This window comes from Mesorhizobium sp. W016 (genome assembly GCF_054719485.1).
In genome coordinates this window covers 896,559-1,116,666 of sequence record NZ_JBTTIF010000002.1, presented here as the reverse complement: position 1 = coordinate 1,116,666, position 220,108 = coordinate 896,559, and the positions used below count along the sequence as shown (strand labels likewise).

The window sequence follows — 220,108 nt, the reverse complement described above, 5'->3', positions numbered from 1 at the left end:
TAGGGTCGGTGAGCAGTTGCGAGCAGCGCTCGCCTTCCTCCTCGAAGGCCAGCCCGCCATAGTGGGCATCGACGACGTGGCGGTTGAAGAACATGGCCGAGTTCTGGTCGATCGGCGGCAGAGTCGAGTCGGCCAGCGACGCAAGCACAGTGGCATGAATGGAATGCACATGCATGGCGCAGCGCGCATGCGGCACGTTGCGGTGAATGGCGCCGTGCAGACCCCAGGCGGTCGGGTCGGGCGCATTCGGGCCGGACAATGTCTCGGGATCGTTGGCGTCGATCAGCAAAAGGTCGCTCGCCTTGATGCGCGAGAAATGCACCTGGTTGGGGTTCATCAGGAATTTGCTGCCGGCCTCGTTGACCGACAGCGAGAAGTGGTTGGCCACGGCTTCATGCATGTTGAGCCGCGCCGTCCAGCGGAAGGCGGCGGCAAGGTCGACGCGCTCCTCATAATAGGGCAGGTTGGTCAGCGGCTCTTTCTGCAAACGGGCGATGCTCATCAAAAAATCCTCCATTTCCCCGAGAATGCCGCGCCCAATGCCGACCAGCAACCGGTAAGTACTGGGTCAGGCCGCCGAGCGAGCCGACTGCAGCCCGCCATGTTCGACGATGAAGTCGATGACTTCCTGCAGGCCCTTGCCGCGCGACAGGTCGGTGAAACCGAACGGGCGCTTGCCGCGCATGCGGGCGGCATCGCTCTCCATGACATCGAGGTTGACGTTCACATAGGGCGCCAGATCGCTCTTGTTGATGACCAGGAAATCGGAACGGGTGATCGCCGGCCCGCCCTTCCTGGGGATTTCCTCGCCCTGGCAGACCGAGATGACATAGAGGGTCAGGTCGGCGAGGTCGGGCGAGAAGGTGGCGGCAAGATTGTCGCCGCCGGATTCGATGAAGACGATGTCGAGGTCGGGGAATTTCCTGTTCAGTCCGGCGATCGCCTGCAAATTGATCGAGGCGTCCTCACGGATGGCGGTGTGCGGGCAGCCGCCGGTCTCCACGCCGACGATGCGGTCCTCAGGCAGCGCCTGCAGGCGGGCCAGCATCATGGCGTCTTCCTTGGTGTAGATGTCGTTGGTGACGACGGCGATGGAGAAATCGTCGCGCAGCGCCTTGCAGAGCTTTTCGGTGAGCGTCGTCTTGCCGGAGCCGACGGGACCGCCGATGCCGATACGCAGGGGACCGTTGGCCTGAGTCATAGCGAAAAATCCGTCATGCCGAAAACTCCGTGATGGCGAGGATGGCGAAGCTGAGCCCGATCAACAGGCAGAGCGGCGAATAGAAGCTGACATCGAGCCGCGCAAAAGGCTGTTCCGGCGCCAGACGGCGCCACCACGGCGTGAAGCCGGCAATGCCGCGGCCGAGGAAGACCAGCCCTATGAGCAGCGCTGTGGCGGCAAGGCCTTCCCTTGGAAAGGGGGTGGCGAAGACCCCGGTCAGCGCCAGCGGCCACAGGGTTGCGAGGCACAGGCACGCGGCAACGGCGAGACAGGCAAACGGCGTCGGCATCTCGTCGACGCCGCGAAAGCCGACGACGGCGTGGGCGCAGGAGACGCCGTCCCTGCCCGGCCAGATGCCGCCAAGGCCCCCAATAGACATGCAGCGCGGTGATCAGCAGCAGGACGGCCGAGAGGGCGAAGGCGAGGACGATCATGAGCGGAACAGCCTGGAATACTGCGTCTCGTGCTTCATCGCCATGATGTCGGAGATGAAGGCGCAGCCGCCGAGATCGTCCAATGTCGAGCCGGCGGCGCGCGCGGCCGTCGACAGCGCCAACGGCTCGAAGCCGGCGAGCAAGGCCATAGCGTCCGTCTGGCCGACGATTCCGAGTCGGATCGCCGCCTGGACGAGGTTGGAGAAGAAGGCCTGCAGGAAGGCCGACATCGCGTCCTGAAGCGCGATGCCGTTGCCGCCGGCAACGGCGCCGACGGCGACACAGTAGGCGCATTCGGCCGGCAGGCGGCCCAACACCGGATTCGCCCAAGCCGCTGCCGCTTTCAGGAAGGCGGCGCCTTGCAGCATGGTTTCGGTGTGACGCTCACGCGAGCCGGCCAGCGCTTCGGCGAGATCGGCAATTTCATGGAGATCGCCGCCGTCGCGGGCGCGGCGCCAGGCTTCCGTGAAGAGCACGGCGTCGTTCCAGCCCGAGCCCATCTCGACCAGCGTCTCCAGCCAGAAGGCGAGGCTGGCGGTATCGGCAACCAGCCCGTCTTGCCCGGCGCGTTCGAGGCCATGGCTGTAGGCAAAGCCGCCGACCGGAAAGGCCGGCGACAGCCACGCCATGAGCCGCAGCAAAGCGATGCCGGATGGCTGGTCAGTCATGATCGTGATGGTGCCCGTCATGGGAATGGCTGTGCGAATGCGACTCGCTGTGTGCGTGGGAACGTCCATCATGGGAATGCGCTTCGGCGTGCGCATGCGCATGGCCATGATCGTGACCATGCGCACCTTGGGCGGAATAGGCGCCGCGCACCGGCTTGAACGGTTCGGAGACTTCGCGGACCGTGGCGCCCAGCCCTTCCAGCATAGCCTTGATGACATGGTCGCGCAGGATCAGGATGCGGCCGGGCTCGATCGCTGCCGCCAGATGGCGGTTGCCGATATGCCAGGCAAGCTCCGTCAGATGCACCGCATCGCGGGCGCGGATATCATAGACCTCTTCGGGTGCCGCGGTGATCTCGACCTGGCCGCCATCCTCCAGCACCAGCCGGTCGCCATCGTTCAAGGTCACGGGCTCGGGCAGATCGACCAGCACCTTGCTGCCGTCGGCAAGCTCAATGGCGCGGCGGCGCAAATGACGCTCGTCATGGGGCAGGACGGCACGGCCGGATGGCGGCGTAGTTCCGGCAGTGCCGGCAGGCACCACCGAGACGGCCCGGGGGAACTTGGTGAAGTCGGTGTTCAGGTTGAGTTTCATCGCATGGCGCCACCGTTAGCCTGGGCTCTCGCACGGGCAGGCCGCGCCAGGACGCGGTCGAAATACGCGTTGACGCGCTCGGATTCGATCGGAAATTTTCCGGCGCGGGCCCAGCCGCCCATGTCGCCCAACAGCACGTCGACGGCGGAAAACCGGTCGCCCAGCGCAAACTCCCGATCCCCCAGCCGGCCGTCGAGCGCCTTGGCCTCCGAGGCGAAATCGTAGGCGGCGGCGGGGCCGACATCGACCCGCACGTCCTTCGGCAACAGGAAGCGGTGGCGCAGCTTGTTCCACAGCGGCGCTTCGAACTCGGACTGGGCAAAATGCATCCAGGAATCCATTTCGGCGCGTCCGGCCACACCTGGATTGGCGCCCATGCCTTTGTCGGCGTGCTTGTCGGCGAGATAGACGCAGATTGCCGCCGAATCAGTCACCGTCAGTTCGCCATCGATCAGGATCGGCACCTTGCCCGACGGGTTGAGCGCATAGGCTTCGGGCGAACGCAATTTGACCTCGACGAATTCATAGGGCTGCCCGAGTTCCTCGAGCATCCACAGAACGCGGCTGACGCGGGATCCACGCGATCCGATGGCCTTGTACATGGTTGAACCCTCTTTCCTGCGACCCTAAACCATAGCCACTGTTCAGACGATGGTGTCGAAGAGCCGCAGGATGAACGATATCTGATAGATCAGCGTGCCGGCGACGAATGCGATGTGGAAGCGGCGGTCACGCACCAGTATGGCGGCGATGCACAACACCACGAAAACCGGCGTTCGGAACAGATATTCATTGCCGTAGCGGGCGAAATGCTCGGGACCCTTCAGCAGCGTGTCGACGACGTCGAGCAGATAGGTCGTCGCCAGCAGGCCGAAGAACCAGCCACGGCGTGAATAGAAGAAATCCTCGTAGCTGGTGTAGTCGAGCATCGAATCCGGAAACAGCAGCGCGCACAGCAGGAACAGCGTGATGGCGTAGAAGATCAGGAACAGGTACTTGCCGAAAGTCCAGACCTCTATGGTGTAGAGGCCGAACTCCCACCACCAGAAATGCACCAGCAGCAACAGCATGGAGGCGACCCAGCCGAGGTGCACGGGATAGAGCCTGTACTGGCCGGGATGCTGGACGATTCGCGCCACCCCCGACAGCAGGCGAGCGACGCCAAGTCCGATCACCATGCCCATGACGATGCGGATATGCGGGAAGATGTCGTGGGCGGAGGCTATTTCGGTGACCATGACCTGCTACGCGGTTCTTTGAGCCGCATATTGCGGTGGGACCGACCGGGTCGCAACGGAATTTGCCGGGTCGATCAAATCGCCCCTCGCCTCAAAACAGGAAATACCGCTGCGCCATCGGTAGCACGCTTGCCGGCTCGCAGGTCAGTAGCTCGCCATCGGCGCGCACCTCGTAAGTCTCCGGGTCGACTTCGACATGCGGCGTAGCGTCGTTGAGCACCATCGAATGCTTGCCGATGCCGCCACGGGTGTTTTCCACGGCCACGAACTGCTTGTCGACGCCGAGCCGGCCATGCAGGCCTGAGTCCAGAGCCGCCTTGGAAACGAACGTCACCGACGAGTTGGTCCTGGCCTTGCCATAGGCGCCGAACATCGGGCGGTAGTGCATCGGCTGCGGTGTCGGGATAGAGGCGTTTGGGTCGCCCATCGGGGCTGCGGCTATCATGCCGCCGATCAGCACCATGTCCGGTTTGACGCCGAAGAAGGCTGGGTTCCACAGCACCAGATCGGCGCGCTTGCCGACCGCGATCGAACCGATGTCCCTGGACAGGCCATGCGCGATGGCCGGGTTGATGGTGTATTTGGCGATGTAGCGGCGGACGCGGAAATTGTCGTTGTTGCCGGTCTCCTGCGGCAATGACCCGCGCTGGCGCTTCATCTTGTCGGCGGTCTGCCAGGTGCGGATCGCCACCTCGCCGACACGGCCCATGGCCTGCGAGTCCGACGAGATGATCGAGAAGGCGCCGATATCGTGCAGAATGTCTTCCGCCGCGATGGTCTCCTTGCGGATGCGGCTTTCGGCAAAGGCGATGTCTTCAGGGATCGACGGCGACAGATGGTGGCAGACCATCAGCATGTCGAGATGCTCGGCCAGCGTGTTGACGGTGTAGGGCCGGGTCGGGTTGGTCGAAGACGGAATGACGTTGGGCAAGCCGCAGACCTTGATGATATCGGGCGCATGGCCGCCGCCGGCACCCTCGGTGTGGAAGGCGTGGATGGTGCGGCCCTTGATGGCGGCGACGGTGTTCTCGACAAAGCCGGATTCGTTCAGCGTATCGGTGTGGATCATCACCTGCACGTCGTAATCGTCGGCAACCGACAGGCAGCAGTCGATGGCCGCCGGCGTCGTGCCCCAGTCCTCGTGCAGCTTCAGCGAGCAGGCGCCGCCCAGCACCATTTCCTCCAGCGCTGCCGGCAGCGAGGCGTTGCCCTTGCCGGACAGGCCGATGTTCATCGGGAAAGCGTCGAAGGACTGGATCATGCGCGCCATGTGCCAGGGTCCAGGCGTGCAGGTGGTGGCCAGCGTGCCATGCGCCGGGCCGGTGCCGCCGCCGAGCATGGTGGTGATGCCCGACATCAGCGCTTCGTCGATCTGCTGCGGGCAGATGAAGTGGATGTGCGCGTCGAAGCCGCCGGCGGTCAGGATCTTGCCCTCGCCCGCGATGATCTCTGTACCGGGGCCGATGACGATGGTGACGCCGTCCTGCGTGTCGGGATTGCCGGCCTTGCCGATCGCCGCGATGCGGCCGTCCCTGAGACCGATGTCGGCCTTGAAGATGCCGGCCGTGGCATCGACCACCAGCGCGTTGGTGATGACCGTGTCGACCGCGCCGCCGGCGCGCGACACCTGGCTCTGGCCCATGCCGTCGCGGATGACCTTGCCGCCGCCGAATTTCACCTCCTCGCCATGGACGGTGAGGTCCTTTTCGACCTCGATAAACAGCTCGGTGTCGGCCAAGCGCACTCTGTCGCCGACCGTCGCGCCATACATCTGCGCGTAGGCGGCGCGGGTAATTCTAGCCATCAGTCAATGCTCCCCAAACGAGAGGCCGGCCGCAGCCGAACTCCACATCGTCGCCATCCAATGGTCATGCAATGACCCGCCCGGCGACACCTTCTGATCCCATTTGGCCGTTGAGGTGGCCGTGCCACCCCAAACCGCCCGTTTGCCAAACCCTTGGCCAAATCGATGAAAGGAAAATACATGCGCAAAATCATCGTTCTTGCAGCCGCCGCCACGCTGGCCTCCGCAACCGTAGCCGGCGCCCAGCAGCAGCCCACGCCGCAACCGAAGCCGGCAGCGCCCAGCGCTCAGCCGGCGGCGCCGGCGATCCAGAAGGTCAACATCGTCGATATCAGCGAATTGCCCAAAGCCACCCAGACGCAGGTCAATCAGGTGATCGCCCAGCGTGGCGATGCCGGGCTGCAGAAACTGCGCTCTTCGATCGACGCGACGCCGCAGATCAAGTCGGCGCTCGAAGCCAAGGGGCTCACCTCGGCACAGGTGGTCGCCGCCAGCATGACCACCGATGGCGCGCTGACCCTTGTCACCAAGAAGGCAAGCTGAAAGAAGCGCTTGGCGGGCCGGCACCCGGCCCGCCAGCCCACAGGGAACCTTCGCCCGACAGGAGGCGTTTCGTCCCTTTGGCGCCGAACGGCGTTGCACAGAAAAGTCCACCAGGAGCGAGCAATGCCTGTCTTTGCCGACACCAGATGGCTCCAGAGCCTTGCTGCCTGCGCATTTCTCGCAGCTTTCGGCCCGCAAGCCGCGCAAGGTCTTGAAAGCGCTGACGCCGTCAACCGGGCCGACACCGTCAACAGGATCGTCGGCTCCGATGTCCGGCAGGAGGAGGCGCGGACGGAACCACAGACCAACAAGATCATCACCGCGATCGAGCGGACGCGTGAGAACATCGGCGCCGTGCGCAAGACGTCCAAGCTCGATACTGTGGATATCGTCTTCCTCACCGACGCGGCGCGCAGCGAAGGCGGCCCGCCGCCGGCCGTCGAGAGCAAGGTCGAACAGCATCAGGACGACATTGCGGAACTGCGCAAGGAGATCGACGCCAACGCCTTGCTGTTCAACGCCATCGATTCGCGGCGCGTGCTTACGGAAGACGTCCTTGCGGTGGAATTCGACGGCTCGGCAAGAATCGTCATCTACGCGGCGGCCAGGCCGTCGAACTGACCTCAGGGCGCTCGACCCCGTCGATCTCACAGCCTGCCCATGATCTTCTGCTGAAAACCGTAGACCTCGCGTTTTCCTCCGAACGGCACCAGCGTGACGTCCCGCTCTTGTCCCGGTTCGAAGCGCATCGCGGTGCCGGCGGCAATGTCCAGACGCATGCCGCGCGCTTTGTCGCGGTCGAATTTCAACCCCTCATTGGTCTCGAAGAAATGGTAGTGGCTGCCGACCTGGATCGGCCGGTCGCCGCTGTTGGCGACCTTCAGCGTCACCGTCGGCAGCCCCTTGTTGAGCTCGATGTCGCCGCTTGCGGTGATGATTTCGCCGGGAATCATCGTTAGCCTCACAAAACGCCGAAGACCAGGCCGCCGCCGACTGCAGCACAAGCGGCGCCAGCGGCGCGGGCAAGCCCGCGAAAGCGCATGCCGAGGCCAAGGCCGGCAGCGATGCCCATGGCATGGAGAAGTGCGGTGGCAACGGCAAAGCCGGCCATATAGTCAAGTCCACCGGCATTTTCCGGCACTTCGGTGCCGTGGGCATGGCCATGGAACAGCGCGAACAGGCCGATGATGGCGACTCCGGCCGAGACCGGCAGATCGACCGCCAACGCCACCAGCAAGCCAAGCGCGACGACGGAGGCAAGGATGCCCGGTTCGACGAAAGGCACCGGCACGTGGAGCATGCCGAGCGCGCCGCCGACCAGCATGACGCCGACAAAGGCCAGCGGCCAGGCCCAGATTGCCTTGCCGCCCTTGAGCGCCGCCCACAGGCCGACGGCTACCATGACGGTCATATGGTCGAGGCCGGACAGCGGATGCGCGAAGCCCGCCGCGAAGGACGAGGTCGTGCCGATGCCGACATGGGCATAGGCGGGCATCGCCGCCGCCAGCAGCAGGATCGCTGCAAGCGTGGTGCGTTTGGTTGAAGCAGAGATCATCGGTCTTCCCTTCGAAGTCACGAAAACAATCACGCAGCCTTGCGCGGGCCGCAGCCCTCGGCCTTGAGCACGCGTTGGGTCGAGGCCGGATATTTCACCAGTTTCTCCACTGGGCGGATCGGGCGTGCGGAAAAATTGCCGCCGCAGTTCGGGCAGACGCCGCCCAGCACATGTTCAGCGCAGTCAGCGCAGAAGGTGCATTCAAAGGTGCAGATCAGCGCGTCCGCCGCTTCCGGCGGCAGGTCCTTGTCGCAGCATTCGCAATTCGGTCGCAGCTCCAGCATCGTTTTCTCCTCACCTGATCGGTTCGTGAACGGTCACCAGCTTGGTGCCGTCGGGAAAGGTCGCCTCGACCTGCACGTCGTGGATCATCTCGGCGATGCCTTCCATCACCTGCGCGCGGGTGATGACATGGGCGCCGGCCTCCATCAGTTCGGCGACCGGGCGGCCGTCGCGGGCGCCCTCGACGACGAAATCGGTGATCAGCGCGATCGCTTCGGGGTGATTGAGCTTGACGCCGCGTTCCAGCCGCTTGCGCGCCACGATCGCCGCCATGGCGATGAGCAGCTTGTCCTTTTCACGCGGCGTCAGGTTCATGCGCTTTCCTGGATTTGGCCTGTATTTGGCTCAGAGTGACCATAATTTGGGCAGACCCGCCCGCCCGTTGAGCAGTTCGACGAGCGGAACCAGCCGCTTGCGCAGCTGATAGCCGTCCTCGGCAAACAGCCTCGCAAGAAGCTTGCCAGATTTTTTGACGCTCCAGGCGCTGGCATCGCCGTCGGCGCCGACGATGTCGCGGGCCGGATCGAGCAAGGCTTCGGCCTGCGGCGAGACCATCAGCAGCGTCGCAGCGGCAATGGCGCCGCCGGCGACCGCCGGGCGGCCAAGTGCCGCCGCGATAGCCGGCCCGATGCGGAAATCCTCGGCATGAACGAGCGCACCATCCTGGCGGACACGCCAACGGTCGTGGAAATGGCCGTGCGCGGCCTCTTCGCCCATGGCGAGGCGGCCGAATATGGTGGCTTCAAGCAGCAATGCCTCGGCGCCTGCGGCAAGCTCGACCTCGAGCGTGCGGGCAAAGGCCGAGCGGTCGAAGACGATGGTTTCCTGGGGCAGCCAGGCGATACGCCCGCCCGCGCCGACGCTGAGCTTCACCCGAACTTCGGCGCGGTCGCTAGCGGCACGATAGATCTTTTCGCAGGCCTGGGTGGTTATCGAGGCGGAGGCACCTGGCCCGACATCGATTTCCCAGCCGAGCCGATCGCCGCCGGTCAGACCGCCGGCGGTGTTGATGAGCACGGCTTCGAGCGGATCGGCCGCAACGGCCGGCATGCGGATTTTGGCCGAGCCGTCCTGATAGAGGCGCAAAAGCCGGGTGCGTCCATCCCTGACGCCGCACGCAAGCCGGGCCGCCCCGGCCGCGCGCTGGGCCGGAAGAGCTGGGATCAAGACATGCTGCAACGTATCCACGGCGCTAACGTTAAGCACTCCCGGCGCTTTGTCGATATGGTGCTTGTTGATATAGCTTGTTGCTTGACAGCGTTTCCGTTTCTATAGAGGGAGCCTCTTTGGAACGGTCATGCTGCGCCTGGCGGGTTTTTGAAGGCGACGGCGATTTCAGTCCAGGCAACAGGGGCGCCAACCAATCGGCACCGCGACGTTATAAAATTGGGGAAGGAATCGAATGGCTGACGAGCTGGCAACGGAAATCATCGCCAAGATCAGGGCACATGCGGAGCCCGGTGGCGAAGAGATCACCACCAATACGGAATTGACCGCGCTTGGCATCCATTCCCTGGAACTGACCGAGATCATCTTCGATCTCGAGGAGCAGTACGGCATCGAGATCGAGATGAACACGGTCGATGCCTGGAGCAATCTCAAGAATGTCGGCGATATGGTTGAGGCTGTTCGCGCGCTGATTGCGAAAAAAGCCTGAGCTGAATGCAAAAGCGCGTCGTCATTACCGGCATCGGCGGCATATGCGGGCTCGGCGCCAATGCGCCTGCAATCTGGAACGAGATGCGGGCCGGCCGATCGGCCATCGGTCAAATCAGCAATCCCGGTTTGCATGATTTGAAGGTCAAGGTCGGCTGCGAAATCAAGACGCTGCCCGACCATGGCATCAGCCACAAGCAGACCGTGTCGATGGACCGCTTCAGCCTTTTGGCGACGATTGCCGCGCGCGAAGCCATGCAGCATGCCGGCCTGACATCGAATGAAGCAACCACCTACCGGATGGGCGCGGTTGTCGGCGTCGGCGTCTGCGGCTGGGAGGCGATCGAGGAGAACTATCGCGCCATCCTGGTCGACGGCAAGAACCGGGCCGGCATCTTCACCGTGCCGAAAGTGATGCCGAGTGCGGCATCCGGCCATGTCAGCATGAATCTCGGCCTGCGCGGGCCGGTGTTCGGCGTCACTTCGGCCTGCTCCTCGTCCAATCACGCCTTTGCCTCGGCGGTCGACCAGATCCGGCTCGGCCGCGCCGATGTCATGGTCGCCGGCGGCACCGACGCGCCGCTGCTCTGGGGCATCCTGAAAGGCTGGGAAGCCCTGCGGGTGCTGGCGCCCGATACCTGCCGGCCGTTCTCAGCCGATCGCCAGGGCCTGTCGCTCGGCGAAGGTGCTGGAATGGCGGTGCTGGAAACGTATGAACACGCCATGGCGCGCGGCGCTACCATTCTGGCCGAATTTGCCGGAGCCGGCCTTTCCGCCGACGCTTCCGATATCGTCGCGCCGACTGTCGAGGGACCGACGGCGGCGATGCGCGCCTGCCTGGCGGACGCCGGGCTCAATCCCGAGGACGTCGACTATCTCAACGCCCACGGCACCGGCACCAAGGCCAACGACCAGATCGAGACGGCGGCAATCAAGCGCGTCTTCGGCGACCATGCCTATAAGCTGTCGGTGTCGTCGACCAAGTCGATGCATGCCCATTGCCTCGGCGCCTCGGGCGGCCTGGAAATGATCGCCTGCGTGATGGCGATCCGCGAAGGCATCGTGCCGCCGACGGCCAATTTCCGGCAGGCCGACCCCGACTGCGATCTCGACATCACGCCGAATGTGGCGCGCGAGCGCAAGGTGCGCGCGGCGATCAGCAACGGTTTTGCCTTTGGCGGCACCAATGCCGTGGTCGCGTTCAAGGCGGTCTGACGGCAAGCGACTGGCCCCTGAGCGACTGGGCCTGAATGACTGCGAAGACGGTGTCTGCACCGTCGACCGGTTGATCGGCAAAGACGCCGAGGATAATCCTTCGCAACACGCCAGATGGCGCGATACCGCGCCAAATTCCCGACCGGAGCTTTCGATGACCGACCTGTCCGCCTTTCCGATCACCAAGCGCTGGCCGGCCAGCCACCCCGACCGCCTGCAGCTCTATTCCGCGACGACGCCGAATGGCGTGAAAGTCTCGATCGCGCTGGAAGAACTCGGCCTGCCCTACGAGGCGCATCTGGTGGATATCGGCAAGGACCAGAGCTGGACGCAGGAATTCCTGTCGCTGAACCCGAACGGCAAGATACCCGCGATCATCGACCCCGACGGTCCGGGCGGCAAGCCGCTCGGCCTGTTCGAATCCGGCGCCATCCTGCTCTACCTCACCGACAAGACCGGCAAGCTGATCCCGGTCGATCCGGCGCGGCGCTACGAGACCATCCAATGGGTGTTCTTCCAGATGGCGGCGATCGGGCCGATTTTCGGACAGGTCGGGTTTTTCAACAAATTCGCCGGACGCGAGATCGCCGACAAGCGGCCGCTGGATCGCTACCGCAATGAATCGCGGCGGCTGATCGGGGTGCTGGAGACGCGGCTGAAGGGTCGAACCTGGATCATGGACGACGACTATACCATCGCCGACATTTCGATGCTGGGCTGGGTGCGTAATCTGATCGGCTTCTACGAGGCGCGCGAACTCGTCGGCTTCGACGACTTCCCCACCGTCGCGGCATGGCTGGAGCGCGGGCTGGCGCGGCCCGCGGTGCAGCGCGGCCTGACCATTCCCGCCAGGAATTAACCTCGGCCGGCCGAAGCAACCAGGTCTATTTCGCCTTGGCCTTGCTTTTCGAGCCGCCCTTGCCGATGACGGACGCAGCGAGCGACGCGGCGCCCCTGGCTGTCGCCGCCACCGCACCAGCGGCGACATTGGCGGTCGCCTTGACCGTGCGCATGGCCCCGCCGGCCATCGAGCCGCGGCTTGCCGGCTTCTTGGGTTTGGCGGTTTTCACCGCCACCTTCGCCGTCGCGACCGGTTCTACCTTCTTTGGCGCCGCTTTGCCGAAAGCCGGCTTTGCGTCCTTGGACCGCTCGGCGATCGCCGGGCCGGCGCCTGCCTTGGCCTGCGTGGCCTTTGCCTGCCTGGCTTTGGGTTGAGCGGTCTTGCTCTTGGCGGGTGTTTTTGCCTTGGTTGCCATCTGACGGTTCCCTCACGGCGGCACGATTGCCGATGAGAGATAACGACCTGAAAGTCTTAAGGTTCCCGTTCCGAAGTCCAGCGAACTATGCGGGATCGCCAACAACCAGGTCGGCGGACCTGCGACGGCCGAGCACGCGATCGATGTTGGGCATGTCGTTGGAAGCGATCCAGGCGCGGGCGTCTTCGTCGGAGCGGCCATGCTCGTGCCAGCGCACCAGAAGGCGGCGCTCGAGTTCGGCCCGCGGCACATCGACAAAGATGGTGAAGTCGAACAGCGGCGCCAGCCGCGACCACGGCTCCTCGTCAAGCAGGAGGTAATTGCCTTCGACCAGGATGAACTTGGTCTCGGCGGCAACGATGGAGGCGGCGGCGCGCGACAATTCCATGCTGCGGTCGAACACCGGAATGGCGATGTCTGGCTCGCCCGAACGGATGCGCTTCAACAGCGTCTCGAAGCCGGCGAAGTCGAAAGTCTCCGGCGCGCCCTTTCTTGGCCGCAGGCCGCGCTGGTCGAGCACGATGTCGTCATAGTGGAAGCCGTCCATCGGCACGACTTCAGCCGCGCCCTCCGGCAGCAGATCATGCAGCCCGGCCGAGAGCGTCGACTTGCCGGCGCCGGGCGGGCCGGCAATGGCGACGATGAAGCGTTTCGCCTTGCCGGCGCGCTTGAAGATGGTGGCGGCGAGATGGGCGATTTCGGACATTGGGCGCTTCCAGCTATGCTTTGCATCTTGTCGGCAGTTTGAGGAAATTTCAAACCGCGATTTGGGCAATCTCACGACATCCGCCACGTCAGCGCCGCCCCTCGTCGCCCTGCCGGTGTCCAGCCGATAGATGGGTAACACTTCTCCCCCTATGCGTCCGCCGCAGCGCCAAGCAGATTGGTTGGCGCGGCGGTGCGGCGGACAAGCTCCATGTGCCGTGTGTCGAGGATGCCGGCAGGCAGGTGAGGGGCAGGGCCAGCGTTCGAAAATCAGCCGGGCTGGCCGATCCGCAGGAAATCGCTGTCGAACCTGACATCGCGGGTCGAACCATCGGCTCCGGTGAGACGCATGTGACCTGAGGCTGTCCCGATATCGCGCGGCGGCTCGCCGTTTGCCTGCGGCAGCGCGCCGATGACATGGCGGAAGGAGACTTCGCCGCCGAGGGTAAAAGCGGTCGCGACCCCTTCGCGCTTCAGCCAATTGTCGTCGATCGATGCGGCATGGCCGATGGCGGCGCGGCCGTCCTCGATGCCGAGCACGCCGCGATGGCGGCTGCTCCACGGCGCGTAGTCGCGGCCGCCATTGCTGAACCACAGCATGGTGACCGGAAGCTCCGCCGGGTTCTTCAGCACCAGCACCAGATCCTGTTCGGCCCGGCGCGCCAGCGCCGTCCAGCCCGGACCGTCATGATCGGCTTCGACCAGGGTGATGAAATCCTCGCGCTCATCCTCCATGCGGTAGTCGGTGAGATCGAGCGTGCCGCCGCCAGTGGCTGGAAAGCGCGTCAGATCGGTCGAGCGGGCGGGATAGGAAAGCTTGAAGCGACCGCGGGCCGGATCGGGCTCCAGCGGTGCGTCCAGTGTCCCGGCAAAGCGCTTCGGCGAGAAGGCGAGCCGGCCGCCATCGCGCATCGCCGCCATCGGATGGTGGGCGGCGGAGACCGCGCCGGAACCGCCGGAAAAGACATGCTCCTGATAGAGAAAGGGATGACTGTTGCGGAGCGTGAAGATCTTGTCGACCGTCGCGCCCATCACCGTGCGGCGCAACCGGAAGACGGCTCGCCAGCCGTCGGATGTCGCTTCGCTGGCGGTGACATCCCAGGCGCTGTTGGCCGGCCAGCCATGCAGCGGTGCGGCCTCGATGTCGCTGGCCGAAAACGGTGCGCATAGGAAATCGCCAGACAGCCGCACCGTGCCTTGAGGCAGATCCGGCGGCAGCGTCTCGCCGGCATCGATCCAGGGCGCGCGGTGCAGCGGCTTCAGCTGGCGGCCATCGCTGTCGACCGTCATGTCGGCGATATGGCCGACAGTGAGATCGAGCGTGACCGAAATGCCCTTTGCCTTGATCGTGACCGTATCCATCCGCGCACCTGCTGATTCTGATGGCAGCGAACAAACCCGCTCCGTGACGGATGCGCAAGCACAGCGACCGGCATTTTGCATCAGGGCGATTTTTACCCTCCCCCTTGTGGGGAGGGTCGGCGAGCGCTCGACGCGAAGCGGAGATTGTTCGACGGGGCGGGGGTAGCGCCCTACAAGGACCCCCACCCCGATCCGCTACGCGGATCGACCCTCCCCACAAGGGGAAGGGTGGACGCCTACTGCCGTTTGTACTCCCGGACCGGCGACTTGGTGCCGTCGGTGTAGGTGACCTGCACCGCCATCGATGTCACGTTGTCGGCGACCTTGAAGTAAGGCTGGTAGTCATAAGGAATGGCGTAGGGGTCCTTCTTGTCGCAAGGCGGCAGCTTGATCTCCTTGTCGAGCGCCGTGCCGTTCAGGCTGTAGCGCACCTCCTTGATGCCGCAGCGGAATGACAGCATCTGGGAGAAATAGACCAGGCCGTGATTGCCGCTGGCGTCGAAGGCGATCCACGACGTCCAGAACTGGTCGAGGATCTGTTTGTTGCCCTGTTGCAGCGCCGCGTCCGGGTCGAAACTTATGTCGAACGGCCCGGTCTCGCGGCCCCTGAGATCGAGATACTTGACCCCGATGGTGGTGGCCGTGGTGCTGTCGGGCAATTCGAAGCTCGGATTGGGCATCGGCTTGCCGGTGCGCTGGTCGTTCATCGCCATCAGCCCGGTGTCGGTGAACGGACCTGACACACCCATGCGCCAGGAAATGCCGGTCGCGGCCTCGGGCAGCGAGATGGAGATCATCCAGCCGGCATTGGAGCGCATCGGCGTCAGCGTCGGGGCAAAGCGTGCTGGGTCGAGCACGTCGCCAAGCGCCGTCAGGCGGGTACGGCTGCGGTCGAGCCAGTCGGCGAGCTGCGTCTGGTCGACGAAATATTTGAGCAGCCCGCCTTCCTTTTCATAGGAGACGAACCTGGTCAGCGCCTCGGCCTCGCTGCGCTTGTCGGACAGCGACTGGACGCCGAGGCGATCCTCGGAAAACTCCTGCGCGAGCAGGTAATAGGCCGGTGCGAAATCCGGATTGGCGGCGATGAAGGCGTTGAGCTTGTCGAGACGCTGGGCATCGTCGAACTGCAGGATATGGACCAGCTTGATCGACAGCGCCTTGGCCTTGTCGGCCAGGGCGCCGAACACTTCGCGGGCGCCGGCCTTGCCGTCCTGCACGCGCAGCAGGGTGGCGAAGCGTGTGTAGGGATCGACGGCGTCGACGTCGAAACCGGCGAAAGCGAGATAGGAGCGCCGCGCATTCAGCATGTCGCCGGAAAGCTCGTAGACGCGGGCATTGTGATAGAATTCGTCCGGCCGCTTCGGCTCGGCGATCGTCCCGCCCTGCGCGGCCAATGCGGCAAAGCCCTTGGCGATGGTGTCGATCGAGGCGGCGATCTGCTCGGTGGTCGCCTGAAGCTTATCCGCCTGCTCGGCCTGTTTCTGCTGGCCGGCAGCGAGCGTTTCGGTCGTCTGCTTGACCGCCTCTACCGACTTTTGCGTCTGCGCGCCCTGCTCAGCCTGCTGCTGCTGGGTCGACGCAATTTCCTCGGTCTTCTTCGCCACCGCGTCGGTCGATTGCTTGACCTGGTCGACCGCCAGCTTCGTCTCGGTTACCGTTTGCTCGATCCTGGCCACCCTGGCCGAGACGATGCCCATCTGCTGCTGCAACTGGGCGATGGCCGGCACCAGGCCGGCGATCACACCGTTCTGCGAATTGGACTGCTGCTGCAGGCCATAGACGCCGCCGGCGACGGCGGCAGCGCTGGTGGCAAAGATCAGCGCCGGCAGCGCCTTGGCGGCCAGCACCAGCCGCAGAACGATGGCAATGGCGATGACGGCGGCGGCAACCGAAGCGACCAGCGCGATATAGGCGGCGAACGGCGCCAGCGGATTGAGGATGTCGGATGCGGCGCCGCCGATGAAAGCGACGCTGCCGGCCCATTTGCCGGTGCGGCTGAGCGAAGCCCTGATAAGAGATGGCGCAGCCGCGCCGATGTCACCGGTCATTGTCAAATCCCCCAAGCAATTGCCGCCTCTATAGCAGCACCGCGACCCCGCAGGCAAAACAGGACAGGAAGCAGGCGATTTCGGGAGGTTGCCGTTTCAGCGCCGATGGTTGGCGAAGCCGAAGCGACATCTGATCTCCCCCCTTGCGGGGGAGATTGGCAGCGTCATCGGCAGCTCCGCCGTTAACCAAATGGACGAACAAAATGGGTTAGGCTAGGTTCCGGCCCTCTCAGCAACGCCGGACTTGACTTGCCAAATTTCCATTTCCCCTCCCCCGCCCAGAAATTTCTCGCAGCCCTCCTGCTGCTTGTCTTCGTGGCCGGCTGCAGCACCACCGCACCGCCCGACAGCGTGCTGGCGGTGCCGGCGCCGCAGGAGAAATATGCGGCCATCGTCGTCGATGCCGGCAGTGGCAAGACGCTGTTCGAAGTCAGTTCGAGGGCGCAACGCTATCCGGCGTCGCTGACCAAGATGATGACGCTGTACCTGCTGTTCGAGGCGCTGGAGTCCGGCCGCGTCTCGAAGGAAACGCAGATTCCGGTCTCCGACAATGCCGCCCGGCAGCCGCCGACCAAATTGCGCTTCAAGCGCGGCGAGAGCATCGATGTCGATTCGGCGATCCGGGCGATCGTGGTCAAGTCGGCCAATGACGTGGCGGTGGCGGTGGGCGAATATCTCGGCGGCTCGGAGGACCAGTTCGCCGCCATGATGACGTCCAAGGCGCGCCAGATCGGCATGAGCAGCACCGTCTTCCGCAATGCCTCCGGCCTGCCCGACGATGGCCAGCACACATCGGCGCGCGACATGGCGACGCTGGGGATGGCGCTGCGCGCCCGCTTCCCGCAGCAGTTCCACTATTTCTCCGAAAGCGACTTCATGTTCCGCGGCCGGCTGGTGCGCGGCCACAACGACATGCTCGGCCGGGTGCGCGGCGTCGACGGCATCAAGACCGGCTATATCAGGGCATCCGGCTACAATATCGTCACGTCCTACAATGCCGACGGCCGGCATCTGATCGTGGTGGTGATGGGCGCCGACAGCGCTAGGCAGCGCAACGACCATGTCGAAGCGCTGATCCAGCGCAGTCTGTCGCCCGCCATGGCCGATACGAAGACGCGGCTGATGTTTGCGGGAGATCAGCCGGCCGCGTCGCGCGGCCTGCCGCCGCCTGGTTTGCCGGCGCAGGGGTCGCAGTTGCCTGGTTTACCGCCGCAATAGAACCCGTCGTTGGGTGGAGGAACTCTGAAACGCCGGCGGGACAGCACCCCCCTCTGGCCTGCCGGCCATCTCCCCCTCAAGTGGGGAGATTAGCAGCTTCGGCGTCTCGCCTCTTTTTCGTGTTTGGCGAAGCCATGGCGACATCTGATCTCCCCCCTTGAGGGGGAGATGTCCGGCAGGACAGAGGGGGGTCGTGAAGGATCGCTGCCTCATCTTAACTCTGCAGCAGGCGCGACCTCCGTCGGCAACAGCACTTCGGCGGTCTGGTTGCCGAGCAGCAGGCGAGCGAGGCCCCGGGGGGCTGCGCTGCCACAGGCAATTGCAGCAGGCATTCATCACAAGCATGCACAAGCCCCCAATCTTCACCGCCACAGTGGCTATGCCGCCTCGCCTTGGCGTATCGTGGGCGCGACAGCAGGAGCCGGCATCATGAGCCCAAAACCATCCGAACAGGCCGACAATGAAAACGACAGCGGCGGCGAGTATTTCGAGGCGCCGCCCGCCCACGACGCCGAACTGGTTGCCGACGAGGCGCTGGAAGCGCCCGATGTGCCGGACTCCGAACCCCATGGCCGCCTGAAGCCGAAGCGAAAACCGTCGGCGATATCAGGTAGAAAGTTTCGCAAGCGTGACCTGGTGCGCATCGACGACCTCAGGCCGAGCCTGGCCGACCGCATCCGCTCCGATCATCCCGACCTGCCGCGCGGCGCCCGCATCAGCCGGGAGGAGCTCGGCCGTTACCGCATGCGCTACATGGAGGAGCTGCTGCAGCAGGAGCATGGCGAATTCTCCGAGCTCGACCGCCAGGTGGTCGAATTGATCGCCAGGCAGGACACGATTTCGGAAAACTCGGAAGAGGAGTTCGAGGAGCACCGCTCGTTCGCCGACCGCGTCTCCGACAACATGGCGGCTTTCGGCGGCAGCTGGTGGTTCCTGATCTCGTTCGGCAGCGTGCTTGCGGTGTGGATCGGCATCAATTTGATCGCGGGCGTGAGCAGCGCCTTCGACCCCTACCCCTTCATCCTGCTCAACCTGCTGCTCTCCTGTATCGCCGCCATCCAGGCGCCGATCATCATGATGAGCCAGAGACGGACGGAGGCCAAGGACCGCCTGCGCTCGTTCAACGACTACCGGGTGAACCTGAAAGCCGAGCTGGAAGTGCGCCATTTGCACGAAAAGCTCGACTATCTGATCTCGCGCCAATGGACGCGGCTGGCCGAAATGCAGCAGATGCAGCTGGATGCGATGCACGAACTGACCGGCGCGAAGAAGGCGAAGCGGGCGCCGCGCAGGGTGCGCAGGCGGGTGGCGAAGGTGGAGGTGGCGGGGTGAGTCCCGGGCTGAGGCTGCAAGGCGGACGCGAAGTTGCCGAGCCGCGCGACGTGGCTTCGAAAATATCGCCACGCCAATTGCCCGTTGAAGCCCGCGCCGGCTTCCGCTAAGAAGCCGTGGCTGGCCGGCCTATCGGCTGGTTCGTTTTCAGGTTCCCTGAAGGCACCCGTAGCTCAGCTGGATAGAGCGCTGCCCTCCGAAGGCAGAGGTCACAGGTTCGAATCCTGTCGGGTGCGCCAGCTTACCGAGGGTCCATTCCGGACACATAGGTTACGGTTTATATCGGAGACATGGGTAACACTTTTGGCCCGAAGGGGTTTTGGAGTGGTTCGAGCCTGCATGTCTCATCATCGAAGTAGCCCAAATCATAATCCATGAAGGAAGCCAGCCAGATATGGTCCTCGACCTGTTTGATGCCGACGGTCTGGCCGGCAAAGACGAGGCTGAGGTTGATCTTCTTGCGATTGTAGCAGATGCGGCCGCAGGTGGTGACGGTGACGGCCTTGTCGTGAAACGGATAATCGAGATCCGGCAGGCCGGCAATAGATGCGCGGTGACGGCGTGTAGCGCTCGGCTGGACAGGCCATGTCGAGCGCCTGATGTGGGCGTTCTGAGTTGAACTCATTGATGAAGTCATCGAACCTGGCCTGCTGCTGCAGGAAATTGGCGCCAGCCGGTTTGGTGGTTTCCTTCTTGAGAGTCAGGTGCATGCGCTCATGGCGCCCGTTCTGCTGCGGACAGCCCGGCTGGATGCGCTCGATGTCGATGCCCAGGCGCAGCCACCAGACCGACAGTTTGCTGAGATTGAACAGCGCGTTTGGGCTGGCAAAGGGAACGCCGTTGTCGGTCCTGATGGCGCTGGGCAGGCCGAACTCTTTGAAAACGCTCTCGAACACCGTGAAGGCATAGGCTTCCTTGGTAGTCGACAACGCCTCGCAGGCGATGAGATAGCGGCTGGCGAAGTCGGTGATCGTCAGCGGGTAGCAATAGCGCCGATCGGCGAGCATGAACTCGCCTTTGTAGTCGGCACACCACAGATCGTTGGGCCGATAGCCGTTTGAAAGTGGTGTTCCCATCGCCCTGTTGCGCCTTCGCTTGCGGCGCTCGACCAGGCCATGGCGGTCGAGAACCGCATGCACCGTCGAGATCGCAGGCCGGTGAACGTCAGGATACAGCCGGGCCAACCGTTCGCGTATCTTTGGCGCACCCCAGGTCGGCTTGTCTTGCTTGAGGCGCACAATCAGCTTCTCGATTTGAAACGGAAGCTGATTGGCGTGGCGGTAGGGTCGGCGTGATCGATCCGTCAGCCCCTCAAGGCCACTGTCATTGTAGCGTGTGAGGATCTTGTAGCCGGTCTTGCGCGAGATATCGAACTCACGGCAAAGCACCGCCATCTTCTCGCCGTCCAGCAGCCGGGCAATGAACTTCAGCCGCTCTTCCATGACGTTACACTCCTTCCAAGGCACCTTGCTCTCCTTGCAAAGGGCCGAAAGTGTAACCCATGTCTCCGGAATGAACTGTCACCCATCTCTCGGGAAGGGCAGATGCATTACAATAGCTTGGATAACCCTAAAGAGCGTCGCGCTGAACGGATTCATGCGACCGCTTGAAGTCTTTGTTTAATGCATGTCGTTGTCCCACAACCTCGGCACTTCTGGGCGACATGCATGAGTGCCCGGGTCTAGGCACGGGCGATCAGTCGATATTCGGTGTTATTGGCGCGTCGATTACCACTTCCGCCCGTTCAGTCAGACGCTATGCTGCTGACCGTGACACCAAGGCGCGCGTTCCGTTCGTGATGAAGCAAAGTCAACACCGCTTGCATGAGCGGATGACCATTCGCGGCCACCTCGAACCCGCGTCCTTCCTGCCCTGGATCATGCGCCATGCGGCCAAGCTCGGTCTCGCGCACCACATCGCTCATGCAAGCACCGATCGCATCGAACTCGATATTGCCGGTGCGGCGGAACTGATCGACATGATGGAGATGGGATGTTCGCTTGGGCCCATTGAAGTCTGGGTCGAGACGATCGACCGCGCGCCTGTCGAGCAAAAAAACATATAGCTTTGCGTGTGGTTACCCTCCGTTTGCACTTAATTTAATCAATATTGCAATTGCGAAATAATTATGCATACGTCAGCCGCATCGAGCGGTTCGCCAACTCCTTGCGCCGGCATCTCTCTGGTCGGGAAACAGTAGTATCAGTACGGAAAGTAAGGTCATGCTGTCCGACAAGACGGACACCTGGGTGCCGGTCGCCCTTTCCCAGGATCTGCCAACAGGACAGGTAATGCCGGGGCGGACGCCCGCCGGTCCCATTGCCCTCTGGCGAAGCCAATCGGGGCGCTTGGCGGCATCGGCGGATCGCTGTCCGCATCGCGGCATGCGCCTCTCCCATGGCTTCGTGCGCGGCGAGGCGCTCTCCTGCATCTATCACGGCTGGACCTATTCGCAGGCCGGTCAGTGCCTGCGCATTCCTGCCCATCCCAGCCTCACGCCGCCGGAGACGATTCGCGTTGCGACCCGGTTGGTCGAAGAGGCGGGCGGGATCATCTGGGTCGCTGATGGAGAGCCTGACGGCAAGCCACCCCTTTTTGAGGGTTACGTCCCGCTCCGTTCATTGACGGCCCGCGCCGGATGTTCGGCACTCTCGGTCGCTGCCGGTACGAAGGCCACCGTTGAAGGATACGTCTGGCAGGCGCCCGGCGCGCCGGCAATCCGCCTGCTGCCTATCCCGCAGGAAGCCGGCGAGACGCTGATCCACGTCCTTGTTCCAGCCGATTGCGATGCGTCCGAGCGCATCGCCGCCTCGCGAGCCGCCGAGAGCCTTCGGCGCATGGCCGAAGGGATCGAGGCGAAAGGGGCTGTGCCATGATCGACGATGCGATGCGCGACGAATGGTATCCGGTCGGGCTTTTCAGCCGGCTCGACCGCTATGGGCGCGAGACCACCCTGATGGACGAGCCGATCAAGGTTGCGCTCGACGCCAATGGCGCGACTAAAGTGACAGGCGAAAACGGGCGCGTGCTGCCGGTTTCGGTGCGCTATGGCCATATCTGGTCGTCGCTCGGCGAACCGAAGAAACCGGTCTTCCCGATTCCCGAGGCAGACCAGCCCGGGCGCCGCTTCGTCGATGTCGGCGTGGTGCGGGTGCGCTGCTCGCCGCTCCGCGCCGTCGAGAACTTCCTCGACATCGCACACTTCCCCTTCGTCCATACCGACATCCTCGGCTCGGAGCCGCATACCGAGGTCGAAAACTACAAGGTCGAGATCCGCGAGGAGGAGGACGAGGTCTGGGCGACCCAGGTGAAGTTCTACCAGCCGCAGGCGGCGAAATCCGCGAGCGGAGGTATCACGACGGAATACATGTACCGCGTGCCGGCTCCGACCTGCTCAGTCCTCTACAAGACCTGCCCGCCGCGCCCGGGCGAATGGGATGTCATTACGCTATTCGTCCAGCCGCTTGCCGAAGATCTCTGCGACGTCTGGCCATGGATGGCGCTTTTCGATGACGAGACGCCACAGACCGACCTCATCCATTTCCAGCAGACGATTTTCCTGCAGGACCGCTCGATCCTCGAAAACCAGATCCCGCGTCTTCTGCCGCTCGATCCCGGCATGGAAATCCCCACGCGCGCCGACCTGACCTCGGTCGCCTATCGCCGCTGGCTGAAGCGCCACAATTATACCTACGGCGCGCAATTGGTGGCACAGTGAAGCTTTACGACTACATCCTCTCCCCAAGTTGCTACAAGGTGCGCCTGATGGCGACGCTGTCAGGTGTGAAGCTCGAAATCCGCCCGGTCGACTTCCATCCCGGCGCCGAGCATCGTGGCCCCGAGCTTATGGCGCTTAATCCGGGAGGCTCCATCCCGATCCTTGAAGACGGCGACCTGATCCTGACCGAGTCTTCCGCCATGCTTGGCTATCTCGCCGCGAAGGCAGCACCGGCCTGGCTCGGCAGCGGCGCCCCCGAGGAGACGGCGCGCATCCAGCAATGGCTTTCCTTCTCGCACAGGCTGACCGCCAACCTCGGCGGCGCGCGCCTGCATGAGATGCTGCTGCGCCCCGGTGACATCGGTGCGCTTCAGGCCAATGGCATAGCGGCACTACGTGAGCTGGAAGCCGGCCTCTTCGAACAAAAAATGCGTGGCGACCGGTTTCTCGCTTCCGACCGGCCGACGATTGCCGACATTGCTTGCTTTCCCTATGTCGCGCTCGCGCCCGACGGCGGCGTTTCCCTCGATTCGTATCCCACGATCCGGCTCTGGTCGCGAGCGCTCCGCAGCCTCGACAATTTCATCGAGATGCCCGGTATCCACCGGCTGCACGAGTTGAAGCCCGAACCGCGACCCATGCTGGACGAGGCGTGAGGTGACCGGCTATCTCCTGAAGAATTGCGCAGCGGTCATCACCGACGAGGGCAGGGGTCCGAGCGTCCGGCGCAATGTCGATGTGCTGACGAATGGCCCGCAGATCGAGGCAATCGGGCAAGGCCTGCACAGAAGCGAGTTGCCGGCCGGTACTATCGTGCAGGACGCCGACGGCTGGTTCGTCTATCCCGGCCTCGTCAACACGCACCATCACTTCTTTCAGTGCTTTGTGCGCAACCGTGCCGAACTCGACTGGACGAAGCTGTCGGTCATCGAATGGCTCGACCGGATCTATCCGATCTTCTCCCGGCTCAACGAGGATTGTTTCTACCACGCCTCGATCACGGCGATGGCAGAGATGATAAAGCACGGTTGCACGACGGCCTTCGACCACCAGTACAATTTTCCGCGCCATGCCGGAAAACGGCTCATCGACCGGCAGTTCGAAGCGGCCGATCTTCTCGGCATGCGTTTCCATGCCGGCCGCGGCGGCAACACGCTGCCAAAATCGGAAGGCTCGACCATTCCAGACGAGATGCTGGAGACCACGGACGAATTCATTGCCGACTGCGCACGCCTCATCGACACTTATCACGACACCAGTCCCTTCAGCATGCGTCAGGTCGTGGTCGCTCCCTGCCAGCCGGTCAACTGCTACCGCGAGACCTTCGTGGAATTGGTTTCGCTGGCGCGTGATCGCGGGGTGCGGATGCACACCCATGTCGGCGAGGGCGAAAGCCCGATCATCGAGGCCCGCCATGGCATGCGTACGGTGGACTATCTCGAGGACCTCGGATTTGCCGGCCGAGACACTTTCTATGCCCATTGCTGGGAGCTGACGCATGACGAACTGCGGCTGATGGCGGCGAGCGGCACCGGTGTCTCGCATTGCCCGGAGCCGGTCTATCTGGTGGGTGCGGAGGTGACTGATATTCCCGCCATGTCCGCCTTTGGCCTGCGCGTCGGTCTCGGCTGCGACGGTGCTGCCTCGAACGACAACTCCAACCTCATGCACTGCATCCATTCCGCCTACATGCTGCAATGCCTGGCGGCCTCGACGCGCGCTCATCCCGTGCCTGCGCCGGTCGATTTCCTCGGCTATGCGACAACGGGCGGGGCCGCGCTTCTGGGCCGCAATGACATCGGCCGACTGTCGCCCGGCATGGGCGCCGACCTCTTCGCGATCGACACGCGCCGCATGGATTATGTCGGCACGCGCCACGATCCATTGAGCCTGATCGCCAAGGTCGGTATCGGCATGCCCACCGACATGACCATGATCAACGGCCGCATCGTCTGGGAGAAGGGTGCGTTTACCGGGCTGAACGAGGCCCGGCTTGCTGCGGACGCGGAAGCCGCCTTTGCCGCGGTGGAATTCTAACAACTTAAGACAGGGGAACTGACATGCTGAACTATCTGACCCGCAGAACTCTGATGAAGGGCCTTGCCGCGACAGGGCTTGCCGGCGCGCTTGGCAGCCGTCCCGCCTTTGCGGCCGACGAGCCGCTCGGTATCACGCTCGTGCTCCCGTCGCCGGTCGGCGATGTCGGCTGGGGCCATGCGCTCGCCGCCGGCCTCGAGCCGGTCAAGGCCGCATACGGCGACAAGGTGAAGATCACCGTCATCGAGAACATCGCCGAAGGGCCGGACGCCGACCGGATCATGAACAAGACCGTCGCCGACGGTAACAAGTTCCTGATCGCCGGCTCATTCGGCTACCAGAATGGTGCATTACAGATCGCCCGCCGCGATCCTGCGGTCACCGTGCTGCATGCCTCCGGCTTCCAGACCGCGCCGAATTTCTCGCCCTTCGCGGCGAAGTATTTCCAGGGCACTTACCTGCTCGGCATAGCCGCCGCAGCTCTTTCCAAGACCGGCAAGGTCGGCTCCGTCTCGGCCTTCGCCATTCCGGAGCTGATCACCTCGATCAACGCATTTACGCTCGGCGCACAGACCGTAAATCCCGATATCGAGGTATCGGTCGTCTGGGTGAACTCCTGGTTCGACCCGGCCAAGGAACAGGAAGCCGCCAAGGCGCTGATGGCACAGAACTGCGACGTGATCTTCTCGAACGCGCAGGACACACCCTCCGTGATCTCGGCCTGCGAGGAGGCTGGCGTCTACGCGTTCAACCTCAATTCGTCGATGAAGAAATATGCACCGAAGAAATATCTCGGCTGCATCGCGACGGACTGGTCGCCCTTCTTCAAGGCTTCCGTGGATGCCCATCTCGCCGGAACTTTCAAGGGCGCCAACACCTTCCTCGGCGTCGCCGAAAAGGTGGTGGAGGTCGTGGACTGGAACTCAGATATCCCAGCCGACACGATGACGAAGATCAAGGAAGTGGCGGCGAAGATCGCCGACGGCAGCTTCTCGCCCTTCACAGGTCCAATCACCAAGGCCGACGGCAGCGAAGCCGCCGCCGCCGGTGCGACGATAGCGGATCCCGAGATCGTCGCGATGGACTGGCACGTCAAGGGTGTCACCACACCACTGCCGAAGTAAGTCATGACCCCGCCCCTTCTGTCGCTCCGCGGCATCTCGAAGAGCTACGGCCAGATCCGGGCCAACCAAGCCATCGATCTGGACGTGGCGCCCCAATCGATCCATGCGATCCTCGGGGAGAATGGGGCGGGCAAATCGACGCTGATGAAGCTCATCTATGGCGTTGAACAGCCGGACGAAGGCACCGTCGTCTGGAACGGAGAGCATCTGCGCCTTGCCTCGCCGGCTGAGGCACGGCGCAGGGGCATCGGCATGGTCTTTCAGCATTTCTCGCTGTTCGAGACGCTGACTGTCGTCGAGAACATCCAGCTCGTCGTCCCCGGCGGCAAGGCGGAGCTGGCCGGGCGCATCCGCAGCCTCGGCCAGGATTTCGGCCTTGAAGTAGATCCTCTCGCCGATGTGCACGCGCTCTCGGTCGGCGAACGGCAGCGGGTGGAGATCATCCGCTGCCTGATGACGGACCCGAAGCTGCTCATTCTCGACGAGCCGACCTCGGTCTTGCCGCCGCAGGCGGTGAAGAAGCTGTTCGACACGCTCAGGCGCCTTCGCGACCGCGGCGTGTCCATCCTGTTCATCTCCCACAAACTGGAGGAAATTCGCACGATCTGTGACCAGGCGACGGTCTTGCGTGGAGGGCGCGTTATCGGCACCGTCGACCCGCGCGACTATGATGCGCACGACCTCGCCCGGATGATGATCGGCCGCGACATGCCCGAGGTGATGCCCGCGTTGGCCATGCCCGAGGGGGAGAAGCGGCTGGAAATAATCGACATGGACTACACGCCGGACGACCCCTTTGCCACGCCGCTCTCCGGCATCAGCCTCACGGTACGATCAGGCGAGATCCTTGGCATAGCCGGAATATCGGGCAATGGCCAAGGCGAGCTTGCCGCGCTCATCTCGGGCGAAGCGATGCTGCTGAAGGAACAACGCGACCGGATCTACATGATGGGCCGCGACGTAGGCACACTCGATGCGGCCGCGCGCAGGAGATTTGGCTTCGCCTTCGTGCCCGAAGACCGGCTGGGACGCGGCGCGGTCCCTGAAATGTCGCTCGTGCTCAACACCGTTCTTACCGCCCATCCTTTCGATCTCGTGAGGCGCGGCCTCATCAACAGCGCCGGAGCGACGGCTTTCACCAGCGAATGCATCCGTCGGTACGACGTCCGCGCCTCCGGCCCGGATGCCGAAGCGGGCTCGCTGTCCGGCGGCAACTTGCAGAAATTCATCGTCGGTCGCGAGATGATGCTGTCGCCAAAACTGCTTTTCGTGGCGCAGCCGACCTGGGGTGTAGACATTGGCGCTGCATCCGCCATCAGAAGGCGGCTCATCGCGTTGCGCAACCTGGGCGTGGCGATCCTCGTAATTTCCGAGGAACTCGAGGAACTTTTCGAACTCTGCGATTTCATCCAGGTGCTCCATCATGGAATGCTGAGTCCGCCTCTGGTCACGCGGGACACGCGCCCCGAAGACATCGGCAGATACATGATCGGAGCACATGCCTCGCCAGAGAAGGTTCCTGCATGAGCGTTTGGGCCGCGCCGTTCCTCCCCGCGCTCGTCCGCCGGGAGCATGCCTCGCTCGTCGCGGCCATGCTGGCCCCGGCTGTCGCGCTTGGCATGGCGATCATCCTCAATCTGGGCCTTTATGTGCTGATAGGCCGAGATCCGGCGGCCGTCCTGTACGCGATGCTTCTCGAGCCGTTCCTCTCCTGGGCATCGTTTGCGGAGGTGCTGCTGAAGGCGGGGCCCCTTCTCCTCATTGCTCAGGGGCTGGCGATCGGTTTCCGCGCAAAAGTGTTCAACATCGGCGCGGAGGGCCAGTTTATCCTGGGCGCTATTTTCGCCTCGGCGATCCCCGTCTGGTTTCCGCAGGCGACCGGGCAGTGGATCTGGCCGCTGATGCTGCTTCTCGGTGCCCTCGGCGGTGCACTTTGGGCATCTATCACCGCCTTCTGGCGCGTCAGGCTCAATGCGAACGAGATCCTGGTCTCCTTGATGCTGAGCCTCGTTGCGGCGCAAGTCCTCAACTACCTGCTGCTCGGCCCATGGAAGGACCCGGCCGGCTTCAATTTCCCACAATCCGTCATGTTTCAGAACGACGCGATGGTGCCGACCCTGATCACCGGTACCCGCGTCAACGTCTCGCTGCTCATCACACTTGCGCTCTCGCTGGTGGCCTGGGTTTTCATGCAGCGAAGCTTCATGGGGTATAAGCTCAAGGTCGGCGGCCTTGCCCCGCGCGCGGCCGGTTACGCCGGCTTCAGCGAAGGGCGTGCGATTTGGCTATCGCTTCTGATCGGTGGCATGGCGGCGGGACTGGCAGGCGCGGCGGAAGTCGCGGGTCCGCTCGGCCAGCTGCAGCGCTCGATCTCGACCGGCTACGGTTATGCGGCCATCATTGTCGCCTATCTCGGCGGCTTGCATCCAGTCGGCATCATCTTTTCCGCGCTCTTCATGGCTGTCCTCTATATCGGCGGCGACAATGCGATGGTGTCGGCAAACCTGCCGATCGCCGCCGTCCGCGTCTTCCAAGGCAGCTTGCTGCTCGCCTATCTCGGCGCTGTGGCCTTCGTGCGCTACCGCATCGAGTGGCGCCGCCCCCATCACCTGAGCCAGCCATGAACGCCGTCGAGTTCATTATTTCGGGCATGCTCGCAGCGGCAACCCCCTTTCTCCTTGCCGCACTCGGCGAGTTGGTGGTCGAGCGCGCCGGTGTTCTTAACCTCGGCGTAGAGGGCCTGATGGCCCTCGGCGCGGTGCTCGCGTTCATCGTCGTCTACCACGGCGGTGGACACCTGCTGGGGTTCGTTGCCGCCGGCCTCGGTAGCGCCGTCCTGTCCCTCGTCTTTGCAGTGCTGGCACTCGGATTCCGGGCAAACCAGGTCGCGACAGGCCTTGCGATCGGCATTCTCGGCCAAGGCCTTTCGGCGCTGTTCGGCAAAAGCTACGAGAGCTTGACGGTGAAGGGGCTCCCGAAACTTGCCTTTCCCGGCCTCTCGGAAATCCCGGTAGTCGGCAGGCTGTTTGTCCAGGACATCGTCGTATGGCTTTCCCTTGCCGTGACGTTTGCGATCTGGGCGATGTTTGCCTATACGAGAGTCGGCCTTGTCGTGAGGGCAATCGGCGAGAATCCCAAGGCAGCCCATGCCATCGGCTATCCGGTCATCGCTATCCGTATCGCGGCCATAGCTTTTGGTGGCATGATGGCGGGTTTTGCCGGCGCCTATGCGGCGGCGGTGTACACGCCCCTTTGGGCGGACGGTATGATTGCCGGACGTGGCTGGATCGCGATCGCACTCGTTGTCTTTGGTACGTGGCTCGCTGGCCGCATCTTCCTGGGTGCCTGCCTCTTCGGTGCGGTTTCGCTGATGAGCCTCGCCGCCCAGGCGACCGGTCTGGACTTGCCATCGCAACTGCTTTCCAGCCTTCCCTATCTCGTTACGATCGTCGTGCTCGGTGTCATCTCGGCGGACCGCCGCTTGCTCAGGCTGAACGGTGTCGCCTCGCTTGGCGAACCCTTCGAACGTTAGCCGGGATTAAAGTGGATTTGCGAAACTCGGCGTAAGTTGAAGAGATTCGAAACGCCAGCGGACGATCGGCATCCGATCCAAAGGGCAGAAACGCCAAACGGGGCGAAGGTATGCCCGCAAGGGTAGCGCTGACGCCGTCGACTGCGAGCAGCGGAACGATGTGGCGCACAACGCGCCCGACATCGGTGGAGATCGTCGCGGGTTTCTTGGATCGTCCCCTTTTCTGCAGTACGAGCCCCATTCTCGAGGGTCCATTCTCCACCGCAGCCTAGGGAAGCGGCGTCGCAAGATGGCCTGAGGCATGCGCCCGGTAAATTCCCGCATGCGAGCACTCGTCCTGCCTGTCTAAGGTTCCGAGTCTAACCGCAAATCCTCGATTTTTTCCGCCAATTCCAACATATATATTCCGGTCGCCGCAAGAAGCCATAACAACGATTTCCAATACTACCTATTCTTGCAGAAACTAAAAACGCTACACTCGCGTAATCATATTGGTAACGGATGCTGTTCAACCTGCGTCCAGGCAACCAGCACGGGGAGCGGCGTTATGGATTTCTTTAAAAGTTTAACAAAGGTCTTGGCCGGCGGCGCGGTTTCCGTAGCTTTGTGCTTTCCGGCTGGCGCGGGCGGGCTCAGTGTGGGCATCGGCGGCAGCGGTGGGGTGGGTGTTTCGGTCGGCGGCAGTGGCGGCGGGCTTGGCGTCGGTGTCTCGGTCGGCGGGAGCAAGGGCGTCAATGCCGGAGCGACGGTCGGAGGCACCAGCGGCACCACCGCCAGTGTCGGCGCCTCGGTTGGCAGCGGCGTTACCGCCGGCGCCGGCGTATCGGTCGGCACGGGCGTCGGGGTCGGGGTCGGCGCCGGGGTCGGGGTGGGCAGTGGAGTGACGGCCGGGGTCGGCGTCGGCATTGGCACACAGACAACGACCACCAGCCCCAGGGATCCCAACACGCCGGCGGTGCCGGCGCGACCGGCGGTGGTTGCCATCAGCGCCATGTCGGCCGGCCAGATCGCCAAGATGAAAAAACGCTGCGCCAGCGTGCTCAGCGGCAAGGGCACCTACGACCGGGACCTGAAGGAGCTCTGCCGGATATTGGCGCGGCGCTGAGTACCGCAACATCGCATCTGCCGTGGGGCGTCAGTCTCTCAGCCAGCCACTGCCGCAAGGTGGCGGGCATTCTTAGGGGGTAGCTTTGCCAAGCGGTTCAGAGTTTCGCGGAAAGGCGGAACCGCTCAGGCTGTGCGCTTTCATCGGCGGCATTCCGCATGGCTTGGTCGCCGAGCCGAAGGAAGCGCGCCGCCCGGTAGCGGCCTTGCTCCGACCTCTGCCGTCCGTCCGGTCACCCGTTTGGGCCGGCTCGAAGATTCGCCTCTGGCCTTTTGTATCACCCGCTCTAGCTGCTTTGTGTTAGGCTCGTCATGTTAGCCTTGTCTTGCTGATGGAGGTTTTGATGGATCGGCGATCATTCTTGACAGCATTGTTTGGCGTTGCGGGGGCCGCGGCGCTTGCTACCGCGGTTCGGCCTCTCGAGGCCGTGGCCGGGGTTCCCAATGTCGGTAACGGCATTCTCGATGAACTCGACAAGCAGGATGCCAATTCGTTTGATGACGACGAAGGCGCTGGCGATGTCGAGCAGATCTCGCATCGGCGATGGCACCATCGTCGCCACCACAGGCGGCATGTCTGGAGACGGCACTGCCGCACGTTCTGGCGGCATGGCCGGTTGCGCCGGCGCTGCTATCGCAGGCGCTCCTTCGTCGTCTTGCGGTTCTAACCGCGGCACGTTCCCGGATTGACCCTGCCCTGAGGCGCAAACACCAAACAGACCCATCCCGATTTGCATCGGGATGGGCTGGTTCAGCTTTATCCAGCCACAGCTGCCACCGAATCCCGCTGCACCAGCGGGCATTCCAGCTTGGTGATTGGATAGCGGCCGCGGCCGGGAGGCGGCGGCACTTCGAGCTGTTCGATCGCCCATTGGCCCATCGCCATGTGCGGCAGGATCGATGTTGTCAGCGGCGGGAACAGGTGGCGGGCGATCTCCTCGTCGTCATAGCCGACGACGGAGATGTCCTGCGGGATGTGCAGGCCCGCCTCCTTCAGCGCTTCGTAGCAGCCGATGGCTGTGCGGTCGTTCTGGCAGAAGATGGCGGTCGGGCGCTCCTTGAGCGCCAAAAGCTTAACGGTCGCGGCATAGCCGGCGCTCGCCGACCAGTCGCCCTCGACCACCAGTTCGGGATCGAACGGGATGTCGGCGGTGGCGAGCGCTCTGCGGTAGCCTTTCAGCCGGTCCTGCGCGGCCTGCATCCACGGCTCGCCGGTGATGGTGGCGATGCGGCGGTGGCCGTGGCCGATCAGATGCCGGGTCGAGTTCTGGCCGCCGGCGATCTCGGACGGCACCACGGCCGGGAAGGCATAATCGGCCGTGTAGCAGTTGAGCAGGATGACCGGGATGTCGAGGCCGTAGAGGAAGTCCGGTGCCGTGATCTCGCGGGTGAAGATGGTCATGTAGACCAGCGCCGAGATGCCGCGCCTGGTGAGCGCCGCAATGGCGCGCGGCTCCATGACGGAGTCGCCCATGGTCTGCGCCACGAGCAACACATTGCCGGCGTTCCACGACGCCTGGCGCGCGCCCTCGATGGCGACAACGGCTTCCGGGCTTGTCGCCAGCTGGTCGACAGCGAAACCGATGACACCGTCAAGTCCATCGAAGGCGGGAACAGGTTTGCGCAGCGCCGAGAAGGCGGGTGCTGCGTAGCCGAGCGAGCGCGCGGCGTCGATCACCCGCTCGCGCGTCTGCTGCGACAGCCGGATGCCGGGCGAATCGTTGAGCACGAAAGAGACGGTCGCCTGCGAGCAACCGGCTGCCCTGGCGATGTCGGTCATGGTGACGCGGCCGCCCTTGGCGGCTCTCGCCGGCGCCTTGCGCCGCTTCGCCGTGTCGTCCGGATCCCTCGTCTCGCTCATGGCATTGCGTCCCAATCCCCAGCCTGTCTAGTCGCAAGCCTGCCACACCGACAAGATGGTGTGGCGCCGTCGACCAATGGAAATAGTCGAAGGCGTTTATCTTTATTAGCAGCTTTGAAGTTCGCCGCCATGCCGCTTCGGGCCGCGTGAAATTCGAGGACTGCAAGGCATCTGCTTGCGCGAAGCCGTGCTGCACCTGTTCGGGCAAACTAGACCTAGGGCCACGCCGAGTGTCCGCGCGAGACCTCTGCTAATAGTGTTTACTAATACAAAACGACGCTGTAACGTCAATCCGCCGTGTCCGGTCAGGTGGGACCCCGTGCGGCGAGAAGTGCACGTGAATGGCCCGATGGCGAGCGGGGTTTGCCTCCGCAAGCCTGGTCTCGGACATGTGATATGTCAGACAAATCAGACTATTTACGAGCACGGGATGAGTCTCTAAAGTCCGTGATCGCGACCGACGACGCCATTCTTCAGCGCCGGGAACCCCTGAGGAGGAGGGCGTCCAAATCGCGAGCGGCAAGTCAGTGAATGCAAGATCGGTTCAGTCCGACGACTGAGCCAAAACGGGAGGTTGAACATGAAATCCTTGATACGACATGCATCCGTGGCCACCGCAGCCCTGCTGCTTGGCCTGACCGCGACAGCCATTGCGCGCGCCGACGACAAACCGACGCTGGCCTTCGTCGTCAACGGCGCTTCCGATTTCTGGAAGGCCGCCGAAGCCGGCGTCAAGAAGGCGCAGGCCGAATTGCCCGACTACAATCTCGAACTCAAATATCCCGAGCAGTCCTCGGTCGCCATCCAGCAGCGGCTGATGGACGATCTGGTGACCGCCGGCGTCAAGGGCATCATGGTCTCGGCCGTCGACCCCAAGACCTCGACCGACGGTCTGAACAAGATCGCGTCGGAAACGGCGCTGTTCACCACCGACTCCGATGCCCCGCAGACCAAGCGCGTCGCCTATATCGGCTCGTCCAATGTCGACGCCGGCAAGCAGGCGGCCGAGATCGCCAAGAAGGCGATGCCGGACGGCGGCAAGTGCCTCGGCTTCGTCGGCCTGCTCGGCGCCGACAATGCCAAGGAACGCATCCAGGGCATGAAGGACGGCCTCGCCGGCAGCAAGATCGAACTGGTGGACGTGCGCGGCGACGACATCGACCAGGCGCGCGCCAAGAAGAATGTCGAGGACGCGCTGGTCGCCAGCCCCGACATCACCTGCATGGTCGGCTTCTATTCCTACAACACGCCGCGCATCTATGAAGCGCTGCGCGACGCCGGGAAGCTCGGCTCGATCACGGTCGTCGGCTTCGATGACGATCCGATCACGCTGGGCGGCGTCAAGGAAGGCACCGTGGCGGCGACCGTCGTGCAGCAGCCCTTCGAATGGGCCTATCAGGGCATGAAGCTGATGGCCGCCTATCTCAAGGGCGACAAATCAGGCATTCCGGAAGGCGGCCTGATCATTATCCCGACCAAGATCATCGGTAAGGACGATGTCGACACCTATGCCGCCAATCTGAAGGCGATGTCCGGAAACTGAGACCACGAGCAGTTGCGCCGGCTCGGGGTTCGCCTTGAGCCGGCGATCGTGTTGACGGGCCGGCCAAGGCCCGTCAGTCTGTAGCCTACCGGCTGCTGGCAAGCCTGATCAAATATGGCGTGATGAATTATTCCGACCCATCCATCGTCGCAACCACCCCGTTCCTCGGCCTCGAGAACGTGCGCAAGACCTATCCGGGCGTGGTGGCGCTGGATGGTTTTTCCATGGAGGTCAGGCCGGGAGAGGTGATCGGCTTGGTCGGCGAAAACGGCGCCGGCAAGTCGACCTTGATGAAGATCCTCGGCGGCGTCACCAGGCCGGACAGCGGCGCCATCACCGTCGACGGCGTTGCGCATGACGGGCTCACCGTCGAAGGCAGCCTGGGGTCGGGCATCGCCTTCGTCCACCAGGAACTCAATCTATTCGAAAACCTCGATGTTGCCGCCAATATCTTCTTCGGCCGCGAGCCGTTGCGCGGCGGGCCGCTGAGATTGGTCGACCGCGCCAAGCTGCGCGAAATGGTGGCGCCGCTGCTGAAGCGTGTCGGCGCCAACTTTTCCGCCGATACGCCGGTTGCCTCGCTGTCGCTTGCCCAGCAGCAGATGGTCGAGATCGCCAAGGCGCTGTCGATCAAGGCACGGCTGGTCATCCTCGACGAGCCGACATCGAGCCTGCCGCTTGCCGAAACCGACAAGCTGCTCGACGTCATCAAGGCGCTGAAGGCCGATGGCATCAGCGTCATCTTCATTTCGCACCGGCTGCATGAGGTCGAGCGCGTCGCCGACCGCGTCGTGGTGCTGCGCGACGGCATGCTGGCCGGCACCTTGCCGAAGAGCGCCATCAACCACGACCAGATGGTCAAGCTGATGATCGGCCGCATGCTGAAGGAGCGCGAGAAGGCCTCCGAGGCGGCGCGGGCGCCGGGCGCCACGGCTCTCTCGGCCAAAGCCATCCGCACCCCCGCCTACCCTGCCCGGCCGGTCGACCTCGACATCAGGCGCGGTGAAATCCTCGGCCTTGCCGGTCTTGTCGGCTCCGGCCGCACCGAACTGGCGCGGGTGTTCTTCGGCATCGACAGCACGCTTGGCGGTGGGCTCGAACTCGACGGCAAGCCGCTTGTACTGGGTTCGGCGGCCGATGCGGTCGCGCATGGCATTTTCCTGGTTCCGGAAGACCGCAAGCTGACCGGCATTTTGCTTGACCTGTCGATCGCGCAGAACATCTCGCTGCCCAACCTGCCGGCGCATGCGAAGCGTCAACTGGTGTCGGCAAGCTCCGAGGCCGCCACCGCAGAGAAGCAGAAGACGAATCTCGGCATCAAAGCGCCGTCGGTGCAGACGCGAACCGGCACGCTGTCGGGCGGCAACCAGCAGAAGGTGGTGCTGGGCAAATGGCTGGCGATGAACCCGAAGGTGATGATCCTCGATGAGCCGACGCGCGGCATCGATATCGGCGCCAAGGCCGAGATTTACGGGCTGATGCGAGCCTTGGCCGATGCCGGCGTCGCCGTGCTGATGATCTCCAGCGACATGGAAGAGGTGATCGGCGTGTCCGACCGCATCGCCGTCATGCATGAGGGCCAGATCTCGGGCATTCTCGACAAGGAACAATTCAGCCAGGAAAACGTGCTGTTGCTGGCGGTCGGCAAGCCGGCAAACTAGCGGGCTTCAGGCGATTGCCGGTCCGGCGCATTGGGGAGAAGACGATGAGCAAAAAAGATCTCGGCCTGCTGATCCTGATCCTCGTGGTCGGCGCCGTGGTGACCGCCATCAACCCGCGCTTCCTGCTGCCGATCAACCTCGCCAACACCTCGAACCTGATCGGCCTGTTCGGGATTCTCGCCATCGGCCAGGCCTTCGTCATCATCACCGGCGGCATCGAATTGTCGGTGGGATCGCTGGTGGCGCTGCTCGGCACGCTGTTCATCGATTTCATCGCCGTGCGCGACATGCCATGGCCGGTGGCGCTGCCGCTGATCCTGGTGCTGGGCGGCATCATCGGGCTGGCGCATGGCTGGCTGATCACAAGGCTGAAATTGCAGCCCTTCGTGGTGACGCTGTGCGGCCTTTTGATCTATCGCGGGGTCGCCCGTTTCTATACCGCCGACGGCACCGCCGGCTTCGCCTTCGGCCAGAATTTTCCCGAGCTCGAATTCCTCACCGCGGGCCGCAGCTATGGCGTGCCCAACAGCTTCATAGCACTGATCGTCATTTCGATCGTCATGTGGGTGGTGCTGCACCGCTCGGTGTTCGGACGCTACCTCTATGCCATCGGCAAGAACGAAGAGGCGGCTAAATATTCGGGCATCCGCACCGGCCGCGTCGTGATGGCCGCCTATGTCATCTGCGGCGTTCTGACGGCGCTGTCGGCGATCTATTTCGCCATGTACACGCGCTCGATCTCGCCGGCCAGCCACGGCCAGTTCTACGAACTCTACGCCATTGCCGCCGCCGTGCTCGGCGGCTTCTCGCTGCGCGGCGGCGAAGGCTCGCTGGTTGGCGTCATCCTGGGCACCGTGCTGCTGCAGGAGTTGCAGAACCTGGTCAATCTGCTCGGCATCCCGTCCTCGCTCAACTTCGCGGTGATGGGCGGCGTGATCCTGATCGGCGTGCTGGTCGACCAGCAATGGGGCGTGTTCCGCGCAAGGCGGCTGATGCTCGATGCCAGCCGCAAGACTGTCGCGGCCGAGTAGCGCTACATCACGCCGGAGATATCCGAGAAGGCCATCGCCTTGCGCAGCACCTCGGCGAAGCGTTCTCCGGCGGCTTCGCGCCGGCCGCCATTGTCGATCGAGGTGACGCCGGAGCCGGACAAAGCGATATTGGCGCTGCGGGCGAGCCGAGCCAGCACTTCGCCGCGCGATTCGCGGCCGCGCTGGGCGAGACGCTCGGCGAGGATTTCCGGCGAGGCGGTGATCTCGACGACAGCCAGATTGGCATAGCGCTCCCGCAGCACCGGGATGACTGCGCGCGAGACATTGGCCACCGCGACATGGCCATTGGCGATGGACCAGTCGACATCGGCCGGAATGCCGTAGCGCAGGCCGTGCGCCTCCCAGGAAATGGCGAAAGCGCCGTCGGCCTGGGCCTCGGCAAAGGCCGCGTCAGCCAGCGTGTCGTGATCCTCGCTTGCCGCATCGCTCGGCCTGGTGATGACGCGGCGGACGAACTCCAGCCTCGTCTCGTCGGCAAACAAGGTGCGGGCATAACCGATTACCGTATCCTTGCCGGCGCCACTCGGGCCGACGACGGCGACGAAGACGCCGTTGCGGACCGGAAAGGCCTCGCTGGTCAGTTCGCGCTCGATCGACGCCGAGACCATCAGGCGACCCGCCGCCCTTGGCGCCAGACGGTGCGCACGACCGGCACATGGTCGTCGACGCGCACCCGCACGAGGTCGGCGCGGCGGCCCTGTTCGATGACGCCGCGGTCGTTGAGGCCGATGGCCTCGGCCGGGTTCTTCGACACCATCGCGACCGCCTGCGGCAAGGAGATGCCCTCGACGACGTCGCCGAGGAAGAAGGCCGACTGGATCAGGCTGAAAGGGATATAGTCGGACGACAATATGTCGAGCAGGCCGTCGCCGGCCAGCGTGCGGGCCGAGACATTGCCCGAATGCGAGGAGCCGCGCATGACGTTGGGCGCGCCCATCAGTACGCCGAGCCCGGCATCCTTCGAGGCCTTGGCGGCTTCCAGCGTGGTCGGGAATTCCGCGACGCGCACGCCCTGCTCGATCGCTTCGTCGACATGGCCCGATGTGGCGTCGTCATGGCTCGCCAGCACAATGCCCCGCTCTTTGCAGGCGGCTGATATCGCCACCCGGTTCGGTCCCGAATTCTTCGCCGATTCCGACATCCGCTTTTCGCAGAACAATTGGAAGTCGCGATCGGTCAATTTCAGCTTGCGCTGATAGTAATGGGCGTAGGTCTCGAGATTGACGAACTGACGCTGTCCCGGCGCATGGTCCATCAGCGAGGCCAGCTTGACCCGCTCGTCGCCATCGAAATTGGCGAAAGCCCGCAAGCAATCCGGCGCCGAGACCTCGCAGCGCAGGTGCAGGAAATGGTCGGCCCGCAACCGGTCTTTCGCGACGCTGTCCTCGATCGCGCCGGCGAGCTTGCGGATGTCGTCGGAGGTAATATCCGCGTCCTCGTCCATGCCGACACGCAAAGCGTCGAGCACGGTGGTGATGCCGGCGGTGGCCACCTGCGCGTCATGGGCAAGGACGGCGGCGATCGGGTTCCAGCGCACTTTCGGGCGCGGCGCATAGTGGCCTTCGAGATGGTCAGTGTGCAGCTCGACCAGGCCGGGAATGATGTAGTCGCCGCCCATGTCCTCGCCGCCCATGCTCCCGCCGGTGTGGCCGGTGCCGGCGTCGACGCCGGAGATAAAACCGTCGCGCAGCACGAGCGACCCTTCGACGATCTCGTCGGCAAGCACGATGCGGGCGTTGTGGAGAACAGTTTCGGCGGTCATTTCAGGCGGTCCCTGGTTACTCGGACGAATTGCGGTCAGGCGGTTTTTCGGGCAGCGCGGCGGCCGAGCGCATGATGCGAAAGCACCATGAACGGAGCGCCCGGTTCGGTTTCGACGAACAGCGTCAGCGCATCCACCAGCACCGGCTGCTGCAGCACATCGGCGAACAGGCTGTCAATTGCCGCGCGCAGACGTTGGCTTTCCTGCGGCCCGGCCCGGCCGGACAGTGTCATGTGGAAGCGAAAGGTCTCAAACACATAGGGATAGCCCCACTGGCAGAGATTGCGGAACTCGGCCGGCTTCAGCGAATCCGGGCTGCGCCGCTCGATCTCGGCCTCGGTGAGCGGCGCGCGAAAACGGTCGAAGCTAAGCACGACATCATCGGCGAAACGGTTGAGCGGCGGCAGCGGGCCTTCCGGCAGCAAAGCGAAGAAACCATCGATCTGGCTGACGACCAGGCGCGGGATGGTGACCGTCGGCGTTGCTTCGGCAAAGGCGTCCAGCGCCGCGCGCAACGAGCTTTCAGTTTCGTTGGCGGCCAACCGGAAGGGCGCTTTCAGCGTCGCATGAAAACCGTAGCGCCGCGCCGATGCGGTGTGAAAGGCGACTTCGGCCGCCGACAGCTCGCCCACCGCCTCGACCGGCCTGGTGGCGGCGCCAAAGGGGTCGCGACCCAGCCAGTTGGCGGCGATCCGCGCCAGCGGCTCGTCCTGCATCGGGGTGAAATAGATGGCGTAGCGCATCGAAAATCCTCGTCAGCCCGCTGCCATAGGTGATTTCCATGACGGATTGACGAAGCTTATGCGGGTTTTCGAAGGCAAATCGACCCCGCAGGTCCTTAGCCGACGATTTTTCGCTGCTGGACCAACAGCTTCCGCCGCAAGCGAAGGCCGATCAGGCCTTCATCAGCCACTCGTGCTCGGGCGCGTTGTGGAACTTCCACGTCCGCTTCGGCCCGGCCATGACGTTAAGGTAATAGAGGTCGTAGCCGTGACAGGCCGCGCACGGATGATAGCCCTTGGGCACCAGCACGACATCGCCGTCCTCGATCGCCATCGCCTCGTCCAGTTCGCGGGCGCCCGACTTGTCGGCGTCGGTGTAGACCCGCTGGAAGGCAAAGCCCTGCGGCGGGTTGAGGCGGTGGTAATAGGTTTCCTCAAGATAGGATTCGGCAGGCAGATTGTCCTGGTCGTGCTTGTGCGGCGGGTAGCTCGATGTGTGGCCGCCGGGCGTGATGACCTCGACCACCAGCAGCGAGTCGGCGGGCTTGCCCTCGGGCAATATGTTGGTGACGTAGCGCGTGTTGGTGCCTTTGCCCCGAGTCTCCTGGCCGAGGTCGTCGGGTGCGATGACGCGAACGGGCAAGCCGCCGCCCAGGCCCGGCGCCGAACAGACCGCGAGTTCGAGATCGGTGTCGGCGGTGACCGACCAGTCCGAACCCTCCGGGATATAGACCGACCACGGCTTGCCCTCGAAGGGCGACATGCGCTCGCCGAGCAGGCCGAGTTCCCGGCCGCCGGCCCTTGCCGTGCCCTTGCCGGTGACGAACACCAGGCAGACTTCGCGATCCTGCGTCTTGCCGGATGCGGTCTCGCCCGGCTTCAGCCGGTGCAGGTCGAAGCCGACATAGGTCCATCCGGCGCTGTTGGGCGTGACATGCGCGACGCGGCCATGGCCCTTGTCGGCTTTGACGAGCAGTTTCGACATGTTTTGTCTCCTATCGCAAGTCTTCGAGGTCGGCCTCTCAACTTCGTCATCCTAGAGCGAAGCTCCGTCGCGAAGACCCTAGGATGACGAAGCGAGGGACGTTCCGGCCAATCACCGACGTAGGCGATACGCCAGGTGTCGAGTGTCCGACCCGCAAGCCCTTCCGAGCCACGGCCGCTTCATTCCTTCGGTTCGGCGTCCGCCTTCGCTTCGCCGGTCTTCGGTCGACCAGGCGCAGCCTTGCTCTCCTCCACCGGCTTGTAAAGGTAGAAGAACTGCCAGACGGCGTAGGCGGCAAAGCCGAGCGCAATGATGCCCCAGAATGGGGTGCCGGAGGCGAATTCTATTCCGGCCCAGATCACGCAGACGGCGACGACGGCAACGCGCCGCCACAGCGGCCGGAAGAACGGGTGCTCGTAATCCTTCATCGGACCGGCTTACGCATTGGGAAAGCCTTGCGTCTCGACCGTGTAGCCGGCCGCCGTCATCACCCGCATCAGCTCCTTGTAACCCACTTGGGCCATCTTCAGCGGCGGGTTCTTTTTCGGGTCCTGCTCGGCCTCGACGACGAACCAGCCTTCATAGCCATGGTCGGCGAAGCGCTGCACGATGGCGCCGAAATCGAGCGAACCGTCGCCAGGCACCGTGAAGGCACCGAGCGCCACGGCGTCGAGAAAGGACTGCTTTGTGCGGTCGAGCCCGTCGATCACGCCCATGCGCACATCCTTCACATGGACATGGCTGATCCGCTTGTGGTGGTTGTCGATGGCGCGCAGCACGTCGCCGCCGGCAAAGGCGAGATGCCCTGCATCGAGCAGCAACGGAATGCCTTCGCCGGAATGGCGCATGAAGGCATCGAGCTCCGGCTCAGTCTCGACCACTGCCGCCATGTGATGGTGATAGGACAGCGGCATGCCTTGCTCGGCGCACCATTCGCCGAATTCGGTGAGGCGCCTGGCATAGGCCCTCATCTCGTCGTTCGACAATTTCGGCTTGGTGGCGAGAGGCCTGGAGCGATCGCCCTGGATCGAGCGGCCGACCTCGCCATAGACGATGCAAGGCGCATTCACCGCCTTGAACAGGTCGATCATCGGCTGGATGCGATCCTTGTTCTTGCCCATGTCCTCATCAACCAGGGTGCCGGAGAACCAGCCGCCGCACAGCGTCACGTCGGCCTGCTTCAGGATCGGCAGCATGATTTCGGGGTCGTTTGGAAAACGCCGGCCCATTTCCATGCCGGTGAAACCTGCCGAGCGCGACTGGCGCAGGCACTCTTCCAGCGAGACGTCGTCGCTGAGTTCGGCAAGATCGTCGTTCCACCACGCAATGGGGGACATGCCCAGTTTGGCTTTCAAGTTTTAGCTCCGGTTTCTTGTTCACCCTCCCCCTTGTGGGGAGGGTCGCTGCGAAGCAGCGGGGTGGGGTGCGGCGCCAGACCCCCACCGGACCTTCGGTCCGACCTCCACAAGGGGAGGTAGGGGGCGGGTGCATGTACATCAATCGCCGATTGTCTGCATCTGCCGCTTTTCGTCATAGGCCTTGCGGGCTGCGTTGACCTGCGGCCGTGCGGAGACTTCCGGCACCGCGACATCCCACCAATGGCCGCCGGCATCAGTGGAAATCAGCGGGTCGGTGTCGATGACCAGCACGGTGGTGCGGTCGTTGGTTTTCGACTTTTGCAGCGCGGTCTCCAGGCCGGTGATCGACGGCACCTTCTCGGCAATAGCGCCCATGCTGGCCGCATGCGCGGCGAAGTCGATGTCGGGCAAGATCTCGTGGCGCGCGTCCTTCAGGAGGTTGTTGAAGTTGGCGCCGCCGGTGGCCATCTGCAGCCGGTTGATGCAGCCATAACCCCTGTTGTCGAGCACCACGATGATCAGCTTCAATCCGAGCATCACCGAGGTGGCGATCTCCGAATTCATCATCAGGTAGGATCCGTCGCCGACCATGACGACTATCTCCTGATCGGGCTTGGCCATCTTGGCGCCGAGCCCGCCGGCAATCTCGTAACCCATGGTCGAGAAACCATATTCGCCATGGTACGAGCCGGGCGCGCCTGCCTGCCAGAGCTTGTGCAGCTCGCCCGGCAGGCCGCCCGACGCATTCAGCAAGGTCACGCCGGACCCCAGCACGCGCTGCACGGCGCCGATCACCTGCGCGTCCGAAGGGAAGGCGGCGTTGGTCGACGCCGTCACCTTGGAGGCTTCGGCCTGCCATGCCTTCTTGCCTTGGGTCGCATTGTCGGTCCATGTCGCCGGTGCTTTCCAGCTCCCCAACGCCGCACCCAGTTCGACAAGCCCTTCGGCCGCATCGGCGACCAGCGGCAGCGCACGATGCTTGCCGGCATCGAAAAGCTGCACGTTGAGTCCGATGATGGTCTTGCCGGAATTCTTGAACAGCGCCCATGAGCCGGTGGTGAAATCCTGCAGCCGGGTGCCGATGGCGAGCACGACATCGGCTTCTTCCGCCAGCCGGTTGGCCGCGGACGTGCCGGTGACGCCGACCGCCGCCATGTTGCGCGGATGTGTGTCGGGCAGCGAGGATTTGCCGCCTTGCGTTTCGCAGACCGGAATGCCGGCGCTCTCGGCGAATTTCGCCAGTTCATCCGAACCCTGCGAATACAGCACGCCGCCGCCGGCGATGATCAGCGGTTTTTTCGCACCCTTCAGCGCGGTGACCGCCGCCGCCAATTCATGCCGGTCCGGACGCGGCCGGCGCTGGTGCCAGACGCGCTCGGCGAAAAAGCTCTCGGGATAGTCATAGGCCTCGGCCTGCACGTCCTGGCAGAGCGACAGCGTCACCGGGCCGCATTCCGCCGGATCGGTCAGCACCTGCATGGTCCGCGCCAATGCCGGGATGATCTGCTCGGGACGGGTGATGCGGTCGAAATAGCGCGACACCGGACGGAAGCAGTCATTGACCGTCGCGGTGCCGTCGGAAAAGTCCTCGGCCTGCTGCAGCACCGGATCGGGGATGCGGTTGGCGAAGACATCGCCCGGCAAAAACAGGACGGGCAACCTGTTTACGTGGGCGAGCGCCGCCGCCGTAACCATGTTGAGCGCACCGGGGCCGATCGAAGAGGTCGCGGCCATGAAGCGGCGGCGGAAATTGGCCTTGCCATAGGCGATCGCCGCATGCGCCATCGCCTGCTCATTGTGGGCGCGGAAGGTCGGCAATTCGTCGCGCAGCTGGTACAGCGCCTCGCCGATGCCGGCGACATTGCCGTGACCGAAGATCGCCCAGACACCGCCGAAGATGGGCACTCGTCTGCCGTCGATCTCGGTCATCTGCTTGCTCAGAAAGCGGGTCAGCGCCTGCGCCATCGTCAGGCGGATTGTCTTGCTCATGGTGTTTTCCTCCGCAGTCCTCTTGCCGCGCCTTTATGCTGCTTTACGGCCACGCGCGGCAAGCCACGCTTCGGTCAACTGTTCGAAGCGCGCGGCCATGTCGGCGATAGCCTCGTCATCCGTCATCTTGCCCGCCAGCCATTGTTCGGCGGCGTGGACGAAGATGGTGCGGCCGACGGCAAAGCCCTTGACGATCGGCGCCTTGGCGGTGGCGGCAAAGGCCGCTTCCAGTTCGTCCTGCGGCGCTTCGAGACCCAGCAGCACGACGCCACGACACCAGGGATCGTGCTTCAGGATCACCGCTTCGATCTTGGCCCAGGCGCCGGCCGACGCCTGCGGTTCGAGCTTCCACCAGTCCGGCTTGATGCCAAGCGCATAGAGTTCTTCCAGGGCGCGCGGGATGGTCGTTTCGTCGAGCTTGCCGTGCTTGCCGGCGATGATCTCGACCAGAAGCTCCCGGCCGACCTTCCGCGCGGCTTCGAACAGCGAGCGCAGCTTCTGCTGCTGCTCTTCCTTGAGCGCTGCCGGATCGTCGGGGTGATAGAAGCACAGGCATTTGATGCAGTGGTCGACCGGCCATTCCACCAGTTGCGAGCCGATGTCCTGCGAGAACTCGAAGCGCAGCGGCCGCGAGCCCGGCAGTTCGACGGGACGGCCGAGCCAGGCAAAGGGGTGGCGGGCGAATTCGAACATCGCTTCGCGGCCATGCTTCTCGTCGATCAGCATGCCATAGCCGTCGCGGCCGGCGGCGACTTTCGCCGCAGCCGTGACCGCCAGCACCTTGAAATCGCGGATGCGCGCCGGATCGGCGCCGGTCTTTGCCGCGACGTCCTCAAGCTGCACACGGTGGTCGCAGGCGAGCGCCATCATCGAGGGGATATCGCGGCGGCGGGTCGTCGCCCAATGGATGTGGTTGATCGCCTCGTCCTTGCGCAGAGCGAGGTGCTTGCTGCCGTTCCTGAGGAAGAACTGCAATTCCTCGAAGGTCGGATATTCCGGCGCGCAGAGCAGCCGCGACACGGCGAAAGCGCCGCAGGCATTGGCCCAGGTCGCCGCTGTCGCATGATCTTCGCCACCCAGCCAGCCGCGCAGGAAACCGGACATGAAGGCATCGCCCGCGCCCAGCACATTATAGATCTCGATCGGAAAGCCCTTGCCGACGATACCGTCTTCCAGATCGTCGCTGACCGGCCCGTCATAGACGATGCAGCCCATGGCGCCGCGCTTCAGTACGATGGTTGCCTTGGACAGCGCGCGGATCGTCTTCAGCGCGCTCAGGCAATCGTCGGCGCCCGAGGCGATCATGATCTCTTCCTCGGTGCCGACGATGAGGTCGCAATCGGGCAGCACCGTCTTCAGCTGGGCTGAGACGCGGTCGGATTTGACATAGCGCTCAAAACCTTCGGCATGGCCGGCGAGCCCCCAGAGGTTGGGGCGGTAGTCGATGTCGAACACCACCTTGCCGCCCTTGGCCTTGATGATGCGGATCGCCTTGCGCTGGGCGGCGTCGCTGTTGGGCCGGGAAAAATGCGTGCCGGTGACGACGATCGAGCGGGCCGAGGCGATGAAGGCTTCATCGATGTCTTCTTCGGCGAGCGCCATGTCGGCGCAGTCGCTGCGATAAAAGATCATTGGCGAGACGCCTTCGCTCTCGACCGAAAGCAGCACCAGGGCCGTCAGCCGTTCCTGGTCGGTCTTGAGCCCATCGACATTGACGCCTTCGCGCCGCAGCTGCTCGCGGATGAAGCGGCCCATCTGCTCGTCGCCGACGCGGGTGAGCAGCGCCGAGCGCAGGCCTAGTCTCGCCGTGCCAACCGAGATGTTGGCCGGGCAGCCGCCGACCGATTTGGCAAAGGAGGTGATGTCCTCCAGCCGCGAGCCGATCTGCTGGCCGTAAAGGTCGACGGAAGCGCGACCGATGGTGATGACATCGAGCGTCGCCTGTTTGGCGTCCACGGCTTCGCTCATTGGAACCTCCCGTCGGTCTTGTTGTCTTGAGCAACGTAGTTGGGGGACACGCGCGAGCGGCAGCGTGGCGCCGGGAATATGAAATAATAATTCCAATCCATAGTCAATATGGAATGAGCATTCCTCCGCGAATTCGAGCGCCGGGCGCCGGCCTAGGCCTTACGCTTCTTTCCGGTGCTGCGCCGCTTCTCGCCGACGCCGACGGTGAGCGCCATGGCCAGCGCCATGGTGGCCGACAGCGAGCGGAAGCCGGCGAAATCGGCCTCGGCGACTTCGAACCAGACCTTGGCGAACTGCGCTAGTGGCGAAAACGAACTGTCGGTGATGGCGACGATCGGCACGCCCTGTTCGGAAATGGTGCGGGCTTCCTCGATGGTGGCCGGTGCGTAGGGCGAGAAGCTGATGGCGATGACGGCGTCGGCCGGGGTGGCGAAGGCGACCATCTCGGCATTGAGGCCGGCGGCGGATTCGATCAGCTGGTTGCGGATCTTCAGCTTGCCCAAGGCATAGGCGATGTAGCTCGCCACCGGGTAGGAGCGGCGCTTGGCCAGGACATAGATGGTCTCGGCCTTGGCCAGCAGCGAGATCGCGTCTTCCAGATGCGCCTCGTCCAGCGAGCGCGAAATATCGTTGAGCGAAGTGCTGGCGGCGGCGACGAAGCCGTCGAAGATGGCTCGGTGTCCAGCACCCGCATCGGCCTTGGCGCGCAGCGCCTGCAGGCGTTCGTCATAAGAGGAATTGCGCTCGCGCAGCCGCTCGCGAAACACCTGCTGCAGGCTGGTGAAGCCGTCAAAGCCTAGTTGCTGGGCAAAGCGGATCAGGGTGGACGGCTGCACGCCCGCCGAAGCAGCGATGCTGGCGGCGGTGCCGAAGGCGATGTCATCAGGGTTGTCGAGCGCGTAGGCGGCGATCTGGGCGATGCGCTTGGGCAAGGTTTCACGGCGATCGAGGATCGTGGCGCGCAGCGTCTCGAAGTCGCGAGGTACCCGTTCGTCCATCGTCGCCCCGTCCAAGCTCATCTAGAGCATGATGCCGAAAAGTGTGCAGCGGTTTTCGGACGACATCATGCTCTCTTTAACTCAAGTGACGTCCTCTCTGCCCCATCATAGCGAGCCTGCGCAAGAAGGCCATAAAAAATGAGGCAGACATTCCATTCGGAGAAGAAATGGACTAATTCATCCATCGATCGCTTCAGGTATTGGGAGAAAGAAATGGTCGGCGTTGGTCTTATCGGCACGGGTTTCATGGGCAAATGCCACGCCATTGCGTGGAGCGCCGTCGGCGCCGTCTTTCCCGATGTCGCCAAGCCGAAGCTGGTCCATCTCGGCGAGGTCAACGAGGAGCTGGCCAAGCGCAAGGCCGGTGAGTTCGGCTTCGCCAAGGCGTCGGGCGACTGGCGTGCCGTCGTCAACGACCCCGAGGTCGATATCGTCTCGCTGACCACGCCCAATCAGTTCCATCCGGAGATGGCCATCGCTATTCTCGAAGCCGGCAAGCATCTGTGGTGCGAGAAGCCGATGGCGCCGAGCTTTGCCGAAGCAGCGGCGATGGCGGCCGCGGCGAAGAAGTCCGGCAAGGTCGCAGCGCTTGGCTACAACTACATACAGAGCCCGGCCATCCGCCACATCGGCGCGCTGCTCGAGGAAAAGATCATCGGCGAGGTCAACCATCTGCGCATCGAGATGGACGAGGACTTCATGGCCGATCCGGAAGCGCTGTTCTTCTGGAAACATGAGGCCGCATCCGGCTATGGCGCGCTCGACGATTTCGCCGTGCATCCGCTGTCGCTGGTCTCGACGCTGTTCGGCCGCGTCGCAAAAGTCATCTGCGACATGGCCAAACCCTATGTCGACCGCAAGCTGGCCAGCGGCGGCCGCCGTGCGGTGGAGACCTACGACATCGCCAGCGTTTTGATGCATCTGGAAAACGGCATTGCCGGCACGCTGCTGGTCAACCGCTCGGCCTGGGGCCGCAAGGGCCGCATCGCCATACAGATTTTCGGCTCCAAGGGATCGATCCTGTTCGACCAGGAGCGGATGAACGAAATCCAGCTCTACGTCACCGCCGATCGCCCGACCGAACAGGGCTACCGCACCATATTGGTGGCGCCGCACCACAAGCCTTACGACGCCTTCCTCCCGGCGCCGGGCCATGGGCTAGGTTTCAACGACCTCAAGATCATCGAGTGCCACGAATTGCTGACGCGGCTTGCCGGCAAGCCGGCACGGGTCATCGAATTTGCCGAAGGGCTGGAGATCGAGCGCACCGTGCACGCGATGGCGAGGTCGTTCGAGGAAAAGCGCTGGGTGGATGTGCGGTAAGATCCGCTTCAGCCGCCAGCGACAGCGTTCGCCTCCCAGCCACTGACCCAGACCTGCCGCAGGCGATCGCCTTCGCCCTTGAAGCGCAGCCCGGTCGCCCGGCAATCCGCGATGCGGTCGCTGCGGAAATTGCGGATGGCCTGGCGCAATTCGCACCAGGCGACGATGTTGGCGGTTTCTGAATAGTAGATCAGCGCGATCGGACGGATCAGCCGCTCGGAGGCGCGGCCGATTTCGTCGCGATAGGACAGGTCGAGCTTTTCCTCGTCGCGGATGGCGCGGCGCACAAGCGCCAGATCGATGGTGCCGATTGCCGGTGCTGCGAACCCCCAGACATGCAGCGCGTTGGCGTCGAACGCCTGGCGCAACGGCGGCGGCACGGCGCTGGCGATCTTGGCGCTGACGCGCTTGGCCGCCTGCTTGAGTTCGCTGTCTCCCGTGCGCTCCAGCAGGGCGAGCGACAGGACGATCGCTTCCATCTCCTCGATCGAAAACATCAGCGGCGGCAGGTCGAAGCCGGGCCGCAATATGTAGCCGATACCGCGCCCGCCTTCGATCGGCACGCGCATTGCCTGCAGTGCGGCGATGTCGCGATAGATCGAACGCATCGTGACTTCCAGCTGCCCGGCGATCATGGCTGCCGTCACCGGCTGCCGCGCCAGCCGCAGGATCTGGATAATCTCGAACAGCCGCGACGCCTTGCGCATTTCCTCTCCCTGATGAACGCTACTGACACATCCCCGTCAGTTGGGGTGATTTATTGGACTGCCTATCGGGTTGAAAATCAACGAATTCCTCAACGGCACCCCAGCAGGAAGCGACAGGCAACTGACATGAGCTACGCGGAAAATCTCTGGCTGTTCTTTATCCTGCTGTCCGGCATCATCATCGTACCCGGGATGGACATGCTGTTCGTGCTTGCCAATGCGCTCACCGGCGGCCGCGACCGGGGCCTCGCCGCCACCGCCGGCATCATGGTCGGCGGCATCGTGCACACGCTGAACGGCGCCATCGGCGTCGGCCTGCTGATGCATTTCGTACCGATCCTGTACAAGCCGCTGCTGATAGCAGGCGCCGCCTACATGGCCTTCATCGGTATTTCGCTGATGCGCAGTTCCATCACCGTCGGCCATGACGGGCTCGTCGGCAGCCGCACGGCCTGGAAGGCCTTTCGCCAGGGACTGGTGACCTGCCTGATCAACCCGAAGGCCTATCTCTTCATATTTGCCGTCTATCCGCAGTTCCTGAAGCCGGATTACGGCCCGATCTGGATGCAGGCGACGGTCATGGGCCTGCTGACGGTGGCGACTCAGGCCGCGATCTATGGCGGGCTCGCCATCACCGCCGGCCGCAGCCGCAATCTGCTGGTGGCCAACCCGGGCGACCGCTTTTGCGGGCCGCGCGGCCGGACTGCTGCTGTTTGCGGTCTCGGTGTTCACGGCTTGGGAGGGGCTGAGGATGGCGTGATCCCGATCAAGCGATGACGCCGCGTTTCTTCGTCTCGGCGCTGCGCTTGCGGATCACTATCCCGGTCTTTGTCGTCGAGGGCGGCAGCAACCGCGTCCCCGAGATCGACGACGTCATGACCGTCCCACGTTCGCGCCCAAGACGACGAGAAGCTCGTCCAGTTGCTCGAACGTCTCGCCCATCGCATCCGCCGCCCCGGTACCGGCCGCGTCGAGAGCCTCCTTCGAGGGATAGAGTTCGTGCATGACCAGCAGCGTCTTGCCACCCTTTTCCTCGAAGGTCAGCGTGGTGACGGGTCCACCGTCACCACCTTCCTCATTGGTCCAGACGAGGCGTGAGTGCGGTGTCACTTCGATATACCTGCCGAAGAATTCGTGAAGGTCCGAGGCGTCGTGGCCGAACACCAGGCGGTACGTGCCTCCGGTACGAGCATCCATCTCACATGAACGCAGGAACATGCCCATCGACTTCGGCACCCACCACTGCTTGAACAGCTCGGGCTTCGTCCAAGCCTCGAACACGATGCGCGCCGGACCGTTGACTGTTCGCGTGACGACCAGCTCGCGCTCGGACTTCCGTTCGACCGTCGTGCGGTTGTTCGTGGGCTCACTCTCGGTTCTTTGGCGCATCGGCTTTCTCCTTCCGTTTCAATTCCTCGACAACCTTGTCCAACTCGTTGAAGCGTGCGTCCCAGAGCAGGCGGTGCCGCTCGATCCAGGCCGCCTCTTCCTCCAGTCCGCGCAGGCCGAGCTTGCAGGTCCGCACGCGGCCAACCTTCTGCGTGGTGACGAGCCCCGCCTGCTCCAGGACGCCGACGTGCTTCTTCATGCCCGTGAGGGTCATGTGGAATTTTCCGGCAAGCTCGGTGATCGAAGCGTCTGCGCGTCCGAGCTGCTCCAGAACGCCACGCCGGGTGGCGTCCGAGAGCGCGGCGAACGAGGAATCCAAGTCGGTATACTGAACCATACGGTTCAGTATTTAGCAGACCGGTTGCCGGGGTGCAAGGGGAGCCGCAGCGTCCTTCCCGCGCGTCGCCTCGTATCAGGCGGCGCCCGGCCGGTTCTCCATCATGGCGCGGCGGGCTGAGCGGCGCCATTCTACGGCGCCGGCGAGGCCGTGCAGCACAGTCTCTGTGGTCGCCCAGTCGATGCAGCCATCTGTGATGCTCTGGCCATAGACGAGCGGCTTGCCTGATACCACGTCCTGCCGGCCGGCGACGAGATTGCTCTCGATCATGACGCCGATGATACGCTCGTCCCCTGCTGCCACCTGGCCGGCGACATCGGCCGCCACCTTCGGCTGGTTCTCCGGCTTCTTGCTCGAGTTGGCGTGGCTGACATCGATCATCAGACGGGGGGCGACGCCGATGCGGGCAAGTTCGACCGAGGCCGCCTCGACGCTCGCCGCATCGTAATTCGGCTGAACGCCGCCGCGCAGGATGACGTGGCAGTCCTCATTGCCGGTAGTAGTCGCAATGCCGCTGCGTCCGCCCTTGGTCACCGCCATGAAATGATGCGGCTGGGCGGCGGATTTCACCGCCTCGGCGGCGATCCTGAGATTGCCGTCGGTGCCGTTCTTGAAGCCGACCGGGCAGGACAGGCCGGAAGCCAGTTCGCGGTGGATCTGGCTCTCGGTGGTGCGCGCGCCGATGGCGCCCCAGGCGACGAGGTCGGCAATGTATTGCGGCGTCGTCATGTCGAGAAATTCGGTGGCCGAGGGCAGGCCGAGATTGTTGACCGCCGACAGCACGTTGCGCGCCATCCGCAGCCCCTTGTCGATGTTGAAGCTGCCGTCGAGATCGGGATCGTTGATAAGGCCCTTCCAGCCGACAGTCGTGCGCGGCTTTTCGAAATAGACCCGCATGACGATCTCCAACCGGTCGGACAGGGTCTCGCGCAGCGCCACTAGCCGGCTGGCATAGTCAACGGCCGCGACCGGGTCGTGGATCGAACACGGGCCAACGATGACAAGCAGCCGGTCGTCGGTGCCGTTCAAGATGGCATGGGTGGCGTTGCGTGATGCGCTCACGGTGCGCGTTGCCGTCAGCGTGCGCGGGATCTCCCGCATCACCTCGTCCGGCGTACTCAATTCTCGGATTTCCTTGACCCGAAGATCGTCTGTGGTGGTCAACACGGCTTTCTGCTCCTGTTTTTAGGAGACCTGCCGGCTGATACAAAAAAGCCGCCAGGTCTGGCGGCTGTTCGGACTTGTTGCTGCAATCTTCAGATCGAGCGCAATCCTCCCGCCGCCAGCGAGCTGCTAAAGTACCAATAGGTGGCGGTCAGGTTGATCATCAGGCGTCATATAGTCGATGCCGAGGCGCTTGTCACGTGGGGTATGCGGAGACAATTCGGGATGGGCCGAATCCTCGCGATTTCGTCATCCCTGGGCGGAGCAGGAGCGAAGCTCCGTCGCGGAGACCCTGGGATCCATTCCGTGACCTGGGCCGTGGAGTGCGGCGGAGCAGAATTCTGGACCGTAGCAGCGCTCTGAAGTCGCGGCATGGATCCTCGGGTCTGCGCTGCGTCGCTACGCTCCTTGCTCCGCCCGTGGATGACGAAGTGCCGGCGGTTTCGCCAATCGCCAACACGTATAACGCGGAGCGGCTCATGCCGTCCAGGGATCGAAGAGTTCAAGCCCAAAGCCTTCGAAATCTTTCGTATTGCACGTTGCCAAGGTGAGCTCGTGCGCAATCGCAGTGGCTGCGATCAGGCCGTCCATCGACGACAGACCACGACCGCGGCGCTTCGCAAGACCCATCAGGTCGCCCCAGGCCAAGGCAACCGCATCGTTCACCGGCAAAACCCGCTGTTCGAAGCGCTGGGGCAGGTCCCGGGCGAGCCATTCGGCCAGCGCCTCGCGTTTGCGGCCCTCATCCATCAGAGAGACGCCGCGCCGGATCTCGGCGATCGACACTACGCTGATGAAGGAGCGGTCCTCATCAAGCTCGTCCAGCCAGCCCAGGACACGTGCGTCAGGCGCTAGCCTCGTCACCTCGGACAGGACATTCGTGTCGAGCAGCAGTCTCACGGCGGCAGGTCACGCGGTTCGTCGCGCTGACGTTCAAGCTCGAGATCGGCGCCGCGCAGCGGCGAGTCCAGCAGGAACTCGGCAAGCGTACCCTTGCGTGCGATCTTGCGCTGCCATTCCTCGGCCGAGACGACAACCACGCTTGGTTTGCCGTTCTTGGTGATCGTCTGCGGCGAGGACTGTGCGCGCTCGATGACCTCGGAGAGCCGGGCTTTTGCCCCGGCAACCGTCCAGTTGGGATGACGTTAGCATCGCATGCTCGTGACTAGCCTGACTATCATGACTATGTGGGAATGGCGATGTTGCTGCAACAGGGTTTGAGGCTACTCCGGCGAGGTCCCCGCGACGTTCTGGTCGTAGTCAACCAGCGAGCCGGTCATGACACCGGATTGCGGGCTGGCCATGTAGCTGATCAGCCGCGCCAGTTGGTCGGGCTTCACCAGTTGGCCCATGGGCTGGCCGGCCTCTGCCTTTGCCAGCCAGTCGTCGGAGGCACCGTGCCATTTCTTCTGCACGATGTCCTCGCCCTCGGTGTCCATCCAGCCCGGCAGCACGGCGTTGCAGCGGATGCGGTTGAAACGATAGGCGTTGGCGACGTTCTTGGTCAGCGTCGCCAGCGCACCCTTGCTCGAGGAATATGGCGCCAGGAAGGACTGGCCGCAATGCGCCGACATAGAGAGCACGTTGACGATCGAGCCCGGCGCCTTCTTGTCCAGCAGATGCGCCACCACGCCCTGCATCAGGAAGAAGGGACCACGCACATTGGTGTGGAAAATCTGGTCGAACACCTCTTCCGAAGTTTCGACAAGTGAACCACGCGCGGACGTGGCGGCGGCGTTGACCAGCGCGTTGATGGTGTCGAAATGCGAGATCGCGGTTGCCACCGCGCGCTTGCAGTCCGCCACTTTCGAGACGTCGGCGCTGATGAAGATCGCATCGACGCCGGCCTTCTTGAAGTGGGCGACCGCCTTGTCGCCCTTCTCCTGCGAGCGGCCGATGAGCGCCAGCGCTTTGCAGCCCTCGTCGGCCAGCGCTTCGGCGACGGCAAAGCCGATGCCTTGCGCGCCGCCGGTGACGATGGCGCGCGTCTTCGAATTGCGATCGGCGGATGTGCTCATCGCTCTGCTCCTGTGCCTTGGTTCCGGTTCTTACTTGTCGAGACGGACGGTCTTGCCTGATGTCGCCGACTTCAGCGCGGCATCGGCCAGCTTCAGCGCCACGAGGCCGTCGGCGCCGCTCGGCGATGCCTTCTTGCCCGAGGTTGCAGCAGTGATGAAAGCGGCAATCTCGATGGCGTAGGCGTCGAGATAGCGGGTCATGAAGAAGTCGTGCAGCGGCGGGCGCGTATAGCCCTTCTCATTGGCGACCTCGATCGACACCGGCCGCTGGTTCTCGGCGGCGACCATGCCCTTGGAGCCATGCACCTCGATGCGCTGGTCGTAGCCATAGGTGGCGCGGCGCGAATTGGAGATGACGGCCTGCTTGCCGGACGCGGTTTCGAGGATGACGCTGACAGAGTCGAAATCGCCCGCTTCGCCGATCTTCTCGTCGACCAGAACCGAGGCATGGGCGCTGACCGCGACCACCTCTTCGCCGAGCAGGAAGCGCGCCATGTCGAAATCGTGGATTGTCATGTCCCGAAAGATGCCGCCCGAGCGCTTGATGTAGTCGACGGGCGGCGCACCTGGATCGCGCGAGGTGATGGTGACCATCTCGACCTTGCCGATCGCGCCGTCGTCGATCGCCTTGCGCACGGCGGCGAAATGCGGATCGAAGCGGCGGTTGAAACCGACCATCAGCGTCGCCTTGGCCTTGTCGACCACCGCCAGGCATTTCTCGACGCGCTTGACGTCGAGGTCGATCGGCTTCTCGCAGAAGATCGCCTTGCCGGCCTTGGCGAAACGCTCGATCAGATCGGCATGGGTGTCGGTCGGCGTGCAGATGACCACGGCGTCGACGTCCTTGGCCTTCTCGATCGCGTCGATGGTGCGCACTTCGGCGCCATAGGCGGTTGCCAACTCGGTCGCGGCCTTTTCAAAAGCGTCGGCAACGGCCACCAGTCTGGCCTGCGGGTTGGAGCCGACGGCGCGGGCATGGACCTTGCCGATGCGGCCGGCACCGAGGAGGGCGAAACGAACAGTCATGGGGTATTTCCTCTAGGGGGATGGGTTCGAGAGAGTTGTGTCTCCACCTTCCTTTTGAGAAAGGTGGCAAGATAATTTTTCGAGCACGCCAGAAAACAGGATGACCATCCTGTTCAGGCCGCGAGTTCCGCCTCCCCGGTCTTGGCGCCGGTGATGTAGGAGACGATGTCGTTGCCGTCGGTGTTTTCCTTGCGCAGGTTGGCGACGATGCGGCCGCGCCGGAAGACGACGATGCGATCGCACAGGTCGAACACCTGGCGCATGTTGTGGCTGATCAGGATCAGCGGCTCGCCATTGTCCTTCAGCGTGCGGATGATGTTCTCGACCTGCGCCGTCTCCTGCACGCCAAGGGCTGCCGTCGGCTCGTCCATGATGATCAGCTTGGAGGCGAAGGTCGCGGTCCGGGCGATCGCAACGCACTGGCGCTGGCCGCCCGACATGTGGCGAATGGTGTTGGACAAATTGGGGATTTTCACTGCCGTGCGGATCAGCGCCGCCTCGGTCGCCTTGCGCATGTATTTGCGGTCGAGGATCGAGAACGGCCCGAGATTGAAAAGCACCTTTTCGCGGCCGAGGAACAGGTTCGACGGCACGTCGAGATCGTCGGCCAGCGCCAGGTTCTGGAACACGGTCTCGATGCCCGCCGTGCGCGCTTCGATCGGCCCGGCAAAATTCACTTCCCTGCCGTCGAACCAGATCTGGCCACTGGTGCGTTGCTCGACGGCGGTGATCTGGCGCACGAAGGTCGATTTGCCGGCGCCATTGTCGCCCATGATGGCGACATGCTCGCCCTTGCGCAGCTCGAAATTCGCGCCTTCCAGCGCGTGCACGCCGCCATAACGCTTGGTCAGGTTTTCGGTCTTCAGGACGATGTCTGTCGTGGAGATATCTGGCATGGTCAAGCCCTCAATGCCCGCATGCGCTGGCGCCATTGGTCGAGAACGACCGCGCCGACGATGATCACGCCCTTGACCATCTCCTGATAGTAGGCGTCGAGGCGCAGGAAGGTGAAGCCGGAAATGATGACGCCGAAGATCAGCGAGCCGATCACGGTGCCGACGATCGAGCCGCGGCCGCCCGACAAAGAGACGCCGCCGATGACCGCCATGGCGATGGCGTCGAGCTCGTACATGACGCCCATGCCGGACTGTGCTGTCAGGTTCTTGGAGGAGAGCACGACGGCGGCCAGCGCGGCGAGGATGCCGGCAATGACATAGACGAGGATCTTGTGGTTGGCGATCTTGATGCCCGACATGCGCGCGGCATCCTCGTTGGAGCCGATGGCGTAGCAGTGCTTGCCGTAGCGTGTGTAGGTCATGATCAGCTGGAACAGCACCGCCAGCGACAGGAAGATGATGACCGGCATCAGCCCCTTGCCGATACCAGCGAAACTTTCGGTCGGAAACGAGATCGGCTGACCCTTGGACCACCATTTGGCAATGCCGCGCGCGGTCACCATCATGCCGAGCGTGGCAATGAACGGCGGAATGCGCGTGTATGCAATCAAGGAGCCATTGACGAGGCCGGCGAACAGACCGCAGGCGATGGCGACCAGCACCGGCACGATGACCGGCAGGTCGGTCCAGCCCTGCGCCAGGAACATCGCCTTGGGGTTGGGATTGCCGTTGACCGTCGCCACCTGGGCAAAACTCATGGCGATCATGGCGGTGGCGCCGACGATCGAGCCCGAGGACAGGTCGATGCCGCCGCAAATGATCACCTGCGTGACGCCGATGGCGATGATGCCGACGATCGACACCTGCAGGATGATGATCTGCAGGCGGGCCTCATTGAATATCCCGGCGACGTTGTCGCGCGTGTTGAACAGGAAGCTGTCGCCAAGAAAGATGCGGCCGATCAATTCGAAGATGACGACCAGAATGACCAGCGCCAGGAAGACGTTGAATTCGGCCGGCCATGTCCGCCTCTTCGCGTCATAGCTGACCCCGCCGACGCCATGAGATGTCTGTGACATGTCTTGTCCTCCGTGAGGCCGCATTTGCCCTTCCGCCCCTCAGGGCGGCGGGGGAAACGGGAGCGGCGCGGTTGCGCCGCTCTCTTGTTTGTTTGTTTGTCGCAATTCCGGACGGAAAACCGCTTCACACTTTTTCCTGGAATTGCTTACGCGTGAGTTGCCGGCTCAGTTCTTCTTCAGGAACTTGTCGATGTTGGCCGGCGTAACCAGCTGGAAGGGCACGTAGACCTTGTGCTCGACCTTCTCGCCCTTGGCGAGCTTCAGTGCCGCGTCGAGCGCGCCGGCGCCCTGGCCGGCCGCGTCCTGGAACACGGTCGCATCGAGGTCGCCGGCCTGCATGGCGGCAAGCGCGTCCTGCGTGGCGTCGACCCCACCGACGACAACCGTCTTCATGTCGATGTTGGCGGCCTTCATCGCCTGGATGGCGCCGATGGCGCTTTCGTCATTGTTGGCGATGACGCCGTCGAACGGCTTGCCGGTTGACAGCCAGTTGGTCATCAGGTTCTGCGCTTCGTCGCGGTTCCAGTTCGAAGTCTGCTTGTCGATGATCTTGATGAAGCTGCACTCCGGCGTGGCGATCACCTCTTCGATGTCCTTGGTGCGCTGCACGGCGGCCTGGTTGGAAAGCTCGCCCATGATGACATAGACATTGGCTTCCTTCTTGCCGGCCTCGGTGAACAGGCGGCAGACTTCCTTGGTCTCGAGCGTGCCGGAATCGGCCTCGTTCGACGCGACGAAGGCCTGGTTGTCCGGCAGCGTGTCGACATTGACCGGTTGGCGGTTGACATAGACCAACGGGATCTTGGCGGCTGCGGCGGCGTCCGACATCGCCTGCGTGGCCGAGGTGTCGACCGGGTTGACGATGATGGCGTCGACGCCCGAGGCGGCGAAGTTCTTGATCTGGTCGAGCTGCTTGGCGACGTCGTTCTGCGCGTCCTCGACCTGCAGTTCCACGCCGCTCATGCCCTTGGCCTGCTCGATCATGCCGTTGCGCAGCACGGTGAGGAAGTTGTCGTCGAACTTGGCCATCGACACGCCGACCTTGGCGGCAAAAGCGGACGAACTCATCAGCGCCGCAAAGGCGACGCCCAAAATTAGTTTCTTCATTGTGTTTCTCCTCCACATTGGTGTCCGGCTGCACCGATCTACCCGGAATCCCCGATAGCCCGAGGAATCTCTCCCTGATGCCTTCCTGTTCCGTATGGCGTTTTGTCCAAGGGATGGAACGCCAGGCTCCCAGTTTGAAACAGATGTTCCGGAACGAAAGAACCAAAATACCAATCTGATGAAATATTTATTCCATTTTTGCGCGAGACGTCAAGAGCGATTCCTAAGTCGGAAAGCGGATTTTCGGTCGCCGCGCCGCAATTTCACGTCGAATCAAGGCCGACAGCGGCCCAGGCCGAGTCTGAAGGCAGAATCTGATAGATTCTATCATCGCCGGAGAGCCCGCGCCGAATGGGTCGGCGCGGCAACGCGTTAGATATTTTCCGGCAGATAGATGTCGAAGGGCAGAAAGGTCTGGCCCGGCGCGTTGGCGGCGCCGGCCTCGATGGAATGCGCCATCAGGTCGACAAGCTCGCGGCACAAGGCGGCGAGCGGCGTCGAGATCACCATGGTCAGGATGTTGTCGGCGAGTGCCGCGCGCGATTCGGCGCTGATCTCGTTGCAGACGACCACCGGCATGTTTGCGGGCTTCGCTGCGCGGAGCGCCGAGACCGCGCCTTCCATGCCGCCGCCGGCGACATAGCAGCCGGCAAGATCCGGATACCGCACCAGGAGATCGATCATCGCATCGTGGGTGACCTGGTTGGCTTCCAGATTGACCAGCGTTTCCATCACCGTGAAGTCCGGCGCATGTTCGCGGAAGAAGGAGCGAAATCCGATCTCGCGCAGTTCATGACCGTGGAAGCGATGACTGCCGACGAAAAGGGCGACCTTGCCGGGGTTCTTTGCCGCCCTGGCGATCATCCAGGCCGCGGTGCGACCGACCTTGCGATTGTCGAGGCCGACATATCCCTCACGGATGCCAGCGGCAAAGTCGGACAGCAGCGAGAAGACAGGTTGCCCCCTCGCTTTCAGCGACTCCACGACCGCCGTCAGCGTCGGATGGTCCGGACCGACAACGGCGATTGCTCTGGATTTCGCTGCCAGCTTGCGCATCTGGGCGGCGATCTCGTCGGCGGCTAGCGAGCTGGCGAAATCGATGGTGGCGACGCCGCGGAAGCGCTGCGATTGCGAGACCGCCATTTCTAGCTCCCTCGCGAAATCGCCGTAAAAAACATCATTGCCCCGCAGCAGCAGAAAGCCGAGGCGGTATTCCGGCAATTCCTGGCGCATGCGCCGCTTGATCAGCCCGGCGGCGTGGTAGCCGATGCCGGTCGCCGCCTCATAGACGCGGCGCGCGGTTTCCTCGCGCACCGGCAGCCGGTTGTTCAGCACCCTGTCGACAGTGGCGACGCTAACGCCGGAGATGCGCGCCAGATCGGTGATGGTTGGCCGTTTTGCCATGACTGTCCCGCATGAGTGCCTGCAACTGCTTACATCGTTCTGATGGAAAATGATAGAAACTATCTTTGTGATATTGAGACTATCACCGCATGGCGCTATTTTGCGCTCGGACACAAGCGCCTGTAATGGACATATCCGTCCTGACGGATGCTGTGGCCGACGGAGGCAGCCCCTATGGAAGCGACACTATCCACACTACCGTTTCGGCGCGACTACAGCCTGATGGGCCGCGATTCCAAGCTCGCCGTCGAGACCGGGCTGGCGGCGGCCGAGTGGTATCACACCGATATTCCGCGCAAGCAGATGAAGGAGCTGATGCAGCGCTCCGACGGGCCGGCGATCCGCGACACCGCGATCTGGCTGGCCGCGCTGATCCTGAGTGCCGCCGGCGGCGCCTGGTTCTGGGGCAGCTGGTGGTGCGTGCCGTTCTTCTTCGTCTATGGCGTGCTCTACGGCTCGTCCACCGATTCACGCTGGCACGAATGCGGCCATGGCACCGCCTTCCGCACCCAGTGGATGAACGACGCGGTTTACCAGATCGCCTGCTTCATGATCATGCGCAATCCGGTGACCTGGCGCTGGAGCCACACCCGCCACCACACCGACACCATCATCGTCGGCCGCGACCCGGAAATCTCCGTCATGCGGCCGCCGGATCTGTTCCGGGTCGCGCTTGGCTTTATCGGCGTGCTGGATGCCTGGCATGCGATGTCGGACATGCTGCGCATTGCCGCCGGCAATATCAGCGCGGCGGAAAAGACTTTTATCCCCGAACAGGAGCAGCCTAAGGCCATTCGCATCGCCCGCATCTGGACGGCGATCTATGCCGTGACGATCGCGCTGGCGCTTTATTTCGGTTCATGGCTGCCGCTGATGCTGGTCGGGCTGCCCCGGCTCTACGGCGCCTGGCATCATGTCATGGTCGGCCTGCTGCAGCATGGCGGGCTCGCCGAAAATGTCGTCGACCACCGGCTGAACAGCCGCACCGTCTACATGAACCCGGTCAGCCGGTTCATCTACTGGAACATGAACTATCACGTCGAACACCACATGTTCCCGATGGTGCCCTATCATGCGCTGCCCAAACTGCATGCGCTGATCAAGCACGATCTGCCGGCGCCGACGCCGTCGATCCTGGCCGGCTATCGCGAGATGATCCCGGCCTTTTTGCGCCAGCTGCGCAACGAGGACTATTTCCTCAAGCGCGAATTGCCGCCGACGGCGCGGCCCTATCGCGAGGAACTCCACAACGACGCCGTCGCCGCCGCGGCGGAATGACGATCCTGTTAGACTGTTTGTTTTGACGCAATTCCGGACGGAAAACCGCTACGCACTTTTCCTGGAATTGCTTTGGGAGAGAAAAAATGAGCGACTGGGTCGAGGCCTGTGCTGCCGGCGACATCGACGAAGAAGATGTGATGCGCTTCGATCATGGCGGCCGCACCTTCGCCATCTATCGCAGCCCCGATGACGACTACTTCGCCACCGATGGCCTGTGCACGCACGAAAAGGTGCATCTGGCCGACGGGCTGGTGATGGATGACATCATCGAGTGCCCCAAGCATAATGGCCGCTTCAATTACAAGACGGGGGCGGCACGCGGCGCGCCGGTTTGCGTCAATCTCGCCACGTATCCGATAAAGGTCGAGGCCGGCAAAGTGCTGATCCAGATCGGGTAGGACCATGCAGGCGGGAATGGTCATCATTGGCGCCGGCGAGTGCGGCGGGCGGGCAGCCCTTGCTCTGCGCGAACTGGGCTATGACGGGCCGGTGACGCTGGTGGGTGACGAACCCCATCTGCCCTATGAGCGGCCGCCCCTGTCCAAGGACGCAATGACGAGCGACGCGGCCGAGATCAAGACGATCGCCAGCGACGAAATTCTGGCCGAGAAATCGATCCGGCATATCCATTCCGTTCAAGCGGTGGCGATCGACCGCCCGGCGCATATGGTGCGGCTGTCGGACGGTTCGGCCCTGCCCTACGACAAGCTGCTGCTGGCGACCGGCTCGACACCGCGCAAGCTGCCGATGCCGGGATTGGGGTCGCGCTGCGTCTACCTCCGCACCTTTGCCGACGCGCTGGCCATTCGCGCCCACCTCAGCCCGGCAAACCGCATCGCCATCATTGGTGGTGGCTTTATCGGCCTGGAGCTCGCCGCTTCGGCGCGCAAGCTCGGGGCCAGCGTCACGGTCATTGAGGCGCAGCCGCGCATCCTCCTGCGCGGGGTGCCGGCGGAGATCGCTGAAATCATCCATCAGGCGCATGAGGCCGAAGGCGTGACCGTGCTCACCGGTCAGGGCATCGCTGATATCGCCGACGACGGCGCTGAGGTGCACATCATGCTCGCCGATGGGCAGGACATCGTCGCCGATCTCGCCGTCATCGGCATCGGCGCCGTGCCGGTGACCGGGCTTGCCGCGGAAGCGGGCCTGACCGTCGATAACGGCATCGCCGTCAATGGCGAACTCCAAACAATCGATCCCGACATCTTCGCCGCCGGCGATTGCTGCTCGTTTCCGCTCGCTGTCTATGCTGGCCGGCGGGTGCGGCTGGAAGCCTGGCGCAATGCGCAGGAACAGGGTGCGCTGGCCGCGAAGAACATGCTGGGCGCCCGCGAAGCGCATGCCGCGGTGCCATGGTTCTGGTCGGATCAGTATGGTTTGTCGCTGCAGGTCGCCGGCCTTTCGGACGAGGGCAAAAGCACGGTCCGCCGCGATCTCGGCGACGGTGCTTTTATTCTGTTTCATCTGGCCGAGGATGGCAGGCTGGTGGCGGCGAGCGGCCTCGGTACGGGCAATGCCGTGGCGCGCGACATCAGGCTGGCCGAGATGCTGATCGCCAAGCGGGCTAGGCCGGCGCCGGAGGCGTTGGGGTCGCCGGATGTGAAGCTGAAGTCGTTGCTGGCAGCGTGAAGGACTGACTTACCCTCCCCTTGTGGGGAGGGTCGCTGCGAAGCAGCGGGGCGGGGGTGCGGCACCGGCCCCCACCCGGACCTGCGGTCCGACCTCCCCACAAAGGGGGAGGTAGACGGCTGAGCTAAGCCCGCTAAAACAGCGCCTTCAGCTCGTCCAGCTTGTCGTTGACCAGCCAGCCGTAATAATTCTCCTCGGGCAGTTTGACCGCCTCACCCGCCGCGCGGCGCTTGTCGTTCTCGGCCTTCAGCGCATAGGCGCGCTGCTCGGGATTGCCGACATTGTAGAGCGTGGCGGTCAGCCCCGGATTGCCTGAGATGTCGAAGCCGGCAATGTTTTTGTAGGCGTCGATCGACTTCCTGATCGTCGCTGCGACGTAGGGCAATGTCAGGTCCGGATCCATGATGGTCTTGTAGACCCCATTGGGATCGCCGACATCGAGCTCGGGCAGCCCCGACACCTTGTGCACGAGATCGCTCATCTGCAGCGCGGTCAGCGGGTTGAGCTGGCCGAGGCCAAAGGTCTGGCCGGCATAGTAGGGCTGGAAGAAGGTTGCGCCGAAGCGGTCGTTGGGAAAGCTTGTGCCGCCGACGGTCTTGCCGCGGAAGGAGCGGTTCCACGCCTGCTCGCGGCATTCCCACAGGTCGTAGCTGTCCGACATCGTGCACTTCTTGAATTCCGGCCGCTGCACGAAATCGGTGATGTCCTCTCCGTCATAGGCGAAGGACAGCTTGCTGGAGAGGTAGGAAATCGCCTTGACGTAGTAGGTCTGCAGCCGGTCGTAGGCGTCGACATTGTAGGTGTGCTCGCCGACGATGGCGCCGACGATGTGCAAAGGATTGATGCCGTAGGCAGCGGCGGCCTTCCTGATCTTGGCGCGCAGTTCGGCGTCGTTCTGAAGCAAGGCGTAGACCTTGCGGTATTTGGCCTGGAAGGTGGTGTTGGTGGCCTGGGTGCGGCGGCTGGAGGCGCCCGGTATGTCAGGTTGCACGGCATTGCGGTTGCCCGCCGGCACCAGTGTCGCCGCGTCGGCCGCGAACAGCGTCGCCGCCAGCGTCAAGCCGAGAATGACAAGGATCAGTTTTTTCATGCGCCGCCGCCCAAGCAATTCCAGGAAAAGTGTGAAACGGTTTTCCGTCCGGAATTGCGTCTAGAGAATTGCCGCGCAAACTAGGGAGTGCTCCCGGTTGAGTCGAGAGCGCCCTTGCACCCGGCAAGACGAAAGGTGGCCCGATGATACCATCCGGCCACACATCAAGCTGTTAGCCGGATTGTTGCCTAAGCATCGGCCCAAAGATCGAAACCGATTTTTGGAAAGTCCGATGCATCGATTCAATACTGCTAGAGCGACCTTTGCGTGTCCAAAAGACGCGCGGCGCCCTAATACCGGCGCCGGATGAACCGGCGCCCTCGTTTAAAGGATAAATCGCGACAAATCTGTGTTTCGCGAGAGGTCGCCGACATGCTTTTCCACATAGGCGGCATCGATGGCGACGCTGGTGCCGTTGCGGTCCGGCGCGTCGTAGGAGATCTCGTCCAACACACGCTCCATCACCGTCTGCAGGCGTCTCGCTCCGATGTTTTCGACGCTGGCGTTGAGGTCGACGGCAATGCCGGCCAGCGAATCGATGGCGTCGTCGGTGAAGGTGAGATCGACGCCTTCGGTCTTCATCAGTGCGATATACTGCTTGATCAGGCTTGCCTCGGTCTCGGTGAGGATGCGAATGAAATCGTCCTTCTCCAGCGCCCGCAACTCGACACGGATCGGCAGGCGGCCCTGCAATTCCGGCAACAGGTCGGAGGGCTTGGAGACATGGAATGCGCCCGAGGCGATGAACAGTATGTGGTCGGTCTTCAACGGTCCGTATTTGGTCGCAACCGTCGTGCCTTCGATCAGCGGCAGCAGGTCGCGCTGCACGCCTTCGCGCGAGACGCCGGCGCCCATGCCACCTTCGCGCGAGGCGATCTTGTCGATCTCGTCGAGGAAGACGATGCCGTCATTTTCGGTCGCATCCAGCGCCCGGCGCACGACTTCGTCCTGGTCGAGCAGCTTGTCGGACTCGTCGTTGACCAGCAGCGCGTAGGATTCCTTGACCGTCGTCTTGCGCGCCTTGGTCTTCTTGCCACCCATCGCCTTCGACAGCATGTCGTTGATGTTGAGCACGCCGATATTGGCGCCCGGCATGCCGGGGATCTCGAAGCCGGGCATGCCGCCGGTGCCGGTGTCGGCAACCTCGATCTCGATCTCCTTGTCGTCGAGCTCGCCGTCGCGCAGCTTCTTGCGGAAGGAATCGCGGGTTGCCGGGCTCGCCGTCTTGCCGACCAGGGCTTCCAGCACGCGCTCCTCGGCGTTGAGGTGCGCGCGCGCCTTCACGTCCTCGCGCATCTTCTCGCGCACCAGGCCGATGGCGATCTCGACCAGGTCGCGGATGATCTGCTCGACATCGCGGCCGACATAGCCGACCTCGGTGAACTTGGTGGCCTCGACCTTGACGAAAGGCGCGCCGGCGAGCCGCGCCAGGCGGCGCGAGATCTCGGTCTTGCCGACGCCGGTCGGGCCGATCATCAGGATGTTCTTCGGCATCACCTCTTCGCGCATCTGGCCTTCCAGCTGCTGGCGGCGCCAGCGATTGCGCAAGGCGATGGCCACGGCGCGCTTGGCGTCCTTCTGGCCGATGATGAAGCGGTCGAGTTCCGAAACGATTTCACGGGGAGAGAAGGTGGTCATATCACTAAATTCCACTTTGCCACTGCTTGATGGACTCGAACGGATGCAGCAGCATGATCACGTTGAGCGTCAGATTGTCCCGGATTAGGTAGCCGACACCCAGTTCGAAGATGAGGGCGAGGCCGACGATGCTCCATATAGGTAGCTTTCGCGCCATCACAAATCCCAGCATCATGGCCAGCGTGTCGGACACCGAATTGATGATGCTATCGCCATAGTAATCCAGCGAGATGGTGCCGGCGCGGTAGCGCTCGATGATGAACGGGCTGTTTTCCAGGAGTTCCCAGCCGCCCTCGATGACGACGGCGAATGCCAGGCGCAGACCGATTGGCGAGCGCGGGAACAGGAACCAGGCCAAGGCGTAGAACAGGAAGCCGTGGATGATGTGCGAGAACGTGTACCAGTCGGAAATATGCTGGGAATTCTCCGAACTGTTCACCACACCGTGCCAGAGTTTGACGTAACCGCAGGTGCAGATCGGCGTGCGGCCCATGCCGTAAAGCGCGCCGGCCTGGAAGATGAGCAGAGCGAGCACGAGCAGAAGCCCCATCCGCCAGCTGTCTTCGTAGGCCGAGTAATTTTTGGCAGTGCCCGGTGTCGCCATCAACTCATTCCCCTTCTTCCGCGTCGCTGGTCGCTCTCTTCGGCATCGACGGCCATCAGCACGACTTCCCCATATCTAGAGTGTCTGCGATCGATAGCCCTGAAGCCCGCTTTTTCATAGGCGCGGATGGCGCGGCCATTGTCGGGATGCGGATCGATGATGACGCGCGGCGCACCTTCCTCGAACAGTTGCTCGACGAATTGCCTGACGATAGCCGAGCCATGACCTTTGCCAACCAGGTCCGGCACGCCGATCGACAGGTCGATGCCGAGCGTGCCGAACGGCTGGTCGGCATAGGGATGGCCATCTTCCAGATGCGGATCGTAGCTCTGCAGATAGGCGATCGGCCTGCCGTCGAGCTCGACGATCAGCGGCTCTACAGAAATTGAGTCAATATGCTCCCGGATTTCGGCGATTTCCGTCTCCGGATCGTCCCACCATTCGGCGACATGCGGCTCGGCCAGCCAGCCGGCGATCATCGGCAGGTCTTTTTCGGTAACCGGTCGAAAATCATAGAGCACCGGAGGGTTAGCCGGCATCGAGCGTTTCGACAACAAAGTTGTTGTTGGTGTAGACGCAAATGTCGGAGGCGATCTGCATCGCCTTGCGGGCGATCTCCTCGGCATCCTTGTCGCTGTCCATCAGCGCGCGGGCAGCGGCCAGCGCATAGTTGCCGCCGGAACCGATGGCCATGACGCCGAATTCGGGCTCCAGCACGTCGCCGGTGCCGGTGAGCGCCAGCGAAACCGACTTGTCGGCCACCAGCATCATCGCTTCCAGCCGGCGCAGATAACGGTCGGTGCGCCAGTCCTTGGCGAGCTCGACGCAGGCGCGCGTCAACTGGTCGGGATATTGTTCGAGCTTGGCTTCGAGCCGCTCCAGAAGGGTGAAAGCATCCGCCGTGGCGCCGGCGAAACCGGCAATGACATTGCCGCCCTTGCCGATGCGGCGCACCTTTTTGGCGTTGCCTTTCATGATGGTCTGGCCAAGGCTGACCTGGCCGTCGCCGGCGATCACCACCTTGTTGCCCTTGCGCACCGTCACGATGGTCGTGGCGTGCATGCTCAGTTCATTCGACATTTTTAGCTCCGATTCGCGCGATCCCGATAAGGCGATTGGCGCGCGGTACGAGTGATTTCGATCGGCCATATGTATGCATGGGGCGGGTGAATGCAAACGGCGTCCGCCATGGCCGGTGGCTGTCCGCATCGCAACTGGCAATCGCCGGATCATGCTGCTAGAAGGCTTTCGTTTTCAAGCAAATGACAGCTTGGAACCCCGTCTTGAGTTTCGAACCCCTCAGCCAAGGACAAGGTCATGGCGTCCCGTTCCGCCGAAGTCAGCCGCAAGACCAAGGAAACCGAGATCAGTGTCTCGGTCCATGTCGACGGCACCGGAAAATCCGACATGTCGAGCGGCGTCGGCTTCTTCGACCATATGCTGGACCAGCTGTCGCGCCACTCGCTGATCGACATCACGGTGAAGGCCAAGGGCGACCTGCACATTGACGACCACCACACGGTCGAGGACACCGGCATTGCGATCGGCCAGGCGCTGGCCAAGGCGCTGGGCGAGCGGCGCGGCATTATGCGCTACGCCTCTGTCGACCTTGCCATGGACGAGACGCTGACGCGGGCCGCGATCGACGTGTCGGGCCGTCCGTTCCTGGTCTGGAATGTCGCCTTCTCGTCGCCCAAGATCGGCACGTTCGACACCGAACTGGTGCGTGAATTCTTCCAGGCGCTGGCGCAGAATGCCGGCATCACGCTGCATGTCACCAACCATTACGGCGCCAACAATCACCATATTGCCGAGACCTGCTTCAAGGCGGTGGCGCGCGCGCTGCGTTTCGCACTGGAGCGCGACCCGCGCCAGCCGGAAGCGGTTCCCTCCACCAAGGGATCTCTGAAAGGGTAGGCTGATGGCCATCTATGTCGTGATGGAACCGCCAGGCCGCACCGAGGCGGCCGACGCACCCATTTTTGTCCGCGACGGTTTTTCCTGGCTGGCTTTCCTGGTGGCGCCGCTGTGGCTCGCCTGGCACCGGCTTTGGATCGAGGCCGCGCTCGCCTTCGTCGCCATGGGGCTTATCTCGGTGCTCGGCCAATGGCTGGGACTGGACTGGGCCGGCTCCGCACTGTCTTTACTGGTCTCGCTCTATATCGGGCTGGAAGGCCAAGGGTTGCGGCTCGCAGCCCTTCGCCGCCGCGGCTGGCATGAATGGGGCGTCATCGAAGCCGACAATCCTGACGATGCCGACATTCGCCTGACGCTGGATGCCGAGGCGCTTGCCGATGAGCCGGCGCCGCTGCCGCGCATCGTGCCGGACGCCAGCCTTGCCCGGCCGGCTCAGATCGGGCTGACGCTGGGCCTGAGCCATACGCCGGGAAAAGCCTGAGATGCGGGTCGCCATCATCGATTACGGGTCGGGCAATCTGCGCTCGGCCACCAAGGCCTTCGAGCGCGCCGCGCATGAAGCCGGCATTGCCGCTGCCATCGAGCTGACCGCCGATGCCGAGCGTGTGCGCAGCGCCGACCGCATCGTTTTGCCCGGCGTCGGCGCCTATGCCGATTGCGCGGCGGGCCTGCGCGGCGTCGCCGGCATGTGGGAAGCGGTGGAAGAGGTAGCGATCGCCAAGGCGCGGCCGTTCCTCGGCATCTGCGTCGGCATGCAGCTGATGTCGGAGCGCGGCCTGGAAAAGACCGTGACCAAGGGCTTCGGCTGGATTGCCGGCGACGTCAAGGAGATCACGCCCGCCGATCCGGCACTGAAGATCCCGCAAATCGGCTGGAACACCATCGATCTGGAGCGCAAGCACCCGCTGTTTTCGGGTATTGCGACCGGGCCTAAGGGTCTGCACGCCTATTTCGTTCATTCCTACCATCTCGACGCGACAAGGCCGGACGAAGTGCTGGCCGTCGCCGATTATGGCGGCCCGGTAACGGCGGCGGTCGCGCGCGGTAACCTTGCCGGCACGCAATTCCATCCGGAAAAGAGCCAGGCGCTCGGCCTGGCACTGATCACCAACTTCCTGCGCTGGAGGCCTTGAGATGAGCAAGAAGGGCTACTGGATGGCGATGGTCGATGTGACCGATCCGGAAAACTATCCGAAATACATCGCCGCCAACAAAGCGGCGTTCGACAAATACGGCGCGAAATTCCTGACGCGAGGCGGTCAGTCGTCAAGCCCGGAAGGGCCATCCGGCAATCGCCATGTGATCGTCGAGTTCGAAAGCTACGAGGTCGCGCTGGCTTGCTTCCATTCCCCCGAATACCAGGCAGCGCTGAAATTCCGGCGCGCTTATTCGACCTCGCATTTCGCCATTGTGGAAGGGGTCTGAACGGTGATCCTGTTTCCGGCCATCGACCTCAAGGACGGCAAGTGCGTGCGGCTGAAGCACGGCGATATGGCGACCGCGACCATCTACAATGACGACCCTGCGGCCCAGGCCAAGGCCTTCGAAGAGCAAGGGTTTGAATGGCTGCATGTCGTCGACCTCAACGGCGCCTTCAAGGGCCAGAGCGTCAACAGCGCGGCGGTCGGCGCCATCCTCAAGGCGACGAAAAACCCGGTGCAGCTCGGCGGCGGCATCCGCACGCTGGCGCAGATCGAGGACTGGCTCGACCGCGGGCTGGCCCGCGTCATCCTCGGCACGGTGGCGGTGCGCGATCCCGACCTGGTCCGGGAAGCCTGCAAGGAATTTCCTGGAAAGATCGCCGTGGGCATCGACGCCAAGGGCGGCAAGGTGGCGGTCGAAGGCTGGGCCGAGGCCTCCAGCCTCGGCGTCATCGAACTGGCGCGGAAATTCGAAGGCGCCGGCGTTGCCGCCATCATCTACACCGATATCGACCGCGACGGCGTTCTGACCGGCATCAACTGGGACGCCACCATCGACCTTGCCAATGCGGTGTCGATCCCGGTCATCGCCTCGGGCGGGCTGGCCTCGATCGCCGACATCGTGCGCATGACCATGCCCGACGCAAAGAAACTCGAAGGCGCCATCTCCGGCCGCGCGCTCTATGACGGGCGCATCGACCCGGCCGAGGCGCTGGCGGTGCTGCAGGGCAAGGCGATGGAGACCCGGCCGTGAAAATCTCCATCATCCTGGCCTCCTATGACAGCGGCCACTATCACGGCGGCATGGGCCGAGGCCCGGATGCACTCATCGCCGGCGGGCTTGTCGACGCGCTGACGCTCACCGGGCATGACGTCGTCGTCACCGATATCGGCAGGGTTGGCGACGAACAACAGCGCGAGATCGCCACCGGCTTTGCCGTGTGCGGTGCCGTCTCCGGCGAGGTCCGCATCGCCATAGACCGCGGCCGGTTTCCCATCGTGCTGGCCGGCAATTGCCTGACATCGGCCGGTGCGGTTGCCGGCGAGGATGCCGATGCGATCATCTGGGCCGACCAGCATGGCGATCTCAACACGCCGGAGACGTCCATCTTCGGCTTTCTCGACGGCATGGCGCTGGCCACGGTTCTCGGCCTGTGCTGGAAGCCGATGGCCTCGGCCATCCCCGGCTTCAGGCCTATCGATCCGGCGCGCTGCGTGCTGGTCAACGCGCGCGATCTCGATCCGGCCGAAACAGAGCTGTTGAAGACTTTGCCGGTCATCCGCACCGAATGCCCGGACTGGGCCACGGCCTGCGACAGGCTGAAGGCGCCGGACGCGAAGCGGGTGCACCTGCATCTCGATCTCGACGTGCACGACCCCGGGGCGCTGCAGGCCAACCGCTACACCACGCCCGGCGGCCCGGAGCCGAAACAGCTGCGCCAGGCTGTCTGCGGCATGGCCGGCCTGCTGCCGATTTCCGGCATTACCATTTCCGCCTATGATCCGGCGTTCGATGCGCAGGCCGAGGTTCCGCCGCTGGTCGGCGAACTGCTAAGCGAGTTGCTGGCGACGATGGAGAAGGGCTGATGCTGAAGGCCCGAGTCATCCCTTGCCTCGACGTCAAGAACGGCCGCGTCGTCAAGGGCGTCAATTTCGTCGACCTCATCGATGCCGGTGATCCGGTCGAGGCGGCCAAAGCCTATGACGCGGCCGGCGCTGACGAGCTTTGCTTTCTCGATATCACCGCGTCGTCCGACAACCGTGAAACCATCTTCGACGTCGTCGCCCGCACCGCCGAACAATGCTTCATGCCGCTGACCGTCGGCGGCGGCGTGCGCCAGGTGGCCGATATTCGCAAACTGTTGCTGGCCGGCGCCGACAAGGTGTCGATCAACACTGCGGCGGTGAAGAACCCCGATTTCGTCGCGGAAGCCGCCGACAAGTTCGGCAACCAGTGTATTGTCGTGGCCATCGACGCCAAGAAGGTGTCGGCGCCGAAAGAGCCCGGCCGTTGGGAGATCTTCACCCATGGCGGCCGTGAAAAGACCGGCATCGATGCGGTCGAGTTTGCGCGAAAAATGGTCGATCGCGGCGCTGGCGAGATCCTGCTGACCTCAATGGACCGCGACGGCACCAAGGCCGGTTACGACATTGCGCTGACCCGCGCGATAGCGGATGCGGTGCGCGCGCCGGTGATCGCGTCGGGCGGCGTCGGCACGCTCGATCATCTGGTCGAGGGCATTCGCGACGGCCATGCCGGCGCCGTGCTCGCCGCCTCGATCTTCCATTTCGGCACTTACACGATTGCGGAAGCCAAGGCGCATATGGCCGAGGCCGGGTTACCGATGCGGCTGGACTACCCGGTTCAATCCACTCCACAAAGGCTGTAGGCTGCGCCATGGCTGAATTTTCGCTGTCCGATCTGGAAACGATCATTGGCGAACGCGCCCGTTCCGGCGACCCGGACTCGTGGACGGCAAAACTGTTCGCCAAAGGCATCGACAAGGCGGCGCAGAAGCTTGGTGAAGAGGCAGTCGAGACCGTCATTGCCGCCGTCAAGGGCGACGAGAAAGCCCTCGTTTCCGAAAGTGCCGATCTCATATATCATTGGCTCGTCGTGCTTGGCATGGCCGGCGTTTCGCTGGGCGAGGTGCTGAAGGAGCTTGAGGGCCGCACCGGCCGTTCGGGCGTCACTGAAAAGGCATCCCGGCCGAAAGGCTGACCGCTAGAGCCGGATGATTTCGGGCCGAGGCCTTAAATCTGAATCCGTCTCTAAATTGATAGAGGGAGCATGATGTCGCCCGAAAACCGCTTCACACTTTTCGGCCTCATGCTCTAGAGGGCAGGAAACTCGATGGACCAGCTCGCTCCGACCGAGAAATATTCCCCCTATCGTTTCTTCTCGGCCGAGCAATGGTCGAACTTCCGCGCCGACACGCCGATGACGCTGGGCGAAGACGAGATCAACCGTCTGCGCTCACTGAACGATCCGGTCGACCTGGAAGAAGTCAAGCGCATCTATCTGTCGCTCTCGCGGCTGCTTTCGGCGCATGTCGAGGCCAGCCAGTTGCTGTTTCGCCAGCGCCAGGCCTTCTTCAACGCGCTGGATGTGGTCAAGACACCGTTCATCATCGGCCTTGCCGGTTCGGTTGCGGTCGGCAAATCGACCACGGCGCGCGTGCTGAAGGAGCTTCTGGCGCGCTGGCCGTCGAGCCCCAAGGTCGATCTCATCACTACCGACGGGTTCCTGCTGCCCAACAAGGTGTTGCGACGCGACAATCTGATGGAGCGCAAGGGCTTTCCCGACAGCTACGATGTCGGTGCGCTGCTGCGTTTCCTCTCGGGCATCAAGTCGGCCCAGCGCAATGTCCGCGCGCCCGTCTATTCGCATTTGACCTATGACGTCATTCCCGGCGAGTTCGTCACCATCGACCGGCCAGACATTCTGATCTTCGAAGGCATCAACGTTCTGCAACCCGGCAAATTGCCGAAGGACGGCAAGATAGTGCCGTTCCTGTCGGATTTCTTCGATTTCGCCATTTATATCGACGCCGACGAAAAGCTGATCCACCAATGGTACATCGCCCGCTTCATGCGCCTGCGCGAGACGGCCTTCCGCAATCCGGACTCCTTCTTCCACCGCTATTCGCAGCTTTCGGAAGACGCCGCGCGTGCCATTGCGGAAGGCTTGTGGGCCAACATCAACCTGAAAAACCTGCGCGAGAACATCGTGCCGACACGAGCGCGGGCCGACCTCATCCTGCGCAAGGGCGCCAATCATCTGGTCGAGGAAGTGGCGCTCAGGAAACTGTGACGACTGGGTTAACGGCGCCTTAGGCAATCCCGGCTAGTTTTTGCTGCAATTCCAGCGGGTCGGGAGCAAGCGGTGATCAATTCGAGCGATGCCGGGGGCCGCCAAGCCCCGGTCTATTCTCTGGTCATTCCGATCTTTAACGAGGAAGCGGTGCTACCGCTGCTGGTGCGGCGGATCCGCATGCTGCTGGACGCGCTGGACGGCCGTGCCGAAGCGATTTTCATCGACGATGGCAGCCGCGACACCAGCCTCATCTTCCTGCGCGGCATGGTTGCCGAGGACGACCGCTTCCGGCTGATTGAGCTGTCGCGCAATTTCGGCCACCAGATCGCCATCACGGCCGGCATGGATGCTGCCGCCGGGGACGCCGTCATCGTCATGGATGCCGACCTGCAGGACCCGCCGGAGGTGGTGCTCGATCTCGTCGCCAAGTGGAAAGAAGGCTACGAGATCGTCTATGCGCGGCGCATCCGGCGCGAGGGCGAAACCTGGTTCAAGCGGGTCAGCGCCAATCTGTTCTATCGCGCGCTCGAGCAGATGACCTCCGTCAGCATTCCGCGCGATGTCGGCGATTTCCGCCTCGTCGGCCGCAAGGCGCTCGAGACTTTCAAACGCATGCCCGAGCGTGACCGCTTCGTGCGCGGCATGTTCGGCTGGATGGGTTTCAAGCAGACCGCCGTGCCGTTCGAGAGGCCGACGCGGGCAGCAGGCGAAACCAAATATCCGTTCTGGAAGATGGTGCGGCTGGCCGTGCACGGTATCATCAGCTTTTCCGACAAGCCGCTGCGGCTGGCGCTGTGGGCGGGTCTGGCCATTTCCGGTCTCGCCGCCCTGCTTGGGCTCTACGCGGTGTTTTCCTGGCTTTTTGTCAGCGGCGTCGTCCATGGCTGGACATCGACGGTGGTGGTCATTTCCTTCTTGTCGGGCATCAATCTGCTGATGACCGGCGTCATCGGCCTTTATGTTGGCGGCATTCATGCCGAGGTGAAACGGCGGCCGCTTTACGTCGTCGACCGGCTGACCGGCTTCGAGGAAGCGATCGCCGCCATCAGCAATTCCCAGGCGTCGAAAAAGACGCCGCCCGCGACGCACGAACGCCGGTTCGGTTAACTGTGCGCCAGGCGGTCAACGATCCTTTGCCCGGCTACCGGTTCTGGTCATGGGCCATGGGCCGTTCGGAGCCGGCGCGAATCCTGCGGTTTGCTACAATCGGCGGCGTATCGACCCTGATCTACGCCGTGCTGACCTTGGCCCTTTCGGCTCTGCATGGCTTTGGCAGGCCTGCGACAATCGCCTCGGTCGCTGGCTATGGCGCCGGCGCGGTGTTCTCCTATTGCGGGCATCGCTTCGTGACGTTCATGTCGGACGGCTCGATTGGCTTCGAGATCGTCCGCTTCGCCTGCGCCACGGCGATCGGGTTTCTGCTCTCGGTCGGGCTGGCTATGATCCTTACCGACGTAGCTGGACTGCCGCCATTGGTGCCAGTGGCAATCGCTTCCATCCTGGTTCCGGTCCTGAACTTCATTATCCTGCGCAAATTCGTCTTCGTGGCGGCCCGATGAGTACGGAGATCCGCACTTCGCTCATCGAGAGATCCGCCCTGACTTCGGCCCAGGGCAGCTCGCGAACGCTGCCACCGACCAGGGTCATCTGCCTGCTCGTGCTGGTGGCGGCCGTGCCCTGGCAGATGCGCTGGGGCGTCATACCCGACACCAGTTGGGCAATCACCATGTCCGAGAAGGTGCTTGCCGGCTCACGGCTCTATGTGGATCTCTACGAGGTCAATCCGCCGTTCACGCCGTGGATGTTCATGCCGGCCGTGGCCTTGGCGCACGCTCTCGGCATTTCGCCGGAAGTCGTCATTCATCTCTATGCCTATACGATCTGCCTGCTGGGTCTCGGCATTGCCGCGCGGATCGCTAGATTGGCCGGCTTTGCCGAGAACCATGTGCTGTTCTCGATGCTGCCGCTGTTTCTGGCACTGCTGATCATTCTTCCGGGCAACGCTTTCAGCGAGCGGGAACATCTGGGCATCGCCCTGTTTCTGCCGTTACTGGTGTTGATGGCTTGGCGCGCCGCGCCGACGGAAGGGCGCACGCCGAGCTTGTCGATAGCGGCATTGGCCGGCCTTTGTGGCAGCGTCCTGGTGCTGGTGAAACCCTATTATGCGCTGATGGTGCTGGTTCCGGCGCTGTACGTGGCCTTTCAGCGCCGGTCGATCTGGTCGCTCTTCCGCATCGAATACTGGGTAATCGGCTTGGTCTGCGTCGCCTATCTCGTCGCCGTGCTGTACTTTTATCCAGAGTTCCTCAACACCATCTATCCGGTGCTGACCGACACCTATATGCGGCTGCGGGTGGTGCAAGCGCTGTTGGTCAAGTATGCACCAGCCTATCTCGTCGCTCTCTACATGTTGCGCTCGCTTCGGCCAGGCCTCTCCCTGTCGCCGATGATCGTGGTGTTCGTCCTGGCGTCATTGGCCGCCACCGTGCCTCTCGTCTACCAGGCCAAGGGCTGGCCTTATCATGCATTCCCGGCGATCAGCCTGATAGCGGCGGCGTTGCTGCTCAGAGCCATCCAGATTGACCCAGCGAGGCAATCGCTATCGGGCATGGGGCTGGCGCGGATGCTTTTGCTTGCCGCCACCATTTTGGCCAATGCTGTCCCCTTCTGGCCCAGCCAGAAGCCCAGCGCCGATTTCGTCGCGACGATAAATGCCGCGGTAGACCATCCGAAGGTCGCGCTCATAGGTTCGGACATTGCGGCGGGCCATCCGCTGACGCGAATGGTCGGCGGGAGCTGGATCTCGACGTACTGCAGCGATTGGCTCGGGGGATTTGCTACCTATTTCGCGAAGGTCGAGGCGCAAAGCGGCAACGAGGCGGGGGCCGAACACTACAAGCGGATCACCGATCGCTACATCGATGACAAGCTTGCCCAACTCGAAACCAACCAGCCATCGCTGGTCATTGTGCAGAAGGAGGACATCTTGTGGCTGACCGAGCTTTCCGGCCGGCAGGATTTCGTCCGCTTCATGCAACACTATCGCCAGATCGCGGAGGACGATACGTTGAGGGTCCTTGTTCGCGACGACTTTAGCCGGGCTCCGTCACCCGCCGCAGCGTCAGATTGATCCGGCCGCCATTTTTCAGCAGCGCCGAGGTCGACGGATAGATGCGGTCGACGCCGTGGAAGCAGAGCCGGCCTTCGCCGCCGAGCACGACGACGTCGCCGCTTTTCAGGCGGAACGATTTGGTACCGCCGTCGCGTGTGGCCCCCCTGCCCGTCACTTGGCCGACCCGGAACAGGCAATCGTCGCCAAGTGACACCGAGACCACTGGGGCCGAGAAATCGGCTTCGTCGCGATCCTGGTGCAGACCCATTTTGGCGTCCTGCGTATAGAAATTGACCAGGCAGGCCTCCGGCGGATTCGGATAGGCGGCGACCTCCCGCCACAATTGCAGCAGCGCGTCCGGGATCGGCGGCCATGGCTCTCCGGTGAGTGGGTGCGTTGGCTGGTAGCGATAGCCCAGCTCCTTGTCGGTGACCCAGCCGAGCGTGCCGCAATTGGTCATGCGCACGCTCATCTCCTTGCCGGTCCGCGGCATCGCCGGCACGTACAGCGGCGCCCGCTGTACAATTGTCCTCACCTCTTCGACCAGCGCTTCCTGCGCCGCGCGGGACAGATAACCAGGCATGTGGCGGACGCCTTTGGGCAGAACGAGCATGACTTCGCCTCCGGTTGATACTGAAACCATGCCACCGCCAATCAGAAACGGCGACCCGAAAGCCACCGATGTCGGCCTCCCTTTCTGTGGCAATGGTGAAACCTTGCGGCTGCGGCAGGGGAGGCCGCTTTATGCACGCAGTCGGCGCGGTCTTTAGTCGTTCTCTACCCGGCCGCGCAGCTTTTTGATCGTGCCGCGCCCTGCCTTGCTTTGCAGCCGCCGCTCCACCGAGCCTTTCGACGGCCTGGTCTTCTTGCGCGGCGGCGGCGGCGGTTCCGCGGCCTTGGCGACCAGCGCCGTCAGCCTTGCCCGGGCATCGGCCCGGTTCTGCTCCTGGGTGCGGAAGCGGCCGGCCTCGATGACGATGACGCCGTCCTTGGTGGCGCGCTGGCCGGCGAGCTTGATCGTGCGCGCGCGCACGCGTTCGGACAGGCCAGCTGCATTGGCGGCGTCGAAGCGCAATTGGACGGCGGTCGCCACCTTGTTGACGTTCTGGCCGCCGGGACCCGACGAGCGGATGAAATCCTCGTGCAGGTCGCCCGGATGGATTACGGCTTCGTCTGATATGATGATGTCGTCGATAGGCATGCCGCAGTCATGGCGCGGCGGACCAAAAAAGAAAAGGCCCGATCGAGATCGCGCCTTTCAAGGATGCTTCGGTGAAGACGCCTCGACTATTCCGCAGCTTCCTGCAGGCGGGGTGCTGCGCCGAGCACGACGGCATCGACATGGCTCTCGAATTTCTCGAAGTTGACGGCGAACATGCCGACCAATCGCGCTGCCTGCCGGTCATAGGCTGCCTTGTCGGCCCAGGTCGAACGCGGGTCGAGAATGGCGCTGTCGACGCCAGGCACAGCAACCGGCACCTCGAAGCCGAAATTGGCGTCGGTGCGGAAACCGGACGCCTTCAACGAACCGTCAAGCGCTGCGGCCAGCAAGGCGCGCGTCGCCTTGATCGGCATGCGCTTGCCGGTGCCGTAGGCGCCGCCGGTCCAGCCGGTGTTGACCAGCCAGCAATCGGCGCCGTGGCGGGCGATCAGCTCGCGCAGCAGATTGCCGTATTCCTTGGGGTGGCGCGGCATGAACGGGGCGCCGAAGCAGGTCGAGAAGGTCGCTTCCGGCTCGGTAACGCCCTTCTCGGTGCCGGCCACCTTGGCGGTGTAGCCGGAGAGGAAGTGGTACATCGCCTGCGCCGGGGTCAGCCGGGCGATCGGCGGCATGATGCCGAAGGCATCGGCGGTCAGCATGATGATGTTTTTCGGGTGGCTGGCCCGTCCGCTCTTCGAGGCATTGGGGATGAAATCCAGCGGATAGGCGCAGCGCGTGTTTTCGGTGAGCCGGCCGTCGTTGAAGTCCGGCACGCGGTCGGCGTTGAGCACGACATTTTCCAGCACCGTGCCGAAACGCTGCGTGGTGGCGAAAATCTCCGGCTCGGCCTCGGCCGACAGCCGGATCGTCTTGGCGTAGCAGCCGCCTTCGAAGTTGAAGATGCCGTGCGGTCCCCAGCCGTGCTCGTCGTCGCCGATGAGCGTACGTGACGGATCGGCCGACAGCGTCGTCTTGCCCGTCCCGGAAAGCCCGAAGAAGATCGCTGCGTCGCCGCCCGGGCCCTCATTGGCCGAGCAGTGCATCGGCATGACGCCCTTTTCCGGCAGCAGATAGTTGAGCATGGTGAACACCGATTTCTTCATCTCGCCGGCATAGGAAGTGCCGCCGATGAGCACGATCTTGCGGGTGAGATCGACCGCAATCACCGTTTCGGTGCGGCTGCCGTGGCGGGCCGGATCGGCGCGGAAGGACGGCAGGTCGATGATCGTCATCTCCGGCACGAAATCCTCAAGCTCGGCGGCCTGCGGGCGGATCAAAAGATTGCGGATGAACAGCGAGTGCCAGGCGAATTCGGTGATGACCCGCGTCGGCAGCTTCAGCTCGGCATCGGCGCCGCCGACGAGGTCCTGCACATAGAGATCGCTATTCGCGGCGTGGACAAGGAAATCGGCGAGCAGCATTTCGAACTGGCCCGCCGAAATCGCCTTGTTGTTGTCCCACCAGACATGGGGCTCGGTGGCGCCATCGCGGACGACAAACTTGTCCTTGGGCGAGCGGCCAGTGTGCTGGCCGGTCTCGGCAAGCAGCGCGCCGCCGGCGGTCAACCGGGCCTCGCCACGACGGATCGCTGCCTCATAAAGGGCGGCCGCACCAAAATTATAATGCACCGTGCCGGTGGTTTTCAGGCCGATACGATCGATCGCGCAAGCAGAATTGCGTTTGCCGACTTCCGACATCAAGGGTCCCTTCTTCTGGATTCGCCGCACTTTGCCGGCGCGTTTCCGGCGAGCCCGCGTTAGGGGCTGAGACGGTGAGAACCAGAAAACTCGAATGATATCAAATCATTAATCGATTTAAAAATTTTGAAAGTTGTTTAAATCGTTTATATGTGCAAAAAATCACGGTGGTTGCCCAAAGGATTGGCACACAGTGTTCGTCCAACCCGTGTAGAGGTTCCGATGGGGCCGCCGGCAAGCCGTCCGCGACAGCGGGTGGAGCCTGTGCCACATTTTGTACCTAATTTGTCCTGCAAAAGCCCCTTCTCTAAGACAGAAGGGACAGCTCATGAGGGAGCCGCTTGAAATGGCAACAATCGCGCTTGTCGATGACGACCGCAACATTCTGACATCGGTGTCGATCGCCCTCGAGTCCGAGGGGTATCGCGTCGAGACCTACACGGATGGTGCGTCGGCGCTGGAAGGCCTGGCGGCGCGGCCGCCGAATCTCGCCATCCTCGACATCAAGATGCCGCGCATGGACGGCATGGAGCTGTTGCGCCGGATGCGGCAGAAGTCCGACCTGCCGGTGATCTTCCTGACCTCGAAGGACGATGAGATCGATGAGCTTTTCGGCCTCAAGATGGGCGCCGACGATTTCATCCGCAAACCGTTCTCGCAGCGCCTGCTGGTCGAGCGGGTGCGCGCCGTGCTGCGCCGCGCCAGCGCCCGCGAAGCTGCGGCAAAGGCGCCCAGCCAGCAGGCCCGTTCGCTGGAACGCGGCCAGCTCGTCATGGACCAGGAACGCCATACCTGCACCTGGAAGGGCGAGCCGGTGACGCTGACGGTCACCGAATTTCTCATCCTGCACTCGTTGGCGCAGCGCCCAGGCGTGGTAAAAAGCCGTGATGCGCTGATGGATTCCGCCTATGATGAGCAGGTCTATGTCGACGACCGCACCATCGATAGCCACATCAAGCGGCTGCGCAAGAAGTTCAAGGCCGTCGATGACGACTTCGAAATGATCGAAACCCTTTACGGAGTCGGATACCGGTTCCGCGAAGCTTGAGTTGATGCATGTCGCCCAAAAGTGGTCGCGGTTTTTGGGACGACGACATGCATAAAACCAAAGACTAGGCGGGAGCTGCTATTCGATGGCAGTGGATGTACAGCGGAGCAGACGAACGAGCGCTGTCAGGCGGTCGCGGATTCTGCCCGCATTCCTGTCGAGGTTGACGGTGCCGATGCGCCGCTTCCTCGGCCACCACATCTTTTCCAGCCTGACCCGGCGCATCCTGTTCCTCAACCTGGCCGGCCTCGCCGTGCTGGTCACCGGCATCCTCTATCTCAACACCTTCCGCGACGGGCTGATCGACGCCCGCGTCGAAAGCCTGATGACGCAGGGCGAGATCATCGCCGGCGCCATTGCCGCGTCGGCAACGGTCGAGACCGATTCGATCAGCATCGATCCGGAAAAACTGCTCGAACTGCAGGCCGGTGAAAGCCTGGGGCCGGGCTCAGACCAGCTCGACAATCTGGATTTCCCGATCAACCCCGAGCGCGTCGCGCCGGTGCTGCGGCGGCTGATTTCGCCGACGCGCACCCGGGCCCGCATCTATGACCGCGACGCCAATCTGCTGCTCGATTCGCGCCATCTCTACTCGCGCGGCCAGATCCTGCGCTACGACCTGCCTCCGGTCGAGGACGAGCAGCCGGATATGCTGGAGCGCGTGCAGAAATTCGTCTTCGACTTCTTCCGCAACAAGGACCTGCCCGTCTACCATGAGCAGCCCGGCGGCAACGGTGCGGCCTTCCCGGAAGTGGTCAAGGCGCTGACCGGCAGTCCGTCGACGATCGTGCGGGTGAGCGAACAGGGCGAGCAGATCGTTTCGGTGGCGGTGCCGATCCAGCGCTTCCGCGCCGTTCTCGGCGTGCTGATGCTGTCGACGGAAGGCGGCGACATCGACAAGATCGTCGCCGCCGAGCGCAAGGCTATTTTGCGCGTGTTCGGCATCGCCGCCCTGGTCACCGCCATCCTGTCGATGCTGCTCGCATCCACCATCGCCAATCCGCTGCGCCGGCTATCGGCGGCGGCAGTGCGGGTGCGGCGCGGCGTCAAGAGCCGCGAGGAGATCCCCGACTTTTCCGACCGCCAGGACGAGATCGGCAATTTGTCGGTCGCGGTGCGCGACATGACCAATGCGCTCTATGCCCGCATCGAGGCGATCGAAAGCTTCGCCGCCGATGTCTCGCACGAGCTGAAGAACCCGCTGACCTCGCTGCGCAGCGCGGTGGAGACCTTGCCGCTTGCCAAGAACGACAATTCACGGGGCAGGCTGATGGAGATCATCCAGCACGATGTCCGGCGTCTCGACCGGCTGATCACCGACATTTCCGATGCCTCGCGCCTAGACGCCGAACTGGCGCGTGAGGATGCCGCCACGGTCGATTTGAAGAAATTCATCACCGATCTCGTCGCCGTGTCGCGCGAAGCGACGCGCAACAAAAAGGCTGTCGAGATCGAATTCAAGGCCGCCAAGCTGCCGCAAGGCGTCAAAGGCTATTTCGTCACCGGCCATGATCTGAGGATCGGCCAGGTCATCACCAATCTGATCGAGAATGCCCGCTCCTTCGTGCCGGAGGACCACGGCCATATCGCCATTTCCCTGGCACGCTCCGGCAAGGTCAACATCGTCACCGTCGACGACAACGGCCCCGGAATCCGCGCCGACGCCATCGACCGCATCTTCGAGCGCTTCTACACCGACCGCCCGGCCGGCGAGGCGTTCGGCCAGAATTCGGGGCTTGGCCTGTCGATATCCAGGCAGATCGTCGAAGCCCATGGCGGCACGCTGACCGCCGAGAACATCCCCGGCACCAAGCCCGGCGACATCAAGGGCGCGCGCTTCGTCGTTACGCTGCCGGCCGAAGGCTGATCGCGGCTGCGCATGCCCGATCCCACCGCGGAACCCGAGAACATCCATGCCACCGCAGTCCTGATTGGCGAGCGGGGCGTCCTGATCACCGGGCCGTCCGGCTCGGGCAAGACAACGCTGGCGCTGGCGCTCATCGACCATTTCAGCCGGCTCGGGCTGTTTGCGCGGCTGATCGGCGACGACCAGCTGTTTGTCGCGGCGCGTTTCGGGCGGCTGGTCTGCCATGCGCCCGCCAGCATTGCCGGCCTCACAGAGGTGCCCGGGCTTGGTCCGAAGCCGCTTTTGTTCCAACCTGTGGGGGTCATCGACCTGGCAATCCGGATGGTTTCCGCAGACGCGATCGCGCGTTTCCAGGAAGAGTCGAGCGCGACCATTGCCGACTGTGTGGTGCCGCGCATCGACCTCGTTCAGCGCAACGTCACTGCGGCTTTGCCGGCGGTAATGGCGCGGCTGGCGATTGCGCCTTTCGTATGATCCGCCGCCGGTTTTTTGCTGCAATGCGTCAAATTGGCCATGGCCGACGCAATTTTGGGCTTGTCAACGCGCCGCGCGTCGACAAGATAGCGCTCCCGCCGCCTGGGATGGCCGGCGAGCATAAAAAGCGCCTGTGAAGCGGCGATGACGGGAGCCACCATAGAATGATCGGACTCGTGCTTGTAACGCACGGTCAACTGGCCGCCGAGTTCCGCCATGCCGTGGAACATGTCGTGGGGCCACAAGACAATTTCGAAACCGTGGCAATCGGCGCCGACGACGATATGGAGCAGCGTAGGCGCGATATCGTCGACGCCGTCGGCCGCGTCGACACCGGGACCGGCGTCATCGTTCTGACCGATATGTTCGGCGGCACGCCTTCCAACCTCGCCATTTCGGTGATGGAATCCGGTCGCACCGAGGTCATCGCCGGCATGAACCTGCCGATGCTGATCAAGCTGTCGTCGATCCGCAAGGGCGACAACATGGCGACCGCGCTCGACGAGGCGCAGGCCGCGGGGCGCAAATACATCAACGTCGCAAGTCAGCTGCTGAGCAGCAAATGAACGCGCTGTCGCCCGGTGAGATCGTGCGCGAGTTCCCGATCGTCAACCAGCGCGGCCTGCATGCGCGCGCCTCGGCGAAGTTCGTCCAGGTCGCCAGCGGCTTCGACGCCACCGTCCATGTCGAGAAGGATGGTCTCAAGGTCGGCGGCACCTCGATCATGGGGCTGATGATGCTGGCGGCGAGCCCCGGTTATTCGATCCGCGTCACCGCCAGCGGCGCTGAAGCCGCAGCGGCGATGGACGCGCTGGAGCAGCTGGTCGCCTCGCGCTTCGGCGAAGAGTGCTGAAGTTTTTGCTTTGGACGCCGTTGTCCCAAAACCGCCGGATACTTTTGGGCGGCATGCATCCCCGTAAACACATACGCGCATAAAGATTTCTTTATATCCCATTGTCGTCTTGGCGGCGATCTGCTAGTCAGGCCGGCATTCCGCCCTTCGACGCGCCGTGTGGCGCAGGCGCATTCTGAAGACAAATCACACCGGAGCACTGCCATGACAGGTAGCAAGGACTATGTGGTCGCCGACATCTCGCTTGCCGGCTGGGGCCGCAAGGAACTCGATATCGCCGAAACCGAAATGCCGGGCCTGATGGCCTGCCGCGAGGAATTCGGCGACAAGAAGCCGTTGAAAGGTGCGCGCATCACCGGATCGCTGCACATGACCATCCAGACCGCGGTGCTGATCGAGACGCTGAAGGCGCTTGGCGCCGATATCCGTTGGGCATCGTGCAACATCTTCTCGACCCAGGACCATGCGGCCGCAGCCATCGCCGAGGCCGGCATCCCGGTGTTCGCCGTCAAGGGCGAGTCGCTTGAGGAGTATTGGGACTACACCGACAGAATCTTCCAGTGGGCCGATGGCGGCCTCTCCAACATGATCCTCGATGATGGCGGCGACGCCACGATGTACATACTGATCGGCGCCCGCGCCGAAGCCGGCGAGGACGTGCTGTCCAACCCGCAGAGCGAGGAAGAGGAATACTTCTACGCCCAGGTCAAGAAGCGGCTGAAGGCTTCGCCCGGGTTCTTCACCAAGCAGAAGGAAGCCATCCGCGGCGTCACCGAAGAGACGACGACGGGCGTCAACCGGCTCTACCAGCTGCAGAAGAAGGGCCTGCTGCCCTTCCCGGCGATCAACGTCAACGACTCGGTCACCAAGTCGAAGTTCGACAACAAATATGGCTGCAAGGAATCGCTGGTCGACGGCATCCGCCGCGGCACCGACACCATGATGGCCGGCAAGGTTGCGGTCGTCTGCGGCTATGGCGACGTCGGCAAGGGCTCGTCGGCTTCGCTCAAGGGCGCCGGCGCCCGCGTCAAGGTCACCGAAGTCGATCCGATCTGCGCGCTGCAAGCGGCGATGGACGGCTTTGAAGTCGTCACGCTGGAAGATGCCGCACCGACCGCCGACATCGTCATCACCACCACCGGCAACAAGGATGTCGTCACCCTCGACCACATGCGCTCGATGAAGGACATGGTGATCGTCGGCAATATCGGCCACTTCGACAATGAGATCCAGGTCGCGTCGCTGCGCAACCTGCAATGGACCAACGTCAAGCCGCAGGTCGACATGATAACCTTCCCGGACGGCAAGCGGATGATCCTGCTGTCCGAGGGGCGCCTGCTCAACCTCGGCAACGCGACCGGTCATCCGAGCTTCGTGATGTCGGCTTCGTTCACCAATCAGGTGCTGGCGCAGATCGAGCTCTACACCAAGCCCGGCCAGTACCAGAACCAGGTCTATGTGCTGCCCAAGCACCTCGACGAGAAGGTGGCGCGTCTGCATCTCGACAAGCTTGGAGCCCGCTTGACCGAACTTTCCGGCGAACAGGCCGCCTATATCGGCGTGACCCCGCAGGGTCCGTTCAAGCCGGAACACTACCGCTATTAGCCAAAGCGGCGTTTACCACTAGATATTGAAGCCGGGCGATTGACTTTTCGCCCGGCTTCTTTTTTGCGCGGATGATTCTTCACGCCGATTCCAGCACGCGCTATTGTGCTGATTCGTGGGCCGGGGACGAGGCCGGCGTACGCATCGAGAGCATGATTCGAACCGAAGGACCGCGTCAGCGAAAAGTGGGAAGCGGTTTTCGGAAAAGATCATGCCCTTTAGAAAAGAGTTAGGTCAGAAGGGCGTTTCCATCAAACGTGATCCTGATCTAGGCGGTCTTGCATTCAGGCGGCGAAGAGGACCAAGGCATGCCGGGGGAAAACCCGCCTCGCGCGGGATCGGCCGTTTCCGGCGGCCATGACGATTCCGATAGCAATGGCTCCGTCACGACAGGCGGTGGCCTGAAGAGGCGCGTTGGCGCCCGCACCGCCGGCTTTCTTGCCACCTCAGCTCTTGCCGGCCCGCTCACCTCGTTTGCCGCCCATGCCGAGCCGGCCATTGCGCAGAAGGCCGGACTGTCGGTCAGCGCGGTCGAAGTCATCCAGCTCGCCATGTTCGTCGGCGTCATGGGCGCGGCACTGGTCTCGGCCATCTTCCTGATCCGCGAAAGAGCCCGCACCTCGGCGCAGAATGTCGAACTCAGAGCCCGCATTGCCGACATCAATGCGGCGCTGCAGCGCTCCGAGGCGCTGCTCAATCTGCGTGACCAGCGCGTCATCGTCTGGGCGTCGGAGAACAAGAAGCCGGAGCTGATCGGCACGCTGCCGCTGGAAAGCGGTGCGCCGGACGACCGTGCAGCCTTCCTCGCCTTCGGCCGCTGGCTGATGCCGCGCTCGGCGGCGGCGCTCGAAAATGCCGTCGCTGGTCTGCGCGAGAAAGCGAAACCCTTTGATCTCGTGATCGAATTGCAGGCCGGGGCGCCGCTTGAAGTGCATGGCCGCAAGAGCGCCGCGCATGTGCTGGTGCGCTTCGTCTCGCTGTCGGAAACTCAGAGGAGCCAAGCCAGGCTGAAGATCGAGAACCAGCGGCTGGCCGCCGACTACGAGACCATGATCGGCCTGCTCGACGCCTTGCCGATGCCGGCCTGGCTGCGCGCCACCGACGGGCGGCTGAAATGGGTCAACCGTGCCTATGCCGGAGCGGTCGAGGCACCGAACGCCGAGACCGCGGTGCGCGAAGCCAAGGAATTCCTCGGCGCCCAGGCGCGCGAACAGATCGCCGCGCAGCACAAATCGCGCCCGATCTTCGAACAGACGCTGTCGACGGTGATCGAGGGCGACCGCCGGGTGTTCGCCGTCACCGACTTCGCCGGTGCCGACGGCTCGGCCGGTCTTGCCTGCGACACCAGCGCCACCGAAACCATTCGCGGCGAATATGAGCGCACGGTGCGCAGCCATGCCGACACGCTCGACCAGCTCAACACGGCGGTGGCGATCTTCGATGCCAACGAGAAGTTGCGCTTCTTCAACCAGGCGTTCCAGAAACTGTGGGGGCTGGACCCGGGCTTCCTGCACAGCGCGCCCGACAATGCGCTGCTGCTCGACCGGCTGCGCAGCGAAGGCAAGATCGCCGAGCAGCCGGAATGGCGGCGCTGGAAAGAAGGCCTGCTTGGCGCCTACCGCGCGGTGGAATCGCAAGAGCATTGGTGGCATCTGCCCGACGGCAAGACCATCCGCGTGGTGGCCAACCCGCAGCCGAAGGGCGGCGTGACCTGGGTGTTCGAGAACCTGACCGAGAAGATGGACCTCGAAAGCCGCTACCAGACGGCGGTGCGGGTCCAGGGCGAAACGCTCGACAATCTGGCCGAAGGCGTCGCCGTGTTCGGTCCCGATGGGCGGCTGCGCCTGTCGAACCCGGCCTTTGTCGCGCTGTGGGGACTGAGCCAGGATGTGATCAAGCCCAACGTCCATGTCTCGGCGATCCGCGATCTCAGCGACCAGCGCGCCGTCGACAGCCCGTGGGGCGGGTTCGTCGCCGCCATCACCGGTTTCGACGACGAGCGCCGCGACCGCCATGGCCAGACCGAACTGAAGAACGGCACAGTGCTCAGCTACGCCGTCATCCCGCTGCCCAACGGCCAGGTGATGATGACCTTTGTGGACGTCACCGACAGCGTCAATGTCGAGCGCGCGCTGAAGGACAAGAACGAAGCGCTGCAGAAATCCGACCAGCTGAAGAACGAGTTCGTGCAGCATGTCTCCTACGAGCTGCGCTCGCCGCTGACCAACATCATCGGCTTCACCGAGCTTCTGTCGCTGCCGGCGACCGGGCCGCTCAGCCCAAAGCAGCGCGAATATGTCGAGCATGTCGGCTCGTCATCCTCGGTGCTGCTCACCATCGTCAACGACATACTCGACCTCGCCACCGTCGACGCCGGCATCATGCAGCTCGACATTTCGGAAGTAAGCGTCGAGCGCACCATCGAGGCCGCGGCCGAACTGGTCGCCGACCGGCTGCAAGAGCATTCGATCAAGCTCCGGATCGACGCCGCTGCGGCGCCGAAGAGTTTTCACGGCGACGAGACCCGGGTTCGCCAGATCCTCTACAATCTGCTCAGCAACGCCGCCAATTACGCGCCGGAGGCGAGCACTATCACGCTTGCCTGCCGGCATTTGGAGCAAGGTGTGGAATTCTCCGTCCATGACAACGGCCCCGGCATGCCGCCGGACCTGCTCGATTCGGTGTTCCGCCGCTTCGAGCCGCGCACCAATGGCGGGCGCCGGCGCGGTGCGGGCTTAGGCCTGTCGATCGTCAAGAGCTTTGTCGAGCTGCACGGCGGCAGCGTGCGCATCGAGACCGGCAAGGACAAGGGCACCACCGTCATCTGCACCTTCCCCGATGCACCGTCGGGCATCCGCGCCGCGGCCGAGTAGCGCGCTCGATGACCGTTGTTGTGCTGGAGCGTTTTCTCGCCGACGAGGCTGCGACCGCAAGGCTCGGCGAAGACCTGGCCATGGCGCTGCGGCCGGGCGACGTGCTGGCGCTCAAGGGCGATCTCGGCGCCGGCAAGTCGACGCTGGCGCGGGCCCTGATCAGGGCGCTGGCCGATGATGCCGGCCTCGATGTGCCGAGCCCTACCTTCACCTTGGTGCAAAGCTACGACACGCGCATCCCCGTGCACCATTTCGATCTCTATCGCCTGTCCTCGGCCGGCGAGATGGACGAGCTGGGTTTCGACGAGGCGCTGCTGCAGGGCGCTGCCCTTGTCGAGTGGCCGGAACGGGCGGAGGCCGCTCTTCCGAGAACGTCGATCTGGATCGAACTCGTCCATCAGGACGAAGGACGATTGGCGAAACTATCGGGCCAAGGCGTTGCCTTCGAACGCGTGGCCCGATCGCTGGCGATGCGCGATTTCCTCAAAACGGCCGGTTGGGGCGACGCCGCGCGGCGCCATTTCGTCGGCGACGCCTCGGCGCGCTCTTACGAGATTGTTTCGCTCGCCGGCCTTGCGCCGCGCGTGCTGATGAATTCGCCAAGGCTGGTGCTGGGGCCGCCGGTGCGCGACGGCAAGCCCTATGCCGTGATCGCCCACACGGCGCAGTCGGTCACCGCTTTCGTCGCCATCGACAAGGCGCTGCTGGCGCAAGGTGTCAGTGTCCCAAAAATCCATGCCGAGGATCTCGAACGGGGCTTTCTGCTGCTGGAGCATCTGGGCTCGGAAGGTTTTCTCGACGGCAATGATGAGCCGGTGGCCGAGCGCTACGCGGCAGCGGCCGAATTGCTGGCGATGATGCATGGGAAGACCTGGCCGCAGCGCATGGAGGCCGTGCCGGGCGTCTTCCACGAGGTGCCGCCCTTCGATCGCGCCGCCATGCTGATCGAAGCCGATCTCTTGGTCGATTGGTATGTGCCGATGGTGACCGGCAGCCCGGCAAGCGAGGCTTTACGCGCCGGCTATCACAGGGAATGGAACGCGGTTCTCGATCGGCTGGACACACAGGAATACACGCTGATGCTGCGCGACTTCCATTCGCCCAACATCATCTGGCGCGGTGACCGCAAAGGCCACGACCGGCTGGGCATCGTCGATGTCCAGGACGCGCTGATGGGTCCGGCGGCCTATGACGTTGCGTCGCTGGCCATGGATGCCCGCGTCACCGTTTCGCCCGATATCGAGCAGCGGACCGTGGACGCCTATGTCGCTGCGCGCCACGCCGCCGGCGGCTTCGATGAGGACGCCTTCCGCGCGGCCTATGCGATCATGGCGGCGCAGCGCAATTCGAAGATCCTCGGCATTTTCGTGCGGCTCGAAAAGCGCGACGGCAAGCCCTATTATCTCCGACACCTGCCGCGCATCCGCGATTATCTCAGGCGGGCGCTGGCGCACCCGGCGCTGGCTCAGTTGAAGGAGTTTTACATGGCACATGGCCTGCTGGAGGAACGGCTCCCGTGACCTTGACCACAGCGATGGTGCTGGCGGCTGGTCTTGGCAAGCGCATGCGGCCGATCACCGACACCATGCCGAAGCCGCTGGTGCGGATCGCCGGCAGGACCTTGCTCGACTGGGGGCTGGACAGTCTCGAAGCGGCCGGCGTCGAGAAAGCCATCGTCAACGTGCACTATCTGCCGGACCAGATCGTCGCCCATATCGCCCACAGGCGGGCGCCAAAGATCGTCATTTCCGACGAGCGCGACGCACTGCTGAATTCGGCGGGTGGCATCGTCAAGGCATTGCCGCTGCTGGGCAGCGACCCCTTCTACATCATCAACGCCGATACGTTCTGGATCGACAGCGGCCAGCCCAGCCTCGAGCGCCTTGCCCTTGCATGGGACGGCGCGAAAATGGATATTCTGCTGATGCTTACCGATCTCGACTCGGCCACCGGACACGGTGTCGGCACGGATTTCCTGATGGCGCCGGATGGCGGCCTGCGGCGCTCGAAAGGCGATCCGGCCGGGTTGATCTATGCCGGAGCGGCAATCGTCAATCCCGCCATCTTCAGGGATGCGCCGGCCGGGGCGCATTCGCTCAACACCCATTTCGACAAGGCAATCGCCTCTGGCCGTCTGTTCGGCATGCAGATGCGCGGAAGCTGGATCACCGTCGGCACTCCCGACGCCATTCCGCAGGCGGAAGCGGCCGCCGCCGAAGCTCTCGCGAAGGTGGTATGAGCGGCGCGCGCCGCGTTCTTTCGATCCCGCCCGGAGCGCCATTCCTGCCGACTCTGGCCGAGGCCTTGCTGGCCGGACGGCTGGTGCCCGGCTTCCGGTTCGACGGCGATCCGCTGGCGCTGGCTGATGTCACCATCTATGTGCCGACACGGCGCGCGGCCCGTGCGCTGCGCGGCGCTTTTGTCGACGCGCTTTCGGGACCGGGGGGGAGCCGCCGTTCGGCGATCCTGCCGGTCATCCGCCCGCTCGGAGAGTTCGACGAGGACGAAGCCGCCTTCGACGCCGGCACGCCGACCGAGCTTGAAATGGCGCCGCCGATCGCAGCCATCGAACGCCTGCTGCTACTGGCGCCGCTGGTGCGGGCCTGGAAGCGCACCTTGCCGGCGCATGTCCTTGATATGTTCAACGAAGAGATCGTCGTGCCGGCCTCCGCCGCCGATGCGATCTGGCTGGCGCGCGACCTCGCCCGGCTGATGGACGAGATCGAAACCGAAGGCACGGACTGGACCAGGCTTGCCGATCTGGTCACCGGCAATCTTGCCGGATGGTGGCTTGTGACGCTCGATTTCCTCCGTATCGTCACCGAGGCCTGGCCGAAATTGCTGGAGGAGCGCGACCGCTCCAACCCGGCCGCGCACCGCAATGCGCTGATCCGGCGCGAGGCGAAGCGGCTGGAACGCAACCCGCCCAAAGGCCCGGTGATCGCCGCCGGCTCGACGGGCTCTATTCCCGCCACGGCCGAACTGCTTGCCACGGTCGCCAGCCTGCCCAACGGCGCCGTGGTGCTGCCCGGGCTCGATGGGATGCTGGACGAACCGTCTTTTGCCGCGATTGGGGCGCCCGGTGCGCGGCCGGCACTGCTTGGCCACCCGCAATACGGCATGGCCAAGCTGATCGGCAAGATTGGCGTGCTGCGTGGCGATGTCGAGGAAGTGGTCTCCGCCGAGCCCGCACTGGCGCTCCGCGCGGCCCTTGTCGGCGAGGCGCTGCGGCCGGCCGAGACCACGGAATTATGGGCCGAGACCCGCATATGCTTCAACGCCGTAGACATCGCCGAGGCCTTCGCCGACGTGACGCTGATCGAAGCCGCCAGCGAACGCGACGAGGCGGCGGCGATCGCCATCGCGCTGAAAACCGCCGTGGAACAGCCGGGACTAAGGGCAGCGCTCGTTACCGGCGACCGCTGGCTGGCGCGGCGCGTCTCGGCCGAGCTGTTGCGCTTCGGCGTGATCGCCGACGATTCCGGCGGCACGCCGCTCGCCAACACGCCTGCCGCCAGCCTGCTGCGGCTCACACTTCAAGCGGTATTCCGGCCCGGCGATCCCGTCGGCCTTTTGTCGCTGCTCAAGCATCCGCTGCTCGGGCTCGGACTTGAGCGCACCGGCGTGCGCCATGCCGCCGAGCTCATCGAACTCGTGGCGCTGCGCGGCGGCACCGGACGCCCCGACATCGCCTCTTTGCCAGCACTGTTCGAGGAGCGTCTCGCCGGGCTGAGCGGGGACAAGCGCCAGCCCTTCTGGTTTTCGCGCCTGAGCGGGCGCGGCATCGACGATGCCCGCGATATGCTGAGCCGGCTTGTGACGGCACTGGCGCCGCTGACCGCCTTTCGCGGTGAAGAGAACGCCGATCTCGTCGCGTTGACCAGAGCGAGCGTCGCCGCGCTGGAAAATCTCGGCCGCACGGCGGAGGGCAGCCTGGCTGAATTTTATGCCGGCGACGCCGGCGAGAAACTCGCCGAGCTGCTGCGCGGTGTGGTCGCCGCGTCTGCATCGTTCGACTTCCCGGCCGACGAATGGCCTGATGTGATGGACGCGCTGATAGCACCGGAAACGGTCAAGCCCGGGCAAGGCACAGACCGCAACATTGCCATATGGGGCGCGCTGGAGGCACGGCTGCAGAACGTCGACACGCTGGTCATTGGCGCGCTGAATGAAGGCGTGTGGCCACGCAAGCCGGAAAGCGACCGCTTCATGTCGCGGCTGATGAAGACCGGCATCGACCTCGAGCCGCCCGAACGGCGCATCGGCCTTGCCGCCCACGATTTCCAGATGGCGATGGGGGCGAAAAAGGTGGTGCTGACGCGCTCCGCCCGAGCCGGCGACGCACCGGCGGTGCCGTCGCGCTGGTTGCAGCGCATCCTCACCTTCATCGGCAAGGATCCGGCCGCCGCACTGCGCGGGCGCGGCGACGAATTGCTTGCCTGGGCGCGCGCGCTCGATGCCGGCGAGCGGCAGCATTTCGCGCCGCGACCGCAGCCGAAACCGCCGCTGAGCATGCGGCCCACCCACTTCTCGGTGACCGAGATCGAGACGCTGCGCCGCGACCCCTATGCGGTCTACGCCAGGCGTATTCTGAGCCTTCTGCCGCTCGAACCGGTGATCCGCGACCCCGGTGCCGCCGAGCGCGGCACGCTGTTTCATGACATCCTGCATCTGTTCTCGACAGAGGTGGCGGATCCCCGCGCGCCCGAAGCTCTGGAACGCCTCATCGCTGCCGGCCGGACCTGCTTTGCCGAGATCGCCCTGCCCGCCGACGTCGAGGCTGTGTGGTGGCCGCGCTTCGAAAAGCTTGCCGCCAACATCATCGAATGGGAGCGCGGCCGCGCTCCCGCCGTCGCCCGGCGGCATGCCGAGGAGCGCGCCGAAAAGACCGCTGTCGGCCGCACCGGCGTGACGCTGTCCGGCTATGCCGACCGCGTCGACCTTTTGGCCGGTGGCATGGCCGACATTCTCGACTACAAGACCGGCTCGTCCCCGTCCAAGGCGCAGGCCCACACGCTGCTGGCGCCACAGCTGGCGCTCGAAGGGGCGCTGCTCCGGCGCGGCGCCTTCAAGGGGCTTGGCGCGCGCGAGCCCTCCCAGCTCGCATTCGTGCGGCTGAAGCCGAATGGCGAAGTGTTCGAGGAATCCATCCTCGACTACAACCGCCAGCCTCGGACCGCCGAAGACCTCGCCGAGGAGGCTTGGGCGCGGTTGGAAAAGCTGCTGGTCCACTATGCCGATCCGACGACCGGCTATCTGTCGCGGGCGCTGCCTTTTCGCGAGGGCGAGAGCGATGGCGATTACGATCATCTGGCGCGCGTGCTCGAATGGTCGGCCGGCGGCGACAGCGATGACGAGGCGGGGGAGGCATGAAAAAAGCCTATCCCATCCCCAGCGAAACCGCCGCCAGCCAGGCGCGCGCCTCCGACCCGAAGAACTCGGCCTGGGTGTCCGCCAATGCCGGCTCGGGCAAGACGCATGTGCTGGCCCAGCGCGTCATCCGGCTGCTGCTCAACGGCACCGATCCGTCGAAGATCCTGTGCCTGACCTATACGCGGGCGGCCGCCGCCAACATGTCGAACCGCGTGTTCTCGACCCTGTCGGAATGGACGGCGCTCGGCGATGCCGAGCTTGCCACAAAGATTGAGGCGGTGGACGGCCGCCGACCCGACCGCGACACGATGCGGCGGGCGCGCCGGCTGTTTGCCGAAGCGCTGGAAACGCCGGGCGGGCTGAAGATCCAGACCATCCACGCCTTCTGCGAATCGGTGCTGCACCAGTTTCCGCTGGAGGCCAACATCCCGGCGCATTTCGAAATGCTCGATCCGCAGATGGAGGCCTCGCTGTTTGCTGGCGCCCGCCGGGACATGATTTCGGGCACGTCAGCCGGAGACACCGGACTGGCCGAGGCCTTTGCCACCGTGCTGGAGCGCGGCGGCGAACACGGACTCGATGCGCTGCTCGCCGAAATCGTGCGCAAGCGCGACGGCTTACGCGGCTTCATCGGTGCGGTCCGGCGCGACGGCGGCGGCTTTCAGGCCCTGTTCGACGAATTCCATTTTCGCCCCGGGCAGAGCGCCGAAGACATAGCGGCATCGGTATGGCCGCTGCCGGGTTTCCTGCCGGACTTCTTTGCAGTGTTCGCCAGTGCCGCCGAGGCCGCCGACGCCCGCACCGTGCTCAACAATCTCTTGCCCTATGCCCGCTTGGCCTTTGCCGAGACGGACCCGACCCGCCGGCTGCAGATGCTCGGCAAAGCCTTTCTCAAGGCCGATGGCGACCCCTATGATCCCTCAAAGTTGTTCAAGAAGGCGCTGCTCGGCCGGCTGCCCGACCTTCCCGAGCGCTATCTGGCGGCCGTCAAGGCGATAACAGAGGTCTCCGACCGGCTGGCGCTGTTCCGGATGCTGGAAGGCACGGTCGCGGCGTTGACCATAGCCGACTGGCTGATCGTGCGGTACGAGCGCCTGAAGCGCAGCCGCGGCTTTCTCGACTTCAACGACCTCATCACCCGCACCGTCAACCTTCTGGCGCGGCCGGATGCCGGACCCTGGGTGCAGTACAAGCTCGACCAGGGTATCGACCACATCCTGCTGGACGAGGCGCAGGACACCAGCCCCGACCAATGGGAGGTGGTGAAGCGGCTGGCGGAGGAGTTCTTTGCCGGCCACGGCCAGCGCGGCACGACCAATCGCACGGTGTTCGCCGTCGGCGACGAAAAGCAGTCGATCTATTCCTTTCAGGGTGCCGCGCCGGATTCCTTCGCCGACAGCCGGCTCTTGTTTTCCGGACGCGTGAACGCCGCCAATGCTTCGTTTGCCGACCTGAAACTGACCTGGTCGTTCCGGTCGACCGACGACGTGCTTGCCGCCGTCGACCGCGTCTTTGCCGATCCGGGCGTGCGGCGCGGCATCAGCCATGACCCCGATCCGCTCGACCATAAGGCGATCCGCAACGACGCGCCTGGCTATGTCGAGGTCTGGCCGTCGCTCGGCGCTGACGCCGTCGAGGAGCCCGACGACTGGACGTTGCCGGTCAACCATGCCAGCGCGCCGGCTGTGCGGGTGGCCGAGCATGTGGCTGCGACCATCGAGGCCTGGCTCAAGGACCGCGAGATCATCGAGGGCAAGGGACGCAGGCTGAGGGCCGGCGACATTCTTGTGCTGGTGCGCAAGCGCGACCGCTTCGTCCATGCGCTGTCGCGCGCGCTGAAGGACCGCGATATTCCCGTCGCCGGCGCCGACCGGCTGAGCCTGCCCGGCCACATCGCGGTCAAGGACCTGATCGCACTCGGCCATTTCCTCATCCAGCCGCAGGATGACCTGTCGCTCGCCGCCGTGCTGCGCAGCCCGGTTTTCGACGTGTCGGAGGAGACGCTTTTTGCGCTTGGCGCCGGACGGCCAGCCGGAACATCGCTGATCGCCTCACTACGCCAGCATGCTGGCGACAATACCGCGCTGACCGATGTCGTTGCCCGGCTCGACGGCTGGGCCAACGAGGCGGCGTTCCGGCCGGTGTTCGAATTCTACGCCGGGGTGCTGGCGCGCGACGGCCTGCGCAAGAAGATGATCGCCCGGCTCGGCCCGGAGGCCGGCGATATTCTCGACGAGTTCCTGAGCTTCTGTCTGGCCGAAGAACGCACCGGCTTGCCGGGGCTGGAGGCTTTCCTGGCGACGCTGGAAAACACCGGCCCGGAGATCAAGCGCGAGATGGACCAGACGCGCGACGAGGTCCGCGTCATGACCGTGCATGCCGCCAAGGGCCTGGAAGCGCCTGTTGTCTTCCTGGTCGATGGCGGTTCGGCGCCGTTCAGCGACCAGCATCTGCCGCGGCTCATGCCGTTCGACGCTTCGGGCCGCAATTTCGACGGCAAGGGCTATCTCTGGCGCTCAGCCGCCGATGTCGCCAACGGCTTCTCAAAGGCAGCCTCGGCCAGGGCGCGGGAGCTTGCCGACGACGAATACCGGCGGCTGCTCTATGTCGGCATGACACGCGCCGAGGACCGGTTGATCGTCTGCGGCTATCACGGCAAGCGTCAGCCCAGCACCGGCACCTGGCATTCGATCGTCAGCCGCGCGCTGACAGGTGCACCCGAAAGCACCGAGCGCCGCCACCCCGCCAGCAGCGAGCCGGTGCATCGTTTCGTCATGAGCAAGCTTCCGCCGGTGGCGCAGGCGGCAGCCGACGAGTCGCGGCTGCCACAACAGGTGCTGCCGCTGCCGGTGGGCTTGTTCCGGCCCTTGCCGCCTTATGAGGAGCTGCCGCGCCCGCTGTCGCCTTCCGGCGCGTCGGCGCTGATCGACGAGGGCAAGGAAGCTGTTGTCGATACCCGCTCGCCGGTGCTGGACAGCGAGGCGGAGCCGGGCTTTGCGGTGATGCGCGGGCTGGCGCTGCACAAATTGCTGCAGATGCTGCCCGGCTTCCCCGAGGACGAACAGCAAGCAGCGGCGTTGCGATATCTCAGCCGTGCCGGCGCCGACTGGCCGGAGGCCGAGCGCAACAAGGCGCTGGCTTCGGTGATGGCGATCCTCAGAGATTCGCGTTTTGCCGGGCTGTTTTCGCCGTCGTCCCGCGCCGAAGTTGCTGTGATGGGCAGCCTTGAGGTCAAGGGCAGGCTGCGCTCGATCTCCGGCAAGATCGACCGGCTGGCGGTGACGCCCGGGCGCGTATCGATCGTCGACTACAAGACCAACCGGCCGGCGCCCGCAGGCCTGGCCCAGGTGCCGCCGGCCTATATCCTGCAGCTGGCGCTCTACCGCGCGCTGCTCCAGCCGCTTTACCCCGGCCGCGCGGTGACGGCAGCACTGCTGTTCACCGAGGCACCGAGGCTTATCGAACTGCCGGCGCAGGCGATGGATGACGCCCTTGCCCGACTCACGGGAGCGTGACACAAGTTCTGCTTGAAGAAGGGCTGCTCAACCACCACATTTGGTGCGAGATAAATTTCGAAAGGATTTTCGCATGGCCACCGTCAAGGTCGACAAGAGCAATTTCCAGGCGGATGTGCTCAACGCCTCGCAGCCCGTCGTCGTGGATTTCTGGGCCGAATGGTGCGGCCCCTGCAAGATGATCGGTCCGTCGCTGGAAGAGATCGCCAACGAACTCGGCGACAAGATCAAGATCGCCAAGCTGAACATCGACGAGAACCCTGAGCTTGCCGCCCAATTCGGCGTGCGCTCGATCCCGACGCTGATGATCTTCAAGGGCGGCGAAGTCGCCGACATGAAGGTCGGCGCCGCGCCGAAGACCGCGCTGTCGCATTGGATCAATGGCAGCCTCGCCTGAGCTGGCTTTGTTTTGATGCATGTCGTCCTCCCAAAACCGGGACCACTTTTGGGCGACCTGCATTAGTTCCCGAGATCGAAGCCCGGCCCTCGCGCCGGGCTTTTTCTTTGGCGTCATCGCCCGGCCGCCTCTGGCCCTCGCATCGGCGCACTCCATGTCATCTGCTTGAGGCAGGACAGGGAGAAACAGAATGACCGGATCCGCCAAGGCCACCGTCTTCATCGACAATGAGCGCGTCATCGTCACCGAGTATCGGTTCCAGCCCGGCGACAACACCGGCTGGCATCGCCACGGCCACGACTATGTCGTGGTGCCGCTGATGGACGGCAAGGTGAAGCTGGTGACCAAGGACGGCGAGAGTTTTGCCGAGATGAAGAAGGGTGCGCCCTATTTCCGAAAGGAGGGCGTCGAACACGACGTCATTAGCGCCAATGACGGCGAGTATGCCTTCATCGAGATTGAGCTAAGGTGATGGCTTGCCATCCTCTGCCATCTTGATGGCTCGTCCTAAATGGGGGATATATTTTCTCGAAGGTATTTTGAAATGGCCGAACCCCGGCTTTCCGCCCGCAGCGCAAAAGCACGAGATCTTGCGCATCGTCTTGCTCATCGCGAAAACCGCTCGATAGCGGATATCGTCGAACGCGCGCTTGAATCCTATGAGATTCGGGAGGCGGGGCGAGAACCGGCGTCCACCTTCTACTCCCGCCTGACGGCAAGCAGTGGCGCGGATATCGATCTGGAAGAAATCATCCGGAAAAGCCTCAAGGTCCATACAGGGCCGGAGCTTTGATCCTCGTCGACACCAACACAGCTCACCAGTCGGCGATGCGGTCGCCTCCGGTAAATTGCGCGCTTTTGGCGGTGTATTCGAACAGCTCTATCTTCACGCCGTTGGGATCGCGGATCCAGGCCTGAAAAGTGTCGTCGCAGGCGTGCTTCTTGGCGGTGACGTCGATGCCCTTCGATTTGATATGGGCGATCGCCGCGTCGAGATCTTCGACTTCCAGGCAGAAATGGTTGATCTGGTTCTGCTCGCTGTATGCAGTGCCGTCCTTCTGGAACACCTCGACATGGCTGCGGCCGCCGCAATTGAGGTAGAAGCCGAAGACCTTGTCGTCGCGCAGGAAATTGAACTGCGTGTCGAGGCCAAGCACGTCGCGGTAGAAGCTTCGCGTCGCCTCCAGATCATGCGCGAAGATGCAGACATGGGCGAGTTGCTTGACCTTGATCATGATGGGCTCCTCGCAGTGAAATGGCTTCAGGTTGGCGGCGTGCCGTTTTCGGCCAGCACCGCGCCGGCGAGATATAACGACCCCCCGATCAGGATGCGTGGCGCCGGCCCGTCCCAGGTGTCGCGCAGCAGCATCAGCGCACTGGCGACGGAACTGACCGGTTCGGCCGTGAGGCCGGCTTCGGTCGCCCGCACCGCCAGCTCGTCATTCGGCACGCCGGCATCGCTCATGCTCACCGGCACGGTGTAGACGTGCCGAGCCAGGCCCTTGAAGGCGTGGAAGTAGCCGCTCTGGTCCTTGGTGTTGATCATGCCGGAGATCAGAAACAGCGGCCGCGGGTTCTTTTCCTCCTGCTCGGCCAGCGCCTCGGCAATGACCATGCCGGCGCCCGGATTGTGGCCGCCGTCGAGCCAGATGTCGGCGCCCTTGGGCGCCAGCTCCATCAGCCGGCCCTGTACCAGTTTCTGCATGCGGCCCGGCCATGCGACGCTCGCCATCGCCTTCTCAGTGGCGCGATGACTGATTTCGAAACCGGTGGCCTTGACGGCGGCAATCGCTGCCGCCGCATTGGCGAACTGGTGGCGCCCGGGCAGGCGCGGTGGCGGCAGGTCCATCAGCCCGTCCTCATCCTGATAGACCATGCGGCCGTTTTCCTCGAAGGCGAGAAAATCCTGGCCGTAGACGAAGGTCGGGCAATCCAGCCGCTCGGCGGTTTCGATCAGCACTTGCAGCGCCGTCTCGCTCTCCTGCGCGCCGATGACCACCGGGCAGCCGCGCTTCATGATGCCGGCCTTTTCGGCGGCGATCAGTTCGACCCGGTCGCCGAGATAGGCTTCGTGATCCATCGACACCGGCATGATCACCGACACCGCCGGCCGGGCAACGACATTGGTGGCGTCGAAGCGGCCGCCAAGGCCGACCTCGATGATGGCGGCGGCAGCCGGATGCTCGGAAAACAGGATGAAGGTGACGGCGGTTAGGATTTCGAAGACGGTGATCTTCTGGCCGGCATTGGCCCGGGCGACGCGGGCGATGGCCTCGGCGAAGGTCTCGTCGTCGACCAGCCGGCCGCCGCCCTCGGCCGCCAGCCGGTAGCGCTCGGCCCAGTTCACCAGATGCGGCGAAGTGTGGACATGGACAAGGTGGCCGCCGGCTTCGAGCAGCGCGCGCGAAAAGGCCGCGCACGAGCCCTTACCGTTGGTGCCGGCGATATGGATGACCGGCGGCAGCCGCTCCTGCGGATTGCCGAGGCGTTCGAGCAGCCTTGTGATGCGGTCGAGCGAAAGGTCGAAGCCTTTCGGATGCAGCGCCATCAGGGCTTCGATTTCACGATCTGCGGCAAGCGTTGTCATGAGCGAATCCTACGCATGCGCGCAGGTGCACGCAATCGCGGTTTGCGGCCAGAAATGTCGCGTCAGGCTTGCGGGCGGGCTTCCGTCGGGATGACCGACGGCGGCAGGATTTCCGGCTCCAGCGGCTTTTGCTCCTGCGGCAGTTTGAGCAGGATTTTCAACAGCCGTGAAATCGTCTCGCGCAGTTCCAGCCGCGACACCACCATATCGACCATGCCGTGCTCCATCAGATATTCGGAGCGCTGGAAACCGTCCGGCAGTTTCTCCCGGATGGTCTGCTCGATGACGCGCGGGCCGGCAAAGCCGATCAGCGCGCCGGGCTCGGCAATGTGGACGTCTCCCAGCATGGCGTAGGAGGCGGTAACGCCGCCGGTGGTCGGGTTGGTCAAGACGACGATGTATGGCAGGCCGGCTTCCTTCAGCCGGTCGACGCCGATCGTGGTGCGCGGTAACTGCATCAGGGACAGAATGCCTTCCTGCATGCGCGCGCCACCGGAGGCGGCAAACAGGATCAGCGGCCGCTTGCGCTGCAAGGCGACCTCGAAACCGTGCACAATGGCGTCACCCGCGGCCATGCCGAGCGAGCCGCCCATGAAGGCGAAATCCTGCACCGTCACCACAACCGGCAGGCCTTTGACCGTGCCCAGCGCGTTGATGATGGCGTCTTCCAGGCCGGTCTTGGCCTTGGCGTCCTTCAGCCGGTCCGTGTAGCGCTTCTCGTCGCGGAACTTGAGCGGGTCCTGCATGACCTTGGGGTTCTCAAGCTGCTCGTATTTGCCGTCGTCGAGGAAGAATTTCAGCCGTTCCTTGGCCGAAATCTTCATGTGATGGCCCGATGACGGGATGACGAACTGGTTGGATTCCAGGTCCTTGTGAAACACCATCTCGCCGGTCTCGGGATCCTTGATCCAGAGATTCTCGGGCATGTCGGTGCGCCGACCGAGCATCGAATTGATCCTCGGGCGAACGTAATTGGTGATCCAGTTCATCGCTTCGGCTCCTGTCCTGACGAAGAGTTGGCTCGTGCATGTCGCCCAAAAGTGGGAACCGGTTTTGGGATAACGACTTGCACAAGGCCTAAGTAGGGAAACTATTCGGCAGCAGCAAGGCGGGCCGAACGCACGCCCTGAGACAGTCCGCTGACCAGGGTGGCGACGGCCTCGGCCGGGTCGGCGGTCTTCTCGCCCTTCGGTCCCAACACATTGGCGACCGCGTTGACGATCGCGGTGCCGACGACGACGCCATCGGCATTGGCGCCGATAATGCGCGCCTGCTCGGCGGTCTTGACGCCGAAGCCGACGCAGACCGGCAGATTGGTGTGGCCCTTGATGCGCTTGACCGCGGCGGCAACCTTGCCGGTGTCGGCCAAAGCCGAGCCGGTGATGCCGGTCATCGACACGTAATAGACGAAGCCCGACGTATTCTGCAGCACCTTGGGCAGGCGCTTGTCGTCGGTGGTCGGCGTTGCCAAGCGGATGAAGTTGATGCCGGCCTTCAGCGCCGGAATGCAGAGTTCTTCGTCCATCTCCGGTGGCAGGTCGACGACGATCAGCCCGTCAATGCCGCTGGCGATGGCGTCCTTGAGGAAGCGATCGACACCGTAGATGTAGATCGGGTTGTAGTAGCCCATCAGCACGATCGGCGTTTCATTGTCGGTGGCGCGGAAATCAGCCGCCGTCTTCAGCGTCTTGACCAGGGTCTGGCCACCTTTCAGCGCCCGCAGGCCAGCGGCCTGGATCGCCGGTCCATCGGCCATCGGATCGGAAAACGCCATGCCCATTTCAATGATGTCGGCGCCGGCCTTGGGCAGCGCCTTCATGATCGACAAAGCGGTGTCATAGTCGGGGTCGCCGCTCATGAAATAGGTGACGAGCGCCGGGCGGCCCTCGGCTTTCAGTTTTGCCATGCGGCGGTCGATGCGGGTCACCATGATCAGATCTCCATGCCCAGCATCGAGGCCACTGTGTGCACATCCTTGTCGCCGCGTCCCGACAGGTTGACGATGACGATCTGGTCCTTGTCCATATCAGGCACGATCTTCACCGCATGCGCGATGGCGTGGGCGGATTCCAGCGCCGGGATGATGCCTTCGACGCGCGTCGTCAGCTTGAAGGCTTCCAGCGCCTCGTCGTCGAGGATCGGCACATATTCGACGCGGCCGGAATCGCGCAGCCAGGAATGTTCGGGGCCGACGCCGGGATAGTCGAGGCCGGCTGAGATCGAATGGCCGTCGAGGATCTGGCCGTCGGCGTTCTGCAAGAGATAGGTGCGGTTGCCGTGCAGCACGCCGGGCGCGCCGGCATTCATCGAGGCGCAATGCTCGATGCCGTCAAGGCCGCGGCCGCCGGCTTCGATGCCGATGATGCGGACTTCTTTGTCATCCAGGAACGGATGGAACAGGCCGATGGCGTTCGAGCCGCCGCCGACAGCCGCGATGATGGTGTCGGGTAGCCGGCCTTCCTGTTCGAGGATCTGGGCGCGCGCCTCGATGCCGATCACCGACTGGAAGTCGCGCACCAGCTCCGGATAGGGATGCGGGCCGGCGGCAGTGCCGATCAGGTAATAAGTGTCCTCGACATTGGTGACCCAGTCGCGCAACGCTTCGTTCATGGCGTCCTTCAGCGTGCCGTGACCGGCGGTCACCGGCCGCACTTCGGCGCCGAGCAGCTTCATGCGGAAGACGTTGGGGCTTTGGCGGGCGACATCGGTGGCGCCCATATAAACGACGCAGGGAAAGCCGAAGCGCGCCGCGACCGTGGCCGCGGCAACGCCGTGCTGACCAGCGCCCGTCTCGGCGATGATGCGCTTCTTGCCCATGCGCTTGGCCAGCAGGATCTGGCCGAGGCAGTTGTTGATCTTGTGCGAACCGGTGTGGTTCAAATCCTCGCGCTTGAAGTAGACTTTGGCGCCGCCCCCGAGGCCCTTCGCCGAGGAAACCTCACGAAGGTGTTTTGTGAGCCCTTCGGCGAAATACAGCTTTGATGGCCGACCGGCATAATGGGTCGACAGGTCGGTCAGTTCGGCCTTGAAGTCCGGATCGTTCTTGACCTCGTTCCAGTGCCGTTCGAGGTCGAGGATCAGCGGCATCAGCGTCTCGGCCACGAAGCGGCCCCCGAAGATGCCGAACATGCCCTGTTCGTCGGGTCCCGTGCGGAAGGAATTGGGTGTCGCCGGCTTGTTCATCGCCGATCTCCTGGTCTTGGTTCTGAGCATGTCTTATCGGAAAACCGGTTCCCACTTCTCCGGAACATGCTCGGGTTCGAAAGAAGTGCCTCAGGCAGCGCGGTCGTCGCGCGCGGCCCTGACGGCCCGGAAGAACTGCTCGATCAGCGCCGGATCCTTGACGCCCGGGCCGCTTTCCACCCCCGACGAAATGTCTATCGCGGGCGGATTGGCTGATATCAGGGCGTCGCCGATATTGGCGGCGTTGAGCCCACCGGAAAGCATGTAATCGAGCCCGGCGTCAAGGCCGGCCAGGATGCGCCAGTCAAAGGCGACGCCATTGCCGCCCGGAAGTTGCGAGCCCTTTGGTGGCTTGGCATCGAACATGAAGCGATCGGCAACGCCGATGAACGGCTTTAGCCGCTCGAGATCGGCTACCTCACTGACGGAGAACACCTTCATGACAGGCAGGCCGTAGCGAGCTTTCACCTCGGCCACCCGCTCGGGCGTCTCCGTGCCGTGCAACTGCAGCATGTCGGGGCGCATCTTTGCGACGATCTCATCCAGGAACGCGTCATCGGCATCGACCGTCACGGCGACCGCCCTGGCCTTGCCGATTGCCGCCTCGCGCAGGCGGCCGGCTGCCGCAGGCTCGACATAGCGCGGGCTTTTAGCAAAGAAGATGAAGCCGACATGGCTGGCGCCGCCGGCCAGGGCCGCGGCCATTGCCTCATCGGTCTTCAATCCACAGATCTTGATATCGAGCGCCATGGCGCGGGGCTTGGCACGAAACCGGCCAAGAGTCGAGAAAAAGCATGCTGTTTGCCGGCAACGCCAAAGGCGCTACCTATTGATGGGAGAAGCAAGGCGGAGCAGACGAATGGCCGACCAGAGCATAGCCGAACTCAGGCAGAAGATCGCGCAAGCGCGCGACGTCATCGCCCATCTGATGCAAAAGGCCGCCTTCGACGGGGCGGAAGCGCACCGGGTCCTGGATTATTTCGGCAGCGATGCGTTCGAGCAGAATTTCCTGCCATGGCCGCGCCATGGCGACGAAGGGCTGCGGCCTGAAGAGCTTAATGCGGCCAATGATGATTGAGCGCGCCGCCGGCGAAGGCTAATCGAACACAATCGCCTGCAATGCCCCACCATTCCGCTTCAGCCAGTCCTTGCAGCGGTCGGTGTCGGGGCAGAGCTGCTCGCACAGTTTCCAGAATTTCGGGCCGTGGTTCATCTCCTTGAGATGCGCCACCTCATGCGCGACCAAGTAGTTTATCACCGGCGTCGGCGCCATCATGATGCGCCATGAGAAGGACAAATTGCCGTCGGAAGTGCAGGAGCCCCAGCGGCTCGACGTGTCCTTGAAGCGGATAGCCTTGGCGCGCTTGCCGATGGCCTCGGTATGCTTGACCACCAGCTTCTCGATGTCCTTCTTGGCCTCGCGCCTGAGGAAATCGGCGATGCGGCGCGGCAAATGTATGCGCTCGCCATGGACGATCAGCAGCGGACCGCGCTCGTCGCGCGACACGGTGACGGTGCCGCGTTTCGACGGTTCGTGGACGATGCGATGCGCGACGCCGCGTATCGGGATCTTGATGCCGGGGCGCACTTGCGGCCGTGTCGGTACCTTGGCCAGACGCTGCTCCAGCCAGCCCTGATGGCGGTGAAGGAATTTCTCCACCTCGCCGCGGCGCAGGCCCGGCGGCACGGTGATGCGCAGCCCCTGGCCGCCCGAATCGATGCGCAGCGTCAGCCGCCGTGCGCGGGCGCTCTCGACGATCCTGAGCGGCAGTGTGCGGCCGGCAACGACGTGCTCTCGCTCTTCGACAGGCGAGGGTTTTGGTTTGGTCAGGTTGCGGAAAAAGCCGAAGGACATGGCTGAACGATACGCGATTCGAGGAAAACGACCAGAACAAAAAAGAAACGGCGCCGCTCGCGCGACGCCGTCCATCATGCCAAGGCCTGTCTTAGAGCGCCGCGCGTCTCTGACGCGCAAAGGACGCTGTAGCACTCTAATTCGGCGCATGAACCTTTCCGAAAATCGGTTTCGATTTTCGGGGTCATGCGCGCAGCCTCAGTCGTCAAGCAGGTTCGGGCCCTTGCGCTTGGGCGTCGCGGGCTTGGCCGTTTCGGCCGAGCCTGTCTTCGCAGGCGCTGTCGACTTGTTGCGGTTGGCCATGAAGCGGTCGAACTCGTCCTGGTCCTTGGCGCGGCGCAATTCGCGGGCGTACTCGTCGAACTCGCTCAGCATCTCATCGAGCTTGCGACGCTCTTCGGCGAGGCGTTCGAGTTCCTTCTCGCGCCAGTCGTCGAAAGCGACATTGCCGGTGCGGGCCGAACCGTGGCCCCAGCGCGCGGCCTTGTCGGAACCGCGACGGCAGCCGGCGAAGATGCCGTCGGTGGCCCGGTTGACGTCGCGCTTGAAGCCGTCAAGCCGGTCGCCCCAGATGATGTAGGCGAGCATGGCGAAGCCAAGCGGCCAGAACACCATGAAGCCGATCACCATCAGCGCGATGGTCGCCGGCGTCCAGGCCGGGCGGATCAATGCGGATGTGTTCATTTTCTCCCATTCCTTCGGTTGGAGACAGCCAAGAGCGGCTGCGTGGATTCGAAATGGGATGAGAAAAACGGCGATTCAAGACAACGTCCGCCAAAACCGGACAAGGTCCTGAATTGATTATCGCTTTTTGACCGCTTCGAGGAAAAGCACGACCAGGCCGGCGACCAAGCCCCAGAAGGCGGCGCCAACGCCGAACAAAGTCAGCCCCGACGCGGTGACAACGAAGGTGACAGTAGCCGCCATGCGCTGGTCCTCGTCCTTGAGCGCGATCGCCAGCGCGTTGGCCAGCGACCCCATCAACGCCAGGCCGGCCACCAGCACGATCAGGCTTTGCGGCAGCACTGCGAAGATCGCCACCAGCGAGGCGCCGAAAACCGCGAAGATCAGATAGGCAAGTGCATAGAAGGGTCCGGTCTTCCAGCGCTCGGCCGGGTCGGGATGGACGTCCGGCCCGGTGCAGATCGCCGCAGAGATCGCGGCCAGATTGGTGGTCGAGCCGCCAAACGGCGCCGACAGCAGCGAGAACAGGCCGGTGACGCCGATCAGCGGGCCGGGTTCGGGGTGATAGCCGGCGGCGCGCAAGACGGCGAGACCCGACAGGTTCTGCGACGCCATGGTGACGAGGTAGAGCGGCAGCGCCAGGCCGATGACAGCTGCGGCGCTGAAATGCGGAGCAATCAGCGTCAGCGTCGACAGTTCCGGTGCCGGCAGTCCGCCGACGCGGCCTGTCAGGAAGGCGGCGATGCCGCCGCCGATCAGCACCGCCAGCACCGACAGCGCCGGGTTGAACAGGCGAATGACGAAGAAGGCCGCGATCAGCGGCAGGATCAACCAGGGGTCGACCGGAATGGTCTTGACGGCATTGAGCGCGAAGGTGACGACGATGCCCGCCAGCATGCCGGACGCGACTGACGCCGGTATCCTTGATATCAGCTGGGTCAGCGGCTTGAACAGGCCGGTGGCGATCAACATTAGGCCGGTGACGATGAAGGCGCCGACCGCATCGGCCATGGTAAACCCGCTCGATGCCGCCATCAGCGCCAGGCCCGGTGTCGACCAGGCGGTGATGATGGGTATTTTCGTGCGCCAGGACAGCCACAAGCATTCGATCGCCATCGCCGCGCACACTGCCGTCACCCAGCTCGCGGTTTCGGCTTGCGTGGCGCCAACCGCCTTGGCGGCGGCAATGACGACGGCCAGCGTGCCGCCGAAGCCGACGATTGCCGCGACAAAGGCGGATATCGGGATGGAAATGCGCATTCTCGCCTACCCCGCCCGCTGAACCATGTCGCCCACCGCCCTCAGCAGCATGTCGAGATCCTGCGGCCGCGACAGGCGGTGGTCGCCGTCGGGAATGAGCGACAAGGTGACGTCGTCGGCCGGCAGCAGCGAGACCAGCTTCAGCGCATGGCTTGCCGGCACATCGGCATCGGCCAGGCCCTGCAGGATGTGGACGGGGCAATGGGTATCGATCGGCCCGGTCATGACCCGGTTCGCCCTGCCGTCCTCGATCAGCGCGCTTGTGTAGATGTAAGGCTCGGCGGAATAGTCCGAAGGTTCTTCGAAAAAGCCTTTCTCCCGAAGTTCGCGCCTCTGTGCCTCCGTCAGAGCCGGCTCGACCAGCTCGGCGGTGAAATCCGGCGCCGGCGCGAGCAGCACCAGGCCAACCACATTGCTGTCGCCCGCCTTGCGCAGCTCCTGCACCATGCGCAGCGCGATCCAGGCGCCCATCGACGAGCCGACCAGGATTTGCTTGCCCTCGGTGAAATGCCGGAAGACGGCGAGGCTCTCGCCAAGCCATTTCGAGATGGTGCCGTCGGCAAAGGCGCCGCCGGATTCGCCATGGCCGGAATAATCGTGGCGGAGATATGCGCGGCCTTCCCTTGCCGCCCAATCCGACAGCGTCTGCGCCTTCGTGCCGAGCATGTCGGATTTGTAGCCGCCGAGCCAGACGACGCCGGGCGTTGCGCCCGCCGCATGGCGCACAGCGATATCAATGCCGTCGACATCCAGCAGGGTTGGGGTGGTCGCGGTCATGGCTGTGGATCAATCCTGGTTCTGGGGGCCTGATTGTGGGAGCCTGATTTTACTCGCCGGTCTTTTGACACAGGCACAGGCGAGGCGGAAAGTGCTCGCGACATCCTTTGTTTGGTGCAGGCCTGCGATCAGGGTGATTTTCTGTCAGCGCTGTGCTATTGACTCCGCCCGCGCGCTCACCACATTGGCGCGTCCTGAACATTTCTAGATTGAAACCCTGAACGTCTAGATTGAAACCCTGAACGAAACGGCCAAGGAGACCACGACCATTCGCAGACCTTTCAAAGCAGCGGCGCCCACCAAGGATGGCCCGCGCTCCAACCGTGATATCCGGGTTCCCCGGGTCCAGCTGATCGACGCCGATGGCCAGAACCGCGGCGATATTTCCATCAACGACGCATTGCTGCTCGCCGAAGAGGCAGGCCTCGATCTGGTCGAGATCTCGCCCAATGCGGTGCCGCCTGTCGTCAAAATTCTCGATCTCGGCAAATTGAAATACGCCAACCAGAAGAAGGCGGCCGAGGCGCGCAAGAACCAGAAGGTCATCGAGATCAAGGAGATCAAGATGCGCCCGAACATCGACAGCCATGACTACGAAACCAAGATGAAGGCCGTGCGGCGCTTCTTCGAGGAAGGTGACAAGGTCAAGCTGACGCTGCGCTTCCGCGGCCGCGAGATGGCGCATATGGAACTCGGCATGCAGCTCCTGAACAAGGTGCGCGAGGAGACGGCTACCATCGCCAAGGTCGAAGCCGAGCCGAAGCTGGAAGGCCGCCAGATGATGATGGTGCTGGCCCCGCGCTAGATCAGTTCGGGCGTTGCGCTCTAAATCCGCCTGAATCCTGTCTCATGGCGTCCCGGCGATCGGCGGGACGCCAATTCTCCTGTCCAGACGCCGCGATCGCCGGCAAAGCTTCTCGACGATCGGATTCCCGACATGGCCAATGAAATCAACCCTGCGCCCATCAAGGAGCTGAGCGGCTACCAGCACATGCGCCGCATGGTGCTTGCGGTGCTGGTGGTGGTGCTGTTTGCGGCACTGCTGTTCGGCCAGTCGACCTTCCCGCCCGATACCCCGGTGCATGAAACGATCGAGATGGTCGGCGTGCTGCTGATCTTCCTTGGCGTCGTCGGCCGCTTGTGGTCGACACTCTATATCGGCGGGCGCAAATCCTCCGAAGTGGTCACCGGCGGCCCCTATTCGATCACCCGCAATCCGCTCTACGTGTTCTCGACCGTTGCCGCCGCCGGCGTCGGGGCGCAGATCGGCTCGTTCTCCGGCATCGTCCTGTTTGCGCTTTTGTGCGCCGGCGCCTTCCACATCGTCATCCTGCGCGAGGAACGGTATCTCAAGGAGGTTCTCGGCGCGCCCTATACAGCCTATCTGGCGCGGGTGCCGCGTTTCTTCCCCCAGCTGTCGCTCTACCAGGAAGGCGACACCGGCAGCTTCAAGCCGCGCCTCTTGCTGACCACCTTGCTCGACGGGCTGGTGTTTCTGGTGGCGTTGCCGGTGTTCGAGACCATCGATGGCGCCCAGCAATCGGGCATTCTGCCGGTGCTGTTTAGGCTGCCCTGATCGCGGAGAGAGCGTCGCAGCCGCTCGGGTGTTGCGCGCCAGCCCGCTTTGACGTATAGGACCGCCGTTCCAAGAAAACCGCCCGGCAGGGCATGCCGTGGCGGTTTCATTTGCTTTTCGGGCTTTGGTCCGCCCGAAGCGAACAAGAAGCGCGATTGTGCGCCACCAATACGGAGTAGCAAAATGCCCAAGATGAAGACCAAATCGGCCGCCAAGAAGCGGTTCAAGATCACAGGTACGGGTAAAGTCCTGTCGGCTGCGGCCGGCAAGCGTCACGGCATGATCAAGCGTTCCAACAAGTTCATTCGAAATGCCCGCGGCACGATGGTTCTGGCTGAACCGGATGGCAAGAAGGTCATCAAGAATTTTCTGCCGAACGGCCTCTGAGCATTCGGTTTCAGGAACAGCGTTTAAGGAGATCATGACATGGCACGCGTAAAAAGAGGCGTCACCTCGCACGCCAAGCACAAGAAGGTCCTGAAAGCCGCGAAAGGCTTCTACGGCCGCCGCAAGAACACCATTCGCATCGCCAAGCAGGCGGTCGAAAAGTCGATGCAGTATGCGTATCGCGACCGCAAGAACCGCAAGCGCTCGTTCCGCGCGCTGTGGATCCAGCGCATCAACGCCGCGACGCACGAGCATGGCCTGACCTATGGCCGCTTCATCGACGGCCTCAACAAGTCCGGTATCGAGATCGATCGCAAGATCCTGTCCGACATGGCCATCCATGAACCGCAGGCGTTCGCCGCACTCGTGGCCAAGGCCAAGGTCGCGCTCGAATATCTGAAGAACACCACCCCGAATGCTTTTGAAAGCGCTGTCGCCTAGAGCATGATGCCAAAAAGTTGCTGACTTTTTGGACAACATCATGCTCAGGGAAATTTAGCGAGGAGCGCGATCTTTCCGAAAAGTCTGCAACTTTTCGGGATCGGCCTCCGAGCCCAGCGCTTCCCAGCATTCGCAATTCTGATTGGGGAACCCGCGCTGGCACGGCTGGCGCGGGTTTTTCTTATGGCTGAACTTTCAACTTGAAAGTGACTTTCACCTCAAAGTTGACTCCCAACACAGCGAGTTTGACCGTGAACGACATAGCTACCGGCTTGGATACTCTCGAAAACTCCCTGATGGCCGACGTCGCGTCGGCCGCCGATGAGGCTGCTATCGAAGCCGTGCGCGTCGCGGCTCTCGGCAAAAAGGGGTCGATCTCGGAATTGCTGAAGACACTGGGCGCGATGAGCGCCGAGGAGCGCCAGGTCAAGGGCCCCGCGATCAACGGCCTGAAGAACCGCGTCACCGAAGCGCTGACGACGCGCAAGGCCGAGCTGAAGGATGTGGCGGTCACGGCGCGCCTTGCCGCCGAGACGGTCGACGTGACGCTGCCGGTGCGGCAATCGCCGGCCGAGCGCGGCCGCATCCATCCGATCAGCCAGGTCATCGACGAGATCGCGGCGATCTTCGGCGATCTCGGCTTTGCCATCGCAGAAGGTCCCGATGTCGAGAGCGACTATTACAATTTCACCGCGCTGAATTTCCCCGAAGGGCATCCGGCGCGCGAGATGCACGATACCTTCTTTTTCCAGCCGGACGAAAAGGGCGAGCGCAAGCTGTTGCGCACGCACACCTCGCCGGTACAGATCCGCACCATGGAGAAGCAGAAGCCGCCGATCCGCATCGTCATTCCCGGCAAGACCTACCGGCAGGATTCCGACGCTACCCACTCGCCGATGTTCCATCAGGTCGAGGGGCTGGTGATCGACAAATCGGCCAATGTCGCCAACATGAAGTGGGTGCTGGAAGAATTCTGCAAGGCTTTCTTCGAGGTGCCGCAGGTCAAGATGCGCTTCCGGCCGTCGTTCTTCCCGTTCACCGAGCCAAGCCTCGAGGTCGACATCCAATGCGACCGCTCGCGGCCCGGCGAAGTGCGCTTCGGCGAAGGCTCCGACTGGATGGAGATCCTCGGCTGCGGCATGGTCCACCCCAATGTGCTGCGCGCCGGCGGGCTCGATCCCGACGAATATCAGGGCTTTGCCTGGGGCATGGGAATCGACCGCATCGCCATGCTGAAATACGGCATGCCGGACCTGCGCGCCTTCTTCGACGCCGATGTCCGCTGGCTGTCGCATTACGGTTTCCGGCCGCTCGACATGCCGACGCTGTTCGGAGGTCTTTCCGCATGACGGCGCCGCACGCCGGTGGCTGCCGCTGCGGCGCGGTACGGTTCGAGGCCTCGGTCGAACCGCACCATGTCAGCTATTGCCATTGCGGCGATTGCCGGCGCGCCAGCGGCGCGCCGGTGTCGGCCTTTGTCGGCTTCCTTACCGAGCAGGTGGCTTTCACCGGCAAGGCACTGAAGATGTACGAGAACGGCCCGGTTACACGCTCGTTCTGCGGCATTTGCGGCTCGCCTATCGCCTATGTCGACGAGCGGCTGGAAGACCACATCTATTTCATGCTGGGCGCCATGGACATGCCGGCTTATTTCCGGCCGACGCACCATGCCTATGTGCGCGAGCAGCTGCCCTTCGTGCATATGCCCGACGACTTGCCGCGCCATTTGAAGACAAGCGTGCCCAGACCCGATGGACAAGGTCCGGGCGGGTACAGACAAAACGGAACATAGTGATGAAACTCACCCTTTCCTGGCTCAAGGATCATCTCGACACCGACGCCACGCTCGACGAGATCGTCGAGAGGCTGACCTCGATCGGCCTCGAAGTCGAGCATGTCGACGACAAGGCCGGCCTGAAGCCGTTCGTCATCGCCAAGGTGCTGACGGCGGTGCAGCATCCCGACGCCGACCGGCTGCGGGTGCTGACCGTCGACACCGGCAATGGCGCAGCCCCTGTCCAGGTGGTGTGCGGTGCGCCGAATGCCCGCGCCGGCCTGATCGGCGCCTTCGCCGCGCCCGGCGCCTATGTGCCCGGTATCGACGTGACGCTGACCGTCGGCAAGATCCGCGGCGTCGAGAGCCATGGCATGATGTGTTCCGAGCGCGAGCTGGAGCTGTCGGATGAGCACAATGGCATTATCGACCTGCCGGCCGATGCGCCTGTCGGCACCAGCTTCGCGGCTTACGCGCATCTCGACGATCCGGTGATCGAGATCAATCTGACGCCGAACCGGCCGGATGCGACCAGCATTTACGGCGTCGCCCGGGACCTGGCGGCAAGCGGGCTTGGCCGGCTCAAGACCGCGCCGGTCGAAGCGGTCCCTGGCAAAGGTGAAACGCCGGTCAAGGTGACCATCGAGGCGCCGGAGCTCTGCCCCGGTTTCGCGCTGCGCCTGGTGAAAGGCGTGAAGAACGGGCCGTCGCCGAAATGGCTGCAGCAAAGGCTGATCGCCATCGGCTTGCGCCCGATCAGCGCGCTGGTCGACATCACCAACTACGTCACCTTCGACCGTGGCCGGCCGCTGCATGTGTTCGATGCCAAGAAGGTCGCCGGCAATCTCGTCGTGCGCCGCGCACGCGACGACGAGAAGGTGCTGGCGCTTGACGGGCGCGAATACACGCTGACGCCGCAGATGTGCGTGATCGCCGACGACAATGGCGTCGAATCGATCGCCGGTGTCATGGGCGGCGAGCATTCCGGCTGCGACGAGAACACCACGGACGTGCTGATCGAATCCGCTCTTTGGGATCCGATCACCACGGCCCGCACTGGCCGTACGCTCGGCATCATCACCGATGCCCGTTACCGTTTCGAGCGTGGCGTCGACCCAGAATTCATGGTGCCCGGCGTCGAGCTGGCGACAAAGCTTGTGCTGGAGTTCTGCGGCGGCGAGCCGACGGAAACCGAGGTCGTTGGCTATGCCGGCTACAAGCCTAAGATCGTTTCCTTCCCGATCTCGGAAGTAAAGCGGCTGACCGGCACCGAAGTGCCAAAGGCGGAAAGCCTCGACATCCTTTCGCGCCTCGGCTTCGAGCCGCAGGGCTCGGACGACATCGTCGATGTGGCGGTGCCGTCCTGGCGGCCCGATGTCGATGGCAAAGCCGACCTGGTCGAGGAAGTCATGCGCATTCACGGCGTCGACAACATCGCGCCGCAGCCGCTCGGCGCTCATGAAGCGGTCAATTCCAAGATCCTGACGACGCTGCAGGTGCGCACCCGCATTGCTAAGCGCTCGCTCGCCGTGCGGGGCATGCTGGAGGTTCTCACCTGGTCGTTCATCCCGGCCAAACACGCCGAACTGTTCGGCGGCGGCCAGACGGCGCTGAAGCTCGCCAATCCGATTGCAGCCGACATGTCCGATATGCGGCCCTCGCTGTTGCCCGGCCTGATCGTCGCCGCGCAGCGCAATGCCGACAAGGGCATCGGCGATGTCGCGCTGTTCGAGGTCTCCGGTACCTATGAGGGCGACGGCCCCGACCAGCAGCGGCGCGTTGCGGCCGGTGTGCGCCGCGGCACCGCCAAGCTCGACGGCTCCGGCCGCAGTTGGGCCGGCAATTCCGGTCCGGTCGGCGTATTCGACGCCAAGGCCGACGCGATTGCAGCGCTGGAAGCCTGCGGCGCCCCGGTCGACAGGCTGCAGATCGAGCCAGGCGGTCCGGCCTGGTACCATCCCGGCCGCTCCGGCACGATCAAGCTCGGCCCGAAGACCGTGCTCGGCACGTTCGGCGAATTCCACCCCAAGACGCTGGAGGGGTTGGACGTTTCCGGACCGATCTGCGGTTTCGAGGTCTATATCGACGCCGTGCCGGAACCGAAGGCCAAGCCGACGAAAACCAAGCCGAAGCTCGAGCTGTCCGCCTTCCATGCGGTGAAGCGCGACTTTGCTTTCGTCGTCGACAAGGCGGTCGAGGCCGGTACGCTGGTGCGCGCGGCGCTCGCTGCCGACAAGAAGCTGGTCACCGGCGTTTCGGTGTTCGACGTGTTCGAGGGGGCATCTCTCGGGGCCGCCAAGAAGTCGATTGCCATCGAAGTGTCTATCCAGCCGGTTGAAAAGACGCTCACCGACGAGGATTTCGAGGCGCTGGCCAAGCGCATCGTCGACAATGTCGGCAAGCAAACGGGCGGCATGCTGAGAACGTAGAGCGGCTAACGCCCGCCCTACATATTTCGCCTTCACGCAATTCTTAGGGAAAGCGCGTCTTAGGGAAAGCGCGGCGCGCTTTCCCAGGAAAACCGCTACACACTTTTTCCTGGAATTGCTTCTGAGGATTGCCGGCAGTTGCGAATCGCTCTCCAAAGGGCGATGGACCATCTGCGCTATTCCGGTCTGCCGTTCGAAGCCCAGCGCGAAGCGTTTCTCGCAATGGTGTTGGCGGATGCGCTCGTCAGCGACGCGCTGGAGCGGGCCCGCACGCTGGCGTTGCCGGACTGGCTGGTGGTGTCCGGCGCGCTCTACAACAGCATCTGGAACCATCTGACCGGCAAGCCGCCGGGCTACGGCATCAAGGATGTCGATCTCTTCTACTTCGATGACAGCGACCTGTCCTACGAGGCCGAGGACGCGGTCATCCGCCGGGCGGCGCAGCATTTCGAGGGGCTGGCTCTGCCGGCCGAGGTGCGCAACCAGGCACGGGTGCATCTGTGGTATCCGCAGAAATTCGGCCAGCCCTGCCCGCGCTATACGAGCTCCAGCGAGTCGGTGAGCTATTTCGCCTCGAAGACGCATGCGGTCGGGGTGCGATACGATGCCGACGAGCAGCTTGAGATCGTGGCGCCGTTCGGGCTGGATGACCTCTTCGCGTTTCGCATCACGCCCAACCGGCTGATGGATAACAGGCGCACGCATGAGGCCAAGGGGGCGAGGGCGAAGGCGTGCTGGCCGGAGATTACGGTGGTGCCGTGGTGAGACTTACCCTCCCCGTTGTGGGGAGGGTCGGCTCGCTGTCGCAGCGAGGCGGAGACAGAGAGACGGGGTGGGGGTGCGCCTCACGAGGACCCCCACCCCGATCCGCTTCGCGGATCGACCCTCCCCACAAGGGGGAGGGTAAAGGCACTCACCCATTCACCAGCGCCAACAGCTCCTCCGTATAGCGCTTGCCAACCACCTTGTCCGGCGACAGCGCATCGCCGATCGCCGCGACCTCAGCCGCGCTCAGCTCGATCCCGACCGCCGCCGTGTTCTGCTCGAGATGGCGTATCTTTCTTGCGCCGGGGATCGGCACGATGAAGTCGCCCTGGTGCAGCACCCAGGCCAGCGCCAGCTGGGCCGAGGTGACGCCTTTTTCCACCGCCAGCTTTTCCAGCGTCGCAATGACCTTGGCGTTTGCCGCCATGGCGTCGGCCTGGAAACGCGGCAAGGTGCGGCGCCAGTCGTCGTCGCTGAGGGCCTCGGGCTTGGCGATGGTGCCGGTGAGCAGGCCGCGACCGAGCGGGCTGTAGGGGACGAAGCCGATGCCGAGTTCGCGGCAGACATCGAACACTTCGTCTTCGGGGTCGCGGCTCCAAAGCGAGTACTCACTCTGCACGGCAGCGATCGGATGCACGGCGTGCGCCCGGCGGATGGTGGCGGCACTGACCTCCGACAGGCCCAGCGCCCGCACCTTGCCATCGCGCACCAGCTCGGCCATGGCACCGACCGTGTCCTCTATCGGCACGTCGGGATCGACGCGGTGCTGGTAGTAGAGGTCGATAACATCGGTATCGAGCCGCTTCAGCGAGGCTTCGGCCACCGCCTTGACGTGCTCCGGGCGGCTATCGACGCCGACCATGCGTTCGAGGCCTGAGCCTTCCTCGGAAATCTTGAAGCCGAATTTGGTGGCGATCGTCACCCTGTCGCGCACCGGCTTCAACGCCTTGCCGAGAAGGATCTCGTTCTCAAAGGGACCATAGACTTCGGCGGTGTCGAAAAACGTCACGCCGATCTCGACAGCGCGGCGCAGCGTGGCGATTGCGTCAACCTCGGCCTGACCGCCATATGCGAAGCTCATGCCCATGCAGCCGAGGCCGACGGGGAAGACTTCGAGTTCAGTACCAAGTTTGCGGGTTTTCATGGCGCATCTCCTTGTTGCGATGAAACAGAGATAGCGCATAGCTTTACGTTCGATAATTGGCTGTCATTCGCACGGGCTGTTCTATAAAATAGAGCAATGAACCGAGCGCATCTTTCTCAACTCGCTGTACTGGCAACAGTCGCCCAATGCGGTAGTTTTCGCGGCGCGGCGCGCGAACTGGCCATCGCGCCCTCGGCAGTGAGCCATGCCGTGTCCAGCCTGGAGGCGCGGCTCGGCGTGCGGCTTTTGGCGCGCAGCACCCGCAGCGTGGCACCAACGGAGGAGGGCGCGCAGCTGCTCGAACGGCTGCGGCCGGCGCTGTCCGAGATCGATCTGGCGCTGGAAACGGCGATCGAGGCGCGCGACCGGCCGGCCGGGAACCTGCGGCTGACCGTGCCGCGCACCGCGGCCCACCTGGCATTGAGCCCAGGCTCGGCGGCTTTGCCGCGGCCTATCCTGACATCGTGCTGGAAATCGTCATCGAGGATCGCTTCACCGACGTCGTCGAAGGCGGCTTCGATGCCGGCGTGCGGCTCGGTGAGAGCCTGCAGCGCGACATGATCGCGGTGCGCATCGGACCGGACCTTCGCGGCGCCGTGGTCGGCGCGCCAACCTATTTCGCGACCATGCCAAGACCCCGCCATCCGCGCGATCTTGCCGACCACCGCTGCATCCGCTTCCGTTTTTCCAGCGGCATTCTTTACCGCTGGGAATTCGAGAAGGATGACGAAGAGATCGAGATCGCGGCGCAAGGGCCGCTGATCCTCGACGAAGACCATCTGATCGCCCAGGCGGCGGTCGACGGCGCAGGGCTCGCCTTCGTCTTCGACGATTATGTGCGCGCACCGCTCGCCGACGGCCGCTTGATCCGCGTGCTGGAAGACTGGTGTCCGCCCTTCGACGGTTTCTTCGCCTACTACCCCAGCCGCCGCCAGATGCGCCCGGCGCTGCGGGCGTTTGTGGATTTCTTCAAGGTCGGTGCTTAGCCACCTCCCCCTTGTGGGGAGGGTCGATCCGCGTAGCGGATCGGGGTGGGGGTCTTCGTAGGGCGCTACCCCCCACCCCGTCGCTTCGCGCCGACCCTCCCCACAAGGGGGAGGGTGGAAGAAAGCCCAGCTGCCATTCGTTCACCAACCATGCCGCCATTCATCACCAACAACTCAACCCGCTACGGCTGGGCGGCGATCGTCCTCCACTGGCTGATCGGCATCCTGTTCATCGGCCAGTTCATGCTCGGCTTCATCATGGGGCGGTTGACCAGCCAGCGCACCGCCTTCGAGCTGATCCAGCTGCACAAATCCTTCGGCTTCCTGCTGCTCGGCCTCCTCATCCTGCGCATTGCCTGGCGGCTCGGCAATGCGGCCCCGGCCTTGCCGGCCTCGGTCGGAGGCCTGGAGCGTCGGACGGCGCCGCTGGCGCATCTGGCACTTTATGGCTTCCAGCTCGCGGTGCCGCTGTCCGGCTGGGCACTGGTTTCGGTGTCGATGCTGGAGATACCCAGCATGCCGTTCAACCTTTTCGTGATGCCGAACCTGCCGCTCGGCGTGTCCGATGCGGCGGAAAACTTCTGGGCGGTAGCACACTGGTATCTCGCCTATGCCGGCATTGCCTTGGTTGCGCTGCATGCGCTGGCGGCGCTGCGGCATCATTTCTGGCTGCGCGACGGCGTGCTCACGCGCATGATCACGCCTTCGTCAGATCAGGACATGGAATAGCGCGCGCCGCGCATTCGTTCATTGGAGTGAGGGCGCAACACTTCGCCTGCCCCAGAAGGACAAAACCCATGTATGCGCGCATCTTCGGATTGGCGGCTGTTGCCGCTTGCCTTGCCATGCCTGTCTCCGCCGCTGTGGACCTCGGCGACGCTGCCGGCAGCTACACGGTCAACCCGGCCAGCTCCAGCATTCGCTTCTCCATCGGCAAGGTCGGTGGCGGCGGCCTCGACGGCGCCTTTGGCCGCTTCAAGGGCTCCATCCGCATCGACAACAGCAATGTCGGCCGTTCCGCGGTCAACTTCACCATCTATCCCGAAAGCGTCGGCACCGGCCAGGGCCGCATCGATGCCTTCCTGCGCTCCGATGCGGTGTTCGACGTCGCCAACAGCCCCGAAATCCAGTTCCGCTCGACCAGCGTCACCCGCACCAGCGACACCACGGCGCTGGTCAGCGGCCGGCTGACGGCGCGCGGCAAGACGTTTGCGGAAAAGTTCACTGCCGAGCTCGGCGGGCTGAAGGGTGGCGTCATTACGTTCCACGTCACCGGCAAGGTGCTGCGCTCCCGCTACGGCATGGATGTCGGCACGCCGATCTATTCGAATATTGTCGATTTCGACATGACGCTGACGGGCAAGCGAGGCTAGCAGGACCAGCGATCCGCATTGGCTTTTCCCGCAATTTCGGGCAAACCTCCTCGCCTGTAAATCGATAGGAGAAGCCTGATGTTCCGATGGGGTGTTTTGTCGACGGCCAAGATCGGCCGCGAGCAATTGTTGCCGGCAATCGTCGAGGCCGAGAATGGCGTTTTGTCCGCGATCGCCAGCCGCGACCTGTCGAAGGCCGAGGCCCTGGGCGAGCGGTTCGGCGCCAGGCATGCCTTTGGTTCGTATGAGGAGCTGCTCGCTTCGAAAGACGTCGACGGCGTCTACATCCCGCTGCCGACCTCGCAGCATGTCGAATGGACGGCCAAGGCCATCGAAGCGGGAAAACATGTGCTGGTGGAGAAGCCGCTGGCGCTCGACGCCAAGGACATCGCGCCGCTGATCAAGCTGCGCGACAGCAAGAAGGTGCTGGTCTGCGAGGCCTTCATGGTCATCTACCACCCGCAATGGATCAAGGTGCGCGATCTCATCGCCGATGGCGCCATCGGCCGGCTGCGCCATGTGCAGGGCGCCTTCTCCTATTACAATGTCGATCCCACCAACATGCGCAACCAGCTCGATCTCGGCGGCGGCGCGCTGCCTGATATCGGCGTCTATCCGACGGTGTCGACGCGGTTTTCGAGCGGCAAGGAGCCGCTGCGCGTGCAGGCGACGATCGAGCGCGACAAGAAATTCGGCACCGACATCTATTCCTCGATCCGCGCCGATTTCGGCGATTTCGAACTGTCCTTCTATCTGTCGACGCAGATGGCGGCGCGGCAGGTGATGGTGTTCCACGGCGAGAAGGGTTTCATCGAGGTGTTCTCGCCGTTCAATGCCGGGCTCTACGACCATCACCGCATCGAATTGCACAACCAGAACCACACCGAGGCGCAGGTGTTCCGCTTTCCCGGCACGCAACAGTACCGGCGCGAGGTCGAGACGTTTGCCAGGGCGGCACAGGGCGGCAAGGAGCGTATCTTCACGCTGGAGGAGTCCGTACTCAACCAGAAGGTCATCGACGCCATCTTCCGCGCCGGTGCCAAGGAAGGCTGGGAGGCCGTCTGATACACCAATCTTAGCCGGTAATTTCATGGGAGAAGGGCGTCCGCATTGTGCATGCGGACGCTCCTTTCCTATTGGACTGACGATCTCACGCGCCTCTGAGCGTCAGGTGCAAGGTCTCGGCGAAGCGATCGGGATAGGGCGCAAAGCCCATATGGTCGCCGGGGAAGGCGGCGCGCTTGCTGCCGAGCCTGTCGGCCAGCGCCTTGCCCATGCCGTCGATCGGCTGGCCGATGGACTCTTCGCCGATGCCGACCACGACCGGGCGGCCGCGCAGCGCCTCGATATCAGGACGGTAGAGCGACAGCGGCATGACACCATGCGCCAGCCAGTATTCGAAATTGCCGCTGACCCTGGCAAAGGTCTCGGCCTCCTCGGGCGACGGTTCGAACGAAGGCGGTCCGTCCTGCGGCCCGGCTTCATCCTGACCCGGCCCTTCCGACAGGCTGTTCTCGCTGAAGAATTTCTGCATCGCCGCCTCGACACCCTGGCTGCGATAGGTGTCGTGCAGGTCGCGCATGCCGGCCAGTGACGGCGACGGGTCGTCGAGCAGCATCATGCTGGGCGGCTCATGCGCCACCAGTGCACGAACCCGGCCGGGATGGCGGGCGGCGAGGTTGAGCCCGATCTGGGCGCCGCCGCTGGTGCCGAACACATAGGCCGGTCCGGCGCCAAGCGCCTCGATCAATCGCGCGGCATCGTCGCCATGGACATCGAGGTCCTGCTCTTGCGGCTCTCCGTCGAAGGTGCTGCGCGAATTGCCGCGCGGATCATAGGCGACCACCGTGTAGCGGTCGGCGAGGTGGCCCGCGACATCGGCGAAGACGCCGGCGTCCTGCGGTCCGCCGGGGATTATCAACAGTACGGGGCCGGAACCGCGCATCTCATAATAATAGAGGCTGGCGCCCGGTACTTTCAGCGTCGACGTTTGGGGGGTCATGTCCATCTCTCCTGTTGTTCTCATGTCAAAGTTCGGCTTTGCGCCGGGTCCGATCATTTGCTGGCGACAACCATGCGGTTGCCCTCGCTGTCGCGGAATTCGGCGACCGTGCGGCCCGGCTGCCAAGGCGCTTCCTGCGGCTCGGTGATGATTTCGACGCCGCGCGCCTTCAGGCCCGCGACCGTTGCCTCGACATCGCCATCAACGAGCACCAGCACGGGCTCAGTGCCCGGCGTGTCATCGGGGCGTTTGACGAAATGCAAATTGGTGACGGCGCCGGGAAATGTCAGCTCGATCCAGCGCCAGCCGCTGTCGCCCATCAGCTGGTCCGCCGCCACCTGGCAAGCAAGATGTCCGGTGTAGAAGGCCTTGGCGCGGTCCTGGTCGAACACCGGCAATTCGGCAAACTGGATGTGCATGATGGGTCTCTCCTGCTCCTGGACGGCTGCCGCGCAGCCGTCGACGGGAAAGACGATCCGGACGATCGAAAAGATTCGCCGGGCGACGAATCTTTTCGAGGCCGCGAAACGTCTTCTCTGTGCAGAGTTGAAAAACAGGAGACGACAATGGGCTACAATCTCATCCGCTACGGCGTGAGGGACGAAAGCATCGCCGAGAACCGTATGCTGGTTGCACAGGTGTTCGAGGCGCTCGACGACACGAAACCGCAATCCGTGCGCTACCTCGTCCTGGAACTGGAGAATGGCGAGTTCATCCATCTTGTCAGCCAGGATGGCGACGGCCTGACCGGGCTCGCAGCCTTCAAGGCCTTCAGCGCCGATCATGCCGGGCGCCGCTCGACGCCGCTTGCCAGATCGCCGGCAAAGATCGTCGGCAATTATCGTATGCTGGCCGGCGAGGTCGTGCCGGCTTGAATGCAAAGACCGGCATCTTGGGAACGGACAGGATGAACACAGCAAAACTCGACCGCGTGGCCCTGGAGGCGATGCTCGGCTCCTTGCGACCGAAGCTGCACCGCTACTGCGCCCGCATGGCCGGCTCGGTGATCGATGGCGAGGACATCGTCCAGGAGACACTGATCAAGGCACTGCAGGCCATCGACGGCGACGCCGCCGTCGAGCGTCCGGAGCAATGGCTGTTCCGCATAGCCCACAATGCCGCGCAGGATCATCTGCGCCGGCGCCAGCGGGAGCAGGCGCGCATGAGCGAGACCGACATGACGACGATCGAAGACCCCTCCGCAAGCGCCGATGCGAGGCTCGCCACCGCCGCCAGCCTGCGAAGCTTCATGCAGCTGGCAACAGTGCAGCGCAGCGCCGTGATCCTTGTCGACGTGCTTGGCCTCAGCCTGCACGAAACCTGCGAAGTGTCCGGCGCGACACTGGCCGCGACCAAGGCGGCGCTGCATCGCGGGCGGTCGCAGCTGCGCCTGCTGGCCTCACAGGAGGAGCAAGCGCCTGCCCCAAAACTTGACATCAACGACGAGCGGCGCCTGCGCCGCTATGTCGACCTGTTCAACGCGCGCGACTTCGACGCCGTGCGCGCGTTGATCGCCGAGGATATCCAGCTTGAAGTCGTCAACCGCACCCGCATGCGCGGCAAAGCGCAGGTTTCCAACTATTTCGGCAATTACGACCGTGTCCAGGATTGGGCGCTGTCGCTCGGCTTCGTCGACGGCAGGCCGGCCATCCTGATCCGCAACCCGCAAGCGGGAGATGACGCCGTGCGCGGCTTCATGCTGGTCGACTGGCAGGATGGAAAGGTCAGCCATATCCGCGATTTCCGCTACGCGCCCTATTGCCTTGCCGATGCGGACATCCGCTTCATCGACGGGTAAGCATCGGCCAGAGAGCGCAGGCTTCGCGCCTCAGGCGAAGCTTTGCAAATTGGCGTCCTGCAGCTTGGAGCCGGCGAGCAAGGTCTCGAGCACCTGCTTCTTGAGCGACAGGCACTGCGAGCGGGCAAGCTTTGCGATGGCCGAGACCTCGGCCAGCTCGCAGGCAAGCACCAACTCCTTCTGCTGGCCGATGATCGCTTGCGTGAAGTCGCGCGATTTGAAGCCGAGATGGAGGACACGCTCCGACTGGTCGAGCGTTTGGTCGAGCAGGCGAACCAGCCGCAGATTGCCGGAGAGTTCGGCCAGGGCCAGGCGAAAGGCGCGGTCGGCCGCCAGAAAGGCGACATGGCTGCGCAGCGTCTCCGGCTTCAGCACCTTCTGCGCCGCCAGCCTGATGTCGTCGAGCCCGCGTTCGGTGAGGTTTGCCGCGGCCACCCGGAACACTTCCGGTTCGATCAGGCTGCGGACGTCGAAGATCTCGTTGACGTCGCGCAGGCTAAGCGGTGCGATGACATAGCCGCGGCGCGGCTCGCTCTTGATCAGCCCTTCCTGCGTCAGGCGGGCCAAAGCCGAGCGGATCGTCGCCTTCCTGATCTGGTAGCGGTCGCCGATCTGCTTTTCGGTCAGGCTTTCGCCGGGTTGCAGGACGCAGGCGACGATGTCGCTCTTCAGCTGCTCATAAGCTTCCTCGCTGCGCAATATGTCGGCGGTCGACGGCGCCTTGACGGCGGACGGTGACACTGATTTCGGAAGAGCCATATCTGCCTGCCCGTTTGGTCTGCCCGCGTAGTCTGCTTGCCCGTTTCGACCATCCGGTTGACGGGTCTGCCGGCATTCGCTAGCCTGAGCATCTCAGTTGTATTGGTTGAGCTTCCCAATGGAGATGGCGACAAATGCCTCTTGCCGCCAACTCGCCTCTTTACGCCGTAACCGCCGATATCGTCAACGCAGCCAAAGGTGCTCATGCCTTCGAACGGGTCAAGGCGGTGCTGCGCGAACACACCGATCGCTTCCATGCATCAGGCGTGCTCGCGCATGAGGAAGACGACGATGAGGTGCTGCTGCATGCCAGCCCTGACTTGACCATCTACCACATCACGCTGTCGCCCGGCCTGCAGTACCCGCCGCACAACCATCTGATGGATGCGCTGATCGGCATCTACAAGGGCAGCGAGACGAACTTCATCTATCCCGTCAACGGCAGCGAGATCGATGCGCCGGAACGCCACGACATCGCGGCGCCCGCGGTGGTGCACATGACCCCTGATACCGTGCATGCGGTGGCCAACACCGGCAGCGCCCGCTCGGGCGCACTGCATGTCTATCTCGGCAATCTGACGGAGACCCACCGCCACATGTGGAGCCCGGACAGCACCCACGCCGAGCCGTTCGACAATGAGCGGTATCTGGCTGGAGCGAGGCCTATTGGGCCCTGATCCGGGAAAGGCGGAAGAAAAGTGAGCGTGCTGCGCGGCGGCGTGAATGAGCATTCAGCGTCGCTGCGCCCAGATAACGGTCGCCGCGTACTCTCCCGTTTCAAGAACATCGCAGCGCGTTTATAGCGCAGTCAGGCTGACGACTGGGGTAATAAATGAAGAAGCCCGGAATAGGCGGCGTCCAGTTCTCCAGCACTCGGATGAGGCGGTGCTCGGCAACGTGTTCCGCGACCTGCTCTTCATATGCGAGCCCAAGACCGGCTAGCGGATCGCAGGAAATCGCAGATTCGGCAGAAATGGCGCGCCCGAAGAGATTCGAACTCCTGACCCCCAGATTCGTAGTCTGGTGCTCTATCCAGCTGAGCTACGGGCGCGCAACAGGCCATGCTTTACATAGCCCCGCTAACCGATCCTGACGACCGGCCGCGACAAGACGTGTTCCCTAGCGACTGAATTTCCGAAAAGCAAGCCAATCCGGCAAAAGTTTTGTCGCAGCTGCTTTCGACGGTGCCGATCAAGGTGTGCTGAGATTCAGCTCAGTCCGGCTTCGGCTGAATATCAAATACAGCTCAGGCCGGGCGGCGCAGGCCGCTGCGGGCCTGGTCGAGGCGGACCGGCTGGTCGGGGATGGTGACGGCGAAGGTGGTGCGTCCGCCGATCAATTCGACCAGCTCCACCGTGCCGCCATGGGCGCGGATCAGTTCGTGCGCGATGGCCAGGCCAAGGCCGGTGCCGCCGCTGCGGGCCGAGCCGCGAAACGCCGCGAACAGGTTTTCTCGCGCTTTCGCCGGCAGGCCGGGACCGGTGTCGGTGACAATGATGCGGCTTACGCTGCCTATGCGCTCGGCCGATACGGCGAGCCGGCGCACCAGCGCGCTCTCGGCGTCGGCCGCCATCGCCTGCACCGCATTGCGGCACAGATTGGTGAGCACGCGAAACAGCTGGTCGGAATCGGCATCGACCTCGAAAGCGAGCTCGACGGCATTGACGAACTCGATGCCATCTTCGATGTCGAGCAGGCCGTGGACGTCGTCGACCAGCTGGCGCAGCCGCAAGCGGCGGCGTGAGGGCGCCGGCTCCTGCGTGCGACCATAGTGGAGCACGCCTTCGGAATAGGAGACGGCTCGGTCGAGCGCGCGCAACAGCTTTGGCGCGAAGGCCTGCACCGTCGGGTCCTTGACCAGGCGCAAGCGGTCCGACATCAGCTGCGCCGAGGCCAGGATGTTGCGCATGTCGTGGTTGATCTTGGAGACGGCGAGGCCAAGGTCGGCAAGGTGCTTCTGCTCCGACAGCATCTTTTGCAGCCGTTCCTGCATCTGCGACAGTTCGCGCTCGGCAACGCCGATCTCGTCGGCACGGGCGGCCGGGTGGATGATGCGCCCTGGATCGTCGGGCGCCTCGGAAAAGGACAGCATCGAGCGCGTCATGGTGCGGATCGGGCCGATCATGATCAGGTCGATCGCGGCATAGACCAGCATTGCGGTGAACAGCGAGATCAGCAGCGAGACGAAGGCGACGTTGCGCGAATAGCGCAGCATGGCGTTGCGCAGGGAATAGTCGGGCATGATCAGCTCGAATTCCTTGTCGCTGTCGCCGACGGGGCCGAACACCCGCAGCATGCGCTTGCCGCCGAAGAACAGCGTATCCAGCGCCCCGGTCATGCCCTTGATCATGCCGACATTGGCGATGTCGATATGCTCGTCGACCTGCGGCGGCATCTCGGCCACCACCAGCAGGCGCGATACGCCGCCGTCGCGCACCGCGATCGCCTTGGCGCCGATTGCCATCAGCACGTCGTTCTGGGCGGCGCGGGAGAGCGAATTGGGCTCGCCCTGCACCAGCACGATCGACACCGCGGCAGCGGTGCTTAGCCGCTCCTTCAGCCAGGCCAGGCGGTAGCTGGCGATCCAGGGCAGGAAAATGAGGACTTCGGCCAGGAGCACGAAGACAATGGTGAGCAAGAGCAGCTTGGTCGACAGGCCGCGCGCCAAGGGCACTGAACGATTGGGCACCGAACGGCTCGCAACCGGGCGAACGGTCGCCGGGCTGGCATCGGCTGTCGCCGGGCCGCTCCCTTCATCCGCTGATGCAACTTCGCTCATTAAGGCCTGTCTTCACAAACGCTTGATCGGTTGAGATTAGGCGATTGCGGCTTTTTTGCCAATTTCATCCTTCGTTGGACGATGGTGCCAGCAATAAAGATAGCCTCGAACTGGGTGTTCGCGCCGCGACGAACGGGGTGTCGCGTCGTGACGAACTGGCAGTTCGCACTGCGACGAACTGGCGTTCGCGCTGCGACGAACTCATAGTTCGCGCTGGATTGACTCCCAAAACCCTTCTTTCTATAAGCCGCTCACGCTCGGGCCATTCGTCCCGGCGCGGTTTCGATCGCGCCAATGCCGGCCCGGCAAAGCTCCTGTTACACAGTGACAGAATCAAGAAGGGCCGCACCCCGCGGTATTAAAACAAATGAAGCGTACCTACCAACCGTCCAAACTCGTCCGCAAACGCCGGCACGGTTTCCGTGCTCGCATGGCCACCAAGGGTGGTCGCGGCGTCGTCGCAGCTCGCCGCAACCGCGGCCGCAAGCGGCTCAGCGCCTGAACGGAAGACGAGATCGTTGCCCGCAACCGGCAAGCCAGTGGGACCAAACCCCAAGCGGCTTCTGAAACGTGCGGAATTCCTGGCCGTCCGCCGCGGTGAAAAGCGGCGCGGGCGGCTTTTTCTCGTCGAAGTTCTCGACCGCAATGACGGCCTGCCGCCGCGCGTCGGCTTCACCGTCACCAAGAAGGTCGGCAATGCGGTTGTCCGCAACCGCGTCAGGCGGCGGCTGAAAGAAGCCGTGCGCACCCATGCCGCAAGTGACATGGCGCCCGGCAATGACTATGTCATCGTCGGGCGTGAAGACGTGCTCACCATTCCGTTCGGCCAGTTGAAGGCCGAACTCTCCCGCCGTCTCAGCGGAACACGATAGGCCAAGGGCTTTCGATGGAAAACAACCGGAACTTCTACATCACCATCGTCTTGTCGGTGCTGATCCTCGGGCTGTGGCAATATTTTTATGTGCTGCCGCGCAGCGAACAGCAGCGCGAGGCGGCCCGCATCGAAGAGCAGCGGGCGGCGGAGCAGAAGAAGGCGGCCGAGGCCGCCAATCCCGGCGGCACGACGGCGCCCGCGGCGCCCGGCGCCATTCCAAACGCGCCCGGCACCTATGTCACCACGCCGGAAGGCCGCGCGCAGGAAGTGGCCAAGACGGCCCGCGTCAACATCGACACGCCGAGCCTGTCGGGCTCGATCAACCTCACCGGCGCCCGCCTCGACGACCTAAAGCTCAAGCACTACACCGAGACGGTCGACAAGACATCGCCGCAGATCCAGCTGCTCAATCCGCAGGCGCTGCCCACCGGCTATTATGCCGAGATCGGCTTTGTCGGCAGCGACACGACCGGCACGGTGCCGGGCCCGGAAACGGTCTGGAGCGTCGACGGCAATGCGACGCTGACGCCGGCGACGCCAGTGACGCTGACCTTCACCAACGACAAGGGCCTGACCTTCAAGCGCACGATCTCCGTCGACGGCGACTACATGTTCACCGTTTCCGATGCGGTGCAGAATTCAGGCTCGACCCCCGTCACGCTGTCCAATTACGGCCGCGTCATCCGTTTCGACAAGCCGGCCATTGCCAGCTCCTATGTGCTGCATGAAGGCCTGATCGGCGTCACGGGAACCGAAGGCCTGCAGGAGCACAAATACGCCGACATCGAGAAGAACAAGCTCTATACGCCGAGCAAATCGACCGATGGCTGGCTTGGCATCACCGACAAATATTGGGCGGTCACCCTGGTGCCGACCGAGAAGCAGCCCTTCCAGCCGCACTATGCCTATTACGACAATGGCCGCCCGCGCTACCAGTCGGACTTCCTCACCGACCCGATCACCATTGCCGCCGGCCAGTCGGCGACGGTGGAGACCGAGATCTTCGCCGGCGCCAAGGAAGTCAACAAGATCAACGCCTACGCCCAGGACCGGCAGATCAGGCTGTTCGACCGGCTGATCGATTGGGGGTGGTTCATCTGGATCACCAAGCCGATGTTCTACCTGATCGACACGCTGTACAAATTCTTCGGCAATTTCGGCCTGGCCATCCTTGCCACCACGGTCGTCGTCAAAACCCTCTTCTTCCCGCTCGCCAACAAATCCTATGCGTCGATGGCGAACATGAAGAAGGTGCAGCCCAAGATGCTCGAGATCCGCGAGAAATACGCGGACGACAAGATGAAGCAGCAACAGGCGATGATGGAGCTGTACAAGACCGAGAAGATCAATCCGCTCGCCGGCTGCTGGCCGGTGGCGCTGCAGATCCCGGTGTTCTTCTCGCTCTACAAGGTGCTCTACATCACCATCGAGATGCGGCACGCGCCGTTCTTCGGCTGGATCCAGGATTTGGCCGCGCCCGATCCGACCTCGGTCTTCAACCTGTTCGGCCTGCTGCCCTTCGCGCCACCGGCATTCCTGCCGCATATGGGCGCCTGGGCGGTGGTCATGGGCATCACCATGTTCCTGCAGATGCGCATGAACCCGACGCCGCCGGATCCGACGCAGGCGCAGATCTTCACCTGGATGCCGGTGATCTTCACCTTCATGATGGGCAGCTTCCCGGCCGGCCTCGTCATCTACTGGGCCTGGAACAACACGCTGTCGATCCTGCAGCAGGGCGTGATCATGAAGCGCCAGGGCGCCAAGATCGAATTGTGGGACAATCTGACGGCATTGTTCCGAAAGAAACCCTCGCCGGCTGAATAGAAGGCGCTATTCCGGCAATCAAAGCCCCGGCTCGTCCGGGGTTTTTTTGGACGAGGCGCGCATCACGTTCCCGTGAGGCGCGAAACTTGCGGCGTGCAACCGGCGTGGCTGCTGCTTGTACCGCCAAGGCCGATCAACACCGATCAGCTCTAATCCGAAGACCGCTGTTTTTGATCCGTGACCCCGTCATGTCCATCGCGGGGATGCGGCGCGTGGAATGGGCATTCGCCTTTAAGTATTTGTTATCATTATCGTTTTTTACTCTGCACCGAAACTTTCCCGCAATCGCCGCGTAACTCTTCCCGACAATCGAATCAACAATTGTCGCACCAGAAGGGTTCTCCAATGGCAAAGTCCATCCTCAAGGCATTCTGCTTTTCCGCCGGCCTGGCTCTATCGGGCCTCGCAGCTACGACGGCCTATACGCTCGCCAATCCCGCCGTTGGCGGCGCTGCGATGCTGACCTCGAAGAACATCGTCGAGAACGCCCTCAACTCGCCGATCCACAAGACGCTGGTTGCCGCCGTCAAGGCCGCCGGCCTGGTCGACACGCTGGAAAGCGCGGGACCCTTCACGGTGTTTGCGCCGACCGATTCCGCCTTTAAGAAACTGCCGGCCGGCACCGTCGCCACGCTGGTGAAGCCCGAAAATAAGGACAAGCTGACCAAGATCCTGACCGCCCATGTCGTGGCCGGCAAGATCTCCGCCAAGGATATGATGACCAAGGCCAAGGCGATGGGTGGCAAGTATGAAATGAAGACCGTCAGCGGCGACACGCTGATCGCCGAGGTAAAAAAAGGCGCGCTTTATATCGTCGACGAATCCGGCGGCGCCGCCAAGGTAACGGTCGCCGACGTCAACCAGTCGAACGGCGTCATCCACGTCGTCAACAAGGTGCTGTTGCCGAAGTAACGGTTTTAGGCAACGGCGAATGACGGCGGGCTGCGACGGGCTTTCTCGGTCTGCCTTCCCCACCTCACGGCGAGGTGCCATTCTTTTGAAGCCGTCTTCGACACCACCGGGGTCCTGCTTGTCCTTCGCAGGGCCCCGTTTTTCGTTTCAGGGCGCCTTAGGCGACTGCGCTGCGGTCGACCTGATCGTGATCTGCCGCGGCACCAAGTGAACATCGAAGCCCAGCAGGGCTCGCTCATCGGGCGATTGGTGCTATAGGGCGGATCACGCCATCTAGAATGGCGGCTTTAATTTGCGCCACTCTCGACGGATCTCGCCATGGACGGACCCAACCCAGACATCAAACACCCGATCCCGATGCACACCCGCGTCGGCTTCCTCAAGCCCCTGGTCACCGCGCCGAATATCGAGATCGGCGAGTTCACCTACTATGACGATCCTGACGGACCGGACAAATTCGCCGAGCGATGCGTGCTGCATCATTATCCCTTCATCGGCGACAAGCTGATCATCGGCAAGTTCTGCGCCATCGCGGAGGGCGCGCGCTTCATCATGAACGGCGCCAACCATGCCATGTCCGGCTTTTCCACCTATCCGTTCAACATTTTCGGTCATGGCTGGGAGCAAGGCTTCGACCCGAAGACGTGGTCACAGGAACTGCGCGGCGACACGGTGGTCGGCAATGATGTATGGATCGGCATGGATGCGGTGATCATGCCCGGCGTGTCGGTCGGCAATGGCGCCATCGTGGCGGCGAAATCGGTGGTGACGCATGACGTGCCGGACTATGCGATCGTCGCCGGCAATGCGGCAAAGGTGGTGAAGATGCGTTTCGACGACAGGACGGTCAGGCGACTGCTTTCCGCGGCGTGGTGGAATTGGCCCGTGGACAAGATCGGCCGCAACCTCAACGCCATCCGAGGCGCCGATATTTCCAGGCTGGAGGCAGCAATTTGAACGCGTTGGGCAACGCCGTCATCGGAACCGACCTGTTCACCAAGGGGTGGATCTTCATCCGCGGCGTGCCGGCGATGAAGTTCCTGCCGCCGGAGGGGCCGCCGGAGATCGCCTTTGCCGGCCGCTCCAATGTCGGCAAGTCGTCGCTGATCAATGCGCTGGTCGGCCATAACGGGCTGGCGCGCACCTCCAACACGCCGGGCCGCACGCAGGAGCTCAACTATTTCGTGCCGGGCGGGTTTTCCGGCGAAGGCACCGACTTGCCGCCAATGGCGCTGGTCGACATGCCGGGCTACGGCTATGCCAGCGCGCCGAAGGAAAAGGTGGACGATTGGACCAAGCTGGTCTTCGACTATCTCAAGGGCCGCGTGACGCTGAAGCGGGTCTATGTGCTGATCGATTCCCGCCATGGCATCAAAGCCAAGGACGACGAAGTGCTGTCGCTGCTCGACAAGGCGGCGGTGTCCTACCAGATCGTGCTGACCAAGACCGACAAGATCAAGGCCGCCGGCGTGCCGCAGCTGATCGAAGAGACATTACTGAAGATCAAGAAGCGGCCGGCGGCGTTTCCGTTCGTGCTCGCCACGTCGTCGGAAAAGGGCGAGGGTCTGGACGAACTGCGCGCGGCGATCGTGCTGGCGGCCAATGGCGGTTAAAAGCAACTCCGGGAAAAGTGTGAAGCGGTTTTCCGTCCGGAGTTGCGAAAAAAGACCTTTGGCTAACTAGGCCTTTGCCTTGGACTTCGCCTCGAGCGCGATCATCTGGTGGCTTTCTTCCTCGGCAAGCTTTTCAGTGCCGTAGGACTTCAGGAACAGGCTGACGCCCGACCGCACGATGTGGTCGATTTCATCCTGGCTCGGCGCCTTGGTGCGGTAGGCGAAGATGCACTGGCGAAACAGGCCGGCGAGGCACAGTTCGGTGAATTGATAGGCGGCAAGATCGACATCATCGATCTTGAGCAGGCCGCGTTCTATGGCTGCATTGAGGAACTTGACCACCTTGTCGTGGCCGCGTTTGGGGCCGCGTTCGTAAAACCGCGCGCCCATGTCCGGTATCCTGTCGGAGGCGCCGATCACGGTGCGTTGCGCCTGGATGACCTTGGCCGAGGTGATCTTCATCGACAGCACCTTGCCGAACTTCACCAGCGTCTGGCGCAGATCGTCGGCGCGGTCGAGCATGTCGTACATGTTCTTGAAGATGGTGCCGCGCTCTTCCTCGATCAGCGCCTCGAACAGCTCTTCCTTGTTGGCGAAGTAGACATAGATCGTGCCCTTGGAGACGCCGGCCTCGCGGGTAATGTCGTTCATCGACGCCGCTTCGAAACCCTTGTCGATGAACACGCGCCGCGCGCCCTCAATGATCTGGCTGCGCTTGACCGGATCCTGGCCCGCCGCCGGGCGGCCGCGACGCGCACTATCCAGCACATCGCACGGATCATTTTCGACGTCGGGTAACGTGTCGGCCATTAAAGTCACACCTCGCGAAATAATTCGAACCGAGCGGTTCGATTGCTCTTGATATGGGCCTGCTTTAGCGCTATGTCAACGTTCGCATCGAACCGAACGGTTCAGTATAACACATTTTCCTTATGTAGCTACGGTAGCGAGATATCATGTCCTCGAACACGCCAACCACCGCCGAAGTCCGCCCCTTTCCCAACGCCAAGGTCTCGCCGGTTATCGAAGCGCCGGAAGCGCCCATCAAGCCTGCCGCCGAAGTTTTGGCCGAGGTGCCGGCCAAGAAGAAGCGGTCGGCTCGCTCGTTCATGCTGCCGATCATCGGCCTCGCTCTGCTCAGCGCCGGCGCCTGGTATGGCTATAATTACTGGACCGACGGCCGGTTCCTGATCTCGACCGACGATGCCTATGTCCAGGCCGACATGTCGTTCGTCTCGCCGAAGATTTCCGGCTATGTCGATCAAGTCAAGGTCTCGGAGAACCAGCAGGTCAAGGCCGGCGATCCGCTGCTGACGATCGACGACGGCGACTACAGAATAGCCGTTGCCCAGGCGGAGGCGCAGATCGCCACGCTGGCCAAGACGCTCGACCGTATCGACGCCCAGACCAAGGCGGCGCAAGCTTCGCTGCAACAGGCGCAGGCGCAGAAGGTCGCCGACCAGGCGGCAGCCGACAACGCCGCTCGCGCCCAGCAGCGCGCCGCGCAACTGGTCAAGACGCATGTCGGCACACAGGCGCAACTGGACGATGCCCAGACCGCTCTCGACCAGGCCAATGCAGCCCTCGTCGGCGCCGACGCGCAGATTGCAGCCGCACAGGCCAATATCGGGGTGTTCGAAGCGCAGCGCGCCGAATCGGCCAGCACGCTGGCTTCGCTGCGGCTGAACCGTGACAAGGCCGCGCGCGATCTGTCCTTCACCGTGCTCAAGGCGCCTTATGACGGCGTCGTCGGCAACCGCTCGGTCGAGCAGGGCGACCTCGTCAGCCCCGGCCAGAAGCTCGCCGTCGTGGTGCCGCTGGACAAGCTCTACATCGTTGCCAACTTCAAGGAGACGCAGCTGGCCAAGCTGGTGCCCGGCGAGAAGGTGCGGGTCTCGGTCGACGCCACGGACGGCCATGATTTCGAAGGCACGGTGTCGTCGCTGGCGCCGGCTTCGGGTGCGGTGTTCTCGCTGCTGCCGCCGGAAAATGCCACCGGCAACTTCACCAAGGTGGTGCAGCGCATCCCGGTTCGCATCGACGTGCCGGCCGATGTGCTGAAGGCAGGCAGGCTGCGCGCCGGCCTGAGCGTCGTCGTCGCCGTCGACAGCCGCACGGCTCCGGCCGCGGCGAACTGAGCGAACGCCGGGAGCAATGCCATGGCAACCGCAACCATAACAGCAGGAGCGGCGCCGGCGCCTGCCATGCCGGCGGTACCGACGACCATCTCGACGCGCCGCCTCATCGCCTTCCTGGCGATGGTGTTCGGCATGTTCATGGCGATCCTCGACATCCAGATCGTCTCAGCCTCGCTGGCCGAGATCCAGGCCGGCCTCAGCGCCAGTTCCGATGAAATCCCATGGGTGCAGACCGCCTATCTGATCGCCGAAGTGGTTATGATCCCGCTGTCGGGCTTTCTCAGCCGGATGCTGTCGACGCGCGTGCTGTTTGCAGGCGCCGCGGCCGGCTTCACGGCGGCCAGCGCGCTGGCCGCGACCGCCACCAACATCGACCAGATGATCGTCTACCGCGCCATCCAGGGCTTTATCGGCGGCGGCATGATCCCGAGCGTTTTCGCCGCCGCCTTCACCATCTTCCCGCCGTCGCGCCGCGCCATGGTGTCGCCGATGATCGGCCTGGTGGCGACGCTGGCGCCGACCATCGGCCCGACCGTCGGCGGCTATATCAGCCATGCCATGTCGTGGCACTGGCTGTTCCTCATCAATGTCATTCCAGGCATTCTGGTGACGGTCACGACCTGGACCCTGATCGATTTCGACAAGCCCAATCTCGGCCTGTTCAGCAAGTTCGACTGGTGGGGCCTTGCCGGCATGGCGGCGTTTCTCGGCTGCATGGAATATGTGCTCGAGGAAGGTCCGAACCATGACTGGCTGCAGGAACAGGCCGTGTTCATCTGCGCCATCATCATGGTTGTCGGTGCGGCGCTGTTCTTCTGGCGTGCCTTCACCGCCGAGGAGCCGATCGTCGATCTCAGGGCCTTCACCAACGTCAATTTCGCCTTCGGTTCGCTGTTCTCCTTCGTCATCGGCATCGGCCTGTACGGTCTGACCTATCTCTACCCGGTGTTCCTCGGGCGCATCCGCGGCTACGATTCCATGATGATCGGCGAAGCCTTGTTCGTCAGCGGCCTGGCGATGTTCGTCACTGCGCCGATTTCCGGCATCCTGTCGAGCAAGATGGATTTGCGCATCATGATGATGATCGGGCTGTTCGGCTTCGCTGCCGGCACATGGTGGATGACGCATCTGACCGCCGACTGGGATTTCTGGGAATTGCTGATCCCGCAGATCCTGCGCGGCAGCTCGATGATGCTGTGCATGGTGCCGATCAACAACATTGCGCTCGGCACCTTGCCGCCGGACCGGCTGAAGAACGCGTCGGGCCTGTTCAACCTGACCCGCAACCTCGGCGGTGCGGTCGGCCTTGCCGTCATCAACACCGTGCTGATCGATCGCAGCGCCTTCCACTACGCCAGGCTGGCCGAGCATGTGGAATGGGGCAGTGCGGCGGCGCAGACCAAGCTGCAGAACATGACGCTCGACTTCCAGCAAACTCCCGGCCTCGACGCCACCAAGGCGGCGATCTCCAAACTGTCGGGCATGGTCCAGCAGCAGGCGTCGCTGCTGTCGTTCATGGATGTGTTCACCATGCTGACCGTGCTGTTCGCGACCATGGCGGTCTTCACCCTGGTCATCGCCAAGCCGGCGCCGCCCGCGGGCAGCGGCGGCGGAGGCCATTGAGCGCGCCGGACCCCCCGCCTGGCGCGCTCATGTGTGACCCCGGAAATCACCCCCGATTTCCGGGGTCACGCTTAAGCATCGATCGTTGTCAAGCTCCTTGGTCGAACACCCGGCGCGCTATGCTGCGGCAGGCGGCCCAAACCATTTGGTCAGCGAGTCGGTTAGCCCGGCTGCTTCAGGGCCGCCGACCCAGGCCACATAACCGTCAGGCCGGACCAGCACTGCGCGCGGGGCTTCGACTGCCCCCAGCACCGGAAGCTCCCATGCGCCATCGTAGCTGGCGTCGACCAGCTGAATCCGCTCCACCCACTGGCCGATACCAAAAGCGCCGGGCTCACCAAGATTAAGCAGCAGCGGCCGAGCGTCATGCAGCAGGGCGAAAACCGGCAGCGGACCGGCAGCGGTGACGAGGTCGAGATCCGGCATGCGACGCCCCAGCAGCGGATGCCCCTCGCCAAGATCGTAGTGGATGTCCAGGCCGGACAACATGCCGGCAAAACGCTTGCGCGGCTCTTCCATGCCGAGAAGTTCCGACACTGTATCGCGCAGCGCCTTGGTGCGCTCGTCTTCGCGACGGAGCACGACCGACGCCATGGTGTTTTTCATCACACGCGCGGCAATCGGGTGGCGCTCTGCCTGGTAGCTGTCGAGCAGGCTTTCGGGCGCAGTTTTCCTGACCACCTGGGCGAGCTTCCAGCCCAGATTGACCGCGTCCTGCACGCCGGTCTGCAGCCCCTGTCCACCGTCCGGTGGATGCACGTGCGCGGCGTCGCCTGCCAGCAGCACCCGCCCCTTGCGGTATGAGGCTGCCTGCCGGGTCATGTCGGTGAAGCGGGCCAGCGATGTTGGATTGTGGACGCCGTAATCGGTGCCGTAGACGGCAATGAGCGCCTCGCTGAGCTCATGCAATGTGGGCACGCCGCCGGCCCCGACCTCGCGTTCGGTCACCAGCACCCGCACCGTACCGTCTTCCAGTCTGCTGAGGCCGTGAATTCCGATGGCATCGCGGTGGATACCCCATTGCGGCTCTTCTGTTACCTCGATCTCGGCGATCAAATTGCTGGTTGTCGGCTCGGAACCGGGGAACTCTATGCCCCCCGCCTTGCGCACGAGGCTTCTGCCGCCGTCGCAGCCGACAAGATAATCGGCACGAAGCGACCCGCCATCTGTCAGCGCGACACCGACGCCGCCTGCATCCTGCACGAAGCCTGTCACCTCGCGGCCACGGTAGACCGTGACGCCAAGTTCATCGACCCAGCAGGCAAGGATGCGCTCGATGTGCTTTTGCCACAGCGCCAGCCCGTAATTGTGGCGGGTGGGGAAGTCGCTGATATCAAGCGAAACGCCGGCGAAACCCGCGACCTGGGCGGTCTGGCCTTGCGACAGGAACCGATCGGCAATGCCGCGCTGGTCGAAGATCTCGATGGTGCGCGAATGCAGGCCGCCGGAGCGCACGCCCGCGAGATCCTGGTTCTCGCGCCGCTCGACGATGGCGACATCGATGCCGGCCAGGGACAGTTCGCCGGCCAGCATCAACCCGGTCGGGCCGCCGCCGGCGATCACCACTTGATGGGAGATACGCGGCCGGTCCGCATCAACACCGCCGGTCGATTTGGCGGTCGATCTGCGCTCGCTAGCGCGAGCCCGTGCTTTGGTTCGTTGCATAGGTTCTGGCCCTCTCGTTAGGGCTGCGGAATCTACGCATAAAAAGCCGTCTGCCAATTCTTGAAGTTGACTGTTTTCGCTCCATTTCAAGAGATAGGAGGCGGTCGTCACGCCGGCGCCAAATCCCCACCCCGCTAAAAGACGCCGAACGGTCAGGCAGTGGCCGGCTTGAAGCTGAGCGCAACGCCGTTGATGCAGTGGCGCAGGCCGGTGGGTGCGGGACCGTCATCGAAGACATGGCCGAGATGACCGCCGCAACGGCGGCAATGAACCTCGGTGCGGGTCATGCCCAGAGAACGATCCGTGGTCTTGCCGACGCTGTTGGCGATCTCCTGCCAGAAGCTCGGCCATCCGGTACCGGAATCGAACTTGGTCTCCCAGGAATAGACCGGCAGGTCGCAGCCGGCGCAGGCGAAAATGCCTTTGCGGTGCTCGTTGAGCAGCGGGCTGGTGCCGGGATATTCGGTGCCTTCCTTGCGCAGCACATTGAAGGCTTCATCCGACAGGATGGCGTGCCACTCGGCGTCGGTCTTGGTGACCTCGAAGGTTTCGGCAGCTCTGGCGGACTGGGTTCCGCCCAAGCGTAGCGTTGCCAAGGCGCCGGCGACGGCCGCAAAGGCGACGCCACTCAAAAGCAAGTCGCGACGGTTCATGACGGAAATCCTCCTGCGGATCATTTTGCCAGATTTGGCCGCCACTGGAAAATCAAAAGCCGGTGACGGTTGCCCTGCAAACCGAACGCTCCAAGCCGGCTCCGCGTTTTGTGGCGGACGGCGTGGAGCGCTCGGAAGATTGCGCGGCCCGCGAAGGGGGAGCCGCGCAATCAGAGAGCTTACCGCCTGTTCGTCGGCGGCAGGGGCTTTGTTACATCTTCGGCAGCAGGACCTTGTCGATGACGTGGATGACGCCGTTCGACTGCTCGACATCGGCGATCGTGACATTGGCGACATTGCCGTTCTCGTCGGCTACGGTGACCTTGCCGCCATCGGCCTTGAGCGACAGCTCGCAGCCGCCGACCGTCTTGACCTTGTGGGTGCCGCCATCGGCCTTGGCCATCGAGGCGACATCGGCGCCCATCGCCTTGGCGCCGATGACATGGCAGGTCAGGATCTTGGTGAGCTTGTCCTTGTTCTCGGGCTTGAGCAGCGACTCGACCGTGCCAGCCGGAAGCGCGGCGAAGGCCTCATTGGTCGGCGCGAAGACGGTGAACGGGCCGGCGCCCTGCAGCGTCTCGATCAGGCCGGCAGCCTTGACGGCGGCGACCAGTGTCGTGTGATCCTTCGAATTGACGGCGTTCTCGACGATGTTCTTGTTGGCGTACATGGCGGCGCCGCCAACCATCGGATTCTCGGCATAGGCGATTGTGGCGAGGGCGGAGACGGCAATGGTACCGGCGAGCAAAAGGGTGGCGATTCTACGCATAGTGTTCGAACTCCTCGGGGTTATTGTTTCCTCTTTCGGAACAGAGGAGATACGAAATAGAACTGCCTGAGTTTCCGCGCGCCGGGAAAAATTTCCTTTATTTTGTCGGCGAATTAATCTCCCAGATCGAACCTCTAATCTCCAGCAGCGTATCCAAAACGAAAACAGCGGAAGATGTACTTCCGCTGTCTTCATTGTCACGTCATGGTTTTACGATCTATCAGATGCCCTTCAGGTCGCCCGCGGCAACGACCGGTCCGGTCGGCTGTCCCGTCGTCGAACCGCCCGTCGGCTCGACGCTGACAGCAAGCACGGCGCCTTGCGCCAGCTTCTGCTGCACGGCCGGGGTAACCGGGATATGGGCGACCTGGCCGGCGGGGATGACGCCCATCGAGACCGGCGCATTCTTGCCTTCGATCATCCACAGTTCGAAGTCTTTGCCGGCGGCGCGTTCGCCCGAAACCAGCGACAGGCCGACATCGCGGCGGGAAGCGTCGTAGACGACAAGGTATTTGACATCGCTGCCTTCGGCAGCCAGCGAGGCGACGAGGCGCTCCTGCGGCACGACGACCGGCGACCTGACGTAAGGCACGGCGACATAGAGCACCAGGGCCGCGAGAGCCGCTGCGGTGAGGCCGCGCCAGAAGCTAAGGCTGGACCACAGGCTGCCGCTCGGGGCCGTCGTCGACGCCGCGGTGGAGGAGAACAGCCGGCGATCGATAGCCGGCTTGATGGTGGCCGGCGGCTCTACCTCAGCATAAGCGGCAGCCATCGGCGAGAGGTTTACTTCCCAGGAATCGACGAGACGGGCAAAGCCGGTCTCCGCGTCGATGCGTCCGGAGGCTATCTGGCGCTCATCCGCCGGCAGCACGCCGAGAACGTATTCGGCTGCGAGCAGGTCGTCGCCTCCACGTTCCGGTCCATTTTCTTCTGCCAGGGTCATCTTTCCAGACATTCTCTAAGTTTCAACAGGCTGCGGCGCAGCCATGTCCGCATCGTGTTGAGCGGAACCTTGTGACGTTCCGCGAGCTCGGCGTAACTTTCGCCGTTCAAATAAGCACCCCGAACGGCTTGCGCCCGGTCTTGTTCCAACTCTTCAAGGCACTGATAGATGCGCTCGGATTCACCGCCCGCAACAACCATAGCCTCTGGCCCCGGACCGGGGTCAGCCACGTCGAGCGCGGCATCGATATCGGCAGCGGGCTTGCGTCGCGACCGGATGCGATCAATCGCATGATTGCGTGCTATGGCCACCAGCCAGGAGATTGGGCTTAGATCGGAAACAGCGAAACGGTCCGCCTTCGTCCACACTTTGACGAAGACCTCTTGCAGCGCTTCTTCCGCATCTCCGCGATCCTTCAATACACGAAGGCACACGCCGAAAAGTTTCGCACTGGTTTGCCGGTAAAGCAGATCGAACGCAGTCCGATCCTTCATCGAGGTCCGGACAATCAGGGTGGAGATATCCTGCGGCGTCATACGGACAAGCTAAGCGATCACGATTTATTTGCAAAGGCAGAAATCTTGTTGTCCACGCAATCGATGTCCGCGCCCGATCGCCAGTAATCGCCGGTCGGTTGCCAAGGAAATCGGCTGTCGTTAGCCTCCCGCAGATAGGGGAACAGCAATGTCGGCCGAACGGATGCTGTGGGAGAACGATGCGACCGGCTTGGCAGAGCTGTTGCACAGAGGCGAGATCTCGCCGCCAGACCTTGTCGATGCTGCGATCGCGCGCGCCGAGGCAACCCGATCATTGCGCATCCGCCGCTTGCCTGAGGCGCCATGGACCCGAAGGGGGCCGACGAGCTCATCGAAAACCTGCTCGACAAATTGCATTTGACCCGTCTCTTGGAGATCAGATCCTTGTTTGGGCAATTGATGGACAAGAGCCTGTGGTTCACCACTGGCCGGCGATCCAGAATGTCAGCGGCCAGCCGTCGATCGCGCTGCCGGTCCATGTCACCGATGCCGGCCTGCCGCTCGGCATCCAGGCCGTCGGCCGCCCCGGCGACGAGCAGGACGCTTTTGTCGCTTGCTGCGCAGATGGAGAAGGTTTCCGGGTGGCTGACGCGGCGGGCGCCGCTCAAGGTGCCGGCCTGATCCGGCAGATTTCATCATCGTGATAGCAAAGCTGTTTGCGGCCTGGGCCAATTCCCGCTAAGACGCCGCCGTCCTTACCCACATCCAGGGAACCATGCCGATGACGGAGATCACCGCCACCGCCGAAATGCAGGCCGCCCTGCTCTCGCGGGCCCTGCCCTATATGCAGCGCTACGAGCACAAGACGGTGGTGGTGAAATATGGCGGTCATGCCATGGGCGATATCGAGCTCGGCAAGGCTTTCGCCCGTGACATCGCGCTGCTGAAGCAGTCCGGCGTCAACCCGATTGTCGTCCATGGCGGCGGGCCGCAGATCGGCGCCATGCTGGCCAAGATGGGCATCGAATCCAAGTTCGAAGGCGGACTGCGCGTCACGGATCAGAAGACGGTCGAAATCGTCGAGATGGTGCTGGCCGGTTCGATCAACAAGGAGATCGTCGCGCTGATCAACGCCGAGGGCGAATGGGCGATCGGCCTGTGCGGCAAGGACGGCAACATGGTGTTCGCCGAAAAGGCGCGCAAGACCATGATCGACCCGGATTCCAACATCGAGCGTGTGCTCGATCTCGGTTTCGTCGGCGAACCGGTCGAAGTCGACCGCACCCTGCTCGACCTGCTGGCGCGCTCCGAAATGATCCCGGTGCTGGCGCCGGTGGCGCCCGGCCGCGATGGCCATACCTACAACATCAATGCCGACACCTTCGCCGGCGCCATCGCCGGCGCCTGCCAGGCGACGCGCCTTTTGTTCCTGACCGACGTGCCCGGCGTGCTCGACAAGAACAAGAAGCTGATCGACGAGCTGACGGTGGCCGAAGCCAAGGCGCTGATCAAGGACGGCACGGTGTCGGGCGGCATGATCCCCAAAGTCGAGACCTGCATCGAGGCGATCGAGCGCGGCGTCGAAGGCGTCGTCATCCTCAACGGCAAGACGCCGCATGCGGTGCTTCTGGAACTGTTCACCGAACACGGCGCCGGCACGCTAATCGTGCCCTGATCGGCAACTGGCTTGGCGGCCAGTTGGTCGGCTGGCCAGCCCTTAGGCAGGCTGGGGCAGGCGCGCGATGACCTTTATCTCGAAGTCGAAGCCGGCTAACCAGTTGACGCCGACCGCCGTCCAATTGGTGTAGGGCGGTTCACCGAACACCTTCAGCCGAACGGCATCGATCACGGGCCATTGCGTTGCCGGATCGGTGTGGAAGGTGGTCACGTCGACTATATCGTCGAACGTGGCGCCCGCTGCTTTCAGCACTGCCGCGAGATTGTCGAAGGCAAGCTGGACCTGCTTTTCGAAGACAGGTTCGGGCGACCCGTCCTCGCGGCTGCCGACCTGGCCCGAGACAAACAAAAGATCGCCCGATCGGATTGCAGCAGAATAGCGATTGATCTCGTAGAGAGCCTGCCTGCCGGCAGGAAAGATCGCGTCACGTTTGGTCATTTTCACTCCATTGTCCGGGGCACTCACATACGTCCCGTATGCATGAGGTGGGTACATACGCCGCGTATGTCAATACGCATACGGTACGTATCTATGAATGGCAGCGAGCCGGTCAGGTGCCGGCCGAGATCGCGACAGCCGCTTCGGCCGGCTTGAGCGGCGGGCGCATGACGACCATGGATTCCTCATCGGCATCCTGCGGCGCGCCCCAGAACTCAGCCAGCGTCGGACCATCCTTGAGGCGGCGGTCGCGGGCCAGGAAACCCCAGACCTCGCGGAACCACACGCGGCGGCCCATTTGGGTGTACCAGCGCATCGAATGGCGCTGTTCGGGATCGGGGTGGAAGAGAATGCGCGCCAGCGCCTTCGGCCGCGACTGCACCGCGACCTCGATCAGCTTGACCGAGAAGAACAGCATCCACGGTTTCAGCCGGGTCATCTGCAGCACCTGGTGCTTGTAGTCCCACAGCCGGGCATCCGTCTGGATCACCTTGCGGTCCTTGGCGATGCGGAAGAACGGCGTCCAGCGGTGCGGCGTGACATAGAGCGCCTGGATCTGGTCGGGGTCGTAGGCAAGCAGCTGGCGAAAGCCGCGCCACAGATCGCGAAAGGTCTCATCCTCGAACCCCGCCACCCAGGTCGCCATGGACAGTATGCCATGCTGTCGGAGCAGCCGGATCGCCTCGCGGTCGGATGAGGTGCTGCCGCCCTTGCGGATCAGTTGAAGCGTCTGCTGGTCGGTGTTTTCCATGCCGAGCAGCCAGCGGATGACGCCGGCCTTGCGATAGAGGTGCAGGATGTCGGCATCGCGCACGATGTCGTCGGCCCGGGTCGAGCCGACGATCAGCACCGGCACGTTCTCGGCGATCAGCGCATCGAGAAAGGCGCGCCAAACCTTCTTCGATACGGTCGGGTTTTCGTCGGCGAGGTTGATCAGTTCGACGCCGTGCTGGCGGTGCAGCCAGGCAATCTCCTGCGCAAATTTTTTGGGGTCGCGGTGCCGCCAGCGGGTCCAGAAACCGCGCTGGCCGCAATAGTTGCACAGATGCGGACAGCCCCGCGAAAACTGCATGACCACGGCGCGCTTGCCGCCCCAATAGCTGTAGCGGCGGTGATCGATCAGCTCCCAGCCGACGCGGTACTCGTCCAGATTGGCAGTGGTCCCGGCCGGCCGCGTCGCGAAGGGGCGGCCGAGATCGTCGCGATAGGCGATACCCGCGACATCGCCCAGCGGCCGGCGATTGTCCAGTGCCACGACCAGGGCAAGGATGGTTGCCTCGCCCTCGCCGCGCACGATGAAGTCGAAGACATCGCTCGCCGCCAATATGTCGCGCCAGTGATAGGTCGGGAACACGCCGCCATAGATCACCAGCGTCGCCGGCTCGAGCGCCTTGACCATGCGGGCGATCGCGAGCGCGGTGGGATGCGCCGAGGTCGAGCCGGAGTGGCCGATCAGGATGCAATCGGGCTGGCCGCTGAGCGCATCGCGCACCAGAGTTTCCAACGGCATCGGCCCGAATTCGGCATCGACCAGCCGGACTTTATGGCCGGCGTCGATAAGCGGGCCGCCCAGCCAGCAGGCCGAGCGGTGGCAGATGGTCATCGGGCACGCGGCTGCCGATGGCGGTGTGCGGCGGATTGATCAGCACGATGTTCATGACGGACCTTTGAGCGACGGTCCGCATGGCGTAGCCGGCGTTTCAGTTTCGCATTTGGGCTCCGTTCAGCAGTTTGCGTGCAGCTTTTCCGCAGAAATGGCGGTGCGTGTCCTACCGCCTGAGGTGGGCGAGCGGCACGTGGCCCGGGCCCTTGATGTTCTGCAGCACCAGCTGGGTGTGAACGTCGCGCACGCCGGCAAGGCGCATCAGGCGGTGCATGACGAAGGCGTTGAGTTCGTCGACCGACGGCACCATGACGTGCAGCAGGAAATCGTGGTCGCCGGTCATCGTCCAGCATGACGACACTTCGTCCATGCGTTGCACGGCGGCGATGAAGGTTTCGGGCGAACCGTCGCTGTGGCTGGTGAGCCGCACCTGGATGAACACCTCGACCATCAGGCCGACGGCGCGGCGGTTGAGCACGGCGGCAAAGCCCTTGATGATGCCGGCCTCCTGCAGCGCCTCGAAGCGGCGGGCGCAAGGCGTCGTCGACAGGCCGATCTCCTGCGCCAGTTCGGACACGGGCTTGCGTCCATCGCGCTGAAGAACATCCAGCATCTTGATCTCGAAATCGTCGAACTGAGGCATTTTCACTCTCTTTCAGCTTCTGCTTGGTGATTTTTACCTCAAATCATGGACCCAAGCCATCATCAAAGCTGAATTGCCTCGCCGGCCGCCGCTAGACTCTGCGGACAGATTCAAGTGTCACGATCAGGGGAGAAGAACCATGACGACGATGAGCGTTGCCGAATATGCCCGTGATTGCGCGGCGCAAGGCCTGCGTGGCGACTATTCAGTGTGCCGTTCCGATTTCACCGTGGCGCAGGGCTATGATTACAGCGCCGACGAACAGGCGGTGTGGCGCACGCTGTGCGACCGGCAGACCAAGCTGACGCAGAAGCTGGCGCACCATTCCTATCTCGATGGCGTCGCCGCACTCGGCCTGCTCGACAAGATCCCGGATTTCGGCGCGGTCTCAGACAAGCTGCGCAAGCTGACCGGCTGGGAAATCGTCGCCGTGCCTGGCCTCATCCCGGCCGCGCCCTTCTTCGACCATCTCGCCAACCGGCGCTTTCCGGTGACCAACTGGCTGCGCACCAAGGACGAGCTCGACTACATCGTCGAACCCGACATGTTCCACGACTTCTTCGGCCATGTGCCCATCCTGACACAGCCGGTGTTTGCCGACTTCATGCAGATGTATGGCGAAAAGGCCGAGAGCGTGATTGCACTGGGCGGTGACGAGATGATCACCCGGCTCTACTGGTACACCGCCGAATACGGGCTGATACAGGAGGAGGGCCAGAAGCGGAAAGCTTTCGGCGCCGGGCTGATGTCGTCGTTCACCGAATTGCAGTTCGCCGTCGCGAGCCCGGACGCGCACCACGTGCCCTTCGACCTCGAAACGGTGATGCGCACCGGCTACGAGATCGACAAGTTCCAGCGCGCCTATTTCGTGCTGCCGTCCTTCGACGTGTTGCGCGATGCGTTCCGGACCGCCGATTTCAAGGCGATCGTCGCCCGCCGCAAGGGGCAGCCGGCGCTGGATCCAGCGACGGTTTAGCAAATCCTGAAGGGTTTGCGCGGCACCTACCCCCACCCTTAATCCCTCCCCACAAAGGAGGACGGAGATCTCGTTGGCGCTGATTTCCGAGGGTTTCGACACCAAGGCATGGGTAGCGCCGGCAGCAATCCTGTCGCGCCGTTCCCTTTTTTGACAATCAGACGGTAATGACTTCGTCACATCGTGGATGACTTCGTCACACCGTGATCACTTTGGTCAGATGGTCGCCTAGCCGGCAGGCAAGCGCTGTGATCGTCGTCGTTGGATTGCATTCGCCAGAGGTGCAGAATACCGAGGAACCACCGACATAGAGATTATCCATGCCGTGCACCTTGCAGTTGGCGTCGACCACGCTCTTGACGACATCGGTGCCCATGCGCGTGCCGCCCATGTGGTGGTGGCCGGCCAGTTCCTCATCCGTCGGGTAGTCCTCGCCATTGGTCAGCCAGTCCATGATGCGGACGCGGCCGAGGTCCTTCTCGATCAGCGTCGTTCCGAACAACTTGAGCCCCTCGAGGATGGTGCGGCGCTCCAACGGCGACTTCTTCCAGTGCAGCTCGATGCGCGGCACGCCGGCACGGTCGACATCGGTCTTCGACAATTCGATATGGTTCGAGGCCAGCGGCGCCTGTTCCCAGGCGACGTAGAGCTGGGCGGCGCAGCGCAGGTTCTGGCTGAGCTGGTAGGCGACCCATTCGGCGGCCTCGGGCGCGGTGCAGGCAAGGTCGGCAATCAGGCTCTTGACGCCGGCATAGGGCGTCTCGATCAGGCGTATGCCGAAATTCATGATCTGCAGCCGCTCCATGGCGGCGAGCGTCGGCGAGAAGAACGCCTCGTTGACGGCATCGACCTCGAACTCGCTGTAATCGGCCAGGATGGCATTGCCGCCCTCGAAGGTCGGGTGCTCCATCCAGTAGCGGCCAAGTGCCGTGGCGTTCGGCACCGCGCCGCCATTCGAGCGCTGGTTCGACCATAGAAGCAGCCGCGAATTCTCCAGCCCGCCGGCGCAGACGATGAAATAATCGGCGCTGAAGGCGCCGGCATCCTTGCCGTTCGACCACAGCCTGGCGCCGGTCACTCGCTTGCCGTCGCCGGCAAGTTCGGTGGCATAGGTGTTGAGGACGAGCGCTATGTTCTTGCTCTTGTCGAGCTCGTCGGAGAATTTCTCGCCAAAGCGCACGGCCGGGCTCTTGATCAGCTGCACCCAGCGTATGTCGTCTGAAATCGGCACATCGGGCTTGAAGTCGGGAAGCTCGAGTATGTCGTGCACCTCGGACAGATAGGGCTCGATGTCGGTCCGGGCGATTGGCCAGCCGGTGTCCGGCGCCCATGCCTTGGGCTCAAAGTCCTGCTTGTCGAGCACGCGGCACCAGCCGGCCCAGTGGTTCGACGACCCGCCCATGAAGCGCAGCCGGGTGATGTCGAGATCGAAATATTGATCGCCGACCGTGGAGCCGCGGTAGAAATCCTGCGACTCGTCGCTGAATTCGCGTGCGCCGGCCTCCAGCACCACGACCGGAATGCCGGCGGCGCCGAGCTTTCTGGCAATGGTGGTGCCGGCCGGCCCGGAGCCGAGAATGCAGACCTTGGGCTTGAAATCCGAGGCTCGAAACGCCTCATAGCTGTCGAAGATCATGCCAGGTCGCTCCGCTTCAGGATCCAGCCATTGACCACGACGATCTCGTCGGGATCGGCCGGGGGGCGGTCGCTGTCAGGCAGCTTGCGAAAAAGCTGTAGCGCCGGCATCGCAATCAGCGCCTGCACGATGGTGCGGCGCGATATTTTCCTGATGAACAAACTCATGACACGTCTCTGGATGGGGGCTTCGATCCACGCATAGCGTTCCCTGAACGGCACACGTACCGGCCAGACATGCCATTCCCGTGCCAAGCCTTGCGTGTAAACGAGTTACAACCCGGTAAACGGCGCAGTTGCGTGGAAACAATGTCGGCGAACCGTTAACAGCCCCACCACCAACACCTCAGGCAGCTTCGGAAATATCCCGGTCTAGGATCGACAAATTGCGGCCGCGGTGCTTGGCCTCGTAGAGCCGGCGGTCGGCGGCGCGCATCAGGTCCGAGACATCGGCATCTTGCGCACAGGTGATGCCGCCGATCGAGACGGTCAGCGGCACCGTGCGCTCGTCGACCGGACGAAAGCGGACCAGCTCGACTTCACGGCGGATGCGCTCGGCCACGCGCCGGGCTTCGGCTTCCGTAGCGCCGACCAGGAAGGCGCCGAACTCCTCACCGCCAATGCGGCCGAGCACGTCGCCGCTGCGGACGCCGCGCTCGATGGCGCTGGCGATCAACACCAGTGCGTCATCGCCGGTCAGATGGCCGAAACTGTCGTTGATCGCCTTGAAATGGTCGGCGTCGATGATCAGCAGCGCGCCGCGATCGGATTTGCGCCGCGAGCCGTCCAACGCGGCAAAGAAGCTCTCGCGGTTGAGCATGCCGGTCATGTCGTCGCGGCTCGCCTTCGCCGACAGGCGCCGATGCGCGGCGGCGAGCTGGGCATGCGCGCGGGCGAGATCGCGATGCGCGTTTTTCAGTCGGTCGCTCTGCCAGAAGGTGCTGGCGCAGGCGATCCAGGCGAGCGCCAGCGGGCACACCGTCGATGTCAGCCAGACAGTGCGGTCGACCGGAAAACCCATGGCGGGAACGATGATCAGCGTCAGCAAAAGCGAGATGGCTACCGAGCCGAATGCGACCGCGGCGGACTTTAAGACTATGCGACTCATCGCTGGCTCCCACTGAACCGTCTCTGTGCCAGCAAGCCCTGAAGGCCACCTTTCCGTGATGGCTAAAATTTGAATGGTGAGCCCATTTTTACAACTCTAGATGCACATAGGTTGTGGATAAGCTCTACATCAGAAAGGGGTTCGAACGGCAGATATTTCATGCCATAAGGACGCCATGACCACGCTGCCCGATCCCGCCCGCTTCGCCCATGTCACCGACTGGGTGTTCGACCTCGACAACACGCTTTATCCGCACCATTCGAATCTGTTTTCGCAGATCGACGTCAAGATGACGGCCTATGTCGGAGAACTGCTCACGCTGCCGCGCGAGGAAGCGCGCAAGCTGCAGAAGGAACTCTATCAGGAATATGGCACGACGCTGAACGGGCTGATGACGCGTCACGGCATCGACCCCGACGACTTTCTCGAAAAGGTGCATGATATCGACTATTCGTGGCTGGTGCCGGATCCGGTGCTGGGCACCGCTATCCGCCAGCTGCCCGGCCGCAAGTTCATCTTCACCAATGGCGACCGCAGGCACGCCGAGCGCACCGCGCGCCAGCTCGGCATACTCGACCATTTCGACGACATTTTCGATATCGTCGCCGCCGGGCTGACGCCGAAGCCGTCGCGGCAGACCTATGAGAAGTTTGCCGAACTGCACGCCGTCACCGGACACAATGCGGTGATGTTCGAGGATCTCGCCCGCAACCTCGAGGTGCCGAAATCACTGGGCATGACCACGGTGCTGGTGGTGCCGCGCAATTTCGAGCCGACCTTTGCCGAGATCTGGGAGCGCGATCCGGCCAATGAGGACGACGTCGATTTCGTCACCGACGATCTCGCGACGTTTCTGACGGGGATAGTGGAGGGGGTAGAGGAATTGAGGAGCTGAAGAATTGAAGAACTGGTGAAAGGGAGACCGATCCGGACCTCCTTTTCCTCAATTCTTCAGTTCTTCAATTCCCGGTTCCCCTACTCCCCCAACTTGTAGAAGCGGCTGATGATCCCCCAGGCCTCGTCGGCGGTGTCGACAAAGTCGATGATATCCTGGTCGCCGGGCGTGATGGTGCCTTGTTCGGCCAGGAAATCGAGGTCGATCGCGCGCTGCCAGAACGCCTTGCCGAACAGGATCACCGGCACGCGCTCCATGCGGCCGGTCTGGATCAGCGTCAGCGTCTCGAAGAATTCGTCCATGGTGCCGAAGCCGCCCGGAAACACCGCGACGGCCTTGGCGCGCATGACGAAATGCATCTTGCGGATGGCGAAATAGTGGAAGTTGAAGCACAGCTCCGGGGTCACATAGGCGTTCGGCGCCTGCTCGTGTGGCAGGACGATGTTGAGGCCGATCGACGGCGCGCCGACATCGTCGGCGCCGCGATTTCCCGCCTCCATCACGCCTGGGCCGCCACCGGTGACGACGACGAATTCGCGGTAGTAGGACGTGGCCGATTGCCGTGAGCAGAGGCGGGCGAATTTGCGCGCCTCCTCGTAGTATTTGCTGTTTTCCTCGAGGTTTTTCTTCTGCGTCTCGTTCTTGGCGGCCCAGGCCTCGCCGCCGGGCTCGGGAATACGCGCGCCGCCGAACAGGATGACCGTCGAGCGGATGCCGCGCTCGGCCAGGATCATTTCGGGCTTCAAGAGCTCAAGCTGCAAGCGCACAGCGCGCAATTCCCGGCGCGTCATGAAGTCGGGATCGTTCCAGGCCAGCCGGTAGGTTTCGGCGCGAGTCTGCGGCGTGTCGGGCACGCTTTTCGAGCGCTCCAGATCCTCGTCCGAATGCGGCAGCGGCGTCCATCCCGCCTTTTCCATAGGAGTCATATGCTTTCTACCCGTCCCAACAGTTCACTTGCGCCGTCCCATGGCGCACCCGCGATTGACCCCCAATACGCCTTAACATAGGGTCCGCGCGACTTTCAAAACAAGGTTAAGGCCGACGGCCTTAACAGCGTGGTAACGGAGCGAATTCATGTCGAAGCCTGATCTGGCCAGCCTCGAAAAGACCATCGAGAAGGCCTTCGAGGAGCGCGACACGATTTCGACCGCGACCCGTGGCGAAACGCGCGACGCCATCCAGTCCTCACTCGACCTGCTCGACCGTGGCACCGTGCGGGTCGCCGAGCGCCAGCCGGATGGCAAATGGCATGTCAACCAGTGGCTGAAGAAGGCGGTGCTGCTCTCCTTCCGGCTCTATCCGATGGAGATCATCAAGGGCGGCCCCGGGCAGGCGGTCTGGTGGGACAAGGTGGCGTCGAAGTTCGACGGCTGGAGCGCGGTCGACTTCGAGAAGGCAGGCTTCCGCGCCGTGCCGTCTTCGATCGTGCGCCGTTCTGCCTATGTCGCGCCGGGCGCGGTGCTGATGCCGTCCTTCGTCAATGTCGGCGCCTATGTTGACAGCGGCACCATGGTCGACACCTGGGCCTCGGTCGGCTCCTGCGCCCAGATCGGCAAGAATGTGCACCTCTCGGGCGGCGTCGGCATCGGCGGGGTGCTGGAGCCGATGCAGGCCGGCCCGACCATCATCGAGGACAATTGCTTCATCGGCGCGCGCTCCGAAGTGGTCGAGGGCTGCATCGTGCGCGAAGGCTCGGTGCTCGGAATGGGTGTGTTCATCGGCCAGTCGACCAAGATCGTCGACCGCGCCACCGGCGAAGTGTTTTATGGCGAGGTGCCGCCGAATTCGGTCGTCGTCGCCGGCTCGATGCCGGGCAAGGCCTTTCCGAACAACGAGCCGGGCCCTGGCCTCTACTGCGCCGTCATCGTCAAGCGCGTCGATGCCAAGACCCGGTCGAAAACCTCGATCAACGAACTGCTGCGTGATTGATCCTGTCCGAGCAACCAGAGCGCTCCAGATTGCCCAACACACCACCACTTCCCTGGCTTTTCTTCAGCCTCTCAGGGCGCGTCAGCCCAAGTGCCTACGTGCTCGCCGGGCTGCTGCTGGTGCTTGCACAGTTTTTCCCGCTCTACCAGTTGTCGAGACTGGAACCCGGCACCGCAACCAGCCAGAACTGGGCACTTGTGTTCTGGGTCGTTTTGCTGATCTCGACATGGTCGAGCTTTGCGGTAACCGCAAAGCGGTTTCATGATTTCGGCAAGCCGACTTATTACGCGTTGATCTCTCTTATCATCGGCCCCATTCTTCTCATCGTTCTAGCGTGTTTCCGCGGTGACCCCGGTCCGAACCGCTACGGCAAACGCAGCAACGCGCCGGCTGAACCATGAGCGCCGACCGGATATCTCGCCATGCGCTACCGCACGCTTGATCCGAAACTGATCATCGACACCGCCGAGCGGCTGGAAGAGCGCGTCGCCGAGCGTTTTCCCGATGCCGGCCTGCGCGGCGTCGCCGCCGAACTGGTGTCGCTGTCGCGCGACCTGGCCAAGGCGGCGCAGGCGCTGGAAGCGCCGATCTGGTGGCTGCGCGGCGCCATCGTCGCCGCTGTTGCCGCCGGCGCGCTGACCTTCCTATTCGTCGGCACCATCCTGCCGCTCATCCATATCTCGCAGGCCGACGATGCGGTGCAGTCGGTGCAAGGCATCGAAGCCACGATCAACATGATGATCCTTGCCGTGCTCGGCCTGCTGGCGCTGATCCGCACCGAGGAGCGCATCAAGCGCAAGCGGGTGTTTCGCCAGCTGCATGGGTTGAGATCGCTGATCCATGTCATCGACATGCACCAGCTGACCAAGGATCCGGCAGCATTGTCCGCCAATTTCAGGCCGACCGCGCATTCGCCGGCTCGCATCACCAATGCCGCCGACCTGGCGCGCTACCTCGACTATTGCTCGGAAATGCTGTCGATCACCGGCAAGATCGCGGCGCTGTTTGCGCAGTCCGTCAATGACGATGTGGTCATCGACGGCGTCAACGACGTCGAGAACCTGGCGTCCAACCTGTCGCGCAAGATCTGGCAGAAGATCACGCTGATCGAGAACCACCCGGCGGCGCAGCCCGTGCCGGCGCCAGGCCCGGCGAGCAAAGCGCCGGCTCCGAGGCGCGCACCAAAGCTGTGACGCGGCGGGCCCACGCGCCTGTTTTCGGGCTATGCGGGCCAAGGCCCGAGGCTCGCGGCAAGTAGACTATCCAGTGACGGCTTCCGGCGTCAGCCCGGGTGAGCCGCGCGTTTCCCGCTCGGCCTGCCGCACCAGCGCGGTGACCCGCTTCAGCAGAGGCGCCGGCGTGCCGGCCTTTTCGGCGAGGCTCAGGACGGCCCCCTGCAGGTCACCGATCTCGGTCGGCCGACCGCGCTGGAGGTCGTCCCACATCGACGAGCGCGCCTGCGGGTCGATGGCGAGCATGCGGCGGGCGACCAGCCGGAACAGCCAGTCCGGCAGCCGGAGCAGCTTCGGCAGCAGGCCGGGACGCAAGCCGCCGATCCGCGCCGGCGCGATATGTAACGCCTTCATCGCCGCCAAGGCCTCGTCGATCTGACCGGCCAGGATCCGCCGCCAGCGGCGGTCGGCAAGTTCGCTCGCCAGCGGCAGGCCGGACAAGGCGACAAGCGCGTTGTTGAGGTTGATCAGCAGCTTGCCCCACTGAACGGCTTTCATGTCGGGATGGGTTTCCACGCCAAGCCCTTCGACATCGAGAAGGCCGGCAAGGCCGGTCACGCCATCTTCGATCATGACCTTGCCGTTGCTGGCGCGATGCACGTGAAGCGGCAAATTGCCTATGGCCGACTGGACGACATTGAACGGCACCATGCCGGCGAGCACAGTCCGTCCACCGAGCCCGGCGCGTAACCGGTCGGCATTGCCGACGCCGTTCTGGAGGCTGACCACCACGACTTCGCCGCGCGCATGTCCGGCAACAAGCGACGCCATCTCCTCGGTAGCGCCGTTCTTGACCGTCACCAGCACCACGTCGGCACTGGCCAGGGCAGCGGCGGGATCGGTGGTGACGGACTCCGGCCGGATGGATCGGTCGCGATTATCGAGATCGGTGATGCGCAGGCCGCCGTCCAGCAAGACCGTCGCGATGCTTGGCCGCGCCAAAAACACCACCTTGCGTCCGGCCAGCGCCAGGCAGCCGCCGACATAGCAGCCTATGCTGCCGGCGCCGGCAATGACGATGGTCTTTTCGGCGTTGGCCATGCGATTATCTCGTGTTGGCCTGCACTATACGACAGGAAAACCATAATGTCGGCGGCAGGACCGGTCATCATCTCTGGCCGTGACAGGCCTTTCGCTTTCGACTATCGCTTTGCCCATGAAACTGCCGACCGATCCCGCCGCCAACCTCGCGACCCTCATACGCTGCGCCTCCGTAACGCCCGCCGAGGGCGGCGCGCTGGCTGCCCTGGAAGGCATGCTGAAGCCGCTCGGCTTTTCCGTCGAACGCCCGGTGTTTTCCGAAGACGGCACCCCCGACATCGAGAACCTCTACGCGCGTCGCTCCGGCAATGGGCCGCATCTGATGTTTGCCGGCCATACCGACGTGGTGCCGGCGGGCGACGAGGCGTCGTGGACGCATCCGCCCTTCGCCGCCGAGATCGCCAAGGGCGAGATGTATGGCCGCGGCGCCGTCGACATGAAGGGCGGCATCGCCTGTTTCATCGCCGCCGTGGCGCGCCATGTCGAGAAAAAGGGTGGTCCGAAAGGCTCGGTCTCGCTGCTGATTACCGGCGACGAGGAGGGGCCGGCGATCAACGGGACGACAAAACTGCTCGACTGGGCGGCGGCCAAGGGCGAGAGATGGGACGCCGCGATCGTTGGCGAGCCGACCAATCCGGACACGCTCGGCGACATGATCAAGATCGGCCGGCGTGGCTCGATGTCTGGCAGTGTCACGGTCAACGGCCGCCAGGGCCATGTCGCCTATCCATTGCTCGCCGACAATCCGGTGCGCGGCCTGATCAGCCTGGTCGACGCCTTGCTGTCGCCCGTCTTCGACAAGGGCACGAAGGATTTTCAGCCGACCAATCTGGAAGTGACCTCGATCGATGTCGGCAACCCGGCGACCAATGTTATTCCGGCCAAGGCGACAGCCACCTTCAACATCCGCTTCAACGACACATGGACTGCCGAGACGGTGCAGGCCGAGATCCATAACCGCCTCGACCAGGCGGCGAAGCGCAAGAAATACCGGACCGGCAAGACGCCGGTCGACTACGAGCTGATCTGGCGCGACCGGCCGAGCCATGTCTTCCTGACGCGCGACGACAAGCTGATCGAGACGCTGCGCGGCTCGATCAAGGCGACGGTCGGCAAGGAGCCGGCGCTGTCCACCTCGGGCGGAACCTCGGATGCGCGTTTCATCAAGGACTATTGCCCGGTGGTCGAGTTCGGCCTCGTCGGCAAGACCATGCACATGGTCGACGAGCGCGTCGCACTGGCCGACCTCGAGACGCTGACCCAAATCTACCAGCGCTTCATCGATGACTGGTTCGAGCAGGGCTGATCATGCTTTCGGTTGACGAGACCTCTTCATCGCTTAACGGCGCCTGGCGGCTGATGCTCGGAAAGGCCGACGGCTTGCGGCTGCTCGACCTTTCGGCGGACGGCTTCTGGAATTCCTTCTTCGCCATCGTCGTCGCCGCGCCGGCGATGATCGTCGGCTGGGTCGGCACGGCCAACGAGATCGGCGATCCCAATGCGTTCGCCGGTCGGCTGGGCATGTTGGTTCGCCTGGCGACCGTCGACCTCGGCTCGTGGCTGCTGCCCCTGTTTGTGCTTGCCCTGGTCGCATCGCGCGCCGGCATTGGCGACCGCTTCGTCCACTATGTCGTCGCCAGCAACTGGGCGTCGGCGATCACCGCCTGGATGCTGCTGCCTTCAGCGCTGATCAGGCTTTTCCTGCCGTCCGGCAACCCGGTTGCCGAATTGGTGTGGCTGGTTCTGGTGGTGCTTTCGCTGGTACTCTCCTGGCGGATGACCAACGCCGCGATCGGCAAGGGCGCGGCTGTCGGCAGCGCCGTGTTCGCAGGCATGTTGGTGGTGTCTCTGGCCGTGTTGTTCGGCCTGGTGGCGCTGCTCGGCATCACTGTGCCGACCGCCGCTCCGGCCTAGAACTTTTCCGGATAGTCTACACCGACGAGAAAAAGCCCGTCGGGCGGCGCCACCTGGCCGCAGGCGGCGCGGTCTTGTGCAGCGAGCGCGGCCTTGAGGTCGGCGGCGGTCCAGCCGCCGTCGCCGACGCGTTTCAGCGAACCGACCATGGAGCGCACCTGGTTGTGCAGGAAAGAGCGCGCCGAGGCCCTGACTTCGATCAGGTCGCCCTGGCGGCTTACATCGAGCAGCTCCAGCGTCCGCACCGGACTGTTGGCCTGGCATTGCGTCGAGCGGAAGGTGGTAAAGTCATGTCGGCCGAGCAGGACTTTCGCCGCTTCGTGCATGGCGTCCGCATCGAGCCGCTTCGGCACCCACCAGACCTTGCCCTTTTCCATCGCTGCAGGCGCGCGCCGGTTGAGGATGCGGTAGAGATAGTGCCGTCCGCGGGCCGAGAAACGGGCGTCGAACTCATTGGGGACAACCGTCGCCTGCAGGATGGCGATGCGCGCGCCCGCCGCCTGCAGGTGCGCGTTGACGGCGTCGCGCACCTTGTCGTTTGGCCATGCCTTGGCGAGGTCGACATGCGCCACCTGGGCGGTCGCATGCACCCCGGCGTCGGTGCGGCCGGCGGCGCGTATCCGCACCGCCTCACCGCAGAATTTCTCGATCGCCTGCTCTATCGCCTGCTGCACCGAAGGCTGATCCGCCTGGTGTTGCCAGCCGGCGAAGAGGCTGCCGTCATATTCGATATCGAGACGAAAACGCGGCATACACCCTTCGTTCAGGCGGCGAGTGCGGTAAAGGCCTGGGCGTAGACCAGTTTGCCTTTTTCGGGTGCGTCACCCCAGGCCAGCGCCTGCAGCGCTTCGCCCTGATATTCGCTCTCGAACTTTTCGGCCCGCGCATGATTGTAGCCGAAGCGGCCGTAATAGGCCGGATCGCCCAACACAACGGCGAGCGTCTCGCCGGCATCCCTGAGGCGGATATGCGCCTCGCGGATCAGCGCACCGCCAATGCCCGAGCCGTGGAACGAAGGTTCCACCGCCAACGGCGCCAGCGCCACGGCTGCAAACTGCTTGCCGCCGTTCTGAACGAACAGCCTGGAAAACAGGATGTGGCCGACCACCTGGCCGTCTTCTTCCGCCACCAGTTCGACAACGGCGTCGCCGCCGGTGACCAGAGCGTCGACCAGCCCGGCCTCCGCCTGCTGGCCGAATGCGTGTTCCTCGACCAGGCGTATAGCCTCGCGGTCCCGCGGCGTCGCGCCGCGTATCGACATCATGCTCATGAGAACTTCATTCCTTTTTCGATCTTGGCCCCGCGCAGAAACTCCTGCGCGGCAGCAGGCTTTCCGCCCGCCCGTTGAACTTCGACCAGCCTGACCGCGCCCGACCCGCAGGCGACCGTCAGCCGGTCATCGAGAATTCCTCCCGACTCGCCCATGCTTTCAGAAAGCGTACCTTCAGAAAGCGTCGAGCGAAGCAGTTTCAGCCGTTCCGTGCGGCCGCCGATGTCGGCCTCGCACCAGGCGCCCGGGAATGGCGACAGCCCGCGAATGTGATTGTGGACCTCCGCAGCCGGGCGCGTCCAGTCCACACGTGTCTCCGACTTATCGATTTTCCTGGCGTAGGTCACCCTGTCAGCCGCCTGCAAAGTCGATGCCAGGGTATTTGTCTCCAATCGGGACAGCGCTTCCACCATCAGCGTGGCAGCAATATTCATCAAGCGGTCGTGCAGATCGCCGGCGGTCATGTCGGGCTCTATGGCGCATTTTTCAACCAGTGCCACCGGACCGGTGTCCAGGCCCTCTTCCATGCGCATCACCATCATGCCGGTTTCGACGTCGCCGGCCATAATGGCGCGCTGGATGGGAGCTGCACCACGCCAACGCGGCAAAAGCGAGGCGTGGCCGTTGAGGCAGCCGAGGCGCGGAGCCTCCAAAATACCCTTCGGCAACAGCAAACCATACGCGACGACGACCGCGACATCGGCACGCAACGCATAGAAAGCAGCTTGCTCGGCCTCGCCCTTCAGCGACAGCGGCGTGCGCACTTCGATGCCCAGCCGCTCAGCCTCGCGCTGCACCGGCGACGGTGTCAGCTCCAGCCCGCGGCGGCCCGCGGCGCGCGGCGGCTGGGTGTAGACGGCTGCTATCTCGTGCCCGGCCTCGGCAATCGCGCGCAGCACCGGCACCGAAAACTCCGGCGTGCCCATGAAGATGACGCGAAGCGGCATTTTTCGTCCAGTATCCTGTTCTGCGCGCGGCAGGTCCGCTCAAGCGTCTGCTTCAAACGGGTTTACGATCTTGAGGTCAAGCTCTTCGAAGTCCTTAATATTGCGCGTCGCCAGCATAGCGTCGTGCGACAGGCAGATGGCAGCGATCACGGCATCGGAAAGGCTGATCGGCCGGCCGATAGTTTCCCGCATTGCCCGGAGCTTGCCCGCCAGACGGGGAATGGGACCGGCAAATTCGACGACACGTCCCGAAAACTGCTTCGAAACCAGGTGGTCAAGTGCACGGACGTGGCGGTCCGAGCCGGTCTTGTTGAGAAACCTTTCGGCTCCAAAGGACTGCTCCATGACAACAGGACCGCAGAGATAGAGGTCGAGCAGGTCCTGTCTGCCAAACCACTTAGCGACGTTTGGATCGGGCGCGGGCCGGCTCGCTTCCGAGACGACATTGGTATCGAGGATTATCACTCGAAATTCTCAATGGTGCGGCCAAAGTCGCGTTTCCGTTCCGCTTCGATCTCATCCATCATCTGCGCAAATTCGTCGCTGATTGCATTTTCCGAGGCGAAGGCAGCGCGAATCGCATCCCAAGCCGTGAGTCCAGGCTCGGCCTTGCCTTCTTTTTCCGCAACCATGCCTTTTCGCAACAGATCGATCGCCTTGATCGAGAGGCTTTGGCCGCCCTTGCGTGCCGCATGCTCGATTTCACGCTTCAACGGCTCGGGAATATCTCTGATCAACATATCGCCCATCTGAGTCTCCAGTCTGATATCAATGATATCACGCAAGGAAGCGTCTCTCAATAGGGGCGGGTCGAGACGGGATTTTGTGCGAGTCGCCGAAAGCAGGGCCTATCCCACCAGCTTGCCCGGCGCCTTGTCCTTGGCGAGCTTCTTGAACTTCTTGACCACCATGTCGCGCTTCAGCTTCGAGATGTGGTCGATGAACAGCACACCGTTGAGATGGTCGATCTCGTGCTGCAGGCAAGTCGCCATCAGGCCTTCGGCCTCGATCTCCTGCAGCTTGCCGTCGCGGTCGAGATATTTCACGCGCACCGAGGCGGGACGCTCGACCTCGGCGTAATAGTCCGGGATCGACAGGCAGCCTTCCTCGTAGACCGAGCGGGCGTCGGCGCTTTCGAGGATTTCGGGATTGATGAAGACATGCGGCGCCGGCGGCTCGTCTTCCTTGGCGAGGTCGATGACCAGCATGCGCAGCGGCTCGCCGATCTGGATTGCGGCCAAACCGATGCCCGGCGCATCATACATCGTCGCCAGCATGTCGTCGGCCAGTTTGCGCAAAGGCGCGTCGACGCGTTCGACTGGTTTGGAAACCTGGCGCAGGATGGGATCGGGAAGGATGATGAGCGGCTTGATCGACATGGCGCCTCACCTAAAACGTCGCAGGAGAAGCGTCAACCGGTGCGAATCGGTCTCGTTCACGTTTTGATCTGTGCCAGGTCTGCGAATCGGCTATGCTGGCGGGATGAACGACCTGAGCACCATCCTTTCCGAACCCGTTGCCCGGCTTGGCGCCACGACGATCACGCTCGGCCATGCACTGGCCCTCGGCGCGCTGGTGTTTCTCGGCCTGTTCCTGGCGCTTGTCGTGGCGCTGTGGCGATCGGCCAAGGCGCGCACCATCGCCGCGGCGGAAGCCGCCGACCACGCCCGCGACGCCGAGGCGCGGATGGCCGGCATTTTGCAAAGCCAGGCCGAGATGCAGGGCCGCATGGGCGCCATCGCCGACGTGTTCGGCGCAAGGCAGGCCGAACTCAACCAGTCGATCGGCCAGCGCCTCGACGCCATGACCGGCAGGCTCGGTCAAACCATGACCGAACAGACCAAATCGACGCATGAGAGCCTCGCCAAACTGCAGGAACGGCTGGCGGTCATCGACACCGCGCAAGGCAACATTCAGTCGCTGGCCGGCCAGGTCGTGCAATTGCAGGCGATCCTGTCCAACAAGCAGACGCGCGGCGCCTTCGGCCAGTCGCGCATGGAGGCGATCGTCGCCGACGGCCTTCCGATGGGCGCCTACGAGTTCCAGGCAACGCTGTCAAACGGCAGCCGTCCCGACTGCCTGGTCAGGATGCCGAACGGTGCGCCGCAGCTTGCCATCGACGCCAAGTTTCCGCTGGAAGCCTGGAACGCCATCCGCGCCGCCGATGGCGCCGAACAACAGAAGATCGCGGCCCAGGCTTTCCGCCGCGACATCGAAATTCACGTCCGCGATATCTCGGAAAAATACCTGATCCAGGGCGAGACGCAGGACACCGCCTTCATGTTCGTGCCGTCGGAATCGGTGTTCGCCGAAATCCACGAGAATTTCGACGCCGTGGTCCAGAAGGCGCACCGGGCGCGTGTCATCATCGTCTCACCGTCGCTTTTGATGCTGTCGATCCAGGTCATCCAGGCCATCCTCAAGGACGCCCGCATGCGCGAACAGGCGCATCTGATCCAGGGCGAGGTGATCCGGCTGATGGAAGACGTCGCGCGCGTCGACGAACGCGTGCGCCGGTTGCAGACGCATTTTGGCCAGTCGGCCAAGGATATCGACGAGATACTGGTGTCGACGTCGAAGGTGACCAAGCGCGGCCAAAAGATCGAAGCGCTGGAGTTTGGCGAAAGCGAAGCCGAAGTGCGCGGTGGCGGACCCGCCAAGGCCGAAGCCGGAGTGCGGGTGGCGGATTCCAAGACGGGGCAGCTCAGGCTACGTGTCGTCGAAGGCGACGATTAAAGCGCGTCGCGCTGAACGGATTCATACGACGCGCTTTAAAAGTCTTTGTTTTGATGCATGTCGTTGTCCCAGAACCGCGGCACACTTCTGGGCGCCATGCATTAGACCGTAGCCACGATCACGTGCGCCTGGATCTTGGCCGCAACCTCGCCGCTGCCGTGTCTGGCTGCAATCACGGACGCGGCGTGATCGGTTGCGGCTTCCAGTTTTCCTCTAGCCTCGATTTCGTTGCGAAGCGGAGTTCCCTGGCAATAGGCAACCGCCGGAAGGCGCGGCGAGGAGGCACGGCTTTGTTCGGCCCTCGTGTCGATCACCACACGGGAGAAACCTGCGGCTTCCAACTCGCCGCGGATCAATGCAATGTCATTGTAGCCGTGCGGCGTGCGGGCGAGAAAGCGGGGCGGATCGTTCGGAAAAATCTCCGCAAGAGCATTCGTCACATCATTGGCGAATACATTCTCTTCGATGCGATCCCACACGTTGAACAGGAAATGGCCGCCGGTCTTCAGGACCCGCTTTGCTTCGCGATAGCCGGCGGCTCGGTCGGGAAAGAACATCGCGCCGAACTGACAGCAAACGAGATCGAAAGCCGCATCTTCGAACGGCAGCGCCAGAGCATCCGCCTGACGCCATTGTATACGACTGTCGGGAGCTTGTCGCGAGGCCGCGTAGTCGAGCATAGGCTGGTTGAGGTCGGTCACGACATAGCTTGCGCCGGGAGACAGTTTTGGAGCCAATGCGCGGGTGACAACGCCGGTACCGGCGGCGACTTCCAGGACGGCGCCGGGCGACAAGGACGCTGCCCGTCGTGCCAAATCCGCGGCGAACGGCTCGAAGATCAGCGGCACCATGTAATGGTCGTAGTTTTCCGGAATCGAGCCGGCAAACACTTTGTCCGTTTCCGACATTGCTATCCCCCGCCATCCGTTTGATGGCTAGCCTAGCACATTATTGGCTGGTTTGGGCCGCGTTTAACCGGGAGGCAGGTGCTACTGCGCCTCTACGATGCTTACGCCCTCGAATTCCGGAAGCCAGTGCAGGGCCGATCGGTGCCATTTCTGTTGGGTCGGAACGAGATCCTCGCGTTGCCGCGCGGTCCCCGCCCTGATCCCATAGACCTTCGGCCCGTCGCCAACCGACGTTGCGTAAAGATGGGAACCGCAGTCGCCGCAGAACGCCTGGGCACGCTTGGCGCCGCTCGATCCCGTCTTGATATAAACCTTCGGTGTGCCCTTTGTGATCCTATAATGATCCTCAGGCGCGGGAACAGTGACACGAAAGGCGGTACCGGTCAGTTGCTGGCAGTCGGTGCAATGACAGATAGAGGTCTTTTCCGGGTCGACGTCTGCTTCATAAGTTATGGCGCCGCAATGGCACCCACCATCGATTTTCATCGTTGATTCTCCGAAATCCGTCGGGTGATCTTAGCGGGACCAGGCGATGGCGCCAACGGTGGACTGCTGGTCCAGAACTAGTCCGACGCCGCCTCGACCTGCTTGCGCCGGTGCTCCCAGGTTCCGGTCGTCTGCGGCTTGACGAACAGTCTGGTGATCTCCGGCATTTCTTTTTTCAAGAGCGCCTCGATGCGCTCGACACAGGCTTCGATCTCAGGCGCCGTCAGATGGTCCTCGAATTCGATGCTCAGCCCAGCGACGATCTGTTGCGGGCCGAGATGGACGGTGAGAACGCCGTTGGCCCGCTGCACTGCCGGATCCTGCTGGGCGATGGCCAGCACCTTGGCCTGCACTTCCGGCGAGGCCGGCTCACCGATGAGCAATCCCTTGCTTTCGCGCGCCAGAAAGATGGCGGTGGCGCCGAGGATCATCGCGATGCCGATCGAGGCGACGCCGTCGAGCTCGGGCATGTCGAGGAGTTCGGCCGCCAATATGCCGGCGAAGGCGACGAACAGACCGAGCAGGGCGGCGCTGTCCTCGAACAGGATCGTGTAGACGCTCGGATCCTTGCTCGATTGCACGGCCTGCAGCCAGCCTTGGTTGCCCTTCTGCTGGCGGAACTCCTTCAGCGCCACGTACCAGGAGCTGCCCTCGAACAGCATTGAGAGGCCCAGCACAATGTAGTTGATTTTGGGATTGGCGACCGGCTGAGGCGCCATGATGTGGACGACGCCTTCATAGAAGGACACGCCAGCGCCGAGCGCAAAGACGAGCAGGGCGACAATGAAGCTCCAGAAATACAGCTCGCGGCCATGGCCGAGCGGGTGCGTGCGGTCCGGCGGACGGGCGGCGCGGTGCATGCCGTAGAGCAGCAGCCCGCCATTGCCGGTATCCACCAGCGAGTGCACGCCTTCCGACAGCATCGCCGAGCTGCCGGTGAAGAAGGCGGCGACGAATTTGGTCATAGCAATAGCTAAATTACCGGCGAGCGCCGCGTAGATGACCGTCTTCGACCCGCCATGCGCTGCCATGCTGTCCCTCCAAGGCGCCCAATGTAACGGCCTGCCGCCGAGCTCCACAGGCATCACAACGCACGAATCGCCTGGTCGTTCAGGTTGAAGGCCAGCTTGCGGAAAGACGCCCCTATTCGATGATCTCGTCCGTCCACACCTTGAAACCAGCCAGCGTGCCCGGTCCGAAGATGTGGGTCAGCGGCACGTCGGCGGCGTCGCGACCCGACGCGATCAGGATGCGGCCGATGCGTGGCGAATTGTTGCGCGGGTCAAAGACATGCCAGCGGCCACCGAGATAGACCTCCATCCAGGCTGCGAAATCCATGCTCGCCCAAGGTTTGGGCAGGCCGATGTCGCTGATGTAGCCGGTGCAGTAGCGGGTCGGGATGTTTAGCGCACGGCAGAAGGTGACGGCGAGGTGGGCAAAGTCACGGCAGACGCCGCTTTGCTCGCGATAGGCTTCGGCCGCGGTGCGCGTCGGTCGGGCATTGCCGTAGCTGAAGACGATGTGGTTGTGGACGAAATCACAGACCGCCTGGACGCGGGCAATACCGAGCGGCGTATGCCCGAACAGCCGCCAGGCTTCGCTGGCCAGCAGATCGCTCTCGCAAAAGCGGCTGGGCAACAGGAACAGCAATGTGTCCGACGGCAGGTCGCGAACCTCATGCTGCCAGGCCATCAGGTCGCCCATCTCGAAGGTACCGGGGTCGCGGATTACCGAATCGGTGCCGAAGGTGAAGCGCCCGGGCGGGGCGACGAAACGGTTGCACCAATTGCCGAAACTGTCGCGGTAGCTCTGGATCGGCACCGGCGGGCTGGAGGTCAGGAAATCCGGGCGCTCGAGATCGGAGGCCCTGGAGTAGTGGACGTTGAGCATCGCGATGAGCGGCGTTTCCTGCGGAAAATCGAAACTCATCTCGCTGCCGATGCGGATTCGCATTGTCGTCCTGACCGCACTGCCTGATCATCGCCGGGCGAAGGCATGGCCGATGCTGCAGTGCGAAGGCAACCATGGCACGGACCGGAATGGTTTACGAGCAAATTAGAAACCGGTTGAAAGCGGCCCGACGGCGCCGGCGACAGACGCCCGCCCCCTTGCAGTCCGGCGTTTCTCTTGTTTCACTTGGCCTCCCAGCAACTGGAGGAGCGAATCATGGCTAAAGGTGCGATGAAGGCGGGCAAGGAAGCTCGGAAGCCGAAAAAAGACGCCAAGAAGCCCGCAGCGGCTCCGGCACTCAAGGCGCCGCCCGTCAAGGCGATGAGGCTCAAGGAAAAGTAAGCCCGCCTCGGAAGATCTTGGACGGTTGAAATCCGGACAACCGTTTCGGCGCAGATTTTGACACCGGCGGCATGAACGATGCGGCCGGTGTTTTTGTTGATCGCACCGGCGCAGCCGCTTATACCGAAGCGGCGAGGACGACCTCGCGCCTTTCTCAAAAGTCCGGCCGGGACGCCCCGCCATCCTCATGGAAGGAGTGCATCCCGATGTCGTGGATTTTTCTGTTCTTCGCTGGTCTGTTCGAAATCGGCTGGGCGATCGGCCTCAAATACACTGACGGCTTCTCGAAGCCGCTGCCGACGGTGCTCACTGTCGCCTCGATGATCATCAGCCTCGGGTTGCTCGGCCTGGCGCTCAAGACGCTGCCTGTCGGGACGGCCTATGCGGTGTGGACCGGCATCGGCACGGTCGGCACGGCGCTGCTTGGCATCTGGCTGCTGGGCGAGCCGGCGACGGCCATCCGGCTCGCCTGCATTGCGCTCATCGTCTGCGGCATTATGGGGCTGAAGCTCGCCGCCTGAGCAAAGCAACCAAGGAAATCGACGCACAAACACATTCAGGGCCGCTGGAAGGCGACCCTGATGTCCGATCGTTTCGATCGAAGCGTTAGCGGGCGGAGAAGCCCGGAGGCGTCCTGCCGGTACGCTGCTTGCGGGCCGCATAGCGTGCGTCGCGCTTGGCCTTGCGTTCGGCTTCGTCGGCCAGCAAACGGGCAATGCGCTCGTTTTCTTCGGCTTCCTTGATCTTCGCTTCAGCCTGCGCTGCCTCTTCGGCCGCAATACGCGCCGCTTCGGCTGCTGCCTCGCGCTCGGCCTTCTCGACCGCCTCGCGTGCCAGCTTTTCCTGCTTCAGCCTGGCCTTTTCGGCCTCGCGTATCTCGCGAGCCTCAAGAATCGCCTTGCGTTCGGCTTGTTTGGCCAGAACCGCAGGATCATCAGCCGCCGGCTTTGACTTGAAGCGCTCCAGAAGCGCCTTCTTTGCCTCGTTCGCGGCATTGCGCCGCTCGAAAATGTCTTTTTCCCTGTAGATAGCCAAGTCCACTTCCCTGAAGTCAATTCGCGACGCTTACATACGCGCGAAAACCGAGAGTTCAAGCGCCAAAACGGTATGCCAGCCATGAAAGTTTATGCTGTTGCAGCCGGGAGACGCGTTTTCCCTGAAACAAAGCCGGCCGAAACCGACATGCACTGTTCACCATCCGCCCCTCTGGCGGCCGGGGCGGCTCGCCGCTACCTCTAGCGGCAAATCAGAACATTTGGATGACATGCCATGGAACTCGGTCTCTACACTTTCGCCGACGTCAGCCCGGAGCCCGGCCCCGGCGCGATCGGCCCGCATCAGCGACTGCGCAATCTGATCGAGGAGGTCGAGCTGGCCGACCAGGTCGGCCTCGACGTCTTTGGTCTGGGCGAACATCACCGCCCCGACTATGCCGCGTCCGCGCCGGTGGTGGCGCTGGCCGCTGCCGCCGAACGCACCAAGCGCATCAAGCTGACCAGCGCGGTCACCGTGCTGTCCTCCGACGATCCGGTGCGCGTCTTCCAGCAGTTCGCAACGCTCGACCTTTTGTCGGACGGCCGGGCCGAGATCATGGCCGGGCGCGGCTCGTTCATCGAATCCTTCCCGCTGTTCGGCTACAATCTCGAGGACTATGACGAGCTGTTCGCCGAAAAGCTCGATTTGCTGCTGGCCATCCGCGATAATGTAAATGTCACCTGGTCCGGCAATCTGCGCGCGCCCATCAACGACCGCGGCGTCTATCCGCGGCCGCTGCAGGACAAATTGCCGATCTGGATCGCAATAGGTGGAACGCCGCAATCTGCGGCGCGCGCGGGCGTGCTCGGCCTGCCGCTGGCGCTGGCCATCATCGGCGGTGAGCCGGCGCGGTTTGCACCGCTGTTCGACATTTATCGCGATGCCGCCAGGCGGGCCGGTACCGACCCCTCGGGCCTTGCCACCAGCATCAATGTGCACGGCTTCATCGCCGGGACCACTGAACAGGCGGCCGACGATTTCTACGGCCCGCAGGCCGAAGTGATGAACCGCATCGGCCGCGAGCGCGGCTGGGGCCCGACCTCGCGGGCGCATTTCGATCAGTCGCGTGGTCCGAACGGCGCGCTGTTCGTCGGTAATCCGGAGCAGGTGGCGGAAAAGATCGTCGCCCAGCACAAGATCTTCAACAATGACCGCTTCCTGCTGCAGATGGCGATCGGCGCCATGCCGCACGCCAAGATCATGAAGGCGATCGAACTGTACGGCACCAAGGTGGCGCCGATCGTGCGCAAGGAGACCGCCAAGCCCGGCGTCGCCGTCGCAGCGCCAGCCGCCTGAGCGACGGGCGGCCCGGATTGAGGGCCTTGCCGGCTAACGGAACCTTGGGCTTGCAGAGGCGTTTCCGTCAGGGGAATGCACCAATTGCGGTGCGCCGCTGAGGGAAAATCATGAAAGCCGAACCCGCCGCTTTGGGTGCTGGCCTTGCCGAAACCGAAGAGGCGAGAGTTGTGGCGCGTGCCGACACGCATCTGATGCGTTCGCTGCTCATCGGGATCTTCCTGTTCATGGCCATCTACGCGCTGTATTTCGCGCGTGCTTTCTTCATGCCGGTCATCCTCGCCTTCCTGCTGACGCTGACGCTGACACCAATCGTGCGCTTCCTGCGCAAGCGCGGCATTCCGGAAGTGGTTTCGGCGACAATGTTGGTCGTGCTGTCGATCTGCGTCTTCGGCGTTGCCGGCTATCTGCTCAGCGGCCCGGTCATCGACCTTCTCAACAACACCTCGTCGATCGGCCAACAACTTACCGAACGGCTGGCGCAATTACGGCGTCCGCTCGAGAGGATCATGCAGATCTCGCATCAGATCGAACAGATGACGGAGACCTCGCAGGAGCCGGGCATCCAGAAGGTGGCGATGGCACAGTCCGGCGTCCTGTCGGCCGCCGCCAGCAACGTCCTGTCGGCGGGGACAAGCCTGACCATCATCTTCGTGCTGTCGCTGTTCCTGCTGGCGTCAGGCACGATGTTCTATGAGAAGATCATCCAGTCCTTCGCCAGCCTCAGTGAGAAGAAGCGGGCCTTGCGCGTCGTCTATGACGTCGAGCGCGAAATCTCGCATTATCTGCTCACCGTCACCGTCATCAATGCCGGTCTCGGCGCGGTTATCGGCCTTGGCCTGTGGGCGCTCGGCATGCCCAACCCGCTCGTCTGGGGAACGATGGCGGCGCTGCTCAACTTCCTGCCCTATGTCGGCGCGCTGATCACCATCGTGCTGGTCAGCGTCATTGCGATGATCAGCTTCGACTCGATCACCTACGCCCTTTTGGCGCCGGGCTTCGTGCTTTTGTGCGACATCGTCGAAGGCCAGTTCGTTACGCCGATGGTTGTCGGCCGACGCCTCGAGATCAACGCCGTGGCGATCTTCATCGCCATCGCCTTCTGGTCTTGGCTTTGGGGCTTTGTCGGCGCGCTGATGGCGGTGCCGCTGCTGGTCGTCGTCAAAGTGTTCTGCGATCATTTCGATGGCCTCAGCCATGTCGGCAATTTTCTCGCCGCACAGCAGACGGCCGTGGTGGAGGAGGAAGCGGCCGAAGAGAACGGAAAGGACGCGCCATAAGCTTGCCGCGCCTGTCCGTCATCCCGCATTTGTTGTCTTCAGGCGGAGTGCCTATATCGAGCCGGTCAAGCCGGACCCTGCGATGAACGATGCCTCCTTCGACCTCGATTCCTATTTCGACCGCATCGGCTATCGCGGTCCGATCGATGCGTCGCTCGACACGCTGAGCGCGCTGCATCGCCAGCATCCGCAGGCGATCCCGTTCGAGAATCTGGACCCGTTGCTTGGTGCCAGCTCGACATCGTCATTCCCGACCGCGCCTTCGAAACCAGGGTCAGGCAGTTGAACATCGTAAAGGCTTGAGGCCCATGACCGCACTTTCCGTTCTCGACCTGTCGCCGATCGTCGAAGGCAGCGACGCCTCGCAATCGCTGGCAAATTCGCTCGACCTGGCCCGCCATGCCGAGCGGCTCGGCTACAGGCGCTACTGGCTGGCCGAGCACCACAACATGCCGGGCATCGCCAGCGCGGCGACCGCCGTGGTCATCGCCCATGTCGCCGGCGGCACCAAGACCATCCGCGTTGGCGCCGGTGGCATCATGCTGCCCAACCATGCGCCGCTGGTGATTGCCGAGCAGTTCGGCACGCTGGCGGCACTGCACCCCGGCCGCATCGACCTCGGCCTCGGCCGCGCGCCCGGCACCGATATGGGAACAGCGCGCGCGCTGCGCCGCAATCTCGAGGCGTCAGACAATTTCCCCCAGGATGTCGTCGAGCTGATGGGCTATTTCCAGCCGGCCGCGGAAGGCCAGCGTATCCACGCCGTGCCCGGCGAAGGCCAGAAGGTGCCGGTCTGGATCCTCGGTTCCAGCCTCTATGGCGCGCAGCTCGCCGCCATGCTCGGCCTGCCCTATGCGTTTGCCTCGCATTTCGCGCCGGCCGAACTCGACCATGCGCTGGAGATCTACCGTTCGCGCTTCCAGCCTTCGGAACAGCTGGACAAGCCCTATGTCATGCTCGGCCTCAACGTTTTCGCCGCACCGACCGATGGAGAGGCCAAACTGCTGTTCACCTCGTTGCAGCAGGCCTTCGTCAATCTGCGCACCGGGCGGGCCGGCCGCCTGCCGCCGCCGGTCGAGGGCTATGACCAGACGCTCGAGCCGATGGCAAAAACCATGATTTCGCAGGCGCTGTCCTGCGCCGTCGTCGGCTCTCCCGAAACCGTCCGGCAAGGCATAGACGCGTTCGTGCGCCGCACTGGCGCAGACGAGCTGATGGTGACCGCGCAGATCTTCGACCATGCGGCACGCGTGCGCTCGTTCGAAATCCTGGCCGAGGCGCATAAATCGCTGTCGCAGGCCGCGTGACGCTTTTGCCTGTGTCTGCTGTGGGCAGGCGCCTTCCTCAGCCAGGAGCCGCCTCTCTCACGCATAGGTGACGTTTTCTTGTGGTTTCGAAGCCCTGACTGGGCGCTTCGCCGGGGGATCGCGCAGATCCTGGGGTTTGAGCGCGGTTTGAGCACATCCGGGCCGCCGGGCGGCTGTTCAAAGGCGCCAAGCGCGGCGCGGTGGATGCCATGCGCAGAATGCTTGCGCCCGATGCCGCCTGTTCTTATATACGCGCCAAGCCGCCCAGTGCCGGAATGCCGGTTGCCGGAGCGGAATTTCTTGTGAACAGGGGCTTTCGTCGGAACGCCTTACGGGTCCTGAGAGCCTGCTTAGCGGAGAGACTAGAAAAATGGCAAAAGTAATCGGTATCGATCTCGGCACCACCAACTCCTGCATCGCCATCATGGATGGCAAGGAGCCCAAGGTCATTGAAAATGCGGAAGGCGCGCGCACGACGCCTTCCATCGTCGCCATCTCGGGCGACGGCGAACGTCTCGTCGGCCAGCCGGCCAAGCGCCAGGCGGTCACCAATCCTGAAAACACCATCTTTGCGGTCAAGCGCCTGATCGGCCGCCGCTATGACGACCCGGTGACGGAGAAGGACAAGAAGCTTGTCCCCTACAAGATCGTCAAGGGCGACAATGGCGATGCCTGGGTCGAGGCCGGCGGCAAGAAGCAGTCGCCCAGCCAGATCTCGGCCATGATCCTGCAGAAGATGAAGGAAACGGCGGAGGCCTATCTCGGTGAGAAGGTCGAGAAGGCGGTCATCACCGTTCCGGCCTATTTCAATGACGCCCAGCGCCAGGCCACCAAGGACGCCGGCAAGATCGCCGGCCTTGAGGTGCTGCGCATCATCAACGAGCCGACGGCTGCAGCACTTGCCTACGGCCTCGACAAGAAGGATGGCAAGACCATTGCCGTCTATGACCTTGGCGGCGGCACGTTCGACATTTCGGTGCTCGAAATCGGCGACGGCGTGTTCGAAGTGAAGTCGACCAATGGCGACACCTTCCTCGGCGGCGAGGATTTCGACATGCGTCTCGTCGAATATCTGGCGGCCGAGTTCAAGAAGGAACAGGGCATCGACCTGAAGAACGACAAGCTTGCGCTGCAGCGCCTCAAGGAGGCGGCTGAAAAGGCCAAGATCGAGCTGTCGTCGACGACGCAGACCGAAATCAACCTGCCCTTCATCACCGCCGACGCGACCGGCCCCAAGCACCTGACGCTGAAGCTGACCCGCGCCAAGTTCGAGCAGCTGGTCGACGATCTCGTCCAGCGCACCATCGAGCCCTGCAAGGCGGCGCTCAAGGATGCCGGGCTGAAGGCTGGCGAGATCGACGAAGTGGTCCTGGTCGGCGGCATGACCCGCATGCCCAAGATCCAGGAGATCGTGAAGCAGTTCTTCGGCAAGGAGCCGCACAAGGGCGTCAACCCGGATGAAGTCGTCGCTTTGGGCGCCGCCATCCAGGCCGGCGTGCTGCAGGGCGACGTGAAGGACGTGCTGCTGCTCGACGTGACGCCGCTGTCGCTCGGCATCGAGACGCTGGGTGGCGTGTTCACCCGCCTGATCGAACGCAACACGACCATCCCGACCAAGAAGAGCCAGGTGTTCTCGACCGCTGAAGACAGTCAGTCGGCCGTGACCATCCGCGTCTTCCAGGGCGAGCGTGAAATGGCTGCCGACAACAAGGCGCTCGGCCAGTTCGACCTGGTCGGCATTCCGCCGGCGCCGCGCGGCGTGCCGCAGATCGAGGTCACTTTCGACATCGACGCCAACGGCATCGTCAACGTTTCGGCCAAGGACAAGGGCACCGGCAAGGAGCACCAGATCCGCATCCAGGCCTCTGGTGGCCTTTCGGACGCCGACATCGAGAAGATGGTCAAGGACGCCGAAGCCAATGCCGAGACCGACAAGCAGCGGCGTGCTTTGGTCGAGGCCCGCAACCAGGCCGAGGCGCTGGTGCACTCCTCCGAGAAGTCGCTGAAGGAATATGGCGACAAGGTTTCGGAAACCGAGCGCACGGCGATATCGGAGGCTATCGCGGCGCTGAAGGCTGCTGCCGAAGGCGACGATGCCGCCGACATCGAGGCCAAGTCGCAGACGCTTGCCGAAGCATCCATGAAGCTCGGCCAGGCCATGTACGAAGCTTCGCAGAAGGAAGCGGCGGAAGCCGACGCCAAGGCGGACGCGGCCAAGGATAGCGATGTGGTCGACGCCGATTTCGAGGAAATCGACGAAAACGACGAGAAGAAGAAGTCGGCCTGACCGGTTGACGGCAAATAAAGCGGAAAGCCCGGCGCAAAGCCGGGCTTTTTTGCAACCCTCGCTGAAAAAGTGCGGGCCTTGCCGAAAAAGTCACTGAAAAACACAGGCACAAGCGCGCCGGCCCTAGCATCCGGGCAGCACCGCTCCTAAATCGAGACAACGTGCCGGCAAACGACGCAACATGCATCAAGACGTTGAGCATCCGGACTGCGGGAAAAGATGAAAGCTGATTTCTACGAGACGCTGGGCGTGCAAAAGGGCGCCGACGAGAAGGAGCTCAAGAGCGCTTTCCGCAAGCTGGCCATGCAGTTCCATCCCGACCGCAATCCCGGCGATCACTCATGCGAGCATAAGTTCAAGGAAATCAACGAAGCCTACGAAACGCTGAAGGACCCGCAGAAGCGCGCGGCCTATGACCGTTTCGGTCACGCCGCCTTCGAGCAGGGCGGCATGAATGGCGGCGCGCAAGGTTTTGGCGCCGGCGGCTTCGCCGACATTTTCGAAGATATTTTCGGCGACATGATGGGCGGGCGCCAGCGCCGCTCGTCGGGCGGCCGCGAACGCGGCGCCGATTTGCGCTACAATATGGAAATCACGCTGGAAGAAGCGTTTGCCGGCAAGACCGCGCAAATCCGCGTGCCGGCCTCGATCTCATGCACGGAATGCTCCGGGACCGGCGCCAAGCCCGGCACCCAGCCGGTGACCTGCTCGATGTGCCATGGCCACGGCAAGGTACGAGCGACGCAAGGCTTCTTCTCGATCGAGCGTACATGCCCGCAATGCCAAGGCCGCGGCCAGACGATCAAGGACCCGTGCCCGAAATGCGCCGGCCAGGGCCGCGTCACCGAGGAACGCTCGCTGTCGGTCAATATCCCGGCCGGCATCGAGGACGGCACCCGCATCCGGCTTGCCAATGAGGGCGAGGCGGGCCTGCGCGGCGGCCCATCGGGCGACCTCTATATTTTCCTGGCGGTGAAGCCGCATGAATTCTTCCAGCGCGACGGCGCCGATCTCTACTGCAAGGTGCCGATATCGATGACGACGGCCGCCCTTGGCGGCTCGTTCGAGGTGACGACGCTGGACGGCAGTCAGACCAAGGTGAAAGTGACCGAAGGCACGCAGAACGGCCGCCAGTTCCGCCTCAAGGGCAAGGGCATGCCGGTGCTGCGCCAGCCCAATGTCGGCGACCTCTATATCCAGACCGCGGTCGAAACGCCGCAAAACCTGTCGCGCCGCCAGCGCGAGCTGCTGGAAGAGTTCGAGCAGCTGTCGTCGAAGGACAATTCGCCCCAGTCGAGCGGCTTTTTCGCCCGCATGAAGGACTTTTTCGAATCCTTCGGCGAGCACTGAACCCAAACCAAGGCCGCCACGCTTCCCGAACGTCATCAACATCTTATGCCAGATCGCGCCTTGCCTTGGACCTGTTAGCTGCTAAGTAGCGTTCGGGGAGTGTTGAGGAGAACTTGCATGGCACGTGGTCCGGGATTGCGGAAGGCGCTGGCGGAAAAGTTCGACGACGAACTCAAATTCTTCAAAGGCTGGATCGACAAGCCGAAGTCGGTCGGTTCGATCGTGCCGACAAGCTCCATCACCGCCCGCAAGATGGCTTCCATCGTCAATCCGAAGTCCGGCCTGCCGGTGCTTGAAGTCGGACCCGGCACAGGCGTCATCACCCGTGCAATCCTCGCCCAGGGCGTTAAGCCCGAAAACCTGTACGCGGTCGAATATTCCACCGATTTCGTGCGCCATCTGCGCCAGCTCTACCCCGGCGTCAACGTCATCGAGGGCGATGCCTTCAATCTCAACGCCACGCTTGGCGAGAAGAGCGGGATGGTTTTCGATTCCGTCGTCTCCGGCGTGCCGCTGCTCAATTTTCCGGTCGCACAGCGGATCGCCTATATTGAAAGCCTGCTAGACCGCATCCCGGTTGGACGGCCGATCGTGCAGCTGACCTATGGGCCGTTGTCGCCGATCCCGCCCGGCCGCGGCAATTACACGGTCAAGCATTTCGACTTCATCTTCCGCAACATCCCGCCGACGCAGCTGTGGATCTACCGGCGCGAAGCGCATTAGCTGGTATTGGGGGCGGGAGAAGTCTCTGGCGCCTTGTAGAGGATCGACGTCTCCCGAAGGAAGCTCGATTGAGGGTCGATCCACATCCTTGACTGTTATCCGCCTCGCAAACTCGTGGCGACCTCTCTGATCGCCGCGCACATGGCCCGCACGGCCGTTGCTTCGGCGCTGCTGGAGAACAGAAGCAGCAGAGGCCGACGCGCACGCGGCTCCAGAGGACGCCTCGCGACGGTTCGCTGCCAATCGGCCGGAAACGCCAGGCCTGGCGCAATCGACAAACCGCGCCCGGCCCCAACCAGAGCAAGCAGCGCCGCCATATCGCTCGCCGACAGGATGACAACTGGCGCAACGCCAAAATCCTGGAACAATTCGGCAAGCATTGGTCCGCAGCCGCCGCTCGACATGATGAATGGCTGGCCGTCGAGAGCGCGGATCGGAAATGACCCGCCTTGGACTGAGTTCTTTTGCGATGACGCCACAAAGAGTTCGTCGTCGACAAGTTCCTCGGCTTGGCAATTGCCGGCGATGTAGGACAGTCCAATATCGGCGGCACCGCGATCGACCCACTCCGCCACCTCGGTATCCGTGCCCAAGAGCAGTTCGACAGCAAGCTCCGGGTGCCGGACGGAAGTAATGTTCAACGCATATGGAGCAATCTTTACCGAGGCGCTGCTGACCAGCGCGAGCCGTACTCTGCCTTTGATGGAGTGTTCCCGTAGGCCGACAAGACGGCCTAAAGCATGCAAAGCGGCGCGCGCCGCGTCCAAAGCCGCCTCGCCGGTTGCGGTGAAAGCGACACCGCGCCGATCACGTATGACGAGGGGCGCGCCAACGATCTCCTCCAGCGCCTTCATTGCATGGCTTATGGCCGATTGAGAAAGACAGAGCCGCTCGGCGGTTTTGGTGAAGCTGCGCGTCTCGCTGAGCGATGTCAGGACGCGCACCATCGTGATGTTGATATTAGCTTTGTTCATGGCTGCCGAAATATCTTTCATTTCGCTCATATTAAAGAGCGCTGTAGGTTTTGTGAAGGTGAGGGAAACGACCCTCGAAATCGGCGAGCGGCTTTCCTGGCCTCTCCGGCATGCAGGCGTGCGGTACGACGAGACTGAAACTGGAGTATCGCATGAGCTACCTTCCGCAATTCCTGACCCTTGCTTCGGTCTTCCTGCTCGGCGCCATGAGCCCAGGACCCGATTTTGTAGCCGTGACTTCCCATGCGCTGATCAGCCGTCGCGCGGGGTTCCATGTGGCGCTTGGCATTGCCGCAGCGATCATGGTGTGGGCGGCTCTCGCGATGTGTGGCCTGGGCCTCGTACTGACGCAGATTGCATGGGCTCACCTTGCCGTCCGGATCGCCGGTGCCGTGTATCTCGGTTACCTGGGCAGCAAGATCCTTTTGTCGGCTTGGCAGGCGCGGCCACCGCTGGCCGTCGGTGGCGCAGAGACTACGGCTCCTTGGCGAAGCGGATTCGTTGTCGGAATTACAAATCCGAAGACGGCCGCGTTCTTCGCGAGCCTGTTCATATCGGTATTGCCGATGCAGGCTCCGATCTGGGTCCAGGCAGTGTCGCTGGCCATAATCGGGCTGGTCGCGATGGCGTGGTTTGGGCTTGTCGCGCTAATGTTCTCCACAAGAAGGGTTCGGTCGGTATATGGCAGCGTCCGCAGGCCGATAGATGCCTTGCTCGGAGTTGCACTCATCGCGCTGAGTGCAAGAATTGCGGTCACCCACTAGCAATAGCCCAGCTGCTCGGCACACCTTCGCGCGCTTGCCCCCCGATCGTTTCCGTTTTTTGGGCCAGTGCGTTGATTTGCGCAGCCTCTGGCTGTACCTGTCCGGGAACAAGAGTGGCCAATGGCTGTGATCGCGAAAATCCTCGTCTTCGCCGGCTCGGTGCGCAGCGGCGCCTTCAGCGGCAGGACCGCCGATGTGGCGCAGAAGGAGCTGGCCATGCAAGGCGCCGAGGTGACGCGCATTTCGCTGGCCGACTATCCGCTGCCGATCATCGACGAGGACCTCGAAAAGGAAAAAGGCGTTCCCGACAACGCCGTGAAGCTCGGCCGGCTGATCGCCGCCCATGACGGGCTGCTGATCGCGACGCCGGAATATAATGGCTCGATCCCGCCACTGCTCAAGAACACGATCGACTGGGTAAGCCGGGTGCGCCTCGATGGCGGCTGGCCGGTGAGGCCATTTGTCGGCAAGGTCGCCGGCCTGTGCTCGTCTTCGAACGGACATTTCGCCGGGATCCGCTGCATCAACCATCTGCGCGCCGTGCTGGTGCGCTGCCAGCTGGAGATGGTGACGCCGGAATGCTCGGTATCCGATGGCGGCAGTGCCTTCGACGGCGACGGCAATTTCAGGGATGATAGACTGACCAAATCGATGGAGCACCTATGCCGCACGCTGATCGAAACCTCGCGCATGCTATCGACCCGGACCGGGGCATGATTTCCACAGCCATGCAGGCCCATACCATGAGAGACAGGCTGATCGTCGGCCTCGACGTGCCGACGGTGAAAGAGGCCGAACAGGCGGTGCGCGAACTCGACGGCGTCGTCTCCTTCTACAAGATCGGCTATCAGCTGGCCTTCGCCGGCGGGCTCGACTTCGCCAGGGAGTTGGCCAGCGGCGGCACCAGAATCTTCCTCGACATGAAGCTGCTCGACATCGACCACACGGTGGCCAAGGGTGTCGAGAACATCGTGCGCATGGGCATGACCATGCTGACCATCCACGCCTATCCCAAGGCGATGCGGGCCGCGGTGCAGGCCGCCAGGGGCAGCGACCTGTGCCTGCTGGCGGTCAGCGTGCTGACCTCGATGGACGAGCAGGACGTGATCGACGCCGGCTATGAATATGACCCGCACACGCTGGTGCTGAGGCGCGCCGAACAGGCGCTGCATGCAGGCATGGGCGGCGTCGTCTGCTCGGCCGAGGAGGCGGAAGCGGTGCGCCGCATCGTCGGACCCGACCTGGCGGTGGTGACGCCGGGGATACGGCCCAAGGGCAGCGACCATGGTGACCAGAAACGCGTGGTGACGCCCGGCCAGGCGATCCGCAACGGCTCCAGCCATCTTGTTGTGGGCCGGCCAATCGTGGCGGCAAGCGACAGGCGCGCGGCGGCGGAAGCCATACTGGAAGAGATGCGCGCCGCGTAACGAGGAGAAGAAAATGCGCAAGGGATACTGGATAGCCCGCGTCGATGTGCGCGACGCTGAAGGCTACAAGGACTATGTCGCTGCCGCCAAGCTCGCTTTCGACCGTTTCGACGTGAAGTTCCTTGCCCGTGGCGGTGAGCATGAAAAGGCCGAGGGGCCTGGCCGCGCCCGCAATGTCATTATCGAGTTCGAATCGCTCAGCGCGGCGCATGACTGCTACCACTCGCCGGAATACCAACGCGCCGTCGCCATCCGTCAGAAAGTGGCCGATGGCGAGATCGTGCTGGTAGAGGGTATCTGACGCGCGAAGCTGCTCTGCTCAGTGCGGCGCTTCCTCCTGCGCCAGCACCTCCAGTTGATGGCGGTGCCCCGACAGCTCATAGCCGACAACGGTGACGGCCGGCGCTAGCGTCAGTAAGATGAGGCAGACCGCCATGTCGACGCCGGCAAGGGCGGCGATGATGGCAAGTGCGACGACCGCAGCCGTTCCCGCCAGCAGCCAGACGTGGAGGGGATCGAAGCGCTGGACGAGATAATAATACAGCGCATAGATCGCCCCCAGGAACACGCCTAGCGGAATGGCGACTGACAGCAGGGTCGCTACCGGGCCGTTATGGGTCTTGTGCTCGATGAAATAGGCCGCGACATGCAGCCCGGCGCCGGTGGCGACGATGGCCGCCACGATCAGCATCTGGCCATAGCCCCAGACAAAAGAGCGATTGCGGTGCTGGTGCAGCACCGTCCCCGAGGGCAGCATGTAATAGACCCACCACATGCCGAAGGTGAGACCCATTCCGGCAATGCCAATCAAGGCGGCATCGAGGTTCCAGCCCTGCTCCTCGACCACGGCCGACAGCGTCGCCAGCGTGCCGACCACCCCTTCGCCCAGCGCGATGATGGCGAAGAGGCTGTAGCGCTCGGCGACGTGATGCGCGTGCCAGGGCGTGCCGCCATCCCGGCGTTCGGCGATGACCGGTCCGGCCAGCTCGATGAGAAGCAGGACCGCGCCGAAAGCCAGGCTCGTCGCCAGCGAGAAATCGACCAGGATCTGCACCACCCAGCCGATCTGGGCGATCGCGATGGCGATGGCATAGGTGAGACAGGCACGCCGCCGCCCAGGGTCCTGCCGCGCCGCGCGCAGCCATTGGAAGATCATGGCGACGCGCATGATGACGTAGCCCAGCACCATCACCGAATTGTTGAGGTGTTCGCCATGCTCGATCGAGGCGAACATGCGCGGCAGGCCGATGGCCAGCACCAGCACGCCGATCATCTGCACCATGGTGACGAGGCGGAAGATCCAATCGTCGGTGTCATAGGCGGAGGAAAACCAGGAGAAATTGATCCACGCCCAGCAGATCGCGAAGCTGGCAAAGCCGAAGCCGATCAGCGCCGCCGCGTAGTGGCCCTCGGCCAAGGCATGCGCCAGTTGCGACGAGGCAAGGCTGAAGGCGGTGACGAAGGTCAGATCGAACAGCAGCTCGAGCGGCGTGGCGACGCGATGCGCCTCATGCGGATCGCGCCCGGCCATGCGCCTTATGTGATGATGGAGGGAGCTTGCTGGTGTGCTCATCGCGCGGCCTTGCCTGAGGACTGTCCCGCGACACTAAAGGTGGAGCAAAAGCCGTCAAGGCGCGGTAGGTCGTGCCGGTCCCCGCGGCCTTTCAGATCGCCTGTCGGTTCAGTCGGTTCGCCGCCGTCTCGGCAACCGCATCGGCCAGCGTCATGCTCCATTGCAGCCGGCAATAGGCGCGGAAATCGAAGCAGGGCAGGCCGGGACAGACTTCGAACTCGATGAGGTGGGCATGATCGGTGGCCTCGACCCTGAAATCGATGGAAAACACGTCGCGCAGGCCAAGTCCGCTGACCAGCCGCTCGGCGATGCGGCGGATGGTTGCCGCGGCTGCCGGCTGGGTGTCGGCAACCGCCTCCAGCACCGGCTCGCTGTATAGTCCAGCCGCCTTGGCGGCCTCGCCGGTGTCGCCGTAAAGCGCCATCGAGTCCGCCATGGTCTGGAAATCGCCGCCGGAGTCGACGAACGCAATGCCGAGCGCTTCCGCCCCGGCATCCGTTTGCAGCCCAAGGAAGCTGGCGCGGACATTGCGACCGCCGACATAGGGCTGGACGACGACATCGTCGCGATAAGCGGCATAGACCCGCCGGCTAAGCTCCAGCGCATGGGCCAGGTCGTTGCAGCGTGAATCCGGCCAGATGCCTACCTTAGAGCCGAGCCGGTTCGGCTTGACGAACCAGCCGGCTTCCGAAGCTGGCGGGGCGGCCAGCCAGCGGCCGTCGCGGGCCAGGCCTGCCTGCGGCGCCGGCAGGCCGAGCGCGCAAAGCACGGCGCCGGAGCGGAACTTGTCCTGGCAAAGCGCGAACAGCGCATCGTCGGCTCCGATGGTTCTAAGCCCATTCAGCCTGGCAAGTGCGGGCGCTGCAGCACCGCGGAAATAGGCAATGCCGTCGGTCAGCGTCCAGACCAGCGTGGTTGCGGGATCGGCCTTCGCCAGCGCGCTTGCCGCATCGTCGAGTGCAACCGGCATAAAGGCGAGGCCGCGCCGCCCGCAAGCGGCGGTGATTTCATCGAATTCGGGCGCGAGATCGGTCGATTGCGCCAGATAGGACGAGATTTCCAAGGCACGCTCGGCGGGAAAGCCGTCGGCGACCAGCCGGTCGAGACAGGCCTTTTCCGGCTCATGGACGAGGATCAGGGTCGGGCGCGGCATGGATCAGGACCTTCGGTGGTGTTGTCCCACCATGGCATGGCCCCTGCTTCAGACTTGCGCGAAACCGACCGAGGCGGACGCCTGCGCGACAGCGCTCAGGCGATGACCACGCGCGGCTCGAAGCGGCCGTTGACGGGGATGTCGAGCAGGAAGGTCATGCCGGCCTGTGGGTCGAGCTTGCGCTGCTTGTCGTCCTTGCCTTTCCAGGCCGAGGTCACCGCCAGCCGATCGGCCTTGGCCCCGACAAAGGCCGGGCACGAGGACTGCCCCGCCGGCACGGCAATTTCGCGCAACAATGTGCCGTCCGGCGCATAAGCCTTCACTGCCTTGCCGCCCCAGACCGCGTTCCACAGCACGCCGTCACGGTCGACAACCGAGCCGTCGACATAGCCCCGCGACGAGCGATGGTCGACGAACACTTTCGACTCGCCGATCGGCAGGCCCGTCGCCGGATCGCAGGCGACGCGCATCAACAGGCCGGTCGAGGTATCGGTGTAGTAGGCGATCGTTCCATCCTGCGAGAAACAGATCGAGTTCGACACGGTGATGCCGGTGTAAAGCGTGCGCAGCTCGCCCTTGAAGAACCAGTAGATGGAGCCGGCGCCCTTCTCCTCACCCTTGCCCATCGTGCCGACCCAGAAGGCGCCGCACGGATGGACGCGCGAATCGTTGGAGCGGGTCATCGCATTGTCGGCCTCGATGGCCGTGTGCAGCGTCAGCTTGCCGGTCGAGACGTCGCGGACATGCAGGCCAGTCTCGGTGGCGATGAGCTGGCGATTGTCATCGATAATGGCGATGGCGCTGGCCATCTGGGCGAGCTCATGGACCTTCCGCGCGCCGGACGTGACACCCTGCTCCAGCAAAAGCCCGTTGACGATGTCGAACCAGAACAGCGTATCGGTGGCGGGATCGTAGCTCGGCCCCTCGCCGAGTTCGCAGACATGGTCCGAAAAAACCGAAACGTTTCCCATCATGCCGCTCCGCCGAAGGCCGCGTCCCAGGCCGTCACCGCCGCCCGGGCGCGCGTGGCCACTTCATCGACGCTCATGCCGGGTTTGAACAGGCTGGAGCCAAGACCAAAAGCAGTTACCCCAGCGGCTTTGTAGCCGGCAAAGTCTTTGTCGGAAACGCCGCCGACGGCGCCGACCACGGTATCGGCCGGCAGCACGGCCCGCATCGCCGAAATGCCGCTGGGCCCGAGCACGCTTGCCGGGAAGAATTTGAGCGCCGAAGCCCCAAGCCTAATCGCCTGAAAAGCTTCGGTGGGGGTGAACACGCCTGGCATCGTCACCATGCCATGGTGCATGGCGCGGGCCATGACGTCGGCATCGATGTTGGGGCTGACCAGCAGCCGCCCGCCGGCCTTGGCCAAGGTGTCGACATCGGCTGAAGTCAGCACCGTGCCGGCGCCGACCAGCGTTGTCTTGGGCAAAGCGGTGACAATGCTGGCGATCGATGAAAACGGCTCCGGCGAATTGAGCGGCACCTCGATGGCTTCGATGCCGGCGTCAAACAGCGCCTGGCCGATGGCAACCGCCTCGCTGGGTTTGAGGCCGCGCAGAATCGCGACAAGACCACGCTTGAGCTTCGGGAAGGGGGCGGTCTGGGTCACACTGTCACTCCACTCTGGTGAGTCATTTGGCGATCATGCCATTTTCCCGCGCTGCCTCGATAAGGCCGGCACGCACCGCCTCGTCGGCGTCGACCGTCCTGACGGCAAGCCCTGCAAGGTCTAGCGCCTGGCGGTAGAGGGCTGCTAGCGAGCCGGACGCAACCAGCACGATTGCGGTGGTGCTTTCGCCATAGCGGCGGCCCGCCGAGGCGATCTCGCCGCCGATCAGCAGGCCGGACAGGCAAGCGGCGGCATCGTCGGCCTTGAGGTTCTGCAGCAGGCCGGCGGCGCGGATCGAGAACAGCCGCGAGGTGACATCGCCGCCCTCCGCCAAAGCCTTGCGGCACCATTCCTGGAAGAACGGATTGTCCGGAGTGACCGGCTTCGGGCTCTCGCCCAGCGAATGGCGCAGGATAGAGTGAGTGGCCAGCACCGAAAACAGCTCGCCGGTCGGCCAGGTGCAGAAGCCGTCGACCGCGCCGTCTTCGACCAGAACCCATTTCGAATGGGTGCCGGGCATGCAGACGAGATGGCGACCTTTTGCCGGCAAACCGGCGCCGGCAAGCTGGGTTTCCTCGCCGCGCATTACGTCCGGCGCATCTTCAAGGCGCTGCGCCAGGCCAGGCACGATGCGGATGTCGCGGCTCTGGCCGGGAATGCGGGCGGCCCCCGCGAGGATGGCACTGAGCGGCGCCGGCACGATGACGTAAGGCGCTTCCAGCCAACCCTGGCGCGAGCCGGCCATGCCGCAGATGATGACTGGCAGTGTGTCAGGTGCACCGAGCGCCGCCAGATGGCCCCCGAGGATGGTCGAAAAGCCTTTTTGCTGCGCGGTGATCAACCCATCATCGCCGCGACGCTCGGCAAGCACCCCGCCCGCCTCGTCGACCAGCCAGACCCGCATGCGGGTCGTGCCCCAGTCGACGGCGGCGACTGCCGGCGTGCCTTTTGCCGGATTTTGATTCACCGGGCTCACAGGAAACCCCCGTCCACGATCAACATCTGCGCCGTCAGCATACGCGAGGCGTCGGAGGCCAGGAACAGCACCGTGCCGACGATGTCGTCGGGCTGCATGACCTGCTTGATGCATTGCTTGGCGACATGGGCGGCGAGCCCCTGCTCGGTGACCCAGAGTTCCCGCTGCCGCTCGGTGATCACCCAGCCCGGCGCAATCGCATTGACGCGGATGCCGTCGACCCCAAGCTTGCCCGCGAGACCTTTGGTGAGGCCGAGTATGCCGGCCTTGGCGGCGGTGTAGGCCGGCATATCGGGGTGGTTGATGAGATAGGAGGTTGAGGTGAAGTTGATGATCGAACCGCCGCCGGCCCGCTTCATGCCCGGCGCGACCGCCTGTGCGGTGAAGAAATGCGGGCGCAGATTGACGGCGAGATTGTTGTCCCAGAACTCGACGGTAACGTCGGCGACGTCGTGGCGTTCGTCCCAGGCGGCATTGTTGACCAGCACGGTGACGTCGCCATGTGCCTCAGCCGCTTTGGCGGCCGAAGCGCGCAACGCCTCGACGTCGCGCAAATCGGTCTTGAGGTAGAGCGGTCGCCGGCCAAGTTCTTTTTCGACGCGGTCAGCAAGCAGCGTGCTTGGGCCATCGGCGATGTCGATGAAGGCGACATGGGCGCCCTGGCGAACGAAGCCCTCGGTCAGTGCCGCACCAATTCCGGAACCGCCGCCGGTGATCAGCACCGAGGCTCCCCTGAGGTCGGCAAAATCGGCCGATGGCATCATATCTTCATCTCCCGGTCCGGTCGGCGCGCATCCTATCCAGCCAAGTCCGGGGAGCAAGGGCGAAAACGGCGATTTGATTGGCTTATGTCAGACAAAAGGCCGCAAGATGGCGGCCACAGTCGATCTTGGCTCGCGCCGCTGACTTGCTCGACGCAGGCCAGACCGCCGGTCAGACTGCCTTGGCGTAGAGGGCGCCGCGATAGGAATCGCGGAGGTAGCCGAGCGTGGCGTCGGCATCGACCGGTTTGCCGAAGAGATAGCCCTGGCCGCCGGCGCAGCCGAACTGGACGAGGCGGTCGGCCTGCGCCTCCTCCTCGATGCCTTCGGCGACGACATCCATGCCGAGCCCTTCACACATGGCCAGAATGGCGCGGATGATGTGTTCCGACGGTCGGTCGTCGAGGATCGAGGAGACGAAGGCGCGGTCGATCTTGAGCTTGTCGAAATGGAATTCGCGCAAGCGGCCGAGCGAGGACTGGCCGGTGCCGAAATCGTCGAGCGAGACGCGGATGCCGACGCGACGCAGGTCCTCGACGATCTTCTCGGCCGAGGCCGGATCGTTCATCAGGCCGGTTTCGGTAATCTCGATCTCCAGCCGTCGCGGATCGAAGCCGGTGCGGTCGAGGATCGACAATATGTGCAGGCCAGTGTTCTGGTCGACGAGCTGCGAGGGCGACAGGTTGAAGGACAGGAACAGGTCCTTCGGCCAGCTGCGCGCCGCTTCGGTCGCCTTGCGCAGCACCAGCTGCGATAGCGGGCCGATGATGCCGCGCTCTTCGGCGATCGGGATGAACACGGTCGGCGGCACCACGCCGAGGTCGCGATCGGTCCAGCGCGCCAGCGTCTCGAAGCCGATGGTGCGGCGGGTGGTCAAATCGACGATGGGCTGGAAATGCGGTTCGACCTCACCGGCCGAGACGGCACGGCGCAGCGCCTGTTCGATGCGGGTGACGCGCTTGGCCGCCTCTTCCATTTCGCGGGTGTAGACGACGACGCGGCCACGGCCCGAACGCTTGGCGTGGTAGAGCGCCGTTTCGGCCTTGTTGACGAGGATTTCCGTGGTTTCGTCGCCGGAATAAAAGAGCGAGCAGCCGACCGAGGCCGAAAGCCTGGCGGTGCGTTCGCCGACATCGTAGGGCGCCGACAGGATTTCGATCATCATGCGCGACTTCTCGGCCGCCGCCTCCTCCGAGAACACCATCGGGTAGAGGAAGGCGAATTCGTCGGCGCCGATGCGGCAGACCGTAGAGTGGCTGTCCATCGAGGCGCGCAGCCGCATCGCCACCTGGATCAATATGTCGTCGCCGGCCTTGTGGCCGAACAGATCGTTGATCGGCTTGAAGCCGTCGAGGTCGAGAATGCCGACCGTGAACGGCGCGGGATCGTCTGCACGGTCGCTGATCAGGCGATCGACCTTGTCGAAGAAGCGGCGATGGTTGCCAAGCCCGGTCAGCGCATCGGTGAACGCCAGATCCGAGTTTTCCCTGCTTGCCTGCCCGGTGCCAAACGTCGTTTGCATCGGTATCCCTGTTTGTGACGCCCGAAATTTAGGCTGAGACTGGCAGCAAAGCGTTTAGGAAGCGTATCGCGAAATCGATTTTTCGCTGGCGAATGATGCTTTAGCGGACGCGGTAGAGTTCGACCGGGTCTCCGCGCGTTTCGGCCACCGGTTCGAGCCAATCGGGGACGCTTCCCTGCATAATCCCGGCCAGGAAGCCTTGCGGCGCCTTGGCGGCGAGCACCTTGCTTTCGGCGCTGCCGCGGCAGAGCGCCACAAGGCCGACGTGATGAGCCGCCGCGATCATCCTCGCCTGGTCCGCCGATCCGAGGAAGGCATCGAGCGCAAGCAGGTCGCCGGCGATGTTGCGATGATAGGGGCCGGCAAAGACGCGGTGCCCGGAATATGCAAGGATGGGCGAGCCAAGATTGGAAATGGCAAGCACCGTGGTGTCCGGCAGCCGGGCCAACGCCGCGAAGGAGGCCTTGCGCTCGCAGGACGGATCGCTGTCGGTGTCCTGTGCCTCGACCGAGACCTTGCTGGCCTCGAATACGCTCGACGTCGCGGCGGCAGCGCCGGCCCAGACGGCATTCGCCGACACCAGCCAGACCGCCGCCATGCGCAGCGATACGCTGCGCGCAGGGCTGATCCTCGCCCGTTCGCGCCAGCTTGCGATCCAGGCCGACAGCGGGATGACGGCAAAGGCGATCGAGAATGTCGAGCCGCGGACCTGCCAGGCGCTGACGATGAAGGCGCCGACCAGCAAGGCGCCGACGAGGCTGTCCTGGCGGCGCCATGGTCCGCGCAGGCGAAGCGCCATCAGCGCGATCGCCACCAGCGGCGTGACATAGCGCGCCGCCAGCGAGGCCGGCTCGCTGGCAGCAATACTGAACAGCGACTGCGCCTCGTCAATGTGATCGAGCCACAATTCCTTGAGGCGCGGATCGAGGTTTGCGTAGGGAGCCGCAAGGCATTGCGGAAACAGCGCCGCGACAACGGCGCCCAGCACAAGCGCGAGCAGGCCGAGCGAAATCAGGCGGCGTCCGGCCGTGCCGTTGGACACCGTGAGCGACGTCACGGCGGCAAGGCCCAGTCCGGCGATTGCCGCGACGACGAATTGCACGGCCGAGAAGGCATCGCACTGCGCCTGGCCCCAGGCCGATGGCGGGATGGTGCTGACGAAGACCAGGGCTGAAACGCCGGCAAAGCCGAGACCGAAATCCCTGGCGATCCGGTGTTCGCCGCCGGGATCGACGACGAACAGCAAAGCGATGCAGGCGCCGATGGTGGCGACATAGGGCGCGGTTTCCATGCCGACGGCCAGCGTCAGGGCCGCACACAGCCCGGAAATCAGCGCCGCCCAGCGACGCGCCGGCGCCTCGAGCAGCAGGCTGAGGCTGGCCATGGTCAGCGTCAGCTGGACATTGTGATGATCGAGCGCACCCGGCAAGAAAATGCCGATGAAATGCAGCGCTGCAGCGCCGATGACGATAGCGGGCAGCACGGCGCCGACGCCAGCGAAGCTGCGTGCCGCACGGGCTGTAAAAAACACCGCCAGGCAAAACAGCAGCGACGGCCACAGCACCTGTGCGATCGCTTCGGCCATGGCCATGCTGCCGGTCAGCGCTGAGGCGGCGAGGATGATGGCGGCGAGCGGTGCGTCGACCAGCCGCGACCAGTGCATGACGAAACCGCCTTCCGGCCCCATCCTGTACTGATGCAGGTCGAACCAGCCCTGGCCGGCCAGCATGTCGCGAACCTCGACCAGCCGCAGCAGGCTGTCATTGTCGCCGCCGGCATTGCTCAATTCGCGAAAGCCCGTGGCGGCATTGACCGCCAGCACCACCAGCATGGCAAGCAGCGCCAGCGTCATATCGGACTTCCAGGAGGAAGCACCCGCCTTGGCTGCGTTCATCATCATGACCTTCGTCGGAAAGACTGCGGCCTTAAACCTAGCCTTAACAGCTTCAATAAATAGTAAAGTCGCCTGAGCGAGGCCGCATATGAGCGCGGCCGGAGGCTCCGCCGGGCGTCGGGAGACGGAAATGCCGCACGAAGTCCGCCATGAGCCGGCCATTGCCGTGCTCCTGCCTTGCTACAATGAGGAACTGACCATCGCCGAGGTGGTGCGGCGCTTTCGCGAGACGCTGCCATCGGCCGACATCTATGTCTATGACAACAATTCGCGCGACCTGACGGCATTAAAGGCCCGCGCAGCGGGCGCCATCGTCGTCCGCGAGCCGCGCCAGGGCAAGGGCAATGTCGTGCGGCGCATGTTCGCCGACATCGATGCGGACATCTATCTGATGGCCGATGGCGACGGCACCTATGCGCCGGAAGATGCCTCGCTGCTGATCAACATCCTGCAGACCGAGCGCTGCGACATGGTGGTAGGCACCAGGCGCGGCGTCACCGACGATGCCGGCCGTTCCGGCCATGCCTTCGGCAACCGCATCTTCAATAGCCTCTACAAGCGGCTGTTCGGCGCCGACTTCACCGACATCTTCTCCGGCTACCGCGTCTTCTCGAGGCGCTTCGTCAAGAGCTTTCCCGCCGTTTCCGGCGGCTTCGAGATCGAGACCGAAATGTCGGTGCATGCCTCGCAGCTGAAACTGCCGGTGAGCGAGATCGCGCTCGATTATGGCCGCCGGCCTGAGGGATCGTCGTCGAAGCTGTCGACCTATCGCGACGGCGCCAGGATCCTGTGGATGTTCGCCATGCTGATGAAGGAGACGCAGCCGCTGCGCTTCTTCGGCGCCTTCGCCATTTTCTTCCTGGCATCGAGCCTTACCCTGATGACGCCGGTGCTGATCGAATTCGCCCAGACCGGCCTCGTGCCGCGCATGCCGACCTGGGTGCTGTCGGTCGGCCTGCTGCTCTTGTCGATGCTTGCGATGGTGACCGGACTGATCCTCGATTCGGTATCGCGCGGACGCGCCGAGCAGAAGCGCATTTTCTATCTCTCCGTCCCGTCGGGCCGGGTCGAACGGCGCGAACGCACGAGCGAAACAGCGAAGGCCGAACCGGGCAAGACGCCCCGGGCCGCCTGAGGCCGTGAGCCGGCTCGCCCGCTTCGTCCTGGCCGGCGGCGTTGGTTTCGTCGCCGATGCCGCGGTGCTCTGGCTGTTCTTGGCGGTGACGCCGCTCGGTCCCTTCGTCGCCCGTGTCCTGTCGATCGGCTTTGCGCTGTGCGTCACCTGGCAGATCAACCGGCACCTGACCTTTTCGCCGTCGAGCCGCGGCGTGGCGCAGGAGGGCGCGCGCTATGGCGGCGTCGGCATCGCCACCAGCATTGTCAACTATCTCGTCTACTGCGCCATCCTGTTCGCGCTGCCGGCAATGCCGCCGCTGGCGGCACTTGCCGTCGCCTCGCTGGTCGCCATGGCGCTGTCCTTCCTCGGTTACTCCCGGCTGGTCTTCGACCGGTAAAGGTCTGGGCCAAGCAAGCGCGATTGGCAGAAGCCGCCAAGTTCCGTATATCGGCGACTTGCCTTGCCGCAATTCCGGACGGAAAACCACTACGCACTTTTCCTGGACTTGCTCGACCCGCTGGAGACCAGAAGATGACCCTGAAGATCGCCGTCCAGATGGACCATGTCTCCACCGTCTCGATCGCCGGCGACACGTCCTTTGCGCTGTCGCTGGAGGCGCAGCGGCGCGGCCACCAATTGTTCCACTACACGCCCGACCGGCTGTCGATGCTGGGCGGCAAGGTGTTTGCCCGCATCGAAGAGATGAAGCTCCGCGACGAGAAGGGCAATCATTATACGCTGGGCGACAAGGTGCGCACCGACCTGTCGGAGATGGATGTGATCCTGCTGCGCCAGGATCCGCCCTTCGACATGAATTACATCACCACCACGCATATTCTGGAGCGCATTCACCCGAAGACATTGGTCGTCAACGACCCGGCCTGGGTGCGCAACAGCCCGGAAAAGATCTTCGTCACCGAATTCCCCGATCTGATGCCCGAAACGCTGATCACCAAGGATCCCCAGGAGGTCGCGGCCTTCCGCAAGGAATTCGGCGACATCATCGTCAAGCCGCTCTATGGCAATGGCGGCGCCGGCATCTTCCATCTCAAGGAAGACGATCGCAACCTCGCCTCACTGCTCGAAATGTTCGCCCAGCTGTCACGCGAGCCGTATATCGTCCAGCGCTATCTGAAGGATGTGCGCAAGGGCGACAAGCGCATCATCCTGATCGACGGCGAGGCGGTCGGCGCCATCAACCGCGTGCCGGCCGACCACGATTCTCGCTCCAACATGCATGTCGGCGGCCGCGCCGAAAAGACTGAGCTGACGGAGCGCGAACGCGAGATTTGCGCCCGCATCGGCCCGTCGCTGAAAGAGCGCGGCTTCATCCTGGTCGGCATCGACGTGATCGGCGACTACATGACCGAGATCAACGTGACCTCGCCAACCGGCGTGCGCGAAGTGCAACGCTTTGGTGGCGCGGATATCGCCAGCCTGTTCTGGGACGCGGTAGAGGCGAAGCGGCGGAATTTGGCCGCGTAGTGTGCGTTGCTACGGAGGACTTTGGTGGGTCCAGAGAAGCATCGAAAGATGCTCTTTATCGGGTAAGACTGCCGAGCAAGCGGCTCATCAAATCAAACTATGTCCCGGAAGCGCCGAGGCCTCAGTTTCGGAGGAAGGAGACCGATAAGTCTGGTCTGCAATTTTCGCTGTGGTGTTGCCCAGTCTTTCAGCAGAAAACCCGCATCGGAGTTCTTTTCCAGCAATGCAAAAGCCGCAGACAGTCCGATCAGGTCGACCAAGGTCCTGCGCATTGAGTGGCGGGAGATTAAATGCGCCAGTCCCGGCGCCACTTCGCACCAACGATTGGCCAGTGCCCGCCGTATCGCTATTTCAGTATCAGGCGACATCCTGCCGAGGCCAACTCCGGTACCCAGGATGCGCCCGTCCGCCCAGCCATTGCCGCCGTGAAGCCGATAACTGCCAAGAGCCCGCCCAATCCTCACGGTTCCGCCGATCATATGGGCGGCACGAGCCATATAACCATCGGCACATATCTTTATTTCGTCCGGATCGGATGGACGCATGATTTCAAGCGGAGCTCGACGAAACATCATCCCCGATGTGGTTGACCAAAACCAACCCACGGTACCCCGATCAATAAATAATAATGTCGGGTCAGCTTCGGTGTCGACATGCAGGTAGCCGCTCATTTTCGGCATCGATCGCGGGTCGTTCAGGTGGAATACGGGATGACCGCCCGCAAGCAGGTTGCCGGCCGTATCTATCACCACCTCATCGGAGCTCGACATTGCCGCGATACGGGTTTGGCTGAGATGCGCTCTCACATGGCATTCTATGAAGTCAGGATGCCAAGCATCGTCACCGTCAAGAAAGGAGATCAGGGGCCCGGCTGTCGCGTCAAGCCCGGTCATCATTGCTGTCAACTGCCCGCCATTTTGCAGTCGGGGCAGAAAGCGGAAACGACTGTCGCCAAGCTGGGACAGACACTCTTCAATCCTTCGGCGGGAACCGTCGGTCGAAAAATCATCGACCACCACGCATTCGAACGCAGTGTATGTCTGCGCCGCTACGGATCGGATCGCAGTGTCGATGAATGCCTCTTGATTGAAACAGCCTACGCAAACGGATACGGTTGGTAGCGCGATGTGAGAACCAGCTCCGCTTGGGACGATGTTTTCTTTCAAGAGGCGCTTCTCCGTACACCAGATTTGATCGCCTGAGATATTCCGTCGATCAAATGGCGGTGTTTCTTTGCCAAATTTCTCTCTATCGAAGCGAGTTTTTCTCCGCACTCAAGATCGCAATTGCCGCATGTTGACCCTACAGCACGGGTATCGCCCTCCTACCAAATTCGAGATTGTCAGAGCCATGCTGCGTCATGGCCACAACCTCAGAAAAGGGCACCCTTCCGCGAAGTCGCAACCTGCTCTTCAGGCCAGTTTGCTGTCGGACGATCCGTTCATATCCTATTCGGGAATGTCCGGTACGCCGCTCGGATTAGCAAGTCATATGCCTTTCCGTCCACGCAGCCACCGCGCCTGGTTTCTCATCTCGCCAACCTGGTCCATCGAAAACAGTGCTAGCGTCAAAACCATTCGGACCTATGCCGTTCTGCATAGACTCAAGAACCCCCGTCACTCGCTAATCTTCCTTTCCAACACTCAGCCAGAGGCTGATCTGTTGAACCAGTCCGGCGAGGCCGCCGTCCTGCACAACAAGACGTCAACAACCTCCGAACACATATTCAGGCCTCTCGATGACGTCCCTGTAGAATTTGATGCAATCTACAATGCGCAGCTGGCTCCGTGGAAGCGCCATGACTTGTCGCTTGGCATCCAGCGTTGCGCATTTGTCTTCTATCGAGATTCAAGCGGATCCTCCACGACGGAGTCGGAAAGAGCGCGAATAAATCGGCATAGGGAGCTCGCGCCGCATCACGTCTTTATCAACGAGTTTGACGGCACCGGCAAGCCTGTCCGATTGGCACCGGCTCAGGTGAACACGCATCTAAATCGTGCAGCCGTGGGAATCTGTCTCTCTCACCTGGAAGGACCAATGTTCGCAAGCACGGAATATCTTCTCGCGGGGCTTCCAGTGGTCACGACGCCGAGCCATGGCGGCCGAGACCTTTATCTGGATGATGACTATTCGCTTACAGTTCCACCCGATCCTCGATCCATCGCGGAGGCTGTCTTAGCGCTGAAGGAGCGACGAATTCCCCGGGATTACATTCGTTCGCAAACTTTGAAACGAATCGAACGAGACCGCGGGCGGTTCATAGACCTTGTAAACGAGATTTTTCTGGAGAGCGGCTCTTCGCGCCGGATCGCCCTGCCTTGGCCTTTCAGATATCCTGTCATGGAGTGGCTTCCACCGCAGGTCGCGATCGATCGATCGCTTTCAGGTTCGGTCGATGCGTTCATCACCGTTTAGAAGCAACACCCTCAGATTGCCGAAGGGCCTAGTCGCCTTGTTAACGCGGTCGAGGAGGCGGAGCAGCCGTTCCATTTTGCTCAACCATCTTCCGTTTTTGCAACCGGCACAGCGCGCTGCAACCACCACGAATGCATGTTCCTGTAATGTTCTTGTCTTGGCCTGAAATCTATGGTTGTCTTGTCCTGACGTCGCTCGCGGTCTGAACCACAAGGCCGAGGCGAGCTGATATCCGGGGGCAGAGCAAGATGGTGGCGCGGGTTCGCACGGTTGCTTTCCAGGGCATCGAGGCCGTACCGGTCGATGTCCAGGTGATGATCGCGCCGGGCAAGGTCGGCATGCAGATTGTCGGCCTGGCCGACAAGGCGGTGGCCGAAAGCCGCGAGCGGGTGCAGGCGGCCCTCCATGCGTCGGGCCTGTCGATGCCGTCGAAGAAGGTGACGGTCAACCTCGCTCCGGCCGATCTGCCCAAGGAAGGCAGCCATTACGATCTGCCGATCGCGCTCGGCCTGATGGCCGCCCTTGGCGCCATTCCGGGCGACATGCTGGCCTCCTATGTCGTGCTCGGAGAATTGTCGCTCGACGGCACCATTGCCACGGTCGCCGGTGCGCTGCCGGCGGCGATCGGCGCCAATGCCGAGGGAAAAGGCCTGATCTGCCCGTTCGGCTGCGGGCCGGAAGCGGCCTGGGCGGGCAAGGATTTCGACATATTGGCGCCGCGCAGCCTGATTGCCATCGCCAATCATTTTCGCGGCACGCAGGTGCTGTCGCGGCCCGAGCCCGGCATCCATGTCTCGGCCCGCGACCTGCCCGACCTTTCAGACATCAAGGGCCAGGAAAGCGCCAAGCGGGCGCTGGAAGTGGCGGCGGCCGGCGGCCACAATCTGTTGATGGTCGGGCCTCCCGGCTCGGGAAAATCGATGCTGGCGCAGAGGCTGCCTTCAATTCTGCCGCCACTGGCGCCCAAGGAACTTCTTGAAGTCTCGATGATCGCCTCGGTGGCCGGCGAGCTCGGCGAAGGCAAGCTCACCGACCGGCGGCCGTTCCGCGCCCCGCACCATTCGGCTTCGATGGCGGCAATGGTCGGCGGCGGCATCAGGGCGCGGCCGGGCGAAGTATCGCTTGCCCATAACGGCGTCCTGTTCCTCGACGAGTTTCCCGAATTCACGCCGCAGACCTTGGATGCGCTGCGCCAGCCACTGGAGACCGGCGACTGCATGATCGCGCGCGCCAACCACCGCGTCACCTATCCAGCGCGCATCCAGCTGGTGGCGGCGATGAACCCGTGCCGTTGCGGCATGGCCGGCGAGCCCGGCTATCGCTGCCTGCGCGGTGAGCGCTGCCGCACCGACTACCAGACGCGCATTTCCGGCCCGCTGCTCGACCGCATCGATCTCAGGATCGAGGTACCGGCGGTCTCGGCCGCCGACCTGATCCGGCCCGACCGAGCGGAGAAAAGTGCAGCCGTCGCCCAGCGCGTGGCGCGCGCCCGCACCATCCAGCGCGAACGTTTCGAGCGGCTGGGCGTTACCAGCGCCACCACCAACGCCCATTGCTCGCCTTCTGTTATCGAGGACATCGCGATGCCGGATGCCGCCGGCCTGTCGCTGCTGAAAGACGCCAGCGAGAAACTCGGCTTTTCCGCGCGCGCCTATCACCGCGTGCTCAAAGTGGCGCGCACACTGGCTGACCTCGACGCCAGCGAAACCGTCGGCCGAATTCACCTGGCCGAGGCGATTTCCTACCGCATGATGTCGGAGCGGGTAGCGCAGGCGGCGTAACCCTCCCCTTGAGGGGAGGGAAACGCAGGCGCTAATTCGCCCGCTCTTTCGCCTTCAGCTCCAGCCGCCGTGCGTGCAGCACCGGTTCCGTATAGCCATTCGGCTGTTCGCGGCCTCTAAACACCAGGTCGCAGGCGGCGTGGAAGGCGATGGAATTGTCGAAATCGGTGGCCATCGGGCGGTAGAGCGGGTCGCCGGCGTTCTGCAGGTCGACGATCGCCGCCATGCGCCGCAGCGAATCCATCACCTGGATCTGCGAGCACACCTTGTGGTGCAGCCAGTTGGCGATGTGCTGCGAGGAGATCCGCAGCGTGGCGCGGTCTTCCATCAGGCCGACATCGTTGATGTCGGGCACTTTCGAGCAGCCGACGCCCTGGTCGATCCAGCGCACGACATAGCCAAGAATACCTTGCGCATTATTGTCGAGTTCGCGCTGGATCTCGTCGGGGGTCCAGTTCGGCCGCACCGCCACCGGCACCGACAATATATCATCGAGCTTCGCCTTCGGCCGGCTCTTGAGCGCCGCCTGGACGGCATGGACATCGACCTTGTGATAGTGCGTGGCGTGCAACGTCGCCGCCGTCGGCGACGGCACCCAGGCGGTGCTGGCGCCGGCCTTGGGATGCGCGATCTTCTGTTCCAGCATCGCCGCCATCAGATCGGGCATCGCCCACATGCCCTTGCCGATCTGGGCATGGCCGGCCAGCCCGCATTCGAGCCCGGCGTCGACATTCCACGCCTCATAGGCGGAAATCCAGGCGGCCTGCTTCATGTCGCCCTTGCGGATCATCGGGCCGGCTTCCATCGAGGTGTGGATCTCGTCGCCGGTGCGGTCGAGGAAGCCGGTGTTGATGAACACGACGCGTTCCCTGGCGGCGCGGATCGCCTCCTTGAGGTTGACGGTGGTGCGCCGCTCCTCGTCCATGATGCCCATCTTGATGGTGTTTTTGGCCATACCGAGCAGCGCTTCGACGCGGTCGAAAATCTCGACTGCGAAGGCGACTTCCTCCGGCCCATGCATCTTCGGCTTCACCACATACATCGAGCCCGCGCGGGAGTTCATCCGCCGCCCTTTGGCGCCGACATCGTGCAGCGCGATCAGCGCCGTCAGCGCCGCATCCATGATGCCTTCCGGCACCTCGTTGCCATCGCGGTCGAGGATGGCCGGATTGGTCATCAGGTGGCCGACGTTTCTCACCAGCATCAGCGAGCGGCCGGGCAAGCTCAGCGCGCCACCACTGGGCGCGGTCCAGGCGCGGTCCGGATTGAGCTTGCGCGTGAAGGTTTTGCCGCCCTTGCTGATTTCCTCCGCCAGATCGCCCTTCATCAGGCCGAGCCAGTTGCGGTAGACGATGACCTTGTCCTCGGCATCCACCGCCGCGACCGAATCCTCGCAGTCCTGGATGGTGGTCAGCGCCGATTCCAGGATCACGTCGGCAATGCCGGCCGGGTCGGTGCGGCCGATCTGGTTGGTGCGGTCGATGAGGATCTCGATGTGCAGGCCGTTCTGGACCAGCAGGATGGCTTCCGGGTTGGCGCCGTCACCGCGATAGCCGGCAAATTGTTTCGGGTTGGCCAGCGTCGTGCCGCTGGCGCCGGCGCCGAGCCGCAAGGTGCCACCCGAAACCGTCAGCCCGTTCACGCCGGCCCATTTGCCCGAGGTGAGCGGCACGGACTCGTCCAGAAAACTCTTCGCCCAGGCAACCACCTTGGCGCCGCGCACGGGGTTGAAGCTTTTGCCCTTCTCGGCGCCACCGGTCTCGGCAATAGCGTCGGTGCCGTAGAGCGCATCGTAGAGCGAGCCCCAGCGGGCATTGGCGGCGTTGATCGCATAACGCGCATTCATCACCGGCACCACCAGCTGCGGCCCGGCAACGGTGGCGATCTCGGGGTCGACATTGTCGGTCGACACGGAAAAGGCCGGCCCTTCGGGCACGAGATAGCCGATCTCACGCAAGAAGCTTTTGTAGGCCTCCATATCGATGGGCGCGCCATTGGCGCGGTGCCAGGCGTCGATCTGTTCCTGCATGGCGTCGCGTTTGGCCAACAACGCCCGGTTCTTCGGCGCGAGATCATGGACGATGGCCGAAAAGCCGTTCCAGAAGACGTCGGCGGCAATGCCGGTACCCGGCAGCGCTTCGCCGACAAAGTCATGCAGTTCGCGGGCAATCCGCAATCCGGCGATCTCGACGCGATCGGTCATCAGGGCTTCTCCAGATGAAAGGCTTTGCGGCCTTTGGCATGTCGGGGGTGAGGGGTCAATTCAGCTTAGGGTGAAGGCGGGGAATTTGAAGCTGCTGATCTCCCCCCTCGTGGGGGAGATCCTAAACCGCAATCCTCGGCCGACCCGATGCAACCGCCACCACATGCGCTTCGATAAACATCCGTTGGGCCTCAACCGTAGACACCTTGAACTCGGTCGAAACTTCTATCTCAGCGTTGTCGGTGCCGGCATCCTTCGCCCGCTCGGCCACAATCGCCCGCACATCAGCCTCCGCTGCCGCGATCGCCTCGGCCTCGTCCGTGAAGTCGCGCACCGTTTGCCCCGACGCCAAACGAAACAAACCTTCCCTGGGCTGGCTGACGCGGGCTTCGGCGGAGACGCGGACCTGGCCGACGACGGCGCCGAGCGCGTTGGCGACATCGGTATCCTCCGGCACCACGCACTCATTACCGACCAGCTCGGCCAAGCCGGCATAGTGCAGCGGCGCCGAGGCGCCGAGGCCAATGACCGGACGATCGAGCGCGACGCTGAGCCTTGCGATGCCGGGATGGGAATCGACGGCGCGCTGCACCAGCGCATGCGCGACGGTGGCGGCGCCATCCAGCCCATCCTCGGCAAAGGCTGTCTCCAGAATGTATTCTGCCGACCAGCGCGTGAGCGTCAGCAGCACGCGTTCGGAAATCACCTCCGGAGACGGCGCGATGTACTGGCCTCGCCCATCACGCTTGCGGGCAAACAGTTCGGCGGCGAGCCGGGCCGCAAGCGGGTCCCAGTTGGCCTGCTTGCCGAGCACATGGGCGGCGTCCGAGGGGGTGAAGCCCGAGATATGCACAAGACCGCGCGAGACCAGCCGGTTCAGCGTGGCGTTCTGGGCGTTCGAGGTGAGCAGCCTGTCGATGGCGAGCGGCACGGCACCAATGAGTTCATACAGTTTCGCCTCGGGCGCGGTCAGGCCGGCGGCGAGCCTGTCCGGCACGCCCGTGCGCAGCGCAAAGCGGCCGTCCATGCGGCCGGGGTTGGGCGCCCTGAGCTGGCGCTCGAGCTCCGATGTCACGGAAGCACCATGCATCATCCCGGCCAGCGCCAGCGGCACCAAGCGACGCGGCCCGAGCAGGATTTTCGGGTTGAGCGCGCCATCTTCCAGCGCCACTTCGGAATCGCCGCCGAGGCCGAAGGTGCGCATGGCGACCGCCTCGACCATGGTGCGGAAGCCGCCGACAGTGGCGCCTTCGGGATCGAGCCGAGGACGGCCGCCGTCGAGCACGGCGACATCGGTGGTGGTGCCGCCAATGTCGGACACCATGGCGTTGTCCAGGCCCGTCATGTGGCGGGCGCCGACCAGGCTGGCGGCCGGGCCGGACAGGATGGTCTCGATCGGCCGCTGGCGGGCAAACGCCGCCGAAACCAGCGCGCCATCGCCGCGCACCACCATCAGGGGGGCTACGATGTTGCGGGCCTCCAAAAATCCTTCGGTTGCCGCCACCAGCCGGTCGATCATCGAGATCAGCCTGGCGTTGAGCAAGGTGGTGAGCGCGCGGCGCGGGCCGCCGAGCTTGGCCGACAATTCGTGGCTGGCGGTGACCGGCAGGCCGGTCTTTTCGCGGATGAAGTCGCGCGCGGCGAGTTCATGCGCCGGGTTGCGGGTGGCGAAATAGGCGCAGACGGCAAAGCCCGACACCGAGGCGCCGAGTTCAGGGATCGCCGCTTCCAGATCCGACAGATCGAGCTTGGCCGCATTGCCGTGCACGTCATGGCCGCCCGGACAAAACACCACCGGATCGGTGCCGAGCGCGGTCTTCAGCCCGTCGCGCGCAAGGTCGGCCCCGGTAAAGCCGATCATGATGAGCGCCACACGCCCACCCTGGCCCTCGACCAGCGCATTGGTGGCGAGCGTCGTCGACATCGACACGAGTTTGATGGCGGCCGGATCAGTGGCCGATTTTTCCAGCACCGCATCGACCGCGCCGGAAATGCCGACGGCAAGATCGTGCCGCGTCGTCAGCGCCTTGGCCTTGGCCAGCACCTTGCCTTTTGGCCCGCCTTGTTCCGACCACAGCACGGCATCGGTATAGGTGCCACCGGTGTCGATACCGAGGAACAGGGGTTTTGGCTTGGCGGTCATTTCTGGCGGTCCGGAATTCTGCTCCCCGCCCTTAGCCGATACGGCCCGGCGGATAAAGGCGGGAGAGGTGGGCCAGTTTGACCTCGTCGCCGCTCATGCCCGTCAAACTTTGTAACGGTCACATTTTTTCATTGGTGCGTGGCCTGCCTTTGCGTGCACCATGCGCCGAACTCATCGCTTTCAGGACTTCGCCATGACCACGCTTCCCGGCATCGCCGACATCCATGCCGCCGCCGCGCGGCTCTCCGGCCTGATCGCCGAAACGACCTTGATCGAATCGCTGGAACTCAACAAGCGCTTCGGCGGCCGCATCCTGTTCAAGCCGGAGACGCTGCAGCGCACCGGCTCGTTCAAGTTCCGCGGCGCCTACAACAAACTGTCTTCGCTGAGCGAAGAAGAGCGCAGCCGCGGCGTCGTCGCCTTCTCCTCCGGCAACCATGCTCAGGGCGTCGCCGCGGCGGCTGCCATGTTCGGCGTCAAGGCGGTCATTGCCATGCCGGCCGACGCGCCGGCGATGAAGATCGCCAATGTCCGCAAGATGGGCGCCGAAGTGGTGCCGTTCGACCGCTTTCGCGACGACCGCATGACGGTGGTGCGACCCTACATGGACAAGGGCATGGTGCTGGTGCCTCCTTTCGACGATCCGGCCATCATCGCCGGCCAGGGCACGATCGGTCTCGAACTGATGCGCCAGGCAAAAGCGCTCGGCGTCAGCCTCGACGCGGTCGTCATTCCCTGTGGAGGCGGCGGCCTGACGAGCGGCATTTCGATCGCCGTCAAGGATGCCTCGCCGGCCACGGCAGTCTGGGCCGTTGAGCCCGAGCATTTCGACGACACCCGCCGTTCGCTGATCGAAGGAAAAAGGGTTTCCAACGAGCCCGGCCACAGTTCGATCTGCGATGCCATCCTCACCGCCGAGCCCGGTGCCATCACCTTCGAGATCAACCGCAAGAACCTCGCCGGCGCCATCGCCGTCTCCGACAAGGCGGCCGCACAGGCGGTGCGCGACGCCATGGCCCATCTCAAGCTGGTGGTCGAACCCGGCGGCTGCGTGGCGCTGGCGGCGCTCTCGTCAGGCGAGATCGAACTGTCGGGCAAATGCGTCGCCGTCGTGCTGTCAGGCGGCAATGTCGATTTCACCACCTATGCCGAGATCATGGCCGCGGCCTGAGAACCGATATGGCAGACGCTGAGATAAGGGCGGCTCTCGATCGCCATTGGGCTGCCTCCGATGCCGATGATCTCGAGACGGAGCATCAGATCTATCGCGAGGACGCGGTGCTCGATTATCCGCAATCAGGCGAGCGCATCAGCGGACGGCACAACATCCAGTCGTCGCGCGCCACGCAGCCCAACCGGAAGCGCTTTGCCGTGCGGCGGATCACCGGGTCAGGCGACCTCTGGATCACCGAATATGTCCTGACCTATGACGGGATTCCGTCCTATACGGTGAGCATCATGGAGTTCGTCGATGGCAAAGTGGTTCGCGAGACCCAGTATTTCGGCGATCCGTTCGAGCCGGGGCAGTCGCGCGCGCAATGGGTCGAACGGATACCTTGAAACACGGCGGCGGTAGCATGACCGGCCACCATCCGCTCGATCGTGCCGAACTGCCTGATGATACGGCCGATCTCGCCCGCTATCTCATCGGCAAGCTCGTGGTGCGGGAGCTGCCGGAAGGCATCGTCAGCGGCCGTATCGTCGAGACCGAGGCCTATGTCACCGGCGACGCCGCCGGGCACGGCTATCGCGGCATGACGCCGCGCAACCGTTCGCTGTTCCTCGGGCCCGGACACGCCTACGTCTATCTCGCCTATGGGGTCTCCTGGATGCTCAATGTCTCAAGCGAGGGGCCGGGCACCGGCACCGGCGTGCTGATCCGGGCGCTGGAGCCGCTCGAAGGCATCGCCATCATGCGGCTGAACCGGGGCGTGGAGCGCCTGCGCGACCTGGCGCGCGGGCCGGGGCGGCTCGCCCAGGCATTGCGGATCGACCGTTCGCTGGACGGCCTCGATCTGTGCCGCCAAGGCCCGCTATGGCTGGCAGCCGACGAGCATCAGGCCAGCGACATCGGCCAAGGCATCCGCATCGGCATCACGAAGGATGCGGACCGCCCGCTGCGGTTCTATGTCAGAGGCAGTCCGTTCGTCAGCGGTCCGCGATCGCTCAATTCCTGAACGCTCAGTCGAGCGTGCGCCTGAACCGCACCAATGCGACGCCGGCAAACAAGGCCACGAACCCGACCAGCCAGGCGATCTCGCCCGCAACCGCCGGCAGTTCGGCGCCCTTCAGCATCACCGCGCGGGTGATGCGCAGAAAATGCGTCAGCGGAAAAATCTCGCCGAAGGTCTGCGCCCAGCCCGGCATGCCGCGATAGGGGAACATGAAGCCGGACAGCAGGATCGACGGCAGGAAGAAGAAGAAGGTCAGCTGCAGCGCCTGCATCTGCGTGCGGGCGATGGTCGAGATGGTGTAGCCAAGCAGCACCAGCGCCAGCACGAACACCAATACGGCTGCAAGCAGCAGCGACATGGAACCGGTGAAGGGGATGGCGAACAAGAGCTTCGACGCCGCCAGCACCACCACCACCTGGACGCCACCGACCACAAGATAGGGCAGCACCTTGCCCAGCATGATCTCAAACGGGCTGGACGGCATGGCGAGCAGGTTTTCCATCGTGCCGCGCTCGGTCTCGCGGGTCAGCGCGATCGAGGTCATCATCACCAGGGTCATCTGCAGGATGACGCCGAGCAGGCCGGGCACGATGTTGTATTGCGAGATGCCTTCCGGATTGTAGCGCTGGTGCACCACCACATCGAGCTGGCCCCTGGCGGCCTCACTCGCCGCCTCCTGCATGCCTTGCGCCCGAAGCAGCGCCTGGCTGGCCACTTTGCTTAGCGTCGAGATGGCGCCGCTGGCGGCGGCCGGGTCGGTGGCGTCGGCCTCGATGAGTATCTGCGGATTGTCGCCGCGCTCCACCCGGCGGCCGAAATCGGCCGGGATGGTGACGACGAAGGCGACATCGCCGCGCGCCATCAGGAATTCGGCATCCTCGGCACTTTGCGCGACATGGTCGAAGCGGTAGTAGCCGGTCGTCTGCAGGGCTGCGACAATGGCGCGGGTGTAGGGGTCGTTGCTGGTCGCCACCAGTGCGGCAGGCAGGCTTTTGGGATCGTTGTTGATAGCGTAGCCGAACAGCACCAGCTGCAAAAGCGGCACGCCCAGCATCATGGCGAAGGTGATGCGGTCGCGCCGCATCTGGATGAATTCCTTGATCAGCAGCGCACCGAGCCTGGCGAAGGAGAAGACGCTGTTCATGCCATATTGTCCTTCGAGCCGGACATGAACTGGATGAAGACGTCCTCGAGGCTGGTCTCGCCGGGTTTTACGCTGACGCCCTTGTGCTCCTTCTCGACATCGGCGAGCGCCTTTTCGAGCTTTGCCTTGTCGGAGCCGACGACATGCAGCGTCGCGCCGAACGGCGCCACCTGGTCGACGCCGGGCCGGTCCCTGAGTGCATCGGCGACCTGGTCGAGGCGCGGTCCCTGCAGCACGAAGGTGGTCAGACCGGCATTCGTCACCACCTCGTCCACCGTGCCGGTGGCCAGCATCTTGCCGTAGGAGATGTAGCTGATGCGGTGGCAGCGCTCGGCTTCGTCCATGTAGTGGGTGGACACCAGCACGGTCAGACCGCCGCTCGCCAGCCGGTGGATCTCGTCCCAGAATTCGCGCCGCGCCTTCGGATCGACGCCGGCGGTCGGCTCGTCGAGCAGCAGCAGCTTCGGCTTGTGCATGATGCAGGCGGCCAGTGCCAGCCGCTGCTTCCAGCCGCCCGACAACGTGCCGGCGAGCTGGTTGCGGCGGCTCGTCAGGCCAAGCTCTTCCAGCGTTTTCGACACATGCTCCTCGACCGGTTTCAGCCGGTAGAGCCGCGCCACGAATTCGAGATTCTCGCCGATCGTCAAATCCTCGTAGAACGAGAATTTCTGCGTCATGTAGCCGACTTCGCGCTTGATGCGGAGCGACTCGGTGCGGATGTTGAAACCCAGCACCGTACCTTCGCCCTCGTCGGGCGTCAGCAGGCCGCACATGATGCGGATGGTCGTCGTCTTGCCGGACCCGTTGGGCCCGAGAAAGCCGACGATCTCGCCCTCGGCCACCGTCATCGTCACATGGTCGACGACAGTCTTGTCGCCGAAACGCTTGACCAGGCCATGAACGTCGATGGCGTTCATTTTGAGGCCGCCAGCTCGACATCGACGATCTGTCCCGGCTGCAGCGCTTGCGCCTTGCCCTCAGGCCGCGCCTCGACGAGGTAGACCAGCTTCTGCCGGTTCTCGAGCGAGTAGATCACCGGCGGGGTGAATTCCGGGTCGGGCGAGACATAGCTGACGCGCGCCTTCACCTCCGGCCCGCAGCCGTCGCAATGCACGACAAGCAGCGTGCCGACCTTGATCGACGAGAACGCACTTTCCGGGACATAGACGCTGAGCTTCACCGCACCGTCCGGCAACATCGAAATGACAGGCGCGGTCGGACCAGCGGTGTCGCCGGGATTGCGGATGACGTCATTGATGCGGCCGGGCGAGGGTGCCGCCAGCACGCGCTTCGATAGCCGCCACTCAGCCTGTTCCAACGCCGACTGCGCCTGTTTGACCTGATTGTCTGCCGCCTTGATCGTTTCGGGACGCGCAGGCAGACCGCCGACGGCGAGGTTGGCCTGCGCCTGGCCGACCTGCGCATTGGCGGTCTCCAGCGTCGCGGCGGCGGTGTCGTAGTCGGCCTGCGTGCCGGCACCGCGCTTGAACAGGTCGGCGGCGCGGTCGTATTTGCGCTTGGCATCCGTGGCCTGGGCCTTGGCCATGTCGACCTCGGCCTTCAGCACCGCGATCTCCTCCGGCCGCTTGCCGATCTGCAGGTCGGCCAGCTGCGCCTGCGCCTGGGCGAGCGCGGCCCCTGCCTGGGCGACGGCGATTTTTGCGTCGGCGCTTTCGAGAGTCACCACCGGCGTGCCTGATACAACACGGTCGCCGCGCTTGACCGCGACGGTCTCGACCTGCGCCACCTCGATCGGAGCCAGCAAGACATAGTCGCCCTCGACATAGCCGACGGCAAGCGGCGCTGCCGGCGCGCAGGCGCCGAACAGCTTGGCCGCGAGAGGCAGGGAACAGAGAAAACTCATCGCTTGCCCTCCTTGCGGGCGACCGGATTGCGGGCCGCCAGTATGGCGCCAAGATTGCCTGTCACCGCCGCCACCACCTTGGCGGCCTCGGTGTTGCCGATCTCGCGCCAGCCCATACGACGCATCACTGCTTCGCGACCGATGCGGAAATAGATGACCTGGCCGATCAGCGTGAAGACCACGAGCTTGGTGGCCTCGCTTTCGGCCGGCTCGCCCGTCGCCTGTTCCCAGATCTGGCAGAGGCGGCGATGGGTCGGTTCGAACACCCCGTCATAGATGCGGTCGAGTGCGGCGGTCGGATGCGTCAATTCCCTAAGTACAAATTGTACGATATCGCCAGCTTCCGGTCTGGCTACGATAAACGCCACCATCGCTTCCAGCGCGGCGAACAATTGTGCCCTCGCCGCCTCCGGGCCGGCTTGACCCGGCAATTGCGTGCCGCCGAGCGCCTGGCCGGCAACCGACTGGATGGTTTCGACGATGTGGTCGGCGGCGGCCGCGCGCAACCCTTCCTTGCCGCCGAAGTGATAGGCGATCGAGCCGATGTTGGCCTTGGCCTCGGCGGCGATCTCACGCGTCGACGTGCCGTCGAACCCTTGCCGTCCGAACAGCTTGAGCGCCGAAAGCACGAGTGCGGCGCGCGTCTGCTCTGCGGGGGATGTCTCCTGGCGGGGCGTTTTATCGGCTACGGTTTTGATCATGCTGGCCACTTAATCAATCGATTGATTAAAGTCAAATTGATTATCCGCGGCGGCTTGCCATGTCGGGCCGCAGACGCTTTAGTGGGCGGCCATGGGCAAGGAAGTCGAACGCAAGTTCCTGGTCTCCAGCGCCGAATGGCTGGAAATGGCCGAGGCGAATATACGCATTCGCCAGTTCTATCTTGCCGCAACACCCGGCCGCACCGTGCGCGTGCGCATCAGCGACGGCAGTTCGGCGAAGCTGACGCTTAAATTCGGCAGCAAGATCCGCGAGCGTGACGAATACGAATATGAAATTCCACTGGCGGACGCAGAGGAGATGCTGGCCTTCGCCATCGGACATGTCATCGAGAAGACACGCCACCATGTTAGGCATCGCGGCTATCTCTACGAAGTCGATGTTTTCGGCGGGATTCTAGCCGGCCTTGTGGTGGCCGAACTGGAGACGCCGGAGGATGTACCTGACGAAATGCTGCCTGATTGGCTCGGCCGCGAAGTGACCGGCGAGCAGAGATTTTACAACGCGTCGCTCGCCCTAGAGCCGGATGATTTTAGGTCGGGTCGACCTAAAATCGGAATCCGGCTCTAAATCAAAAGAGATGGAGCATGATGTCGTCCGAAAACCGCTTCACACTTTTCGGCATCATGCTCTAGGGGGATTCCGGAGATCGCCGCATGAGCTTTCGCATCGATCCGCGCCTGCCGCTGACCGGCGAGGTCAGGCGTATCCTTGGCGAGGAGATCGGCAAGGCGCTTGCCCATCTGGCCGTCGCGCGCGACCAGCCGGAGCAGGCATTGCACAAATGCCGCAAGCGGCTGAAGAGCGCGCGCGCCTTGCTGCGGCTGGTCCGTTCCGGAAATGAAACATTCTGTCGGACTGAGAACCAATGCTACCGTCAGGTGGCGGCGCTGCTTGCCGGGCCGCGCGAGGCGACCGCGCTGGTCGAGACCGTCGACCGGCTGGCAGCCGCCTTTCCCGAGCAGGTTGCCGGCGGCGGCCTCGACAGCGTGCGCGACCGGCTTATCGCCCGCCAGCATGAAATCCATGCCGGGGCTGGTCTCGACGCCGCCATAGGCGCGGCCACGGCCGCCTGCGAGGAAGGCCTGATCCGGATCGAGCGGCTGCTGCTCCCCGATCTGCCTGAGCATGCAGCCGATGTGCTTGCGGAAGGCGCTCGCAAGACCTTGCGCCGGGCCAGGAAGGCGCTGGACAAGGCCGGATCCCACGGAGGAGCCGAGGATTTCCACGATCTGCGTAAGGCGGCCAAGACCCACTCGATGCATCTTTCGCTGCTCGGCCGGCTGTGGCCGACGCCGATCAAGGTGCGGCGCAAGGCGGTCGACGAACTGGGTGAAAAGCTCGGCGAACTGCACGATGTCTTCGTCATGCGCGCCCTGCTCGAAGCCGACGGCGAGCCGCTCGGCGATGCGCAGGACACCAAGCTCCTGGGCAAGCTTTTGAAGCGCTCGGAAAAAAGCCTGAAGAAGAGCTGCCTCGCCGGGGCGGCCGAACTGTTCGGCGACAGTCCCAAGCGCTCGACAAAGAAGCTCGCCCGCAATGCGCGCGACGACCTCGCCGGGCCGGCACTGCCGGAAGAGACAGTGCCGGCCGGCTGACGCTGGCACTCCCCCGCCGGCGCGTGCTAGTCACGCTCTACCATGACCGCACCTGCCGACACGCTTCTGGACCGACTTGGCCGCTGGCTTGCCGGCCGGCTGCAGGACGAATCCTCCGGCTATGAGCCCTACACGCCGTCCGACGCCGAGACGTTGCGGCGCACGCTCGAGCCCGGCGACATCCTGCTCATCGAAGGCAACCAGAAGATCTCGGCGGCGATCAAATACCTGACCCAGTCGACCTGGTCGCATGCGGCCTTCTATATCGGCGATGCCTTGTCCGAACCGGAGGACGGATCGGAACGGCGTCGGCTGATCGAAGTCACGCTCGGCGAAGGCTGTGTCGCCGTGCCGCTGTCGCGCTACCACCTACAACACCCGTATCTGCCGGGCGAGCGGGCTGACCCCGGAAGACCGCGACCATGTCGTCGCCTTCATGATCGGCAAGCTCGGCCTGAAATACGATCTCAAGAACATTTTCGACATGCTGCGCTTTTTCCTGCCGACGCCGCCGGTGCCGGTGCGCTGGCGCCGCCGCATGCTGGCTTTCGGCTCCGGCGACCCGACGCGCGCCATCTGCTCGACCCTGATCGCCGAAGCCTATGGCGAGATCCGCTATCCGATCCTGCCCGAGATCACCCGCGCGCCCGGCCGCGCCTCAGCGCAGTCGAACTATTCGCGCCGCGAAATCCTGCACATCCGCCACCACTCGCTCTACACGCCGCGCGACTTCGACCTGTCGCCCTTCTTCCGCATCGTGAAACCGACGCTGGAATTTGGGTTCGACTACCGGGCGGTGACCTGGGAGGACAAGGCAGGCACCGACGCCGCAGCCGCGAAGGCTGGCGCAATCGCCTCAGACACGTGATGGCTTCGGCCTGAGTCATGAGGTGCAGGCATTTCACATGGTGGCCGGCATCACGCCGAAACCGCAATAGCGCCCTGGTGTTCGGCTCTGTGTTCGACCCAGACATGGACCGGTTCGTCCCGGCCGCGGATGCTAACCGGTCCATGATCGCGCGCATTCAGCTGTGTCCCGAGCGATTCCGCCTTCGCGGCCTCAATCAGTCGTGACCCAAAGCAAATATTCGCCTGAAGCTCCCGGCAGAGCGCCTGCAAACGGCTGGCGACGTTGACGGTGTCGCCCACCACCGCGAAGGACAGGTTGCGCTCGCTGCCGACCGCGCCGAGGACGACGGCGCCATATTGTGCACCGATCCGAACGTCCAGCGGCGGATATCCCCTGGACACACGCTGGACATTCCAGCCTTCGATAGCGGCGATCATCGCTTCAGCGCACCGGATGGCCCGGGTTGCGTCGTCATGGCTGGCTTGCGGAACCCCGAAGGTCGCCATGATGCAATCGCCGATATAGTTGTCGACGGTGCCATGGTGGTCGAAAACGACCTGCTCCATGCGACGGTGGAACTGACGCAGTAGTTCGAACACTGCTTCGGCCGGATGATCCTCGGAATAGTGTGTGAAGCCGACGATGTCGGCGAACAGCACCGCGATATCCTGCCGGCGGACCGGACCGAAGGGCTCGTCATCCGAGGCGAGCTGGTCGACGACATTGGGCGAAAAATGCCGGGCGAGATTGGCGCGGGCGCGCTCTGCCTTGACATAGTCTTCCGACAGATGCCGGGAACGGGAGACGACCAGCGCCATGATCGCGCCGATAATCAGCACAACCAACACATTGGTCGCCTGCGCGAACGTATCGACGAAATTGGGGTTGAGATAGAGATTCAGTCGCTCTGTCATCGGCAGCGAATAGAGGTTCGTTGCCGGAATGACGGTTCCCGCATGAAAAACCACCCATCCCACCCCGATCGTCCACGTCAAGGCCGCGAGCGCGCCGAGATAGAGCGCCAATCGTGTCGAAAGGGTCAGCGCGCCAAGGCATACGAAAATCAGCAGGAATTTGAAGCTGCCCTCGCGCAGTTGCATCGCGGCCGGCGCGACCTCGAGGGAAAACGGGTTGGGCGTTACCAGCAGAACGGTCAACAGAATGATGTCCAGCGTACCGACGAGGTAACCGATCCACCATGGCGCGTTGCGACGGCGCGCAAAGCGAAACTGGATCAGGCCGACGAGTTGGAACAGCGCGAGGCCCGCCAGCACGAAGAGCAGCGAGGCATCCCAGCGGCTGATCAATGAAAAGAAGCAGGAGATCACGGCGAGCGATGCCGTGCGCGCCCAGAACTGCAATGCAGCACCCTGGCGTTCTGCGCGCTCCCGCAAATTTTTCAGGCGCGAATAGCGGCGAAGTTCAAGTGTTGGCGCGGTCGGCATAGGATCACTTCGATTTTGCGGGGACGGTCACGCATTCGGCAAACCCGCCCCGTACAGTCTGGCAAATCAGCGCGCGAACTCTATCATGGTTTCGTTTTTGAAACGCGGCTGGCGCGTCAAGCCGGCAACGGGCGGCGTCCCTTTGCCGGAGCGGTGGGCCGGTCGGACGCACCGGCATCCCTGGGGTGCGGGCCGATCGGCATGATCGCCGGAAACGGGGTTGCGCCAAAAGCAAACGTCCATTTGTAGCCGGTCAGCCCGTCTTCCGGCGTCGTGTTCTGGTCGTGATGGGCGAGCAGTTTGGCGCGCTCGGCCAGTTCCTCCGCCTCGCGCTTCACCATCTCCGCCGTCTCCGGCCGCATCCGCCTGGAGAATGAGACGAAGGTCGCTTCCCGCTCCAGATGGGTGATCGCCCAGCCGATGAAATTCTTGTTTGTCATCTCGAACAGCGGCCTGAGCGGCCCTTCGAAATTCCACTGGATCGGTGTGTCGACCAGCAGCCGTGCCGACAACCCGCTGCCCAGCGCAATGAGGCCGAGCGCTTCGAGATCGCGCAGATAGAGGAACATCGACGCTTCGCTCAAGCCCGCGAGCGCATGACGCCCTCGGGCGTGAATTTCTCCGATAGCATGACGAAGATGAACAGCAGCGCCGGCCGTCCGGCAAGCTTGCGCTCGACCTCTGGCGCGATGCGGTTGACCGGTCCCGGCCCCCGATTCATCGACCCCAGCACGTTTTCCAGCTCGACGCCGGCGGCAGCGCAGATCCCGACGAGACGGTCGAGCTTGCAGTTGCGCTCGTGGAAGATGCGCTTGACCGTCGGCTCGGAAACGCCCATCCGCCCGGCAAGCTCACGATAGGTGACGCCCTTGGCCTTCAGCGTCCGCTTCAGCGCCTCGAAGATCAGGCCGTTCATGGAATGCACCTCTTTTGCGCCATTTCGTATCGGTTTCCGATACTAGCTCGAATCGTCCTTCCGGAAAAGTATCGAAAATCCTAGCTCTCCGCCATCCATCACAGGAGACCTGGCCATGAAAACCCTCATCCCCTCTATTTGTCTCGCCGCCTTCGCTATCGCGCTCGTGCCTGCGGCCGAGGCCGCCGAACTCTGGCGCGCCTCGGGCTTCGAGCAACCGGAATCGGCGCTGTTCGACGCCGCCAACAGTCGCATCATCGTCTCCAACATCGTCGGCAATCCTGGGGAGGCCGACGGCAACGGCTATCTCTCGGTGCTGTCGCTGGACGGCAAGATCATTAGCCAGCACTGGACCGACGGCATGGATGCACCAAAAGGCTCGGCGATCTCCGGCGGCAAGCTCTACGTCGCCGATATCACCAAGGTGCGCATCGTCGATCTCGCCAGCGGCAAGCTCATCTCGACGATCGATGTGCCCGGCGCCGTTTTCCTCAATGACGTGACATCGGACAGTTCGGGCAAGGTTTATGTCACCGACATGCTTGCCGATGCGATCTACCGCATTGACGGCGACAAGCCGGAACTTTTCATGAAGGATGCGAAGCTCGCCGCACCCAACGGCATCTTTGCCGATCGCGACCGGCTGATCGTGGCGTCCTGGGGCAAGGGCATCAAGCCGGACTTCAGCACTGCCGCGCCCGGGGGCCTGCTGTCGGTCGATCTCGCGACGAAAGCCGTGACGCCGCTGCCTGGCGCACAAAACTTTGCCGACCTCGATGGCGTCGTCGCCATCGGCGACAGCATCTACGCCACCGCCTTCATGACCGGCACGCTCTATCGGTACAAAGTCGGCGAGGCGCCGGAGGCTGTAGAGCAGTTCAAGCCGGGCAGCGCCGATATCGGCACAGACGGCACGCGGATTTTCGTGCCGCTGATGAACGAGGGCGAGATCGCGGTGCTGAGCCTGGACTGACGGCGCACACTTGCCGGCTCAGCCAGCGGGCGCGGCTTTGAGTTGCGCCCGCGAATCCTTGATCGAGGCGGCAAAGGTCACCAGCGGCCGCTTGACGCCGTGGTTGATCAGCATGCGCCGTGTCTGCGGCGAGGCACCGGCGATGATGAAACGCACCCCTGCGCGCTTCGCCTTGTGCGCCGCGCCCTCGATGACATTGGCCGCGGTGGAATCGAAGAACGGCACCGCCGAGCAATCGAGGATGAAGTTCTTGCGCTGGTCGGCGATGCGGTCGAGCACCGTGCCGACAGTCGAGGCGGCGCCGAAGAAGAAGGCGCCGGAGATGCGATAGACGACGGTGTCGGCGTCGCTTGCCTCGCTTGCATCGTAGGCGCGGCCGCTGCTGTCGGCGACATCGTCCTGCACCAGCGGCAAATCCGCCTCCACGGCGATCGACTTGGCCATGCGGTCGATGAACAGGATCGAGCCTAGCGCGAAGCCGACGACGATGCCTTCGGTGAGATCGCGGAAGACGACGATCAGGAAGGTTGCCATCAGCACCAGGGCGTCGCCGCGCGAAGCGCGCAGCAACGTGGCGAAGGCCTGCTTCTCGAACATGTTCCAGCAGACAACCGCCAGCACCCCGGCAAGGGCGGCAAGCGGGATGTAGCTGGCCAGCGGTGCGGCCACCAGCATGAAGACCAGCAGAAAAAGCGAATGCAGCATGCCGGAAACCGGCCCATGCGCGCCGGCCCGCACATTGGTGGCGGTGCGGGCGATGGTGCCGGTGGTGCAGATGCCGCCGAACAGGGCAGACGCGATGTTGGCAAATCCTTGCGCCACCAGTTCGCAATTGGAACGGTGACGCCGCCCGGTCATGCCATCGGCGACCACGGCCGAGAGCAGCGATTCGATGGCGCCGAGCAGCGCAAAAGCCACCGCATCCGGCAGCACCGCAATCGCCTTGTCGAGGTTGAGTCCCGGCAGTGCCGGCAACGGCAGGCTGCGCGGAATGCCGCCATAGCGCGTGCCGATCGTTTCCGCCGGCAGCGAAAGCAGCGCCACGACAAGGGAGGCCAGTCCGACGGCGATCAGCATGCCCGGCCAGCCGGGCCGCCAGCGCTTCACCCCCACGATGGTGGCGATGGTCAACGCCGCCACCAGCGTCGCCGAGATGTTGAGCGTGCCGGCCGCGTGGCCGATCGCCATCAGTTTCGGCAGCAGCGGCCCGGGCTCCGGCCCGGCAAGCCTCAGCCCGAACAGTTCGACGATCTGGCCGGAGAAGATGATGATCGAGATGCCGGCGGTGAAGCCGACCGTCACCGGGTAAGGGATGAATTTGATATAGGTTCCGAGCCGGAGATAGCCGATGGCGAGCAGGAAGATGCCGGCCATCATCGTCGCCAGCAGCAGTCCGTCGACGCCTTCGCGCTGCACCGTCGCCGCCACCAGCACGATGAAGGCGCCGGCCGGGCCGCCGATCTGGAAGCGGCTGCCGCCGAGCGCCGAGACGATGAAGCCGCCGACAATGGCCGTGAACAGGCCGTGCTCCGGCGTCACGCCCGAAGCAATCGCAATCGCCATCGACAGCGGCAACGCGACAATGGCGACGGTCAGCCCGGCCATGAAGTCGGCCTTGAACTGCGGCAGGCGGTAACCTTCGCGCCAGACCGTCACCAGCTTGGGCGTGAACAGCTCTGAAAATGTCGGCTTTGCCGACTTCTGGGCCGGTTGATGCACTGCCCGCCGGATCTGATCCATGGACTGCCTTCCGCTTGCGTGAAGGCGGCGGGATCGTCGGCAGGACTGTCGGCGGTCGCCGTCGCGACTATATGCCGGCTCAGCCTTGCGGGTTCGGCGGCGCGACCGGCTTGAGGCGCACGCCCCGGCCGCCGCGCTCGCTGGTCTGGTTCTCGCCGATGAGCTCCACCCCGGCCTCGTCGAGAGCCTGGATAACCTTCATCAGCGTATCGACCACACCCCTGACCACGCCGTCACTCGCTTCCATGCGCTGGATTGTCGGAAGCGAAACGCCGGCACGCTCGGCGAGCGTCTTCTGATCGATGCCGGCCAGCGCCCTCGCGGCGCGCATCTGCGCGGCAGTGATCATCGGTCGGAACCCCCGTCTGAGTCTGCGGAGACGACGTGTAATACAATCATAGTGATGTTTCAACCATCATAAAGCATACATGAAACATGATCTCTCCACAAAGCCGGATGGCGGGATACGGGATGAGCATGCTACGCTACCGCCTTGGCTCTTACTGGCGGGGAAATATCAGTTGAAGATTTTCAGGACCTTGACGACTTCGGCAGCCTTGCTGTCGGCGGTTTTTCTGCTGGCAGGCTGCGGACACGGGCTGATCAACCGGCTGATTTGAATGTCGCTCCGGATCGTCAGTCTTCGGGCTCGTTGCCATCGGCCACCGCCTTGTTCCGCTGCAGCATTCGCGCCGCCAGCCAGCACAGCGTCGCCCAGGTGAAGCCGGCGCACCATCCCGCCAGCACGTCGGAAGGCCAGTGGACGCCGAGATAGACGCGGCTGACGCCGACCAGCAGCGTTATCAGCACCGCCAGGCTGAGGACATAGATTTTCGTCGTTCGTCCCGGCAGGAAGCGCGCTGCCAGCGAGCCCAGCGTGAGATAGGTCACCGCCGACAGCATGGCGTGGCCGCTGGGAAACGACAGCGACGTCTCGTTGGCCAGGTGCGAGACAAGATCGGGGCGCGGCCGGTCGATGCCGGCCTTGAGCAAGGTCGACAGCAGCTGCCCGCCGGCCACCGCGACAAAGATCAGCAGCGCCGTCCTCGGCCTGCGGATCAGCAGGAGGTAGACGATCACCGCCGTTACGATCAGCACCAGCACGCTGGAGCTGCCGAGGCTGGTGATGTCGCGCATCGCGCCTTCCAGCCATGCCGGGCCGACGGGAACATCCGGCTGACCCACTTTTCGGAAAGCGAGCAGGATCTCAGTATCGAAAGCGTGCGGCGTGGTGGCCCGCGCCACCTCCATCAGTTCCTCGAAGCCCCACAGCCCGGCGGCTATCACCAGCCCGGCCAGCAGCACCGGAAATTCAAGCCAGTTGGTGAACGCACGCGGGGTCTTCATCGGATTACAGTCGCCCCTGCAGGTAAGGCCCGAGCGAGATCAGCACCACCGCCGCGATGGCCAGCACGATGCCGGTCGCCTGCAAGGCATTGACGCGTTCGCCGAAGAACACCAGCGCCACCACATTGACCGCCACCAGTTGGATCACCGCCGACAGGCTGAACGAGACCGACATGCCGAACTCACGAACCAGCCGCAGCATCATCAGATTGCCCGCCGTATAGAGCGCCAGTGTCAGCACGATCTTGCCAAGGCTTGGCGCCAGCCCCCATTGCTTGGCCGCGATGGCCGCCAGCAGGAAGATCACCGTCGAAATGACGAGCTGCGCCAGTCCCCAGAAACTCACTTTTGTGCCTCGCTGTCCTTTGTGGCAGCTCTTGTTTCGCAAGCGTGGCGGCACGTCAAGCAGACTGCGGCGGAACAGGCCCGACGATGACGAGAGGTGGCTGAATGAATGGCAGCACGATCGCGGTCTGATTGCAACGCTCGGGCCGGATTAACGCAAACCCAGGCAGCTGCCCACCCAAGCCCCGGAAAAGAATGGACATTTAAACATGGCGCCCTACCTCTTCTGGAGGAGAGTGCCATGCCAAAGTCCGTCTATGACCGTGGCCTGCTGAAACCCGACGACATCGCCAGGCTGCAACGCGTGTTCGACGAAGCCTGCCGCAGGCGCGACGTGCATCCCGATTCCGCGGATGCGCGGGAGATCGCGCTGAACCTGCTTGCGCTGCACAATGCCGGCATGGTCGAGGAAGATATGCTTATGGAAACCGTGGGTTTTCGCCGGTTGGAGCCGAAATCAGCCTGAGGCCTGCAAGGCGGCCTGGAGCAATTCCAGAAAAGTGTGAAGCGGTTTCCGTCCGAAATTGCGTAAAAAACAAAGGCCTCTAGCCGGCGCGCTGCACGACGGCCACATTCATCTCTGCCCGCAGCCTGAAGCCGATGGATTCGTACAACCCAACCGCGTTGGCATTGCTGGCATAGGAATGCAGGTAGGGAACTTCGCCGCGCGCAAAAATTCGGTTGGCCACGAACACCGACAGCAGCCGGCCGAGGCCGCTGCCGCGAAATTCGGGATGCGAGCAGACGCCGCTGAGTTCGCTGTAGCCGGGCTGCTTCATGCGCTCGCCGGCCATTGCCGCCAGCCGGCCGTCGATCTTCACGCCCCAGAACTCGCCGAGGCTCAGCGCCTTGAGCGTGAACGGGCCGGGCTTGGTCAGTGACGCCAAAGCAAGCATCTCGGCCGCGTCGTCCTGCGTCAGCTGCTGTACACGCTCGTCCGACACGGAAGGCAATGGCGCCTCGGCAACCATCTGAACGCCGAAGGCGGTCACGGTCGCGGTCAGTTCCGGCGGCAAGGCAATGGGGTCCGCCTGGAGCATGAACACGCTCTCACCTGCAGGAATGAGGCTTGCGAGCGCCTGCAGGCTCTCAGCGTCGTCTGCCCCGGAAGCCGCGAAGGGGACGATCGAGGAGGGATAGCGCCTGGCGAGCCTGTCGCCATACGCAAAGATCCGATGCCGCGTGTCGAGCGCGCTCCAGACCGGACGATCGAGGACATGGCTCATGGCGCGACATCCTGTTTCACACGACGGTCGAGCGGGGCCGCCGCCAGGCCGTCCTCCATTGCCGAGAGTTGTTCGAGAAGCGGCCCTGCAAGGCCTTTGCACAAGTCGGCAACGGCGTTCTCGATGCGCGGCCAAACGTCTCGCTTCGCCTTATCGACCAGGCGCTGGCCGTTCGCGGTCAGCGAGATCATCCTGCGGCGCTGGTCGTCGTTCGATGGCGCGGCCTCGACCAGCCCCAACTCGGCCAGCAGCGCCACGCTGCGCGTCACCCCCGGCTGGGTGATCCCCAGTGACTGCGCCAGCTCGCCGACAGGCAGCGGCCCGAGCCGGTCGAGCGCGGCCAGCAGAGGATACTGGCTGGACTGCACCGGCACCTCCAGCCCATCGAGCATGCGCTGCGTATCGGCCTGCAACTGCTCGCCGATACGCTTCAGCCTGCTGCCGAGGGTGAGGTAGCCAAGGGATCGAATGATGTCTTCCATGGGTGATCCGCATGCTGGATAAGTATAACATGTTATATAATGATGCAATGAACGAGTTCAAGCGCCTGCTTTGGAGGTTGGTCGCAAGCATCTCAACTTCGTCGTCCTTGGGCGAAGCAGGAGCGAAGCTCCGTCGCGGAAACCCAGGGATCATGCCTTGGCCGTGGAAGCAGCGGAGCAGAACCTGCAACGCAGCGTAGCTCAGAAGTCACGGCATGGATCCTCGGGTCTGCGCCGCGTCGCTACGCTCCTTGCTTCGCCCGTGGATGACGACGGGATGGCGTTTCGCCCAATCGCCAGGATATTCGATCCCGTCTTGCAGATGCGTTGAACCACCTAGTCCGCGCCACAGCAGCAGCCCGAAGTGCGGTGGTTCTCCGTCCAGAGGCGCTCGTCTACAACCCCTTGGCGATCTGACCGGCAATCGCTTCGGCCTGCAGGCCGGCGCTGTGAAAATAGCTGGTCAGGCTTGGCCGCATGCCGATGAACCACAGGCCGGGCTGGCCGCTCGGGGTGCCGCCATTGGCCTTCGGCACGCCCTTGGCGTCGAGCACCCCGAGATCGCCCAGCATGGCCTCCAGGCCGGTGCGATAGCCGGTTGCCGCGATCACCACATCCGGCTCGAGCACCGTGCCGTCGTTCAGCCGCACGCCGGCGCCTGCGAAAGCCGCCACCGGCGCCACCACCGAAATCCGTCCGGCCTTCAGCGCGGCGACGGCGCCGTCGTCGACGGCAATAGCGATCTGCTCGACGCCGAGCCGGCTGGCGCCGCCCTTCGGCGCCGGCGGCAGGCCGAAGCGGGCGAGGTCGCCGAACACCAGCCGCTGCGTCGCGGCAATCGCGGCATCGGCAATCCACGTCGGCAGCATCGCCATGAAACCGCCGAAGCGCGCCACGGCGACCTTGCCGATCCGTTTCGGCATCAGCGACGGACCCTGCCTGGCTGACAAGCAGATGGCCTTGGTGTCGGCGCGGACGAGGTGGTTGAGCACGTCGAAGCCGGAATTTCCGGCTCCGACCACCAGCACGCTTTTGCCCACATAGTCCTGTGCTGTGCCGAAATCGGCGGCGTGGACAAGTTTGCCGGTGAAAGTCGCCTTGCCTTGCCAGTCCGGCGTCCATGGCAAGCGGTCGCGGCCGGTGGCGACGATGACATTGCGGGCGCTCAGCGTTTCCCGGCCCGTATGGACGAGCCAGCCATTGCCTCTGCGTTCGATCCGCTCGACGGCGGTGCCGAATTCGACCCTTATGCCGCGCGCGCGGGCAAAATCCTCGAGATAACCGACGATGGCATCCTTGTTCGGAAAGGCGGCGGTGCGGGGCGGATAGGCAAGGCCGGGCAGGGTCGACAGCGCGCGATGCGTGTTGAGGGTCAGCTTCTCGTGCCGCCGTCGCCACGGTTCGGCGATCCGCGGCTCCTTTTCAAGCACGACGACCCGCACGCCGCGCCGGCCAAGCGCGTCGGCGGCCGCCAGCCCCGCCGCGCCGGCGCCGATGACGATAACCGTATAGTCGGGTCCTTTCGGCCCCAGGACGATAGGCATCGTTTCGCTTGTCGTAGCCGCCATTCGGTCGAGATTTCCTTTCAGGTGCGCCATGGGGACCCGTCCTATATGGCACGTCCCATATGGCACAGGGGCGATATGATCGATAATGAGGTCGCGTCAATGCGACTGATTCGAGGCCTTGGGGGCAAGCCTCTGTTTATCATCGGCACGCGGAAGCTCGACCATGCCCTCCTTGCGCATCTTTCTCGACAGACTGCTGGAGGGCGCCGCAGCCAAGGTGCCGCGCCAGGATTTTTCGCATGTCGAGCGGCTGGCGCTTGTCCGCCAGCACGGCGACTTCTCGCTGGCCTATTCGACCGCCGTGCAGCAAAAACTGTCCTATTTCGGCGACGCCGACGGCTACATCGCCTTCGGCACCAAGATGAAGCACCATTTCGCGCTCGGTGACCCGGTCGCCCATCCGGCCGATCGGCCCGACTATATCAGGCGCTTTGTCGAAGCCGCCGACAGCCCGTGGTTCGTGCAGATCGGCGAACCGACGGCGCGCGTTCTGGCAGGGCTTGGCTACCAGGTCAACCGCCTCGGCGTCGACACGCGGCTGGAGCTGCCGGCTCACGATTTTTCCGGCAAGCGCAACGAAACCGTGCGCTATTCCGAACGCTGGCTCTTGAAGAAGGGGTTTTCCTTTGGCGAAGGAGCGGTCTATCTCGACGAGGTCCAGCGCCTGTCACAGAACTGGCGGGCCGACCGCATCGTCAAGCGCTGGGAGATGGCGTTCCTCAACCGCCCCTTTGCCGATCATCTCGGCATCGATATGCGCCGTTTCGTGCTCTACAGCCCGGAAGGCGAGCTCGTCGCTCTGCTCGATTTCGATCCGATGTTCCGGGATGGCAAGGTGATCGGCTATACCACCTCGTTCAAGCGCAAGCACATCGATGCCTCGCCGCATGCCGAAATCGGGCTGACCAAATTCGCCGTCGACCGGTTTCGCAATGAGGGCATTTCGGTCGTCACGCTCGGCCTGTCGCCGATGCTCGATGTCGGAGCCAACAGCTTTGCCGAATTGAGCTTCTGGCGCAACGCCTTCGAGCGGGCCTATGAGTCGCCCTGGGTCAACCGCAGCAAGTTCAACCTCAAGGGCCAGGCGGCGTTCAAGCGCCGCTTCCATGGCGTCGAAGAACCGACCTACATCGCCTTCCGCGAGGGCAGGCTGATCGAGATGCTGGGGTTGCTGCGCCTCATCAAGGCGATCTAGCAAGAAGCGTGGCGGCCAACGTGGCCAATTTGCCCCCAGGAAAACTGTTGATTTGACCGGCGCATGGGCGATCGCCTGATTTAGAGTGGCAGGGTCAGTTGCGCAGCCGGTAGCCGGTGCGGAAGATCCAGGCGACGATGGTGATGCAGATGGCGAGGAACACGACCGTCATGCCGAGGCTGACGGCGACCGAGACATCGGACTTGCCGTAAAAGCTCCAGCGGAAACCGCTGATCAGGTAGACGACCGGGTTGAACAGCGTCACCGTGCGCCAGGTCTCGGGCAGCATGTTGATCGAATAGAAGCTGCCGCCGAGGAAGGTCAGCGGCGTGATGATCAACAGCGGCACCAGCTGCAATTGCTCGAAGCTTTTCGCCCAGATGCCGATGATGAAGCCGAACAAGCTGAAGGTCACCGCCGTCAAGACAAGGAAGGCCAGCATCCAGAACGGATGCTGGATGGTGAGCGGCACGAACAGCGAGGCCGTCGCCAGGATGATCAAGCCGAGGATGATCGACTTGGTCGCGGCGCCGCCGACATAGGCGATGACGATCTCCAGATACGACACCGGCGCCGACAAGAGCTCGTAGATGGAGCCGACGAATTTCGGGAAATAGATGGCAAAGGAGGCGTTGGAGATCGACTGCGTCAACAGTGAGAGCATGATCAGGCCGGGCACGATGAAGGCGCCGTAGCTGATGCCGTCGATCTCGGTGATGCGCGAGCCGATGGCCGAGCCGAAGACGACGAAATAAAGCGATGTCGAGATCACCGGCGAGACGATGCTCTGCAGCACGGTGCGGAACGCACGCGCCATCTCGACCCGGTAGATCGCCCATACTGCTCGCCAATTCATGGCTCTTGCCTCAACAGATTGACGAAGATCTCCTCGAGCGAGCTGTTTTGCGTGTCCATGTCGCGGAACTGGATGCCTGCCGTCTCGAGTTCGCGCAGCAGCGATGCGACGCCGGGGCGTTCGCTCTGGTTGTCATAGGTGTAGGTCAGCTGTGTGCCATCGTCCGACAGCTCCAACGCGTAGTGCGAGAATGCACCGGGAATGGCGGGGAGCGGGTTGCGCAATTCCACGATCAGGCGCTTGCGGCCGAGCTTGCGCATCAGTTCGGCCTTGCCCTCGACCAGGATGATCTCGCCGCGGTTGATGACGCCGACACGGTCGGCCATCGCCTCGGCCTCTTCGATGTAGTGCGTGGTGAGGATGATGGTGACGCCGTCGTCGCGCAGCCGTCGCACCATCGCCCACATGTCCTGGCGCAGTTCGACGTCGACGCCGGCCGTGGGTTCGTCGAGGAACAGGATGCGCGGCTCATGCGAGAGCGCCTTTGCAATCATCAGCCGCCGCTTCATGCCGCCCGACAGCGTGATCGCCTTGGCGTCCTTCTTGTCCCACAACGACAGGTCGCGCAGCACCTTTTCGACGAAGCCCGGATTGGGCGGCCTGCCAAACAGGCCGCGGCTGTAGGTGACGGTTGCCCAGACGCTCTCGAACGCGTCGATGGTCAGCTCCTGCGGCACCAGCCCGATCAGGCTGCGCGCCGCGCGGTAGTCTCGGTTGATGTCGTGGCCGTCGACGGTCACCGTTCCCGACGAACGGTTGACGATGCCGCAGACGATCGAGATCAGCGTCGTCTTGCCGGCGCCGTTCGGCCCCAGCAGCGCGAAAATCTCGCCGCGTTCGATGTCGAGGTTGATTTCCTTCAGCGCCTTGAAGCCGGTGGCGTAGGTCTTGGTGACCCCGGAAATCGAAATGATGGAAGGCAAATTCGTGGAAGACATGAGGCCGAAAACGACTGTTTGAAAGAGGCGGGGATTATTATTGCGCTGAATGTCGGTGCGCAGGCTCGGAAGTCAATGCCGCTGCTGACAATTGTGGACAAACGTTCCCCTTTTGCCGTTTCGTCATGGGGGTGTCGGGGCGCTGACGGTTTGATCCCATCTGCTGCGACAACGCGCCCCGCGTGACGCCAAGCCGCTTTGACCGGACCGCATCCGCCGCCTATTCTGCGCCAACAAACAGCAGCCGGAGCCCGCATGGACCCGCTCATCCTGTCGCGAATGCAGTTCGGGGCGAATATCTCGTTCCACATCCTGTTTCCGACCATCACGATTGCGCTTGGCTGGGTGCTGCTGTTCTTCAAGCTCCGCTACAACGCCACCAATGATTCCGCCTGGATGCGCGCTTATTTCACCTGGGTGAAAGTGTTCGCGCTGTCCTTCGCCATGGGCGTGGTCTCCGGCGTCACCATGAGCTTCCAGTTCGGCACCAACTGGCCGGGCTATATGGAAAAGGTCGGCAACATCGCCGGGCCGCTGCTTGCCTACGAGATCCTCACCGCCTTCTTCCTCGAAGCGGCCTTCCTCGGCATCATGCTGTTCGGCTTCCGCCGCGTCTCCAACCGCGTCCACACGCTGGCGACGGTATTGGTCGCCAGCGGCACCACGCTGTCGGCCTTCTGGATCATTGCGCTCAATTCCTGGATGCAGACGCCGGCCGGCTTCGAGATGATCGACGGCAAGGCGCATCCCGTCGACTGGTGGGCGATCGTCTTCAACCCGTCCATGCCCTACCGTCTGACGCATATGCTGCTTGCCTCCGGCCTGACGGTGTCGTTCCTGATCGCCGGCCTGTCGGCGCTGCGCTACCTCACCGGCGACCGGTCGGAATCGATGTGGAAGGCGCTGCGCACCGGCGTCTTCACCGCCGCCATCCTGATCCCGATCCAGATCTTCGCCGGCGACCAGCACGGGCTGAACACGCTGGAGCACCAGCCGCAGAAGATCGCCGCCATGGAGGCGAACTGGAACACCGGCCCCAACGTGCCGCTGGTGCTGTTTGCGCTGCCCGACGAGGCGGCGAAGGAAAACAAATTCGAGATCGCCATTCCCGACGGCGCCAGCCTGGTGCTGCGTCACTCCACCAGCGGCATCGTGCCGGGGCTCAACGACTATCCCGGCCTGCATCCGCCGGTCTTCCCGGTGTTCTGGGGCTTCCGCATCATGGTCGGCACCGGCATTGTGATGCTCATCGTCTCGTGGTCGGCGACCTTCTTCCTCAAGCGCCGCCACAGCCTGCCCAAGCCGCTGGCCATGCTGATGGTGCCGATGGCGCTCTCCGGCTGGCTGGCGACGCTCGCCGGCTGGTACACCACCGAAATCGGCCGCCAGCCCTGGCTGGTCACCGGCGTGCTGAAAACCGCCGACGCTATCGGCCCGGTCGCCGGCAGCCATGTCGCGCTGACGCTCGCCATCTATCTCCTCCTCTATGTGCTTTTGCTGATCGCCTATCTCGGCGTGCTGGTGCACCTGGCGCTGAAAGCGGCCAAGGACGGCGATACCTCGCCGCTGCCGGGCGTGATGAAGACGGCGATGTCGCAACCGGCCGCAGCGGAGTGAGGAATGGTCCGCGTAGCGGATGAAAAGCCAACGATTTGGCTTTTCGAATGACGAACGCCCGGAGCCATAGCGAAGGGCAGAACCGTTGATGAGAGGGATGACAGACCGATGACCTTCGACTGGCCAACCGCGCTGCCCCTGATCTTCGCCGGCCTGATGGGCCTCGCCATCCTGATCTACGTCATTCTCGACGGTTTCGATCTCGGCATCGGCATCCTGTTCTCGGTCGCCGAAGATGCCGAGCAGGACACCATGATCGCGGCAATAGGCCCGTTCTGGGATGCCAACGAGACCTGGCTGGTGCTGGCCGTCGGCCTGCTCCTGGTCGCCTTCCCGCTGGCGCATGGCGTCATCCTCACCGCGCTCTACATTCCGGTCTTCGTGCTTTTGGTTGGCCTCATCCTGCGCGGCGTCGCCTTCGATTTCCGCGCCAAGGTGCCCGCCGGCAAGAAGCACCGCTGGAACCGCATTTTCTTCCTCGGTTCCGTCATCGCCTCGCTGGCGCAAGGCTATATGCTCGGCGTCTATGTGCTTGGCCTCGATGTCGGCTTTGGCGGCATCGCTTTCGGGGCGCTGGTGGCGCTCTGCCTGTCGGCGGCCTATGCAGCGATGGGCGCTGCCTGGGTCATCTACAAGACCGAGGGCGAATTGCAGAGGAAGGCGGTGGCCTGGCTGCGCACGGCCCTTGTGCTGACCGCGCTCGGCATGGCGGCGGTGTCGCTGGCGACCCCATTCGCCAGCCCGCGCATCTTCGCCAAATGGTTCGTCTGGCCCGAAATGCTCTATCTGTCGCCGCTGCCGATCCTGTCGGCGCTGCTGTTCCTGTGGCTGTGGCGGCAGACCTTCCACCTGCCCAAGCCCGACGATCGCCACGCGCTGCGGCCGTTCCTGACGCTCGCCGCCATCTTCGCGCTCGGCTTTGCCGGGCTTGCCTGGTCGTTCTATCCTTTCGTGGTGCCCGACAGGCTGACCATCTGGCAGGCGGCGTCGGCGACGGAAAGCCTGGCCATCATCCTCGCCGGCACGGTGGTCGTGCTGCCGGTGATCATCTTCTATTCGTTCTATGCGTATCGGGTGTTTGGGGGCAAGGCGACGGATCTGACGTATGATTGAAGGGCTCTCTAATCGCGGTTTGCGCGAGGCACCCCCCTCTGGCCTGCCGGCCATCTCCCCCTCAAGGGGGGAGATCAGCTCCTCACTGCGGCCTTCGCCAACCTTGCAAGATGAGCACCGTCAGCGACGCTGCCAATCTCACCCCTTGAGGGGGAGATGCCCGGAAGGGCAGAGCGGGGTGCTGTCCCACTGGCGTCTCAGGTAGGGCGTCGCCGCTCTCTGCGTCCGGCCAAGTCCTATCGCCCCTCAGCTCTTCCCCGCCAGCACCAGCACCGGCTTCTCGCTATACAACCCCGGGAACAGCGCCTTCAAATTCGCCACCTTGGGCAGATCGTTGTAGACGATGTAGGGGTAGGTCGGGTTCAGCGTCAGAAAGTCCTGGTGATATTCCTCGGCCGGATAGAAGGTTTTGCCCGTCTCCAGCGTGGTGACGATGGGCTTGGCAAACACTTTTGCCTGGTCGAGCTGGGCGATGTAGCTCTGGGCGATCTTCTGCTGCTCGCCATTCTCGGCAAAGATGGTCGAGCGGTACTGGGTGCCCGAGTCGGGGCCCTGGAAGTTCAACTGCGTCGGGTTGTGGGCGACCGAGAAATAGACCTGCAGCAGCTGGCCATAGGTCACCTTGGACGGATCGTAGGTGATCTCGACCGATTCGGCGTGGCCGGTGCGGCCGCTGCCCACCGTTTCGTAGACGGCGTCATCCTTGGCGCCGCCGGTGTAGCCG

At 63.5% G+C, this 220,108-nt stretch carries 226 protein-coding genes, 2 tRNA genes and 8 pseudogenes (2 of these 236 only partly in view); 116 read left to right on the top strand and 120 right to left on the bottom strand.

Annotated features, from left to right (window positions below; translation table 11 throughout):
* The 8 genes and pseudogenes from ACYG9V_RS05975 to ureC all read right to left on the bottom strand — a co-directional run.
* Positions 1–502, bottom strand: partial view of a class II aldolase and adducin N-terminal domain-containing protein gene (locus tag ACYG9V_RS05975; RefSeq protein WP_352519360.1) — the 5' portion only. It extends 266 nt beyond the left edge of the window; only the first 502 of its 768 coding nucleotides appear in the window; the start codon lies at positions 500–502; its stop codon lies off the left edge, out of view.
* A gap of 66 nt (positions 503–568) precedes the next feature.
* Positions 569–1,201: an urease accessory protein UreG gene (ureG, locus tag ACYG9V_RS05970; RefSeq protein WP_023671240.1), complete on the bottom strand. Its 633-nt coding sequence runs from the start codon at positions 1,199–1,201 to the stop codon at positions 569–571.
* A 13-nt stretch (positions 1,202–1,214) separates the two neighbouring features.
* A pseudogene (locus tag ACYG9V_RS05965) lies at positions 1,215–1,656 on the bottom strand (DUF3995 domain-containing protein).
* A complete protein-coding gene (locus ACYG9V_RS05960) occupies positions 1,653–2,324 on the bottom strand; it encodes an urease accessory protein UreF (RefSeq protein ID WP_023683598.1) in 672 nt (223 codons plus the stop codon). Before ACYG9V_RS05960 ends, ACYG9V_RS05965 begins: the two are co-directional and overlap by 4 nt.
* Positions 2,317–2,919, bottom strand: coding sequence for an urease accessory protein UreE (gene ureE, locus ACYG9V_RS05955; protein WP_023683599.1), 603 nt, complete (start codon positions 2,917–2,919; stop codon positions 2,317–2,319). Before ureE ends, ACYG9V_RS05960 begins: the two co-directional genes overlap by 8 nt.
* Positions 2,916–3,521, bottom strand: coding sequence for a glutathione S-transferase family protein (locus ACYG9V_RS05950; protein ID WP_023683600.1), 606 nt, complete (start codon positions 3,519–3,521; stop codon positions 2,916–2,918). The genes ureE and ACYG9V_RS05950 overlap by 4 nt, the downstream gene beginning before the upstream one ends.
* A 42-nt stretch (positions 3,522–3,563) precedes the next feature.
* Positions 3,564–4,157 (bottom strand): hypothetical protein, encoded by a 594-nt coding sequence (locus tag ACYG9V_RS05945; RefSeq protein ID WP_023683601.1) that lies wholly within the window; start codon positions 4,155–4,157, stop codon positions 3,564–3,566.
* A 91-nt stretch (positions 4,158–4,248) separates the two neighbouring features.
* Positions 4,249–5,961 carry an urease subunit alpha gene (gene ureC, locus ACYG9V_RS05940; protein ID WP_031193890.1) on the bottom strand — a complete coding sequence of 571 codons (1,713 nt, stop codon included), beginning with the start codon at positions 5,959–5,961 and terminating at the stop codon, positions 4,249–4,251.
* A 180-nt stretch (positions 5,962–6,141) separates the two neighbouring features.
* Here ureC and ACYG9V_RS05935 point away from each other — a divergent pair, with 180 nt between their 5' ends.
* Both ACYG9V_RS05935 and ACYG9V_RS05930 read left to right on the top strand, forming a co-directional pair.
* Positions 6,142–6,504: a hypothetical protein gene (locus tag ACYG9V_RS05935; protein ID WP_023671233.1), complete on the top strand. Its 363-nt coding sequence runs from the start codon at positions 6,142–6,144 to the stop codon at positions 6,502–6,504.
* A 123-nt stretch (positions 6,505–6,627) separates the two neighbouring features.
* Positions 6,628–7,125, top strand: a complete 498-nt coding sequence (locus ACYG9V_RS05930) for a hypothetical protein (protein WP_023671232.1) — start codon at positions 6,628–6,630, stop codon at positions 7,123–7,125.
* A 26-nt stretch (positions 7,126–7,151) separates the two neighbouring features.
* Here ACYG9V_RS05930 and ACYG9V_RS05925 read toward each other — a convergent pair whose 3' ends face one another.
* Genes ACYG9V_RS05925 through ACYG9V_RS05905 form a run of 5 tightly spaced genes read right to left on the bottom strand, consistent with a single transcriptional unit; the run spans position 7,152 to position 9,508 of the window.
* Positions 7,152–7,457, bottom strand: a complete 306-nt coding sequence (locus tag ACYG9V_RS05925; protein ID WP_023671231.1) for an urease subunit beta — start codon at positions 7,455–7,457, stop codon at positions 7,152–7,154.
* A gap of 8 nt (positions 7,458–7,465) precedes the next feature.
* Complete coding sequence (locus ACYG9V_RS05920) at positions 7,466–8,059, bottom strand: HupE/UreJ family protein (RefSeq protein ID WP_023671230.1); 594 nt, start codon at positions 8,057–8,059, stop codon at positions 7,466–7,468.
* Between the two features lie 29 nt (positions 8,060–8,088).
* Entirely contained in the window at positions 8,089–8,343 is a 255-nt protein-coding gene (locus ACYG9V_RS05915; RefSeq protein WP_023671229.1) for a DUF1272 domain-containing protein, read from the bottom strand.
* Between the two features lie 10 nt (positions 8,344–8,353).
* Entirely contained in the window at positions 8,354–8,656 is a 303-nt protein-coding gene (locus tag ACYG9V_RS05910) for an urease subunit gamma (RefSeq protein WP_023671228.1), read from the bottom strand.
* 30 nt (positions 8,657–8,686) lie between these two features.
* A complete protein-coding gene (locus ACYG9V_RS05905; protein WP_081726189.1) occupies positions 8,687–9,508 on the bottom strand; it encodes an urease accessory protein UreD in 822 nt (273 codons plus the stop codon).
* Between the two features lie 235 nt (positions 9,509–9,743).
* On the opposite strand from ACYG9V_RS05905, the gene ACYG9V_RS05900 reads away from it, so the two are divergent.
* From ACYG9V_RS05900 to ACYG9V_RS05890, 3 genes are all read left to right on the top strand, one after another.
* The gene (locus ACYG9V_RS05900; protein WP_023671226.1) at positions 9,744–9,998 is read left to right on the top strand and encodes an acyl carrier protein; all 255 of its coding nucleotides are present in this window, start codon (positions 9,744–9,746) and stop codon (positions 9,996–9,998) included.
* Between the two features lie 5 nt (positions 9,999–10,003).
* Positions 10,004–11,212: a beta-ketoacyl-[acyl-carrier-protein] synthase family protein gene (locus ACYG9V_RS05895; RefSeq protein ID WP_023683604.1), complete on the top strand. Its 1,209-nt coding sequence runs from the start codon at positions 10,004–10,006 to the stop codon at positions 11,210–11,212.
* Between the two features lie 154 nt (positions 11,213–11,366).
* Positions 11,367–12,071, top strand: a complete 705-nt coding sequence (locus tag ACYG9V_RS05890) for a glutathione S-transferase family protein (RefSeq protein WP_023711377.1) — start codon at positions 11,367–11,369, stop codon at positions 12,069–12,071.
* A 25-nt stretch (positions 12,072–12,096) separates the two neighbouring features.
* Here the strand turns inward: ACYG9V_RS05890 and ACYG9V_RS05885 are convergent, their stop codons facing one another.
* The 4 genes from ACYG9V_RS05885 to ACYG9V_RS05870 all read right to left on the bottom strand — a co-directional run bounded on the left by ACYG9V_RS05885 (position 12,097) and on the right by ACYG9V_RS05870 (position 16,583).
* Complete coding sequence (locus ACYG9V_RS05885) at positions 12,097–12,468, bottom strand: hypothetical protein (protein ID WP_023711378.1); 372 nt, start codon at positions 12,466–12,468, stop codon at positions 12,097–12,099.
* 85 nt (positions 12,469–12,553) lie between these two features.
* Positions 12,554–13,174, bottom strand: a complete 621-nt coding sequence (locus tag ACYG9V_RS05880; RefSeq protein WP_023689152.1) for a nucleoside triphosphate hydrolase — start codon at positions 13,172–13,174, stop codon at positions 12,554–12,556.
* A gap of 269 nt (positions 13,175–13,443) precedes the next feature.
* Positions 13,444–14,535, bottom strand: coding sequence for a hypothetical protein (locus tag ACYG9V_RS05875; protein ID WP_352656503.1), 1,092 nt, complete (start codon positions 14,533–14,535; stop codon positions 13,444–13,446).
* Positions 14,536–14,771: 236 nt separating this feature from the next.
* A complete protein-coding gene (locus ACYG9V_RS05870; protein ID WP_352764792.1) occupies positions 14,772–16,583 on the bottom strand; it encodes a methyl-accepting chemotaxis protein in 1,812 nt (603 codons plus the stop codon).
* A 249-nt stretch (positions 16,584–16,832) separates the two neighbouring features.
* Between ACYG9V_RS05870 and ACYG9V_RS05865 the strand changes: the two genes are divergently transcribed.
* The 3 genes from ACYG9V_RS05865 to ACYG9V_RS05855 all read left to right on the top strand — a co-directional run bounded on the left by ACYG9V_RS05865 (position 16,833) and on the right by ACYG9V_RS05855 (position 19,372).
* Positions 16,833–17,801, top strand: coding sequence for a D-alanyl-D-alanine carboxypeptidase family protein (locus ACYG9V_RS05865; protein ID WP_352764791.1), 969 nt, complete (start codon positions 16,833–16,835; stop codon positions 17,799–17,801).
* Between the two features lie 429 nt (positions 17,802–18,230).
* A complete protein-coding gene (locus ACYG9V_RS05860) occupies positions 18,231–19,133 on the top strand; it encodes a DUF1003 domain-containing protein (RefSeq protein ID WP_460221922.1) in 903 nt (300 codons plus the stop codon).
* 162 nt (positions 19,134–19,295) lie between these two features.
* A tRNA-Arg gene (locus ACYG9V_RS05855) sits at positions 19,296–19,372 on the top strand.
* A 38-nt stretch (positions 19,373–19,410) separates the two neighbouring features.
* Here the strand turns inward: ACYG9V_RS05855 and ACYG9V_RS05850 are convergent.
* Positions 19,411–20,599, bottom strand: a pseudogene (locus ACYG9V_RS05850) (helix-turn-helix domain-containing protein).
* Positions 20,600–20,931: 332 nt separating this feature from the next.
* Here ACYG9V_RS05850 and ACYG9V_RS05845 point away from each other — a divergent pair.
* From ACYG9V_RS05845 to ACYG9V_RS05800, 10 genes are all read left to right on the top strand, one after another.
* Positions 20,932–21,198 carry an acylphosphatase gene (locus ACYG9V_RS05845; protein ID WP_023689148.1) on the top strand — a complete coding sequence of 89 codons (267 nt, stop codon included), beginning with the start codon at positions 20,932–20,934 and terminating at the stop codon, positions 21,196–21,198.
* Positions 21,199–21,355: 157 nt separating this feature from the next.
* The gene (locus ACYG9V_RS05840) at positions 21,356–22,009 is read left to right on the top strand and encodes a Rieske 2Fe-2S domain-containing protein (RefSeq protein ID WP_352765576.1); all 654 of its coding nucleotides are present in this window, start codon (positions 21,356–21,358) and stop codon (positions 22,007–22,009) included.
* Positions 22,006–22,851 (top strand): aromatic ring-hydroxylating dioxygenase subunit alpha, encoded by an 846-nt coding sequence (locus ACYG9V_RS05835; RefSeq protein ID WP_352740145.1) that lies wholly within the window; start codon positions 22,006–22,008, stop codon positions 22,849–22,851. The genes ACYG9V_RS05840 and ACYG9V_RS05835 overlap by 4 nt, the downstream gene beginning before the upstream one ends.
* Entirely contained in the window at positions 22,848–23,507 is a 660-nt protein-coding gene (locus tag ACYG9V_RS05830) for a glutathione S-transferase family protein (RefSeq protein WP_023689145.1), read from the top strand. The genes ACYG9V_RS05835 and ACYG9V_RS05830 overlap by 4 nt, the downstream gene beginning before the upstream one ends.
* A 1-nt stretch (position 23,508) precedes the next feature.
* Positions 23,509–24,888: an amidohydrolase gene (locus tag ACYG9V_RS05825; protein WP_460221921.1), complete on the top strand. Its 1,380-nt coding sequence runs from the start codon at positions 23,509–23,511 to the stop codon at positions 24,886–24,888.
* A 26-nt stretch (positions 24,889–24,914) separates the two neighbouring features.
* Positions 24,915–26,012, top strand: a complete 1,098-nt coding sequence (locus ACYG9V_RS05820) for a BMP family ABC transporter substrate-binding protein (RefSeq protein ID WP_196814159.1) — start codon at positions 24,915–24,917, stop codon at positions 26,010–26,012.
* 3 nt (positions 26,013–26,015) lie between these two features.
* Positions 26,016–27,539, top strand: a complete 1,524-nt coding sequence (locus tag ACYG9V_RS05815) for an ABC transporter ATP-binding protein (protein WP_023739727.1) — start codon at positions 26,016–26,018, stop codon at positions 27,537–27,539.
* Positions 27,536–28,636 (top strand): ABC transporter permease, encoded by a 1,101-nt coding sequence (locus ACYG9V_RS05810; protein ID WP_023734808.1) that lies wholly within the window; start codon positions 27,536–27,538, stop codon positions 28,634–28,636. The genes ACYG9V_RS05815 and ACYG9V_RS05810 overlap by 4 nt, the downstream gene beginning before the upstream one ends.
* Entirely contained in the window at positions 28,633–29,544 is a 912-nt protein-coding gene (locus ACYG9V_RS05805; protein ID WP_023700481.1) for an ABC transporter permease, read from the top strand. The genes ACYG9V_RS05810 and ACYG9V_RS05805 overlap by 4 nt, the downstream gene beginning before the upstream one ends.
* A 637-nt stretch (positions 29,545–30,181) precedes the next feature.
* Entirely contained in the window at positions 30,182–30,649 is a 468-nt protein-coding gene (locus ACYG9V_RS05800; protein WP_352765579.1) for a hypothetical protein, read from the top strand.
* A 355-nt stretch (positions 30,650–31,004) separates the two neighbouring features.
* Here ACYG9V_RS05800 and ACYG9V_RS05795 read toward each other — a convergent pair whose 3' ends face one another.
* On the bottom strand, positions 31,005–31,187 hold the full coding sequence (locus ACYG9V_RS05795) for a hypothetical protein (RefSeq protein ID WP_196815106.1): 183 nt from the start codon (positions 31,185–31,187) through the stop codon (positions 31,005–31,007).
* Positions 31,188–31,405: 218 nt separating this feature from the next.
* Entirely contained in the window at positions 31,406–32,509 is a 1,104-nt protein-coding gene (locus ACYG9V_RS05790) for a LacI family DNA-binding transcriptional regulator (protein ID WP_352765580.1), read from the bottom strand.
* Between the two features lie 580 nt (positions 32,510–33,089).
* On the opposite strand from ACYG9V_RS05790, the gene ACYG9V_RS05785 reads away from it, so the two are divergent.
* From ACYG9V_RS05785 to ACYG9V_RS05775, 3 genes are all read left to right on the top strand, one after another.
* Positions 33,090–34,052: a sugar-binding protein gene (locus ACYG9V_RS05785; RefSeq protein WP_023672352.1), complete on the top strand. Its 963-nt coding sequence runs from the start codon at positions 33,090–33,092 to the stop codon at positions 34,050–34,052.
* Positions 34,053–34,174: 122 nt separating this feature from the next.
* A complete protein-coding gene (locus tag ACYG9V_RS05780; protein ID WP_352510633.1) occupies positions 34,175–35,713 on the top strand; it encodes a sugar ABC transporter ATP-binding protein in 1,539 nt (512 codons plus the stop codon).
* 44 nt (positions 35,714–35,757) lie between these two features.
* Positions 35,758–36,744 (top strand): ABC transporter permease, encoded by a 987-nt coding sequence (locus ACYG9V_RS05775; protein WP_023684050.1) that lies wholly within the window; start codon positions 35,758–35,760, stop codon positions 36,742–36,744.
* 2 nt (positions 36,745–36,746) lie between these two features.
* Here ACYG9V_RS05775 and phnN read toward each other — a convergent pair whose 3' ends face one another.
* The 9 genes from phnN to ACYG9V_RS05730 form a co-directional block, all read right to left on the bottom strand.
* On the bottom strand, positions 36,747–37,376 hold the full coding sequence (phnN, locus tag ACYG9V_RS05770) for a phosphonate metabolism protein/1,5-bisphosphokinase (PRPP-forming) PhnN (protein WP_352765612.1): 630 nt from the start codon (positions 37,374–37,376) through the stop codon (positions 36,747–36,749).
* The gene (locus ACYG9V_RS05765) at positions 37,373–38,527 is read right to left on the bottom strand and encodes an alpha-D-ribose 1-methylphosphonate 5-triphosphate diphosphatase (protein WP_352765582.1); all 1,155 of its coding nucleotides are present in this window, start codon (positions 38,525–38,527) and stop codon (positions 37,373–37,375) included. Before ACYG9V_RS05765 ends, phnN begins: the two co-directional genes overlap by 4 nt.
* Before the next feature lie 35 nt (positions 38,528–38,562).
* Positions 38,563–39,270 carry a DUF1045 domain-containing protein gene (locus tag ACYG9V_RS05760; RefSeq protein ID WP_023744938.1) on the bottom strand — a complete coding sequence of 236 codons (708 nt, stop codon included), beginning with the start codon at positions 39,268–39,270 and terminating at the stop codon, positions 38,563–38,565.
* Between the two features lie 151 nt (positions 39,271–39,421).
* Positions 39,422–40,234, bottom strand: coding sequence for a 5-deoxy-glucuronate isomerase (iolB, locus tag ACYG9V_RS05755; RefSeq protein ID WP_352765584.1), 813 nt, complete (start codon positions 40,232–40,234; stop codon positions 39,422–39,424).
* 179 nt (positions 40,235–40,413) lie between these two features.
* Positions 40,414–40,662 carry a DUF3329 domain-containing protein gene (locus tag ACYG9V_RS05750; protein WP_352765586.1) on the bottom strand — a complete coding sequence of 83 codons (249 nt, stop codon included), beginning with the start codon at positions 40,660–40,662 and terminating at the stop codon, positions 40,414–40,416.
* Positions 40,663–40,671: 9 nt separating this feature from the next.
* A complete protein-coding gene (iolE, locus tag ACYG9V_RS05745) occupies positions 40,672–41,589 on the bottom strand; it encodes a myo-inosose-2 dehydratase (RefSeq protein WP_352765588.1) in 918 nt (305 codons plus the stop codon).
* Between the two features lie 141 nt (positions 41,590–41,730).
* Positions 41,731–43,581 (bottom strand): 3D-(3,5/4)-trihydroxycyclohexane-1,2-dione acylhydrolase (decyclizing), encoded by a 1,851-nt coding sequence (gene iolD / locus ACYG9V_RS05740; RefSeq protein ID WP_352765590.1) that lies wholly within the window; start codon positions 43,579–43,581, stop codon positions 41,731–41,733.
* Between the two features lie 33 nt (positions 43,582–43,614).
* Positions 43,615–45,549 carry a bifunctional 5-dehydro-2-deoxygluconokinase/5-dehydro-2-deoxyphosphogluconate aldolase gene (locus ACYG9V_RS05735; protein WP_352765592.1) on the bottom strand — a complete coding sequence of 645 codons (1,935 nt, stop codon included), beginning with the start codon at positions 45,547–45,549 and terminating at the stop codon, positions 43,615–43,617.
* Between the two features lie 152 nt (positions 45,550–45,701).
* Complete coding sequence (locus ACYG9V_RS05730) at positions 45,702–46,547, bottom strand: MurR/RpiR family transcriptional regulator (protein WP_352765594.1); 846 nt, start codon at positions 46,545–46,547, stop codon at positions 45,702–45,704.
* Between the two features lie 213 nt (positions 46,548–46,760).
* Here ACYG9V_RS05730 and ACYG9V_RS05725 point away from each other — a divergent pair, with 213 nt between their 5' ends.
* A complete protein-coding gene (locus ACYG9V_RS05725) occupies positions 46,761–47,870 on the top strand; it encodes a Gfo/Idh/MocA family protein (RefSeq protein WP_023748282.1) in 1,110 nt (369 codons plus the stop codon).
* 8 nt (positions 47,871–47,878) lie between these two features.
* Here the strand turns inward: ACYG9V_RS05725 and ACYG9V_RS05720 are convergent, their stop codons facing one another.
* The gene (locus ACYG9V_RS05720; RefSeq protein ID WP_023672341.1) at positions 47,879–48,577 is read right to left on the bottom strand and encodes a helix-turn-helix transcriptional regulator; all 699 of its coding nucleotides are present in this window, start codon (positions 48,575–48,577) and stop codon (positions 47,879–47,881) included.
* Positions 48,578–48,703: 126 nt separating this feature from the next.
* Between ACYG9V_RS05720 and ACYG9V_RS05715 the strand changes: the two are divergent.
* Positions 48,704–49,337 (top strand): annotated as a pseudogene (locus ACYG9V_RS05715) (LysE family translocator).
* Positions 49,338–49,450: 113 nt separating this feature from the next.
* Here the strand turns inward: ACYG9V_RS05715 and ACYG9V_RS05710 are convergent.
* From ACYG9V_RS05710 to ACYG9V_RS05660, 11 genes and pseudogenes are all read right to left on the bottom strand, one after another.
* On the bottom strand, positions 49,451–49,966 hold the full coding sequence (locus ACYG9V_RS05710) for an SRPBCC domain-containing protein (protein ID WP_023732716.1): 516 nt from the start codon (positions 49,964–49,966) through the stop codon (positions 49,451–49,453).
* Entirely contained in the window at positions 49,944–50,303 is a 360-nt protein-coding gene (locus ACYG9V_RS05705) for an ArsR/SmtB family transcription factor (RefSeq protein WP_023672338.1), read from the bottom strand. The genes ACYG9V_RS05710 and ACYG9V_RS05705 overlap by 23 nt, the downstream gene beginning before the upstream one ends.
* Positions 50,304–50,378: 75 nt before the next feature.
* On the bottom strand, positions 50,379–51,470 hold the full coding sequence (locus ACYG9V_RS05700) for a 3-deoxy-7-phosphoheptulonate synthase (RefSeq protein ID WP_023695981.1): 1,092 nt from the start codon (positions 51,468–51,470) through the stop codon (positions 50,379–50,381).
* A 474-nt stretch (positions 51,471–51,944) separates the two neighbouring features.
* Positions 51,945–52,367, bottom strand: coding sequence for a type II toxin-antitoxin system VapC family toxin (locus tag ACYG9V_RS05695; RefSeq protein WP_023703750.1), 423 nt, complete (start codon positions 52,365–52,367; stop codon positions 51,945–51,947).
* Positions 52,364–52,603: pseudogene (locus tag ACYG9V_RS05690) on the bottom strand (type II toxin-antitoxin system Phd/YefM family antitoxin); the annotation flags it as partial. The pseudogene ACYG9V_RS05690 and the gene ACYG9V_RS05695, both read right to left, overlap by 4 nt.
* 87 nt (positions 52,604–52,690) lie before the next feature.
* Positions 52,691–53,485, bottom strand: coding sequence for an SDR family oxidoreductase (locus ACYG9V_RS05685; protein ID WP_023703751.1), 795 nt, complete (start codon positions 53,483–53,485; stop codon positions 52,691–52,693).
* A 30-nt stretch (positions 53,486–53,515) separates the two neighbouring features.
* A complete protein-coding gene (gene iolG, locus ACYG9V_RS05680) occupies positions 53,516–54,511 on the bottom strand; it encodes an inositol 2-dehydrogenase (protein WP_023703752.1) in 996 nt (331 codons plus the stop codon).
* 113 nt (positions 54,512–54,624) lie between these two features.
* Positions 54,625–55,407 (bottom strand): ATP-binding cassette domain-containing protein, encoded by a 783-nt coding sequence (locus tag ACYG9V_RS05675; protein ID WP_027049093.1) that lies wholly within the window; start codon positions 55,405–55,407, stop codon positions 54,625–54,627.
* A gap of 2 nt (positions 55,408–55,409) precedes the next feature.
* Complete coding sequence (locus ACYG9V_RS05670; RefSeq protein ID WP_352459972.1) at positions 55,410–56,486, bottom strand: ABC transporter permease; 1,077 nt, start codon at positions 56,484–56,486, stop codon at positions 55,410–55,412.
* A 165-nt stretch (positions 56,487–56,651) separates the two neighbouring features.
* A complete protein-coding gene (locus ACYG9V_RS05665) occupies positions 56,652–57,593 on the bottom strand; it encodes a sugar ABC transporter substrate-binding protein (RefSeq protein ID WP_023684065.1) in 942 nt (313 codons plus the stop codon).
* A 372-nt stretch (positions 57,594–57,965) separates the two neighbouring features.
* Positions 57,966–58,997 carry a LacI family DNA-binding transcriptional regulator gene (locus ACYG9V_RS05660; RefSeq protein ID WP_352765596.1) on the bottom strand — a complete coding sequence of 344 codons (1,032 nt, stop codon included), beginning with the start codon at positions 58,995–58,997 and terminating at the stop codon, positions 57,966–57,968.
* Between the two features lie 174 nt (positions 58,998–59,171).
* Here ACYG9V_RS05660 and ACYG9V_RS05655 point away from each other — a divergent pair, with 174 nt between their 5' ends.
* The 3 genes from ACYG9V_RS05655 to ACYG9V_RS05645 all read left to right on the top strand — a co-directional run bounded on the left by ACYG9V_RS05655 (position 59,172) and on the right by ACYG9V_RS05645 (position 61,910).
* Positions 59,172–60,275, top strand: a complete 1,104-nt coding sequence (locus tag ACYG9V_RS05655) for a fatty acid desaturase family protein (protein WP_352765597.1) — start codon at positions 59,172–59,174, stop codon at positions 60,273–60,275.
* Positions 60,276–60,361: 86 nt separating this feature from the next.
* A complete protein-coding gene (locus ACYG9V_RS05650; RefSeq protein WP_352671947.1) occupies positions 60,362–60,676 on the top strand; it encodes a MocE family 2Fe-2S type ferredoxin in 315 nt (104 codons plus the stop codon).
* A 16-nt stretch (positions 60,677–60,692) separates the two neighbouring features.
* The gene (locus tag ACYG9V_RS05645) at positions 60,693–61,910 is read left to right on the top strand and encodes an NAD(P)/FAD-dependent oxidoreductase (protein WP_023819885.1); all 1,218 of its coding nucleotides are present in this window, start codon (positions 60,693–60,695) and stop codon (positions 61,908–61,910) included.
* A gap of 133 nt (positions 61,911–62,043) precedes the next feature.
* Here ACYG9V_RS05645 and ACYG9V_RS05640 read toward each other — a convergent pair whose 3' ends face one another.
* The 5 genes from ACYG9V_RS05640 to hslV all read right to left on the bottom strand — a co-directional run bounded on the left by ACYG9V_RS05640 (position 62,044) and on the right by hslV (position 66,322).
* Positions 62,044–63,000: a DUF1402 family protein gene (locus ACYG9V_RS05640; RefSeq protein ID WP_023819886.1), complete on the bottom strand. Its 957-nt coding sequence runs from the start codon at positions 62,998–63,000 to the stop codon at positions 62,044–62,046.
* 324 nt (positions 63,001–63,324) lie between these two features.
* Positions 63,325–64,638, bottom strand: coding sequence for an ATP-dependent protease ATPase subunit HslU (hslU, locus tag ACYG9V_RS05635; protein ID WP_023672325.1), 1,314 nt, complete (start codon positions 64,636–64,638; stop codon positions 63,325–63,327).
* Between the two features lie 4 nt (positions 64,639–64,642).
* Entirely contained in the window at positions 64,643–65,242 is a 600-nt protein-coding gene (locus ACYG9V_RS05630) for a DUF2585 domain-containing protein (protein ID WP_023744925.1), read from the bottom strand.
* Positions 65,242–65,781: a GNAT family N-acetyltransferase gene (locus tag ACYG9V_RS05625; protein WP_352653145.1), complete on the bottom strand. Its 540-nt coding sequence runs from the start codon at positions 65,779–65,781 to the stop codon at positions 65,242–65,244. The genes ACYG9V_RS05630 and ACYG9V_RS05625 overlap by 1 nt, the downstream gene beginning before the upstream one ends.
* Positions 65,771–66,322 carry an ATP-dependent protease subunit HslV gene (gene hslV / locus ACYG9V_RS05620; protein ID WP_023672322.1) on the bottom strand — a complete coding sequence of 184 codons (552 nt, stop codon included), beginning with the start codon at positions 66,320–66,322 and terminating at the stop codon, positions 65,771–65,773. Before hslV ends, ACYG9V_RS05625 begins: the two co-directional genes overlap by 11 nt.
* Positions 66,323–66,559: 237 nt before the next feature.
* Here hslV and hisB point away from each other — a divergent pair, with 237 nt between their 5' ends.
* The 12 genes from hisB to ACYG9V_RS05560 all read left to right on the top strand — a co-directional run bounded on the left by hisB (position 66,560) and on the right by ACYG9V_RS05560 (position 75,527).
* Positions 66,560–67,159 (top strand): imidazoleglycerol-phosphate dehydratase HisB, encoded by a 600-nt coding sequence (gene hisB, locus ACYG9V_RS05615; RefSeq protein ID WP_023672321.1) that lies wholly within the window; start codon positions 66,560–66,562, stop codon positions 67,157–67,159.
* 4 nt (positions 67,160–67,163) lie between these two features.
* Positions 67,164–67,640, top strand: a complete 477-nt coding sequence (locus ACYG9V_RS05610) for a DUF2628 domain-containing protein (RefSeq protein WP_023681414.1) — start codon at positions 67,164–67,166, stop codon at positions 67,638–67,640.
* Position 67,641: 1 nt separating this feature from the next.
* Positions 67,642–68,292 carry an imidazole glycerol phosphate synthase subunit HisH gene (hisH, locus tag ACYG9V_RS05605; protein WP_023681413.1) on the top strand — a complete coding sequence of 217 codons (651 nt, stop codon included), beginning with the start codon at positions 67,642–67,644 and terminating at the stop codon, positions 68,290–68,292.
* A 1-nt stretch (position 68,293) separates the two neighbouring features.
* On the top strand, positions 68,294–68,584 hold the full coding sequence (locus tag ACYG9V_RS05600; RefSeq protein WP_023672318.1) for a DUF1330 domain-containing protein: 291 nt from the start codon (positions 68,294–68,296) through the stop codon (positions 68,582–68,584).
* A gap of 3 nt (positions 68,585–68,587) precedes the next feature.
* A complete protein-coding gene (gene hisA, locus ACYG9V_RS05595) occupies positions 68,588–69,334 on the top strand; it encodes a 1-(5-phosphoribosyl)-5-[(5-phosphoribosylamino)methylideneamino]imidazole-4-carboxamide isomerase (RefSeq protein ID WP_352519343.1) in 747 nt (248 codons plus the stop codon).
* Complete coding sequence (locus ACYG9V_RS05590) at positions 69,331–70,167, top strand: arginase family protein (protein WP_352765598.1); 837 nt, start codon at positions 69,331–69,333, stop codon at positions 70,165–70,167. The genes hisA and ACYG9V_RS05590 overlap by 4 nt, the downstream gene beginning before the upstream one ends.
* A complete protein-coding gene (gene hisF, locus ACYG9V_RS05585) occupies positions 70,164–70,970 on the top strand; it encodes an imidazole glycerol phosphate synthase subunit HisF (protein ID WP_023828820.1) in 807 nt (268 codons plus the stop codon). The genes ACYG9V_RS05590 and hisF overlap by 4 nt, the downstream gene beginning before the upstream one ends.
* A gap of 8 nt (positions 70,971–70,978) precedes the next feature.
* The gene (locus ACYG9V_RS05580; RefSeq protein ID WP_023681408.1) at positions 70,979–71,302 is read left to right on the top strand and encodes a phosphoribosyl-ATP diphosphatase; all 324 of its coding nucleotides are present in this window, start codon (positions 70,979–70,981) and stop codon (positions 71,300–71,302) included.
* Between the two features lie 132 nt (positions 71,303–71,434).
* Positions 71,435–72,394, top strand: a complete 960-nt coding sequence (gene coaA, locus ACYG9V_RS05575; protein ID WP_352765600.1) for a type I pantothenate kinase — start codon at positions 71,435–71,437, stop codon at positions 72,392–72,394.
* Positions 72,395–72,466: 72 nt separating this feature from the next.
* Complete coding sequence (locus ACYG9V_RS05570; protein ID WP_352765602.1) at positions 72,467–73,504, top strand: glycosyltransferase family 2 protein; 1,038 nt, start codon at positions 72,467–72,469, stop codon at positions 73,502–73,504.
* 56 nt (positions 73,505–73,560) lie between these two features.
* A complete protein-coding gene (locus ACYG9V_RS05565) occupies positions 73,561–73,956 on the top strand; it encodes a GtrA family protein (protein WP_031205055.1) in 396 nt (131 codons plus the stop codon).
* Positions 73,953–75,527, top strand: coding sequence for a hypothetical protein (locus ACYG9V_RS05560; RefSeq protein WP_352765604.1), 1,575 nt, complete (start codon positions 73,953–73,955; stop codon positions 75,525–75,527). Before ACYG9V_RS05565 ends, ACYG9V_RS05560 begins: the two co-directional genes overlap by 4 nt.
* Here ACYG9V_RS05560 and ACYG9V_RS05555 read toward each other — a convergent pair.
* The 3 genes from ACYG9V_RS05555 to ACYG9V_RS05545 form a co-directional block, all read right to left on the bottom strand.
* On the bottom strand, positions 75,490–76,122 hold the full coding sequence (locus ACYG9V_RS05555) for an alpha-ketoglutarate-dependent dioxygenase AlkB family protein (protein ID WP_023672310.1): 633 nt from the start codon (positions 76,120–76,122) through the stop codon (positions 75,490–75,492). The two genes, ACYG9V_RS05560 and ACYG9V_RS05555, sit on opposite strands and share 38 nt — an antisense overlap.
* Before the next feature lie 153 nt (positions 76,123–76,275).
* Positions 76,276–76,710 (bottom strand): alternative ribosome rescue aminoacyl-tRNA hydrolase ArfB, encoded by a 435-nt coding sequence (arfB, locus tag ACYG9V_RS05550; protein ID WP_023672309.1) that lies wholly within the window; start codon positions 76,708–76,710, stop codon positions 76,276–76,278.
* Between the two features lie 86 nt (positions 76,711–76,796).
* Positions 76,797–78,407, bottom strand: coding sequence for a phosphoenolpyruvate carboxykinase (locus ACYG9V_RS05545; RefSeq protein ID WP_023695997.1), 1,611 nt, complete (start codon positions 78,405–78,407; stop codon positions 76,797–76,799).
* A 346-nt stretch (positions 78,408–78,753) separates the two neighbouring features.
* Here ACYG9V_RS05545 and ACYG9V_RS05540 point away from each other — a divergent pair, with 346 nt between their 5' ends.
* The 14 genes from ACYG9V_RS05540 (at position 78,754) to ACYG9V_RS05475 (ending at position 97,205) form a co-directional block, all read left to right on the top strand.
* On the top strand, positions 78,754–79,455 hold the full coding sequence (locus tag ACYG9V_RS05540) for a response regulator transcription factor (protein WP_010912942.1): 702 nt from the start codon (positions 78,754–78,756) through the stop codon (positions 79,453–79,455).
* Between the two features lie 85 nt (positions 79,456–79,540).
* A complete protein-coding gene (locus ACYG9V_RS05535) occupies positions 79,541–81,322 on the top strand; it encodes a sensor histidine kinase (RefSeq protein WP_023672307.1) in 1,782 nt (593 codons plus the stop codon).
* Between the two features lie 12 nt (positions 81,323–81,334).
* The gene (locus ACYG9V_RS05530; RefSeq protein WP_023832654.1) at positions 81,335–81,796 is read left to right on the top strand and encodes an HPr kinase/phosphorylase; all 462 of its coding nucleotides are present in this window, start codon (positions 81,335–81,337) and stop codon (positions 81,794–81,796) included.
* 164 nt (positions 81,797–81,960) lie between these two features.
* A complete protein-coding gene (locus tag ACYG9V_RS05525; RefSeq protein ID WP_023672304.1) occupies positions 81,961–82,362 on the top strand; it encodes a PTS sugar transporter subunit IIA in 402 nt (133 codons plus the stop codon).
* Entirely contained in the window at positions 82,359–82,649 is a 291-nt protein-coding gene (locus tag ACYG9V_RS05520) for an HPr family phosphocarrier protein (RefSeq protein ID WP_023672303.1), read from the top strand. The genes ACYG9V_RS05525 and ACYG9V_RS05520 overlap by 4 nt, the downstream gene beginning before the upstream one ends.
* Before the next feature lie 204 nt (positions 82,650–82,853).
* Positions 82,854–84,254, top strand: a complete 1,401-nt coding sequence (gene ahcY, locus ACYG9V_RS05515) for an adenosylhomocysteinase (RefSeq protein ID WP_023681401.1) — start codon at positions 82,854–82,856, stop codon at positions 84,252–84,254.
* Positions 84,255–84,562: 308 nt separating this feature from the next.
* Positions 84,563–87,127: a sensor histidine kinase gene (locus ACYG9V_RS05510; protein ID WP_460221920.1), complete on the top strand. Its 2,565-nt coding sequence runs from the start codon at positions 84,563–84,565 to the stop codon at positions 87,125–87,127.
* Between the two features lie 8 nt (positions 87,128–87,135).
* A complete protein-coding gene (gene tsaE, locus ACYG9V_RS05505) occupies positions 87,136–88,647 on the top strand; it encodes a tRNA (adenosine(37)-N6)-threonylcarbamoyltransferase complex ATPase subunit type 1 TsaE (protein WP_023672299.1) in 1,512 nt (503 codons plus the stop codon).
* Between the two features lie 14 nt (positions 88,648–88,661).
* Positions 88,662–89,366: a nucleotidyltransferase family protein gene (locus ACYG9V_RS05500; protein ID WP_027049083.1), complete on the top strand. Its 705-nt coding sequence runs from the start codon at positions 88,662–88,664 to the stop codon at positions 89,364–89,366.
* The gene (gene addB, locus ACYG9V_RS05495; protein WP_023681398.1) at positions 89,363–92,500 is read left to right on the top strand and encodes a double-strand break repair protein AddB; all 3,138 of its coding nucleotides are present in this window, start codon (positions 89,363–89,365) and stop codon (positions 92,498–92,500) included. The genes ACYG9V_RS05500 and addB overlap by 4 nt, the downstream gene beginning before the upstream one ends.
* Positions 92,497–96,015 carry a double-strand break repair helicase AddA gene (gene addA, locus ACYG9V_RS05490; RefSeq protein WP_023681397.1) on the top strand — a complete coding sequence of 1,173 codons (3,519 nt, stop codon included), beginning with the start codon at positions 92,497–92,499 and terminating at the stop codon, positions 96,013–96,015. The genes addB and addA overlap by 4 nt, the downstream gene beginning before the upstream one ends.
* Before the next feature lie 73 nt (positions 96,016–96,088).
* Positions 96,089–96,412 (top strand): thioredoxin, encoded by a 324-nt coding sequence (gene trxA / locus ACYG9V_RS05485; RefSeq protein WP_023672297.1) that lies wholly within the window; start codon positions 96,089–96,091, stop codon positions 96,410–96,412.
* 190 nt (positions 96,413–96,602) lie between these two features.
* Positions 96,603–96,884 carry a cupin domain-containing protein gene (locus ACYG9V_RS05480; protein WP_023696001.1) on the top strand — a complete coding sequence of 94 codons (282 nt, stop codon included), beginning with the start codon at positions 96,603–96,605 and terminating at the stop codon, positions 96,882–96,884.
* Positions 96,885–96,956: 72 nt separating this feature from the next.
* Positions 96,957–97,205 carry a hypothetical protein gene (locus tag ACYG9V_RS05475; protein WP_023827359.1) on the top strand — a complete coding sequence of 83 codons (249 nt, stop codon included), beginning with the start codon at positions 96,957–96,959 and terminating at the stop codon, positions 97,203–97,205.
* Between the two features lie 22 nt (positions 97,206–97,227).
* Here the strand turns inward: ACYG9V_RS05475 and ACYG9V_RS05470 are convergent, their stop codons facing one another.
* The 6 genes from ACYG9V_RS05470 to ACYG9V_RS05445 form a co-directional block, all read right to left on the bottom strand.
* The gene (locus ACYG9V_RS05470; RefSeq protein WP_023681395.1) at positions 97,228–97,647 is read right to left on the bottom strand and encodes a VOC family protein; all 420 of its coding nucleotides are present in this window, start codon (positions 97,645–97,647) and stop codon (positions 97,228–97,230) included.
* Between the two features lie 26 nt (positions 97,648–97,673).
* On the bottom strand, positions 97,674–98,999 hold the full coding sequence (locus ACYG9V_RS05465) for a bifunctional folylpolyglutamate synthase/dihydrofolate synthase (RefSeq protein ID WP_023672293.1): 1,326 nt from the start codon (positions 98,997–98,999) through the stop codon (positions 97,674–97,676).
* A gap of 62 nt (positions 99,000–99,061) precedes the next feature.
* Positions 99,062–99,988: an acetyl-CoA carboxylase, carboxyltransferase subunit beta gene (accD, locus tag ACYG9V_RS05460; RefSeq protein ID WP_023672292.1), complete on the bottom strand. Its 927-nt coding sequence runs from the start codon at positions 99,986–99,988 to the stop codon at positions 99,062–99,064.
* 101 nt (positions 99,989–100,089) lie between these two features.
* Positions 100,090–100,929 carry a tryptophan synthase subunit alpha gene (trpA, locus tag ACYG9V_RS05455; RefSeq protein ID WP_023681394.1) on the bottom strand — a complete coding sequence of 280 codons (840 nt, stop codon included), beginning with the start codon at positions 100,927–100,929 and terminating at the stop codon, positions 100,090–100,092.
* Positions 100,930–100,931: 2 nt separating this feature from the next.
* Positions 100,932–102,182: a tryptophan synthase subunit beta gene (trpB, locus tag ACYG9V_RS05450; RefSeq protein WP_023681393.1), complete on the bottom strand. Its 1,251-nt coding sequence runs from the start codon at positions 102,180–102,182 to the stop codon at positions 100,932–100,934.
* 90 nt (positions 102,183–102,272) lie between these two features.
* Positions 102,273–102,932, bottom strand: a complete 660-nt coding sequence (locus ACYG9V_RS05445; protein WP_023681392.1) for a phosphoribosylanthranilate isomerase — start codon at positions 102,930–102,932, stop codon at positions 102,273–102,275.
* A gap of 109 nt (positions 102,933–103,041) precedes the next feature.
* Here ACYG9V_RS05445 and ACYG9V_RS05440 point away from each other — a divergent pair, with 109 nt between their 5' ends.
* Positions 103,042–103,260 (top strand): hypothetical protein, encoded by a 219-nt coding sequence (locus ACYG9V_RS05440; protein ID WP_023672288.1) that lies wholly within the window; start codon positions 103,042–103,044, stop codon positions 103,258–103,260.
* An 18-nt stretch (positions 103,261–103,278) separates the two neighbouring features.
* Here ACYG9V_RS05440 and ACYG9V_RS05435 read toward each other — a convergent pair whose 3' ends face one another.
* From ACYG9V_RS05435 to ACYG9V_RS05420, 4 genes are all read right to left on the bottom strand, one after another.
* Positions 103,279–104,037: a M48 family metallopeptidase gene (locus ACYG9V_RS05435; protein WP_023681391.1), complete on the bottom strand. Its 759-nt coding sequence runs from the start codon at positions 104,035–104,037 to the stop codon at positions 103,279–103,281.
* A 198-nt stretch (positions 104,038–104,235) separates the two neighbouring features.
* Positions 104,236–104,721 (bottom strand): DUF2852 domain-containing protein, encoded by a 486-nt coding sequence (locus tag ACYG9V_RS05430; protein WP_023672286.1) that lies wholly within the window; start codon positions 104,719–104,721, stop codon positions 104,236–104,238.
* Between the two features lie 117 nt (positions 104,722–104,838).
* A complete protein-coding gene (locus ACYG9V_RS05425) occupies positions 104,839–105,981 on the bottom strand; it encodes a benzoate/H(+) symporter BenE family transporter (protein ID WP_352765607.1) in 1,143 nt (380 codons plus the stop codon).
* A gap of 6 nt (positions 105,982–105,987) precedes the next feature.
* Positions 105,988–106,758 (bottom strand): alpha/beta hydrolase, encoded by a 771-nt coding sequence (locus ACYG9V_RS05420; RefSeq protein ID WP_023714492.1) that lies wholly within the window; start codon positions 106,756–106,758, stop codon positions 105,988–105,990.
* A 268-nt stretch (positions 106,759–107,026) separates the two neighbouring features.
* Between ACYG9V_RS05420 and infC the strand changes: the two genes are divergently transcribed.
* From infC to ACYG9V_RS05380, 8 genes are all read left to right on the top strand, one after another.
* Positions 107,027–107,563 (top strand): translation initiation factor IF-3, encoded by a 537-nt coding sequence (infC, locus tag ACYG9V_RS05415; protein ID WP_023744911.1) that lies wholly within the window; start codon positions 107,027–107,029, stop codon positions 107,561–107,563.
* 132 nt (positions 107,564–107,695) lie between these two features.
* Entirely contained in the window at positions 107,696–108,334 is a 639-nt protein-coding gene (locus tag ACYG9V_RS05410) for a methyltransferase family protein (RefSeq protein WP_352765609.1), read from the top strand.
* Positions 108,335–108,517: 183 nt separating this feature from the next.
* Positions 108,518–108,721, top strand: coding sequence for a 50S ribosomal protein L35 (gene rpmI, locus ACYG9V_RS05405; RefSeq protein ID WP_006201248.1), 204 nt, complete (start codon positions 108,518–108,520; stop codon positions 108,719–108,721).
* A 39-nt stretch (positions 108,722–108,760) separates the two neighbouring features.
* Positions 108,761–109,162: a 50S ribosomal protein L20 gene (gene rplT, locus ACYG9V_RS05400; protein WP_023672281.1), complete on the top strand. Its 402-nt coding sequence runs from the start codon at positions 108,761–108,763 to the stop codon at positions 109,160–109,162.
* 296 nt (positions 109,163–109,458) lie between these two features.
* Positions 109,459–110,511 (top strand): phenylalanine--tRNA ligase subunit alpha, encoded by a 1,053-nt coding sequence (pheS, locus tag ACYG9V_RS05395; RefSeq protein WP_032891898.1) that lies wholly within the window; start codon positions 109,459–109,461, stop codon positions 110,509–110,511.
* The gene (locus ACYG9V_RS05390) at positions 110,508–110,954 is read left to right on the top strand and encodes a GFA family protein (protein ID WP_023681387.1); all 447 of its coding nucleotides are present in this window, start codon (positions 110,508–110,510) and stop codon (positions 110,952–110,954) included. Before pheS ends, ACYG9V_RS05390 begins: the two co-directional genes overlap by 4 nt.
* A 2-nt stretch (positions 110,955–110,956) precedes the next feature.
* The gene (gene pheT, locus ACYG9V_RS05385; RefSeq protein WP_023681386.1) at positions 110,957–113,365 is read left to right on the top strand and encodes a phenylalanine--tRNA ligase subunit beta; all 2,409 of its coding nucleotides are present in this window, start codon (positions 110,957–110,959) and stop codon (positions 113,363–113,365) included.
* Between the two features lie 162 nt (positions 113,366–113,527).
* Positions 113,528–114,130 (top strand): nucleotidyltransferase family protein, encoded by a 603-nt coding sequence (locus ACYG9V_RS05380; protein WP_023681385.1) that lies wholly within the window; start codon positions 113,528–113,530, stop codon positions 114,128–114,130.
* A 148-nt stretch (positions 114,131–114,278) separates the two neighbouring features.
* Here ACYG9V_RS05380 and ACYG9V_RS05375 read toward each other — a convergent pair whose 3' ends face one another.
* Positions 114,279–115,274 carry an aldo/keto reductase gene (locus ACYG9V_RS05375; protein WP_023744907.1) on the bottom strand — a complete coding sequence of 332 codons (996 nt, stop codon included), beginning with the start codon at positions 115,272–115,274 and terminating at the stop codon, positions 114,279–114,281.
* A gap of 96 nt (positions 115,275–115,370) precedes the next feature.
* On the opposite strand from ACYG9V_RS05375, the pseudogene ACYG9V_RS05370 reads away from it, so the two are divergent.
* The 4 genes and pseudogenes from ACYG9V_RS05370 (at position 115,371) to ACYG9V_RS05355 (ending at position 118,698) form a co-directional block, all read left to right on the top strand.
* Positions 115,371–116,260, top strand: a pseudogene (locus tag ACYG9V_RS05370) (LysR family transcriptional regulator).
* A 150-nt stretch (positions 116,261–116,410) separates the two neighbouring features.
* Positions 116,411–116,989, top strand: a complete 579-nt coding sequence (locus tag ACYG9V_RS05365; RefSeq protein ID WP_352764777.1) for a cytochrome b — start codon at positions 116,411–116,413, stop codon at positions 116,987–116,989.
* Positions 116,990–117,057: 68 nt separating this feature from the next.
* On the top strand, positions 117,058–117,633 hold the full coding sequence (locus ACYG9V_RS05360; protein WP_352764775.1) for a YceI family protein: 576 nt from the start codon (positions 117,058–117,060) through the stop codon (positions 117,631–117,633).
* A 78-nt stretch (positions 117,634–117,711) separates the two neighbouring features.
* Positions 117,712–118,698, top strand: coding sequence for a Gfo/Idh/MocA family protein (locus tag ACYG9V_RS05355; RefSeq protein ID WP_023819907.1), 987 nt, complete (start codon positions 117,712–117,714; stop codon positions 118,696–118,698).
* An 85-nt stretch (positions 118,699–118,783) separates the two neighbouring features.
* On the opposite strand, the gene ACYG9V_RS05350 is transcribed toward ACYG9V_RS05355, so the two are convergent.
* Together ACYG9V_RS05350 and ACYG9V_RS05345 are read right to left on the bottom strand one after the other, a co-directional pair.
* Positions 118,784–119,635, bottom strand: coding sequence for an alpha/beta fold hydrolase (locus ACYG9V_RS05350; protein WP_352764772.1), 852 nt, complete (start codon positions 119,633–119,635; stop codon positions 118,784–118,786).
* 53 nt (positions 119,636–119,688) lie between these two features.
* Positions 119,689–120,054, bottom strand: coding sequence for a VOC family protein (locus tag ACYG9V_RS05345; RefSeq protein WP_352759395.1), 366 nt, complete (start codon positions 120,052–120,054; stop codon positions 119,689–119,691).
* 147 nt (positions 120,055–120,201) lie between these two features.
* On the opposite strand from ACYG9V_RS05345, the gene ACYG9V_RS05340 reads away from it, so the two are divergent.
* Positions 120,202–120,510: a hypothetical protein gene (locus tag ACYG9V_RS05340; RefSeq protein ID WP_023739767.1), complete on the top strand. Its 309-nt coding sequence runs from the start codon at positions 120,202–120,204 to the stop codon at positions 120,508–120,510.
* Positions 120,511–120,542: 32 nt separating this feature from the next.
* Positions 120,543–121,433: a sigma-70 family RNA polymerase sigma factor gene (locus ACYG9V_RS05335; protein WP_352518989.1), complete on the top strand. Its 891-nt coding sequence runs from the start codon at positions 120,543–120,545 to the stop codon at positions 121,431–121,433.
* Positions 121,434–121,463: 30 nt separating this feature from the next.
* On the opposite strand, the gene ACYG9V_RS05330 is transcribed toward ACYG9V_RS05335, so the two are convergent.
* Positions 121,464–122,192 carry a GntR family transcriptional regulator gene (locus ACYG9V_RS05330; protein ID WP_023834592.1) on the bottom strand — a complete coding sequence of 243 codons (729 nt, stop codon included), beginning with the start codon at positions 122,190–122,192 and terminating at the stop codon, positions 121,464–121,466.
* Between the two features lie 134 nt (positions 122,193–122,326).
* Between ACYG9V_RS05330 and ACYG9V_RS05325 the strand changes: the two genes are divergently transcribed.
* A complete protein-coding gene (locus tag ACYG9V_RS05325; protein ID WP_352764768.1) occupies positions 122,327–122,869 on the top strand; it encodes an autotransporter in 543 nt (180 codons plus the stop codon).
* Positions 122,870–122,969: 100 nt separating this feature from the next.
* On the opposite strand, the pseudogene ACYG9V_RS05320 reads toward ACYG9V_RS05325, so the two are convergent.
* From ACYG9V_RS05320 to ACYG9V_RS05310, 3 genes and pseudogenes are all read right to left on the bottom strand, one after another.
* A pseudogene (locus tag ACYG9V_RS05320) lies at positions 122,970–123,134 on the bottom strand (LysR family transcriptional regulator); the annotation flags it as partial.
* 32 nt (positions 123,135–123,166) lie between these two features.
* A tRNA-Arg gene (locus tag ACYG9V_RS05315) sits at positions 123,167–123,243 on the bottom strand.
* A 195-nt stretch (positions 123,244–123,438) separates the two neighbouring features.
* Entirely contained in the window at positions 123,439–124,971 is a 1,533-nt protein-coding gene (locus ACYG9V_RS05310; protein ID WP_460221919.1) for an ATP-binding protein, read from the bottom strand.
* A 367-nt stretch (positions 124,972–125,338) separates the two neighbouring features.
* Between ACYG9V_RS05310 and rpmH the strand changes: the two genes are divergently transcribed.
* The 6 genes from rpmH (at position 125,339) to yihA (ending at position 130,197) form a co-directional block, all read left to right on the top strand.
* The gene (gene rpmH / locus ACYG9V_RS05305; protein WP_008833937.1) at positions 125,339–125,473 is read left to right on the top strand and encodes a 50S ribosomal protein L34; all 135 of its coding nucleotides are present in this window, start codon (positions 125,339–125,341) and stop codon (positions 125,471–125,473) included.
* A 16-nt stretch (positions 125,474–125,489) separates the two neighbouring features.
* Positions 125,490–125,843 carry a ribonuclease P protein component gene (rnpA, locus tag ACYG9V_RS05300; protein WP_023672264.1) on the top strand — a complete coding sequence of 118 codons (354 nt, stop codon included), beginning with the start codon at positions 125,490–125,492 and terminating at the stop codon, positions 125,841–125,843.
* Positions 125,844–125,857: 14 nt separating this feature from the next.
* Positions 125,858–127,672 carry a membrane protein insertase YidC gene (gene yidC / locus ACYG9V_RS05295; protein ID WP_352764766.1) on the top strand — a complete coding sequence of 605 codons (1,815 nt, stop codon included), beginning with the start codon at positions 125,858–125,860 and terminating at the stop codon, positions 127,670–127,672.
* Between the two features lie 345 nt (positions 127,673–128,017).
* Positions 128,018–128,584, top strand: a complete 567-nt coding sequence (locus ACYG9V_RS05290; protein ID WP_023673244.1) for a fasciclin domain-containing protein — start codon at positions 128,018–128,020, stop codon at positions 128,582–128,584.
* 318 nt (positions 128,585–128,902) lie between these two features.
* The gene (locus tag ACYG9V_RS05285) at positions 128,903–129,541 is read left to right on the top strand and encodes a CatB-related O-acetyltransferase (RefSeq protein WP_352764765.1); all 639 of its coding nucleotides are present in this window, start codon (positions 128,903–128,905) and stop codon (positions 129,539–129,541) included.
* Positions 129,538–130,197: a ribosome biogenesis GTP-binding protein YihA/YsxC gene (yihA, locus tag ACYG9V_RS05280; RefSeq protein ID WP_023741307.1), complete on the top strand. Its 660-nt coding sequence runs from the start codon at positions 129,538–129,540 to the stop codon at positions 130,195–130,197. The genes ACYG9V_RS05285 and yihA overlap by 4 nt, the downstream gene beginning before the upstream one ends.
* 66 nt (positions 130,198–130,263) lie before the next feature.
* Here the strand turns inward: yihA and ACYG9V_RS05275 are convergent, their stop codons facing one another.
* Positions 130,264–131,007 carry a TetR/AcrR family transcriptional regulator gene (locus ACYG9V_RS05275; RefSeq protein WP_023681357.1) on the bottom strand — a complete coding sequence of 248 codons (744 nt, stop codon included), beginning with the start codon at positions 131,005–131,007 and terminating at the stop codon, positions 130,264–130,266.
* A 146-nt stretch (positions 131,008–131,153) separates the two neighbouring features.
* Between ACYG9V_RS05275 and ACYG9V_RS05270 the strand changes: the two genes are divergently transcribed.
* Positions 131,154–132,335, top strand: coding sequence for an HlyD family secretion protein (locus tag ACYG9V_RS05270; RefSeq protein WP_023687455.1), 1,182 nt, complete (start codon positions 131,154–131,156; stop codon positions 132,333–132,335).
* Between the two features lie 21 nt (positions 132,336–132,356).
* Positions 132,357–133,958: a DHA2 family efflux MFS transporter permease subunit gene (locus ACYG9V_RS05265; RefSeq protein ID WP_023732748.1), complete on the top strand. Its 1,602-nt coding sequence runs from the start codon at positions 132,357–132,359 to the stop codon at positions 133,956–133,958.
* A 117-nt stretch (positions 133,959–134,075) separates the two neighbouring features.
* On the opposite strand, the gene ACYG9V_RS05260 is transcribed toward ACYG9V_RS05265, so the two are convergent.
* From ACYG9V_RS05260 to ACYG9V_RS05240, 5 genes are all read right to left on the bottom strand, one after another.
* Positions 134,076–135,623 (bottom strand): FAD-dependent monooxygenase, encoded by a 1,548-nt coding sequence (locus ACYG9V_RS05260; protein ID WP_352764762.1) that lies wholly within the window; start codon positions 135,621–135,623, stop codon positions 134,076–134,078.
* A 152-nt stretch (positions 135,624–135,775) separates the two neighbouring features.
* Positions 135,776–136,276 carry a peptide-methionine (R)-S-oxide reductase MsrB gene (gene msrB, locus ACYG9V_RS05255; RefSeq protein ID WP_023736961.1) on the bottom strand — a complete coding sequence of 167 codons (501 nt, stop codon included), beginning with the start codon at positions 136,274–136,276 and terminating at the stop codon, positions 135,776–135,778.
* A 211-nt stretch (positions 136,277–136,487) separates the two neighbouring features.
* Positions 136,488–137,045, bottom strand: a complete 558-nt coding sequence (locus tag ACYG9V_RS05250) for a fasciclin domain-containing protein (RefSeq protein ID WP_023752344.1) — start codon at positions 137,043–137,045, stop codon at positions 136,488–136,490.
* Between the two features lie 220 nt (positions 137,046–137,265).
* A complete protein-coding gene (locus ACYG9V_RS05245; RefSeq protein ID WP_023736962.1) occupies positions 137,266–137,988 on the bottom strand; it encodes an anti-sigma factor in 723 nt (240 codons plus the stop codon).
* Complete coding sequence (locus ACYG9V_RS05240; RefSeq protein ID WP_023673234.1) at positions 137,985–138,524, bottom strand: sigma-70 family RNA polymerase sigma factor; 540 nt, start codon at positions 138,522–138,524, stop codon at positions 137,985–137,987. The genes ACYG9V_RS05245 and ACYG9V_RS05240 overlap by 4 nt, the downstream gene beginning before the upstream one ends.
* Positions 138,525–138,937: 413 nt before the next feature.
* Between ACYG9V_RS05240 and ACYG9V_RS05235 the strand changes: the two genes are divergently transcribed.
* Positions 138,938–139,168, top strand: a complete 231-nt coding sequence (locus tag ACYG9V_RS05235) for an amidase family protein (RefSeq protein ID WP_023696030.1) — start codon at positions 138,938–138,940, stop codon at positions 139,166–139,168.
* 77 nt (positions 139,169–139,245) lie between these two features.
* Entirely contained in the window at positions 139,246–140,139 is an 894-nt protein-coding gene (gene argB, locus ACYG9V_RS05230; RefSeq protein ID WP_013528489.1) for an acetylglutamate kinase, read from the top strand.
* Between the two features lie 42 nt (positions 140,140–140,181).
* On the opposite strand, the gene ACYG9V_RS05225 is transcribed toward argB, so the two are convergent.
* The 3 genes and pseudogenes from ACYG9V_RS05225 to ACYG9V_RS05215 all read right to left on the bottom strand — a co-directional run bounded on the left by ACYG9V_RS05225 (position 140,182) and on the right by ACYG9V_RS05215 (position 142,826).
* Positions 140,182–140,580 carry a RidA family protein gene (locus tag ACYG9V_RS05225; RefSeq protein WP_023687463.1) on the bottom strand — a complete coding sequence of 133 codons (399 nt, stop codon included), beginning with the start codon at positions 140,578–140,580 and terminating at the stop codon, positions 140,182–140,184.
* Positions 140,581–140,692: 112 nt separating this feature from the next.
* A pseudogene (gene bchE, locus ACYG9V_RS05220) lies at positions 140,693–142,238 on the bottom strand (magnesium-protoporphyrin IX monomethyl ester anaerobic oxidative cyclase).
* Positions 142,239–142,349: 111 nt separating this feature from the next.
* Positions 142,350–142,826, bottom strand: coding sequence for an Lrp/AsnC family transcriptional regulator (locus tag ACYG9V_RS05215; RefSeq protein WP_023687465.1), 477 nt, complete (start codon positions 142,824–142,826; stop codon positions 142,350–142,352).
* Between the two features lie 139 nt (positions 142,827–142,965).
* Between ACYG9V_RS05215 and phhA the strand changes: the two genes are divergently transcribed.
* Positions 142,966–143,802, top strand: coding sequence for a phenylalanine 4-monooxygenase (phhA, locus tag ACYG9V_RS05210; RefSeq protein ID WP_352764758.1), 837 nt, complete (start codon positions 142,966–142,968; stop codon positions 143,800–143,802).
* Between the two features lie 196 nt (positions 143,803–143,998).
* On the opposite strand, the gene ACYG9V_RS05205 is transcribed toward phhA, so the two are convergent.
* From ACYG9V_RS05205 to ACYG9V_RS05195, 3 genes are all read right to left on the bottom strand, one after another.
* Positions 143,999–145,438 (bottom strand): GMC family oxidoreductase, encoded by a 1,440-nt coding sequence (locus ACYG9V_RS05205; protein WP_352669644.1) that lies wholly within the window; start codon positions 145,436–145,438, stop codon positions 143,999–144,001.
* A complete protein-coding gene (locus ACYG9V_RS05200; RefSeq protein ID WP_197031281.1) occupies positions 145,435–145,605 on the bottom strand; it encodes a hypothetical protein in 171 nt (56 codons plus the stop codon). Before ACYG9V_RS05200 ends, ACYG9V_RS05205 begins: the two co-directional genes overlap by 4 nt.
* Positions 145,606–145,783: 178 nt before the next feature.
* Positions 145,784–146,545, bottom strand: a complete 762-nt coding sequence (locus ACYG9V_RS05195) for a GGDEF domain-containing protein (RefSeq protein WP_023681345.1) — start codon at positions 146,543–146,545, stop codon at positions 145,784–145,786.
* 175 nt (positions 146,546–146,720) lie between these two features.
* Between ACYG9V_RS05195 and ACYG9V_RS05190 the strand changes: the two genes are divergently transcribed.
* A complete protein-coding gene (locus ACYG9V_RS05190) occupies positions 146,721–147,440 on the top strand; it encodes a pyrimidine 5'-nucleotidase (protein ID WP_023681344.1) in 720 nt (239 codons plus the stop codon).
* A gap of 80 nt (positions 147,441–147,520) precedes the next feature.
* Here ACYG9V_RS05190 and ACYG9V_RS05185 read toward each other — a convergent pair whose 3' ends face one another.
* Positions 147,521–148,366: an LOG family protein gene (locus tag ACYG9V_RS05185; RefSeq protein WP_352764755.1), complete on the bottom strand. Its 846-nt coding sequence runs from the start codon at positions 148,364–148,366 to the stop codon at positions 147,521–147,523.
* Between the two features lie 148 nt (positions 148,367–148,514).
* On the opposite strand from ACYG9V_RS05185, the gene dapD reads away from it, so the two are divergent.
* The 3 genes from dapD to ACYG9V_RS05170 are packed head-to-tail and all read left to right on the top strand — an operon-like array spanning position 148,515 to position 150,562.
* Entirely contained in the window at positions 148,515–149,369 is an 855-nt protein-coding gene (gene dapD, locus ACYG9V_RS05180) for a 2,3,4,5-tetrahydropyridine-2,6-dicarboxylate N-succinyltransferase (protein ID WP_023696035.1), read from the top strand.
* Positions 149,366–149,770, top strand: a complete 405-nt coding sequence (locus tag ACYG9V_RS05175) for a DUF805 domain-containing protein (RefSeq protein ID WP_081725464.1) — start codon at positions 149,366–149,368, stop codon at positions 149,768–149,770. Before dapD ends, ACYG9V_RS05175 begins: the two co-directional genes overlap by 4 nt.
* 21 nt (positions 149,771–149,791) lie before the next feature.
* Entirely contained in the window at positions 149,792–150,562 is a 771-nt protein-coding gene (locus tag ACYG9V_RS05170; RefSeq protein ID WP_023703796.1) for a hypothetical protein, read from the top strand.
* A gap of 66 nt (positions 150,563–150,628) precedes the next feature.
* Here the strand turns inward: ACYG9V_RS05170 and ACYG9V_RS05165 are convergent, their stop codons facing one another.
* Positions 150,629–151,642, bottom strand: coding sequence for a 2-dehydropantoate 2-reductase (locus tag ACYG9V_RS05165; protein WP_023703797.1), 1,014 nt, complete (start codon positions 151,640–151,642; stop codon positions 150,629–150,631).
* A 115-nt stretch (positions 151,643–151,757) separates the two neighbouring features.
* Here ACYG9V_RS05165 and dapE point away from each other — a divergent pair, with 115 nt between their 5' ends.
* Both dapE and ACYG9V_RS05155 read left to right on the top strand, forming a co-directional pair.
* Positions 151,758–152,948 carry a succinyl-diaminopimelate desuccinylase gene (dapE, locus tag ACYG9V_RS05160; RefSeq protein WP_023696037.1) on the top strand — a complete coding sequence of 397 codons (1,191 nt, stop codon included), beginning with the start codon at positions 151,758–151,760 and terminating at the stop codon, positions 152,946–152,948.
* A gap of 2 nt (positions 152,949–152,950) precedes the next feature.
* Positions 152,951–153,556 carry a hypothetical protein gene (locus ACYG9V_RS05155; protein WP_023696038.1) on the top strand — a complete coding sequence of 202 codons (606 nt, stop codon included), beginning with the start codon at positions 152,951–152,953 and terminating at the stop codon, positions 153,554–153,556.
* On the opposite strand, the gene truA is transcribed toward ACYG9V_RS05155, so the two are convergent.
* From truA to def, 6 genes are all read right to left on the bottom strand, one after another.
* The gene (gene truA / locus ACYG9V_RS05150; protein WP_023696039.1) at positions 153,553–154,308 is read right to left on the bottom strand and encodes a tRNA pseudouridine(38-40) synthase TruA; all 756 of its coding nucleotides are present in this window, start codon (positions 154,306–154,308) and stop codon (positions 153,553–153,555) included. The genes ACYG9V_RS05155 and truA overlap by 4 nt on opposite strands.
* Before the next feature lie 11 nt (positions 154,309–154,319).
* Positions 154,320–154,826: a GNAT family N-acetyltransferase gene (locus ACYG9V_RS05145; RefSeq protein ID WP_023728813.1), complete on the bottom strand. Its 507-nt coding sequence runs from the start codon at positions 154,824–154,826 to the stop codon at positions 154,320–154,322.
* Complete coding sequence (gene fmt / locus ACYG9V_RS05140) at positions 154,823–155,773, bottom strand: methionyl-tRNA formyltransferase (protein WP_023696041.1); 951 nt, start codon at positions 155,771–155,773, stop codon at positions 154,823–154,825. The genes ACYG9V_RS05145 and fmt overlap by 4 nt, the downstream gene beginning before the upstream one ends.
* Before the next feature lie 39 nt (positions 155,774–155,812).
* On the bottom strand, positions 155,813–156,238 hold the full coding sequence (locus tag ACYG9V_RS05135; RefSeq protein ID WP_352638569.1) for a type II toxin-antitoxin system VapC family toxin: 426 nt from the start codon (positions 156,236–156,238) through the stop codon (positions 155,813–155,815).
* Entirely contained in the window at positions 156,235–156,522 is a 288-nt protein-coding gene (locus tag ACYG9V_RS05130) for a hypothetical protein (RefSeq protein WP_023696043.1), read from the bottom strand. Before ACYG9V_RS05130 ends, ACYG9V_RS05135 begins: the two co-directional genes overlap by 4 nt.
* Positions 156,523–156,621: 99 nt before the next feature.
* Positions 156,622–157,152: a peptide deformylase gene (def, locus tag ACYG9V_RS05125; RefSeq protein WP_023673213.1), complete on the bottom strand. Its 531-nt coding sequence runs from the start codon at positions 157,150–157,152 to the stop codon at positions 156,622–156,624.
* 103 nt (positions 157,153–157,255) lie between these two features.
* On the opposite strand from def, the gene ACYG9V_RS05120 reads away from it, so the two are divergent.
* A complete protein-coding gene (locus ACYG9V_RS05120) occupies positions 157,256–158,509 on the top strand; it encodes a DNA recombination protein RmuC (protein WP_023692996.1) in 1,254 nt (417 codons plus the stop codon).
* A gap of 101 nt (positions 158,510–158,610) precedes the next feature.
* Here ACYG9V_RS05120 and ACYG9V_RS05115 read toward each other — a convergent pair whose 3' ends face one another.
* The 4 genes from ACYG9V_RS05115 to ACYG9V_RS05100 all read right to left on the bottom strand — a co-directional run bounded on the left by ACYG9V_RS05115 (position 158,611) and on the right by ACYG9V_RS05100 (position 161,856).
* Positions 158,611–159,417, bottom strand: coding sequence for a class I SAM-dependent methyltransferase (locus tag ACYG9V_RS05115; RefSeq protein WP_023673211.1), 807 nt, complete (start codon positions 159,415–159,417; stop codon positions 158,611–158,613).
* 81 nt (positions 159,418–159,498) lie between these two features.
* A complete protein-coding gene (locus ACYG9V_RS05110) occupies positions 159,499–159,903 on the bottom strand; it encodes a GFA family protein (protein ID WP_023673210.1) in 405 nt (134 codons plus the stop codon).
* A gap of 77 nt (positions 159,904–159,980) precedes the next feature.
* On the bottom strand, positions 159,981–160,934 hold the full coding sequence (locus tag ACYG9V_RS05105) for a cation diffusion facilitator family transporter (RefSeq protein ID WP_023696044.1): 954 nt from the start codon (positions 160,932–160,934) through the stop codon (positions 159,981–159,983).
* Positions 160,935–161,046: 112 nt separating this feature from the next.
* The gene (locus tag ACYG9V_RS05100; RefSeq protein WP_023673208.1) at positions 161,047–161,856 is read right to left on the bottom strand and encodes a transglutaminase-like domain-containing protein; all 810 of its coding nucleotides are present in this window, start codon (positions 161,854–161,856) and stop codon (positions 161,047–161,049) included.
* A gap of 213 nt (positions 161,857–162,069) precedes the next feature.
* Here ACYG9V_RS05100 and ACYG9V_RS05095 point away from each other — a divergent pair, with 213 nt between their 5' ends.
* Positions 162,070–162,195: a hypothetical protein gene (locus ACYG9V_RS05095; protein ID WP_006200611.1), complete on the top strand. Its 126-nt coding sequence runs from the start codon at positions 162,070–162,072 to the stop codon at positions 162,193–162,195.
* 206 nt (positions 162,196–162,401) lie between these two features.
* Positions 162,402–162,716, top strand: a complete 315-nt coding sequence (gene sugE / locus ACYG9V_RS05090; RefSeq protein WP_023681326.1) for a quaternary ammonium compound efflux SMR transporter SugE — start codon at positions 162,402–162,404, stop codon at positions 162,714–162,716.
* 85 nt (positions 162,717–162,801) lie between these two features.
* On the opposite strand, the gene ACYG9V_RS05085 is transcribed toward sugE, so the two are convergent.
* Positions 162,802–163,230 carry a DUF6481 family protein gene (locus tag ACYG9V_RS05085; protein WP_023673205.1) on the bottom strand — a complete coding sequence of 143 codons (429 nt, stop codon included), beginning with the start codon at positions 163,228–163,230 and terminating at the stop codon, positions 162,802–162,804.
* 234 nt (positions 163,231–163,464) lie between these two features.
* Between ACYG9V_RS05085 and ACYG9V_RS05080 the strand changes: the two genes are divergently transcribed.
* The 7 genes from ACYG9V_RS05080 to pmtA all read left to right on the top strand — a co-directional run bounded on the left by ACYG9V_RS05080 (position 163,465) and on the right by pmtA (position 171,473).
* Positions 163,465–164,526, top strand: coding sequence for an LLM class flavin-dependent oxidoreductase (locus ACYG9V_RS05080; RefSeq protein WP_023673204.1), 1,062 nt, complete (start codon positions 163,465–163,467; stop codon positions 164,524–164,526).
* Between the two features lie 110 nt (positions 164,527–164,636).
* Complete coding sequence (locus ACYG9V_RS05075; RefSeq protein WP_352764751.1) at positions 164,637–165,806, top strand: AI-2E family transporter; 1,170 nt, start codon at positions 164,637–164,639, stop codon at positions 165,804–165,806.
* 82 nt (positions 165,807–165,888) lie between these two features.
* A complete protein-coding gene (locus tag ACYG9V_RS05070; RefSeq protein ID WP_023681323.1) occupies positions 165,889–166,092 on the top strand; it encodes an arylamine N-acetyltransferase in 204 nt (67 codons plus the stop codon).
* A gap of 22 nt (positions 166,093–166,114) precedes the next feature.
* Entirely contained in the window at positions 166,115–167,113 is a 999-nt protein-coding gene (locus ACYG9V_RS05065; protein WP_023673201.1) for an LLM class flavin-dependent oxidoreductase, read from the top strand.
* 370 nt (positions 167,114–167,483) lie between these two features.
* On the top strand, positions 167,484–169,400 hold the full coding sequence (dnaK, locus tag ACYG9V_RS05060; RefSeq protein ID WP_023819262.1) for a molecular chaperone DnaK: 1,917 nt from the start codon (positions 167,484–167,486) through the stop codon (positions 169,398–169,400).
* Positions 169,401–169,619: 219 nt separating this feature from the next.
* Positions 169,620–170,750 (top strand): molecular chaperone DnaJ, encoded by a 1,131-nt coding sequence (gene dnaJ, locus ACYG9V_RS05055; RefSeq protein ID WP_023681322.1) that lies wholly within the window; start codon positions 169,620–169,622, stop codon positions 170,748–170,750.
* A 117-nt stretch (positions 170,751–170,867) separates the two neighbouring features.
* Complete coding sequence (gene pmtA / locus ACYG9V_RS05050) at positions 170,868–171,473, top strand: phospholipid N-methyltransferase PmtA (protein ID WP_023687484.1); 606 nt, start codon at positions 170,868–170,870, stop codon at positions 171,471–171,473.
* 95 nt (positions 171,474–171,568) lie between these two features.
* Here pmtA and ACYG9V_RS05045 read toward each other — a convergent pair whose 3' ends face one another.
* On the bottom strand, positions 171,569–172,477 hold the full coding sequence (locus ACYG9V_RS05045) for a LysR family transcriptional regulator (protein ID WP_023681320.1): 909 nt from the start codon (positions 172,475–172,477) through the stop codon (positions 171,569–171,571).
* A gap of 122 nt (positions 172,478–172,599) precedes the next feature.
* Between ACYG9V_RS05045 and ACYG9V_RS05040 the strand changes: the two genes are divergently transcribed.
* From ACYG9V_RS05040 to ACYG9V_RS05025, 4 genes are all read left to right on the top strand, one after another.
* Positions 172,600–173,211, top strand: a complete 612-nt coding sequence (locus ACYG9V_RS05040; RefSeq protein WP_023687486.1) for a LysE family translocator — start codon at positions 172,600–172,602, stop codon at positions 173,209–173,211.
* A 120-nt stretch (positions 173,212–173,331) separates the two neighbouring features.
* A complete protein-coding gene (locus ACYG9V_RS05035; protein WP_023701964.1) occupies positions 173,332–173,928 on the top strand; it encodes an NADPH-dependent FMN reductase in 597 nt (198 codons plus the stop codon).
* Positions 173,925–174,638 carry an orotidine-5'-phosphate decarboxylase gene (gene pyrF, locus ACYG9V_RS05030; RefSeq protein ID WP_352764749.1) on the top strand — a complete coding sequence of 238 codons (714 nt, stop codon included), beginning with the start codon at positions 173,925–173,927 and terminating at the stop codon, positions 174,636–174,638. Before ACYG9V_RS05035 ends, pyrF begins: the two co-directional genes overlap by 4 nt.
* 13 nt (positions 174,639–174,651) lie before the next feature.
* Complete coding sequence (locus ACYG9V_RS05025) at positions 174,652–174,939, top strand: DUF1330 domain-containing protein (protein ID WP_023701962.1); 288 nt, start codon at positions 174,652–174,654, stop codon at positions 174,937–174,939.
* Positions 174,940–174,957: 18 nt separating this feature from the next.
* On the opposite strand, the gene ACYG9V_RS05020 is transcribed toward ACYG9V_RS05025, so the two are convergent.
* The 8 genes from ACYG9V_RS05020 to ACYG9V_RS04985 form a co-directional block, all read right to left on the bottom strand.
* Positions 174,958–176,211, bottom strand: coding sequence for a low temperature requirement protein A (locus ACYG9V_RS05020; RefSeq protein WP_352764746.1), 1,254 nt, complete (start codon positions 176,209–176,211; stop codon positions 174,958–174,960).
* A gap of 91 nt (positions 176,212–176,302) precedes the next feature.
* A complete protein-coding gene (locus tag ACYG9V_RS05015; RefSeq protein ID WP_352764744.1) occupies positions 176,303–177,364 on the bottom strand; it encodes a D-alanine--D-alanine ligase family protein in 1,062 nt (353 codons plus the stop codon).
* Between the two features lie 95 nt (positions 177,365–177,459).
* Positions 177,460–178,335, bottom strand: a complete 876-nt coding sequence (locus ACYG9V_RS05010; RefSeq protein ID WP_352764786.1) for an SMP-30/gluconolactonase/LRE family protein — start codon at positions 178,333–178,335, stop codon at positions 177,460–177,462.
* Positions 178,335–178,976 (bottom strand): 2-dehydro-3-deoxy-6-phosphogalactonate aldolase, encoded by a 642-nt coding sequence (locus ACYG9V_RS05005; protein WP_352764741.1) that lies wholly within the window; start codon positions 178,974–178,976, stop codon positions 178,335–178,337. The genes ACYG9V_RS05010 and ACYG9V_RS05005 overlap by 1 nt, the downstream gene beginning before the upstream one ends.
* Positions 178,977–178,998: 22 nt before the next feature.
* Positions 178,999–179,943 (bottom strand): 2-dehydro-3-deoxygalactonokinase, encoded by a 945-nt coding sequence (locus ACYG9V_RS05000; protein ID WP_352764784.1) that lies wholly within the window; start codon positions 179,941–179,943, stop codon positions 178,999–179,001.
* A gap of 5 nt (positions 179,944–179,948) precedes the next feature.
* Positions 179,949–180,716 carry an SDR family NAD(P)-dependent oxidoreductase gene (locus tag ACYG9V_RS04995; RefSeq protein WP_023673186.1) on the bottom strand — a complete coding sequence of 256 codons (768 nt, stop codon included), beginning with the start codon at positions 180,714–180,716 and terminating at the stop codon, positions 179,949–179,951.
* A gap of 169 nt (positions 180,717–180,885) precedes the next feature.
* On the bottom strand, positions 180,886–182,235 hold the full coding sequence (locus ACYG9V_RS04990) for a putative bifunctional diguanylate cyclase/phosphodiesterase (protein WP_023681311.1): 1,350 nt from the start codon (positions 182,233–182,235) through the stop codon (positions 180,886–180,888).
* Positions 182,236–182,335: 100 nt separating this feature from the next.
* Positions 182,336–184,135 (bottom strand): GtrA family protein, encoded by a 1,800-nt coding sequence (locus ACYG9V_RS04985; protein ID WP_352764739.1) that lies wholly within the window; start codon positions 184,133–184,135, stop codon positions 182,336–182,338.
* A gap of 124 nt (positions 184,136–184,259) precedes the next feature.
* On the opposite strand from ACYG9V_RS04985, the gene ACYG9V_RS04980 reads away from it, so the two are divergent.
* The 3 genes from ACYG9V_RS04980 to gshB all read left to right on the top strand — a co-directional run bounded on the left by ACYG9V_RS04980 (position 184,260) and on the right by gshB (position 186,731).
* Positions 184,260–185,264, top strand: a complete 1,005-nt coding sequence (locus ACYG9V_RS04980) for a glycosyltransferase (RefSeq protein ID WP_023673183.1) — start codon at positions 184,260–184,262, stop codon at positions 185,262–185,264.
* A 4-nt stretch (positions 185,265–185,268) separates the two neighbouring features.
* The gene (locus ACYG9V_RS04975) at positions 185,269–185,643 is read left to right on the top strand and encodes a GtrA family protein (protein WP_023673182.1); all 375 of its coding nucleotides are present in this window, start codon (positions 185,269–185,271) and stop codon (positions 185,641–185,643) included.
* Between the two features lie 134 nt (positions 185,644–185,777).
* The gene (gshB, locus tag ACYG9V_RS04970; protein WP_023673181.1) at positions 185,778–186,731 is read left to right on the top strand and encodes a glutathione synthase; all 954 of its coding nucleotides are present in this window, start codon (positions 185,778–185,780) and stop codon (positions 186,729–186,731) included.
* A 92-nt stretch (positions 186,732–186,823) separates the two neighbouring features.
* On the opposite strand, the gene ACYG9V_RS04965 is transcribed toward gshB, so the two are convergent.
* On the bottom strand, positions 186,824–187,897 hold the full coding sequence (locus tag ACYG9V_RS04965; RefSeq protein ID WP_023673180.1) for a glycosyltransferase family 2 protein: 1,074 nt from the start codon (positions 187,895–187,897) through the stop codon (positions 186,824–186,826).
* A 184-nt stretch (positions 187,898–188,081) separates the two neighbouring features.
* Between ACYG9V_RS04965 and ACYG9V_RS04960 the strand changes: the two genes are divergently transcribed.
* Positions 188,082–189,146: a glycosyltransferase gene (locus ACYG9V_RS04960; RefSeq protein WP_352764736.1), complete on the top strand. Its 1,065-nt coding sequence runs from the start codon at positions 188,082–188,084 to the stop codon at positions 189,144–189,146.
* A gap of 248 nt (positions 189,147–189,394) precedes the next feature.
* Complete coding sequence (locus ACYG9V_RS04955) at positions 189,395–190,927, top strand: YifB family Mg chelatase-like AAA ATPase (RefSeq protein WP_352764733.1); 1,533 nt, start codon at positions 189,395–189,397, stop codon at positions 190,925–190,927.
* Positions 190,928–190,958: 31 nt separating this feature from the next.
* Here the strand turns inward: ACYG9V_RS04955 and ACYG9V_RS04950 are convergent, their stop codons facing one another.
* Positions 190,959–193,130 carry a malate synthase G gene (locus ACYG9V_RS04950; RefSeq protein WP_352764731.1) on the bottom strand — a complete coding sequence of 724 codons (2,172 nt, stop codon included), beginning with the start codon at positions 193,128–193,130 and terminating at the stop codon, positions 190,959–190,961.
* Between the two features lie 121 nt (positions 193,131–193,251).
* Positions 193,252–195,273: a hydantoinase/oxoprolinase family protein gene (locus ACYG9V_RS04945; RefSeq protein ID WP_352764728.1), complete on the bottom strand. Its 2,022-nt coding sequence runs from the start codon at positions 195,271–195,273 to the stop codon at positions 193,252–193,254.
* Between the two features lie 193 nt (positions 195,274–195,466).
* On the opposite strand from ACYG9V_RS04945, the gene ACYG9V_RS04940 reads away from it, so the two are divergent.
* From ACYG9V_RS04940 to ACYG9V_RS04930, 3 genes are read left to right on the top strand one after another with little or no spacing between them, the layout of a single operon-like run.
* Positions 195,467–196,444, top strand: coding sequence for a threonine ammonia-lyase (locus ACYG9V_RS04940; protein WP_023673293.1), 978 nt, complete (start codon positions 195,467–195,469; stop codon positions 196,442–196,444).
* Positions 196,445–196,452: 8 nt separating this feature from the next.
* Positions 196,453–196,833 (top strand): nuclear transport factor 2 family protein, encoded by a 381-nt coding sequence (locus tag ACYG9V_RS04935; protein ID WP_352764726.1) that lies wholly within the window; start codon positions 196,453–196,455, stop codon positions 196,831–196,833.
* A gap of 17 nt (positions 196,834–196,850) precedes the next feature.
* Positions 196,851–197,450, top strand: a complete 600-nt coding sequence (locus ACYG9V_RS04930; RefSeq protein ID WP_023748245.1) for a DNA-3-methyladenine glycosylase — start codon at positions 196,851–196,853, stop codon at positions 197,448–197,450.
* A gap of 4 nt (positions 197,451–197,454) precedes the next feature.
* Here ACYG9V_RS04930 and ACYG9V_RS04925 read toward each other — a convergent pair whose 3' ends face one another.
* Genes ACYG9V_RS04925 through ACYG9V_RS04910 form a run of 4 tightly spaced genes read right to left on the bottom strand, consistent with a single transcriptional unit; the run spans position 197,455 to position 201,156 of the window.
* Complete coding sequence (locus tag ACYG9V_RS04925; RefSeq protein WP_352764724.1) at positions 197,455–198,591, bottom strand: ABC transporter permease; 1,137 nt, start codon at positions 198,589–198,591, stop codon at positions 197,455–197,457.
* Positions 198,588–199,508 (bottom strand): ABC transporter ATP-binding protein, encoded by a 921-nt coding sequence (locus ACYG9V_RS04920; protein WP_023673289.1) that lies wholly within the window; start codon positions 199,506–199,508, stop codon positions 198,588–198,590. The genes ACYG9V_RS04925 and ACYG9V_RS04920 overlap by 4 nt, the downstream gene beginning before the upstream one ends.
* On the bottom strand, positions 199,505–200,455 hold the full coding sequence (locus ACYG9V_RS04915) for an HlyD family secretion protein (RefSeq protein ID WP_023828853.1): 951 nt from the start codon (positions 200,453–200,455) through the stop codon (positions 199,505–199,507). Before ACYG9V_RS04915 ends, ACYG9V_RS04920 begins: the two co-directional genes overlap by 4 nt.
* Positions 200,452–201,156 (bottom strand): CerR family C-terminal domain-containing protein, encoded by a 705-nt coding sequence (locus ACYG9V_RS04910; protein ID WP_023728788.1) that lies wholly within the window; start codon positions 201,154–201,156, stop codon positions 200,452–200,454. Before ACYG9V_RS04910 ends, ACYG9V_RS04915 begins: the two co-directional genes overlap by 4 nt.
* Before the next feature lie 91 nt (positions 201,157–201,247).
* Between ACYG9V_RS04910 and ACYG9V_RS04905 the strand changes: the two genes are divergently transcribed.
* The 3 genes and pseudogenes from ACYG9V_RS04905 to ACYG9V_RS04895 all read left to right on the top strand — a co-directional run bounded on the left by ACYG9V_RS04905 (position 201,248) and on the right by ACYG9V_RS04895 (position 203,641).
* Entirely contained in the window at positions 201,248–201,745 is a 498-nt protein-coding gene (locus tag ACYG9V_RS04905; protein ID WP_023728787.1) for a CYTH domain-containing protein, read from the top strand.
* 86 nt (positions 201,746–201,831) lie between these two features.
* Positions 201,832–202,773: a CHAD domain-containing protein gene (locus ACYG9V_RS04900; protein WP_023828854.1), complete on the top strand. Its 942-nt coding sequence runs from the start codon at positions 201,832–201,834 to the stop codon at positions 202,771–202,773.
* 42 nt (positions 202,774–202,815) lie between these two features.
* Positions 202,816–203,641, top strand: a pseudogene (locus ACYG9V_RS04895) (C40 family peptidase).
* A gap of 50 nt (positions 203,642–203,691) precedes the next feature.
* Here ACYG9V_RS04895 and ACYG9V_RS04890 read toward each other — a convergent pair.
* The 3 genes from ACYG9V_RS04890 to ACYG9V_RS04880 form a co-directional block, all read right to left on the bottom strand.
* Positions 203,692–205,068: an adenylate/guanylate cyclase domain-containing protein gene (locus ACYG9V_RS04890; protein ID WP_352764722.1), complete on the bottom strand. Its 1,377-nt coding sequence runs from the start codon at positions 205,066–205,068 to the stop codon at positions 203,692–203,694.
* 116 nt (positions 205,069–205,184) lie between these two features.
* On the bottom strand, positions 205,185–205,652 hold the full coding sequence (locus ACYG9V_RS04885) for a hypothetical protein (RefSeq protein ID WP_352764720.1): 468 nt from the start codon (positions 205,650–205,652) through the stop codon (positions 205,185–205,187).
* A complete protein-coding gene (locus ACYG9V_RS04880; protein ID WP_352764719.1) occupies positions 205,649–205,984 on the bottom strand; it encodes a helix-turn-helix domain-containing protein in 336 nt (111 codons plus the stop codon). The genes ACYG9V_RS04885 and ACYG9V_RS04880 overlap by 4 nt, the downstream gene beginning before the upstream one ends.
* A 115-nt stretch (positions 205,985–206,099) precedes the next feature.
* Here ACYG9V_RS04880 and ACYG9V_RS04875 point away from each other — a divergent pair, with 115 nt between their 5' ends.
* Positions 206,100–206,957 (top strand): NHL repeat-containing protein, encoded by an 858-nt coding sequence (locus tag ACYG9V_RS04875; RefSeq protein ID WP_352764718.1) that lies wholly within the window; start codon positions 206,100–206,102, stop codon positions 206,955–206,957.
* 18 nt (positions 206,958–206,975) lie between these two features.
* Here ACYG9V_RS04875 and ACYG9V_RS04870 read toward each other — a convergent pair whose 3' ends face one another.
* Both ACYG9V_RS04870 and ACYG9V_RS04865 read right to left on the bottom strand, forming a co-directional pair.
* On the bottom strand, positions 206,976–208,697 hold the full coding sequence (locus tag ACYG9V_RS04870; protein WP_352764715.1) for a SulP family inorganic anion transporter: 1,722 nt from the start codon (positions 208,695–208,697) through the stop codon (positions 206,976–206,978).
* A 79-nt stretch (positions 208,698–208,776) separates the two neighbouring features.
* Positions 208,777–209,046 carry a helix-turn-helix domain-containing protein gene (locus tag ACYG9V_RS04865; RefSeq protein WP_023673276.1) on the bottom strand — a complete coding sequence of 90 codons (270 nt, stop codon included), beginning with the start codon at positions 209,044–209,046 and terminating at the stop codon, positions 208,777–208,779.
* 79 nt (positions 209,047–209,125) lie between these two features.
* Here ACYG9V_RS04865 and ACYG9V_RS04860 point away from each other — a divergent pair, with 79 nt between their 5' ends.
* Positions 209,126–209,317, top strand: coding sequence for a hypothetical protein (locus ACYG9V_RS04860; protein ID WP_155923589.1), 192 nt, complete (start codon positions 209,126–209,128; stop codon positions 209,315–209,317).
* Positions 209,318–209,333: 16 nt separating this feature from the next.
* On the opposite strand, the gene ACYG9V_RS04855 is transcribed toward ACYG9V_RS04860, so the two are convergent.
* Both ACYG9V_RS04855 and ACYG9V_RS04850 read right to left on the bottom strand, forming a co-directional pair.
* Complete coding sequence (locus ACYG9V_RS04855) at positions 209,334–210,044, bottom strand: phosphatase PAP2 family protein (RefSeq protein ID WP_023692974.1); 711 nt, start codon at positions 210,042–210,044, stop codon at positions 209,334–209,336.
* A gap of 4 nt (positions 210,045–210,048) precedes the next feature.
* A complete protein-coding gene (locus ACYG9V_RS04850; RefSeq protein WP_023681268.1) occupies positions 210,049–210,390 on the bottom strand; it encodes a hypothetical protein in 342 nt (113 codons plus the stop codon).
* 240 nt (positions 210,391–210,630) lie between these two features.
* Here ACYG9V_RS04850 and ACYG9V_RS04845 point away from each other — a divergent pair, with 240 nt between their 5' ends.
* Entirely contained in the window at positions 210,631–210,855 is a 225-nt protein-coding gene (locus ACYG9V_RS04845) for a hypothetical protein (RefSeq protein ID WP_023687518.1), read from the top strand.
* Positions 210,856–210,934: 79 nt separating this feature from the next.
* Here the strand turns inward: ACYG9V_RS04845 and ACYG9V_RS04840 are convergent, their stop codons facing one another.
* From ACYG9V_RS04840 to ACYG9V_RS04830, 3 genes are all read right to left on the bottom strand, one after another.
* Entirely contained in the window at positions 210,935–211,615 is a 681-nt protein-coding gene (locus ACYG9V_RS04840; protein ID WP_352498505.1) for a GNAT family N-acetyltransferase, read from the bottom strand.
* The gene (locus ACYG9V_RS04835) at positions 211,612–212,097 is read right to left on the bottom strand and encodes a MarR family winged helix-turn-helix transcriptional regulator (RefSeq protein WP_023687520.1); all 486 of its coding nucleotides are present in this window, start codon (positions 212,095–212,097) and stop codon (positions 211,612–211,614) included. Before ACYG9V_RS04835 ends, ACYG9V_RS04840 begins: the two co-directional genes overlap by 4 nt.
* 395 nt (positions 212,098–212,492) lie before the next feature.
* The gene (locus ACYG9V_RS04830) at positions 212,493–213,695 is read right to left on the bottom strand and encodes a flavin-containing monooxygenase (protein WP_352764713.1); all 1,203 of its coding nucleotides are present in this window, start codon (positions 213,693–213,695) and stop codon (positions 212,493–212,495) included.
* A gap of 133 nt (positions 213,696–213,828) precedes the next feature.
* On the opposite strand from ACYG9V_RS04830, the gene ACYG9V_RS04825 reads away from it, so the two are divergent.
* Positions 213,829–214,860: a phosphatidylglycerol lysyltransferase domain-containing protein gene (locus tag ACYG9V_RS04825; protein ID WP_460221918.1), complete on the top strand. Its 1,032-nt coding sequence runs from the start codon at positions 213,829–213,831 to the stop codon at positions 214,858–214,860.
* A gap of 94 nt (positions 214,861–214,954) precedes the next feature.
* Here the strand turns inward: ACYG9V_RS04825 and ACYG9V_RS04820 are convergent, their stop codons facing one another.
* Both ACYG9V_RS04820 and ACYG9V_RS04815 read right to left on the bottom strand, forming a co-directional pair.
* Positions 214,955–215,716 (bottom strand): ABC transporter permease, encoded by a 762-nt coding sequence (locus tag ACYG9V_RS04820; protein WP_023736973.1) that lies wholly within the window; start codon positions 215,714–215,716, stop codon positions 214,955–214,957.
* Positions 215,713–216,639 (bottom strand): ABC transporter ATP-binding protein, encoded by a 927-nt coding sequence (locus ACYG9V_RS04815; RefSeq protein WP_023748239.1) that lies wholly within the window; start codon positions 216,637–216,639, stop codon positions 215,713–215,715. The genes ACYG9V_RS04820 and ACYG9V_RS04815 overlap by 4 nt, the downstream gene beginning before the upstream one ends.
* Before the next feature lie 270 nt (positions 216,640–216,909).
* Here ACYG9V_RS04815 and ACYG9V_RS04810 point away from each other — a divergent pair, with 270 nt between their 5' ends.
* Entirely contained in the window at positions 216,910–218,271 is a 1,362-nt protein-coding gene (locus ACYG9V_RS04810) for a cytochrome ubiquinol oxidase subunit I (protein ID WP_352764711.1), read from the top strand.
* Between the two features lie 108 nt (positions 218,272–218,379).
* A complete protein-coding gene (locus ACYG9V_RS04805) occupies positions 218,380–219,384 on the top strand; it encodes a cytochrome d ubiquinol oxidase subunit II (protein WP_023701932.1) in 1,005 nt (334 codons plus the stop codon).
* Positions 219,385–219,630: 246 nt separating this feature from the next.
* Here ACYG9V_RS04805 and msrA read toward each other — a convergent pair whose 3' ends face one another.
* Positions 219,631–220,108 carry the 3' portion of a peptide-methionine (S)-S-oxide reductase MsrA gene (gene msrA, locus ACYG9V_RS04800; RefSeq protein WP_352500157.1) on the bottom strand. Its footprint extends 248 nt past the window's final position, so only the last 478 of its 726 coding nucleotides appear in the window; its start codon lies beyond the right edge, outside the window — the gene reads right to left on this strand; its stop codon occupies positions 219,631–219,633.

What these genes read in the sequence shown, in the direction of transcription:
- ACYG9V_RS05915 (WP_023671229.1), bottom strand. Translation starts at nt 8,343, where the DNA reads ATGCTGGAGCTGCGACCGAATTGCGAATGCTGCGACAAGGACCTGCCG.
- ureG (WP_023671240.1), bottom strand. Translation starts at nt 1,201, where the DNA reads ATGACTCAGGCCAACGGTCCCCTGCGTATCGGCATCGGCGGTCCCGTC.
- ACYG9V_RS05705 (WP_023672338.1), bottom strand. Translation starts at nt 50,303, where the DNA reads ATGGTTCAGTATACCGACTTGGATTCCTCGTTCGCCGCGCTCTCGGAC.
- ACYG9V_RS05110 (WP_023673210.1), bottom strand. Translation starts at nt 159,903, where the DNA reads ATGAAAATCGATGGTGGGTGCCATTGCGGCGCCATAACTTATGAAGCA.
- hisH (WP_023681413.1), top strand. Translation starts at nt 67,642, where the DNA reads ATGCGGGTCGCCATCATCGATTACGGGTCGGGCAATCTGCGCTCGGCC.
- ACYG9V_RS05225 (WP_023687463.1), bottom strand. Translation starts at nt 140,580, where the DNA reads ATGACCAAACGTGACGCGATCTTTCCTGCCGGCAGGCAGGCTCTCTAC.
- ACYG9V_RS05630 (WP_023744925.1), bottom strand. Translation starts at nt 65,242, where the DNA reads ATGGCGACACCGGGCACTGCCAAAAATTACTCGGCCTACGAAGACAGC.
- ACYG9V_RS05045 (WP_023681320.1), bottom strand. Translation starts at nt 172,477, where the DNA reads ATGAGCGAAATGAAAGATATTTCGGCAGCCATGAACAAAGCTAATATC.
- dnaJ (WP_023681322.1), top strand. Translation starts at nt 169,620, where the DNA reads ATGAAAGCTGATTTCTACGAGACGCTGGGCGTGCAAAAGGGCGCCGAC.
- dapE (WP_023696037.1), top strand. Translation starts at nt 151,758, where the DNA reads ATGAAACTGCCGACCGATCCCGCCGCCAACCTCGCGACCCTCATACGC.
- ACYG9V_RS05390 (WP_023681387.1), top strand. Translation starts at nt 110,508, where the DNA reads ATGACGGCGCCGCACGCCGGTGGCTGCCGCTGCGGCGCGGTACGGTTC.
- ACYG9V_RS05600 (WP_023672318.1), top strand. Translation starts at nt 68,294, where the DNA reads ATGAGCAAGAAGGGCTACTGGATGGCGATGGTCGATGTGACCGATCCG.
- ACYG9V_RS05610 (WP_023681414.1), top strand. Translation starts at nt 67,164, where the DNA reads ATGGCCATCTATGTCGTGATGGAACCGCCAGGCCGCACCGAGGCGGCC.
- ACYG9V_RS05285 (WP_352764765.1), top strand. Translation starts at nt 128,903, where the DNA reads ATGGACGGACCCAACCCAGACATCAAACACCCGATCCCGATGCACACC.
- ACYG9V_RS05020 (WP_352764746.1), bottom strand. Translation starts at nt 176,211, where the DNA reads ATGAGCACACCAGCAAGCTCCCTCCATCATCACATAAGGCGCATGGCC.
- coaA (WP_352765600.1), top strand. Translation starts at nt 71,435, where the DNA reads ATGGACCAGCTCGCTCCGACCGAGAAATATTCCCCCTATCGTTTCTTC.
- ACYG9V_RS05510 (WP_460221920.1), top strand. Translation starts at nt 84,563, where the DNA reads ATGCCGGGGGAAAACCCGCCTCGCGCGGGATCGGCCGTTTCCGGCGGC.
- ACYG9V_RS05790 (WP_352765580.1), bottom strand. Translation starts at nt 32,509, where the DNA reads ATGAGCGAGACGAGGGATCCGGACGACACGGCGAAGCGGCGCAAGGCG.
- ACYG9V_RS05480 (WP_023696001.1), top strand. Translation starts at nt 96,603, where the DNA reads ATGACCGGATCCGCCAAGGCCACCGTCTTCATCGACAATGAGCGCGTC.
- ACYG9V_RS05420 (WP_023714492.1), bottom strand. Translation starts at nt 106,758, where the DNA reads ATGACCGCGACCACCCCAACCCTGCTGGATGTCGACGGCATTGATATC.
- ACYG9V_RS05475 (WP_023827359.1), top strand. Translation starts at nt 96,957, where the DNA reads ATGGCCGAACCCCGGCTTTCCGCCCGCAGCGCAAAAGCACGAGATCTT.
- ACYG9V_RS05130 (WP_023696043.1), bottom strand. Translation starts at nt 156,522, where the DNA reads ATGGGCGATATGTTGATCAGAGATATTCCCGAGCCGTTGAAGCGTGAA.
- ACYG9V_RS04900 (WP_023828854.1), top strand. Translation starts at nt 201,832, where the DNA reads ATGAGCTTTCGCATCGATCCGCGCCTGCCGCTGACCGGCGAGGTCAGG.
- ACYG9V_RS05100 (WP_023673208.1), bottom strand. Translation starts at nt 161,856, where the DNA reads ATGCGAATCCGCATCGGCAGCGAGATGAGTTTCGATTTTCCGCAGGAA.
- iolG (WP_023703752.1), bottom strand. Translation starts at nt 54,511, where the DNA reads ATGACTGTTCGTTTCGCCCTCCTCGGTGCCGGCCGCATCGGCAAGGTC.
- ACYG9V_RS04945 (WP_352764728.1), bottom strand. Translation starts at nt 195,273, where the DNA reads ATGACCGCCAAGCCAAAACCCCTGTTCCTCGGTATCGACACCGGTGGC.
- ACYG9V_RS04925 (WP_352764724.1), bottom strand. Translation starts at nt 198,591, where the DNA reads ATGAACAGCGTCTTCTCCTTCGCCAGGCTCGGTGCGCTGCTGATCAAG.
- ACYG9V_RS04870 (WP_352764715.1), bottom strand. Translation starts at nt 208,697, where the DNA reads ATGGATCAGATCCGGCGGGCAGTGCATCAACCGGCCCAGAAGTCGGCA.
- ACYG9V_RS05670 (WP_352459972.1), bottom strand. Translation starts at nt 56,486, where the DNA reads ATGTCACAGACATCTCATGGCGTCGGCGGGGTCAGCTATGACGCGAAG.
- ACYG9V_RS05310 (WP_460221919.1), bottom strand. Translation starts at nt 124,971, where the DNA reads ATGAGCGAAGTTGCATCAGCGGATGAAGGGAGCGGCCCGGCGACAGCC.
- argB (WP_013528489.1), top strand. Translation starts at nt 139,246, where the DNA reads ATGACGGAGATCACCGCCACCGCCGAAATGCAGGCCGCCCTGCTCTCG.
- ACYG9V_RS05655 (WP_352765597.1), top strand. Translation starts at nt 59,172, where the DNA reads ATGGAAGCGACACTATCCACACTACCGTTTCGGCGCGACTACAGCCTG.
- ACYG9V_RS05675 (WP_027049093.1), bottom strand. Translation starts at nt 55,407, where the DNA reads ATGCCAGATATCTCCACGACAGACATCGTCCTGAAGACCGAAAACCTG.
- ACYG9V_RS05470 (WP_023681395.1), bottom strand. Translation starts at nt 97,647, where the DNA reads ATGATCAAGGTCAAGCAACTCGCCCATGTCTGCATCTTCGCGCATGAT.
- ACYG9V_RS05145 (WP_023728813.1), bottom strand. Translation starts at nt 154,826, where the DNA reads ATGAGCATGATGTCGATACGCGGCGCGACGCCGCGGGACCGCGAGGCT.
- ACYG9V_RS05365 (WP_352764777.1), top strand. Translation starts at nt 116,411, where the DNA reads ATGCCGCCATTCATCACCAACAACTCAACCCGCTACGGCTGGGCGGCG.
- ACYG9V_RS05065 (WP_023673201.1), top strand. Translation starts at nt 166,115, where the DNA reads ATGACCGCACTTTCCGTTCTCGACCTGTCGCCGATCGTCGAAGGCAGC.
- ACYG9V_RS05075 (WP_352764751.1), top strand. Translation starts at nt 164,637, where the DNA reads ATGAAAGCCGAACCCGCCGCTTTGGGTGCTGGCCTTGCCGAAACCGAA.
- addA (WP_023681397.1), top strand. Translation starts at nt 92,497, where the DNA reads ATGAAAAAAGCCTATCCCATCCCCAGCGAAACCGCCGCCAGCCAGGCG.
- ACYG9V_RS05465 (WP_023672293.1), bottom strand. Translation starts at nt 98,999, where the DNA reads ATGACAACGCTTGCCGCAGATCGTGAAATCGAAGCCCTGATGGCGCTG.
- ACYG9V_RS05910 (WP_023671228.1), bottom strand. Translation starts at nt 8,656, where the DNA reads ATGAACCTGACGCCGCGTGAAAAGGACAAGCTGCTCATCGCCATGGCG.
- ACYG9V_RS05555 (WP_023672310.1), bottom strand. Translation starts at nt 76,122, where the DNA reads ATGCTCGTTCTGCCCAAAGGCGTCCGCCACATGCCTGGTTATCTGTCC.
- ACYG9V_RS05040 (WP_023687486.1), top strand. Translation starts at nt 172,600, where the DNA reads ATGAGCTACCTTCCGCAATTCCTGACCCTTGCTTCGGTCTTCCTGCTC.
- ACYG9V_RS05950 (WP_023683600.1), bottom strand. Translation starts at nt 3,521, where the DNA reads ATGTACAAGGCCATCGGATCGCGTGGATCCCGCGTCAGCCGCGTTCTG.
- ACYG9V_RS05805 (WP_023700481.1), top strand. Translation starts at nt 28,633, where the DNA reads ATGAACGCCGTCGAGTTCATTATTTCGGGCATGCTCGCAGCGGCAACC.
- iolB (WP_352765584.1), bottom strand. Translation starts at nt 40,234, where the DNA reads ATGTCGAAACTGCTCGTCAAAGCCGACAAGGGCCATGGCCGCGTCGCG.
- ACYG9V_RS05010 (WP_352764786.1), bottom strand. Translation starts at nt 178,335, where the DNA reads ATGGGAAACGTTTCGGTTTTTTCGGACCATGTCTGCGAACTCGGCGAG.
- ACYG9V_RS05435 (WP_023681391.1), bottom strand. Translation starts at nt 104,037, where the DNA reads ATGTCCTTCGGCTTTTTCCGCAACCTGACCAAACCAAAACCCTCGCCT.
- def (WP_023673213.1), bottom strand. Translation starts at nt 157,152, where the DNA reads ATGTCGATCAAGCCGCTCATCATCCTTCCCGATCCCATCCTGCGCCAG.
- ACYG9V_RS05760 (WP_023744938.1), bottom strand. Translation starts at nt 39,270, where the DNA reads ATGCGCTACGCCATCTATTTCACCCCGATGCAGGACGAGCCGCTGGCG.
- ACYG9V_RS04825 (WP_460221918.1), top strand. Translation starts at nt 213,829, where the DNA reads ATGCCCTCCTTGCGCATCTTTCTCGACAGACTGCTGGAGGGCGCCGCA.
- ACYG9V_RS04920 (WP_023673289.1), bottom strand. Translation starts at nt 199,508, where the DNA reads ATGAACGCCATCGACGTTCATGGCCTGGTCAAGCGTTTCGGCGACAAG.
- ahcY (WP_023681401.1), top strand. Translation starts at nt 82,854, where the DNA reads ATGACAGGTAGCAAGGACTATGTGGTCGCCGACATCTCGCTTGCCGGC.
- rplT (WP_023672281.1), top strand. Translation starts at nt 108,761, where the DNA reads ATGGCACGCGTAAAAAGAGGCGTCACCTCGCACGCCAAGCACAAGAAG.
- ACYG9V_RS05565 (WP_031205055.1), top strand. Translation starts at nt 73,561, where the DNA reads ATGGGCCGTTCGGAGCCGGCGCGAATCCTGCGGTTTGCTACAATCGGC.
- ACYG9V_RS05710 (WP_023732716.1), bottom strand. Translation starts at nt 49,966, where the DNA reads ATGCGCCAAAGAACCGAGAGTGAGCCCACGAACAACCGCACGACGGTC.
- ACYG9V_RS05960 (WP_023683598.1), bottom strand. Translation starts at nt 2,324, where the DNA reads ATGACTGACCAGCCATCCGGCATCGCTTTGCTGCGGCTCATGGCGTGG.
- ACYG9V_RS04930 (WP_023748245.1), top strand. Translation starts at nt 196,851, where the DNA reads ATGACCGGCCACCATCCGCTCGATCGTGCCGAACTGCCTGATGATACG.
- ACYG9V_RS05685 (WP_023703751.1), bottom strand. Translation starts at nt 53,485, where the DNA reads ATGAGCACATCCGCCGATCGCAATTCGAAGACGCGCGCCATCGTCACC.
- ACYG9V_RS05540 (WP_010912942.1), top strand. Translation starts at nt 78,754, where the DNA reads ATGGCAACAATCGCGCTTGTCGATGACGACCGCAACATTCTGACATCG.
- ACYG9V_RS05375 (WP_023744907.1), bottom strand. Translation starts at nt 115,274, where the DNA reads ATGAAAACCCGCAAACTTGGTACTGAACTCGAAGTCTTCCCCGTCGGC.
- ACYG9V_RS05190 (WP_023681344.1), top strand. Translation starts at nt 146,721, where the DNA reads ATGACCACGCTGCCCGATCCCGCCCGCTTCGCCCATGTCACCGACTGG.
- ACYG9V_RS05625 (WP_352653145.1), bottom strand. Translation starts at nt 65,781, where the DNA reads ATGCCGGCTAACCCTCCGGTGCTCTATGATTTTCGACCGGTTACCGAA.
- ACYG9V_RS04865 (WP_023673276.1), bottom strand. Translation starts at nt 209,046, where the DNA reads ATGATCACTGCCGCGCAGATGCGCGCCGCGAGGGCGCTGGCCGGCATC.
- ACYG9V_RS05885 (WP_023711378.1), bottom strand. Translation starts at nt 12,468, where the DNA reads ATGGCAACCAAGGCAAAAACACCCGCCAAGAGCAAGACCGCTCAACCC.
- ACYG9V_RS04835 (WP_023687520.1), bottom strand. Translation starts at nt 212,097, where the DNA reads ATGGAAGACATCATTCGATCCCTTGGCTACCTCACCCTCGGCAGCAGG.
- ACYG9V_RS05860 (WP_460221922.1), top strand. Translation starts at nt 18,231, where the DNA reads ATGAGCCCAAAACCATCCGAACAGGCCGACAATGAAAACGACAGCGGC.
- ACYG9V_RS05560 (WP_352765604.1), top strand. Translation starts at nt 73,953, where the DNA reads ATGAGTACGGAGATCCGCACTTCGCTCATCGAGAGATCCGCCCTGACT.
- ACYG9V_RS05105 (WP_023696044.1), bottom strand. Translation starts at nt 160,934, where the DNA reads ATGGCAGCGCATGGCGGGTCGAAGACGGTCATCTACGCGGCGCTCGCC.
- ACYG9V_RS05015 (WP_352764744.1), bottom strand. Translation starts at nt 177,364, where the DNA reads ATGCCGCGCCCGACCCTGATCCTCGTCCATGAGCCGGAAAAGGCCTGT.
- ACYG9V_RS04805 (WP_023701932.1), top strand. Translation starts at nt 218,380, where the DNA reads ATGACCTTCGACTGGCCAACCGCGCTGCCCCTGATCTTCGCCGGCCTG.
- ACYG9V_RS04980 (WP_023673183.1), top strand. Translation starts at nt 184,260, where the DNA reads ATGCCGCACGAAGTCCGCCATGAGCCGGCCATTGCCGTGCTCCTGCCT.
- ACYG9V_RS05920 (WP_023671230.1), bottom strand. Translation starts at nt 8,059, where the DNA reads ATGATCTCTGCTTCAACCAAACGCACCACGCTTGCAGCGATCCTGCTG.
- ACYG9V_RS05665 (WP_023684065.1), bottom strand. Translation starts at nt 57,593, where the DNA reads ATGAAGAAACTAATTTTGGGCGTCGCCTTTGCGGCGCTGATGAGTTCG.
- ACYG9V_RS05115 (WP_023673211.1), bottom strand. Translation starts at nt 159,417, where the DNA reads ATGTCGGAAACGGACAAAGTGTTTGCCGGCTCGATTCCGGAAAACTAC.
- ACYG9V_RS05335 (WP_352518989.1), top strand. Translation starts at nt 120,543, where the DNA reads ATGAACACAGCAAAACTCGACCGCGTGGCCCTGGAGGCGATGCTCGGC.
- ACYG9V_RS04810 (WP_352764711.1), top strand. Translation starts at nt 216,910, where the DNA reads ATGGACCCGCTCATCCTGTCGCGAATGCAGTTCGGGGCGAATATCTCG.
- ACYG9V_RS05095 (WP_006200611.1), top strand. Translation starts at nt 162,070, where the DNA reads ATGGCTAAAGGTGCGATGAAGGCGGGCAAGGAAGCTCGGAAGCCGAAA.
- ACYG9V_RS05445 (WP_023681392.1), bottom strand. Translation starts at nt 102,932, where the DNA reads ATGGCGCTCGATATCAAGATCTGTGGATTGAAGACCGATGAGGCAATG.
- pmtA (WP_023687484.1), top strand. Translation starts at nt 170,868, where the DNA reads ATGGCACGTGGTCCGGGATTGCGGAAGGCGCTGGCGGAAAAGTTCGAC.
- ACYG9V_RS05275 (WP_023681357.1), bottom strand. Translation starts at nt 131,007, where the DNA reads ATGGCCGACACGTTACCCGACGTCGAAAATGATCCGTGCGATGTGCTG.
- ureC (WP_031193890.1), bottom strand. Translation starts at nt 5,961, where the DNA reads ATGGCTAGAATTACCCGCGCCGCCTACGCGCAGATGTATGGCGCGACG.
- ACYG9V_RS05265 (WP_023732748.1), top strand. Translation starts at nt 132,357, where the DNA reads ATGGCAACCGCAACCATAACAGCAGGAGCGGCGCCGGCGCCTGCCATG.
- ACYG9V_RS05205 (WP_352669644.1), bottom strand. Translation starts at nt 145,438, where the DNA reads ATGATCTTCGACAGCTATGAGGCGTTTCGAGCCTCGGATTTCAAGCCC.
- ureE (WP_023683599.1), bottom strand. Translation starts at nt 2,919, where the DNA reads ATGAAACTCAACCTGAACACCGACTTCACCAAGTTCCCCCGGGCCGTC.
- ACYG9V_RS04830 (WP_352764713.1), bottom strand. Translation starts at nt 213,695, where the DNA reads ATGGCGCACCTGAAAGGAAATCTCGACCGAATGGCGGCTACGACAAGC.
- sugE (WP_023681326.1), top strand. Translation starts at nt 162,402, where the DNA reads ATGTCGTGGATTTTTCTGTTCTTCGCTGGTCTGTTCGAAATCGGCTGG.
- ACYG9V_RS05895 (WP_023683604.1), top strand. Translation starts at nt 10,004, where the DNA reads ATGCAAAAGCGCGTCGTCATTACCGGCATCGGCGGCATATGCGGGCTC.
- yidC (WP_352764766.1), top strand. Translation starts at nt 125,858, where the DNA reads ATGGAAAACAACCGGAACTTCTACATCACCATCGTCTTGTCGGTGCTG.
- hisB (WP_023672321.1), top strand. Translation starts at nt 66,560, where the DNA reads ATGGCGTCCCGTTCCGCCGAAGTCAGCCGCAAGACCAAGGAAACCGAG.
- ACYG9V_RS05530 (WP_023832654.1), top strand. Translation starts at nt 81,335, where the DNA reads ATGCCCGATCCCACCGCGGAACCCGAGAACATCCATGCCACCGCAGTC.
- ACYG9V_RS05845 (WP_023689148.1), top strand. Translation starts at nt 20,932, where the DNA reads ATGAAGCAAAGTCAACACCGCTTGCATGAGCGGATGACCATTCGCGGC.
- ACYG9V_RS05290 (WP_023673244.1), top strand. Translation starts at nt 128,018, where the DNA reads ATGGCAAAGTCCATCCTCAAGGCATTCTGCTTTTCCGCCGGCCTGGCT.
- ACYG9V_RS05660 (WP_352765596.1), bottom strand. Translation starts at nt 58,997, where the DNA reads ATGGCAAAACGGCCAACCATCACCGATCTGGCGCGCATCTCCGGCGTT.
- ACYG9V_RS05170 (WP_023703796.1), top strand. Translation starts at nt 149,792, where the DNA reads ATGCGCTACCGCACGCTTGATCCGAAACTGATCATCGACACCGCCGAG.
- ACYG9V_RS04875 (WP_352764718.1), top strand. Translation starts at nt 206,100, where the DNA reads ATGAAAACCCTCATCCCCTCTATTTGTCTCGCCGCCTTCGCTATCGCG.
- ACYG9V_RS05345 (WP_352759395.1), bottom strand. Translation starts at nt 120,054, where the DNA reads ATGCACATCCAGTTTGCCGAATTGCCGGTGTTCGACCAGGACCGCGCC.
- ACYG9V_RS05240 (WP_023673234.1), bottom strand. Translation starts at nt 138,524, where the DNA reads ATGACGCCGCAGGATATCTCCACCCTGATTGTCCGGACCTCGATGAAG.
- ACYG9V_RS05725 (WP_023748282.1), top strand. Translation starts at nt 46,761, where the DNA reads ATGGTCGGCGTTGGTCTTATCGGCACGGGTTTCATGGGCAAATGCCAC.
- ACYG9V_RS05350 (WP_352764772.1), bottom strand. Translation starts at nt 119,635, where the DNA reads ATGACCCCCCAAACGTCGACGCTGAAAGTACCGGGCGCCAGCCTCTAT.
- ACYG9V_RS04940 (WP_023673293.1), top strand. Translation starts at nt 195,467, where the DNA reads ATGACCACGCTTCCCGGCATCGCCGACATCCATGCCGCCGCCGCGCGG.
- fmt (WP_023696041.1), bottom strand. Translation starts at nt 155,773, where the DNA reads ATGCCGCTTCGCGTCATCTTCATGGGCACGCCGGAGTTTTCGGTGCCG.
- ACYG9V_RS05380 (WP_023681385.1), top strand. Translation starts at nt 113,528, where the DNA reads ATGGACCATCTGCGCTATTCCGGTCTGCCGTTCGAAGCCCAGCGCGAA.
- ACYG9V_RS05735 (WP_352765592.1), bottom strand. Translation starts at nt 45,549, where the DNA reads ATGAGCGAAGCCGTGGACGCCAAACAGGCGACGCTCGATGTCATCACC.
- ACYG9V_RS04990 (WP_023681311.1), bottom strand. Translation starts at nt 182,235, where the DNA reads ATGCAAACGACGTTTGGCACCGGGCAGGCAAGCAGGGAAAACTCGGAT.
- ACYG9V_RS05880 (WP_023689152.1), bottom strand. Translation starts at nt 13,174, where the DNA reads ATGTCCGAAATCGCCCATCTCGCCGCCACCATCTTCAAGCGCGCCGGC.
- ACYG9V_RS05270 (WP_023687455.1), top strand. Translation starts at nt 131,154, where the DNA reads ATGTCCTCGAACACGCCAACCACCGCCGAAGTCCGCCCCTTTCCCAAC.
- trpB (WP_023681393.1), bottom strand. Translation starts at nt 102,182, where the DNA reads ATGAACAAGCCGGCGACACCCAATTCCTTCCGCACGGGACCCGACGAA.
- ACYG9V_RS05200 (WP_197031281.1), bottom strand. Translation starts at nt 145,605, where the DNA reads ATGAGTTTGTTCATCAGGAAAATATCGCGCCGCACCATCGTGCAGGCG.
- accD (WP_023672292.1), bottom strand. Translation starts at nt 99,988, where the DNA reads ATGAACTGGATCACCAATTACGTTCGCCCGAGGATCAATTCGATGCTC.
- ACYG9V_RS04845 (WP_023687518.1), top strand. Translation starts at nt 210,631, where the DNA reads ATGCCAAAGTCCGTCTATGACCGTGGCCTGCTGAAACCCGACGACATC.
- ACYG9V_RS05535 (WP_023672307.1), top strand. Translation starts at nt 79,541, where the DNA reads ATGGCAGTGGATGTACAGCGGAGCAGACGAACGAGCGCTGTCAGGCGG.
- ACYG9V_RS05440 (WP_023672288.1), top strand. Translation starts at nt 103,042, where the DNA reads ATGGCCGACCAGAGCATAGCCGAACTCAGGCAGAAGATCGCGCAAGCG.
- ACYG9V_RS05410 (WP_352765609.1), top strand. Translation starts at nt 107,696, where the DNA reads ATGGCCAATGAAATCAACCCTGCGCCCATCAAGGAGCTGAGCGGCTAC.
- rpmI (WP_006201248.1), top strand. Translation starts at nt 108,518, where the DNA reads ATGCCCAAGATGAAGACCAAATCGGCCGCCAAGAAGCGGTTCAAGATC.
- ACYG9V_RS04855 (WP_023692974.1), bottom strand. Translation starts at nt 210,044, where the DNA reads ATGAAGACCCCGCGTGCGTTCACCAACTGGCTTGAATTTCCGGTGCTG.
- ACYG9V_RS05215 (WP_023687465.1), bottom strand. Translation starts at nt 142,826, where the DNA reads ATGCCTCAGTTCGACGATTTCGAGATCAAGATGCTGGATGTTCTTCAG.
- ACYG9V_RS05525 (WP_023672304.1), top strand. Translation starts at nt 81,961, where the DNA reads ATGATCGGACTCGTGCTTGTAACGCACGGTCAACTGGCCGCCGAGTTC.
- ACYG9V_RS05840 (WP_352765576.1), top strand. Translation starts at nt 21,356, where the DNA reads ATGCTGTCCGACAAGACGGACACCTGGGTGCCGGTCGCCCTTTCCCAG.
- ACYG9V_RS04935 (WP_352764726.1), top strand. Translation starts at nt 196,453, where the DNA reads ATGGCAGACGCTGAGATAAGGGCGGCTCTCGATCGCCATTGGGCTGCC.
- ACYG9V_RS05875 (WP_352656503.1), bottom strand. Translation starts at nt 14,535, where the DNA reads ATGGATACGGTCACGATCAAGGCAAAGGGCATTTCGGTCACGCTCGAT.
- ACYG9V_RS05165 (WP_023703797.1), bottom strand. Translation starts at nt 151,642, where the DNA reads ATGGCCAACGCCGAAAAGACCATCGTCATTGCCGGCGCCGGCAGCATA.
- ACYG9V_RS05930 (WP_023671232.1), top strand. Translation starts at nt 6,628, where the DNA reads ATGCCTGTCTTTGCCGACACCAGATGGCTCCAGAGCCTTGCTGCCTGC.
- ACYG9V_RS05155 (WP_023696038.1), top strand. Translation starts at nt 152,951, where the DNA reads ATGCTTTCGGTTGACGAGACCTCTTCATCGCTTAACGGCGCCTGGCGG.
- ACYG9V_RS05340 (WP_023739767.1), top strand. Translation starts at nt 120,202, where the DNA reads ATGGGCTACAATCTCATCCGCTACGGCGTGAGGGACGAAAGCATCGCC.
- ACYG9V_RS05070 (WP_023681323.1), top strand. Translation starts at nt 165,889, where the DNA reads ATGAACGATGCCTCCTTCGACCTCGATTCCTATTTCGACCGCATCGGC.
- ACYG9V_RS04820 (WP_023736973.1), bottom strand. Translation starts at nt 215,716, where the DNA reads ATGAATTGGCGAGCAGTATGGGCGATCTACCGGGTCGAGATGGCGCGT.
- ACYG9V_RS05360 (WP_352764775.1), top strand. Translation starts at nt 117,058, where the DNA reads ATGTATGCGCGCATCTTCGGATTGGCGGCTGTTGCCGCTTGCCTTGCC.
- ACYG9V_RS05765 (WP_352765582.1), bottom strand. Translation starts at nt 38,527, where the DNA reads ATGACCGCCGAAACTGTTCTCCACAACGCCCGCATCGTGCTTGCCGAC.
- ACYG9V_RS05250 (WP_023752344.1), bottom strand. Translation starts at nt 137,045, where the DNA reads ATGCGTAGAATCGCCACCCTTTTGCTCGCCGGTACCATTGCCGTCTCC.
- ACYG9V_RS05245 (WP_023736962.1), bottom strand. Translation starts at nt 137,988, where the DNA reads ATGACCCTGGCAGAAGAAAATGGACCGGAACGTGGAGGCGACGACCTG.
- ACYG9V_RS05945 (WP_023683601.1), bottom strand. Translation starts at nt 4,157, where the DNA reads ATGGTCACCGAAATAGCCTCCGCCCACGACATCTTCCCGCATATCCGC.
- ACYG9V_RS05785 (WP_023672352.1), top strand. Translation starts at nt 33,090, where the DNA reads ATGAAATCCTTGATACGACATGCATCCGTGGCCACCGCAGCCCTGCTG.
- rpmH (WP_008833937.1), top strand. Translation starts at nt 125,339, where the DNA reads ATGAAGCGTACCTACCAACCGTCCAAACTCGTCCGCAAACGCCGGCAC.
- ACYG9V_RS04955 (WP_352764733.1), top strand. Translation starts at nt 189,395, where the DNA reads ATGGTGGCGCGGGTTCGCACGGTTGCTTTCCAGGGCATCGAGGCCGTA.
- hslU (WP_023672325.1), bottom strand. Translation starts at nt 64,638, where the DNA reads ATGACCACCTTCTCTCCCCGTGAAATCGTTTCGGAACTCGACCGCTTC.
- trpA (WP_023681394.1), bottom strand. Translation starts at nt 100,929, where the DNA reads ATGGTGACCCGCATCGACCGCCGCATGGCAAAACTGAAAGCCGAGGGC.
- trxA (WP_023672297.1), top strand. Translation starts at nt 96,089, where the DNA reads ATGGCCACCGTCAAGGTCGACAAGAGCAATTTCCAGGCGGATGTGCTC.
- ACYG9V_RS05780 (WP_352510633.1), top strand. Translation starts at nt 34,175, where the DNA reads ATGAATTATTCCGACCCATCCATCGTCGCAACCACCCCGTTCCTCGGC.
- ACYG9V_RS05330 (WP_023834592.1), bottom strand. Translation starts at nt 122,192, where the DNA reads ATGGCTCTTCCGAAATCAGTGTCACCGTCCGCCGTCAAGGCGCCGTCG.
- pyrF (WP_352764749.1), top strand. Translation starts at nt 173,925, where the DNA reads ATGATTTCCACAGCCATGCAGGCCCATACCATGAGAGACAGGCTGATC.
- pheT (WP_023681386.1), top strand. Translation starts at nt 110,957, where the DNA reads ATGAAACTCACCCTTTCCTGGCTCAAGGATCATCTCGACACCGACGCC.
- ACYG9V_RS04910 (WP_023728788.1), bottom strand. Translation starts at nt 201,156, where the DNA reads ATGATCAAAACCGTAGCCGATAAAACGCCCCGCCAGGAGACATCCCCC.
- ACYG9V_RS04950 (WP_352764731.1), bottom strand. Translation starts at nt 193,130, where the DNA reads ATGACCGATCGCGTCGAGATCGCCGGATTGCGGATTGCCCGCGAACTG.
- ACYG9V_RS05080 (WP_023673204.1), top strand. Translation starts at nt 163,465, where the DNA reads ATGGAACTCGGTCTCTACACTTTCGCCGACGTCAGCCCGGAGCCCGGC.
- msrB (WP_023736961.1), bottom strand. Translation starts at nt 136,276, where the DNA reads ATGAACCGTCGCGACTTGCTTTTGAGTGGCGTCGCCTTTGCGGCCGTC.
- ACYG9V_RS05260 (WP_352764762.1), bottom strand. Translation starts at nt 135,623, where the DNA reads ATGCAACGAACCAAAGCACGGGCTCGCGCTAGCGAGCGCAGATCGACC.
- ACYG9V_RS05810 (WP_023734808.1), top strand. Translation starts at nt 27,536, where the DNA reads ATGAGCGTTTGGGCCGCGCCGTTCCTCCCCGCGCTCGTCCGCCGGGAG.
- dapD (WP_023696035.1), top strand. Translation starts at nt 148,515, where the DNA reads ATGTCGAAGCCTGATCTGGCCAGCCTCGAAAAGACCATCGAGAAGGCC.
- gshB (WP_023673181.1), top strand. Translation starts at nt 185,778, where the DNA reads ATGACCCTGAAGATCGCCGTCCAGATGGACCATGTCTCCACCGTCTCG.
- ACYG9V_RS05720 (WP_023672341.1), bottom strand. Translation starts at nt 48,577, where the DNA reads ATGCGCAAGGCGTCGCGGCTGTTCGAGATTATCCAGATCCTGCGGCTG.
- ACYG9V_RS05750 (WP_352765586.1), bottom strand. Translation starts at nt 40,662, where the DNA reads ATGAAGGATTACGAGCACCCGTTCTTCCGGCCGCTGTGGCGGCGCGTT.
- ACYG9V_RS04905 (WP_023728787.1), top strand. Translation starts at nt 201,248, where the DNA reads ATGGGCAAGGAAGTCGAACGCAAGTTCCTGGTCTCCAGCGCCGAATGG.
- truA (WP_023696039.1), bottom strand. Translation starts at nt 154,308, where the DNA reads ATGCCGCGTTTTCGTCTCGATATCGAATATGACGGCAGCCTCTTCGCC.
- ACYG9V_RS05500 (WP_027049083.1), top strand. Translation starts at nt 88,662, where the DNA reads ATGGTGCTGGCGGCTGGTCTTGGCAAGCGCATGCGGCCGATCACCGAC.
- ACYG9V_RS05870 (WP_352764792.1), bottom strand. Translation starts at nt 16,583, where the DNA reads ATGACCGGTGACATCGGCGCGGCTGCGCCATCTCTTATCAGGGCTTCG.
- ACYG9V_RS04985 (WP_352764739.1), bottom strand. Translation starts at nt 184,135, where the DNA reads ATGATGATGAACGCAGCCAAGGCGGGTGCTTCCTCCTGGAAGTCCGAT.
- ACYG9V_RS05430 (WP_023672286.1), bottom strand. Translation starts at nt 104,721, where the DNA reads ATGAACACATCCGCATTGATCCGCCCGGCCTGGACGCCGGCGACCATC.
- ACYG9V_RS05815 (WP_023739727.1), top strand. Translation starts at nt 26,016, where the DNA reads ATGACCCCGCCCCTTCTGTCGCTCCGCGGCATCTCGAAGAGCTACGGC.
- ACYG9V_RS05900 (WP_023671226.1), top strand. Translation starts at nt 9,744, where the DNA reads ATGGCTGACGAGCTGGCAACGGAAATCATCGCCAAGATCAGGGCACAT.
- ACYG9V_RS04890 (WP_352764722.1), bottom strand. Translation starts at nt 205,068, where the DNA reads ATGCCGACCGCGCCAACACTTGAACTTCGCCGCTATTCGCGCCTGAAA.
- ACYG9V_RS05890 (WP_023711377.1), top strand. Translation starts at nt 11,367, where the DNA reads ATGACCGACCTGTCCGCCTTTCCGATCACCAAGCGCTGGCCGGCCAGC.
- ACYG9V_RS05640 (WP_023819886.1), bottom strand. Translation starts at nt 63,000, where the DNA reads ATGAAAAAACTGATCCTTGTCATTCTCGGCTTGACGCTGGCGGCGACG.
- ACYG9V_RS04880 (WP_352764719.1), bottom strand. Translation starts at nt 205,984, where the DNA reads ATGAACGGCCTGATCTTCGAGGCGCTGAAGCGGACGCTGAAGGCCAAG.
- ACYG9V_RS05355 (WP_023819907.1), top strand. Translation starts at nt 117,712, where the DNA reads ATGTTCCGATGGGGTGTTTTGTCGACGGCCAAGATCGGCCGCGAGCAA.
- ACYG9V_RS05025 (WP_023701962.1), top strand. Translation starts at nt 174,652, where the DNA reads ATGCGCAAGGGATACTGGATAGCCCGCGTCGATGTGCGCGACGCTGAA.
- hslV (WP_023672322.1), bottom strand. Translation starts at nt 66,322, where the DNA reads ATGTCGAATGAACTGAGCATGCACGCCACGACCATCGTGACGGTGCGC.
- ACYG9V_RS05835 (WP_352740145.1), top strand. Translation starts at nt 22,006, where the DNA reads ATGATCGACGATGCGATGCGCGACGAATGGTATCCGGTCGGGCTTTTC.
- ACYG9V_RS05545 (WP_023695997.1), bottom strand. Translation starts at nt 78,407, where the DNA reads ATGTCGGAAGTCGGCAAACGCAATTCTGCTTGCGCGATCGATCGTATC.
- ACYG9V_RS05935 (WP_023671233.1), top strand. Translation starts at nt 6,142, where the DNA reads ATGCGCAAAATCATCGTTCTTGCAGCCGCCGCCACGCTGGCCTCCGCA.
- arfB (WP_023672309.1), bottom strand. Translation starts at nt 76,710, where the DNA reads ATGCCTATCGACGACATCATCATATCAGACGAAGCCGTAATCCATCCG.
- ACYG9V_RS05775 (WP_023684050.1), top strand. Translation starts at nt 35,758, where the DNA reads ATGAGCAAAAAAGATCTCGGCCTGCTGATCCTGATCCTCGTGGTCGGC.
- ACYG9V_RS05120 (WP_023692996.1), top strand. Translation starts at nt 157,256, where the DNA reads ATGAACGACCTGAGCACCATCCTTTCCGAACCCGTTGCCCGGCTTGGC.
- ACYG9V_RS04860 (WP_155923589.1), top strand. Translation starts at nt 209,126, where the DNA reads ATGAAACATGATCTCTCCACAAAGCCGGATGGCGGGATACGGGATGAG.
- pheS (WP_032891898.1), top strand. Translation starts at nt 109,459, where the DNA reads ATGGCCGACGTCGCGTCGGCCGCCGATGAGGCTGCTATCGAAGCCGTG.
- ACYG9V_RS05645 (WP_023819885.1), top strand. Translation starts at nt 60,693, where the DNA reads ATGGTCATCATTGGCGCCGGCGAGTGCGGCGGGCGGGCAGCCCTTGCT.
- ACYG9V_RS05195 (WP_023681345.1), bottom strand. Translation starts at nt 146,545, where the DNA reads ATGAGTCGCATAGTCTTAAAGTCCGCCGCGGTCGCATTCGGCTCGGTA.
- ACYG9V_RS05520 (WP_023672303.1), top strand. Translation starts at nt 82,359, where the DNA reads ATGAACGCGCTGTCGCCCGGTGAGATCGTGCGCGAGTTCCCGATCGTC.
- ACYG9V_RS05185 (WP_352764755.1), bottom strand. Translation starts at nt 148,366, where the DNA reads ATGACTCCTATGGAAAAGGCGGGATGGACGCCGCTGCCGCATTCGGAC.
- ACYG9V_RS05580 (WP_023681408.1), top strand. Translation starts at nt 70,979, where the DNA reads ATGGCTGAATTTTCGCTGTCCGATCTGGAAACGATCATTGGCGAACGC.
- ACYG9V_RS04995 (WP_023673186.1), bottom strand. Translation starts at nt 180,716, where the DNA reads ATGATGCCATCGGCCGATTTTGCCGACCTCAGGGGAGCCTCGGTGCTG.
- addB (WP_023681398.1), top strand. Translation starts at nt 89,363, where the DNA reads ATGAGCGGCGCGCGCCGCGTTCTTTCGATCCCGCCCGGAGCGCCATTC.
- ACYG9V_RS05425 (WP_352765607.1), bottom strand. Translation starts at nt 105,981, where the DNA reads ATGCGCATTTCCATCCCGATATCCGCCTTTGTCGCGGCAATCGTCGGC.
- ACYG9V_RS05795 (WP_196815106.1), bottom strand. Translation starts at nt 31,187, where the DNA reads ATGCGAGATCTGCTCGACATCGCCAGCGCCTTCGTCGTCATCAAACGA.
- ACYG9V_RS04840 (WP_352498505.1), bottom strand. Translation starts at nt 211,615, where the DNA reads ATGAGCCATGTCCTCGATCGTCCGGTCTGGAGCGCGCTCGACACGCGG.
- ACYG9V_RS05325 (WP_352764768.1), top strand. Translation starts at nt 122,327, where the DNA reads ATGCCTCTTGCCGCCAACTCGCCTCTTTACGCCGTAACCGCCGATATC.
- dnaK (WP_023819262.1), top strand. Translation starts at nt 167,484, where the DNA reads ATGGCAAAAGTAATCGGTATCGATCTCGGCACCACCAACTCCTGCATC.
- iolD (WP_352765590.1), bottom strand. Translation starts at nt 43,581, where the DNA reads ATGAGCAAGACAATCCGCCTGACGATGGCGCAGGCGCTGACCCGCTTT.
- ACYG9V_RS04915 (WP_023828853.1), bottom strand. Translation starts at nt 200,455, where the DNA reads ATGAGTTTTCTCTGTTCCCTGCCTCTCGCGGCCAAGCTGTTCGGCGCC.
- tsaE (WP_023672299.1), top strand. Translation starts at nt 87,136, where the DNA reads ATGACCGTTGTTGTGCTGGAGCGTTTTCTCGCCGACGAGGCTGCGACC.
- ACYG9V_RS05650 (WP_352671947.1), top strand. Translation starts at nt 60,362, where the DNA reads ATGAGCGACTGGGTCGAGGCCTGTGCTGCCGGCGACATCGACGAAGAA.
- ACYG9V_RS05035 (WP_023701964.1), top strand. Translation starts at nt 173,332, where the DNA reads ATGGCTGTGATCGCGAAAATCCTCGTCTTCGCCGGCTCGGTGCGCAGC.
- ACYG9V_RS05925 (WP_023671231.1), bottom strand. Translation starts at nt 7,457, where the DNA reads ATGATTCCCGGCGAAATCATCACCGCAAGCGGCGACATCGAGCTCAAC.
- ACYG9V_RS05730 (WP_352765594.1), bottom strand. Translation starts at nt 46,547, where the DNA reads ATGGACGAACGGGTACCTCGCGACTTCGAGACGCTGCGCGCCACGATC.
- ACYG9V_RS04960 (WP_352764736.1), top strand. Translation starts at nt 188,082, where the DNA reads ATGCTGCGTCATGGCCACAACCTCAGAAAAGGGCACCCTTCCGCGAAG.
- phhA (WP_352764758.1), top strand. Translation starts at nt 142,966, where the DNA reads ATGACGACGATGAGCGTTGCCGAATATGCCCGTGATTGCGCGGCGCAA.